The organism is Dactylosporangium sp. CA-139114, from assembly GCF_050955725.1.
In the GTDB taxonomy this organism is placed as follows: Bacteria; Actinomycetota; Actinomycetes; order Mycobacteriales; family Micromonosporaceae; genus Dactylosporangium.
Genome location: NZ_CP192080.1, coordinates 6,422,702 through 6,649,006, shown reverse-complemented (window position 1 = coordinate 6,649,006; position 226,305 = coordinate 6,422,702). Strand labels below are relative to the sequence as shown.

The following is a 226,305-nucleotide window of genomic DNA, read 5'->3' as shown; positions in this document are numbered from 1 at the left end:
GCGCGGCGACGGCCGCGAATTCGTTCTGCTCTGCCTTGGGCTCATCGCTTCGGCCGACCGCAACCCGGAGGTGCGCACGTTCGACGCGATCCGTTCGCTGATCGAGCAACTCACGCGGCCGAGACCGGCGAAGCGCGGGTTCTTCCGCCGCCGCCAGCCGGACGGCACCAAGAGCGGGAAGAACCCGCCGGGGAAGTGAGGTCCTGGCGTCAGTCGCGCACACCGCCTGGGCGTGGCACCGAGGTTGGCGGTTGCGTCACCGGCCGGGTGCGGGCCGGGTGCGGTTCGGCGGGGACCGGACGACATCGCGTCGGGTGGTCGGGCAGGACCGGAGGCCGAGTGGACAGACCCGGCCCGCGACCCCTGGCCTGGCAACCAACGCCCGTCATGGTGGAACCCGTCGCCGCAGGGAAGCGGCGGGAACGGAGCACCCCATGCCATCGAGGGCACAGCGGCGACGGATCGTCGCGTCCGTCGCGGCCACCGCCGCGGCCGTCGCCGGGCTCGGCGCGGCCGCCGCACCGACCCATCCCATCAGCGACGCGGCCGGGTGGGCGTCCAGCGCTTGGCTCGGCGGCAGCTCGAGCGGCAGCGGCACGACCCTCGCGACGGTTCGCGCGGCCATCAACGCCTCCACCGGTACGGCGGCCACCCTGACCGGCGCCGGAGTCGGCGTCGCGCTCATCGACACCGGCGTCGCCCCCGTCGCCGGGCTGCCCGCCTCGCAGATCGTCAACGGGCCCGACCTGTCGTTCGAGTCCCAGTCCCCGGACCTGCGCTACCTCGACACGTACGGCCACGGCACGCACATGGCCGGCATCATCGTCGGCAACGACACCGCGTCCGGGACCGTCGGGCTGGCCCCGAAGGCCAAGCTGACCTCGATCAAGGTCGGCACCGCCAACGGCGCCGTCGACGTGTCGCAGATCGTCGCCGCCGTCGACTGGGTCGTGGCCCACCGCAACGACGACCGGGCGAACCCGATCCGCGTGCTCAATCTCTCGTACGGCACCGGCGGCACCCCCGACTCGTGGAGCGACCCGGTCCAGTTCGCGGTCGAGCAGGCGTGGCTCAAGGGCATCGTCGTGGTCGCGGCCGGCGGCAACGGCGGCAACGGCGACATCACGCTGACCGACCCGGCCAGCGACCCGGCGGTCATCGCGGTCGGCGCCGCCACCACCAAGGGCACCACGAACCCCACCGACGACGACTTCGCCAGCTTCTCGACGATCGGCGGCAACAACCGCCGCCCCGACTTCATCGCCCCCGGCGAGTCGATCCTGTCGCTGGCCGACCCCGGCTCCAACGTCGACCTGTCCTACCCGTCGGCGAAGGTCGGCACCACCCTGGTGCGCGGCAGCGGCAGCTCCCAGGCGGCCGCGGTCACCTCGGCGGCGGTCGCGCTGCTGCTGCAGGCCCGCCCGACGCTGACCCCGGACCAGGTCAAGACCGTGCTCAAGACCTCGGTCAGCACCACCTCCGGCCTGGCCAACGCCCGTGCCGTCGGCGAGCTCAACCTGGGCGCGGCCCTGGCCAGCCAGAACACCTGGGCGTCGGGGTGGAACCGGTCCAGCGGGACCGGCGCGCTCGAGGGCGCCCGCGGCCCGAGCCACGTGGTCCGCGACAACGTGACGCTCAGCGGCGAGAACACCGTGTGGGGGCCGATCAGCACTCCCGCGTGGGCGCCGAGGAGCGCCGCCCAGACCGCCTGGTCCGGTGGCACCTGGCTCGGGTACCGCGTCGCCGGCGACAACTGGACCGGCACCTCCTGGGCGTCGAAGACGTGGGCCGCCGCGACCTGGTCCGGGAAGCCCTGGAACGGCGCGTCGAGCTGGACCGACCCCGACTGGTCGGGGCACTACTGGTCGGGCCACTACTGGTCCGGGCACTACTGGTCCGGCCACTACTGGTCCAGCGACGACTGGTCGACGGCCTCCTGGAACTGATCGAGGTCCCGCACCGCGGCGACGACCGCGGGGGAGTCCTTACTGAGGATCTTGGAGTGGTTGCTCGCGACCCGGGCACTGATGCTGATGTTCGGGTTGCGGGCGACGATCGGGTCGAGGGTCGACCGGCCCTCGTCCATCTCGCCGTCCTGGCTGCCGAGGCTGTCCCCGGTGGCCAGGACGAACCGCACCGGGCGGGTCAGCCGCTCCAGGACCGGCCCGCTGGCCGCCCCGATCTCGTTGAGCTCGATGTTGACGTCGGCGTGCTCGTCGGCGCTCATCCGCGCGCCCATGCCGAGCCGGGCGGTGATCGGCAGCAGCAGCCGCATCCGGCGGAACAGCTTGCGGATGCGGGCGGCGCCCTCCGGGCCGGTCAGCCCGACCGGGAACGCGTCGACCGTCACCAGGCCCACGACCCGCTCCGGGTGCCGGTCCGCCCAGTGCCAGCCCAGGACGCCGCCGTAGGACCAGCCGACGAAGATCGCCCGCTCGACCTTGCGGGCGGCGAGGACGGCGTCGAGGTCGCGCAGGCAGGCCTCGAACGAGTAGTCGGCCGAGCGCTTGGACTTGCCGCGGGCCCGCTCGTCGTAGCGGATGTGCCGGTAGCCGTCGCCCAGCCCGGCGACGACGTGGCGCCAGTGCGACTGGTCGGCGTAGGCGCCGTTGAGGTAGACGACCGGCAGGCCGGAGCCGCCGGTGTCGGTCACGTAGAGCGCGGTGTCGTCGACCGGAACCCAGTACTGCTGCTGCTGTGTCATGGTGAGAACGATCGCGGGCCGCCCTGACACGGAACCGCCACTGTGCTGACACCGCCCGGGATATCGTGGACGACCGTGATAGCGCTGGCGTTCGCCGTGGCCGGCGCGCTCGGCTACGGCATCGGCTCGATCGCCCAGGCCGCCGGCGCCCGGCGCAGCCGCGACACCCTGCGCGCCCTCGGCCACCCCCTCTACCTGGCCGGCCTCGCCTGCGACCTGCTGGCCTGGTTCGCCTCGCTCGTCGCGCTGCGGACCCTGCCGGTCTACCAGGTCCAGGCCGTCCTGGCCGGCTCCCTCGCGGTGACCGTCGTCGCCGCCCGGCTGTTCCTGGCCGCCCGCATCCGTCCGCGCGACGCGGCGGCGGTCGTGGCCACGATCCTGGCGCTGGCTGTCGTGGCCGCGGCCGCCGGGCCCCAGGACGAGGTGCGGCCGTCCGCGGCGCTGCGGTGGGGCCTGGTCGCGGCGGCGGTCGTGCTCGCGGGCGGTGGATGGCTCGCGACCCGTGCGCTGCGGCCGGCCGCGGCCGCGCTGGCCGGGCTCGCCTACGGGGGCGCGGCGCTGTGCGCGCGGGCGCTGCCCGTGCCCGGCCACCGCGGTGTCCTCGCCGTCGCCGGCTCGCTGCTGGCCGAGCCGCTCACCTGGGCCCTGGCCGGGTTCGGCGTCACGGGGACGCTGCTGTACGCGTTCGCCCTGCAGCACGGGCCGGTCGGGCCGGTGACCGCGGTGCTGTGGATCACCGAGGTCGTCGTGCCGTCCGTGGTGGGGGTCGCGGTCCTGCACGACACGGTCCGGGCGGGCTGGGCCCCCGCCGCCGTGCTCGCGGTGCTGGCCACCACGGCCGCCGCGGTCGTGCTGGCCACCGCCCCGGCCACCGCGACCGCCACCGCGGAGGGCGCCGAATAAGCTGTGCCGAGTGGGATGGGAAGCACTGCGGCTCTGGGGTGGGGACGCCACTCGCCTCGAACCGCTCACCGGCGGCGTCGCCAACGACGTGTGGCGCGTGCGCGTCGGCGGGCGGATCGCGGTCGGCCGGCTCGGCACCCGCGGCGACGCCGACCTCGCCTGGGAGACCGGGCTCCTGCGCCACCTCGACCGGGCGGGGCTGACCGTTCCGGTCCCGATCCCCACCACGGACGGCCGGCCGTTCGCCGACGGCCTCGTGGTGATGACCTACGTGGATGGCGGACCGCCCGAGACGCAGGACGACTGGCGCCGCGTGGCCGGCGTGCTCCGTGAGCTGCATCGCCTGACGCGGGGCTGGCCGCAGCGGCCGGGCTGGCGGTCCTCGACCGACCTCCTGCACGCCGAGACCGGGACGAAGATCGACCTCGGCGCGATGCCACCCGAGGGCGTCGCGCGATGCCGGGCGGCGTGGGCGCGGCTCGCCGGACGCGAGACGTGCGTCGTGCACGGCAACCCTGCCAACCCGGGCAACGTCCGGGTGGCCGCGGGCCGGGTCGCGCTGCTCGACTGGGACGAGTCGCACGTCGACGTCCCCGACCTCGACCTCGTGCTGCCCGGCAACGCCGCCGGCCTCGACGACGGCGCGCTCGACATCGCCGGGCAGGCGTCGGCCGCCTGGGAGGCCGCCGTGTGCTGGGACGACGACTACTCGGCCCGGCGCCTCGCCGAGGTCCGGGCACTGTGAGAACGGGCCACGGCCGCCCGGCCGGCGCGCGAGAATGGGGTCGCGGGTATGAGATGGACCTCGTCTTCGCCGACTGAGTTGCACCCAGTGCATCGTTGCACCTAGTGTAAGCGGACGTGAGTGATCATGGGGGACGGCGGGAGGCGCTCAAGGCCCGCCACCGCGCGGCCATCCTCGATGCCGCGCGGAGCCTCATCGACGAGCGGGGCGGGGCACACTTCTCCGTCGACGAGCTCGCCGATCGGGCCGACGTCGCCCGGCGTACCGTCTTCAACCACTTCGCGTCCCTCGACGACGTCCTGCTCACGCTCGGCACCGACGTCCTCTCCGTCGTCATCAACGACTTCCTCGCGCAGGTCGCGGCCGCGCCCGTCGGCGACGGCAGCCGCGCCTCCATGTTCGACGAGCTCGCCCGCACCCTGCGCGCGGCCGACCTCGCGGCGGTGATCGTCTCCGTGACCGCGATCGTCGGGGTGGCCGGCGAGGACGACGCCCGCTCCCCGATGCTCACGCACACCGCGTTCCGGCGGACCGGGGGCGCGCTCGCGGCCGAGGTCACGCGCCGGTACCCCCGGGCACACCCGCTCGATGTCGAGCTGCTCGTCAACTCGCTCATGAGCGGCATGACCGTGATCGCCGGCCGCTGGATCGCGATGACCGGCGCCGCCCTCGACGACGAGTCCCGGGCGGTGTGGGACGACCTACTCACCCGGCTCCTCGACAACATCCGCAACGGATATCTGCCCGCCTGAAAGGACTACCGCGGCCATGGCCGAACTGTTGTACCGGCTCGGGCGTTTCAGCGCCCGCCGCCACTGGGTGGTGATCGCGACCTGGATCGTGGTCATCGGCCTCGCCGGGGGCGCCTACGCGCTGTTCCACGGCTCGCTGTCCGGGGCGATCACGATCCCGGGCACGCCCACGAGCAAGGTGGCCGACGAGCTCGCGGCGAAGTTCCCGAAGGCGAGCGGGGGCAGCGGTACCGTCGTGTTCGCCACCACCTCCGGCTCGGCCTTCACCGACCAGCAGAAGGCGGGCATCGCGGCGCTGCTCAAGGACCTCGGCGGCGAGCCCGGCGTGAAGGCGACCACCGACCCGTTCCAGACCCAGGCCGAGCGCGACGCCCAGCAGCAGAAGATCACCGACGGGCGGGCCCAGCTCACCCAGGGCAAGCAGCAGCTCGACGCCGGGCAGGCCCAGCTCGACACCGGCAAGCAGCAGCTCGAGGCCGCCCAGCGGCAGCTGGACGCGGCCAAGGCGCAGGCGCCCGGCTCGGCCCAGCTCGCGGCCCAGCAGCAGCAGCTCGACCAGAAGAAGCAGGAGCTGCAGGCCAGCCAGCAGCAGATCGACGCCGGCCGGGCCCAGCTCGAGGCGCAGGGCAAGCAGCTCGAGGTCGGCGCGCAGCTGATGGACCTGGCCAAGGAGCTGCGCACGGTGTCCAAGAACGGCTCCGCGGCCGTCGGCGTCGTGCAGTTCGACACCCCGACGAACGAGGTGCCGAAGGAGGTCAAGGACGACATCGTCCAGAAGGCCGCCGACGCGAAGATCGACGGGGTCGAGGTCAACGTCTCCAACGACATCGCGCAGACCGTGCCCAGCGTGCTCGGCCCCGGCGAGGTCATCGGTGTCGTCGTCGCCGCGATCGCGCTGTTCGTGATGCTCGGCACGCTGCTGGGCGCCACCCTGCCGCTGCTCGGGGCGCTGCTCGGCGTCGGCGTCGGGGTGCTCGCCGCGCTGTCGTTCTCCGACGTCGTCACCATGATCTCGGTGACGCCCGTGCTCGGCGTCATGCTCGGCCTGGCCGTGGGCATCGACTACGCGCTGTTCATCCTCAACCGGCACCGGCGCCAGCTCAAGCAGGGCGTGGAGATGGGGGAGTCGATCGGCCTGGCCAACGGCACCTCCGGCAACGCCGTGGTGTTCGCGGGCTCGACCGTGCTCGTCGCGCTGCTCGCCCTCAACGTCACCGGGATTCCGTTCCTGGGGCTCATGGGTACCGTCGGCGCGGTCTGCGTCGCCGTCGCCGTGCTCGTCGCCATCACGCTCACCCCGGCGCTGCTGTCGCTCGTGGGCCTGCGCATCCTCAGCCGCAAGGAGCGGGGCCGCATCGGTGAGGCCGCCGCGCTGCCGGCGGTGCCGCAGACCCCGATGTCGACGGGCCGCTCGGTGCTCACGCTCATCGCCGGGGTGCTCGTGCTCGGGGTCATCGCGATCCCGGCCGTGTCGATGCGGCTCGGGCTGCCGGTGGGCTCCTCGGAGGCGCCGGACTCGCAGCAGTACCGCGCCTACAAGACGGTCGAGCGGGAGTTCGGGGCCGGCGTGAACGGGCCGCTGCTCGTGGTCGCGCACCTGCCCGGCAAGCCCACCGGCAACGACCTCACCGCGATCGAGGCGGCCATCGGCGCCAAGCTCGCCGCCCAGCGCGACGTGGTCGCGGTCGCCCCGATCGGCGCGTCCGACGACGGGACCGTGGCCGCGTTCCAGGTCGTGCCCAAGGACGGGCCGTCCAGCGAGTCGACCGCGCAGCTCGTGCGGGACCTGCGCGGCGCGTCACCGCTGAGCGTCGGGGCCGGGAAGGTCGAGCTCGGCGTGGCCGGCAACGCCAGCGGCAACATCGACGTGTCGCAGCAGCTCGCCGATGTCCTGCCGCTGTACCTCGCCCTCGTCGTCGGACTCTCGCTGATCATTCTGATCTTCGTGTTCCGGTCGATCCTGGTCCCGCTGACCGCGACCGCCGGCTTCGTGCTGTCGCTGCTGGCGGCGTTCGGCGGCCTGACCGCGATCTACCAGTGGGGCTGGCTCGGCGGGATCTTCGGCGTGCACGACCCGTCGCCGGTGCTGAGCTTCCTGCCGACGATCGAGATCGGCATCCTGTTCGGCCTGGCCATGGACTACCAGCTGTTCCTGGTCTCGGGGATGCGGGAGGCGTACGTCCACGGCGCCCCGGCCCGCCTCGCCGTGCGCCGCGGCCTGCACGCGGGCCGGGCGGTCGTCACCGCGGCGGCGATCATCATGATCGCCGTGTTCGCCGGCTTCATCTTCTCGGAGTCGGCGACCATCCGGCCGATCGGCTTCGGGCTCTCCTTCGGTGTGCTGGTCGACGCCTTCGTCGTGCGCATGCTGCTCATCCCCGCCGCGATGCACCTGCTGGGCCGCTCGGCCTGGTGGCTGCCGAAGTGGCTCGACCGCATCCTGCCCGACGTCGACGTGGAGGGCGCGAAGCTCGAGCGCACCCACCCGGTCGACCCGCACGCGCACGCCGAGCCGGTGCCGGCCGAGGCCGCGACCGGCACGGCCTGAGTCGTCGCCGCTGCCCGGCCGGCCTCGAGCCGGCCGGGCCGTGCGCCGTTCAGGCCGGACCGGTGCCGGCCTGAGCCGCGACCGGCGCCGGCCGGGCGTCCGCCCCGGTGCCGCCCTGGGTGCCCGCGCGGCCGGGCAGGAGGAACGCGAGCACCAGCGCGACGCCGGTGAAGCCGACGGTCCACCAGAACGCGATGTCGAACGCGGCCGCGAGCGAGCCGGTGCCGGTGGCCGAGGTGGCCAGGACGACGGCGAGCAGCGCCACCCCGACCGAGCCGCCGACCTGCTGCACGATGCGGGTCACGGTGCTCGCGTGCGGCACCTGCTCGCGTTCCAGGCCGACGAACGCGACCGTCATCAGCGGGATCATCACGATGCCCATGCCGAGGCCCCGCACGAACAGCGTCGCCAGGAGCCACCAGGTCGCCGTGTGGTGGCCGGCGAACGCGAACGGCACGGTGCCGAGCCCGACGAGCGCGAACCCGAACACGGTCACCGAGCGGGCGCTGAGGCGCTCCATCAGCCGGCCGGCGACGCTCCGGCTCAGCAGCGAGCCGACGCCCTGCGGGATCAGCAGCAGGCCCGCGCCCAGCGCGTCGGTGCCGCGCAGCTGCTGCCAGTACAACGGCAGCAAGAGCATCGCACCGTAGAGCGACGCGCCGGAGAGGAACATCAGCGCGGAGGCGGCCCACGTCGGGCGGGAGCGCAGCACCTCGAGGTCGACGAGCGCGGCTCCCCGGCGGTGCAGCGCCCACAGCACGAACGCGACCAGCAGCACGGCGCCGGCGATGAGCGGCGCGAGGACGTCGGCGCGGCCGAAGCCGCCCGGCTTGGTCACGTCGGACAGACCCCACAGCAGCGCGACCAGCGACGGAGACAGCAGGACCAGGCCGACCGCGTCCAGCGGGGCCCGGCGCCCCGGGCCGTCGGCCGGGATCATCCGCCAGGCCAGCAGCAGCCCGGCCAGGCACAGCGGCACGTTGACCAGGAACAGCCAGCGCCAGTCGCCGACGCCGAGGATCAGCCCGCCGATCACCGGGCCGAGGATCGGGCCGACCGCGGCCGGCAGCGCGACGGTGCTCATGAGCCGCGCCCGGTCCGGGCCGCTCGCGGCCTGCATGACCATCGTGGTCAGCAGCGGCATCATGACGCCGCCGCCGAGGCCCTGGACCACGCGGAACGCGATGAGGCTCGGGGCGTCCCAGGCGGACGAGCACAGCACCGAGCCGAGCAGGAACACCGTCAGCGCGGCCATCCACAGCCGCTTCGCGCCGAGGTGGCTCTGCAGCCAGCCGACGAGCGGGATGACCACGCCGAGGGCGAGCAGGTAGGCCGTGGAGACCCACTGGATGGTGCCCACGCCGGCGTGCAGGTCGGCGCCGAGCTCGTGCAGGGCGACGCTGACGATCGTGGAGTCGAGGATGACCGCGACGGCGCCCACGAGGACGGCGACGGCGGTGCGCATGGCGGTTCGGTCGGTCATCGGGCCACCTTAGATACGCGTGTGTACCTAATTGACCGTACGGCGGCATGCTAAGATACGCAAGTGCATCTTAAAACGCGTCGACGCGGCACCGACCTCGAGGACGCGATCCTCGACGCGGCGTGGGAGGTGCTGAACGAGCACGGCTACGAGGGCTTCACCTTCGAGGCGATCGCGGCGCGGGCGGGGACGAGCCGGCCGGTGCTGTACCGCCGCTGGCCGCAGCGCGACGACCTGCTCCTGGCGACCCTGCGCAAGCACTGGACCGCGGCGCCGATCGAGGTGCCCGACACCGGCAGCCTCCGCGACGACGCCGTCGGCGTGCTGACCAACGCCGACGGCTCGCGCTCCCACTGGATCACCATCGTCAGCGTCCTGCTCGTCGACTACTTCCGCGAGACCGGCCAGAGCTTCAGCGACCTGCGCGCCGCGATGCGCCCGCCGGGCCTGGCCACGCCGTTCGAGCGGCTCGTGGCCCGCGCCGTGGAGCGCGGCGACCTGCCGGCCGCGCCGCGCTCGCCCCGCGTGGTGAACCTGCCGTTCGACCTGCTGCGCCACGAGATGCTGATGACCCTGCGCCCGATCCCGCCCGAGGTCATCGCCGAGATCATCGACGACGTGTGGCTGCCGCTGCTCTCCGCCACCACCGGTGCCCCATGAGGCTGCTCATCGACGACCTGCGCGACTTCCTCGACCCCGCCCCGGCGCACGTGGCGCGCACGAGCCTCGCCGGTCTGGAGTTGCTGCGTCGGCACCGTCACGAGCGCATCGACGAGCTCTGGCTCGACCACGACCTGGGCGGCGACGACACCATCTGGCCCGTCGTCGAGGAGCTGGAGCGGGCCGCCTTCGAAGGCGCCCCCTTCGACGTCGGCACCGTCTACGTGCACTCCGCCAACCCGCCGGGCGCCGCGAGGATCCTGCGGGCGCTGCGCCGCTGGAACTACCGCGCGGTGGCGGCCACCCAGTCGGCCGCCGTCGGCTACCGGGGCGTGTGAGACTCCAGGCCTGGCACCGCGTCCACCATGCTCGGCCTCGGGCTGGTGACGCGGTCGCGGAAGCCGCTCGCGCCGCGGCGCTCGCCGCGGCCGGACTCCCGCGTCGTGATGCGGCGGCCGGGTGCGGCCCCGCGCGAGCTGCCCGCGCTCCGGCCCGCGGCCGTGCCCGACGCTGGAGGAGCCGCGGGTCGGGGCGGTGCGGCCGGCGCCGTCGGCCCGGGGGTGGCGTGGTTGGATCAAGTATGGAACTCGGCATCTACTCGTTCGGCGACCTCGCCGGCGGCGCGCCCACAACGGTCCGGCAGCGGCTGGCGAGCCTGGTCGAGCAGGCCAGGTACGCCGACGCGGCCGGGCTCGAGGTCTTCGCGCTCGGCGAGCACCACCGCGCCGACTTCGCGGTGTCCGCGCCGGAGGTGGTGCTCGCCGCGATCGCGTCGGTCACCGAGCGCATCCGGCTCAGCTCGGCGGTCACGGTCCTGTCGACGCAGGAACCGGTGCGGGTCTTCCAGCAGTACGCCACCCTGGACCAGCTCTGCGGGGGCCGCGCCGAGATCATCGCCGGCCGCGGCGCCTTCACCGAGTCGTTCCCGCTCTTCGGCTACGACCTGCGGGACTACGAGACGCTGTTCGACGAGAAGATCCGGCTGCTGCTGCGGCTCACCCGCGAGCAGCGCCCCACGCACAACGGCGAGGCCGTCGCGCCCCGCGCGCTGCAGGAGCCGCTGCCGGTGTGGATCGGGGTCGGCGGGACGCCGCAGTCGGCGGTGCGGGCGGGCGTGCTCGGCGCGCCGATGTTCCTCGCGCTGTTCACCGGGCCGGACCCCGCCGCCCGGCTCGTCGAGCTCTATCACCGCGCCGCCGGGCAGGCCGGTCACGACCCGGCGGCCCTGCGGGTGGGCAGCGGCGGGCACATGTTCATCGGGCGCCGCTCGCAGGAGGCGAAAGAGGCGTTCTTCCCGTACTACTCCGAGTACTTCAAGTTCCACCCGCGAATGCGGGGCGGGATGCCGCGGGAGGTGTACGACGCCTGGCTCGCCGACGGGCTGATCGTCGGCAGCCCCCAGGAGGTCGTCGACCGGATCATGCGGCATCACGAGGTGCTGGGCAGCACGCGGTACGTCGGGCAGTTCGACGTCGGCGGTATGCCCGACGGCATGGTGCGCGAGAGCCTGGAGCTGTTCGCCACCGAGGTCGCCCCCGTGATCCGGCGCGAGACGGCGACTGCCCCGCCGAGCGCAGCCTGAAGGAATAGTTAACAAACCTTGACATTAGCGGGCCGAGCCACTCTCATCAATGTATGCGTAGGTGGAGAGGTCTGGCGATCGGCGCCGGGTGCGTCGCGGCCGCCGTGGTGGCGATTTCCGCGTGGGTGCTGCCGGCCAGCGCCGGCACGAACGCCGTCGGCGATCCGGGCTTCGAGTCCGGCCTGGCCGGGTGGTCGTGCGGCGGCACCGTGAGCGCGGCGACGGGCACGGTGCACTCCGGGACGTACGCGCTGAAGGCCACGCCCAGCGCCGCCGACACGGCCCAGTGCACCCAGACCGTGCCGGTGTCGCCGAACACCGCCTACACGCTCACGGCGTGGGTGAACGGCAGCTACGTCTACATCGGAGCCTCCGGCGCGAGCATCTGGACCCCGTCCACCGGCGGGGCGTTCCAGCAGCTCTCCACGTCCTTCACGACGTCGCCGACCACGACGAGCGTGACGGTGTTCGTGCACGGGTGGTACGGGCAGCCGACGTACTACGCCGACGACTTCGCGCTCACGGCCGGTTCGGGCGGCGGCGGTACGACAGCACCGCCGACCACCCCGCCGGCCGGCCCGTCGCCGACGAAGAGCCCGTCACCGACGAGTGGCCCGAGCCCCACCAAGAGCCCGACCACCAGCCCGACCACCAGCCCGACCACCAGCCCGACCATCAGCCCGACCATCAGCCCGACCGCCGGCCCGACGGGCGGCACGGGACCCGGTGCGAGCCTCGCGGCCTGCCCGTTCTGGTCCGCCGTCACCCCGCCGGCCCGGGTCGTCGGGCCGAGCCACAACGCGACGAGCCAGGCCCCGATGATCAGCCTGAGCGGCCGGCTCCCCGCCCCGTCCACGGTGACCGGCTCACTGAGCGGCTCGAGCGTGACGATCACGTTCAGCCGGGTGGCGGGCGCCGTGGCGTACCGCGTCTGGCGCAACAGCCAGTCGGTCGGCTGGGTCGACGACTGGGGCCAGGCGACGCTCTCCGTCACCGACAACGCACCGTGCCGCAACGCGCACTACACGATCGCGGCCCTGCGCTCCGACGGCAGCGACGCCTCCACCGGCGCGCTGTCCCAGCCGTACATCCTCGCCGACAGCGGCGCCGTCCAGCCCTACGCGCTCACCCCGGGAACCCAGTTCCAGTACGAGATCACGTCCTACAACGACGCGGGCCAGACCGCGAGCGGCTTCAACACGGCGCTGGGCATCTGCGCGGTCGACACGCGGTACATCCCGTGGGGGACCCGCTTCAAGGTCGACGGGTACGGCTACTGCTACGCGGCGGACATCGGCACGTGGATTCAGGGCCAGATCGTCGACGTGTGGCTGCCGGGCGCCGAGGCCGACGCCTGGGGCGTGCAGCGGCGGACGATCACCATTCAGTAGCACCACCGACGCACCACCGAAGCACCACCGAAGCACCACCGACGTATCGCCTGACGCGTGGCCGGTTGCGGCTTGGCCGGCCGGCTCACGCGTGCGGGGCGTGCACGACGCCGGCCGGACGACCAAGGATGTCGCGAGCGCCGGTCGGGTCGCACGATTGCTGCGTGGCGACCCCCGGCCTGCGCGGCTGGTTCGGCGGCGACCTGTTTTCGCTGCACGAATGGGCCACCGGAGACGCCGGGGTGGCGCGCACCCACCTGACCCCCGTGACCGCAGGAGCCGGCTGCCCGCCGTCACCTGTGGCGAGCCGGTTCGCCGCCTCACCGAGGACGGCGTCCAGCTCGGACCCCGCTGACGCGGCGAGCGCCGACGGCTGGGCGGTTGTCGCCGCGCACGACGGTCGATAGCGACCGGACATCGTTCGCAGCCTATGTCTCTCGTGATCTTGCCCGGGTCGTATCGCGCGGCCCGCCCGGTGCTTGGTGGCTCGAGCCGGACGATGGCCGGGATCGGTGCGGCCCTCGTCCGCTCTTCGGGGGGATTTTCCGTCAGGCGAAACGATTCGACGCTGACACGGAAGTCCCGGAGCGCTACGGCGGGAGATCGTCCAGCGCGGCGGCGGTGATCGGGCCGCCCCGCGTGACGTTGTGTTTTTCGGCAGTCGGAAGGTTTTGCTTTCCGTTCTTCACGTCACGGAACAACGGCAGTTCGCCATTGACACAAGCGGCATCGATGTCAATATTGGTGACGGGTTCGAGCGGTCTTGACGAGCGAGTCAAACAATTTAGGAGAGTCAATGATTGTGCCGATTAGTGACTCTATCTACTATCCGGTCAGTGACGTAATAATGGTGCGGGGCGAAGGCATCTACGTCTACGACGACGACGGAAACCGCTACATCGACTGCGCCTCCGGGACATTCAATCTCAGTCTCGGATATTCGCACCCCGCCGTTGTGTCGGCCATGCAGAAACAGGCCGAGAGCCTCGTGCACGTCACTTCTTCGTTCCAGACGGAGTCGGTCAACACGCTCGTCCGGCAACTGCTCGCCGCCGCACCGGCGAACCTCGTCAAGGTTCACCTGAAGGTCGGCGGGGGCTCCGAGGCCAACGAGGGCGCGATCAAGATGGCGCAGCACGCCACCGGCCGCGGCGAGGTGATCTCACTGTTCCGCAGCCACCACGGCCAGACGATGATGACGACCTCGCTGTCGGGCAACGCCTTCCGCAAGGCGCCGTTCCCGCTGCTGTACCCGGGCTCGCTGCAGGTCCCCGACCCGTACTGCATGCGCTGCTTCTACGGCCAGCGACGCGACACCTGCGGGCTGATGTGCGTCGAACGCATCGACGACTTCCTCGAGTACGCCAGCGGGGGACAGGTCGCGGCGATCATCCTGGAGCCGATCTCCGGCAACGGCGGCAACATCGTGCCGCCCGAGGGCTACCTGCCCCGGCTGCGCGAGTTCTGCGACGAGCACGACATCCTGCTCATCTTCGACGAGATCCAGACCGGCATCGGCCGCACCGGGCGGATGTTCGCCGCCGAGCACTTCGGCGTCCGGCCCGATGCCATCACCGTCGGCAAGGGCCTCGGCGGCAGCGGCGCGCAGATCGCCGGCATTCTGGCCGGTGAACGTCTCGCCGGGCTGCCCGCCCACCACCACTCGTTCACCTACGGCGCGAACACGCTGGCCGCGGCCGCGGCGGTCGCCGCGCTGGAGGTCATCGACCGGCCCGAGTTCCTGGCCAACGTCCGCGCCACCGGCGAGCACATCATGCAGCGACTGCGCGACCTGCAGCGGCGGATGCCGGTCGTCGGCGACGTACGGGGCGTCGGGCTCATGATCGGCATCGAGCTCGTGCAGCCGGGCGGCGCACCGGCCGTGGACCTGGCCAACGAGGTCGCGCGCCGCGGGTTGGGGCACGGGCTGCTGCTGCGCACCTCGCGGTACGGCTACGGCAACGTGGTGAAGATCCGGCCCCCGCTCATTCTCACCCACGAGCAGGCCGACGAGATCTGCGACGCGTTCGAGACGGTCCTGCGGGAGGTCATGGCGTGAAGGACCTCGTGACCGGCACCGCGGCGGCGGTGCGCAGCGCCTTGCTGGCACAGGTGCACCGCCGGCGCAGTGTGCACGGCGATTCGCCCGGCGGCGACGCCCAGTTCGACATCGACAAGGTGGCCGAGGAGGCGGTCTGGGAGTACGTCTGGCGGCACGCGCCGGTGCCCGTGGCCGTCTACACGGAGGACGAGGGCTTGCGGACCACCGGCCCCCGGCCCGAGCACGTGCTCGTCGTGGACCCGATCGACGGCACCCGGCCCGCCTCGGCCGGGCTGGAGATGGCCACCGTCTCCGTCGCCGCGGCGCGGATGGGCGAAGGCCGCCCGACGGTCGGCGATGTCATCGCCGCGCACGTCTTGGAGATCAAGTCCGGGGCATGGTTCTACGCGGACACCCGCAGCGGACTGTGCACGAGCGGCCACGACCGGCCGGTGCCGTCCTTGAGCCCGAACACCGACCTGACCCGGATGTTCTGGTCGCTGGAGCTCAACGGGCACCCGATGCGGCTCATGTGCGACGCCTACGGTCACCTGGTCGACGCCTCGGCCAACACCGGCGGGGTGTTCGTGTTCAACAGCGCGTCGTACTCCATCACGCGCATCATCACCGGCCAGCTCGACGCGTTCGTCGACGTGGGCAACCGCATCCTGCGCGACCACCCGGAGACCGAGGCCGCGTTCCGGCGGGTCGGGCGGGGCAGCGTCCTGCACCTGTTCGGCTACGACATCGCGGCGAGCGTCTATCTCGCCCGTCGTGCGGGTGTCGTCATCACCGATGCCTACGGCGATTCGCTGGACACCATGCCGCTGCTCGCCCTGGACCCCGCCAGTCAGCGTTCCTGTGTCGCGGCCAGTACACCGCGGCTGCACGCCGCGCTGCTGGAGTCCATCACCTGGAACACCGTCACCGGAGGTACACCGTGAAAGCGCTTGTCCTGCAAGAGGATCGAAGCCTGCGCCTCGTGGAACGGCAGCGCCCCGTCTGCGCCGCGCCCGACGACGTCATCGTCCGCATGACGCAGGCCGGCATCTGCGGCACCGATCGCGGCGTGCTGCTCGGCAAGTTCCATGCGGATGCCGGCGTGGTGATGGGCCATGAGGCCGTCGGTGAGGTCGTCGAGACCGGGGCGGGTGTCACCACGCTGCAGCCGGGCGACCGGGTCATCATCAACCCGACGCTGTACTGCGGACTGTGCCACTGGTGCCGCCGCGGCGCGCTCAACTTCTGCCTGAACAAGACGGGCAACGAGATCGGCATCGACCGCGACGGCGCCTTCGCCGGGTTCATGCGGCTGGAGGAGCGGTTCCTGCATCTGGTGCCGGAGGGGATGTCGGACGACCAGGCCGTGCTCGCCGAGCCGATCGCTTGTGTGCTCAACAACCTCGAGGCCGCCGCCATCCGCCCCGACGACGAGGTCGCCGTGCTGGGCGGCGGGCCGATCGGCACGCTCGTCGCCCTCGTCGCCGGCCACTTCGGCGCCGCGGTGCGGGTGGTGGAGATCGACCCGTACCGGCGCGCCGCCGCCGAGGCGTTCCTGGCCGCCGTACCCGGCTGCACGGCGCGCGTCGAGGAGCCCGGTGCCGTCGCCGCACGCTCGGCGTCGCTCGTCGTGGACAGCGTCGGATCGCTGAGCGCGGAGGCGTGGGAGCTGGCGGCGAACCTCGGCCGGATCGTCGTGATGGGGTTCAACGACCGCGCCACGTGGACGATGCGCCCGCTGGAGCTGCTGCAGCGCGGCCTGCGCGTCATCGGCGCCGGCGACTACAACAGCCTGCTGTTCGACCGGGCCGTCGACCTCGCACGCCGGCTGCCGCTGTCCGGCCTGATCAGCCACCACGTGCCCATCGACCGCTTCGACGAGGCGCTGGCCGCGATCGGGGCCGACGGCGGCGACCACGGCCGGTACGCCGGCATGAAGGTCGTCATCGATCTGCGGGACGCGGCATGAGCACCGGATATCCGTTCGGATACGAACGACCGGTGATCTACGGCGAGTACCCGTACTACCGCGCGGACCCCGATCGCTGGGGGCCGAACCTCGCCGCGCTCGCCGAGGCCGGTGTCGATGTCGTTACGTGCTACGTCCCGTGGCGTTTCCACGAGTACGCACGCCACCGCTACGACTTCCGCGGCGCCGGCGACAAGCAGCGCGACCTGCTCCGGCTGCTCGACCTCGCCGCCGCCGCCGGGCTGCGCGTGCTGCTCAAGCCCGGGCCGTTCATCCACGCCGAGGTGCAGCTCGGCGGTCTGCCGGACCGGGTCAGCCCGACCGTCGATCCGCGGTTCGCGGCGGTGCTCGACGTGCGCGGCCGGGCGGTGACGTCGCAGGGACTCGCCCTGCCGAGCCTGTTCTGCCCGCTGTACCGCGAGGAGGTCCGCCACTGGCTCGGTGCCGTCGAGCGGCACGTCCTGGCGACCACGCTGGCGCCGCACGGACCGGTCGTGGCGGTGCAGCTGGGCAACGAGGGAATCTACAGCGACGCCAACCATCCGGTGACCGCGCACGATTTCAGCGCACCGGCCGTGGCGGCGTTCCGGCACGACACCGGCCGGTCCGGCGCCGGTGACCCGTCGACGTGGCCGGCCGAACTGCGCGAGGCCTGGGCCGAACACAGCGGCACGGTGCTGCGCCGGCACTACCTCGACCTGGCCGAGGGACTCTCGCCGGCCGTACGTCAGGCGGCGACGGTCAACCTGCCGTTGCCGGCGCTCGACGGCCCGGCCGGTGGCGCCGCGGCGTGGTTGCTGCGCACCGCGCCGCTGGCCGGGCTCGGGTTCGCGCTGGGGTACACCGGCTGGGTCGGCAGCGTCGCGCGCAGCCGCAGCGCCTTCGCGTCGCACTGGTTCGGGGTGCGCGCCCGCCGCTACAGCAACGTCGAGGACAACTGGGGCTTCACCTGGACCGACCCGGCCTTCGACCGGCCCGGCAACGCGATGTTCCAGGCGCTGCTGGCCCTCGCGCTGCAATCGCGGACCTACAGCGTCTACACCGCCTGCGCCACCGAGCACTGGGGCGCGGCGATCGACTTGGACGCGCAGGCGCTGCTGGCGGAGGGCATCGACCCGCTCGACCACGCGCCGCCCTACTGCCCCGGTGCGCCACTGCGCGAGGACGGCGGCACCGGCGCGAACATCGCCGCACTGCACGCCCTGCGCGACGTCGTCCGATCGGCCGCGCCGCTGCCGGAGTCGTTCAGCGCGGACCTGGCGCTGCTGGTGCCCTCGGCGCTCGCCCGGGCCGAGGCTTGGCCGGAGGAGACCGCACCGGCCGGACCCGCGCTGCGCGACGCCGCCGAGCTCTGCGTCGAGCTGATGGAGCGGCACCAGTACCGGATCGAGGTCTTGACCGAGGAGAACGCCGAGGACAGTTCGCTGCCGTGGCTCGTGCCGGTGGGGCCGGACGGGCCCGGCGAGCGGCTGGCCGGGCTGATCCGCGACCGCCGGCGCGCCGGTCACCTGGTCGTGCTCCTCACGGGCGCCGGCGGTGCCCCGCGCACCCCGCACGACCCGCTGCCGGCGTTCCCGCTCGCGACGCGCGATCGGGCACCGCTGCTGCGGATACTGCCGGCGCCGCGGCACGCGCACCCGGCGACCGATCCCGCCGTCGTCCTGGTGCACACCGGTCCCGACGGCGCGGCGCGCACGGTCTTCGTGTTCAACCTCGGCGCCGAGCACGCCACCGTCCGCCGGGCGATCGACGGCGGCACGGTGAGCGTGGAGGTGCCGCCCCGCAGCGCGGCCCTGCTGCGTCGCGCCGGCGACCGGTTCAGCCGCGTCATCACCAGCGCCGAGCTGGACCCGCCACCGCCACCGCCGACGGGCATCTTCGCCACCGTCCCGGCCAGCATCGAGGAGAACCCATGACCGCCGACACCATCGCCCCGCCCGCGGACATCACGTTCGACAACACCGTGCCGCGCGCGCTCGTCGACCGCGGCGACACCACCACCGTGCTCATCACCAGCTGGGTGAAGACCCCGACGTCGATCACCGCCGGGGCGGTATGGCCGCGGCTGGGCGGCTACTACACCCTCCTGGATCACCAGCGGCACGACCCTCTGCTCGTCCTGGAGACCTTCCGGCAGTGCGCGCTGCTGCTGGCCCACGTGGTCGACGACGTGCCGCTGGCGACGATGCAGATCCTGCGCGCGGCGCACTACACCGCCGACCCGGAGGGCCTGCGCATCACCGATCGGCCGACGGAGGTCGTCGTCACCATCGACTCCGGCCGGATCGAGCCGCTGGGTCACGCGATTCTGCAGACGTCGATGGACTGCCGGCTGTTCCGGGACGGCCGGCTCGTCGCGAGCGGTGGCGGGCGGGTGATCGTGCCGCCGAACGACCGATACCTGAAGGTGCGCGGCCGCGACCCGCAGGAGGTGAAGATGCCCGCCGCGGCACCGGAGGCGTCCGTGCCGCCGGCGAGCGTCGGGCGGGCACTGCGGCGTGACGTGGTCATCGCGCCCGGATCACGCCCCGGCGCCTACCTGCTGCACATCGATGCCGCGCACGCCAACTTCTTCGACAACCCCACCGACCACACCCCGGGCATGCTGCTCACCGAGGCGATGCGGCAGGCGGTCGTCGCCGAGTCCGGCGACCCGTACTTCGCGCCGATGAGCCTCGCCGTGCGCTTCCACCGCTTCGTCGAGCTCGACCAGCCGGGCGAGGTCCTGGTGCGCCGCACCGGGCAGGGCTTCCACACCGAGGTCCGGCAGGCCGGCAAGCTCGCCGCGCACGCCGACTGGCCCACGACCGGCCACGCCGATGGATGAGCTGCTCGCGGCCGGCGCGGTGCGCACGATCGCGGCGCTGCGCTCCGGCGCGGTGAGCCCGGCGGAGCTGCTCGACGCCGTCGAGGCCCGCATCGCCGAGACCGAACCGCGGCTGCACGCGATGACGGCGGTCTGCCTCGACCGCGCCCGGCGGCGACGAGCCGGCCACGACGGCCCGCTCGCCGGGCTGCCGGTCACCGTGAAGGACGTCGTCGACGTCGAGGGGGTGCCGACGACGTTCGGATCCGAACCGTATCGCGGCCACGTGCCACGGCGCTCGGACCGGCTCGTGACCCGTATCGAGGCCGCCGGCGGCGTGATCGTGGGCAAGACGAACCTGCCGGAGTTCAGCGCCGGCGCCGACACCGTCAGCCCGGTCGGCGGTCGCACCCGCAATCCGGCCGATCCGTCCGTGTCGTGTGGTGCGTCCAGTGGCGGCGCCGCGGTCTGCGTCGCCGCGCACCAGGCGTGGCTGGCCCACGGCGCGGACACCGCCGGTTCGATCCGCATCCCGGCCGCGTTCTGCGGCGTGGTCGGGGTGCGGCCCACGCCGGGGCTCGTCACCACCGACCGCGACGACGATCCCTCCGGGCTCGAGGTGCACGGACCGCTGGCGCGCACCGCCGCCGACGCCGCGCTGTTCCTGCGGGTGCTGGCGTCCCAGGACCTGCCGTCGCCCGAGCCGGGCGCCCGGCTGCGGATCGCGTTCAGCCCGGACCTCGGCGCCGCCGCGCGGGTCGAGGACGAGGTCGCCGCGGCGTGCGCCGGTGCCGTCGCGGACCTCCTCCGGCTGGGGCACCAGGTCGAGGAGGCGGCGCCGCCGGTGCGCGGGGTCCACGAGGCTTGTCTGATCCTGCTCGGGCGGCGAGCCGTGGCGCTGCACGCCGAGCGGGTCGAGCGGCACGGTACGGCGCTGGGCCCGGCCCTGCGCGCCGAGGTCTCCGCCGGGCTGGCGATTCCGGCCGACCGGGTCGCGTCCGCGCTGCGGCGCCGGGCCGAGCTGCGGGCGGCGATGCAGACGTTCTTCGGCCGGTTCGACGTCCTCGTGACGCCGGTGTTCGGTGTCGGGCCGTGGCCGGTGCCGGACGGCGTGAGCCCGTACCCGGACGAGCCCTACCTGAGCCGGGGCGCGGCCGCGTGGCCGCTGACGACCCTCGCGCCGATGGCCGGCTGCCCTGCGGTCGCGGTGCCCTGCGGCATCGCCGGCGGGCTGCCCGTGGGCCTGCAACTGCTCGGCGCGCCGCACAGCGACCTGCGACTGCTGCGCCTCGCCGCCGACCTCGAGACGGCCGGCCCGGACCCGGCCGCCGCGACCGCCGGGCCGGCGACCCGCGAGGGGAGGCGATCGTGAACGAGTATCCGGCCGCTCGTGCGGTGCCGGACCTGGTGCCCGCGCGGTACGCGGACTGGCGGGAGGAGCGCCCGGCGACCCGGGTGACGCTGCCGGACGGGCGGCCCGCCTGGCTGGTCACCCGCTACGACGACGTGCGCAGCGTGCTGCGGAACCCGACGCTGAGCTCCGACACGACCGCGCCGGCCTGCCCTCGCTTCGGCTCGGCGGTGGAGGTACCGCCGCTGAACACGACGATGATCGCGCTCGACGGACCTGCGCACTCCCGGCTGCGCCGCATGCTCGCGCCGGAGTTCTCGGTCGCTGCCGTCGCCCGGCTCACGCCGGTGGTCGATCGGATCGTGCAGGAGTCGCTGGACCGGCTCGCGGCCGGGCCGCATACCGTGGACGCGCCCGCCGACCTGGTCGAGGGGTTCGCGCTGCCGGTCGCCTCGCGGCTCATCTGCCACATCCTCGGGCTGAGCTACGAGGCACACGCGACCTTCGAGCGCAGCACCCACGTGCTCTCCGCGGGCACCAGCACAGCGCAGCAGAAGCTCGATGCGGGAGCCACCATCGTCGGGCTCGTCACCGAACTCGTGGCCCAGCGGCTGCGTGAGCCCACCGACGCGGACCTCACCGGCCGGCTGACCGGACGCTACGTAGCCACCGGTGAGCTGACCGAGCCGGAGGCCGTCCACAACCTGACGCTGCTGCTCGGCGCCGGGCACCACACCTCCGCCAACATGACCTCGCTCAGCGCGCTGAGCTTCATGCGGCATCCGTCCCTCGCGCGGCGCTTCCGCGACGAGCCGCAGCTGCGGGCGAACCTCGTCGAGGAACTGCTGCGCCACCACACGATCGTGCAGCTGGGCCTGTCGCGGGTGGCGGGGGCCGACATCGCCCTCGGCGACACGGTGATCCGCGAGGGCGAGGGCATCGTCCTGAGCCTGCAGAGCGCCAACGGCGACCCCCGGCATTTCACCGGGCCGGACACGCTCGACCCCGACCGCGCGGAGGCGCGCTACCACCTCGCGTTCGGGTTCGGACCGCACATCTGTATCGGGCAGAACCTCGCCCGCGTCACCATCCGCAGCGCGCTGAGCGGGCTGGTGCAACGGCTGCCCGGCATGCGCCTCGCCGTGCCGCTGGAGCAGCTGAGCTTCAACGACGCCCTGGACTTCCACGGGCTGCGCCGGCTGCCGGTCCACTGGTAAACCGTCACCCAAGACAGGAGCAACGATGAGCACCACCGAGACCAACCGTGAACTTCTGCGCCGCTGCTACGAGTCCTACTTCGTGCACGGCAGCCTCGACGCGGTCGCCGACGCGGTCCACGAAGACTTCGTCCAGCACAGCCCGGACGCACCGTCGGGCCGGCAGGCGTACCTGGCGCACCTGGCCGAGGCCGCGTTCAAGGGCGGCACCAGCGACGTCAAGCGGATCCTCGCCGACGGTGACTTCGTCGCCGTGCATCATCATCTGCGGCTGCGCGACGACAACGGCCCCGGTCTGGCCGTGGTCGACCTGTGGCGTGTCCAGGACGGCAAGCTGATCGAGCATTGGGACGTCGAGCAGCCGGTGCCCGACTCGCAGAGGGTCCCCAACGGCATGTTCTGACGGACACCTGGGCAGGCGCGCGCAGCCGGACAACGCGGTCCGTGCGCGCCCGGCCGCACCGAGAACCTGCACAGATGCGAGGAGACCGTCACCGTGACGATCGGCCTAGAACTCGTACGAACCTCCAACGATCGGGTCTTCGAACTTCTCGACGCGCTCGCGTCGCTCGGCCCGGGGGCGCACCGGCTCCGGGACGTCGCGGCCCGCGCCAGACTCGCGACACCGACCGCCCATCGCATCCTGCAGGCCGCGATCCGCGCCGGCACCGTGTCCAAGGCCCAACGCGGTCAATACTCGCTCACGAGCCGCGCCGGATCGCCGGGCCCGCAGTCCGTCCCGTCCGCGCCGGCCACCGCGACGCGGCACAGCGCACAGGACGCGACCGGGCCCGGGAGCCTGTCGCTGGCGATCTCCCGCCGCATCCGGATCGGTCTGGCCGCCCTGCAGAAGGCGACCGGACAACCGGTGCTGCTGTACGTCCCGCTCATCCTCGACGCTCCGATGCGGTACTGCCTGGCCTATTTCGCCCCCGAACGAGACGAGCTGCTCGGCGACGCGGAACGGTTGCTCGCCACCGACATGGTCTTCTGCGCACCGCTCACCGTCGACGCGGCGGGACGGCTGATCGAGGCGCACATGATGGGCCACCTGCCGGGCCGGGCGGACCAGCGCGAGCGCGCGATCCTGCAGGCCGGCTACACGTACGGCCCCTCGCCGGTCGCGGGCTGGGACACGCTCGCCGCGCCGCTGCGCCGCTACGGGCAGATCGCGGGGGCGATCTGCGTGGCGGCGCGAACCGCGTGGCTGGAGGAGCACCGGGACCGGACGGTCGGGCAACTGCGGCAGCTCGCCTCGGAACTGAGTGACGAGATCCCGCCGCGATAGCGCCGCGGGTCCCGCACGGAAGGAAGGACGCTCGATGACATCGAAGACCCCCGCGGTCGTGCTCGGCGCCGGCATGGCCGGCCTGCTGGCGGCCGCCGCCCTCGCCCGAACGCCCGACGTCGGTGAGGTCGTGCTCGTGGAACGTGACCGGCTGCCGCCCGGCCCGCACCCGCGGCGTGGCCTGCCGCAGGGGCGGCACGCCCACGTGCTCATGTCCAGCGGTGCCCGTGCGATCGAGGCGCTGCTGCCCGGCACCACCGAACGATGGCGCGCCGCGGGGGCGCACCGCATCGGACTGCCCGACGGCTACGTGATGCTGTTGCCGCAGGGCTGGCTCCCTCGCGGCGAAACCGGCCAGTTCGTCGTCAGCTGCAGCCGGGCGCTGCTCGACTGGGTGGTCCGCGAGCAGGTCCTGGCGCTGCCCGGGGTGCGCCTCGCCGACGAGACGGAGGCCGTCGCCCTGTGCGGCGACGCAGCTCGCGTCGACGGGGTCGAAGTGCGCGACCTGCGCGACGGCAGCACGCGGCGGCTCGACGCGGGCATCGTGGTCGACGCCACCGGCCGCGGTTCCCGGGCACCGCACTGGCTGGCCGCGCTCGGCCTGCCGAGCGTCGACGAGGACGTCGTCGACTCAGGGCTGCGCTACGCGACCCGGGTGTTCCGGGCACCGGCGGGTGCGCAGACCGCCTTTCCGATCGTCAACATCCAGGCCGATCCGGAGCAGGACCGCCCGGGCCAGACGGCCGCGCTGATGCCGATCGAGGGTGGTCAGTGGCTGGTGACGCTGTCGGGGACCAGAGGTGGTCAGCCACCCGCGGACGAACGCGAGTTCGTCGGCTTCGCCCGGGCCATGCGCCACCCGATCGTCGGCGACCTCATCGCGGGCGCCGAAGCCATCGGCCCGGTCTCGGTGACGAACAGCACCGCGAATCGGCGCCGGCATTTCGAGCGGCTCGCCGCGTGGCCGGACGGCTTCGTGGTGCTGGGTGACGCGGTCGCCGGCTACAACCCGGTCTACGGCCACGGCATGACGGTCGCGGCCCACGGCGCGGCGGCCCTCGCCGCCGTGCTCGACACCGTGCCGGTACAGCGACCCGGCGTGGCCCACAAGGTGCAGCGGCGGCTCGCGTCCATAGCGGCGGACGCCTGGAGCCACGCGACCGGGACCGACATCCGCTTCCCCGGCGCGCGCGGTCCCGCGCCGTCGCGGGTCGAGCGGGCGATGTGGCGCTACCAGAGCCGCCTCATGCGAACCGCGCTCGGCCGGCCGCGGGTGGCTCGCGAACTGGTCGAGGTGTTCACGTTGTCGGCTCCGGCAAGTCGCCTGATCCGCCCGCGGATCGTGCTGGCGACGCTGCTCGGGCCCGGCCGCGCGCTGCTGCGGCAGCCTCCGTTCACCGCGACGGAACGGGCGGCCGCGGCGCTGTGAACCCGCCGTGCCGGGAGGTGCCCGAACGCGGTTCCCGGCACCGCGCGGCCCGGCCCGACCGGACCGCGCGACCTCTTCCGGTTGCGGTGGACCCACCTGGGGAGGTACTTTCGATACGCAACGGTAGCGTAGCGAAAGTGGTGACGGCATGACGCAGCGCCCGGTCATGGGGCGGCCCCGCGACGTCGGTCGTGACCTGGCCATCCTCGACGCGACGTTGGCACTGTTGACCGAGGTGGGATACGAGCAGCTGTCGATCGAGGCGGTGGCCGGGCGTTCCGGGGCGGCGAAGACGACGATCTACCGCCGGTACCGCGACAAGGCCGCACTGGTCGCCGCCGCGGTCGAGCACCGCTCGCCGGCCCGGCCTCCGCAGCCCGCGGGCGAGAGTCTCCGGGAGGATCTGCTGTCCCTGGTGGCGTGGCTCGCGCACAGCATCGCCGAACAGGAGGTGGGTCTGCTCGGGGCGCTGTTCGCCGGCATGCGCCACGACGCGCGGCTCGCCGAGGAGATGCGGCGGATGCTGCGGCGGGACGAGTCCGCGATGACCGACGGGCTGGTCCGCCACGCCGCCGGGCACCTGGCGCCGGGGGCGGCAACGCTCGTTGCCGAGGTTGCTCCGGCGCTGATCGTGCACCGCATTGTGGTCGCGGGCGAGCCGTGTGACGCCGCCTTCGTGGCGCATCTCGTCGACGACATCCTCCTGCCGCTCCTGCGCCGCACCTGACGAACACCTTTGGAGACATGATGAAGGCAGTACGCTATGACCGTTTCACGGGCATCGATGGCATCTACCTCGCCGAGGTGGCCGAGCCCGTGGCCGGCCCGGGCGAGGTGGTCGTGCGGGTCGAGGCCGGCGTGCTCAACCCCGGGGCGCTCCCGGCGCTGCACGGCAGTTCGTACACGCCGGTCCGCGATCTCGCCGGTGACGTCGTCGCGGTCGGTGCCGACGTGCGCGGCTTCACCGTCGGCGACCCGGTGCTCGGCCGGCTGCAGAGCTGGGACGCCCACGCCCAGCTCGTCGCCGTTCCCGCGGACCAGCTCGTGGCCAAGCCGCACGGCCTCTCCTGGGACGTGGCGGGCTCGCTCTACACCACACCGATGGCCGGCCTCGGCGCCATCCGGGCGGTGCAACCCCGGCCGGGCGAGACGATCGTGATCTCGGGCGCGTCGGGCGGCGTCGGGTTCACCGCCGCCCAGCTCGCCCTCCGAGCCGGAGCGACGGTGATCGGCCTGACCAGCGCCGCACATGCCGACCTGCTGCGACGGCACGGCATCGAGCCCGTCGAGTACGGCGACGGCGAACGGGAGCGGATCCGCTCCACGGCCGACCGGGTCGACGCGTTCATCGACGCCGTCGGGGGCGGCTACATCGACCTCGCCATCGACCTCGGCGTCGCGGTGGACCGCATCGACACCGTCGTCGACTACCGCGGCGCGCAGGAGAAGGGCGTCAAGTCGCTCGGCACGACCGACGCCGGCGGCCTTCCGGCACTGGCCGAACTGGCCGCCCTCGCCGCCGCCGGAGACCTGCACATCCCCATCGGCGCAACCTACCCACTCACCGCCGTGCAGGACGCCTACCGGGCCTTGGCCGAGCGCAAGACCCACGGGCGCATCGTGCTGCACCCCCAGGATCTCGGCTGAGTTCACGTCGCCGCCCGGCCCGCCGCGGACCCCGCGCCCGTCGTCACTGACTGCGCGCGTCGGCCGGGCGAGAGGCGGCGGTGGGCAGGGTCAGGCTCACGGTGAGCGCGCCGTCGCGGGCGACGTGGTGGCGCAGCGTGCCGCCCATGGCCTCGGTGAGCGCACGGGCAGTATCCATCGGGATGCTGCGGTCAGCGTCGACGCCGACCGTGCCGGGCGTTGCCCGGGTGCGCCATTCGTCCACGGCCGGTGGATGCCGGCCGTCGCCGGTGACGTCGATCGCGAGACCATCGGGCAGGACGTGCACGCGCAGCGTGGGCTGCGCCGGCCGTGGGGTGCGGCGCAGGGCATCGGTGGCGAGGCTGGTGATCACGCGGGTGAGCAGGTTGGCATCCGCGATGACGTCGGGCATGTCTTCCGGGGCGTCCACAGTGATGTCGCGGCCTCCCGGGCCGAGGTCTTCGAGGGCCACCGACAGGACCTCGTCGAGTTCGACGGGGCGCAGGTGGATGTCCAGCGCTCCCGCGTTGGCCTGCGCGAGGTGCCGCAGGTCGGTGAGCACGCCCGCGATGCGGTCGAGACCGGCGCGCCCGGCCGCGGTCCGGTCCTGTCGCTGCGGGACGCTGAGCGGGTCGTCCGTGGCGAGGCGGTCGAGCGTGTCGCGGACCAGGGTCAGCGGCTCCTGCAGTTCCCGCTCTGTGGCCAGCAGCATCGTGGTGCGCGCCCGGTCAGCGGCGATCTGCTGGTCGGCGCTGGCCACCTGCTCGGCAAGCCGCTGGCGGTCGCGGCAGGCGGCGAGCTGGGCGGCACACGCCACCAGCACCCGCTGGTCGTTGTCGCCCAGGACACGGCCCCGCGCGGCAAGGGCGAGCGACGGTCCGGCCGGGACGCTCGTGTCGGCCTCGCCGGGCAGCTCCGGTGGGCGGTCGCCGGCCGATGCGAGCACCTGCCAGGGCCGCTCGGACGTGCTCGTCGACTCCCGGCCGAGGAGGCTGACCGCGTCCAGGGCGAAGAGCCGGCGGATACGCTCCATCTGGGCCGGCAGATCCGGCTCCCCCAGCGCGGCGCGGGCCAGCGAGCTGAGCGCGGCCGCCTCGGCCGACGCGCGCACGGCCCGGCGGGTCTGCCCGGTGGCGGTGTCGATCGCCCAGCCGAGGATCGCCGCGACCGCGAGGAAGAGCGCCAGCGCGGCGATGTCGTCCGGCCTGGTGAGCAGCATCGCGTGCCGCGGTGGCATGAACCAGTAGTCGGCCAGCAGCGCGGCCGCCAATGCCGTCGCGGTGGCCGGGTACAGGCCGCCGGTCAGCGCCGCGGCGATGACGGGGAGCAGGTAGCCCACCAGCACGCTGGAGTGGGTGAAGTGTGCTTGCAGCCCGGCGAACGTGACGGCGGACAGCAGCACCACCGCCAGGACCACGGTGGCCAGATGCTGCCGGGCACCCCGCCCTCTGCCCGCCCGTGGCAGCCGCAGCCCGGGTGCGCCGGCCGCGTGCTCGTGCGTGACCATGTGGACGTCGATCGGCCCCGACTGGCGGATGACCCGGGCGCCCACGCCTTCACCGGTCAGCGCCGACATCAGCCACGGCGTGCGGCTGGCGCCGAGCACGATCTGTGTGGCGTTCTCGGCCTGGGCGAACTGCAGAATCGCCCGCGCCACATCGTCGCCCACCACCTGGTGGTAGGCACCGCCGAGCGACTCGACGAGCACGCGCTGGGCCGCCAGCGCCGGTTGGCTGCCCAGCGTCAGACCCCCGCTGGGAATGACGTGGACCGTGAGCAGTTCGGCGCCCTGGATGCGTTCGGCGATGCGGGCGGCCCGGCGGATGAGGGTTTCGCCCTCGCGGCCGCCGCTGAGCGCGACCAGGATTCGCTCGCGGGTCTCCCAGCCCGTGGCGATGCCGTGCTCGGCGCGATACTGCTGCAGGCACTCCTCGACTCGGTCGGCCACCCACAGCAGGGCCAGCTCGCGCAGGGCGGCGAGGTTGCCGGGGCGGAAGTAGTGGGTCAGCGCCGCCTCGATCCGGTCCGGCGGGTAGACGTTGCCGTGCACCATGCGACGGCGCAGCGCCTCCGGCGTCATGTCGACCAGTTCGACCTGCTCGGCGCGGCGCGCCACCGAGTCCGGCAGCGTCTCGTGCTGCGTGATGCCGGTGATCTGGCGCACGACGTCGTTGAGCGACTCCAGATGCTGGATGTTGAGCGTGGTGACCACGTCGACGCCGCGGTTGAGCAGCTCTTCGACGTCCTGCCACCGCTTGGCGTTGCGGCAGCCGGGAGCGTTCGTGTGCGCCAGCTCGTCGATGAGCGCGACCTGCGGATGCCGAGCCAGCACCGCGTCGAGGTCCATCTCGGTCAGCCGGGCGCCGCGGTACACGATCTGACGCCGGGGCACCAGCTCCAGGCCGTCGGCCATCGCCGCGGTGAGCCTGCGACCGTGTGGCTCGATGAACCCGATCACGACGTCGGTCCCCCGCGATCGGCGGCGTTGCCCCTCGGCCAGCATGGCGTAGGTCTTGCCGACTCCGGGCGCCGCGCCGAGGTAGATACGCAACCGCCCCCTCGGCGTCGTCGTGCCGGTCTGGCGCTGTGGTGCCGGTCGGGGCGAGGCTCCGGTCGCGGCAGGGCTGGTCATCGGTGGACACCTCCGGCGGAGCGCTCACCGCCCCGCCGCGGTCGACTCGACGTGCAGTGACCAGCCGACCGGCACCAGGACGTTGACCTGATGGTTCTCGCCCAGGCTGACCGTCACGTCGCCGATGTGGACCGGGCCGTCGGGCTTGTCCCGCCGGCCTTGGTCCGCGGCGAAGGACGCGATCCACGACAGTGCGGCATTCCAGTTGATCGCGACCTCGTTGGTGGACCAGGACTCGATGTCGTCCAAGTAGCAGAACTGCGGTTTCGGGTGTTCCCCGCTGGGCGTGTGCAACAGGACCTTCCTCGCCTTCGGGTCCTCCAAGCCGGGGTTCGGCCCGCCCGCGATGGATCCCGCGGGCGGCCGGGGCAGCCTCGGGTCGAGCTGGTGACCGTAGATGCGGCTGTGCTGGTTCTGGGAGTAGCGGCTGCCGTAGCCGGTGACGAAGGAGTTGTTGAGGGCATTGCGGCCGAGGATGAAGTCGAGGCCTTCGAGGGCGCCGTCGCGGTACCGGCGGTCGCCGGTCAGATCGAAGGCGGTGGCGATGACCATGAGCTTGTTGAGCACGACGCTCGTGGAGCCCCAGGTGTACTCGTTGTCCCCGATCGGTACGCCGTAGGCCTGCTCGCGGATGGTCTGCAGAACGTGGTCCGCGGCCTCACGCACCGAGGAGCGGGCGGCGTCGCGGTCGTTGTCGGCCAGTTTGCTGGGCACCGTGGCGAGGTCCATCCGGCCGAGCGGCGCGACGAACTTCCAGTCGGGCCCGGTGCCGCGGAAGGCGTCGCCGGTCCAGTACGGCGAGGAGCGCAGGAAGTCGAGGTACGGCTGTTCGCCCGTCGTGATGAACAGCTCCGCCGCGGCCCAGTAGAACTCGTCGCGGACGTCGGTGTCGTCGTAGGGGCCGCCGCCGTTGCTGTCGTCCGGCCTGGCGTACATCGCCGGATGGTCGTTGGCGGCTTTCCACGCGGTGCGGGCGGCGGCCAGGCAGCGGTCGGCGAACGGGCCGTCGAAGGATCGGAACAGCCGGGCGGCCTGGGCCGCGGTCGCGGCGAGGTTCAGGGTCGCGGCGGTCGACGGCGGGTGCAGCTCGCGGATCTGCGGGTCCTGGTCGGGCAGGCAGGGCAGGCCCGTCCACGCGCGGTCGTGCATCTTGTGATGGGCCATGCCGGCGTTGGGCTTGCCGTCCGGGATCTGCATCCGCAGCATGAACTCGAGCTCCCAGCGGGCTTCGTCCAGGATGTCCGGGACCTTGTTGCCGCGCTCGGGGATGCCGAGGGTGCCGTCACCCAGCGCGGCCGGGTTGCCGGTCTTCGCGATCGTGGAGCGCTCGTACTGGCCGAGCAGCTGGGCGGTGGCGATGCCGCCGTTGACGACGTACTTGCCGTGGTCACCGGCGTCGTACCAGCCGCCGCGCACGTCCAGCCAGTAGTCACCGACCCCGGGCTGGCAGGGCACTGTGGTGTCGCCCTGGTTGGGCGGCACCTGGACGTGGCCGGCGGGGCGGGCGTAGCCGGACGCGAGCGCGTCGTCGATGGCGATGCCGCTGCGCTGGACGTAGAAGAAGTGCGCCGCGTCGCGGCGCAGGCCCTCGTAGACGGAGCCGGCGATGACGAACGGGAAGCTCTGCTGCCCGTCGACGCGCAAGGTATAGCCGGCGCCGGCCGTGGTCACCGCCGTGAAGTCGATGGTGTGCACCTTCTGCCCGGACGACGTGTCGAGCCCGCGCGGGTTCGACCGGCCGGACGCCACGACCTCGCCTGTGCCGGAGACGACCTGCCAGGACAGCGGGTCGGGCGCGTCGGTCACCACCGTGGCGTGCTTCGGGCCGTCCGGCAGGTAGCCGACCTGGTTGACCCGCACCGGTGGGTCGGTCCTCGGGACGTACCAATCCCACGGCTCGCCGCCGACCAGCGAGACGTCGTCGAGGGTGAACGTCCACGGCTCGCCGGACCCGCCGATCTGGAAGGAGACCTGGCCCCGCTCGGTCTCGAGGTTGGAGGTGAACGAGGAATGGTACTGCTGAAGGTCGGTGGTGAGCTGCACGTCCTGCGACCACGCCGCCGTGTACGGCGGGTCGCTGAGCTGCACCTGAGCTTTGATCGTCACCGGCCGGCTCGCCGACGCGGTGAACGAGATCGCGTACGGCGTGTTGGCGTTCAACCGGATGTCGTTCTCGCCGACGAGCACGTCCCAGGGCTGGTGTGTGCCGCCGGGCACCTGCACCCGCAGCCTCCCGTCGGTCGCCGCCAGCGCCGTGCCGGCGGAGAACCAGCCCGCGGTGTCGTTGCCGTCGAACGTGCCGTTGAACACCTGCTCACGCGGTTCCTTGACGGTGACCATGCCTCGACCATGCCTCCGCCGACGTGGCGTCACCACCTGATGTGACTCGTGGCCGATGCTCGCGTCACGGCCCGTCGCCCGATGAATCACCATTTCGGCGTGGGCTGCGTGATGGCCGACGGCCACTCGACGCCGCCGAGCTCACGAGGTGCCGTATCCGCCGCCGCCCGGTGTCTCCACCACCAGCACGTCGCCCGGCTGGACGTCGACGGAGCCGCAGCCGGGGAGGCGGACGACGCTGCCGTCGGCGCGTTCCAGCCGGTTGACGCCGAGCGCGCCGGGTGAGCCGCCGGCGAGGCCGTACGGCGGCACACGCCGGTGGCCCGACAGGGTGCTGACGGTCATCGGCTCGAGGAACCGGATGCGGCGCACCGCGCCGTCACCACCCCGCCACCGGCCGGCGCCGCCGCTGCCGTGCCGGACGGCGAACTCGTCCAGGAGCACCGGGAAGCGCCATTCGAGGACCTCGGGGTCGGTCAGCCGGGAGTTCGTCATGTGGGTCTGCACCACCGAGGCCCCGTCGAACCCGTCACCGGCGCCGGAGCCGGAGGCGATGGTCTCGTAGTACTGGTGCCGGTCGTTGCCGAAGCTGACGTTGTTCATCGTCCCGGACCCCTCGGCCTGCACGCCGAGGGCGGCGTAGAGCGCGCCGACGATCGCCTGTGACGTCTCCACGTTGCCGGCGACCACGGCCGCGGGAGAGACGGGCGCGAGCATCGAACCGGCCGGCACCACGATGCGCAGCGGGCGCAGACAGCCGTCGTTGAGCGGGATCTCGTCGGTGACGAGCGTCCGGAAGACGTACAGCACCGCCGCGGTGACGACCGACGAGGGTGCGTTGAAGTTCGTTGCCAGCTGCGGTGACGTGCCGCTGAAGTCGATCGTCGCGTCGCGGCCGGCGTGGTCCACCGCGATCCGTACGGCGATCGTCGCCCCCGAGTCCATCTCGTAGCGGTACTCGCCGTCGCCGAGCGCGGCGATGACGCGCCGTACCGCCTCCTCGGCGTTGTCCTGGACGTGCCGCATGTACGCCTGCACCACGTCGAGGCCGAACTGGTCGATCATCCGTCCGACCTCGTCGACACCCTTGGCGTTCGCGGCGATCTGCGCGCGCAGGTCGGCGAGGTTGGTCGCCGGGCTCCTGGACGGGTACGGCGCCTGTGTGAGCAGCCGGAGCGTCGCATCCTCGCGGAACCGGCCGTCCTCGACCAGCGGCCAGGCGTCGAGCAGCACGCCCTCCTCGTGGACGTCGCGACTGGTCGCGGGCATCGAGCCGGGCGTGAGCCCGCCGATCTCGGCGTGGTGGCCCCGGGAGGCCACGTAGAACAGCACCTCGGGCCGGTCGGCGTCGAAGACCGGGGTGACGACGGTGATGTCGGGCAGGTGGGTGCCGCCATGGTAGGGATCGTTGATCGCGTAGACGTCGCCGGGCCGCATGCCGGTGTGGCGGCGGATGATCTCCTTGACGCTGGCGCTCATCGAGCCGAGGTGCACGGGAATGTGCGGTGCGTTGGCGATGAGACTGCCGTGCGGGTCGAACAGCGCGCACGAGAAGTCCAGCCGCTCCCGGATGTTGACCGACTGCGCGGTCGACTCCAGCCGGGCGCCCATCTGCTCGGCGATCGACATGAAGAGGTTGTTGAAGATCTCCAGCAGGACCGGGTCGACCTCGGTGGTCGCCCCGGATGCCGCGTCGCCCGGCCGACTCCGTTCCAGGAGCAGATGGCCGTGCTTCGTCACCGCCGCCCGCCAGCCGTCGTCGACCACCGTGGTCGCGTCCGCCTCGGCCACGATGGCCGGGCCGCCGACGGTTTCGCCAAGGAGCAGGCGTTCCCGCTCGTACAGCGGCACCTCCCGCCAGGCTCCGCCGGTGTACAGGCGGGTCGTGCCGGGCGGCCGTGCGGCGGCGCGCTCCGGCGCGCCGGTGGACTCGCCCAGCCGGGAGAGGTCCGGGGGCTCGGTGAGCCCGACGGCCTCGACCGAGACCGCCTCGACGATCAGCGGCCGGTCCATGAGGTACGCGTACATGCGCCGGTATGCCGTCCGGAACGACGCCACCATGGTGTTCAGCTCGGCGAGCCCGACCGGCAGCGCGGTGTCGGTGCCCTCGAAGCGCAGGTGCACGCGGCGGTGCACCCGGATTCGCCGGGCCGGCACGTCCTCCTCCAGCAGCTGCGAGCGCGCCGCCGCCTCCAGCGCGTCCGCGACGTCGGTCAACCGTCGCATCGCCTCGGGTTCCAGGCGGCTCTCCACCGACTGTTCACGCATGACGGTGGTGTCGGCGAGGCCGATGCCGAGCGCGGAGAGCACACCGGCCATCGGCGGCACGAGCACGCTGCGGATGCCCAGCGAGTCGGCCACGGAGCACGCGTGCTGCCCGCCGGCGCCCCCGAATGTCGTGAGCACATATCCCGTGACGTCGCGGCCCTGCTGTACCGAGATGCGTTTCACGGCGTTGGCCATGTTCGCGACCGCGATCTGCCGGTACCCCTCCGCGACCTGCTCCGGCGTGCGCTCGTCGCCGGTCTGCCCGGCGATGGCCGCGGTCAGGTCGGCGAACCGCTGTCGCACCACGTCGGCATCCAGCGGCGCATCGCCGTCCGGGCCGAAGACCTTGGGAAACGTCGCGGGCTGGATTCGGCCGAGCATCACGTTGGCGTCGGTGATGGTGAGCGGACCGCCGGCGCGGTAGCAGGCCGGTCCCGGGTCGGCACCTGCGGAGTCCGGGCCGACGCGATAACGGGCGCCGTCGAAGTGCAGGACCGACCCGCCTCCCGCCGCGACGGTGTGAATGTCGATCATCGGGGCGCGCAGCCGTACACCCGCGATCTGGGTGTGGAAGACCCGCTCGTACTGGCCGGCGTAGTGCGACACGTCCGTTGAGGTGCCGCCCATGTCGAAGCCGATCACCTTGTCGAAGCCGGCCAGCTGCGACATGCGCGCCATGCCGACGATGCCACCGGCCGGACCGGACAGGATCGCGTCCTTGCCGCGGAAGTGCCCGGCCTCGGCCAGGCCCGCGTTGGACTGCATGAACATCAGCCGTACGCCGCCCAGCTGCTCCGCCACCGCCTCGACGTACCGGCGCAGCACCGGCGACAGGTACGCGTCCACGACGGTGGTGTCGCCGCGCGGCACCAGCTTCATCAACGGGCTCACCTCGCTGGAGCACGAGACCTGGCCGAAGCCGAGTCGCTCCGCCAGCGTCGCGATCTCCCGTTCGTGCGCGGGGTACAGGTGGCTGTGCAGGCAGACCACCGCGGCCGCGCGGATGCCGCTCTCGCCCGCGCGCCGCAGATCCTCGGCCAGCCGGTCGAGATCCGGCGGGCGCAGCACGGTGCCGCCGGCCGACATCCGTTCGTCCACCTCGATCACGCGTTCGTACAGCACCTCCGGCGGCACGATGTGCCGGTCGAAGAGGCGTGGCCGGTTCTGGTAGCCGATGCGCAGCGCGTCGCCGAAGCCTTCGGTGATGACCAGCGCGGTGCGCTCGCCCCTGCGCTCCAGCAGCGCGTTCGTGGCGACCGTGGTCCCCATCCGCACCGACTCGATCCGGTCCACCGGTATCGGCGCGGCATCGGCCACCCCGAGCAGCGCCCGGACTCCGGCGACCGCCGCGTCCGCGTAGCGCGCCGGGTTGTTCGACAACAGCTTGCGTGTCACCAGCCGGCCGTCGTCCGGCCTCCTGGCGACGATGTCGGTGAACGTGCCGCCCCGGTCGATCCAGAACTGCCATCGCCCGCCTGCCGGCACGGGTCCCTCGCCTTCACTGGCCGGTCTGGCCCGAGTGCGCGCCCAGCATCGCGTGCCGCGCCATGGACGACGCGAGCTCGATGCAGTGCGCGTAATACCGGCAGGCCAGGGAGGCGTCCAGCGCCGCATCCGCGTCGACGGGAGCCGGGCCGTGCAGCAGCAGGTGGTAGAGGCGTTGCCGCAGCCCGCGTACCTCGACGTCGGCGGCTGCGATCCGCGCCTGCGTGTCGGCCCGCGGCGACCTCCCGGCGTTGCCGGCCGTGGCCATCGTGTCGACGCAGACCCGGCCCATGTGGTGCACGACGGCCTGGACGTCAGCCGGTATCGCCGGGCGTGCGGCCCGCGAACCCGCGATCTCGGCCAGCCGCCTCGCCAGTCCTTCGACACACTTGGCGTCGGCGTTGACCTGCGCGGCGGCGACGACCGTCCGCACGGCGGCCGCAGGCGACGCGCCCCGGGTCTCCGCGATCGCCAGCGCCTGGTCGTCGATGGCCTGACGCAGTGCGTACAGCGCCTTCTCGGCGTCGGGCAGAGCGCTCGTGGCGGAAGGACCGGAGCCGCACAGAGCGTCGGTGACGTGTTCCAGCGCGCGTTGCGAGCGTTCGATCACCTCGACCAGGTGACCGCTCAGGCCGCCCGATTGCTGCTGATCCCACACCCCAGCCTCCCGCTATCCGGTGAGCCTCACCCGGCGGCCTACGACGGCGCTGAGGTCGTCCGCTGCCGTCGCGAGGAGCCGGTGGCTCAGATCTGACAGGGCCCGCGCGGTGGCGAGTTCGTCACCGATCTCCGGGACGTTGCTGTCTGCCGGGTGCAGCCGGGCTGTGCCGGTACCGGAGAGATTTGTGTCGGCGTCGGTGTGCAGGCGCGCCTCCGCATAGGTGCTCTCGTCGTGCTCGCCGATGTACACGTCGACGGCCCAATGTTTGGCCGTGGTCATGACGGGCTCCTTTCGAGCGCGAACCGCGCGGTGGCGTGATGGGCGACCACCGCCTCGTGCACGTGCACCGCACCCTTGGGCCGGCCCGTGGTACCGCTGGTGAAGTGCAGCAACGCCATCGGTCGCTTCCCGCCCCGCAACCGGCGAAACCTCGCCGGTTGCGGGGGCCGGGCACATGCGGGTTTGAACGGTGTTCGCACGGGAATTTCCCGCTGGCAGACGTGCCAGTGCGAGACAGCACGCCGCCCCGGGTGGAAGTGGTCGACATGTCCGTCGAACTGCATGACGCGATCGACAGCATGAGCAAGGTACAGAACCCTGCCGAGCAGCAGCATCTGGTGCAGTCGGCGGTGGAGCTGATTCCGCCGGGGCAGCGCGCGGCGATCGTGGAGGACGTGGCCTCGTCGGTCCTCGGCAGCCCCTCCAAGTGGGTCACGAACGTCATCTGGCTGGTCGTGTTCGGGGTGCTGGCTGCCGTGGTGATAGGCGGCACGGTGCTGGGGCTGAACGCAAGCGGTAGCGGACAGACCGCGGTGTTCGGCTTCGTCGGGATAGCCCTCGGTGCCATTGTCGGCATCCTCGCCCCGCGGCCCGGAGCGAAGGCCTGAGGACTGCCCCGTATCGACTGTCCGACATGACGAAGGCCGGCACGCACCCCGAAGTGGCCGAGCCGGCGCCGGCGTCTGACGCGGGGCACGCGTCGTGCGCGTCCACACCGTCTCGGGTAGGTTGAGCCGGACCCCGGTCCGGCCGCGCACGCCCGGTCGCCGGCAACGAGCGGGCGGAGGCGCGGTGATTCGGCCCCGGACCGGAATCCGTCCCACGCCCATCCGCGCCGCCGAGGCGGCCCGCCGATGAACCTCGGCCTCGTCAGCCAGGCCGCTGGCCTGTTCGCCGTCACCAACATCGATGACATCGTCGTCCTGGCCCTGTTCTTCGCCCAGGGCGCCGGCCACCGCCACGCGGCCCGGGCCATCGCCTCCGGCCAGTACCTCGGCTTCGCCGCGATCCTCGCGGTCGCCGTGGCCGCCGCGTTCGGCGCCACCTTCCTGCCGGAGCGGGCCATCCCGTACCTCGGCCTGATCCCGCTCGCGCTCGGTCTCCGGGCGGCCGTGCACGCCTGGCGGGACCGTGGCCGCGACGAGGAGGGCCAGCACCAGCGGACCGGGCCCGGCGGGCCACGGATGCTGGAGGTGGCCGCCGTCACCTTCGCCAACGGCGGTGACAACCTCGGCGTCTACGTCCCCGTCTTCGCCACCGCCGGCGTCGGCGGCATGAGCTTCTACGGCGTCGTGTTCCTCGTCCTGCTCGCCGCCTGGATCGCCGCCGGGCGGTACTTCGCGACCCGCCCTGTCATCGCCCGCGCGCTCAGCCGCTGGGGGCACATCCTGCTTCCCGTCGTCCTGATCGGTATCGGCGTGCTCATCCTCATCGAAGGCGGGGCCTTCGGCCTCTAGCGGGCTGCCGGGGGAGTGACCCGGCCGGGGACGCGGGTTGCGGGTGCGGGCTGGTTGCCGGCTGGTCAGCGCCCGGCTGGGTGATGGACACCAGGTAGGCGTTTCGTGTCGGGCGGTTGGGCACTTCCGCGGCGCGGCCGGTGACGATCACGCCACAACCGGTCACGGTTGGAGTCCTGGAGGAGATCTTCCAAGGACGGAGTACCAACCCGTGAAGAGACATACGAGACTGCGGGCCACGGTGGCCGCCGTGTTCGGCGTGCCGGCCGCGCTCGTCGGCAACGGCGCGGTCGCGAACGCGGTCGTCGCGCCGGCGGGCGCCACGGCATCGGCGACCACGCTCGCCCAGGTCCGCTCGAGCATCGGCGCGGACACCGGCGCGGCGGCCGCCCTGACCGGCAAGGGCGTCGGCGTCGCGCTCATCGACACCGGCGTCGCGTCGGTGCCGGGCCTGCCCGCCGCCCAGATCGTCAACGGGCCGGACCTGTCGTTCGAGTCGCAGGCGGCGAACCTGCGCTACCTCGACACGTACGGGCACGGCACGCACATGGCCGGCATCATCGTCGGCAACGACAGCGCCTCGGGGAGCAAGGGCGTCGCCCCGGACGTCAGGCTCACCTCGGTGAAGATCGGCACCGCGACCGGGGCGGTCGACGTGTCGCAGATGATCGCCGCGATCGACTGGGTGGTGCAGCACCGCAACGACGATGCAGCCAACCCGATCCGCGTGCTGAATCTGTCCTACGGCTCCGGCGGCGCCGGGCAGTCGTGGACCGACCCGCTGCAGTTCGCGGTGCAGAAGGCGTGGAAGGCCGGGATCGTGGTCGTCGCGGCCGCCGGCAACAACGGCAACGCGGCCGGGGCGCTGACCAACCCGGCGATGGACGACTCGATCCTGTCCGTCGGCGCGACCGCGACCAACGGCACCGCGACCACCGCCGACGACACCCTCGCGCCCTTCACGAACCTGGCGAGCGGCACCACCGGTCAGGTCGACCTGCTCGCCCCGGGCACCTCGATCGCCTCGCTGCGGGACCCCGGCTCGAACGTCGACAACCTGTACCCGGACGCCCGGGTCGGCACCACCCTGTTCAAGGGCAGCGGCACCTCGCAGGCCACCGCCGTCGTGAGCGGCGCCGCGGCCCTGCTGCTGCAGGCCAGGCCGGCCGCGACCCCCGACCAGGTCAAGGACTGGCTCGTGCGGGGCGGCACGGCGCTGACCACCGGCACCGCGAAGACGCTGGGCCTGTCCGCGCTGAACGTCAACGGGGCGCTCGCCCGCACCGGCACGACGGTCCCCGCACCGTCGGTGCGGCTGTCCAGCGGCACCGGTTCGTTGCAGGGCGCGCGCGGTACCGCGAGCCTCACCATCGACGGCGTGAAGCTCACCGGCGAGCGGACCATCTGGGGGATCTTCGGCACCGCGCAGTGGGCGAAGTCGACCACGCCGTCCTGGTCGGGTGGCCTGTGGCTCGGCTACCGGCTCGCCGGCGACGGCTGGACCGGCACGTCCTGGGCGTCGAAGACCTGGGCGGCGGGCACCTGGACCGCGGCCCCGTGGGGCGGCAGCGTCGCTGCCGGCTGGAGCGACCCGGCGTGGTCCGGGCGAACCTGGTCCGGGCGGACCTGGTCGGCCGGCACCTGGTCGGGCCGCACCTGGTCCAGTGACGGCTGGGCCGGGGCCGCCTGGGTCTGACCCACCCATCAGGGCGTTCCCCGCTCCGGGCCCGGCGGACTCGGGTGGCCGCCGGACGCTGCTCCTGTGGGCGGCGCCAGGTCGTCCGTGTCCGCCGCCGGCCGCGGCTCCCTCAGGATTTCGATGCTGCGGATCACGATCGCGGTCACCGGCGTGGCCAGGGCCAGTCCGGCGACGCCGGCCAGAGCGCCGCCCACCAGCGTGACGAGCAGGACCGCCGGTGGGCTCATGCGCAGGGTGGCGCCGAAGACGACCGGGTTGACGAGATTCTGGAGCACGACGTTGGCGAGCACGACGACCAGGATCATCCACAGTGCGGCCGACTGCCCGCCGCTGCCGAGCGCGATCAGCACGGCGAACATCGAGGCGACCGCGGCGCCCAGGTAGGGCACGTACGTTCCGAGGAACGTGGTCACCGCGATCGCGCCCACCAGCGGTACGCGCAGTATCAGCGCGCCGATCGCGACCGCGGCGGCGTTGACCACCCCGATCAGGGTCAGCCCACCGTAGTAGCGCCTCACGACGGTGGCGGCCCGGCCGAGCAGGCGCTGACCCAGATCTGCGGGCAGCGGCAGCCGTCCGGCGGCCCTGGCGGTGATGGCGTGACCGTTCATGAGCAGGAAGAAGCAGCAAAACAGGGCCACGAACACGCCGAGCAGGACGTTGACGCTGGCGCCGAGCAGGTTGCCCAGCGCCGGCAGCAGGCCGGCCAGGAGGGTGTTCTCCGCCTGGCGCGCGGATTGGCGGCCGGACTCGGCGACGTTGCCGCTGACTCCCGCCGAGGCGAGGATGCGGTGCAGTTCGCCGACGGCCGCGTCCAGGCTCTGGCTGATCTGTTCCCCCTGGCTCGCCACGCCCCACACCACCAGCACGATCGCTCCGGCGCCCAGCACGACCACGAGCAGGAGCGCTGCCGCGGCGCCGGCACTGCGGGGCACGCGACGCCGCGCGAGACCGTCGACGATCGGCAGGAACCCGATGGCCAGAAACAGGGCCACCAGCAGCGAGATCACGATGAACCGCAGGACGACCAGCAGGAAGATCGCCCCGGCGAGCAACAGCGCCACACCGACGAGTGACCAGGCCGCGGCGCCCACCGTTCGCAGCCGGTGGGACAGGTGCCCCGACGGTGCCGGGCCGCGCCGGCCATCAGGCTGCTCTGCTCTCGGCTCAGCCATGCTCGGCACCCCCTCCGCCTGGCGGGCGCCGTTCCACGGGTCACGCCGCGCGTAGCCCTGGTCAGCGTCCACAACGCCGGCTGCGGGACGCCACCCGGGAAGGATGCGACGGGTCCTACCCCCGCCGAGCGCGGGCAATCCTTTCGGACGGCTTTCTCGAGCAACGATCGCCATCTACCCCGCACGAGCGGAGTGCCGAGCGTGACACCGGGGCGGCGGGGTAGGTGCTCGTCGTGGTCGCGTGGCTGGATCGGTACCAGCGTCGGCACGCCTGGTTGGGATTCCCGCTGGCGGTGGTCTACAAGTTCGTCGACGACCGTGGTCCGTACCTTGCCGCGATGGTGACCTATTACGGCTTCATCTCGCTGTTCCCGCTGACGCTGCTGTTCCTCACCGCGCTGGGCTTCGTCCTGGAGGCGTACCCCGACCTGCGGCAGCAACTGGTGCACACGGCGGTGGGGGATCTGCCGGTCATCGGGCCGGAGTTGGAGCGCAACGTCAGCGGGTTGCGCGGCAGCGGCACGCGTCTGGTCATCAGCATGCTCGGTGCACTGTACGGCGGGCTGGGGGCGATGCAAGCCGCGCAGGCCGGGTTCAACCACATCTACGGCGTACCGCGCTACGAACAGCCCAGCTCGGCCCGGTCCAGGCTGCGCAGCCTCGGTCTGTTGCTGATCCTCGGCAGCGCGGTGCTGCTGTCGGCGGCGGCGGCGGCGTTCGTGGCCTTCATCGATGAGCTCGCCGGCCGGTCCGGGGTGGGACTGCACGTCGTCGGCTACCTGTTGACGTTCGCGATCAATGCCGGCCTGTTCACCGCGGCGTTGCGGTTGCTGACCGCCCGGACGCTGCGTGTCCGCCAGGTCATCGCCGGCGGGTTGATCGCCGCGACGTTCTGGATGGCGTTGCAGACCGCGGGCGCTCGATTTGTCGCCGCCCGGCTCAGCCACGCGAGCGCGCTCTACGGCGCATTCGGACTCGTCCTCGCCGCCTTCGCCTGGATATATCTGCAGGCGCTCGTGCTGATGCTCTGCGCCGAGATCAACATGATCGCGAACTACCGCCTGTGGCCCCGGGCACTGCTCACCCTGTTCACCGATGATGTCGACCTGACCGAGGCCGACCGGCGGATCTACACGACGTCGGCGACCGCGCAGCGATTCAAGAGCTTCGAGACGGTGCGGGTCGACTTCGACCGGCCGTCCCGGCGATAGGCGTCGGCGAGGTGGCCGTCGGAGACGGCCCGAGTTCGGAGGTGGCGAACCGGGTGAGCCGGTAGGCGGCCAGCTCGTCGTGGTCCGTGCCGTCGAGGATCTCCGTCGCGGCGTGGCGGGCCAGGAGCGGTGCGAGGGTCATGCCGCTGTGGGAGACGATGAGGTATGTGTTCGGCAGCGTGGGCAGCCAGCCGGTCAGCGGGTGCCCGTCGACGGGCAGCGGGCGGAAGCAGCGCACGTTCTCGATCGGCCGGGCGGCGAGACCGGGGATGACCCGCTCGGCGCGGCGCAGCAGGGTTTCGCCGTGCCGGTCCAGGTCCTCCTGCGTGGTGTGGACGTCGACGAGGTCGTTGAGGTCGCCGGCCTCCAGCTGCAGCCCCCCGCCGAGCGCCGGGCGAAGGCTGAGGCCCGGCGGGTGGACGAGGCGGCCGACGGGACTGTGCGTGCCCGGCCCGGCGACGCGGGTCACCACGCACGGCGCGCTCGATCCGGGGGCGTCGCCCGGCACGATCGGGACCACCACCCCGAGCGGCTCCAGCAGCCGTCCGGTGCGCCACCCGGCGCAGCTGACGTACACGTCGGCGTCCAGACGACCGCCGTCGGGCAGCCGGACCGCGCTCACGCCGCCGGCGCCGGCCTCGACGAGCACGTCGCCGCCGGTGACGACGACGCGGGCACCGGCGGCCCGCGCCCGGGTGACGAACGCGTCGACGGCGGGGCGGCCGTGCACGTAGCCCTCCGCGGGGAAGGAGGCGACCAGGGCCGTGCCGGGCACGCGCAGCGCCGGCTCCAGCTCGACGGCCTGCCGCGGCGTGAGTTCGACGGCCGGGTAGCCCCAGTCGCGGAGCCGGTCGAGCCGCTCGGCGAGCCTACGCCGGTCACTGTCGGACTCCGCCCAGCTCAATCCGCCGGTGGGCACGTACCAGTCGGGCCGTCCGAAGCCGTCCATCAGCTCGCGCCACTCGTGCATCGCGCGCACCGAGTAGTCGTGGTAGTGGCGGGGGAGCTTCTGATTGGCGTTGAGCCAGGCCAGGCTCGTGGCGCTGGTCGCGGTGCCGGGACGGCGGGCGTCGACGAGCGTCACGTCCGCGCCGGCCCCGGCGAGGCGGGCGGCCAGCGTGGCGCCGATGATCCCGGCGCCGACGATCACGATGCGCCGCATCAGCGCAGTTCCAGCACGCGGTCGGCGGCGTCGGCGGCGGAGGGGAACGGCATGGTCGACTCCCGTTTGATCAGCCGTGCGCGGAGCCTGACGTGCTCCGGCGCCGAGTCGTGGTCCGCCTTCTCGCCGTGCTGGCCGCCGGCCGCGGCCGTCATGCGGCGCAGCAGCAGCCCGCCCGCTCTGGCGCCGAGCTCGTAGCTGGGCTGGCGGACGACCGTCAGCGTGGGGCGCACGATGGTCGTCCAGTCCTGGTCGTCGAAGCCGACCATGGAGATGTCCTGGGGGAAGCGCCGGCCGCTGGCCTGGATCGCCTGATACGTGCCGGCGGCCAGGACGTTGTCGGTGGCGAAGACCGCGGTCACCGTGGGGTCGGCGGCGAGGAGCTTCAGGACGGCCTCGGTGGCCCGGTCCCGCTCGTACGGCGCGTAGACGGCGAGCGCGGGATCGACCTTGATGCGCGCCGACTGGAGCGCCAGCAGGTAGCCGGCGAGGCGGGCCGCGCTCGGTCGCATGGTGGCGCTGTCGGCCAGGTGGTCGGTGATGCGGGGCAGTTCGCGGGCGGCCTCGGTGATGACCGCGATCCGCCGGTGCCCGAGGGCCAGCAGGTGCCGCACCGCCGTGCGGGCGCTGTCGGCGTTGGCGATCGTCACGCTGTCGATGTCGGGCCGGCCCGCCACCGGCCGGTCGAGCAGGACCACCGGGATCCGGCTGTCGCGCAGCGAGTCCAGGTGGTCGGTCTCGGTGGGGGAGCCCGTCGCGATGATGATGCCGTCGGCCCGCTTCTCCGACAGCACCCGGATCGCGTTGCGCTCGGCGGGCAGGCCGGAGTCGGTGTTGAACAGCACGACCTCGTAGCCGGCCGCACGGACCTTGTCGCTGATGCCGCGCACCGCCTGCGCGAAGAACGGGTTGCCCACGTCGGTCACGACCACGCCGATGGTCTGGGTCGAGCCCTGGATGAGGCTGCGGGCCAGCGCGTTGGGCCGGTAGCCCAGCCGTGCCGCGGCGGCGTGCACCCGCTCCGCGGCGGCGGCGCTGACCTGGCCGTAGCCGCCGAGGACGCGGCCGGCGGTCGCGGTCGAGACACCCGCCTCGGTGGCTACCTCGATCAGGCTCGGTGTTCGTGATGGGCGGTCCCGCATGGCTGTCCCCGTCTCCAGCACGTGCCCGGTCCGGGGTCGTGCGCTCGTGGTTGTCGGGCCGTCCCGGTCCTCGAACGCGCCGGGTGTCTGCTCCTGGGAAATCTTCGCCCGGGTGACTTGACGTGGTCAAGTAGGGCCTGAGAAGGTTCTCATCGTCGCCACAGAGAAGGTTCTCAGTCGAACTCCGGCCGAGTCACCGTAAGGAGCAATTCGCATGACGTTCACCGCGGTCGAGCCGACCCCGCTCGCAGCGGACCTGGTCCCGACGTTGGAACACACGGTCGCCCAGCTCGACAAAGCGCGAGCATTCGCCCGCGAGGTCGTCGCCGAGGGGGTCACCAAGGTCTTCTTCATCGGCTGTGGCGGCTCCTTCTACTCGACGTTCCCGGCGCTGGATCTCATGGAGACCTCCACCACAGAGCTCACCGCCGCCAAGATGACCAGCGCCGAGCTCATCCACCGCAAGCTCGCCGGCCTCGACGCCTCGTCCCTGGTGATCGCGTCGTCGCACTCCGGCGCGACGCCGGAGACGCTGGAGGCGGCCCAGCTGGCCCGCAAGGCGGGCGCGCGCGTCGCCGGCATCGCCCGCAGCAGTGACACCCCGCTGGCCCAGGTCGCCGATGTGGTGTTCGACTACCCGAGCAACATCACCGTCACCGAGCCGAAGGCCATCCACTTCACGCAGCTCGCCCTCGCCCTGCTGGACGCGGTCGGTGACCTGTCCGACGCGGAGGAGCGCTGGCAGGCCATCGCCGCCATCCCGACGGCGATCCCGGCGGCGAAGGCGGCCGTCGCCGACCTCGGCGCCTCCGTGGCCCGGCGGTGGAGCGACGCGGACCTGGTCTACGTGCTCGGCGCCGGCCCGAACTTCGGTGCCGCCAACGCCCTCGCCGCCTGCTACCTGCAGGAGATGAACTGGCTGCACGCCTCCGCGGTGCACGCCGCGGACTTCTTCCACGGGCCGTTCGAGATGGTGGGGCAGCGCCCCGTGCTGGTGCTCGTCGGCGAGGACCAGACCCGGCCGATCGGGGAGCGCACGGTCGAGTTCGTCAACCGCTACTACGACAACGCCGACGTGCTGGACTCCCGCGACTACGAGCTGCCCGGGGTGCCCGCCGCACAGCGCGGGCTGATCAGCCCGCTCGTGGTGGCCAGTCTGAGCCGGCGCCTGCTCGACTTCGTCGCGGCCGAGCGCGGCCACAACACCGCCGCCCGCCGATACATGTACCGGGTCGACTACTGATGCGAATGTTCGGATCCGGCGCCGCCGTGCGGGTGCTCGGTGCCGGGGACAACGTCGTCGACCGCTACGTCGACGCCGGCGTCATGTACCCGGGCGGCAACGCCGTCAACGTCGCGGTGTACGCGCGCCGGTGCGGCGCCGAGGCGGCGTACCGGGGCGTGGTCGGCACCGACGCGGCCGGCGACGTGGTGCTGGCCGCGCTGCGCGACGAGGGCGTCGACGTCTCGGGCGTGCAGCGGGCCGACGGGCCCAACGCCTACGCCGAGGTGGCGATCGTCGACAACGACCGGGTGTTCAAGGACTCGAACGACGGGGTCTCCGAGTTCGACCTCACCGAGGCGGACTACGCACGGCTGTCCGGATTCGACGTGGTGCACACCGCCTACAGCGGGTCGCTGATCCGCTCCGTTCCCCGGATGGCGGCGTACACCCGGGTGTCGTTCGACTTCTCCAACCGGCTCACCGAGTCGTACGTGGACTGGATGCTGCCGAGCCTCTACCTGGCCACCTTCTCCGGCACGGGCCTCGACGACGAGCAGACCGAGGCGTTGCTGTCGCGCGGCCTCGAGCACGGCGCCCGCCATGTGCTGGTGACCCGCGGCAGTGCCGGCGCATGGCTGGCGACCGCGGACGGCGTGCACCGGCAGCCGACCGTCGCATCGAGGGTCGTGGACACCATGGGCGCCGGTGACGCGTTCATCGCCGGGCTGCTCGTCGGCCTCGTCGGCGGCCGCGACCTGACCTCGTCGCTGGCCAGGGCGGCGAACTGCGCGGCCCTCGCCTGCTCCGTCGCGGGCGCGTTCGGCCACCCGGCCGCCGTTGCGGCCACCATGCTTCCGCATCTGCCAGGAGAGCCAACATGAGTCTGCGTATCGGTGTCGACACCGGAGGCACCTTCACCGACGTGGTCGCCTACGACGACGAGACGGGCGCGATCCACGTCCGCAAGGTGTCGAGCACGCGCGACGACCCGGGCCGGGCGATCATCACCGGCGTCCTCGAGATCCTCGAGCAGATCGGCGGGCGTACCGCCGAGGAGGTCGGCTACTTCGCCCACGGCACCACCGTCGGCACCAACGCGCTGCTGACCTACCGGGGTGTGCCGACCGCGGTGATCACCACCCGGGGCTTCCGCGACCTGCTCGAACTCGGTCGCGGCCGGCGTCCCCGCCTGTACGACCTGCAGGCCGACAAGCCCGAGGCCCTGGCCCGGCGCTCGGCGCGCTTCGAGGTGACCGAGCGGGTCCGCCACGACGGCCGGATCGAGACGCCACTGGACGAGCACGACGTGCGCAAGGCCGCCGCCGCCATCAGCGCGCGGGGCATCCGGTCGGTCGCGGTGTGCCTGCTGTACAGCTTCCTGCGGCCCGAGCACGAGCGGCGCATCCGGGAGATCCTGCACGAGGAGCTCGGCAGGGACGTCTTCGTGACGCTGTCCTGCGAGGTCCTGCCGGAGTTCCGCGAGTTCGAGCGGCTCTCGACCACGGTCGTCAACGCCTATGTCGGTCCCGTCGTCGCCGACTACCTGGCGGCGCTGCGCAAGCGGCTCGCCGACATCCGGCTCGGCGTCGTGCCGCACGTGACCCAGAGCAACGGCGGCATCATCCCGTTCGAGGCGGCCGAGCAGTTCCCCGTCCGCATGGTCCTGTCCGGGCCGAGCACCGGCGTCGTCGGTGCCGCGGGCATCGCGGCCACCGCCGGCCACCCCGACATCATCACCTTCGACATGGGCGGCACGTCGTCCGACGTCTCGCTCGTGCAGAACGGCCGTCCGAAGGTCACCAAGGGCATGGAGCTCGACGGCCGGCCGATCCGCAGCCCCATGCTCGACATCCACACCGTCGGCGCCGGCGGCGGCTCCATCGCCTGGATCGACGCGGGCAACCACCTCAAGGTCGGGCCGGCCAGCGCCGGCTCCGACCCCGGGCCGGCGTGCTACGGCAAGGGCAGCGAGGCCACCGTCACCGACGCCAACGTGGTACTGCGCACGCTCAACCCCGAGTACCTCCTCGACGGGCAGATGCGCATCGACTCCTCCGCGTCGGAGCAGGCGGTCACCGCGCTCGCGGACCGGCTCGGCCTGGACGTCCAGGCGGCGGCGCAGGGCATCATCCGCGTGGTGGTGGCCAACATGGCCCGCGCGATCCGGGTCATCTCGGTCCAGCGCGGCTACGACCCCCGCGACTACACGCTCGTGCCGTTCGGCGGCGCCGGCCCGTTGCACGCCTCGTGGCTGGCCCGTGAGCTCGGCATCGCCACGATCCTGGTCCCGCCGACGCCCGGCGCCCAGTCGGCGCTGGGACTGCTCATGACCGACGTGCGGGCCGACTTCACGCGCACCGCGATCCGCCGGTTCGACGCGGCCCACGTCGCCGACATCCGGCAGGTGCTGGTGGAGCTGACCGACCAGGCCACCGAGTGGTTCGCCGACGAGGACATCCCGCAGGAGCGCCGGCACCTCGGGTACGCCATCGAGATGCGCTACGTCGGGCAGAACTACGAGCTGCCCGTCACCCTTGCCGCCGGCGACCTCACCGAGGAGAGCCTGCCGGAGGTGCTGGCGCGGTTCGCCGTCGAGCACGAGCGCCTCTACGGCTACAGCGCCCCGGGGGATCCGGTGGAGGCGGTCACGTACCGGGTGCAGGGCATCGGCGACGTGCCGACGGCGGAGCTGGCGGCGAAGACGACGGACGGCAGCCCGGTCGACATCGCGCTCGTCGGCCGGCGGGAGCTGCGGGTCGCCGAGGTGGGCGGCTCGGCCGTGGTGCCGGTCTACCACCGCTCGAAGCTGCAGCCGGGGCACCGGATCGACGGCCCGGCCCTCATCGAGCAGATGGACACCACCACCGTCGTGCTCCCCGGCGATCAGGTGGTCGTCGACGAACACCTCAACCTCATCGTCCGCGTGACGGACGGTCTCGTGGCGTCTTCGCGGAATGGAGCAGAGGCATGAGCGAGCGGTCGGCGGCCGGCATCGACCCGATCCTCGTCGAGGTGATCGGGGCGGCGCTGGCGTCCATTGTGGAGGAGATGGGGGAGACCCTCGTCCGGGCCGCCTTCTCCAGCAACATCAAGGAGCGCCGGGACTGCACGGCGGGCCTGTTCGACGCGGCGGGGCACATGAGCGCCCAGGCGGAGCAGGCCTCGCCGGTGCACCTCGGCTCGCTGATCGGGGTCGTCTCGGCGGTGCTCGACCGCTACCCGCTCGACGCGATCCACGAGGGCGACACCTTCATCAGCAACGACCCGTACTCCGGTGGCGGCTCGCACCTGCCCGACATGGTGCTGGTCTCGCCGATCTTCGTCGACGGCGAGCTGACCGCGTGGGCGGCCAACCTCGCCCACCACGCGGACTTCGGCGACCGCGGGCACGCGCACATCTTCCAGGAAGGCCTGCGCATCCCGCCGGTCAAGCTGATCAGCCGCGGCGAGACGAACGAGGACATCTTCCAGCTCGTCCTCACCAACTGCCAGGTGCCGCACGAGCGCCGGGCCGACTTCCGCGCCCAGCTCGCGGCCAACCGGCTGGCGGTCACCCGCTACGTCGAACTGGCCGGTCGCTACGGCCGGCAGCGGCTGATGGACATGACCGCCGCCCTGCTCGACTACACCGAGCGGCGCACCCGGGCGGCGATCGAGTCGATCCCGGACGGCGAATACACCTTCACCGACCGGTTCGACTGCCCGGAGCTGGACGAGGAGCTGGAGCTCAAGATCCGGGTGGCCGTGTCGGGCAGCGAGGTCACGCTGGACCTGCGCGACAACCCGGCGCAGGTCCGCGCCTCGGTCAACATGGTCTGGACGGCGCTGTACGCCACCGTGTACTACGCCATCAAGACCCTGGTCGACCCCGACGTGCCCTCCAACGCCGGGCTGCACCGCCCGATCACGATCCAGGCGACCGAGGGCACCATCGTCAACTGCGTCGCCCCGGCGGCGGTCAACGGCCGCACCGAGACCTGCCAGCGAGTGGTCGACCTGATCCACGGCGCGCTCGCGCCCGCCGTGGCGGAGCGGGTCACCGCCGCCAGCAACGGCGCCAACACGGGCGTGCACTTCTCCGGGCGTGACACCAGCACCGGCAACTACTTCGTGTATCTGGAGACCATCGGCGGCGGCTCGGGCGCGCGGGCCACCAAGGACGGCATGGACGGCGTGCAGGTGCACGTCACCAACACGTCCAACCTGCCGGTGGAGAGCCTCGAGACGGAGTACCCCCTCGTCATCGAGGCCTACGAACTGGTCCAGGACTCCGGCGGCGCCGGGCAGTGGCGCGGCGGCATGGGCATCCGCCGCACCGTCCGGGTCGAGGAGCAGGACGTGCAGTTCTGGCTCGACACGTCGCGGCAGAAGTCCGCGCCGTGGGGCCTGTTCGGCGGCGGGCCCGGAACCCCGGCTCGGGTGGAGCTCTCCGAGGGCGCCCGGCCCGTGGAGCACGGCCACACCATCCTGCAGCCGGGCGACCGCGCGTCGATCATCACCGCCGGCGCCGGCGGCTACGGCCCGCCGGAGCAGCGGCCCCGCGAGCTCGTGGAGCAGGACCTGGCCGACGAGGTCATCTCCGCGGAAACGGCTCGCACCGTCTACCAGCTCGACGTCTGACACCCACCTTTTCAGTTGAAGGAAATCCGTACATGACCTCACAGCACATGCGTGACCTGCGCGCCGTGGCGGCCGGATCCTCGCGGCGTTCGTTCCTGAAGGCCTCGGCGCTGTTCGGCACCGCGCTTGCCGCCGGACCGCTGCTCACCGCCTGTGGTGGCGGCGGCAGCGAGGCGTCCTCGGGCACCAAGGGCGGAACGCTGACCTTCGGCCTCGACAGCGACGTGCCGAACCTGCAGACCCCGCAGAACCAGGGCAGCGCCTCGATGGTGCTCAACGGCGTCCTGCACCGCGGCCTGGTGCAGTACGACGCCAAGGGCGACATCGTCGCGGCGCTGGCGGAGAAGTTCGAGACGACGGACTCGCGGACCTTCACGTTCACCCTGCGCGGCAACCTCAAGTTCCACGACGGCAGCCCGGTCACGGTCGACGACGTCAAGGCGTCCCTGGAGTGGATGACCGACGCGTCGAAGACGCCGAAGCTGTACCCCGCCACCAAGGGCATCGACAGCGTGACCACCGAGGGCGACAACAAGGTCATCGTCAAGCTCAAGGCACCCGACGCGTCGTTCCTGGCGTTCCTCGCCGACGTCAGCGGCGCGATCCTGCCCAAGAAGACCCTGGGTCAGCAGGCTCCGACGTACGTCGGCGCCGGGCCGTTCAAGTTCGTCTCGTACGAGAAGGGCCTCGCCTTCACCGTGGAGAAGTTCGCCGGGTACTACGAGGCGGACAAGGTGAGCCTGGACAAGATCCAGTTCAAGATCCTGGCCGACCAGGCGGCTCGCGACAACGCGCTGCTGACCGGCACCGTCGACGCCATCTCCTTCGTCGGCTGGAACGACTACGACCGGGTCAAGCAGAAGAGCGACCTGGTGCTCGACGCCACCGACGGCCCGTTCATGTACCTGCTGTTCAACACGGCGCAGGGCCCGTTCAAGGACGCCCGCGTCCGGCAGGCCGTCGCCTGGGCCGTCAACCGGCAGAACGTGGTCGCCAGCGCCCTGGCCGGCCAGGGCTCGCCGCTGGCCGGGATGCCGATCCCGCAGTCGAGCGCGTTCTACAACGCCGAGCAGGCCGACTTCTACAAGCAGGACGTGGCGAAGGCCAAGGCGCTGCTGGCGGAGGCGGGCTACCCGAACGGGTTCAAGGCCCGCATGCTGTCCTCGTCGCAGTACGACTTCCACCAGAACACCGCGATCTCGGTGCAGGCCGACCTCAAGGCCATCGGCATCGAGCTGGACATGAACCTTCCGGACTGGCCGACCCGGCTGCAGGCGGGCTCGAAGGGTCAGTACGATATCGCGGTCTACGGCACCGTCGGCGTCTGCAACGACCCAGCGTTCCTGGAGCAGATCCTCACGCCGGCCGGGTCGCAGAACGCCTCGTTCGGCTACGACAACACCGAGCTCAAGGCCCTGCTCGACAAGGCGAAGCAGGCGGTCGACGAGGGCCAGCGCAAGGATCTGTACAAGCAGCTGGGCACGATGGTGCTCACCGAGGCGCCCATCGTCGGGCTGGCCTGGCGCTCGCAGGCGTACGGCCACAAGAAGTCGGTGACCGGCTTCACCAACATCCCCGGCTTCCTCACCTTCGAGTCCGGCTACACGCTCGCCGGAACCGCGAAGTCGTGACCCGGGCCTGACGACAGCCAGCAGGAAGGACGCGACAGGTGCTCTTCTATGTCGCCAAACGTCTGGCCACCGGCGCGGCACTGCTCCTCGTCGTGGTCACACTCATCTTCATAGCGGTGCACCTGGTGCCCGGTGACCCGGCCCGGACCATCCTGACCGGCACGGGCTCGACACCGACCGAGGAGGCAGTGGCCCAGCTGCGCACCGAGCTGGGCCTCAACCTCCCGCTCGGGGAGCAGTACACCCGCTATCTGTCGGATCTGGCCCACGGCTCGCTCGGGCACTCCCTGCAGGACGGGCGGCCGGTCACGGCGTACATCGGCGAGCGGATGCCGCGGACCATCCAGCTCATCGTGGCGACGACCCTGGTATCGGTCCTGGCCGGGGTCACGCTCGGTGCCCTGGCGGCCCGCCGGGGCCGGTTCTTCGACCGGTTCGTGCTGTTCGGCAGCAGCCTGGGCATCGCGATCCCGGCCTACGTGGCCGCCATCCTGCTGATCTTCGGCGTCGGCGTGCAGCTGCAATGGCTGCCCTCCGGCGGCTACACCGACATCAGCGAGGGATTCGGGCTCTACGTGCAAGGGCTCATCCTGCCGGTCGTCGCGCTCTCGATCGGGTTCACCGCGATCGTCTCGCGCATGACCCGCGCGTCCGTCCTGGCGACGGCCCGCCAGGACTGGGTCCGCACCGCCGAGGCGGTCGGCCTGCGCCGGCGGACGGTCTTCATCCGGCACGTCGTGCGCAACGCGCTGACCCCGGTGCTGACCGTGACCGGTCTGCAGATGGGCGCTCTGCTGGGTGGCACCGTGATCGTCGAGCGGGTCTTCAGCTGGCCCGGGCTCAGCGGCCTGCTGATCGACGGTGTGACCAACCGGGACTATCCCCTCGTGCAGGGGGTCGTGATCGTGGCCGCCGCCATCTTCATCGCGTTGAACATTGTCGTCGATGTCTCCTACGGGCTGCTGGATCCGAGAGGACGCCGGTCGTGAAGGTCTTCCGTGCGCTGGGCCGGGGCGGCTCGTTCCTGGGCAGCACCGTCCCGGCGGTCTTCCTCGCCGTCCTTGTCCTCGTCGCGCTGCTCGCCCCCTGGGTCGCCCCGGTGGACCCACTGGCCCAGGGGCCGGACAAGCTCGTCGGGCCGGGCGCCCACCACCTGCTCGGCACCGACCAGTTCGGCCGCGACATCCTCTCCCGCCTGCTCTACGGCGCCCGCGCCGACCTCGTCGTCTCGGTCGGCGCGACCGCGGTCGCCGCCGTGCTGGGCACCACCTTCGGCCTGGTGGGCGGCTTCTTCCGCGGCTTCATCGGCGGCCTGTCCATGCGGGCCACCGAGGTCGTGCTCGCCTTCCCGCCGATCGTGCTCGCGCTGCTCGTCGTGGCGCTGTTCGGTCCGGGCACGGCGACGCTCATCATCACCATGGGAATCCTGTTCACCCCGACCTTCGCCCGGGTCACCTACGGCCAGGTGCTCTCGGTCCGGCAGCAGGACTTCGTCACCGCCAGCCGGATGCTCGGCGCCGGGCCCGGCTGGCTGCTCTTCCGCGTCGTGCTGCCCAACGTCCTCGGCCCGATCCTGGTGCAGACGTCGCTGACCCTCGCCGCGACGATGCTGCTGGAGTCGGGCCTGAGCTACCTCGGCGTCGGCGTCGTGCCCCCGACGCCGTCGTGGGGCAGTATGATCGCCGAGGCGCAGAACCTGGCCCTGAGCAACCCCGGCTTCCTCATCATCAGCTGCGGCATCGTCGTGGTGACCGTCCTGGCGTTCAGCATCCTCGGCGACAGCCTCGACCGCCGCTTCGATCCCCGGCGGCGCAACCGCCCCGCCGCCGCGACGGCCGGCGACCTGCGCACGGTCGGGGGTGCGGCATGAGCACACGTCCGGTCCTCGAGGTGGAGAACCTCTCCGTCTCGGTCGCCTCGGCGCGCGGCGAGCTGACGCTCGTGCACGACGTCAGCTTCGGCGTCGCGGCCGGGCGCACGCTCGGCGTGGTCGGGGAGTCCGGCTGCGGCAAGAGCGTCTCGCTGATGTCCCTGGTGCGGCTGCTGCCGCCGGAGGCGCGGATCGGTGCGTCGACGGTCGTCAGGGTCAACGGCCGCGACGTCACCGGACTGTCGCAGCGCGAGCTCGAGGACGTCCGCGGCCGCGAGGTCGGGTTCGTCTTCCAGGACCCGATGACCGCGCTCAACCCGGTCTACAAGGTGTCGTACCAGGTCGGTCAGGTGCTTCGGCGGCACTTCGGGCTGTCCCGCCGGGCCGCTGGGGAGCGGACGCTGGACGTGCTGCGATCGGTCGGGTTCCCCGATCCGAAGCGGGTCGCCTCCAGCTACCCGCACCAGCTCTCCGGTGGCATGCGCCAGCGCGTGGTCATCGCGATGGCGATCGCCGCCGAGCCGCGGCTGCTGCTGGCCGACGAGCCGACCACGGCGCTCGACGCGACCACGCAGGCCGAGGTGCTCGAACTGCTGCTGAACCTGCAGCGGGAGCGGGACATGGCGCTCGTGCTGGTCTCCCACGACCTCGGCCTGATCGGCGAGGTGGCCGACGAGCTGTGCGTGATGTACGCCGGCACGGTCGTCGAGCGGGGGACGGCGGCGGAGGTGCTGGAACAGCCACAGCACCCGTACTCGCGGGCGCTGCTGGCGGCCGCCCCGGCACTGGACTCGCCGTCGCACATGCCGCTGCCAGTCATCCCGGGCGGCCTGCCGGCTCCGGGAGAGGTCATCACCGGCTGCCCGTTCCGGCCGCGCTGCGCCCACGCGTTCGACGCCTGCACCGAGCGGCCGCCGTTCGTCAGGGGCGGCCGGGCGGCGTGCTGGCTGCCCGAGCAAGACGACATCCAGCACACTGACAAGGCGGTGACGGCATGAACGAGGACATCCTGCTGTCGGCTCGCGACATCGTGCGCGAGTACCGGGTGGCCGGGTCGGGCACGCTGGGCCGGCGCACCACGATCCGGCCGGTCAACAACGTGAACCTGGACATCCGCCGGGGCGAGACCCTCGGCCTGGTCGGGGAGTCCGGCAGCGGCAAGTCCACCCTCGGGCGCAGCCTCATCATGGTCGACCCGCCCACCAGCGGCACCGTTCAGTTCGGCGGGCAGGACATCACCAGGCTGCGGCGCGGAGGTCTGCGGCGCATCCGCACCGACCTGCAGATGATCTTCCAGGATCCGTACGCCTCGCTGAACCCCCGCTGGCGGGCCCAGGACATCGTGGGGGAAGGGCTCGCGCTGCAGACCCGGCTGAGCGGGCGGGAACGCCGCGACCGGGTCGCCGAGGTGCTCGAGCGGGTGGGGCTGCCGGCCGGGGCGGCGGAGAAGTACCCGCACGAGTTCTCCGGCGGGCAGCGCCAGCGTCTGGGCATCGCCCGTGCGCTGGTGCTCAACCCCCAGCTCATCGTGGCCGACGAGTCGGTCTCGGCGCTCGACGTCTCCGTGCAGTCGCGGATCCTCAACCTGCTCCAGGACCTCAAGGCCGACCTCGGGCTGACGTACCTGTTCATCTCGCACGACCTCGCCGTGGTCAAGTACGTCTCCGACCGGGTCGCCGTCATGTACCTGGGGCGGGTGGTGGAGCTGGCGTCGTCCGACGACGTCTACGCCGCACCGCTGCATCCGTACACGCTGTCCCTGCTCTGCGCGATCCCGCAGTCGTCGCGCTCGGCCGCGCCCGTGCGGCAGCGGCTCGTCCTGCACGGTGACCCGCCGTCGCTGAGCCGGCTGCCCAGCGGATGCCCCTTCCGCACCCGATGCCCATACGTGCAACCCACCCGCTGCGACAGCGAACTGCCGCCGCTGCGGTCGGCGGCACCCGGCCACTCGGTCGCCTGCCACTGGGCCGAGGACATCGCCGCCGGGCGGATCACGCCCCGCGCCGACCGGACGGCCGCCGCACCGACGCCTGCCTGACACCTCCTGCCCTGACTGCCCGACCACACCGGTCAGCCCCCGTCACGTACCTCGGTTCCCGACAAGGAGAAGATGCCGTGCGATTCGGCGCCCACAGCCAGATGCTGGTCCACGATCTCGACGACGACGCGCTGTGGATCTTCGATCGCGGCCGCGAATGGGGCCTCGACGCCCTGGAACTGCACGTCGCCGACCCGGACACGTTCCCCGTCGACGGAGTGCGCGGCGCCGCCGAGCGGGCCGGCCTCGAGGTCGTCCTCGGCACGGCGCTGCAGGCGCACAACTCGACCGTGAGCGACGACCCCGAGATCCGCGCCCGCGGGCTGCGGCACCTCAAGGGCTGCGTCGACATCGCCGCCCGGATCGGCGCCCGCAAGATCTGCGGCGGCCTGCACTCGGCCAACGGCAACTTCGTCGGGCGCGGGCGCACCAACCAGGAGTGGGACCGGTCGGTCGCGGCGCTGCGGCAGGCCGGCGAGTACGCGGGCGAGCGCGGCATCGTCCTCACCGTCGAGCCGGTCAGCCGGTACTCGGGGTACTTCCTCAACACGGCGGCGGACGCGGTCACCCTCGTCGACGAGGTCGGGCTGCCCAACGTCGGCATTCAGCTGGACACCTTCCACATGAACATCGAGGAGCCGGACCCCGCCGCCGCGATCCGTCTCGCCGGCCCCCGCCTGATGCACTTCCACGCGGTCGAGAACAACCGCGGGGTGCCGGGCACCGGGCAGGTGCCGTGGGAGGACTGCTTTGCCGCGCTGCGCGAGGTCGGCTACGACGACCTGTGCGTCTTCGAGTTCTTCCCGCTCGACCTGCCGGTGATGGCGGTGCGCACCCACACCTGGCGTGAGGTGGCCACGAGCAAGCAGGTCGCGGTCGAAGGCATGCGCAACCTGAAGAACCTCCGGTAGATCCGGGTCCGTGCGGCGGGCGCTGCCCCCGCCTGGCGCTCCGGTGGACGAACGAGCCGACCCGGCACGTGGAGCTCGGCGTACCGACGGGTGCGCCCGTCCACCGTCGACACTCGGGCCGGACCCGGGTGGTGGCGACCGCGGCGCTCGACCGCCGGCCGGTGGCTATCTCCGGCCCAGTGCACCGGCGTGCTGGACTCGCCACCGCGTCGGGTGCGGCTTCACGCGCCGCGGAGACCTTGCGCGGGGAGACCGGCTTTAATCCGGCCGGGATCGGGAAGGCTGCGGATCCCAGCGCCGAAGGGAGACGGCAGTGGCCAAGCGACGCAAGCTCGTCCGTACCTCACCCGATCGAATCTTCGCGGTCCTGGCCGACGGCTGGACGTACGCCAGCTGGGTGGTCGGCGCGTCCCACATCCGCGACGTCGACGCGGCCTGGCCCGCGCCCGGGACCCGCCTGCAGCACCAGGTAGGGCCGTGGCCGCTGCACATCACGGACGTGACCTCGGTGCGGGCGGTGATCCCGGGCCAGATGCTCGAGCTGCACGCGCGGGCGTGGCCGCTCGGCGCGGCGACGGTGCGGCTGGACCTCGAACCGGTCGAGGCCGGCACCCGGGTGACCCTGGCATACGACCTCACCGAGGGGATCGGCCGGTATCTCCCGCGCCGGGTCCAAGCGTCGCTGCTCGGCCCGCGCAGTGCCGAGATGCTGTCCCGGCTGGCCGACATCGCCGTCCGGCGGCAGGTCCCGGCCGTCAACTGACCGGGCAGCACCACCCACCGGCCAGGCGGCACGGGTCTGCCAGCGCCTTCGCCGACCGGACCACGCTCGCCCCCGATCGCCGGGGTGCGGTCGACGGCGTCGCCGACCTCGCCCGTGAACGGTTCGGTCTCGATGGTCCCGCGGCGGGGGCAGCTGGGCGCGAGCGGTCGGCGGGCACGGCCGGGTGCGGGCGGTCAGGCGGGTGCGGTGGCGGCCGGGTGCGGGCGGTCAGGCGGGTGCGGTGGCGGCCGGGTGCGGGCGGTCAGGCGGGCGCGCTGGTGGCTGGGGCAGGGCGGCTGGGCGCGGGCGGTCAGCCGGGCGTGGTGGTGGCCGGGGCGGGGCGGTGGAGGGGGAAGCGGGCGCGCACGCGGAAGCCGGGGCTGCCCGTGCGGGGGCCGGTCTCCAGGGTGCCCTCGTGGGCGGCCACGCGCTCGCGCATGCCGATCAGGCCCAGGCCGCCCGTTGTCCGGCGGGTCGGGCCGCGGCCGTTGTCGGCGATGTCGAGCTCGAGCTCGTCGGCGTGGAAGCGGACGCGGACGTCGAGTTTCGTCGCCTCCGCGTGCTTCAGGGTGTTGGTCGCCGCTTCCTGGACGATTCGGTAGCCGGTCAGGGACAGCGACTCCGGCAGGTCCGTCTCGTTGCCGAAGACGCCCAGCGAGGTCTCCAGGCCGGCGTGGCGGACCGAGTCGAGGAGCTCCGGCAGGCGGTGGAGGCCGACGGCGGCCGGGGCGGTCGCGGGGGAGGAGTCCGGGGCGCCGCCCGGGGGAGAGATGGCCGGGGCCGAGGCTTGCGTGGGGATCGAGACCGGCGCGGTGCCCGAGACGTCCGCGTTCGAACCGCCGGTGGCCGCCGTCGAGCCACCCGATGCCGGGGTCGAGCCGGGCGCGGATGAGCCTGAGCCGGCAGCGGGTTCGGGCAAGTGGGGCGTGGCGGAAAGCGCGCCGGGTGTGGTGGTTGGCGTGGGCGGCGGGGCGGTGGGAGGTGCTGGGTCGGCGTGGCGTAGGAGGCCCAGCATGCGATGGAGCTCGTCCACCGCGGTGCGGGCGCTCTGCTCGACCGCGGCCAGGGCCTGCTTCGCCTTCGCCGGGTCGCGGTCGAAGACGCGGCGGGCGGCCGAGGCCTGCACGCCCATGACCGACACGTGGTGGGCCACGACGTCGTGCAGCTCGCGGGCGATGCGCAGGCGCTCGTGCAGCACCGTGCGGGCGGCCTCCTCCTCGTGGGCGGCCACGAGCTCGGCGGCCTGGGCCTCGACCAGTTGGCGGCGGCGCTCGGCGGTCCAGGCGATCTCGCCGAAGTAGAAGGCGAAGCCGAAGTAGAGGACGTTGACGAGCACGCCGTTGATGAGGGCGGCCAGGATCGGTGACACCGGGCCGTCGGCCTTCACGAACTCGGCCGCGGACAGGTGGGGCAGGGCGATCAGGTAGGAGATGCCCAGCCAGATGAACATCCCGGCGATGATGCCGCAGCGCAGCCACGTCGAGCGGCGATGGTCGCGGCCCCAGGCGCCCAGGGTGTAGACGGCCGAGAACAGGGCGCCGGTGGTGAGCTGCTGCTCGGGGGCGTATCGGGTCCGGCCGCAGATGAAGGCTATGGAGATGACCAGCGCCACGGCGTCGGGCCAGCGGCGGCGCCAGCACAGCGGCAGGGTGCACAGCAGGACCCAGACGATCTGCTCGGGCAGGGCCGGTGGGTGGCCGTAGTAGGAGCCGGTGCTGCGGGTGAGGGTCAGGTTCAGCATGGCCATCGCGGCCACGATCACGCCGACGGCGATGTCGATGCGCAGGCGGCGGGCGTCCGGGATGGGGCGCTGCCAGGTGTCCGTGTCGGCCGTCATCCCACTCCCTTCCCGAGCCGCTGCCGGAAGTCTAGGGCGAGGGTACGACAGTTTCCCGCCGCCCGATTTGCGGCCTTTATGACGCGGGAGGCGAGGGTGGCGCGGGAGGCGCCGCTGGCGGCGCGGGCGGCGCAGAAGACGGCGCGGGGTGCGCCGCGGGCGGTGCGGGATGCGCCGAGGGAGGCCCGGAAGGCGCGGGCGGCGCAGAAGACGGCGCGGGGTGCGCCGCGGGCGGTGCGGGATGCGCCGAGGGAGGCCCGGAAGGCGCGGGCGGCGCAGAAGACGGCGCGGGGTGCGCCGCGGGCGGTGCGGGATGCGCCGAGGGAGGCCCGGAAGGCGCGGGCGGCGCAGAAGACGGCGCGGGGTGCGCCGCGGGCGGTGCGGGATGCGCCGAGGGAGGCCCGGAAGGCGCGGGCGGCGCAGAAGACGGCGCGGGATGCGCCGCAGACGGTCCAGGATGCGCCGAGGGAAACCCGAATGGCGCGGGCGGAGCGGAAGGACCGAAATAGGGAGCGGGAGCCGCCCCCGCACCGAGCCCGGCCGAGGCGTCCCCACCCGGCCGGCGCACGGCGAAGGAAGCCACCACCAACGCCACCCCGATCGTGATGAGCACGACGTCGACAATCGTGTACGCGTTGTTGGCCGTATTGAAGGTGTCGATGTCGAGATCCCCGCCCGACGTCAGCGACCGCAGATGGAGAATCCACACGATGTTCGACGCCTGGTCGGCCGCGATCACGAGGCTCCCGGCCGCCCCGAGCAGCCCGCTCAGCACACCCAGCCGACGGATCATGAGCAGCGCGACGAGCACGCCGGCGAGCCCCACCAGGATGACCGGCACCCGCAGCCCGATCTGCAGCCCGACGGACAACGGCTCGACGGAAGACGAATCCATCGGATCACCCTAGACAACCGCGGGCCGTGACCGAATAGCCGGGGCGGGGGACACGGACGGTCGGGTCGCTGATGCTGTTCACCCTGGTTCCGGGAGCAGGGCCTGGCCCCGGGGACGCTGCTGAAGCGCCTGCCGACGCTCGCCGAGGTGGCCGAGACGGCGGCGTTGCGGGCCTCGGACCGCGCCGCCGTCATCACCGGAACCGTCGTCAACCTCTCGGCCGGGGCCCTCGCCGACCGAGGTTCAGTGCAGGGTGGGCCGGTAGGTGAGCTGCTGGGTGCGGCCGTCGAGGGTCCGGCTCTCGACCAGGTCGAGGTCGAAGTCGGCCGCGCCCGCGAAGATCGGCTCGGTCCCGGTCCGGCCGGTGATCACCGGGAACACGGTCACCTGGACGAAGTCGACCAGCCCGGCGGCCATCAGCGCGCGGTTCAGCGACAGGCTGCCGTGCGAGCGCAGCGGCACCTCCGACTCCTGCTTGAGCCACCGGACGACGTCGACGCCGTCGCCGCGCGCGACCGTCGCGTCCGGCCAGTCCAGCGGGCCCCGCAGGGTCGAGGAGATCACCGTCGCCGGCAGGTTGCGCATCCGGGTGACCCACGGGTCGCGGACGTCGGCGTCCTCGGTGCTCTCGGCCAGCAGCTGCGCGAACACCCGGTACGTCTGCGCGCCGAAGACCATGTGCTGCTCCTCGCGGTAGAGGCCGAGGCGGTGTTCGAGCAGCTCCGGGCCCTGCTTGCCCCAGTAGCCGCCCCAGCCGCCGCTCGTGGTGCCGAAGCCGTCGAGGCTGGCGAAGACGTCGAAGGTGTAGGTCGCGGTCATCGGGATCTCCCCACCCTGGCCAGGTTGCTGCGGTGACATTCTCGCCGACACCACCGCCGTCGCGGGCGACACTCTCACCAGGACCACCACGGTGGCGGCGCGGACCGGCGTCTCCAGGGGCCGCGGGTGCACACCCGCGGCCCCGAATCGCGTCTCAGGACTAGCGCAACGTCAGGCGGGCCGCCTCGCGCCGGCCCTGGGCGAAGCCCGCGCGGGCGGAGGGGATCCGGGTCGCCGGATCCATCTGGTTGACGCCCATCGCGGCTCGGGAGTCCGCGTCCGGTGCGATCACCTCGACGTGGCTACCCTGCCCGCGGAGTTGCTCGACCTGGTCGTTCAGCTCCGTGCCCGGGAACCGGCGCAGGCCCTCGAACTGGCCGTCCGCCAGGGGTGTGTTGCGGACGCTGAAGGGCGCGAGTACCACGACGTTCGCATAGCCCGCGGCGAGGTCGGCGTTGTCGGCGGAGCGCACGCCGCCGTTGATGTAGCGCCTTCCGTTGATGTTCGGCGTGGGGACCAGACCGGGCAGCGCGGTGGCCGCGGTGACCGCGTCGGCGAGCTCGACGCCGCAGTCGCGGTCGAACGTGACCAGCTCGCCGGTGTGCGCGTCGAGGGCCACCAGGACCATCGGCCGGTCCGGCCACTCGGGGTGGGGCAGCCGGGCGGCGACCTGGGCGCGCCGCTGGACGCCCAGCGCGGGGTCGAGGACGCCGTCGCCCTCCAGCCCGAACGCGCCCATCGCCCGTTGCAGGTCGGCGGCCGAGGTGGCGGCGGCGTTGATGGCCCGCATCCGCTCGAACACCGCGGTCGGCGGCTGCGATGCGGGCCGTTCCCGGTGTGGTTCGGCGGGGCGCTGTCCGGCCGGCTCGGCGAGTATCGAGGCGAACAGGTCGGCCGCCGGAATACCGCTGCGCACCCACGCCGCCGCGGTGGCGCCGGAGGAGGTGCCGATCACCAGATCGGCGGAGTCGGTCAGATCGACGCCGGCTTCGGCGAGGCCGGCGACTACGCCGATCACCCAGGCCTGGCCGGCGCCCCCACCGGCGCCGAGCACCAGGGCGAGATTGTGGGATTCGTGAGATTGCGACACGTCGTGGTCCCTTTCAAGGCATCCGGGATGCGGGTGCCCGAGGACCGGCGACGGTGGAGCTACCGGCTCCGCCGCGTGGTGGTGAGCACCCGACTGTGAACGAAAATCGGACTCACCTCCTCAGATCGTGCGCCGTGCACGGCGCTGCGAACGAACCGGCCCGAATGTTAGCAGGTGCGAGTGCGGTTGAGGGGGCCGGCGCGCTTGTGGCGCCGACGGCCCCCTCAACCTGGTGACCGAGGCCGGCCGGGCGACCCGGAGGCGGCCGCGAAGGAGTACCAGGGTCGTTGACATCGCGGTGCCCGCCCCGACAGGCTCGGGGCATGAGTGAGGAGCGCGACCTCTGGGCGGCGGCCGACCTGGCCACCCCGATGGCGATCCGGGTCGCGGCGACGCTGCGCCTGGCCGACCACATCGCCGCCGGCACGACCACCTCCGACGCGTTGGCCGAGGCGGCCGGCGCCGACCCCGACGCGCTCGGCCGGCTGCTCGGCCACCTGGTCACCGCCGGCGTTCTGGCGCGCACCGGGTCCGGCTACGCCCTCACCGGCCTCGGCGACCAGCTGCGCGACGACCACCCGCGGGGCCAGCGTGCCTGGCTGGACCTGGAGGGCTCGGTCGGCCGCGCCGACCTGTGCTTCGCCGACATGCTGCACACCGTGCGCACCGGTGAGGCGGTGTTCGAGCGCCGCTTCGGCCGCCCGTTCTGGGAGGACCTGGCCGCGGACCCGGCGCGGCAGGCCCAGTTCGACGGCCTGATGAGCTCGCGGCTCACGACGGACGCGCCCGAGGTCGCCGCGGCCTACCCGTGGGCCCTGCTCGGCCACGTGGTCGACGTGGGCGGCGGCGACGGCAGCCTGCTGATCGCGATCCTGCGGGCCCATCCCGGCCTGCGCGGCACCGTCGTCGACCTGCCCGGGGCCGTGGCCCGCGCCGAGCACGCGATCGCCGCGGCGGGCCTGACCGACCGGGCCGGCGTCGCGCCGGGCAGCTTCTTCGAGGAGCTGCCGCCCGGGGCCGGCGGCTACGTCCTCTCCGGGGTCCTGCACGACTGGCCGGACGAGGACGCCGCGCGCATCCTGCGCCGCTGCGCCGACGCGGCCGGCGACACGGGGACGGTCCTGATCTGCGACCACATCGGCGACGCCTACGACACCGAGGGCGACCTGCGGATGCTGTGCTACTTCAACGGCCGCGAGCGCACCCTGGACGACCTGAGCGACCTCGCGGCCGCGGCGGGCCTGGCGGTCGCCGACGTGGCCCCGGCCGGCACACGGTCCCTGCTCGCCCTCCGCCGGGCGGCCCCCGCCTGACGTCGATGGAGGCGTCCGGCAGCACGGCCAACGGCACCCTCCTGAACGGCCCTGGCCCGGCCCTGGCCCGGTCCTCACCGGGGCCGGGCCACCAGGCCGTGTCTGACACATGGCCTTCGAGGGGCCCGGGTCGTCCTAGTGGGCGAGATGCTGGAGCCATTCCCGCAGGAGTGCGGTCTCGACGGGGCGGAGCGGGACGGTAGCTGGATCCGCCCCGCCGAGGGCGGCATCGAGCGCGAGGGCGCGAGCGGCGAGGGTGGAGTCCGGGGCTGGGCTCGTCTCGGTGGTCAGGGCGTCGATGAGTGCTTCCCGCATGCGCGGTGAGACCTCCGGGTCGCGTTCGCTCTCGGGGGTGCCGATCAGGCAGAGCGTGGTGCCGGTTACCGCTGCCAGCGTGAGGTGGGCGGCAAGGACGGGCGGCACCCGCAGGCGGCCGTCGGAGGCGGCGCGGCCGAGGAACGTCATGAGGAGTTCCTGAGCCTTCCGCGCGGCAGGTGGGCGCCGGCCGGGGCGATCGGTGCCGTACATCAGCAGGTAGAAGGCGGGGTGTTGCAGGCCGAAGTCGACATGCATGTCCCATCCGCGGCGCATGTCGTCGACCGGGTCGCCGCTCGGCGACAAGGTGTGCTTCTGCGCCAGGTAAAGGTCGAAGGCGTGGATGGCCAGCGCCGAAAGGAGCCCGTCCTTGTCGCCGAAGAGCTGGTACAAGGAGGCGGCACGGATGCCTGCCGCCGCTGCGACGGCGCGGGTGGAGAGCGCCTGGGCGCCCTCCCGTTCCAAGAGCTCGGCTGCGACTTCCAGGATCTGCCGGCGACTGCGGGTCTTCGCATCATCCACCGTTGCAATGCTACGGCATAAGGCGTATCACTGGTTCGACCAGCGATACGGGAAATACCGTCGCATTGATACGGCAGGAGAGGTCGATGCATCGTGTGGGATACGGCGCCATGCAGCTTGCGGGCCCGAAGGTCTGGGGATTCCCGGACGACCCGGAGGCGGCGCGGCGGGTGTTGCGCCTGGCTGTCGAGCTGGGCGTGACCTTCTTCGACACCGCGAACGCCTACGGGCCACGAACGGTAAACCAGCTGATCGGGCAGGCGCTGGGACCGATCCCCGAGGGCGTGATCGTGGGCAACAAGGTCGGCGCAGAGCGCGGCCCGGACAAGTCCTGGGTCGTCGACGGTCGCCCGGAGACGGTCCGGCGGCAGGTTCACGAGGCCCTTACCGACATGGGAACGGACGCGAGCGAGCTGACCTACCTCCGACTCGTCGGCGACACCCCCGGCGCGCACCAGGATGTGCCGCTGGAGGAGTCGCTCGGCGCACTCGTCCAGCTGCGAGACCAGGGGCTGATCCGCCGCATCGGCCTGTCCGGCGCGTCCCCGCAGGTGCTGGCCCGTGCCCAGCAGATGACCCCCATCGCGGCGGTGCAGAACCGCTTCAACCTGCTTGACCGCAGCGGCGTCCAGGTCCTCGCCGACTGCGAGACCCAGGGCATCCTCTTCATCCCCTACTTCCCGCTGGCCGCCGGACGGCTCAGCGGCCACCAAGAGCTGACCGGCCCGGCAGAGCGCCTAGGTGCCACACCGGCCCAGATCGCCCTGGCCTGGTTGCTGCGCCGTTCACCCTCCATGGTCGTCATCCCCGGCACGAGCAGCACCGACCACCTGCGGTCCAACATCGCAGCTTCCGAAGTTGCCGAACAACTGACCGACACCGAGGTCGCGCGCCTGACCGGACTCGTCGACGAGTCGCAAGCGGTCCTCGGCCAGCCCACGCCCCCCGCTCATGGCCACCGCTGAAAGGGCCCCGGGGATGTCGCTACCGGCCTCGGCCGCATCTCCGCCAGGGCTCCCGCGGGGGCCGCCCGCCTTCGACGCACAGGCGTACAAGCAGCGCAACGTCGTGAAACGCTGCTTCAACCGCCTCAAAGCGAGCCGTCTAAGCTCGGGGCGTGGTCACGGAATTCGGGGTCGAGCTGCCCGACGGTCGCCTGCTGCACGCGTACGACTCCGGCGGTGACGGCCCGGTCGTCTACTGGCATCACGGCACCCCCAACATCGGCGAGCCGCCCGTGCCGCTGTTCGAGACCGCCGAGCGGCTCGGGCTGCGATGGCTGTCGCACAACCGGCCCGGCTACGGCGCCTCGACGCCGAGCCCCGGGCGCGGGATCGGGTCCGTGGCCGCCGACGTCGCCGCCGTCGCCGAGGCGGCCGGGGTCGAGCGGTTCGTGGTCATGGGCCACTCCAGCGGGGCCGCGCACGCGCTCGCCTGCGCCGCGCTGCTGCCGCAGCGGGTGGTCGCGGCGGCCGGGATCTCGGGACTGGCGCCGTACGAGCGGTTCACCGACCGCTGGTTCGACGGGATGGCCGACGGGGCCGCCGGGTCACTGCGGGCGGCGCTCGACGGGCGCGAGGCCAAGGCGGCACACCTCGCGGCGGCCACCGGCGAGGAGGACATCGGGTTCCTGCCCGTCGACTGGGAGGCGCTGCGGACCGACTGGGCCTGGTTCGACGACATCGTGCCGGCCGCGCTGCTGACGGGGCCGGGCGGGCTGATCGACGACGATCTCGCCAACGTGGGACCGTGGGGGTTCGAGCCGGAGGCGATCGACCGCCCGGTGCTGCTCATCCACGGCGGCGGCGACCGCATGGTGCCTGCCGCGCACAGCGCCTGGCTCGCCGAGCACGTCAAGGGCGCCGAGCTGCGCCTCATCCCGGAGACCGGCCACATCACGGCGATGCGCCAGGGCGCCGCCGCGCTGGAATGGCTCGCCGGCAACCTGTGACAGTGCCGCGAAAAGGGGGCGGCCGCGACGGCCGCCCCCCTCGCCGCACAACCGTTACGCGTACGCCTCGATCTCGTAGATGCGGGCCGCCGTGTCGGTCGTCTGGGTCGCGGTGATGATGTTCAGCCGGACGTACCGGCCGGTCACGTTCACCGCGCTGGTGGTCACGTCCGCGGTGTTGCCACGGGGCGAGGCCACCGTCGTCCAGGTGCTGCCGTCGCTGGACACCTGCAGGTCGAAGTCGCGGGTGTCCCACGTCGCCGACTCGCCGCCGGCGCCCGCGTGGCGCACGACGATCGAGCTCAGGTGGTTGGCGGCGCCCATGTCGACCTGGAGGAACTTGTTCGTGCCCAGCGAGCACCACTTGTCGGAGTTGCCGCCGGAGACGCTGCCGTTGACCGCCTTCTCCGGGCCCTCGGTCGAGGCGCAGGAGGAGTCGGCGGTGGCGGCTTTGTTGAGCAGGAGGTTGCCGCCGGTCGCGGCGCCGTAGACCTCGAACTCGTAGATGCGCGCCGCGCCGTTGCCGTCGTTGGCGGGGGTGGAGATGTCCACCTTCACGTAGCGGGCGGTCCGCGCCGTGAACTGGGTCAGGGTGCGGCTGGACCGGTTGCCCGAGACCGTGGCGGCCTGGCTCCAGTTCGTGCCGTCCGTGCTGGTGGAGATGGTGAACGCGCCGGTGTTCCAGCCGGTGTTCTCGGCCCCGAGGCCGGCGTGCTTGAGCACGACCGCGCCGACGGACTGGTTGGAGCCGAGGTCGACCTGGAGGAACTTGGTCGCCGCGGAGGTGCAGAACTTGCTGTTGTTCATCAGGCTGCCGTCGACGGCCTTGTCGGGCGACTCGGCGGTGGCGCAGGTGGCCGAGCCCGTGGCGGTCTTGCCCTGGGCCAGGTTGGTGCCCAGGGTCGGCGGGGTGGCCGGCTGGGTGGCGCCGTCGGTGAAGGACGGCGGGACGTTGCCCGCGCCGGTGCCCCACGAGGACGGGCTGGTGCCCATCGTGTACTGCAGCGTGCCGCCCGCGGCCAGGTCCGGGTAGCGCAGGTAGTTGTTGGCGACCGCGGAACCGTTGCGGGTCAGGCTCTGCACGTACTGCGAGGTCGCGCTGCCGCCGTTGATCTGGATGTTGCCGGCCGCGCGCTGGATGAGGATCGACGGGAACGACGGGCCGTGGATGGCGAGCGTGTCGGCGCCCGGGGTGGCCGGGTACATGCCGATCGCGGACCAGACGTACCACGCCGAGGTGGCGCCGAGGTCGTCGTTGCCGGGCAGGCCGCCGGCGCCGGTGGTGAACTGCTCGTTCATGACGCGCCGCACCGCCGAGGAGGCGCCGGCCGGGTACTGCGCGAAGTTGTACGCCCACGGCACGCCGTGCTCCGGCTCGTTGCCGAGGTAGAAGTACGGGCGCGACAGGCCGGCGTTGAGCTCGGTGAAGTGATGGTCGAGGCGCTGCCTGGCGGTCTGCGGGCCACCCATGAGGTTGATGAGCCCGGCGAAGTTGTAGGGGACCATCCAGGTGTACTGCGCCGCGTTGCCCTCGGTGAACGGGCTCTCCTGGGCCGGGTTGAGCGGCCACGGCCAGGTGCCGTCGCTGTTGCGCGGGTGGATGAAGCTCGACTCGGTGTTGAACGTGTTGCGCCAGTACTGGGCGCGGGTCATCGCCGAGTTGTACGTCGTGGTGTCCCCGAGCGCCTTGGCGAACTGGGCCACGGCGAAGTCCGACGCCGAGTACTCCATCGAGTCCGACGGGGCGCCCGGGATGTACTTCTTGGACTCGTACTCCGCCTCACGCCCGCGGATCGGCGAGCCCTGCGCGCCCTGGCCGGCGATGGCGTTCTTCATCAGCTGCAGCGCGGCCGCGGTGTCGAAGTCGCGCGCACCGAACTGGTAGGCGCTGTCGACGATGATCGGGCCGGGGTCGCCGGTCATGACGAAGTCCTCGTTCGTCTGCTGCGACCACTTGGGCAGCAGGCCGCCCTGCTGGCCGTCGAGGACCATGGACTTCATGATGTCGCTGGTGACGTCGGGCGCGATGAAGGCGACGAGCGCGGCCCACGAGCGGTAGATGTCCCAGCCCGAGTAGTTCTGGTACACGTTGTGCGTCGCGGTGTGGATCGCGTTGTCGAAGCCACGGTACTGGCCGTTCACATCGCTGGAGATGTTCGGGTTGACCAGCACGTGATACAGCGCGGTGTAGAACTTCTGCAGGTCGGTGGCGCTGCCGCCGGTGGCCTGGATGCGGTTGAGCGCGGTGTTCCAGGCGTTGTTGGCGTTGGTCCGCGCGGTGTCGAAGGTCGCGGTCTCGGCGTTGAGGTTCGCCGTGGCGTTGGCGACGCTCACGAACGAGACGCCGATCTGGACGTTGACGTTCGCGTTGGACGTCGTGTCCCACGTGAGGAAGCCGCCGGTGTTGACGCCGGAGGTGCTCGCGGAGCCGTTGCTGATCGTCGAGCCGTTCCAGGTGCCGAACGACGACGGGGCCCGGTCGAACTTCATCGAGAAGTAGATCGGGTAGGTCTTCGAGGAGCCGCAGAAGCCGCCGGCCGTCGTGCTGCCGGTCATGGTGCTGCCGGAGATGTTGACGCTGCCGCTGCGGTTGCCCGTGGCGCTCCGGCTGGTGTTGACGAGCAGCCGGGACTGCGTGTTCGAGGGGAACTGCAGGCGCATGACGCCGGTGCGGGTGGTCGAGGTGACCTCGACGTTCGTGGAGTACTTGTCCAGCCGGTTGCTGTAGTAGCCGGCCTGGGCGACCTCGTTGGTCTTCGTGTACGCCGAGGAGTAGCTGGTCCAGTTGGTGCCGGGGGAGGAGCCGAGCGCGCCGGTGACCGGCAGCAGGCCGAGGTCCTCGTTGTTGGGGCAGCCCGCGCCGTTGAAGTGCGTGAGGCTGAACTCCTCGATCGTGCGGTCCTTGTCCCGGTAGCCGGACGGCGACGCGGTGGGCGTGTCCGGGCTGAACTGGAGCATGCCGAACGGCACGGTGGCACCGGGGAAGGTGCTACCGCCCGCGCCGCCACCGACCGGGTTGGGCGAGTTGGAGTCGTCCGTGCCGATCAGCGGATTCACGTATTGGGTCAGGTTGAGGTCGGCGGCCTGGGCGGGGGCCGCGAACTGCACGACGGCGAGGGTGCTGCCCAGCAGGGCGGCTCCCGCGCCGGCGAGCAGCCGGTCGACCTTGCGGGATCGGGGCATGGTGTCTCCCGTTCGGTGGCGGTGAGGACGGGAGAGCGCTCTCGATGGACATTCATAGTCCCTGATCCGCGTTAGGTCAACATTTGTCAATACGTGCGCAGGTCAGACCCTCATCACCCACCGCAAATCCCTCGAATCGCTCCGTCATCGCGCGGACCCGTCGTCCGCCGGGCCGCCGGGGTTCGGCGACGGATCGGGGGCGGCCGATGCCCGGCGGGGTTGCGAGGGGATTCGCATCTGTCAATGATTGGCAGAAGTCTCGTGGACGTTGCGCGAAGTCAACAACTTCGAACAAGTACCGATGAAAATTCATGAGTTTCGTTGACACGTTGCATCGGAAAATGTTTGCTACGTCACGTGAACCCGCCATTGCACCCCACTCGCCGGGACCTGTTGCGCATGGCCGCCCTGGGCGGGCTCGCCGGCTCGGCGCTCGGCCCGATGCTGCTCACCGGGGACGCCTACGCCGCCACCACCTTCAGCCCGATCCGCCCACCGGCCACCCCGCTCGCCGTGCGCTCGCCCTACCTGTCGACCTGGCTGCGCGCCGACACCCTCCCCGGCAACTGGCCGACGTTCTGGGCCGGCGCGGTCACCGCGATCACCGGCATCGTGCGCGTGGACGGCCAGCCGTACGTCTTCATGGGCGCACCCTCCGGCGGCTGGCCCCTGGCGAGCCAGACCGGCCTCGTGGTCACCGCGACCCGCTCGACGTTCACCATCACGGCGGGCCCGGTCCGGCTCGAGGTCGAGTTCTTCTCCCCGGTCGATCCGGCGAACCTGCGCCGGCAGTCGGTGCCGATGTCGTACCTGAGCATCACCGCCACCTCCGCGGACTCGGGCACGCACCAGGTGAGCCTCTACGTCGACGTGTCCGGCGAGTGGGCCCACGGCGACCGCTCCAAGCAGATCTCGTGGGCCACCCAGACCGCCGGCACCCAGCGCGTGCACACCTTCCAGCCGTCCGCGCCGTCGGTCCTGGCCGAGGCCGGCGACCAGGCCTCCTGGGGCACCGTCGTCTTCGCCGCCGACGACGTCGCCGGGCTGACCTGGCAGACCGGCGCCGACGCCACGGTGCGGGCGCAGGCCGCGAACGCCGGGGCGCTGCCCAACACGGCCGACACCAACCAGCCCCGCGCGATCAACGCGAGCTGGCCGGTGTTCGCGTTCAACCGGGCCCTCGGCGCCGTCGGGCCGGCCGGCAGCGGCCCGGTCGTCTTCGTCATCGGCCACGTGCGCACGCCCGCCGTGTCCTACCTCGGCACCCAGCTCGACCCGTGGTGGCGCACCCAGTGGGCCACCTGGCCGGACATGCTCGCGTGGTTCCGGGCGGACCGGGACACGGCCCGGGCCGTCGGCGCCGCCCTCGACGCGCAGGTGGGCACCTGGGCGCGGCAGGCCGTCGGCACCTCGCCGGCGGGCGAGCAGTACGCCGCCCTGTGCGCGCTCGCGCTGCGCCAGGCGTTCGGCGGCACCGAGGTGGTCAACCGCGGCGGCTCGCCCTGGGTGATGCTGAAGGAGATCTCCTCCAACGGCGACTTCAGCACCGTCGACGTCATGTACCCGGCGTTCCCCGCCTACCTGTGGCTCAGCCCGCGCTGGCTGGAGCTGCTGCTGGCCCCGCTGTTCGACTACACCGAGCTGCGGGGCTTCGACAAGCCGTTCGCGCCGCACGACCTCGGCGTCTACCCCAACGCCTTCGGCCGCATCGGCCAGGACGAGGAGGACATGCCGGTCGAGGAGTCGGCGAACATGCTCATCATGGTCGCCGCGCTGCTGCGGCGCATGCCCGCGGCCAAGGCGAGCGCGTACGCGACGGCCCACTACGCGAAGCTCAAGAGCTGGGCCGACTACCTCGTGGCGAACCTGCCGGACCCGGGCAACCAGAACCAGACCGACGACTTCACCGGGTTCATCGCGCACAGCGTGAACCTGGCGCTCAAGGGGATCGTGGGCATCGGGGCGATGGCCGACATCGCGCGCCGGGCCGGGCAGTCCTCGACCTACGCGGCGACCGCGCGGCAGTATATCGCGCAGTGGGCGTCCATGGCGCAGAACGGGGCCCGCAGTCACCTGAAGCTGACGTACGACGGGGCGGACTCGACGTGGAGCCTGAAGTACAACGGCTTCGCCGACCGGGTCGCGGGGACCAACCTCGTGCCGCCGGCCGTCGCGGCCGAGGAGGCGAACTGGTACCTGCAGAACCAGCACGCCTACGGGGTGCCGCTCGACCCGCGGCACACGTACACGAAGGTCGACTGGGAGCTGTGGACCGCGGCGTTCCTCACCGGGCAGAGCGCGGCCCGGGACATGCTCATCGGCAAGGCGTACACCTTCGCGAACACGACCCCGTCGCGCGTGCCGTTCTCCGACTGGCACGACACCGACTCCGGCAACCAGAACGGCTTCACCGCGCGGCCGGTCATCGGCGGGGTCTTCGCCCTGCTGGCGTTGCGGCCCACGCTGAACGGCCTGACCGGGTCATGGCCGCTGGGCACGCCGGCCGCGTCCGAGCTGCCGGTGGTGCGCACCGACAACTCGTTCACGGTCATGGCCAGGGTCAACCCGTCTGATCTCAGCGGGTTTCGTACGGCCGTCAGCCAGGACGGTTCGCGGGTGAGCGGGTTCTACCTGCAGTACTCGGGCGCCGACTCCCGATGGGCGTTCGCCATGACGGCCGCCGACGCCGACAACACCGGCTCGACCCGGGCGCTGTCCTCGGCCGCCCCCGCGCCGAACACGCCCGCGCACCTGGCCGGGGTCTACGACGCCGAGGCCGGGCAGCTGCGGCTCTACGTCAACGGCGTGCTCCAGGGTCAGGCGGCGTACGCCTCCGGCTGGCCGGCCTCCGGGCCGCTCGTCATCGGCCGGGGCCGGTGGAACGGGGCCGCGGCCGACGCCTTCGCCGGCACCGTCGAGGACGTGCGCACCTACGACCACGCGCTGCCGGCCGCCACGATCGCCGCCGCCGCGGGCCTGGCCACGAGCCAGGTCGCGGCGTACTCCTTCGACGCCGCCGACGCGTCCCTGACCCTCAGCGGCGGCGCGGCGCTCGGCGGCGGCGGCTTCAGCGGGAGCGCGCTGGTGCTCAACGGCAGCACCGGCTTCGCGGCCGCGGCCCGGCTGGTGGACACCGCGGCGAGCTTCTCCGTCTCGGCGTGGGTCCAGCTCGCGGCGACGTCGAACTTCGCCACGGTGGCGGGGCAGGACGGCGCGCAGGCGAGCGGGTTCTATCTGCAGTACTCGGCGGCGGACAACGCGTGGGCGTTCGCGATGGTCGCCGCCGACACCGCGAACGCCGCGGCGACCCGGGCGGTGTCGCCGTTCCCGCCGCGGGCCGACGGGTGGACGCATCTCGTGGGGGTGCGCGATGCGTCCGCCGGCCGGCTGCGGCTCTACGTCGATGGGGTGCTCGTGGCGGATGCCGCCGCGGGTCCGGCGTGGAGTGCGGGCGGGGCGTTCACGATCGGCCGGGGCAAGTGGAACGGCGGCGACGCCGACCACTTCCCCGGCCGCATCGACCAGGTGAAGGTCTGGACCAGGGCATTGACGGACGCCGACGTCCAGGCGATCGCCTGAGCGGCATCTGGCAGCGAGTCTGCCTGTTGACCGAGGGCTGAGGACCGACGTACAACGTTGTGAGAGCGCTTTCTGTAAAGGAAGTTAATCGTGGCCGCCATCCACCGAATGCTCGCTGTCCTGCTGCTGCTCGTCGCCGGCGTGGCCGTCGCACCCGCACCCGCACAGGCGGCGACCACCGTCTGCGCCCAGTACTGCGACACCCGCGACCCGTCCCAGGCCCGCCAGGAGACCTTCCCGGTCGGCACGCTGCTCATCAACAACCGCCGGATCGTGCTGCACCTCTCCGACCTCGACGGCATGGCGTGGGGCTCGATCGACGCCGGCACCGAGGGCGAGTCGGTCTGGCTCGACCGCACCTTCGACGGCGGCGCCACCTGGGACGGCCTGCTCGGCAAGGCGTCCATCCCGGCCACGTGGACCGGGACCCGGACCCTCATGTACAACCTCGCCGACCCCTCGCACCACCGCCGCGACATGATCCGGGCCTGCGGCGACGCCCACGGGGTGGCCTGCACGAGCTGGGTGCACGCCTCCGTGTGCAACGCGACCTGCGACAACGCCGGCGGCGCAACGGACGCCGACCCGGTGCGGTCGGTGACGCTGAGCGGCCGGACCATCGCGCTGCACATCGACGCGGCCGGCATGGCCTGGGGCGCGATCACGAACAACCGGGCCGGCGACGAGGTGTGGCTGGACCGCTCCTTCGACGCCGGAGCCAGCTGGCCGGGTGGCTCGTCATTGGGGCGTACCACCAGTGGCCGCACGAACCGCTTCAACGTCTCCGACCCCACCTCGCTGCTCTACGGCGGGGCGATCCGCGCCTGCGGCCGGGCGGCCGAGGGTCAGAACGGCGCGTGCACGGCGTGGGCCCGCCCGTCCTCGGCCCGCCTACGGGCCGCGGCCGACGCGCTCATGTACTCCTACGACCCGTACCCGGCCTGGTACCCGTCCAGCTGGTGGAACTCGGCGGTCGCGCTCAGCACGGTCATCCAGTACATCCGCCGCACCGGCGACCAGACCTACGCGTGGGCGGTGAAGCGCACCTTCGACGTCAACCGGGTCGCCTTCCCGGCCGGCGCCCGCTCCAGCGACCCGGTCGACGGCCACTTCATCAGCCGCTCCGTCGACGACACCGCCTGGTGGGGCCTGACCTGGGTCGACGCCTACGACCTGACGCACGACCAGGCGTACCTCAACGAGGCCGTGACGATCGCCAACTACGTCGCCGGCTTCTGGGACACCTCGACGTGCGGCGGCGGCGTGTGGTGGGACCGCGAGCGGACCTACAAGAACGCGGTCACGATCGGGCTGTACCTGCGCCTGACCGCGGCCCTGCACAACCGCATCGCCGGCGACACCGCCTGGCTCAACAAGGCGACGACGGGCTGGGCCTGGTTCCAGACGAGCGGCATGATCAACGGCTCGAACCTGGTCAACGACGGCCTGACGTCGACCTGCGCCAACAACGGTCAGACGGTGTGGACCTACAACCAGGGCCTGGCCATCGGCGCCGCGATGGAGCTCTACCGGGCCACGGGCAACACGGCTTACCAGGACACGGCCCGCCGCCTCGGCAGCGCCGCACTCGCCTCCGGCCTGGTGAGCAACGGCATCCTGACCGAGTCCTGCGACCCCGGTCAGTCCTGCGACGACAACCAGAAACAATTCAAGGGCGTGTTCATGCGGTACCTCGCCGAAGCCGGCCAGTTCCAGACCTTCGCCGACACGCAGGCCGGCAGCCTGTGGTCGACCCGCGACTCCCTGAACCGCATCGGCAGCCGCTGGGCCGCGCCCCCGTCGCCGCCGGACTGGCGCACCCAGGCGAGCGCCCTGTCGGCCCTGCTGGTGGCCTCGTGAGCGCGCGTCACGCCCGGCACGTGGGGATCCTGCTCCAGCTGCGGTCCCGCCCGTGGGTCTCGGCGGCGGCGCTGTCGTGCCGCTTCGGCGTGGACGTGCGCACCATCTACCTCGACATCGACCTGCTGACCGCCGCGGGTCTGCCGATCGAGGCGGTGCCGGGCCGTGCCGGGGCGTATCGGCTGGCGGCGCACGCGGTGCTGCCGAACGTGGAGGAGCCGCTGGGGGACGCCCCGGAGCCGCTGGACCACTATCTGCGCGGGACCCGCAGCCGTGAGCAGCTGCGGCAGCTGGGGCAGCGCGCGTACGCCCGGCAGCAGCGACTGCTCCTGCACCGCCTGGCGGGCTGAGGTGGGGGCGCTCACCGGCTAGGCCGTGCCGGTGATCGCTCCTCAGCCGGGCCAGTGGCGGCTGCCGAGGGCGATCAGGCGCAGCTGGCGGTCGGCCATGTCGATGGTGTCGGACGCGGCCGCCTCGTCGCCCGGGGGCAGCTCCAGCAGGGCGGCGGCGGTCTGCACCATGTGGTCGACGATCAGCGTGGCCAGCATCCGCACGTCCTGCGCCTCCCAGCGCTCCAATGCCGCGACGTGCGGGAGGCGGCGGGTCAGCAGATCCGTGGCCAGCTCGGCGGCCGAGAGGTCGAGCTGCTCCCGGATCGCACGGCGGACCGGGGCGACCCCGCCGTGCCGCTCCCGCGCGATGAACCGGAAGTGCTCCCGGCGCTCGTGCAGCTGGGCCACCAGCACGGCCAGTGAGCGGCCGATGACGGCGTCGCTGTCGGCGATGCCGTCCCGGACCGCGCGTACCGCCGTGCGCAGGCCGCCCAGGCACTGCTCGACCAGCGCCACGCCCAGGCTCGCGACGTCGGGGAAGTGCCGGTAGAAGGCGGTGGGCACGATGCCGACCTCGCGGGTGAGCTCGCGCAGGCCGAGGCTGTCCAGGCTGCGGTCCTCGAGCAGTCGCAGCGCGGTGTCGAGCAGCGCCTGACGGGTGTGGGCCTTCTGTTCGACGCGGGTATGGGGCACGTCACTCAGTAAACACCTGTGCACCGGATCGACGCGCACCTAGGCTCACGACTGAGTGAACAACTGTCCACTGAAATGGAGTGACCGATGGCTCTGCTCATTGCCGCGGTGCTCGTCGCGCTGCTCGTCGTCGGGCCGGCCGCGCTGACCGGGCACCCGGTGCTCCTGCTGCTCGGCGTCGCGCTCGCCGGCGCCGTACTCTTGGTCGCCCGGCGGTGGCCGCTCCGCCGGCTGCGTGACCGATGAGGGGACCGGCCGTGACGCAGCGGAGTGCGACGGCGCCGGAGGTGAGGCGACGCCGGCCGGATGACCGGATCGTGGCATCGCTGGTGCTCGGTGTAGCCGGCCTGTTCTTCTTCAACGTCGTGTTCGGGCCGTTCGCCGTGGTGCTCGGGCTGTGGGCGCTGCGCCGGCCGTCGAACGGGCGCGCCGGTCGCGGGTTCGCCGCGCTCGGGGTCGTCCTGGGCCTCGCCGATCTGGTGGTGCTGGCCGTGCTGGTCGCCGCCCGGTCGCGCACCGGAGATCTGCTGCACGTCCCGGCGTGACACGCAGTCTGGTCCCGACCTGCGGGTGTGACGTCTGTGTCGTGGGTGCGAGCGGAAGGAACCCGCCGCACGGCCCGGCGCTGGAACCTGGAGCACCGGGTCGTGCGGCGGGAAGACCTCAACTCAGCAGGCCGCGTCCGCGCCGGCCACGTTGACCGCCGTCCAGGCGCGCTGCACGGCCTTGTACTCGGCGCCGCACTTGCCGTAGAGGTCCGAGGCCGCCGCGAGCGTGTACGCCCGAGCGGTGTTGCCGGGGTTGGCGTCGTTGACGTACGAGGTGCTCGACGTGAAGTACACGTCCAGCGCCCGGTACCAGATCGCGGCCGCCTTCTCGCGGCCGATGCCCGTCACCGGGCCGGCGTTGCCGCAGACCGGGCTGGTGCCGTACGGCGTCTTGCCCGTGCCCTCGGCCAGGTCGAAGAAGAAGTGGTTGGCCACGCCCGAGGAGTAGTGCACGTCCACGTCCTTCGTGGTCGCCGACCAGCAGCCGTGCGAGTAGCCGTCCCGTGGCGGGTCGAACATGTAGCGCAGCGGCGTCCCGTTGCCGTTGAGGTCGATGCTCTCCGCGATGGTGTAGTCGCCGGGGTCGGCCGGGTTGTCGGCGTAGAACTCGACCATCGTGCCGAAGATGTCGCTCGTGGCCTCGTTGAGCCCGCCGGACTCGCCGGCGTAGGTGAGGTCGTTCGGCACGCTGTGCTGCGTGACCCCGTGCGTCATCTCGTGCGCGGCGACGTCGAGCTCGACGATCGGGTGCGCGTTGTCCCGGCCGTCGCCGTAGTTCATCTGCTTGCCGTCCCAGTACGCGTTCTCCAGGCCGTCGCCCACGTGCACGCGGGACACGACCCCGCGGCCGTTGTTCGCCACGCCCTTACGCCCGAAGGACTTCAGGTAGTAGTCGTACGTGACCTGAGCGCCGTAGGCGACGTCGACCGCGGCGCTCTGCGGGTCGTCGGCCTTGCCGTTGCCCCACGTGTTGTCGTCGTCGCTGATCTGGGTGCACGCCCCGTTCTCCCGGTGCTGCATGTCGCAGACCGAGGCGCGCCCGCGGGTCATGTCGATCATCCGGTACTGGCTGCCGAACTTCTGCGTCTCGACGCTCACCTGCCCGCTGTAGAGGCTGTGGCCGGTCCCCGCGACCGTCTCGATCTCGTCCCACTGCCCGATCACGGCCCCGGTGTGCGCGTCCGTGAGCACGTGCAGCCGTGACGGGGTGCGGCCGTCCTTGGCTGTCCCGACGACGAAGCTCTCCCAGGCAAGCCGCCCGGTGCCGGTGGAGGCCTCGACCAGCAGCTTCTGCCCCTGCAGCTGGGCGATCTTGCCGGTGAACCGCTCCCGGGCCTTCGCGGCGGCGTCCGCGGCCGACACCTTCGGCGCGGTGTCGACCTTGAGCGGCGCGACGAGCCCGTTGGAACTGCCCTTGTACTGTCCGTCGGCCCCGAGATGCACGATGACGTCGCCGCCGTACACCGGAAGCCCATGGTAGGTGCGCGTGTATCGAACGTGCTTCGTGCCGTCGGCGTCGGGCCGGAACGCGAAGTAGCCGAACGTGTCCTCGGGCGCGGCCCGCACATCGGCCAGATGCGTGTCGAGGGCCTTGCGCACCGGGGCGGCCGCGGGCGGCTCGGCCTCCGGGGTCGCCGAAGCGTCCACCTCGGCGGTGTCGGATTCGGCGCTCGGGGAACCGTCCGCCGCGACGTTCACGGACTTCGGTGCGTCGGTACAGCCGGCAAGGACGACCGCCGAGGCGGTGAGTGTGATCAGGAATCGACGAGCGGTTGACATGGGGGTATTCCTACGTGCCGGAAACCGATCATGTCAGTCGCGCGTCGGACGCTGGCACAAAGCCGCTAGTCAACGCGCCCAGGACGGCATACGGGGAAGCGCTCAGGACGTGGCGAAGGCCGGCCACCGCGAACGGTGACCGGCCTTGAGCCAGGGGTAGCCCTCGTCGTGCTCAGTTGGCCGCGACGCCGAACTGGCCGCCACCCGCCGAGTGGAACTCGGTGCCGTCGACGAACGACTTGCCGAAGCTGTTCTCCAGCTGGTCGAGCTCGCTGAACTGGGCCTGGTGGGCGTTCTCGCTGCCCTCGGCCGCGAAGACGTGGTCGTCGGAGGTCGCGTCGTGCGAGTAGTTCGTGTAGTCGTCCGACTCGTAGTGCACGGCCGCCGGCGCGTCGTACTCGACGTGGTGCCCCTGCGAGAAGTCCGTCGAGTCCGTGTCGTGGTGGCCCTCCTCGTACACACCGAACTGGCTGCTGGCGTCGGTCTCCGAGCCCGCGGCGTGGTGCATCTGGTCCAGCGAGCCCTGCTCCTGACCGGCCTCGTAGTGGCCGAAGTCCACGTCGTGCCCGCTGTCGCCGTAACCCGTGTCGCCCATGTCGTAGTCGCTCATCGTGCTCTCCCCTGGAAGTCGTTGTCGCTGTTGAGCAATACGCTACGGAGTCCACGCGGCCGTCGAATCCCGGAAACGTGCCACCACCGCGAAGCGCGGGTCGCGACGATCGGGCGCGGGCAACGCCGGCGATCAGGCAGGCGGAGCACCGGCGATCGCGGGCAGCACGAAGTCCCGCAGCACGGCGAGCGGAGTCTTCCACTGCTCGTCCCCGTCGTAGTTCCCCGCGGTCACGGCGACCACCAGGCGCGGCTCGGGCAGGATGAAGAGGCGCTGGCCGCCGTTGCCCATGGCGGTCCACATCCGGTGGCCGTCGAGCGGCTCGATGTACCACTGGTAGCCGTACTGTCCGCCCCACGCGTTCGGCAGGCGGGGCTCCAGCATGGTGCGCACCCACGCCGCGGGGACGATGCCGGCGCCCTCGGCCAGGACCAGCTCGCCGAGGCGGGTCAGCGAGCGCGGGGTCAGCCGCAGGCCCGACGCCGCCGAGGGGACGCCGTCGGCGCCGGTGATCCACTCGAAGGCGTCGATGCCGAGCGGGTCGAAGAGCTTCACGCGGGCGTACTGCGGCAGCGCGACCCCGGTCCCGTCGGCGATGAGCGCGCCGAGGAGGGCCGACGCGCCGCCGCAGTAGGACCAGCGGGTGCCGGGCGGCTCCAGCACGGGGCGGGACAGGACGTACCGGTAGCGGTCGGGCGCCAGCTCCATCGCGATCTCGGCGTTGTCCGGGCTGGTGTAAGGCAGGTCCTCGCGCCACTGCAGGCCCAGCGACATGGTGAGCGCGTGTTCGACGGTGAGGCGGGCGCGCTCGGGGTCGGCGGCGAGGTCGGGGTAGCGCGGGAAGTACCGCAGCAACGGCTCGGACGGGTCCGGCACTTTGGCCTCGGCGAGCGCGATGCCGTACAGCAGCGCCGTGATGCTCTTGGTTATCGACCTGAGGTCGTGCAGCGTCCCGGGGCCGAAGTCCACGACGCCGAGCGGCTGACCCCAGGTGCTGTCCGGCCCGGAGCCGTAGTGCTCCAGCACGACCGAGCCGTCGCGCACGGCCACGGCCGCGTGCAGTCCGTCGAGCGCAGCGAGTGTCGTCATAGGGAGGTTGTACCGTGGCCCGGGAGGCCCGGGCCACGGCAAATTTGTTGCGCTAGACCCGAGCCCACTTCTGGTTGCCGCCGCCGGTGCAGTCCCACAGCTGCAGCTGCGAGCCGTTGGCGGTGCCGTGCCCGGCCACGTCGACGCACTTGTTGGCGTTGACGTTCACCAGGTCGCCCGCGGCGGTCAGGGTGAACCGCTGGGCGCCGGTGCCGTTGCAGGTGTAGAGCTGGACCGCGGTGCCGTTCGCGGTGCCGGCGGCGGCCGCGTCCATGCACTTGCCCAGCGCCCGCACGGTGCCGTCCGAGCCGATCGTCCACTGCTGGGCGGCGGTGCCGTTGCAGTCGTACACCTGCAGCCGCGCCCCGTCGACCGGGTTGGCCGACGGCACGTCGATGCAGCGGCCGCTCTCGTTGCCGCGCAGCGCGTTGCCGCCCGGCGGCGGGGTGCTCGCCGTGCTGACGTGCACGTAGTCGACGAGCATGCGGTTCACCGACGGGGTGGAGCCGTCGGGGCTGCCGGGGAAGTTCCCGCCGACGGCGAGGTTGAGGATGATGAAGAACGGGTGGTCGTACACCCACGGGTTGCCGCGGGTGCTGGCCGGGGTGGCGCGGAAGTACTCCGAGCCGTCGATCGTCCAGACGATGAGGTTCGGCGACCAGTCGACGGCGAACACGTGGTATGCGTTGCCGAGCGGCTGGCCGATGTTGCGGGTGCCGCCGACCGCGTTGCCGCCGGAGTACCCGGGACCGTGGATGGTGCCGTAGACCGTGTTCGGGTCGCGGCCCACGTTCTCCATGATGTCGATCTCGCCGTCGCCCGGCCAGTTGCTGCCGCCGAGCATCCAGAACGCCGGCCACAGCCCGTTGCCCTTCGGCACCTGGATGCGGGCCTCGACGCGGCCGTACTGCTGGGTGAACTTCCCGGCCGTCTGGATGCGCCCGGAGGTCCACTGGCACGTGCCGTACCAGCAGCTGTGCCCGCCGCTCTCGCGCCGGGCCTCGATGACCAGGTGCCCCTGGCCGTCCTGGTACACGTTGCTGGTGCCGCTGTTGTAGTACTCCAGCTCGGAGTTGCCGAAGCCCCCGCCGCCGGTGTCGAAGTTCCACTTCGACGTGTCGACGCCCTGGCCGGACGCCCCGCTGAAGTCCTCGTTCCACACGACCGCGGCCTGCGCGGCGCCGGGTGACGCCACCACGAGCAGGCCGGTCGCGGCGATCGTTGCCATCAGCGCGGCGGACGCCAATGACCTGAGCCTTCGCATCTGCTTACCTCCCAGGCGGATTAGTGAGGTTACTTAACAGATCTATCGGAGGCTATGCGGTGGGGGAGGGTACGTCAATATACGACTTGAACTAAGACGCGCATTGACAATGAACAGTTAACTTTCCTATCGTCCCTGGCCAAGAGGCTCACCCCCACACCCGAAGGAGCCCCTATGCGCCGATCCGCCCTAGCCATCGCGGCGGTCACGGTCGCCGCCGGCGCCGCCGTGGCCTTCGCCGTCCAGCCGTCCGCCAGCGCCGCCACGCTGCCCAACGGCTTCCGCAGCATCGGATACATGCCGTCCTGGGCCGGCAGCGCCACCGCGATCCAGTACAACAAGCTGACCCACGTCAACTACGCGTTCGTCCTGCCCAACGGCAACGGCAGCCTCGGCGCCGTGGACAACCCCTCCAAGCTGCAGCAGATCGTCTCGCTCGGCCACGCCGCGAACACCAAGGTGTCGCTGTCGATCGGCGGGTGGAACGACGGCAACGACTCCGCCTTCGAGACCCTGGCCGGCAACGCCACCGCCCGGACCGCGTTCGTCAACAACGTCGTCAACCTCGTCAACCAGTACAACCTCGACGGCGTCGACATCGACTGGGAGTACCCGGACCCGGGCACCTCCGCCAACAACTACACCGCGCTCATGTCCCAGCTGAGCACCGCGATGCACAGCCGCGGCAAGCTGCTCACCGCCGCCGTGGTCTCCGAGGGCGGCACCGCCAACGGGGTGCAGCCGGCCGTGTTCGGCTACGTCGACTGGCTCAACATCATGACGTACGACGGCGGCAGCCCGCACGCCAACTACGACTGGTCCGTCGCCGCCGTGAACTTCTGGAAGGGTCGCGGCCTGCCCGCCGGCAAGGCGGTCATCGGGGTGCCGATCTACTCGCGGCCGAGCTACCTGACCTACGCCGACCTGGTCTCGCGGGACCCGGCCAACGCCAACCGCGACTGCGTCACCGTCAACGGCTCGAACGAGTGCTACAACGGCCTCGGTACCGTGCGCCGCAAGACGCAGTGGGCCATGGCCAACGGCGGCGGCATCATGTTCTGGGAGCTCTCGCAGGACGCAACCGGCGCCAACTCGCTGATCAGCGCGGCCTACGAGACGGCGACCGGCGGCACCCCGCCGCCGACCACCCCGCCGGCGGGCCGCACCGGGCGCATCACGGGCCTCGCGGGCAAGTGCGTGGACGTCGCCGCGGCGTCCACGGCGAACGGGGCGGCGATCCAGCTCTACACCTGCAACGGCACCACGGCCCAGAACTGGACGGTGGCGTCGGACGGATCCCTGCGCGCGCTCGGCAAGTGCATGGACGTCACCTCGGCCGGCACCGCCAACGGCACGAAGATCCAGCTGTGGGACTGCAACGGGACCGGCGCGCAGAAGTGGCAGTACAACAGCGGCAACAGCACCCTCGTGAACACCGCGTCGGGCCGCTGCCTCGACGTGACCGACAACAGCTCCGCCGACGGCGCGCGACTGCAGATCTGGGACTGCTTCGCCGGCGCCAACCAGCGCTGGACGCTGCCGTAGCACGCGGCGGCGCGCGGCCCCGTACGACGCTCGTACGAGCGTGTCCGGGGATCCGCGCGCCGCTGTCCGGCCGCCCGCCGGTCCGCTTCGCTGGTGGTATGAAGCTGATCGTCGTGCTGATCGTGCCCGGGCCGCCGCCGGATGCCCAGCCGGCGGCGGCCCCGGCCTGGGCCGGTCTGACCTGCCGCGAGCGGGAGGTCGCCGCCCTCGTCGGCCGGGCGCTGACGAACCGGCAGATCGCCCGCCGCCTCGGGATCTCGACCCACACCGTCAACTTCCACCTGCGGCGCATCTTCGGCAAGCTCGGCATCCAGTCCCGGGTGCACCTCGCGCAGATCGCCAAGACCCACGCCGGCGCCGCTTGACGCCGGCGCCGCTCGATCAGGCCGGCGCCCCGAGGTCGGCCGCGGCCCGCGCCGTCGCCGGATGCCCGCGGCTGAGCACCCGCCGCCGGGCGGCCAGCACCTCCTCCAGCCCGGCGCGCGCCGCGGCGGCGTCGCCGAGATCCCGCCGGGTCAGCGCCAGGCGGTGCCGCGAGACCAGCGTCGCCGGGTGCTGCGGCCCCAGCGTCCGCGCCCGCCGGGCGAGCACCTCCCGGGTCAGGGCCTCGGCCTCGGCGGCGCGCCCCAGGCCGTGACGGACGTCGGCGAGGCCCTGCAACGCGTTCAGGGTCCGCGGATGGTCCTCGCCGAGGACGCGGCCGCTGGTCTCCGCGAGCGCCTCGAACTCGGCCTCGGCCGCCGCCAGCTCGCCGCGGTCGCGGCGCAGCCGGGCCAGGTGGAACAGCGTGACGAGCGACGCCGGGTGATCCGCACCCAGCCGCCGGCGCCGGGCCTGCAGCACGTGCCCGAGCACCTGCTCGGCCGCGTCGAGCCGGCCCTGGGCCCGCATGACGTCGCCGACGTTGTTGAGGCTCGTGAGCGTGTCGAGGTGCTCGTCGCCGAGGACCCGGCGGCGCTGCTCGAGCACCTCCCGGAAGACCCGCTCGGCGTCGGCGAGCTGCCCGTCGTCGCGCAGGACCCGGCCGAGATAGTGCGCGGTCGTCATGGTGTCGGGGTGCTCGGGGCCGAGCAGCCGGCGCCGGGCCGCGAGCGTCGCGTGCAGCTCCCGCTTGGCGAGGTTGTACTCGCCGGTGTCGTACATGGATCGGCCGAGCTCGTTGCGCAGCGCGAGCACCGTCGCATCCGTGCGCCCGACGACCGGGCCGGCCTCGGCGATCAGCGCCGCGGCCTGGGCCCGGGCACGGCGGCTCAGCCCGGCGGCCCGCAGATAGCGCACCGCGAGCAGCGCCGGCTCCAGCACGTCGGGGCCGGTGCCGGGCGGGGCGATCCGGTGGTCGCGGATCAGGTCCAGGGGCGCGCCGCAGTGCTCGGCCAGGGCCGACCAGGTCGACCAGGAGGCCGGGTGCTTCGGGTCGAGGTCCTGCACCGCGGCCCGCAGCAGCGCGACGAGGGCGGCGAGGTAGGTGTCCGGATCGCCGTCGACGTCGTCGTTGCGCCGCGACGCCTCGCGGACCAGCGGATGCATCAGCAGCGTCTCGCCCGCCGGGTCGCCGCCGGGGTCGAGGAGCCCGACATCGGCGAGCCCGCGCACGGCCCGCCACAGCCGCCGCGGGGTCAGCCCGGCGAACGGCGCGTGGGCCGCCAGGACGTCGGCGCGCAGCAGGCTCGGGGGCACGGCGGCCGGGCGCAGGCACGACAACAGCCGCAGCACCGGACGGGCCTGGGGCAGGCCGCGCGCGGCGAGCAGATCCAGCGACAGCTCCCAGGTCCGCCCGACGATCTCGCGAGTGCGGCCGTGCCCGGGACCGGCGGCGTCCTCGTCCTCGTCCTCGTCGAGCAGGCGCAGCGGGCCGGCGCGGTCCAGGGCGGCCGCGTAGTCGTCGAACGTCCGCACCTCGCCGCCCCCGGCGAGGCCGGGCGGCATGGTGGCGACCTCGCCCAGGTATCGCCCGGCGATCCCGAGGGCCAGCGGCAGCCCGCCCAGCCGGTGCGCGAGGCGCCGGGCCGCGTCCGCCGGGCCCGCGCCCGGACCGGCCAGCTCCTGCAGCACCTGCCCGCCCAGCGCCGCGTCGAGGGACGGCACCGGATGCAGCTCGAACCACGGCGGGTCGCCGCCGGCCCAGGTGCGCCCGCCGCCGTCGCGGGTGGTGACGACGACCGCGCCGTGGCCGCCGGTGATCGGCCGCAGCCAGCCGTTGCCGTCGGTGACCTCGGCGCCCGGGAGGCTCAGCACCGCCCGCGGATCGTCGACGTCGTCCACGACCAGCAGCCACGGCCGGTCGTGCCCGGCCAGCCGCCGCCACACCTGGTCCGGCAGGCTGCCGACGCGCAGCTCGTCGGGCGTGGCGCCGAGGTCGATGGCGACGGCGTGCATGCCGGTCGTGAACAGTGCCGGGCGGACGGCCGAGACCCACCACACGGTGACGCCGCGGCGCTCGGCCGCGCGGGCGAGCGCCAGCGCGACGGTGCTCTTGCCCGACCCGCCGAGCCCGTGCAGCACGTGCACCCGCGCGGCCGGGGCGCCGGTGCGCGGCTGGTCGAGATCCCGCTCCAGCCGCGCCAGCAGCGACGCCCGGCCGCGGATGCCCGGCTGCCGGTTCAGCCGTTCGGTCGGCGCGCGGGTCGACACGACGGCCGGCGTGTCCGTCGCGTGGTCGAGCTCGGCGGCGGCCGCGGCGCGCACCGCCGGCGATGGCACGGATGGTGGCGCGGGTGGTGGCGCGGATGGCCGGCCCCGCCGGGCGCGGCGCAGCCCGAGGAGCCACTGCGCGACCACGGCCGGATCGGTGGCGCCGCAGGCCGCGAGGATCCGCTCGAACTGCCCCGCCGGCGATCGGCCCGGCAGGTGCGTGCCGGCGAAGTATCCGCCGAGCGTGCTCGCCGGGACGCCGCTGCGGGCGGCGACGTCGCGAATGGTCAGGGCGGCGCCGTCGCGCAGGAGGCTCAGCTCGCGGGCGAAGCCGAGCCGATCAGCGATCCGGTCCGGCCGCGGCTGTGTCGCCGGCGTCTCCTGCGGCACCGGGCACCTCCTGCGCGCTCGTCGGGTGCCTCCGTTGTACCGTGCCGTCGCGGGCCCGGCCAAGGAGCCGAAGCCCATCGATGGCCGCCGCGACCGGGGCGGCGACGGTCAGCAGCCGCAGCACCCAGCCCGCGCGCCCGTCGGGCAGGTCGAGGCCTTGCAGCACGGCCGCCACGACGGCCAGGGTGCGCGCGGCGGCGCGGCCGGCCGTCGCGAGGCGGGAGCGGATCATGGCCACCTCCGGTTGGCGTCCCCTCCACGATCGGGTGCCCGGCCGTGCGCGGTTGACGGTGCGCGCACAGGTCGGACAAGGTCGGCCGAAGGCCAGCCGGACTCGTACAGCAGCGGCCACGGGATGGACGAGCTGCGCGGCTGGTTGCAGCGGGCGGCGGGGAGCGAAGACCCGGATGTCGTACTCGACCCGGCCGCGCTGGCCGTGCTGCGGCGCGCCGCGCTCGGCGTGGACCCGGACGACCTCGACACCGCGCTGCTGATCGGGCTGGGGCACTGGCTGCGGTACCTGCGGCTGCCCGACGGCGAGGACGAGACGGACCTGGACCGGGCCGCGCAGGCGAAGCGGCCGGCCTGCCGCGGCTGCGCCTGGCCGCCGCGGAGGCCCGGGACGTGGCGCGGCGGCTCGGGGCCACGCCGCTGATCGACGCGGCGGCGACCCCCTCGGCGGTGCGGGCCGCGCTGCCCGGCGCGACGCACGCCCACTTCGCCTGCCACGCCGTCACCGACGCGACCGACCCGGGCCGGGGCCGGCTGGAGGTGCACGCCGGCTCGCTGCGCGTTCCCGACCTCGCGGCGCTCGGCGTCCCGCGCGGCGAGCTGGCCTACCTGTCGGCGTGCGCGACCGCGTTCGGCGGCACCGTGCTGCTGGACGAGTCGATCCACGTCGCGTCCGGGCTGCAGCTCGCCGGGTTCCGCCACGTCGTCGGCACCCTGTGGCCGGTGTCGGACGACGCGGCGCCGGACATCGCCGCGGCGTTCTACGCGGCGGTGGACGCCGGGGCGGACCCGGCGAGCGCGCTGCACGGCGTCGCGCTGGACCTCCGGCGCCGCCACCCGGCCGCCATCGCGCTGTGGGCGTCGCACGTCCACTTCGGACCCTGATCCGGACTGGGGTTCCGGCCCCGGGCGCGGGGGTCAGGGCCCGAGGTGCACCAGGCCGGCCCAGAGCATCGGGCTGCGGGGGTAGCGGTCCCGGTGCTCGCGCGCGGCCGCGTTCACCGCCTCCGCCGGCGCGGTGCCGGCCCCGAGCCGCTCGTAGACGTCGGCGGCGAGGTCGTGCGCCGCGTCGTCGCCGACCCGCCACAGGGTGCCGACCACGTGCCGGAACCCGGTCAGCTGGAAGATCGAGCAGATGTGCATGGCCTCGTCGGCCAGCAGGCCGCCGGCGAGCGCGGTCGTGCAGGCGGACAGGTACGCGAGCCGGCGCGGCCGGGTCGGCAGGGCGCCGATGTCGCGGACCCGCAGCGGCCGGTCGGCGAGCAGCAGCGCGCTCGCGGCCGGGTCCGCCGCGTCCGTCACGGCGTGACAGGCGAAGTGCGCCCAGTCGGCGTCGCGCAGCCGCTGCAGCACCGCGTCGCGGCCGGCGTCCGCGAGGACGTCATCGGTGCCGAGCCGCCCGGCGACGACCCGGCCCTCCTCGGAGGCCCGGCGCAGTGGCGGCCGGTCGCCGGTGTGCGGCACGGCCACCACGAGCGGGGCCACGGCGCTGCCCGGGTCGGTCCCGGCCGCCCCGGCATCGCGCGCGTGCAGGAGCGAGCGCAGCGTCGCGGTGTAGGTGGAGACCGTCCGGTCGAGCAGCCCCGGCCCGCCGTCGTCCGGCGCGGCGGCGTGCAGCGGCAGCACGCCGAGCGCCCCGGTCGGCAGCCAGCACACCCGGGCCCCCGGTGGCGGGTCCAGCCGGGCGAGGACCGGGGCGGCGACGCGCTCCCACAGCCGGCCGAGCACGCGCCGCAGCGTCGGGTTGCTGTCCCAGTCGTTGGCCTCGGTCGCGGCCAGCAGGGCGGCGGCGTCCGCGGTCACGTCCGCGGGGCGCAAGCCGGGCAGCGGGACCGGCTCGACCCCGCCGGGCCGCAGGATCAGGGCGTCGCACCGGTACCGCGACACGTTGACGACGACCACCGTCCCGCCCGCCGCCGCCGCGAGCAGGTCCTCGGGGTCCGGGTCGCGGAGCAGGCCCAGCGCGCGGATCCGCGCGACGACGTCGTCGAACCTCGCGGCCGCGTCCCGGCGCCGCCCGGCCGCCGCGGCGACGGTGACCGGATCCGCCACCAGCGCCTCGGTCGGGGCGGTGTCGGCGTTGAGCACCGCGCAGACCTCGTCGAACGCGTCGGCGAGGGCGGGGTCGGTCCGGCGCAGCTCGCCGAGGTCGCGGCGCTGCTCGGCGGCCTGCCCCAGCACGACGCCCCGGGCCCGTTCGAGCACGGCGACCGCGCGCGGCGGATCGCCCCGGTGCAGCGCCACCGCGGCGGCGTCGGGGCCGAGCCCGCCGAGCCGCGCCAGGTGCGCGTGCCGGCTGTCCCAGCCCAGCTGCCGCCCGGCCAGGATCGGCAGCAGGTCGAGCGCGACGGCGTAGGCGGCGTCCGCGGCCGCCCAGTGCCCGGCGGCGGCCTCCAGTTCGGCCTCGTACATGGCGGCGGCGGCGCGGATCACGGGCATCGTCCCCGGCTGCCCCGCGCAGCGGCGGAAGGCCTCGGCCGCGGCGGCCCGGTCCCGCTCCGCGTCGGCCGCCGGCGCCCCGGCGAGCGTGGCGCGCACGCGCAGGGCGGCCCCGAGGTTGAACAGCAGACCGCCGGCGGCCGGGTCGCCGGCCACGGCCGCGCCCGCCGCCGCCACCGCGGCCTCGAGGTCCTCCGCGGCGCCGAGCAGGGCGTGCCGGCGCAGCAGCGGCACGACGAGGTTGGAGAGGTAGCCGGGCCGGTCCGGGTGGTCGTCGGGGGTGTCGAGCACGGCCCGCCGGTCGCGGTCGATGGCGGCTTCGAGGTCGTCGCGCGCACCGGACGCCTCGAACCGCCGGAACCGCATGAGGCCGGCGTTCGCGAGGTGCATGGGGCGGCCCGGGTGGTCGTCGGCGGTGGCCGCGACCGCCCGCTCGGCCGCGACGATCGCCTCGTCGATGTCCTCGTCGCGGCGGCTTGCCTCGAACCGGCGCAGCAGCCCGGTGGCCAGCGCCGCGAGCCGGCGCGGCCGCAGCGCGTCGCCCGCCGGGGTGGCGGCGAGCGCGGCGCGGGCATCCAGGACGGACTCGTCGAGGTCGGCGAGGTCGCCGGTGCGCTCGTGGCGGACCCGCAGCGCGTTGGACAGGTTGGCCAGCATCCGGGCGTGCATCCGATCGCCGGGCCGGGTCGCCGCCACCGCCCGCCGCCCGGCGTCCACGGCGTCGTCGAGGTCGGCGGCGGAGCCCGTGTGCCCGGCGAGGCGCAGCAGCGCCAGGCCCAGCGTCGACAGCCGGCGCGCCCGGGCCGGGTCGTCCCCGGCGGTGCCGTCGACCGCCGCGCGCCCGGCCCGCACCGCGGCCTCCAGGTCGTCGTGGCGGCCGTGGCGGTCGTAGCGGGTGCGGTACGCCGCGCACAGGTCGGCCAGCGCCCGGCCCCGCTCGGCGGCGTTGCCGCGCGCGGCCTCGACGGCGGCCTCGCCGGACGCGATGGCGGCGGCGAGATCCGCCTCGTCGCCCCGCCGCTCGTACCGGTGCCGCAGCGACGACGCGAGCCCGGAGTGCAGCGCGGCCACCTGATCGGGCGCCGGTGCCGCATCGAGGGCCGAGCGCCGCAGGTCCACGGCGGCGTCGAGGTCGGCGGGCGTGTCGCGGCTCTCGGCGCGGGCCGCGTGGGCGGAGGCGAGGTTGGCCAGGGCGGCGACCCGGACCGGTCCCGCCGGCGGCGCGGCGGCCGCGGCGACGGTCCCGGCGTCGATCATCGCGTCGAGGTCCGCCGGGTCGCCGCCGGTCTCGAACCGGGCCTGCAGCGCGGCGACGAGGTTGGTGGCGGCGGACGCCCGGGCGGGGTGACCCGGCGGCAGGTGCTCCAGGGCGGCCCGCAGCAGCGGCAGCGCCCGGTCGAGATCGTCCGGGTCGCCGCGGCGGCGGAAGCGCAGCACCAGCGCCGCGCCGAGCGTCGAGCGCACGGCCGGGCCGTCCGGGTGGGCGTCGGGCAGCCCGGCCGCCGCCTCGCCGGCCTCCGCGACGACGCGATCGAGGTCCTCGGGATCGCCCTCGCGCTGGTACCGCAGCCGGAACAGCCCGCTCGCGGTGAGCCGCAGCCGGCGCCGCTCGTCCGGGTCGCGCACGACGGCGAGCTGGTCCCGCGCCGCGGCGACGGCCTCGGCGAGGACCGCCGGGTCGCGGTCGTGCTCGGCGGCGGTGCGCAGCACCCCCAGCACGGCGCCGCGAAGCGCCTCGCGCAGCGGATGCCCGTCGAGGTCCGGCTCGGCCCGGCGCACGAGCTCGACGGCGCGCGCGAGATCGTCCCGGGCGGCGCCGTGGCCGAACCGGACCCGCAGCGCGACGGCGAGGTTCACCAGCAGCGCCACGGCGTTGGGATCGCCGGGCGGGGCGGCCCGCACCGCCTCCTCCTGCAGGGCGATGCACTCGTCCAGCAGGGCCGGGTCGCCCTCGCGGTCGAAGCGGGTGCGGAGCACGATCGCGAGGTTGGACAGGTAGTCGCCGCGGCCGGGGTCGCCGGCGGGGCAGTCCGCGACCACCCGGCGGGCCACCTTCTCGGCGTGGGCGAGCTCGGCGGGGTCGCCGCTGCGGGCGTAGCGGGCCAGCAGCCGGCGGGCGTACTCGGTGCGGGCCTCGGCGGGCGGCGGGCCGCTCATCGGAACTCGCGCCGCATGCCGCCCGGGCGCAGGGCGCAGTACGGCGGAGGGTCGCCGGGCCGGCCGGGCCGCACCACGCGGTCGCAGGGCCGGCGCATCGGGCAGGCGTAGACGACGTCCGGGGCCGGGTCGTCGCCGGGCCCGCGCAGGGTGATCTCCGGGCCGCCGACCGACCGGACCAGCTCGAGGTACTCCTCGTGGCGGTCCTCGCCCGCCTCCGCGGCCGCCCGCAGCGCCACCACCGCGCCGTGCCCGTCGTCCCCGGCGTGCTCCTCGAGGTAGGTCCGCAGCTGGCAGAACGACGCGACCCAGGTCCGGCCCGGACTCGTCTCCTTCGGCGCGACCAGGCCACCGACCGTCGACGTGGTGACGACGCAGGGCTCGCCGGTCGTGGCCGCCGCGAGATCCGGGCCCGGGCCCAGGTGCACCGCGGTCGCCCGGCCGGCGAGCCGGAGCAGCCACAGCTTCGCATCGGCGGGCGTGGTGGCCCGGGCGAGGAGGATCAGCGCGGCCGCGGCCAGCGACAGCGGCCACTGCGCGCGCCACTCGGGCAGCAGCCCGGCCCGGTGGGCGAAGCGCTCACCGGCGTCGCGGACGCGGGCGACGAGGTCCGGCAGCCAGCCCGGCAGCATCAGCCCGTGCCCGGTGCCGGGGTCGGCGACGACCTCGATCAGCGAGCCGCGCTGCGCGGCCGGCAGGTCCGGCAGGGTGCGCACGATGACGTACAGCAGCAGGCCGGCCGGGTCCCGGGCGAGGGGCCCGGCGGTCTCGTACTTGGCCAGATCGACGAGGCGGAACGGCAGCGGGGACACGGGCTGGACCATCGGCACCAGGATGTTGCCGGCATGCAGGTCCCCGTGGCAGCGGCCGAGCAGCGCCCGGATGCGCCGTGCGCCGCCGGGACGGCCGGCGGCCAGCGCGGCGAACGGATTGGGCAGCACCTCGCGCTCGCCGTCGATGCGGATCGGCGCGCCGCCGATGCGGGCCGCGAGGGTGTGCAGGGCCTTGCCCGGCCCGGCGCGGCCGAGCAGGTGCCGTTCGACGTATTCGGCCGCGGTCAGCGACGCGACCTCGGCCGCGACCGCCCAGTCGTCGAGCACCGCGCGGGTGACCTCGGCGCAGGCGTCGACGAAGGCCGCGGCGTCGCAGCGCACGGGATCGTCGGTGCCGGCGCCGGTCGCGGCGAGGGTGCCGCCGGCCCGCGCGGCGGCCAGCGCCTTCGTCAGCACGTCGAGCTCGTCGAGGCGGCCGCCGTCCGGCTCGCCGCCGCTGCCGGCGATCTCCTGGAACACGAACCACCGGCCGTCGCCGACGGGGACGAGATCGTCGCCGCGGGGCGCGAGCCGGGCGAGATGCCGCTCCGCGAACCGCGGCGGCGCCTCGTCCAGGGCCGCCCGCTGCCGCTGGAACTCCGAGGCCGGCCCGTCGGGGAAGGCGTCGAGCTTGAGCAGGAGCTTGCGCGTGCGCCGGGCGGCCGTGTCCGTGACGTACACCAGGGCGACGACGGCGCCGGAGCGCCCGTGGGTGAGTGGCCGGTCGAGCTCGTAGCGCAGGCCGCGCTGCCGGCCCCAGTCGTGCAGGGCGTTCGCGGCGCTGCCGAGTGTCTCGGCGAGGATCGGATCCAGGACCTCGTCGCCCATGCCCACCTCCGGCCACCACCGTACCGGGCGCCCGCGGCGGACCGCCGACGCCGCTTGGGTCACCGCGGCCGGGGACCTGCTGCTGGCGGTCCGCGGGCGGCGGCTCCCGCCCGGGCGGCCCACGGGCGCGGACGCGGGCCGGTTCGCGCGGTAATGCGGATGCCGCCGTGGTGCGGATGGCGCACCATGGCGGCATGGACTGGATCCCGACCGTCGCCTTCGAGAACGTCCCGGGCGCGCCCCGGCCGGTCGCGGCGCTGCGGGCCTGACTGCGCGAGCGCGGCATCGACTGGATGCCGTTCGCCGGCGACGAGGTGCGCATCGGGCTCGCCTGCGGCACCGACGCCTCCGGGACCTGGCACGGCACCTACGACGTGCGGGTCGACGCGGCGGCGCTGTGGCGGGTGGGGCTGCACCCCGACCAGCCGACGTCGCGGATCGCCGGGCCGTCGCCGCCGGCCTGGTGGCACGCCGAGGCCGAGCGCGCCTGGCACCGCCCGGCCCGGCACCGCTGACCGTTCAGGCCGGGATGCGGTACCACCACGTCTCGAGCTCGTCGTCCAGCGTCTCCAGCTCGGCCTGCGTCGGGCGGAAGCCGTCCGGAAGCGCGAAGGCGTAGGCGCCGCAGCGCTCGACGACCTCCCGCAGGCGGCGCACCGCCGGGATCTCCTCGAGGTCCTCCGGCCCGAATGGGGTGCCGCCGACGAGCGTCTGGTGGCCGAGGCCCCACCACATCGCGATGAGCTCGACGTCGCCGTCGCGCTCGGCCGCCTCGGCCACCGTCGCCACGACGTCGATGAGCCCGGCCGGGCGGGGCGGCTGGGCGTCGGCCCCGCGCAGGCGCCCCTCGTCGACCATCCGCCGCCACATGCGGGTGCCGGCCTCGCAGTACAGCCACGGCGGGCGCACGTAGCCGTCCTGCACCCCCTCGTCGGGGTCCTCCTCGTCGTACTCGCCGAGCTCGGTGAACTCGTCGGTGAGGTGCGCGTACTCGGGGAAGCCGTCGAGCGGGAAGCGGTACGTGTGCCCGCACCGCAGCAGGATGTCCTCGACCCGTCCCATGGTGTGCGAGCAGTCGTGGGTGCGCTGGAACGCGTACAGGGTCGTGCACCAGTCGCGCAGCCGCGGGTGCCGGATCCGGTCCAGGATGAGGATCGATGCGTGGACCAGATCCTCGATGTCATGCTCCGACATCGCGCCAGGGTACCGTGCGCTGCTTGTGTGAATGTGTTCGATTGGAACGTAGTTACCGGCCACTCTTGACGATTGCTGAGGATATTTGTTCAGATGAGTGCGCTCTTCACCGCTCCCCAACGTCGAAGGGGCACCCCGCCATGCGAAGACTGGACAGACGACTTGGCCAATTCATGGCCGCTGGCGCCGCCGCGCTCGCGGCCGTGCTCGCCATCCCGGCCGGAGCGGGTGCCGCCCCGCCGCCGGACAACACACCCGCCTGGCACGCGGGCATCCCGCCGCTCGCGACCAAGTGGACGAGCAAGGTCGGGCCCGACAACGCGCTGCCGGAGTACCCGCGGCCGCAGCTGACCCGGGACAAGTGGCAGAGTCTCAACGGCGTGTGGGAGTTCTCCCGCGCCGGCGTGAACCAGGCCGTCCCCACCGGGCAGAGCCTCGGGGAGCGGGTGCTGGTGCCGTACCCGATCGAGTCCGCGCTCTCGGGCATCCAGCGGCACGAGGACCGCATGTGGTATCGGCGGACCTTCACGGTGCCCAAGGCCTGGGCCGGGCAGCGCCTCCAGCTGCACTTCGGGGCCGTGGACTACGACGCCAAGGTCTACGTCAACGGCACGCAGGTGGCCACGCACCGGGGCGGGTACGACGGCTTCGACGTCGACGTGACCGACGCGCTGCAGGGCACCGGGCCGCAGGAGCTCATCGTGTGGGCCGAGGACCTCACGGACGCGACCGGCCAGCCCATCGGCAAGCAGCGCCGCAGCTCCGACCACGGGATCTTCTACCAGGGCAGCTCCGGCATCTGGCGCACCGTCTGGATGGAGCCGGTCCCCGCCGCCTCCATCAGCGGCCTGTCCACCACGCCCGACGTGGCCGGCGGCGCGCTCAAGCTCACCGCGACGGTCGCGGGCGGGACGAACCTCAAGGTCAAGGCGGTCGCCAAGAACGGCGGCAAGGTCGTCGGCACGGTGACGGGCGCGGCCGGGACCGAGCTGCGGCTGCCGGTACCGAATCCGAAGCTCTGGTCGCCCGACGACCCGTTCCTCTACGACCTGCAGGTCACGCTGCTCGACGGCAACAAGACCGTCGACACCGTCGGCTCCTACTTCGGCATGCGGCAGATCGGCACGGCTCCGGGCGCCGACGGCAAGCTGCGGATCACGCTCAACGGCAAGATCCTGTTCAACCTCGCGAACCTGGACCAGGGCTTCTGGCCCGACGGGCTCTACACCGCGCCGACCGACGCCGCGCTGAAGTGGGACCTCGAGCAGGACAAGGCGATGGGGTTCAACGCGGTGCGCAAGCACATCAAGGTGGAGCCCGACCGCTGGTACTACTGGGCCGACAAGCTCGGCCTCATGGTCTGGCAGGACATGCCGGCCGCGAACACCGGGCCGATCCCGGAGGCGTGGCGCGGGCAGTTCGAGTCGGAGCTGCACGAGATGGTGCGCGAGCACAGCTCGTTCACCTCGATCGTGGCGTGGGTGCCGTTCAACGAGGGCTGGGGCGAGTGGGACCGTGCCGCCACGGGCCGCATCGCCGACGACGTCAAGGCCCAGGACCCGACCCGGCTCGTCGACGCCCACAGTGGCGTGAACTGCTGCAACTCCCACGGCGACTCAGGTCGCGGCGATGTGATCGACTTCCACCAGTACCTCGGGCCGGCCTCGCCGTCGCCGTCGGGCAACCGGGTGGCGATCGACGGTGAGCACGGCGGGTTCGGTCTCAAGACGTCCAACCACATGTGGTTCGGCGACGGGCAGGCCTACGAGATGGAGCCGGACTCGGCCACCCTCACCCGCAAGTACGTCGAGAACCAGCAGGCCGTCATCACCTCGGCCAAGTCGTGCGGGATCAGCGGCTCGATCTACACCCAGATCACCGACGTCGAGGCCGAGCTCAACGGCTTCTTCACCTACGACCGCCAGGTCACCAAGATGGACCTCAAGCAGGTCAAGGCCATCAACCAGAAGATCATCAAGGAGGCCGACGGCTCGGCGGCGAACCTCCCGCAGCCGCCGCCCGGCACCCCCGGCCTCACCGGCGTCGTGTTCTACCCGCTGGACGAGGCGTCCGGGACGGTCGCGGCCGACGCCGCCGGCCACAACGACGCCACGCTCGTCGGCGGGGCCGCGTTCGTCACCGGCCACAACGGCAACGGGGTGTCGCTCAACGGCTCGAACCAGTACATCGACGCCGGCAAGCCGCTGCTGAACACCGCCTCGGACTACTCCGCGGCGGCGTGGGTCAAGCTCGACAAGGCCGACGGCGCCTTCCAGACGATCGTCAGCCAGGACGGGCCCTCGAACAGCGACTTCTACCTGCAGTACTCCGGCGCGGACCAGCGCTTCGCGATGAGCTTCGCGGGTGTGCGGGCCCTCGCGCCGGTGAAGCCGAACGTGGGCCAGTGGTACCACCTGGTCGGCGTGCGCGACACGGTGAAGGGTGAGCTGCGCCTGTACGTCGACGGCGAGCTGGCCGGGACCGCGAGCGCCTGCATGCCCCAGGCCGGCCCGACGGGCAACACCGTGATCGGGCGCGGCAAGTTCGGCGGCAACGCGGTGGACTACCTCGACGGCACCGTCGACCAGGTCCACCTGTACGACCGCGCGCTGAGCGCGGACGAGATCCGGCAGCTGTTCACCTCCGGCAGCTGAGGTTGCGCGGCGGCGGGGGCTCTCACGAGGAGCCCCCGCCGCTGTGTCTGCGGCTCGCTTCGCCCGACAGCTACGCCGAGATGGCCCCGAAGTTCCTCGCTGCCCGGCTCACGCGGTAGCGGGCGCGGCGAGCGGGCGACGAAGTCTCGCCCGGCAATAGCTGAGCAGCACATCGGTCGCTGTACCGATGTGGTCATGATCTGTGCTGTGGTTAGCATCCAGTCTCTCCGATCGAGGGGTGGGGCGGATGACCGAGCGGCACATGGTGGCCTTCGACGGTGACGGGGCCGGCGAGGGCGAGCTGTCCTGGGGGCAGCAGGACATCTACCGCGCCATGGTGCGGCAGGAGTCCTGGATTCCGAACGGCGCGTGGGGGCCCTTGCCCGAAGGGACCACGCTCGCCGAGATTCAGCAGCGGCTGCGGTACCTCATGAGCCGTTTCCCCACCGCCCGCACCCGGCTGCGGTTCGGGCCCGACGGGGCGGCCCGGCAGGTGGTGGCGAAGGAGGGCGAGGTCGCGCTCGAGGTCTACGAGGACGCGGACCCGGAGCGGATTCGGCTCAAGCTGCAGCACGACCCGTTCGACTTCGAGCGGGACTGGCCGATCCGCATGGCGGCGGTCCGGCGCGGCGGCGAGCACACCCACCTCGTCGTGGTCATGTGCCACCTCGTGACCGACGGGTTCGGGGCCGGGGTGCTGCTCGAGGAGCTCGACAAGCGCCCCGAGCTGCCGGTGCCCGACCTGCAGCCGCTCGAGCAGGCCCGCTGGCAGGCCTCCGCGCCCGGGCAGCGGCAGCACGCGATGGCGCTGCGGCACTGGGAGACGATCCTGCGCGAGATGCCGCTGCGCCGCTACCCCGAGTCGCGCGCCCCGCAGTCGCCGCGGCACTGGCGCGGGGAGTTCCAGTCGCCGGCGCTCAGCATGGCGCTGCGCTCGGTCACGGCTCAGACCGGGGTTCCGGCCGCGCCCGTGTTGCTGGCCGTGTTCGCCATCGCGCTGGCCCGCGTCACCGGGCTGAATCCGGTGGTGGTGCGGCCGATGGTGAACAACCGCTTCCGGCCGGGGCTGGACCGGGTGGTGTGCATGCTGGCGCAGTACGGACTCTGCCGTCTCGACGTCGCCGGGCTCACCTTCGCCGAGGCGTTCGAGCGGGCCCGGCGGTCGGCGATGAGCACCTACAAGCATGCGTACTACGACCCCGCCGGGCTCGACGCGCTGGTGGAGACGATCGTCGCCGAGCGGCCGGGGCTGCAGCTGCCCTGCTACTTCAACGACCGCCGCGACGACGCCGCGATCGCGGGTGCGCCGGTGCCCAGCGTCGACGACGTCGCCGGGGCCCGGGGCGGCGGGGTGTTCACCTGGACCACGCGGCAGGACGTGCCGTTCGAGCCGCTGATCGTGCACCTCGACGAGCTGCCGGGCGCGACGCAGGCGATCGTCTTCTGCGACACCCACGTCATCGCCCCGGACGACGCCGAGGCGCTGCTGCGCGGCCTGGAGGCGGTCGCGGTCGAGGCCGCCCTGGACCCCGACTCCCCTACTGCGGTGGGGTAGTGGAGAACAGCTCGCACGTCATGTTGTAGTAGCGGTCCGTGCGCCCCAGATGGTGCATCCCCAGCCGCCGGCACACGGCCTGCGACGCGGCGTTCTGCGGATACGTCACGGCCAGGACCTCGTCGAAGTATCCCTGGCGCAGCACCAGCCCCGCCGCCTCGGTGGCGTATCCGTGGCCCCAGGCGTCGGGGTGCAGGTGCCAGCCGATCTCCGTCTCGCCGGACGGCCGCAGCGGCAGGTCGGGCCCCGACGCGAGGATGCCGATCAGCAGGAGCGTGCCCAGCGGGGCGTCGTCCTCGCGGCGGCGGATCGACCACACGCCGTGCACGCCGTCGTCGTGGCCGCGCCAGCGCGCGATCGTGGCCCGGGCGTCGTCGAGGTCGGTGAGCAGGCGCGGGGTGGCGCCGAGGTATTGCCGCACCTCCCACCGCGAGCCCATGTCGAGCACGAAGGGCGCGTCCTCGTCGCGCCACTCCCGCAGCCGCAGCCGGTCCGAGGTCAGCTCTCGCATGCCTGGGATGGTACCGAGGAGCCGACCTTCGCCAAGTCGTAGCCGCCGGGGTAGGTCCTGGTGACGATGCCGTCCGCGAACAGCGGCACCGCGCGGGGCCGGCCGAGACGCAACCGCACCGCCCGGGCGCGCAGGGCCAGGTGCAGGCCCGCGCGCGCCCACCGCGGCGGCTCCGGCACGTTGCAGGCGGCCCGCAGCGGCTCGTCGTAGAGGGCGGCGACGAGCGCGTCGGCGGCGCCCCGCAGCCGGGCCGGGATGCGCGCGCGCAGCAGGTCGCGGGTCGTGCGCTCGATCCGCTCGGCCTCCGGCGTGGGGCGCAGGTGCTCGCGTTCGTACCGTTCGAGGTACGCCTCGAAGGCCGCGAAATCGGCGGGCAGGTCGCGCAGGCCCATGAGGCGGCCGATCCGGCCGTAGAGGAGCGCCGCGGCCTCGAGCTCGTGGCGGGCGGGCGCGCGCCAGCCGTACCGCAGCAGCCACCGCATCGGGACGACGACCAGGCACGCGATGACGTAGATGCCGTCACCGTTGTCGAGGGCGAACCCGCGATGGGCCTCGTTCAGCCGCCGCAGCGCGAGCTTCCCGCGCGGCGAGTCCGGCCCGTGCAGCAGGATCTCGTACATGATGATGCCGGTGTCATCGGCGCGCTTGCGGGGCGCGCGCAGGATCACGCCGGTCGCCACCAGCCGCCGGGCGATGCGCGGCAGCGCGAAGGAGCGGTTGAACGCCAGGTTGAAGGCCATGCGCATGTCCCAGGGGAACTCCTCGGTCAGCGTCAGCCGGTGGATCTCCAAGTGGTCCGCGACCGGGTCGAGCGCGTTGATCCGGTGAAGGTTGTCGAATCGTCCCCGCATGGGTCCGCAGTCTACGAACCGGCGGCGTCCACATACCGCCCCGCCAGGGCGCGCGGGAAGTCCCGCAGCTCGGGCGGGTCCAGGACGGTGAACGGGACCTCGAACTTGCCGATGTACGCCTGGAGATGCTGTGAGCCTCGGGCTGGACGCGGCCGGCTTCGACGCCTGGCTCGCCGACGCCTGTGCGGAACTGTCGCGGAGCACCCGATATGCGCGCTTTCTCCCGCTGGTCAAGGCGCGCACGGAGGCGACCCGTGCGACGGCTCTGCGACGGGCTCTGAAAATGGTGGGCTGAGGTTGTCGATTTCCGGCGGGCCGTTCGACAAGTGGGTACCAAGGCTCATCGGATAGGGGAGGATCATGGCGCAGTACGCGGTGCTCATCTACGCGGCGGACTCGGCGACGGACGCGGGCGAGCTGGAGGCGCACGATCGGCACGCACAGGACCTGCAGGCGTCCGGGGCGCTGAAGGCGGCGTTCGCCCTGGAGCCGAGCGCGACGGCGACCTCGCTGCGCGCCGGCGGGGTGACCGACGGCCCGTTCGTGGACGCGAAGGAGGTCGTGGCCGGCTTCTACATCCTGGAGGCCCCCGACCTCGACGCGGCCCTGCGCATCGCCGGCGGCAACCCGGTGCTCGGCATGGGCGGCGGCGTCGAGGTGCGCCCGGTCGCGGGCGGCTTCGTCGCGTGACCGTCGCCGAGGCGGTCGCCGGCGCGCACCGTGACGGCTGGGCCCTGGTGCTCGCCGCCACGGTGCGCGTCGTGCGGGATGTGGACGTGGCGGAGGAGTGCGTGCAGGAGGCGTACGCGGCCGCCCTGGTCGCCTGGCCGGTCGACGGCGTTCCCGCGAACCCGGTCGGCTGGCTGACCACGGCCGCCCGGCGCCGGGCGATCGACGTGGTTCGCCGTGAGCGGGTGTACCGCACCAAGCTCGCGCTGCTGACGGTCCCCGAATCCGAGCCGCTGCCCGTCCTGGACGAGCGGCTGGGCCTGCTGTTCATGTGCTGCCATCCGGCCCTGGCCGCGGACGTCCAGCCGGCGCTGACCCTGCGCCTGGTCTGCGGCGTCTCGACCGCCGACATCGCCCGCGCCTTCCTGGTGCCGGAGCCGACGATGGCCGCGCGCCTGACCCGGGCGAAGCAGAAGATCGCGAAGGCCCGCATTCCGTTCCGCGTCCCGGCCGAGGAGGACCTGCCCGGCCGGCTGCAGGGTGTCCTGGGTGTCATCCACCTGCTCTACACGACGGGCCACACCGCCCCCTCGGGCGCCACCCTGGTCCGCGCCGACCCGTCGGATCAGGCCGTGCGCCTGGCCCGGCTCCTGCACGAGCTGATGCCGGCCGAGCCGGAGGTCCGCGGCCTGCTGGCGCTGCTGCTGGTCACCGACGCGCGGCGCGCCACCCGGGTGGACGACTTCGGCCGCCTGGTGCGCCTGGAGGACCAGGACCGCTCGCGCTGGGACCGGGCCGCGATCGCGACCGCCGACGCCCTGATCGTTGAGGCCCTGCGCGCCGCCCGTCCGGGCCGCTATGTGCTGCAGGCCGCGATCGCCGCCCTGTACGCGCAGGCCCCGGCGTTCGCGTCGACCGATTGGGAGCAGATCCTGACGTTGTACGACGAGCTGCTCGCCGTCTGGCCCTCGCCCGTCGTGGCCTTGAACCGCGCCGTGCCCCTGTCGCGCGTCCACGGCCCCGAGGCGGCGCTGCGAGAGCTGGAGGCGCTGGAGGCCGACGACCGCCTGGCCGGCTACCAGTACCTGCCGGCCGTGAAGGCCGACGTGCTGGAGCGCCTGGGCCGTTCCGGCGAGGCCGCCGACGCCTACCGCCGCGCGCTGTCGCTGGTCACGAACGACCCTGAACGCGCCTTCCTGGCCAAACGCCTGTCCGCCCTGACATGATCACGAGATGACCCCGGTTCCACCTCCGACCCGCGTCGCGATCGACCACGACGACTACCACGCGGAGTTCGTCGGCCACACCGCCGACGGCCGCCAGTTCTTCCTCACCACCCCGTTCCGCTTCGCGAGCGACGACGATCCGGGCGAGGAGTTCGTGGCCCTGTTCCTGTTCGATGCCGCCGGCACCTTCCTGGAGGCCCACATCGACTCCCTGGGCCCGCGAGCCACCCTGGACCGCGCCCACGCCCAGTCCGTGCACGACGCGCGCCTGGCCTCGCTGGGCCCGGTGACGTACGGCCGGATCGAGGTCGCCCCCTTCAGCGTGGACCGCTTCGGTACGACCTTCGGCCTCCTGCTGCGCGAGGACACCGAATGCACCGAGGACGGCGGCGATCCGTGGTGGGTGGAGCTGGAACCCGGCAACTACATGGCGTTCTCGTCTCCCTGGGACAGCGGTGAGTACGACACCTGACCCACCCCGACGTCAGGGGCGGTGGCCGTAGTGGTGCTCGTGCACCAGGGGATCGGTCTCCACGATGTAGTCGACGACCTGCCAGAAGTCGGCGATCCGCGGGTGCGCGAGCGCCTCGGCGCGGCCGAGCAAGACGCGGGAGGCGGCACTCGTTAGCCTCTTGTCGGCAGGTAGGAGCCGCGCCTGCTGACGAGGGGGTTCGGGTGGAGACGGAGTCTCCCCCGGCAGCGAGCGAAGCGAGCCGGTCAGCGCTGATAGCCGAAGTCGTCGCACGTGCGGCGCTGCTGGATGCAGTTCCTGGTGCGGCTGTTCATGGTCGCCGTGTCCCACACCACGAAGGCGTCGCCGTGCATGGAGGACGCGCTCTTGCCGTCCTTGTCCGAGGAGAGGTAGTAGCCCTCGGGCTGGCCCTTCACGCCGTACTGGATGTCGAACGTGATCGCCGGGATCTTCACCGGGTGGTCGGCCGGGCACGTGTTGTTGTAGCCGTACGCCACGTGGTCCTTGTGGTTCGGGCTGTCCAGGTGCTCGCCGTCCCAGCAGTCCGGGAACTGCAGCATGAAGTGGAAGGTCGCGCCGTCGCCGCAGATCGGCCAGTTGCCGTTGGTGCTGCGCGCGATGCCGTCGAGGTCGCCGGGGCCGTAGAAGGCGCAGTAGAACTGGCCCTTGGCGCCCCGCGGGGTGGGGACGCTCTTCTTGGCGTCCCCGGCGATCATGCGCAGGCCCGTGGGCATCGGCATCTGCCCGGCCGACGTGTTCATCATCGAGCGGTAGTACACCCGGAAGCCCGTCGTCTCCACGGGCTTGCCGGTCTTGTTGTCGTACAGCGTCGGCACCCAGTACGCGGAGTGGTCCTGCACCGGCTTGCAGGACGTGGCCGTGTACCGCTGCAGGTCCTCGACGGTCGTGGAGGCTTTCGTGGCCGCGTTGCCGATGAACGAGTGCATGTGCGAGGAGCCGGGCAGGCCCGGGAAGACGATCGGGTCGTCGGCGGCCGAGTGGCTGTAGGAGCAGTCGGCCCGGAACTCCGCGAGGTTGCCCACGCCGGCCGGGACCGGGTCCGCCTTCAGCACGTTGTACGCGTCGGCCTGGGCCTTCCACGCCGCCTTGTCGACCGGCACCCACCCGGTCACGGGCGCCTTCGGCGTCGTCTTCGCGGTGGCCGACGGGGGCGCCGAGGCGCCCGCGGAGGACAGCGCGCCGGACGGGCCGGACGGATCGGCCGGGGCCGCGGCCGACGCGGGCGCGAGGGCGCTGTCGGCGCTCGCGGACTCGGTGGCCGGCTCGGCGGAGGCCCGGCTCAGGTACACGGCGACCGCCGCGACGACGATCGCGACGACGGCCAGGGCGGCCGCGGCACCGCGCCGGCCCCGGAACGCGGCAAAGGACACGCGGCGATGCTAGGTGGCGCCCGGCCGTGTCGAAAGCCCTCTAAAGCTTCCTTAAGGCCCACCACAGGCGCGGCTCTAGATCATCACCATGGGTGCCCGAGGGGTGTGCTTCGCGCTGACCGACCCGCAGGACGAGGCCCTCGCCGCCGGGATCGAGGAGGCCTGGGACGACGAGTGGACGTGTGAGGTCGACAAGGCCTGTTCACCGTGGACCAGTGCATACGCGAACGCCCGCACCGGGGTGGCCGGTGCGGGCGTCCTGAGCGGCGATGCCTACTCGGTCGGCGGGTCGGCCAGGGGCCAGCCGCCGGCGGCGAGGTGGGCGGAGACGCGTACCACGTCCTCGGGGGTCGCCGTCTGCAGCACCTCGTCCTTGATCATGGCCTCGATGTCCTCGGGCGTGATCGGGTCGGACGTCGACTGCTCGGCGAGGTCGCGGGCGATCTTGCGGACCTCGTCCTCGGTGAGCTTGCGGCGCAGGATGCCCAGCAGCGCCACGTAGTCCTGGCGCGGCACGCCGGTCGGGTAGCCGGCCCGCAGCCACTCGATGCTGCGGGTCAGGAAGTTGGAGCGGGACTCGCCCACGGATCCCCCCTACTTCTTGTCGACGATCGTCGGATAGACGTGCTCGAAGCTCAGCGCCTTGCCGAAGCCGCTGGCCACGATGAAGGTGATACCCAGCACGACGCCGAGCAGCACCACGATGAAGCACATCCAGCCCAGGACCGTTGCGGCGGGGTTGGCCCGGGCGGCCGCGGTGCCCCGCGCGTGGACCTCGGCGTCGCCGCCGGCGCCCCAGGCGAGGCAGCGCACGCCGAGCGCGAACAGGGTCGGCAGGCCGGCGCCCAGGATCAGCCCGGCGAGCAGGACGCGCCAGGCGGCCTGGAGGGCGAACTGCAGGTTGTGCGACATCAGCGGACCGCCTCGGCCATCTCGGGAGCGGTGGGCTCCCACTCGTCGTTGACGTTGTTGTGGTCGACCGGCTTCCTGCGGGAGCGCCAGAACATGTATCCGGCGAGCCCGACGAGCGTCAGGAACACCACGAGCGCGCCGGCCAGGCCGCCGATCAGGTGCCCGATCCACCACATCACGGCGCCGACGACCGCGGCGGCCGGGAGCGTGATCAGCCACGCGAGCACCATGCGGCCGGCCACGGACCAGCGCACCTGCGCGCCGGGCTTGCCGATGCCGGCACCAAGGATGGAGCCCGTCGCCACGTGCGTCGTGGACAGGGCGAACCCGAGGTGGCTGGAGGCGAGGATGACCGCGGCCGAGGCCGACTCGGCGGCCATGCCCTGCGGCGGGGCGATCTCCACGAGGCCCTTGCCGAGCGTGCGGATGATCCGCCAGCCGCCGACGTAGGTGCCCAGGGCGATGGCGAGGGCACACGCGGCCTTCACCCAGAACGGGATGTTCCTGGTGTCGGTCCAGTCGCCGGTGGCGATGAGCGCGAGCGTGATCACGCCCATCGTCTTCTGGGCGTCGTTCGTACCGTGGGCCAGCGACACCAGCGACGCCGAGCCGATCTGGCCCCAGCGGAAGCCGTTGTCGGTGAACCGCTGCGCGACGCCGATCGTCACCTTGTAGATCAGCCAGGTGCCCACCGCGGCGATCACGCCCGCGATGACCGGCGACAGCACCGCGGGCAGCAGCACCTTGCCGACGAGACCGTCGAGCTTCGTGCCGTTGCCGTTCCAGTTGACCCCGGCCCAGCCCAGGCCCGCGATGGTGGCGCCGACCAGGCCGCCGAACAGCGCGTGGGAGGAGCTGGAGGGCAGGCCCAGCAGCCAGGTGAGCAGGTTCCACACGATGCCGCCGACGAGGCCGGCGAGCACGATGAGCAGGAGCGCGGACCCGCCGCCTTCGAGCAGGTCGGCCTTCGGTGTGCCGTCGGAGTTCTGGATCTTCACGACCGCGTTGGTGACGGTGAGGGCGACCTCGACGGAGAGGAAGGCGCCAACGAGGTTCAGGATGCCCGAGAGCAGCACCGCCGTCTTGGGCCGGAGTGCTTTGGTCGCGATGGAGGTGGCCATCGCGTTGGCGGTGTCGTGGAAGCCGTTGGTGAAGTCGAAACCGAGGGCGGTCACGATCACCAGCACGAGTACCACGGTCGTTTCAGTCACGATCCGATGGTCGCGCCGCTGACCAGGAGGCGACAGTGCGCGGAGGCTCTCCTCCGCAAAGTTCCGCTGCCGTACACCTGTTGTTCATGTTTGCGCGCCCGCGTCCGGCGAGGGGTACAACTGACACATGGCGTACACCCCGCGCGAGGCGGTCGAGCGGACCGGGTTCACGCTCGACACCCTGCGGTACTACGAGCGCATCGGCCTGCTCGACAGCGTCGAGCGCAACGCCGGCGGGCAGCGGGTCTTCACCGACGACGACCTCACCTGGCTGGGCATCCTGCGCTGCCTGCGCGACACCGGCATGCCGATCGCCCGGATGCTGCGCTACGCCGAGCTCGCGCGCGGCGGCGACGGCACCTTCGCCGAGCGGGCCGAGCTGCTGGAGGAGCACGACCGGGACATCGAGGCGAGGATCGCCGCGCTGCGCGACGAGCAGGAGCGGATTCGGGAGAAGATCGGCTGGTACCGTGCGCAGCCGGCCATGGCGGATCACATCGGCGGGGGCCTCGATGTGGGCCGTGTGTAATCCGGGGAGCCGAAGGCGCGTGACACGCGTGTAACTGAGCGTTTGTACCGTCACGGCGTGAAGCAGACCCGCACGGTCTGTTCCTACTGCGGGGTCGGCTGCGGCATGGTCCTCGACGTGGCGACGGACCCCGATGGCCGCCGCCGCGTGCTCAAGGTGCTCGGCGACAAGGACCATCCCGCCAACGCCGGGCGGCTGTGCACCAAGGGGGCCACGAGCGCGGAGATGCTCGCCGGGGGCGGGCGCCTCGAGCGGGCCCTGGTCCGGCGCGGGCGCGGGGAGCCGCGGGCCGGGACGAGCGTCGCCGAGGCGATCGAGCACACCGCGGGGCGGCTGCGGGCGATCATCGACGAGCACGGGCCCGACGCGGTGGCGTTCTACGTGTCCGGGCAGATGACGCTCGAGGCGCAGTACCTGGCGAACAAGCTCGCCAAGGGGTTCGTGCGCACCAACCAGATCGAGTCGAACTCACGGCTGTGCATGGCCAGCGCGGGCAGCGGCTACAAGCTGTCGCTGGGCGCGGACGGGCCGCCGGGCTCCTACGACGACTTCGACCGGGCCGATCTGTTCTTCGTCATCGGGTCCAACATGGCCGACTGTCATCCGATTCTGCACCTGCGCATGTTGGACCGGATCAAGGCCGGCGCGAAGCTCGTCGTCGTCGACCCGCGGCGGACCGCGACCGCGGACCGGGCCGACCTGTTCCTGCAGGTGCGGCCGGGCACCGACCTGGCGCTGCTCAACGGGCTGCTGCACCTGCTCGTCGCGGGCGGTCACATCGACGAGGCGTTCATCGCCGAGCACACCGAGGGCTGGGAGGCGATGCCGGAGTTCCTGGCCGGCTATCCGCCGGAGCGGGTCGCGGCGATCACCGGGGTGCCCGAGGCGCGGCTGCGCGAGGCCGCCGCGCTCATCGCCGGGGCCGGGGAGTGGATGAGCTGCTGGACGATGGGGCTCAACCAGAGCACGCACGGCACGTGGAACACGAATGCGCTGGTCAACCTGCACCTGGCGACCGGTGCCATCTGCCGGCCGGGCAGCGGGCCGTTCTCGCTGACCGGGCAGCCCAACGCGATGGGCGGCCGGGAGATGGGGTACATGGGGCCCGGCCTGCCGGGGCAGCGCTCGGTGCTGGTCGAGGCCGACCGGGCCTTCGTCGAGCGGGCGTGGGGGCTGCCGGGCGGGACGCTGCGCACCGACGTGGGCAAGGGCACCGTCGAGCTCTTCGAGCGCATGGCCGCGGGCGAGGTGAAGGCGTGCTGGATCATCTGCACGAACCCGGTCGCGTCGGTCGGCAACCGGGCGACGGTGATCGCCGGGCTGGAGGCGGCCGAGCTGGTGATCGCCCAGGACGCGTACGAGCGGACGGAGACGAACGCCTACGCGGACGTGGTGCTGCCGGCCGCGATGTGGTCCGAGACCGACGGCGTGATGATCAATTCGGAGCGGAACCTGACGCTGGTCGCGGCGGTCGCCGATCCGCCGGGGGAGGCGCTCGCGGACTGGGACCTGATCGCGCGGGTCGCGGTCGCGATGGGCTACGGCGACGCCTTCCGCTACTCCTGCGCCGAGGAGGTGTTCGCGGAGATCCGCGGCTTCCACAACCCGCAGACGGGCTATGACCTGCGCGGCGTGGACTACGAGCGGCTGCGGCGGGGACCGGTGCAGTGGCCCGCCCCGCCCGGGGCGACGAGCCGCAATCCCATCCGGTACCGCAACGACGGCGTCAGCCAGCCCGTCCGCGAGTCCGCCGGCGGCACCCGGCCGCGGCTGAACTTCGCGACCGCGAACGGCCGCGCGGTGTTCTTCCCGCGGCCGCACCTGGACCCGGCGGAGCTGCCGGACGACGACTTCCCGTTCCTGCTCAACACCGGGCGGCTGCAGCACCAGTGGCACACGCTCACGAAGACGGGGAAGGTGGCGAAGCTCAACCGGCTGAACCCGGGCCCGTTCGTGGAGCTGCACCCGGCCGACGCACGGCGGCTCGGGATCGCCGACGGCGACTCGGTGCGGGTGGAGTCGCGGCGGGGCCGGGCGGTGCTGCCGGCGACCGTGTCGGACCGGGTGCGGCCGGGCGACTGCTTCGCGCCGTTCCACTGGAGCGACGTGTTCGGGGCGGAGCTGGCGGTGAACGCGGTCACGTCGGACGCGGTCGACCCGATCTCGTTCCAGCCGGAGCTGAAGGTGTGCGCGGTCGCCCTGACCCGGGTCGCCGCCGCCGTCGCCCCCGCCGCCGCCGTCGCCCCCGCCGTCGCGGACGCCTCGCCGCCGCCGTTGTCCGAGGTGGAGCAGCTGTACCTGGCCGGGTTCCTGCGCGCGCTCGCCGAGAACCCGCCCGGGGCCGGGGTGGTGCCCCGGCTGCCACCCGGCGCGCCGTTCGCGCCCGGGGCCGCGGCCTGGGCGGACGGCTACCTGGCCGGCAAGTACCACCGGCCCGCGGCGCCGGTCGAGAGCGCCGCGCGGACGATCGAGATCCTGTGGGCGTCGCAGACCGGCACCGCGGAGGAGTTCGCCGCGCTGGTCGGGCGGCGCCTGGCCGACGAGGGGTGGCGGGCGAACCTGCGCGGGATGACGGCCGCGGCCGGGGACCTGCTCGGCGGCGGCAACGATCTGCTCGTCATCACCAGCACCTTCGGCGACGGGGACGCGCCCGACAACGGCACGGCGTTCTGGGACTCGCTGCAGGCGCAGGCGCCCCGGCTGGACGGGCGGCGGTACGCGGTGCTGGCGTTCGGCGACTCGAGCTACGCGGACTTCTGCGGGCACGGCCGGCGGCTGGACGCGCGCCTGACGGAGCTGGGCGGGCAGCGGCTCACGGCGCGGGTCGACTGCGAGCCCGACTTCGAGACCGCGGCCCACGGCTGGCTCGACGCGGTGCTGCTGGCGCTGCGGGCCCCGGTCGCGGCCGCGCGTGCGGCGCCGCGCCGGGCGGGTCGGGGGGAGGCGGTGGCCGCGACGCTGCGCGGCAACCGGCTGCTGAGCGGGCCCGGGTCGGCGAAGGAGGTGCGGCAGTTCGTGTTCGACGTGGACGCGGACTTCGGCTACGCGGCCGGGGACGCGCTGGGCGTGTGGCCGGTCAACTGCCCGGATCTGGTCGACGAGTGGCTGGAGGTGACCGGCCTCGACCCCCTGTCCACAGTGGATGTCGGCGGCCCGGTCGAGCTGCGGGACGCGCTGCTGCACCGGCTCGACATCACCCGGGTCACGCCGGATCTGCTGCGCTTCGTCGCCGAGCGGGGGCACGACAGTCCACTGCGGACACTGTTGCGGCCGGACAACCAGGGGGAGCTGGCGAAGTACACCTGGGGCAGGCAGGCCGTCGATGTCGTCGCCGAGCACGCGGTCAAGGCCGGCGTGGACGAGTGGGTGGGGGTGCTGAAGCGGTTGCAGCCGCGGCAGTACTCGATCTCGTCGTCGCCGCTGCTGGCGCCGACCCGGGTCGCGACGACGGTGTCGGTGATCCGGTTCGGCAACGGGGCCGGGCGGGTGCGCAAGGGGGTGTGCTCGGCGTACCTCGCGGACGCGGGGCCGGACGCGCCCGTGCGGGTGTTCCTGCAGCGCTCGCCGCACTTCCGGCCCCCGGGCGACGACTCGGTGCCGATGATCATGGTCGGCCCGGGCACGGGGGTGGCGCCGTTCATGGCGTTCCTGCAGGAGCGGCGGGCGCGCGGGGCGCGGGGCGGCAACTGGCTGTTCTTCGGGGAGCAGCGGCGGGCGACGGACTTCTACTACGAGGAGGACCTGGCGGCGCTGCGGGCGGAGGGGGTGCTGACGCGGCTGGACGTGGCGTTCTCGCGCGACCAGCGGACGAAGGTGTACGTGCAGGACCGGATGCGGGAGCACGGGGCGCAGCTGTGGGCGTGGCTGCAGGACGGCGCGCACTTCTACGTGTGCGGGGACGCGACACGGATGGCCAAGGACGTGGACGCGGCGCTGCGCGAGATCGTGGCCGCGCACGGCGGGATGGACGAGGGCGCGGCCGCCGCGTACGTGAAGCAGCTGGCCGCCGAGAAGCGCTACCTGCGCGACGTGTACTGAGCTCGCCGAGTCCACGGGCGACTCCGCCAAGCACGTCTCGGTGTACCGGCGGCCGCTGTGACCCCGGGTCAGGCCCTGGGCGGGGCGGTCGCACGCAGGAAGTCGTCCACGGCCTTCGCCGCCTCGGTGGCGCCCTCGGCGGCGATGGTGAGCAGGGCCGTGCCGTGCAACCGGCCCGGGACCACGGTGAGCGTGCGGCGATCGCCCGGGGTCGCGTCGTACATCGCCCGGGCGTCCGCCGCGAATCGGCTGTCGTCGGCGGCGGCCAGGTACAGCACCGGCGCGGTCAGGCGCGGCACCGCCGCCAGGGCGCTCTCGCCGGCGTAGTCGCCGGGGCCGGAGAGGCTGATCACCGCGGCCGGCGGCGGGTCGAGGCGGGCCGCGGCGACCAGGGACGCCGTCGCGCCGCGGGAGGCGCCGACGATGACCACCGGGCCGGTGGCGCCGGTGCGGGCGAACTGCACGGCGGCGGTGACGTCGTCGGAGGCGTGGCCGGCGTCGGCGCGGCCGGAGCGGCCCTCGCCGGTGAAGTCGAAGGCGAGCACGCGGTACCCGGCGGCCGCCTGCTCCTTCGCCCACGACAGCCAGGAGCAGGCGGTGGCGCCGGCCTGGGGCACGACCACGAGGGTGACGTCGCCGGCGCCGAGCAGGTAGCCGGCCAGATAGGTGCCGTGCTCGCCGGGCAGGGCCACCTGCCGGTCGTCGAGCTGCGGCTCCCCGCACCACCTCGGCGTGGGGCTCGGCGGGCCGGGTTTGGCGGAGACGACCGGCTCGGCGGGGGCCGGCGTGGGCGCGGCGCAGGCGGCGAGGAGCAGCAGGCAGCTGAGCAGTGTCACGGTCCGCATATGGATAGGACCCGCGAGTGGCCGCGATGGTTACAACGCGGCGGCGGTTCGCCGGGTGGCGGGTGCGGCGGAGGGTGTCGCATCGACCGGGGCGGACCCCGAATAATCCGGCCGTGCGCCTGCTCATCGCCCTGACGGCCGTGCTGCTGCTGGCCGCGTGCGGCGGCCCGGCCCGGTCCGCGCCCCCGCCGTCCGCCTCCGCCCCGGCCCGCGCCGCCGCGCCCTCGTCGCCGGCCCCGTCGCCGGCCTCGAGCCCGGCCGGGTCGCCGGCGGCGTCGTCCGCCCCGCTGCCGCCCGGCTTCGTGTCCGTGACCGACGTGGACGACAGCATCCTGCTCGACATCCGCTACGCCACCCCGCACAACTTCGTCGGGCGGCCGGTCACCGGCTACCTCGCGCCGCGGTGCCTGCTCACTCGCCAGGCGGCCGAGGCTCTGCACCGGGTGCAGCAGAGCGCCCGGGCGCGGGGGTACAGCCTCAAGGTCTACGACTGCTACCGGCCCCAGCGCGCCGTCGACGACTTCGTCCGCTGGTCCGGCGACGCCGACCAGCGCATGAAGGCCGAGTTCTACCCGCAGGTCGACAAGTCGGCCCTCTTCGACGACGGCTACATCGGCGGCCCGACCGCGCACAGCCGGGGCAGCACGCTCGACCTGACGCTGGTGGCGCTGCCCGGCCACGCCGGGCCCGTGTACCACGCCGGCGACCCGCTGGTGTCGTGCACCGCCCCGGCGGCCCAGCGGTTCCCGGACGACTCCATCGACATGGGCACCGGCTTCGACTGCTTCGACCCCCTGGCGCACACGGCGGCGGAGGGCGTGAGCGCGGCCCAGCGTGCGAACCGGGACCTGCTGACCGGTCTCATGTCCTCCGGCGGCTTCGCGAACTATCCGAAGGAGTGGTGGCACTACACCCTCGCCGACGAGCCGTTCCCGGACACCTACTACGACTTCCCGGTCGCCTGACGGGCCTCAGGGCCGCAGCCGCTCCAGGTCCTGCAGCAGGCTCGGGTGCACCGGCACCCAGCCGAGCGTCTCGCGCGTGTGGGCGCTGGACGAGGGCTGGTCGGTCGCGAAGATCGGGCCGAGCGGGCCGAAGGACTCGGCCGGGACCGACTCGACCGGCAGGCCGAGGCGGCGGCCGATCACCGCGGCGATGTCGCGCACGGCGTCGCCCTCGTCGGCCACGGCATGCCAGCTGGTGCCGGCCGGCGCCGACTCCAGCGCGATGCGGAAGAGCACGGCCGCGTCGAGGGCGTGCACGGCCGGCCACCGCTGGGTGCCGTCGCCGGGGTAGCCCGCGACGCCCGTGCGGCGCGCGATGGCGGTCAGCAGGCCCGCGAAGCCGCCCTGGCCCTCGTTGTGGACCGTGCGGGGCAGGCGCACGGCCGTGCTGCGGACCCCGCGCCCGGCGAGGTCCAGGACCGCCCGGACCGAGCGGCCGCGGCCACCGACCGGGCCCTCCGTCGCCGCCGGGTCGGCCTCGGTGGAGACGCGGCCGGGCACCGCCGGGGTGCCGGAGACGGTGACGAGGGGCCGGTCGCTGCCGACGAGCGCCTCGCCCAGGGCCGCGAGGGCCGCGCTCTCCTCGGCGACCGCCCGGGCGACGGCCTCGGCGCTGCTGAAGTCGTTGCTGAAGGCCAGGTGGATCACGCCGTCGGCGCGGGCCGCCCCGGCCCGCAGCACGTCGAGGTCGGCGAGGCCGCCGCTGAGGGTCTCGGCGCCGGCCCCCTTGAGCGCGAGCGCGGACGCCTCGGAGCGGGCGAGGGCGAGGACGGTGTGGCCGTGGCCGAGGAGTTCGGCGACGACCGCGGAGCCGATGAGGCCGCTGCCGCCGGTGATGAAGACGTGCATGACTGCTCCCCACAGTGATGGGACTCTTGTCCCGTCACTGTACCAGGATGATGGGACAAAGGTCCCGTCACCTATGATGGGCGCATGGCTCGATGGGCACCGGGGGCGCGCGAACGGCTGGTCATGGCCGCGGTCGACCTGTTCACCGAGCAGGGCTACGACGACACCACGGTCGCGCAGATCGCCGAGCGGGCCGGCGTCACGAAGAGCACCTTCTTCCGGCACTTCCAGGACAAGCGCGAGCTCCTGGTGGCCGGGCAGGAGACCCTGAGCCGGCTGCTGACCGAGGGGATCGCCGACGCGGACCCGGGCGCCGGCCCGCTCGAGGCGGTCGCCGCCGGGCTCGACCGCGCGTCGAGCGCGATGGGGCCGATGAACCGCGAGCTCGGCCCGCGCCTGCGGGCGGCCGTCGCGGCCAGCGCCGAGCTGCAGGAGCGCGACGCCCTCAAGAGCGTCGGGCTCGCGGCCGCCATGACGGCCGCCCTGGCCGCCCGCGGCGTGCCGGACCCGATCGCCGCCCTCGCCGGGGAGCTCGGCGTGCTGGCGTTCAAGCGCGGCTTCCAGGCCTGGTCCGAGGGCGACGACGCCCGGGCCGAGCTCGGGCCCTACACGCGGGCGGCCCTCGACGAGCTGCGGGCCGCGACCCTGGCCCTCGGCGGCGAGCAGACCTGACGGCTCCCGGGCGTCACGGCGCCTCGGACGCGACCGGTTGCGGACGGCCACCGGAGGCGGCGGAGCGGTACCACGCGGCTTCCGGGCGTCACGGCGCCTCGGACGCGACCGGTTGCGGACGGCCACCGGAGGCGGCGGAGCGGTACCACGCCTCGACCGTGGCAACCGCGCGCCGCCCCTCCTGCGGGGTCGCCGTCGGCTCGCCGCGCAGGACGGCCTCGTACTGCCGCCGGAAGGACAGGGTGTACTCCCGGTCGCCGTCGACCTCCAGCACCCGCCGCCCGCCGACGCTCACCCCGGCCGGGTCGACCGTCAGCGTGCCCCGCTCGCACACGATCGTGGTCTCGTGGAAGAAGACCGGCGAGTCCACGAGCGTCAGATGCGCCCGCACGCCGGTGTCGAGGAAGAGCGTCGCCGCCGCCGACGTCTCCACCGGCGACCCGCCCGGGGCCGCGACCGACCCGGCGACCGCCACCGGCCGGGCGCCGAGCAGCCACGCCGCCCGGTCGATGCTGTGCACCCCGACGAGCATCGCGATCCCGCCGCCGGCCCGCACGGGATCGGTGAACCAGGCCGGCCGGTCGGGGCGCGCGTAGTCGGTCGAGCGCCGTTCGAGATACAGCAGCGGCCGCCCGAGCCCGGCCAGCTCCTCGCGCGCGGCCCGCACCTGGGCGAAGAACCGCCCCTGCTGCCCGACCACGAGCCGGTCCCCGCACGCCGCGATGATCCGGTCGCACGCCGCCGCCGAGACCCCGAGCGGCTTCTCGACCAGCACCGTGCGCCCGGCCGCGGTCGCGCGCACCGCCAGCTCCTCGTGGTCGGCGTGCGGCACCGCGAGCACGACGAGGTCGGCCCCGGCGAACACCTCGTCCGGCCCGGCGGCGGCGCGGGCCCCGAAACGCTCCGCGAGCCGCGCCGCCCGCCCCGGATCCCGGTCGGCGACCACGGCGAGCGTGAGCCCGCCGACCCCCTCGGCCGCGGCCGCGTGCCGCCAGGCCACCTCACCCGCGCCGATGATCCCGAGCCGCATGAGCGGACTGTACCCGCGGTTCGGCCACCGGGTGCCGCCGACGCCGCCAGACCCGTCGCGACCCGCTCGGACGGGGCACGCGGCACAATGACGTCGATGGGTCAGAGGATCGCCGTCACCGGGTCGGCCGCCGGGGCGCGGATCGCCTACGCGGTCACCGGGACCGGGCCGCCGCTGGTGTACGTCTCCGGCTGGCTCGGCCACCTCGAGCGCAGCTGGGCGCTGCCCGCCGAGCGCGCCTTCTACGAGGCCCTCGCCGATGGACGGCGGCTCATCCGCTACGACAAGCCCGGCATCGGGCTGTCGACGGCCGCGGCCCCCGGCGCCGAGTACACGATGGACGACGAGCTCGACGCGCTCGAAGCGGTCGTCCGCGCGGGCCGGCTCGCGCGGTTCGACCTCATGGGCAGCTCGCTCGGGGCGGCGGTCGCGGCGACCTGGGCCGCGCGGCACCCGGGGACCGTCGAGCGGCTCGTGCTCTACGGCGGCTGGGCCCGCGGCGCCGACATCGCCTCGCCGGAGCTGCGCCATCACGTGCTCGGGCTGGTCCGGCAGCACTGGGGCCTCGCCTCCGACCTGCTCACGGACGTCTTCGCGCCCGACGCCGACGCCGCGACCCGGGCCGCGTTCGCGCGCTACCAGCGCGAGTCCTCCGACGCGGCCACGGCGTGCGCGATGCTCGAGCTCGCCTACCGGGTCGACGTGCTCGACCTGCTCCCCGACATCGGCGCGCCGACGCTGGTCCTGCACCGCGACCGCGACCGGGCCGCCCCGCTCGCCGAGGGCCGGCGGCTGGCCGAGGCCATCCCGCACGCGCGGTTCGAGGCGGTCGCGGGGCGCTCGCACCTGCCGTACATCGGCGACACCCGGCCCCTGACCGGCGCCATCCGGCGGTTCCTCGGGCTGCCGGCCCGGCACCGGGGCGCCGCGCCGACGCTCACCGCCCGGCAGCGCGAGGTCGCCGCGCTCATCGCCGAGGGGTGCACGAACCGCGAGATCGGGGAGCGCCTCGGCATCACCGAGCGCTCGGCCGAGGCCCACGTCGAGCGGATCCGCGCCCGGATGGGCTTCCGGTCGCGGGCCCAGATCGCCGCCTGGTACGGCGCGAACTGAGGTATTTTCCCCACTGCGCCGCGCCGGCCCCGTGCCCGACGATCTACGCATGCGCCTCGTCATCGCCGGATACGCCGTCATCGCGTACGCGTGCTTCCTGCTCAGCGCCGCCTGGGCGGCCGTGTTCCTCGTGCGCGGGGACGGGCCCGCCACCCGGCCGGCCGCGGCGGCGCTCGCGATCGACGGCGCCCTGCTGCTCGCCTTCGCCGTGCAGCACACGGTGATGGCCCGGGCCTGGTTCAAGCGGCGCGTCCCGGCGCCGGTCGAGCGCAGCACGTACGTCCTCGCGTCCGCCCTCGTCCTCTTCGCGATCTTCGGCCTCTGGCAGCCGGTGCCGGCCGTGATCTGGCGGGTCGGCGAGCCCTTCGCGGCCGCGGTCCGGGTGGTGTTCGCGGCCGGGTGGGTGCTCGTCGTGTGGTCCACGTTCGCCGTCGACCACGCCGACTTCCTCGGCCTGAAGCAGGCGTGGACGCATCTGCGCCGGCGCGCGTACCGCGAGCCCGGGTTCGTCCGCGGCGGCCTGTACGCGCTGGTGCGCCACCCGATGATGCTCGGCCTGGCGATCACGTTCTGGGCCACCCCGCGCATGAGCGCCGGGCACCTGTTCTTCGCCGCCGCCGCCAGCGGCTACATCCTGGTCGGCATCCGGTTCGAGGAGCGGGACCTGCGCGCCCGGTTCGGCGCCGAGTACGACGACTACGCGCGCCGCGGCCGCCGCGTAGGCGCCCCGACACCGCCCACTCCGGCGCCGCCGAACCGGGATCACCCCCCACGCACGCGCCGCCCTCCGGATTCAACCGGCGGGTAGCGCGTTGCCGACTGCGCGCCCGGCCGCGGCGGAGGAGCCTGTGGGTTCATGGAGTATTCATCCGCCGATCCGGCGTACGCACTGGCGCGTACTCAGGACGAGTACGAGCGCCTCGGGCGGCAAGCCGCCTTCCTGCACGGCACCACCGAACGCCTCTTCCGCGCGGCCGGCCTCGGCCCCGGCATGCGCGTCCTCGACGTCGGCAGCGGCGCCGGCGACGTGGCCCTGCTCGCCGCCTCGCTCGTCGGCCCGGCGGGCTCGGTGGTCGGTGTCGACGTCGACCCCGCCGTGCTGAGCGTCGCCCGGGGCCGCGCCCGCGCCCTGGGGCTGGACCACGTCCGCTTCGTCGAGGGCGACGCGGCCACCGCCGACCTCGACGGCCCCTTCGACGCCGCCGTGGGCCGCCTGGTCCTCATGTACCGCGCCGACCCGGCCGAGGCGCTGCGGCACATCGCCGCGAGGGTCCGCCCGGGCGGTGTGCTCGCGTTCCAGGAGCTGGACCTGGACCCGTCGATCCCGTCCCGCTCGCTGCCCGAGCAGTCCCTGTGGAACGACACCGGCCGCCTGGTGGTCGAGACCTTCCGCCGTGCCGGGATGCAGGTCCGCATGGGCCGCGGGCTCTTCGCCGCGTTCCGGGCCGCGGGGCTGCCCGCCCCGGCGATGCTGGACGAGGCCCTGACCGGCGGTGGCCCGGACTTCGGCGGCTACGCCTGGCTCGCGGGGGTGACCCGCAGCCTGGCCCCGGCGATGGCGAAGCTGGGCGTGGCCGACCCGGGCGGCCTGGACCTGGAGACCCTGGCCGACCGCATCCGCGCGGACGCGATCGACCACGGCACCGTCGTGTGGACCCCGTCCTTCGTGGGCGCCCACGCCGTCAAGCCCTGACGTGGACGCCCGGCCTGTTCGGGCGGCGAGCACCACCCGGACGGATCCTCACATCCGGGTGTTCGCGTCGCTACGATGGCCGCACACATGACGGTCTCTGCGAGGGGAGCGGCGGACGTGGCGGTTGGTCGCATGCCGATCGGCGACGGTACGGCGGACTTCATCGAGATCGAGGTGAGCCCCCGGGACCTGGACGAGGCCGTGCGCCTGGTCTCGGTGCAGGACGCGGTGATCATGCTGCCGTACACGCTGTCCGATTCGATGGACAGCGTGATGCCGGCCCTGCGGTACGTCGTGCAGCGGCTCAAGGAGCATCGGCCCGACGAGATGGAGCTGCAGCTCGGGCTCAAGGTCGGCGGCGGGTGCGGCCTCATCGTCGCCAAGGGCACCGCCGAGGCGACCTTCAACGTCAAGATGACCTGGAAGAAGCCCGCGCCCGAGTCCGGCTCCTGAGCCGGGTCCGCGCCTCAGCGGGAGTGGTTGATGAGATCGGCCAGGGTCACCGCGTCCAGGTAGTCCAGGCGGACGCGGTTGGCTCGGTCCCACAGGTGGTGCAGGCGCTCGATGGCGCGGTCGACCGGCAGGTCGTGGTCCGCCGGCGGGTCCTGGCCCGGGCCGTCCAGCCGGCGCACGATCTCGCCGAGGGTCAGCGACGCCGGCGGGTGGGCGAGGGCGTAGCCGCCGCCCGTGCCGCGCTGGACCTGCACCAGGTCCGCGCGGCGCAGGTCGGCCAGCAGGTCGTACAGGTAGCCGGGCGGGATGTCCTGGGCATCGGCCACGTCCTGGGCCTTGACCGTCTGGGGGGCGGACCCGGCCAGGACGACCAGGGCCCGGATCGAGTACTCGATGCGCTTAGGAAGCATGCGGACGGTCGAGGTCACACGGCGGCCAAGGTACGGGCCTCGGCGGACGGGCTGAAGTACACGGTGTCGCCGGGCTTGACGTCGATGGCCTTCGCGCCGGCCCGGGTCAGCTGGGCCCACACGTCACGGTCGCCGGCCCTGGCCTCGATGCGGACCTCGAAGCCGAGCGAGACCACGCGGGTGACGGTCGCCTCGGTGCCGCCGGGCTCGCGGGACAGGGCCACGTCGTGCGGGCGCACCAGCTTGCCGTCGAGGTGGGTGACGGGGCCGAGGAAGCTCATCACGAACGGGTTGGCCGGGTTCTCGTAGATCTCGCCCGGCGTGCCGACCTGCTGCACGACGCCGTCGGCGAGGACGACGATCGAGTCGGACACGTCCATCGCCTCCTCCTGGTCGTGGGTGACGAAGACGGTGGTGACGTGGACCTCGTCGTGCAGGCGGCGCAGCCAGGTGCGCAGCTCCTTGCGGACCTGGGCGTCCAGCGCGCCGAACGGCTCGTCGAGCAGCAGCACCTCCGGCTCCGGGGCGAGGGCGCGAGCCAGGGCCATGCGCTGACGCTGGCCGCCGGAGAGCTGCGCCGGGTACCGGTCGGCGAACTGGTCGAGGTGGACGAGCTCGAGCAGCTCCATGACGCGCTTGCGGATGTCGGCCTTCGGGCGGCGGCGGACCTCGAGGCCGAAGGCGACGTTGCGGTACACCGTCATGTGCTTGAACGCCGCGTAGTGCTGGAACACGAAACCGACGTTGCGCCGCTGCGGGGTCAGGCCGGTCGCGTCGACCTCGTTGATGTGCACGCTGCCGGTGTCGGGGCGCTCGAGGCCCGCGATGACGCGCAGCAGCGTCGACTTGCCGCCGCCGCTCGGGCCGAGCAGCGCGGTGAGGGAGCCGGAGGCGATGTCGACGGAGATGTCGCGCAGGACCGGGGTCTTGCCGAACGACTTGTTCACGTCGCGGACTTCGATGGCCATCAGGCGTTCTCTTTCGGCCGCAGGAGCTTGGTGACGAGCAGGATGACGATGGCGATCAGGGCCAGGGCGCTGGCGGTGGTGAAGGCCGCGGTCTGGTCGTAGTTCTGGTAGCGCTCCTCGACGAACAGCGTCGCGGTCTGGGTCTGGCCCACGAGGCGGCCGGAGACGACGGCGACCGCGCCGTACTCGCCCAGCGCGCGGGCCAGGCAGAGCACCACGCCGTAGCCGAGCGCGGCCCGGATGCCCGGGACCGTGATGCGCAGGAAGGTCTGCCAGCGCGACGCGCCGAGGGTGTGCGCGGCCTGCTCCTGCTCGTCGCCCATCTCCTCCAGCACCGGCACGATCGCGCGCACGACGAGGGGGAGCGAGACGAAGATGGTGGCCAGGACCATGCCGGGCAGCGAGAAGATGATCTGCAGGCCGTTGCGCTCCAGCCAGCCGCCGGCCGGGGCGAACTTGCCGTACACCAGGATCAGGGCGAGGCCGACGACCACGGGCGACACGGCGAGCGGCAGGTCGATGAGCGCGCTCAGCAGCCGCTTGCCGGGGAACCGGTGCCGCACGAGCAGCAGCGCGGCGACGACGCCGAAGAGGGTGTTGGCCAGCACCGCCCAGACCGCCACCGAGAGCGTGACGGCGAAGGCGTGGGTGGCGTTGTCCGACGTCAGCGTGTCGATGATCGGTCGCAGGCCGTGCTCGAAGGTCCGCCAGATGACCAGACCGACCGGGAGCACCAGCAGGAACAGCAGGTACACCAGGGCGAGGACGCGCAGCGGGTACTTAGCCACGGCGGGCACTCCAGCGCTGGAAGAGGTCGAGGGCGATCAGCACCACGAACGCGACGACGAGCAGCACGGTCGAGATCGCGGCGGCGGACGTGGTGTCGTCGCTCTCGATGCGGCCGAAGATGTTCACCGCCGAGACCTGGGTCTCGAACGGGATGCTGCCGGTGAGCAGGTTCGTCGAGCCGTATTCGGCGATGGCCCGGGTGAAGGCCAGGCCCCCGCCGGAGATCATGGCGGGGGCGAGGTTCGGCAGGATGATCCGGCGGAACGTCGTGGCGGGGGAGGCGCCCAGCGAGTACGCCGCCTGCTCCATGTCCCGGTCGAGCTCGCGCAGCACGGGCTGCACGGTGCGCACCACGAACGGCAGCGTCACGAAGAGCAGGGCCACCCCGACGCTGACCCTGGTGTAGGCGAGGTTGATGTGCAGGGGGCTGCTGGTGCCGTACAGCGCCAGCAGGACCAGCCCCGCGACGATCGTCGGCAGCGCGAACGGCAGGTCGATGAGCGTGTCGACGATCGCCTTGCCCGGGAAGTTGTCGCGCACCAGCACCCAGGCGATGACGGTGCCCATGACGACGTTGATGACGGCGACGACGAGCGAGGCGCCGACGGTGAGCTTCAGCGCCGCCCACGCGTCCGGAGTCTGCACGGCGCGCCAGAACGTGTCCCAGCCGCCCTCGGTCGAGCGCCACACGACGGCGGCGAGCGGGATGAGCACGATGAGGCTGAGGTACAGCACCGCCGTGCCGAGGCTGAGGGCGGTGCCGACCGGCGGCCGGCGCCGGTGCGCACGCGGCCCGGCCGGGCCCGGCGCGGAGCCGGACCCGGTGGGCTTCTGAACGGCCGTGGCGGTCATTACTTGGACGCCGCCGGGCTCGGGGCGGCCGAGGTGGAGATGCCGAGCTTCTGCTCGATCGAGGCCATGACGCTGTTGCCCGGGTCGAACAGCTCCTTGTTCACCTTCGACCAGCCGCCCAGGTCCTGGATCGTGAACAGGCCCGACGGGTTCGGGAACGAGGGGCCGCCGGCGTCCTTGACCACCGGGCGGTAGCCGTTCTCGGCGTAGATCTTCTGCGCCGCGGGCGTGTGCAGCCAGTCCAGGAACGCCTTGGCCTCGGCCGGGTGGGCGCTGTTGGTGGTGACCGCGATCGGGTTCTCGATCAGGATCGTGTCGTCCGGCACGGTGTAGTCGATGGCCTGGCCGTTCTTCTGCGCGAAGAGGGCCTCGTTCTCGTAGGAGATGAAGGCGTCACCCTTGCCGCTGGTGAACGTCTGCAGCGAGGCGCGGCCGCTGCTGTCCTGCACCGGCACGTTCTTGAACAGGGCGTCGAGGTAGGCCGCACCGGCCGCCGCGTCCTTGCCCTTGCTCGACTTGGCGCCGTAGCCGGCCAGGATGTTCCACTTCGCGCCGCCGGAGGTGAACGGGTTCGGCGTGAGCACCTGCACGCCCGGCTTGGCGATGTCGTCCCACGTCTTGAGGTGCTTCGGGTTGCCCTTGCGGGTGCCGATGACCGCGACGGAGTCGGTGATCATGCCCTTGTACTGGTCGCTGTTCCAGCTCGCGTCGACCAGCTTGGCGGTGACGAGCCGCGTGATGTCCGGCTCCAGCGAGAAGGCGACGATGTCGGCCTTGAGCCCGCTGGCCACGGCCCGGCTCTGGTCGCCGGAGGCGCCGTAGGACTGGGTGAACTTGACGTTCTTGCCGCCGTCGGTCTTCTGGTACGCGGCGATGAGCGCCTCGTAGGCCGCCTGCGGGGTCGAGTAGGCCACGAGGGAGAGGGTCACGGCGTCGTTGCCGTTGGCCGAGGTGGAGTTGTCCGCGGTGCCGGCGCAGGCGCTCAGCGCGGTCCCGGGGACGAGTAACGCTGCACTGACAGCGAGCACGCGGGTACGCAGCTTCACGGAGCCATCCTTGAAGTCAAAGTCGATTTTGTCTACTTAATGAGTAGGCAATGTAGTGAAGATGGCCGCCGTTCGTCAATCCCACTCATCAGGTGGGATTAGTTCGGCCGGTCGGGGAGCACGCGCTCCTCGTGGTCGAGCTCCCGCTCGAGCCGGCGCAGGGCCTCGTCGGGCAGCGAGCCCGCATCCCGCCGGCGCAGCAGCTCGTCGCGCTGCGCCTCGATCGCCAGGCGGCGGATGCGCAGCGCGGCCTCGTAGCGCTCCGACACCGGCAGCTCGTCACTGTCGGCGTTCTGCAGCACGTCCAGGCGGTGCTCGTACCGCCGCAGCCGCTCCCGCAACTTGGTGCGCAGCGCGTCGATCTCGGGCCGTTCGGCCGGCTCGTCCTCCTCGAGGTCGTCCAGCCGGTCCAGCGCCGCGTGCACCGCCGCGGCCCGCGCCTCGTTGCGCATCCGGGCCTCGTCCACCTCGTTGTGCCGCAGCCCCAGCAGCCGCACCAGGGGCGCGAACGTGAGCCCCTGGCCGACCAGGGTGACGAGCACCACCACGAACGTGCAGAACAGCAGCAGGTCCCGGTCCGGGAAGGGCTTGCCCGCGTCCGTGGTCAGCGGGATCGTGAACACCGCCGCGAGGCTGATCACGCCCCGCGTCCCGGCCCAGCTCAGCGCCACGATCTCGCGCCAGGTGAGCCCCTCGTCCTCGCGGCGCAGCAGCAGGTGCGCGGCCTGCGTCAGGGCCAGCCACGCCGGCCGCAGCAGCAGCGTGACCCCGACCGAGATGGCGAGCGCGGTCACGATGGTGCCGGTGTCGTACTGCCTGAGCCCCCGCAGCACCGCCGGCAGCTGCTGCCCGATGAGCAGGAAGACCAGCCCCTCCAGCAGGAAGTCCACGAACCGCCAGACCGCGCTCGTCTGCAGCCGGCCGGCCCCGGTCCCCGAGCGCGGTGTGTCGTGCCCGACGATCAGCCCCGCGACCACCACGGCGAGCACGCCCGACACGTGCAGCCGCTCGCCCACCAGGTAGGCGACGAACGGCGTGACCAGCGACACCGCGTTGGCCAGCAGTGCGTCCTTGGCGATCGGGCGCAGCATCCGCACCGCGAACGCGACCCCGATGCCGACCGCGGCCCCCCCGACCGCCGCGAGCAGGAACAGCCCCGCGGCCATCGGGAACGAGAAGTGCCCGCCCACGGCCGCGGCGACGGCCACGTTGAGGATCGTCAGCGCCGTCGCGTCGTTGAGCAGCCCCTCGCCCTGGATGATCGTGATGAGCCGCGGCGGGAGCCCGACCTTGCGCCCGACGGCGAGCGCGGCGACCGGGTCGGGCGGTGCGACCGCGGCCCCCACGGCCACGCCCGCGGCGAGGGTGGCCCCGGTCACGAACAGCGCGAACCCGGCCCCGATGAGCAGCGCCGTGGCCAGCACGAGCAGCACGGACAGCCCGATCACGATGCGCAGGTTGGCCCGGATCGCCAGCAGCGACGAGTCCAGCGCGGCCGAGTACAGCAGCGGCGGTAGAATGAAGGTCAGCACGATGTGCGGTTCGAGCTCGATGTTCGGCCCGGGCAGCAGCGCGTAGAGGATGCCGATGAGCGGCAGCAGCGCGGCGGCGGGTAGTCCCGTCCGCTCGCCGATCCAACGCACCGCGGTCACGACAGCGACGGCACCCAGCGCGATCAGCAGCAATGTCTCGGGACTCACCCATTGACCTTATGCCGCGTTCGGGCGGCGCGCGTGGGCTCCGGCGGCGCACCAATATGGGGACTTCTGCCCAGGATCACGCTCGGGTTGCGGCGTTAGCGTTCGCGCACCAAAACGCCGAATGGAGATCATCATGAGCGGTAAGGCCGTGGTCAGCCTCATCACCGGGCTGGAGGACGCCGAGAAGGTGACCGTCGCCTTCCTCGTCGCCGTGGGGGCGGCCGAGTCCGGCCGCCCGACGCTGATGTTCCTGACGAAGGAGGCCGCCCGGCTGGCCGTGCCGGGCGTCGCGACCGCCGTGGCGTGCGAGGGCTGCCCGCCGCTGGCCGACCTCGTGGCGCGGTACGCGGCCGCGGGCGGCCGCTACCTGGTGTGCCCGATCTGCTTCGACGCGCGCCACCTGGACAAGACCCGGCTGATCGACGGCGCGGAGCTCGGCGGGACGGTGCCGATGTGGCAGTGGATCGGCGACGAGGGCGCGACCACGTTCAGCTACTGAGGCTCGAGCGGCCCGGGGGCGGGCGCCGCGTGCGGGTCGGGCTCGGGCGCCGCGCGGGTCAGGCTGGGGTGGCCGGGGCCGGCAGGCGCAGGCGCACCGTCGTGCCGCCGCCGGGCGCGGCCGTGATGCTCAGGCGCGCCCCCGCCGCTCCGGCCCGCTCGTGCATGCCGGTGATGCCGTGGCCGTGCGTGAAGCCGCGGTCCGGGATGCCGCCGCCGTTGTCGGTGATGCTGACCTCGAGCGTGCCCGGGTGGGTGGCGGTGCGAATCGTGATCCTGGTGGCGCCGGAGTGCCGGATGGCGTTGGTGAGGGCCTCCTGGACGATGCGGTACAGGGCGATCTCGGTGTCGCCGGGCAGCCGCGGCACGGGCTCGGCGGCGACCTCGATGTCGAGCCCGCTGGCGTCGCGGGCGTGCCGCCCGAGGTCCTCGATCGCCGCGGTGAGGCCGAGACTGTCCAGCGCGAGCGGCCGCATCTGGGCGATCAGGCGGCGCAGCGTCTGGATCTGCCGCCCGACGAGCTCGCGCGCGTCGGTGATGCCCTGCAGCTGCGCCGCGGGGCCACCGCCGGCGGCGGCCCCGAGCGTGACCATGACGGCGGCGAGCTCCTGGAGGGTGTCGTCGTGCAGCTCGCGGACCCACCGGCGGCGTTCGGCCTCCTCGCCGTCGATGCGGGCCCGCAGCTCGCGGGCCCGGGCCTGACGGCGCTGGGTGCCGGCCTCGCGGACGGCCAGGCCGGCGGTGGCGAACAGCAGCGCGACCGGGATCAGCAGCAGCAGCACCCGGGGCGCGGCGTGCTCGGTGAGCTGCCAGAGCGCGGCGACCACGAGCAGCGCGGCCAGGCCGGCACCGATCAGGAGCTGGCCGCGGCGCTGCAGCACGCGGGTGTCGGTGCCGCGGCTGAACGCCATGGCGAGCAGCAGCGCGGCGCTGGCGGTCGCGCCGGTGGCGATCTCCGCGGTCGGGTGCAGGTCGCCGAGCTCGATGACGACGCTGGCGGCCAGCGACGCCAGCCCCAGCGCGACGAGCGCCCGCACGGCGATCCGGGACGGGGCCGACCCGGCCGGAGCCGCCGCGGCGTCTCCGCCCGCCCAGACCTGCGGCGGTCTGGTGCCGGGGCCGGCGCTCACGGCAGCAGGCCGAAGAGTCGGGCGGCGTCGACGAGGTCGGCGCGGCTGTGCACATTGAGCCGGGTGCGGAGGTTCGCCCGGTGGGTCTCCACGGTGCGGAGGCTGACCAGCAGCTGCTCGGCGATCTCGGCGTTCGTGTGGCCGCGGGCGACGAGGGCGAGGACCTGGCGTTCGCGCGGGCTGAGACCGTCGGCGGGCGGCTCGGACTGGCGGAGCATCCGCACGCCCAGCTCGGGGTGCAGGTAGGTGGAGCCGGACATGACCGTCTCGACGGCGCGCAGCAGCTCGTCGGCGGCCGACTCCTTGATCAGGTAGCCCTGGACGCCGGCGGTGAGGGTCTGACGCGCGGTGGCGACATCGTCGTGCATGGTGAGCACGACGATGCGCGGCGGCTCGTCCGGCTCGAGCAGGCCGGGCACGACGCTCAGCGCGTGCTCCGTGCCGAAGCTGAGGTCCAGCACGATGAGGTCGGGCCGCAGGCTGTGGGCCAGGGCGCGGAGCTCACCCAGGCTGGACGCCTCGCCGACCACCTCGCAGCGGCTGTCGGCGGCGAGCAGGGCGCGCAGGCCGGCCCGCACCACCGCGTGGTCGTCGGCCAGGAGGATCCGCCACGGCGGGGACTTCGCCATGGGCACAGCGTAGGCCGTGCCGATGACCGTGCCGGTGGCCGTGCCGGTGGCCTGCGGCATAACCGCAGCGGGGGTGCGGGCCGTCCCGGATCCGCGCGGCGCGGGCGGCCGGTCACGATCGGGCTGATCGGCTCCGGGAGCAACTCTTGAACACTCGACGGCAGGTGGCGTTGCTGGCGCTCACGGCCGGCGTCGGCCTCGCGGCCGGACTGCCGCTGCTGGCCTCGGCGGACGGGTCGGGCACCATGCGCGCCGAGGGCGACGTCATCAGCGTCGATCTCGGCGCGCAGAGTCTGCGCCTGCACGACACCGGCACGGGGGACGCGCTGCGCGGCCAGGACGCGACGATCCGCCTGCCGGTCGGCCGGATCGCCGTGGAGCCGGGGCACCGTCCGCTCGGGTCGCTGCGGCCGGGCGACCACGTCCGCATGGTCATCGGGAGCCGGTCGCACTGGGCCCATCAGATCACCGTCGATCCGTGACGACCCGGCCCGGGCCGCACCATGCGTCATCTCGCCCGGCCGCCGGCTTCATCCCCGGCGGCCGGGGCAGCTTGGGCCGAATCCCGCCCAGCTCATCCCGCCCAGCTCCGAGAGCCCGGAGGGCGCGCGTCATGGTCGCACCCAGGATCGCACCGGCCGCCACAGCGATGATCGCCGTGGTGATCACGGCCGGGCTCGCGGCGCTGGCCGCCGCCGGCGCGCTGGACCCGGTGCCGCTGCTCGACCGGCCGATCGCCGCCGGGCTGGAGGCGGCCGGGCTGCTCTGCCTGGGTTTCGTCTGGGTGCGGCCGGGGGACCGCCGGACCCGGCGCACCGCGCTGCTGCTCGCCCTGGGCGTCGCCGCCGCCGTGGGCGTCCTGGCTCTGGCCCTGCGGGCGACCGGGACGGTCACCGACGGCTACCCGCCGAGCTTCGCCGCCTGGATCGGGGCCGCCTTCGCCGCGATCGCCGGATGCCCGCCGGCCCTCGGCCGCCGCGCCGGCCAGCACGCCGGCCGCCATGTCGGCCACCATGTCAGCCATGGCCGGGCGAGGTGGCACCGGGCCGCGGCCGTGGCGGCGGTCCCCCTCACCGCCGCCGGCGCGCTCATGCTCATCGACCAGGAGTACGGCATCTGGCCCACAGCCGGCGACATGCTCGGCCACGACGGCACGCTGCGCGGCGCCGACGCCCGGCGCGCCCTCCACGGCGACCCGGCGGCGCGGTCGCCGACCGGCGGCACCCTGATGATGCTCGACGCGCCCGCCACGGTGTCACACTTCGCGCACCGCCCCGGCGCCCTCTACCTGCCCCCGGCGTACTACGGCCCGCACCGCGCCGACCTGCCCGTGCTGGTGATGCTCGTCGGCACCCCGGGCACCCCGATCAACTGGCTGAAGGCCGGCGGCGGCGAGGCGACGGACGACGCCTACGCGGCCGCCCACGGCGGCGAGGCGCCGGTGCTGGTCGTCGCCGACCAGAACGGCTCCGCCACCGGCGACACCGAGTGCGTCGACGGGCCGCGCGGCAACGCCGAGACCTACCTCACCACCGACGTGCCCGCCTTCATCACCGCCACCCTGGGCCTGCGCCACGACGCCTCCCGGTGGGGCATCGTCGGCTTCTCCGAGGGCGGCACCTGCGCCCTCGACCTCGTCCTCGGCCACCCCGGCGTCTACCGCCACGCCGTCGACCTCGGCGGCGACGCCCGGCCGAACCTCGGCAACCCCGAGCACAGCCTCGTCGCCCTCTACGGCGGCCGGGCCGCGGCCCCCGCGGCCCACGATCCCGCCCTGCTCCTCGCCCACCACACCTACCCGGGCATCACCCTGTGGTTCGCCGCCGGGCAGGACGATCCCCGCTGCGCCGAGGTCTCCCGGCAGCTCGCCGCGCTGGCGACCCGGGCCGGCATCCCGACCCACCAGTTCATCGGGGCCGGCGGGCACAACTGGCAGTTCGCCTCGGCCGCGCTGCGCGTCCTCCTGGCGCCGCTCAGCGCGCAGATGGGCCTGCCCGGTCCGGGCCCGACGACATGAGCGGGCCCCGGCCGGCATCACACGGACCGGGTCGGGCGACCGGACGGGGCGGCGCCTCCGATCATCGCCGGCCCGCGACCCGTCGGGCCGAGGACGAAAGCACCGCCGGGGTGGTTGATTGAGACCGGGCCGGTCCTACCGCAGGTGACATCCACCGGGTGTCACCGCCCCCCGCAGCACGGCAGCTGTCGGGCCGGTCCGCAAAACCCTCCGCCTCCGCCCCGTCCGCTCCTGCCGGTCGAGCTCCGCCGTGCATGAACGGCGCCGACCCGGGCACCTGCGCCCCGCGCCGAACGGCCGGCGCCGGCACGGAGGGGGCAGGACCGGATGACCGAGGAGCGGATCGTGGTCGGCATCGACGGCACGCCGGGGTCGTCGGCGGCGGTGCGATGGGCCGCGGCCGCCGCCGCACGACGGCGCGCGACCGTGGACATCCTGCTGGCCTACCACTGGCGGGTGCCGGCCTTCCTCGCCCCCCGCGGCGATCTCGCCGACACCGCGCGCGAGCTGGCCGAGATGGTGGTCGTCGACGGGGCCCGCGACGCCGCGGTCGTCGCACCGGACGTGGAGGTGCGGGCGGAGGCGGTCTACGGCCAGCCGGCCGAGGCACTGCTGCGCGCCGCGGCCGACGCGGCGCTGCTCGTGGTCGGCACCCGGGGGCGGCCCCAGGCGGTCGGCGCGGTCGTGGGCTCGGTCAGTCAGCAGGTGGCGGCGCACGCCCCCTGTCCGGTCGCGGTGGTGCGTGGCCGGCCGGACCCGACCGGCGGCGTGCTCGTCGGCGTCGACGACTCGGCCTCGGCCGGCGCCGCGCTGCGGCTGGGCTTCGCCGAGGCCCAGCGCTCCGGCGACGACCTGATCGCGGTGCGGGCGATCGAGGCGCCGCTGTCGCCGCCGGCGTTCGGGTCGCCACCGCTGCTGCGCGCCATGGACGAGGCGGCCCACACGCTGACCGAGGCCGCGACGGCCCGGGTCGCGGCGGCCGCCGAGGAGTTTCCCGGGGTGCGGTGGGAGTGCCACGGCGACGCCGGCGAGGCGGGTGACGTGTTGGGCGACCGGTCGGCGCGGGCACGGCTGGTCGTCGTGGGCAGCCGCGGCCGCGGCGGGTTCAGCGGGCTGCTGCTGGGATCCGTCGGCCTGCGCCTGCTGCACCGGGCCGAGTGCCCGGTGCTGATCGCCCGCACCGACCCGGACGAGGAGGAGGCCGCGACCGGGTGACCGCAGCGGCCCGCGATCAACCGCCCGCGACCCGGTCAACCGCCCGCGACCAGGACCGCGGCGGGCGCATGGTCGAGGACCTGCCGGGTGACCGATCCGAGGCGCCGGTCGCCGGGCTCGCCCCGGCCGGAGGGGCCGAGCACCACCATGGCCGCGCCGCCGGCCGCCTCGACCAGCATCGGTGCCGGAGGGCCGTCGACGGCGCGGGCCTCGACCCGGACCGCGCGGTACCGTGCTTCCCACGGTTCCAGCTCGAGCCGCACCGCCCGGGTCGCGTCACCGGCCGGTCCGGTGTGGTGCCCCGGCGCTCGCCCGACCCGCACGGCCACGAGGGTGACGCCCCGCGCGGCCGCCTCGGCGAAGCCCAGGTCGAGGGCCGGGCCGTCCTGATCCGAGCCGTCCATGCCGACGAGGACCGGCCGGTCGTCGGGCAGCGGTGCCGGGCCGGCCCACCGGGCGGCCTCGTGCACGACGAGCACCGGACAGTGCGCGCCCGCGGCGAGCCGGTCACCGACCGAGTCGCTCGGCGGGGCGTGGAGCCCGAGGGCGTCCTGGCCGCCCACCACGATCAGGCTTGCGTGGGCGGACCGCTCGATCAGCCGGTCCGCCGGGGCGCCCCGCAGCGTGTGGGCGCTGACGCGCAGGCTCGGCTGCCAGCGCCGGATCTCCACCTCGGCCCGCTCGGCCGGCGCGGCGTCCGGGATCTGCCCGACGTGGATGACCTCGAGCGGCCGGTGCCACCGCACGGCCTCGTCCGCGGCCCAGCGTGCGGCGCCGAGGCTGCCGGTCGTGCTGTCGACGCCGGCCAGCACCGGCCGGTCGGCGCCGGTCACGACGACCCCTGCGACGGGTGCCGGATCACGGCCACCGGGCAGGCCGCGTGGTGAATCGCGACCTGGGACACGGAGCCGAGCAGCAGCCCGGCGAACCCGCCCCGGCCGCGGGACCCGACCACCAGCAGCCGTGCGCCGGCGGACAGCTCGACGAGCACCCCGGCGGCCCGGCCGCGCACCGCGTTGGTGCGCAGATCGACGTCCGGGAACTTCTCCCGCCACCCGGCGACCGACTCGGCCAGGGTGCGCTGCTCCCCGGCGGTGAGGTCGGCGGCGTCGTAGATCAGGGGGAGCAGATCGTCGGGTCTCGTGACGGAGCCCGGCCAGCGGTACGCCAGCACCGCCGTCAGCCCGGACGCGGCCGCGGACGCGTGCTCGAAGGCGTACCGCAGCGCGTCCCCGGCGTCGTGCGAGCCGTCGATGCCGACCACCACGCGGCCCGCCTCGGGCCCGGCCGGCCGCGCGGCGTCGCGCACGACCACCACCGGACAGGGCGCGTGCGCGGCCACCTGCACCCCGACCGAGCCGAGCCGCAGCCCGGCGAAGCCACCGTGGCCGCGGTTGCCCACCACCACCTCGCAGGCGTGCGCGGACGCGCGCAGCAGCGCCACCGTCGGCGGGTCCGCCTGCATCGACGTGGTGATCCGGACGTCGGGGGCGGCCACGCGGGCCCGGGCCGCCGCGTCGGCGACCGTCCGCGCGGCCTCCTCCCGCACCCGCGCCTCGTACGGCGACGGCACCGGCGCGGCGGCGGGCGGATAGGCCGGCGGCCACACGAACGCGTAGAGGATGTGCAGGGGCCGGCGGCGGCGTACCGCGTCCACCGCCGCCCAGTCGACCGCGTGCAGGCTCGGCGCGGAGCCGTCGACGCCGACGACAACACTCTGTTCGGCAACCATCGCGACCTCCTCACCTCCGACGGTACGCACGGCGAACCGGGCCGCGGCAACGGCATTCGTCCCGTTCTCGGGGTGGATTGACCTTCGCGGCGGCGGGTAGCTCCGGCGCATGGTGAGCATGGTGCGGCCGGTGTCGCTCCGGCTGGCGGCCCAGTGCCGGGCGTTGTTCGGGCCCGCGATCGAGGCGGTGCAGGGGCGCTGGTACGGCCGGCTGTGGCTGGGCCCGGCCGCCGCCCTGGCGGTGACGGTCCTCGGCTTCGCCGTGCGGACGGAGGCCGGGCACGCCTTCATCACCCGCTACGCCGTCACCCACCCCGACGAACCGGTGCCCGGCGTCGTCGTCCGGCTGCCGCTGTCGATGTTCGCCCCGGCCGCGCTGCTGCCGTTCTGGTTCGCGGTGCTGCAGGTCCTGATCGTGTTCTCCCTTGCCCAGGCCGTGCTCGGCACCTGGCGTACCGTCGCGGTCGCGATCGCCGGGCACAGCCTCGCGACCCTGTCCGCGCCGCTGTGGCTGGCGGCCGGACCGCCGGTCGGGCTGGGGTTCCAGGACGCGTGGCTCGCCGACGCGGGGCCGTCCGCGGCGGTGGTGGCGTTGCTGGCGTACGCGGTGGTCCACTGCCGCGTCGGCTGGCTCGCCGCGGCCCTCGTCACCTACCACGGCACCGAGGTCGTGGCGGTGGGTGGTCTGCCGTCCCGGGAGCATCTCGTGGGCACGCTCACCGGCGTCGCCCTGGCGCTGGTCGCGGCCGCTCCGGTCGCCCTCCGGCCGCCGACGTTGCGGCGCCCGGCCCGGGTGCCCGCACCGGCGGCCGGGCCCGGCCCGAACCAACACCAGCGGGCGCGCCGCCGGTGACCAACGCCGACCGGCACCGACGGGTGCGCGCCGGAGTGGGGTGAGACCGATGACAACGTTGATCGGCGTCCTCGTGCTCGCCGTGCTCTGGATCGCCTGTGCGGTGGCCGCGCTGCGGATCGCGGGGCGGCTGGCCCGGCAGCACGAGCACCGCCTGCGGCACGCGCACCGCGACGCGCTCTGGCCGCGGCCGGCCCCGGACGAACGGCGGGCTGTGAACGAAGGGCGGCCTCTGGACGAACGGCGGGCTGTGAACGACGGGCGGGCTCTGGACGAACGGCGGGCTCTGGACGAACGGCGGGCTCAGGGCGAACGGCGGGCTCCGGACGAACGGCCGACCGGCGGGCGAGCGACCGGTTCGAGGCCGCGGGACCGATGAGTGGTCCACCGCAGGCGGCTGCGCGAGGATCGCCCGGCGCTGGTGCCGGCCCGGTACCTGCCCGGCGGTGACCTGGCCGCCGAGCTCGCCGGGTCCCCGGGAGCGGTGGCCCGCGCGCGCGTGGTCCTGGCCGCGGCGGCCCGGCTGCGGCTGGCGCCCCTGTACGTCCTGGTGGTGGTCGCCATCGGGCTCGTGCTCGACCTCGCCGGACCGCGGGCCCGGGCGCGGATCGTCGCGGCGAACTCGACCAACGTGGCGAACCTCGAGCGCCACCGCGTGTGGACGCTGCTCACCAGCGCGTTCGTGTTCGACGGCCGGATCGGGCCGCTGACCGTCCTGCCGCTGCTGCTGCTCACCGGCGCCGCCGAGCTGCTGTGGGGGCGACGGCGGCTGGCCGAGGTGTTCCTGCTCACCCACGTGATCGCCAGCTGCCTGGTCTACGAGGTGCTGCAGGCCGGCCTGCGCCGCGCGTGGTTCGGGCGGGCCGTGGCGAGCGCCGCCGATGTCGGCACCAGCTACGGGCTGCACGCCGTCGCCGCCGCCCTGGCCTGCAGCCTGCCCGTGCGGGCCCGGCGCGTGCTTGTCCCGGCCGTGCTCGCCCTCGTGGTCGTGCCGTTTGCCGACGCCCGCACCTTCACCAGCCTCGGGCATCTGCTGTCCACCCTCCTCGGGCTGCTGGCCGGCTGGCAGCTGCGCCACCGGCCCCTCGCCGGGCGGCTGCGACGGCCCGGCGCGCGGCGCTGCGACCGGTCGGCCGTCTACGCCTTCGACACCGCCGACCGCGCGCGGGAGGCCCTGGTCACCGTGCTGCGTCTGCGGGAGCGGCGGCTGATCCGCCTCGACGACGCGGTCGTGGCCTGGTCCGACGCGCCCGGCGACCGGGCCGGCCGCCCGTACCGCCTGCACGAGCTGGAGACCCGCGACCTGGGCGCCCTCGACGGCGCGCTGGCCGGGGCCGCGTGGGGCGTCGTCGTCGGCACGCTCGCCGGGCGCCCGACGCTCGGCCTGGCCGCGGGGGCGATCGTCGCCGCCACGGTGGCGGGCGTGCACGACGCCGGCCTGTCCGACGCGAGCATCGAGCGGGCGATCCGGGCCGTGCCGCCCGGCCGGGCGGTGCTCGTCGTGCTCACCCGTCCGGCGGATCGGCCCCGCCTCACCGCCGCGCTCGGCCCTGCGGGCGGGGTGGCGCTCGGCCCGGGCCCCGCGAGCGGTGCCCCGGCCGGATGACCAGGCCGGTCACGGCCGAGTCACAGCCGGGTCCGCAGGTCGGTGCTGGCGGCGGCCTCCTCGTAGTCCAGCTGCTGCAGCACGGCGCGCAGCACCTCGTCGTCGAGCCGGCCGAGGTCTCGCTCCTGGATGAGGGCCTGGCGCTGGCGGGCGAGGATCTGCTGCACGAGCTCGTTCGTGGTCGGCCCGGGCCGGTCGGCCTCGCGCAGGTCCTCCAGGTTGTGCGGGGTCGCGGTGAGCACGTGGGCCACCCGGCGTTCGATCAGCGCCATGGTGGCGGCCTCGATGCCGTCGCCGGACGCGGAGGCCCGCTGCGTGACCTCGTGCGCGGCCCGGCGGGCGACCCGCAGGGCCCGGGCCAGGTCGGCGTTGGCCCGGCGGCGCTCGGCAACGTCGCTGAGGTGCAGCGCGTGCACCAGCGGCGGCAGCGTGGCCCCCTGCAGCAGGATGGTCAGCAGGGCGACGGACACGGCGGTGGCCTGGATCAGGTTGCGGTCGGCGGTCGGCGCGCCGGTGACCGTGACGGCGGGGACCGCGGCGGCCGCGGCGAGGGTCACGACGCCGCGCATCCCGGACCACGACAGGACCGCGGCGAAGCGCCACGGCAGGCGCCGTCCGGTGATCCGCATGATCGCCATGATCCACACCGGGCGGGCCACGACCACGACCAGCAGCACGATCCCGATCGTGGCGGCCAGGCGGCCCGGTCCGACGCCGTTGCCGGTCGCGGCCTGCAGGATGAGCGGGACCTGCAGGCCCATGTACGCGAAGACGAAGGCCTCCAGGACCAGATCCGTGCTGCGCCACACCTGCCGGCTCTGCAACCGGGTGGCGAAGGCCGCGTCGGCGCTGTGGTGGCCGATCCAGAATCCGGCGGCGACCACGGCCAGCACCCCCGAGGCGTGCACCTCGGTCGCGGCGAGGAAGGCGACGAACGGCACCACCGCGCCGAGCACCGTCTCCAGCGCGGGATCATGCAGCCGCGGCCGGACGAGGTGCACGACTCCCGCCACGACGAGCCCGATGAGCACCCCCGCCGACGTGCTGTAGGCGGCCAGCAGCACGGGCTGATGGATGAACGGCGGGAAGCCGGTGAACGCGGCGACGGCGAGCTGGAAGGCGACCAGCGCCACGGCGTCGTTGACCAGGCTCTCCCCGGTCAGGATCGTCATGATCCGGCCGGGCACGCCGGACCGGCGGCCCAGCGCCACCGCCGCGATCGCGTCGGAGGGAGCCAGGACCGCGCCGAGCACGAGCGCGCCGGCGACGGTCAGCGAGGGCAGCAGCGACCACGCGACGGCGCCGACGGCGAGCGCGGTGAAGACGACCAGGCCGACCCCGAGCGAGGCGATGGCCAGCAGGTCGCGGCGGAAACTGACGAACGAGAGGTCCAGCGCGGCTGAGTACAGCAGCGGCGGCAGGACGACCGCCAGGATCAGCTGCGGCGGCAGCTCCATCCGCGGCAGGCCGGGCACGAACGCGACCAGCGCGGCGACCGCGACCACGATCAGGGGGCCCGGCCAGCCACGCCGGTTCGCCATGGCCGAGATGGCCACCGCGCAGACGACCACCGTGAGGAAGCCGATGCCGTTCACACGCCAGCGCTACCCCGACCGTCCCGGGAGAACCGCCGCCGCTCGGCGCCCGGCCGCCGGTCAGGCGCCGCGGGCGGGCTCCCGCAGGGCGCGGGCGGACGGCGAGCCCGGCGCGGCGGTGATGAACTCGATGCCCGACGACGGCCCGACCGGAGCGTTCCACCAGTACGACGGGACCATCGCGCCGTGGTAGAGCCGAAGGCCGACGAGGTCTGAGCCGAAAACCCGATCTCCCCCGCCGGTCGGATCACGATACTGATGAGGCGGACCTCTGGGAGGTGGCGTGCTGGTCAGCGACGTCATGACGGCCTTCCCGGCCTACATCCGGCTGGGCGCCACCATCCGGCGGGCGGCCGAGGTCATCAGCGTGTCCGAGGTCGGCCAGCTCATGGTCCTCGACCACGACGGCCGGTTCGTGGGCACGCTGTCCGAAGAAGACCTGGTGCGGGCCATGCTGCCCGGGTTCGACGACGTGACCGCGGTCGGCGGCACCCTCGCCGACGCGTTCGCGCTGTTCCTGGAGCGGGGCCGCACCCTCGCCGACCGGGCCGTCGACCCGCTCGTGGCGCGGGACGTGGCGGCGCTGCGGCCCGACGACGAGCTGGCCCGCGCCGCCGTCGTCATGCTGGACCGCGGCCTGCGGCGGCTGCCCGTCGTCGACGACGGGCAGCTCGTCGGCACCCTGTCGCGGGCCGACCTGTGCCGAGCGGTGATCTACCATTCCTGAGCTCCGGCTGCGGCTCACCGACCGGCACACCCGCGACACGACCGAGCGGGTGTGCTCCCTGCCGGCGACCCTCGGCCGCGACGGCGGCACGGCGGCGGTGGTCCTCGACGACCGGGACGTGTCGCGGCGCCACGCGCGGCTGGACCTCGACGGCGACCAGGTCGTGCTCACCGACCTCGGCAGCACCAACGGCACCTTCGTCAACGACGAGCGGGTCACGCGGCGCGTGCTCGCCCCCGGCGACCGGCTGCGCATCGGGCGGTACGAGCTGGCCTGGTCGCTGGTGGACTCGGACGCCACCGCGCTGATCGATTCCGGTCAGCTGACCGCGCTGCACCCGGTCGGGCGCCCCGCCGTCGCCGCCCGGCGCGTGGTCGAGGCGGCCGAGGCGCACAACCGGCAGGCCGGGCACGAGCTGGACGGGTTCCTGTCCCTCGCGCACGGCTTCCTGCCGGTCGAGCCGCCGCTCACCGCGTTCCCGGAGTCGCACCGGGCCTGGGACGAGATGACCGGGCGGCTGCCGGAGCTGTTCCGGCGGCTCGGGCTGCGCCGGGCCTTCGACGCGCTGCCGGTGCTCGACGCGCGGGCCGAGGCGCTGCCGGACCGGTACCTGCTGCGCGCCTCCACGCTGCTCGGCGTCTTCGCGCACGCGTACCAGTACATGGCCGTCGATCCGCCGGCGACGCTGCCCGAGTCGCTGCTGCGGCCGTGGACGACGGTCTCGCGAAGGCTGGGCAAGCAGATGCCGGCGGTGTCGTACATCGACCTGTTCTTCTACAACTGGCGCCTGCGGGACCCGGCCGGCCCCCGTGAGCTGGCGAACATGGACCTGCTCGTGCCCACCTGGGACAACGCCGCCGAGCGGGTTTTCTACCTGGTCACGACCGAGTTCGCGATGGGGCTCACGCCGGTGCTGGGCGCGATGCTGCAGGCCCAGGAGTCCGTGGTCGCCGACGACCCGGCCGGCCTGGAGCGGGCGCTGCTGGTGATCCTCGAGCGGCTGCAGTACGTCACCCAGACCGTCTATCCCCAGATCGACCCGAACCCGCGTGGCCGCCACCCGCTCGACCAGGTGCTGTGGGCCAAGACCGTCGGCACCGCGGGCGTGCCGATCTTCGACGGCGCGCCGAGCCCGAGCGGCACCGCCCAGCCGCAGGTCCACGCCATCGACGCGTTCCTCGAGCGCCGCGACTTCGGCTCGCTGGTCGGGCAGCAGAGCACGTACCTGGCCGGGTTCTTCCCGCGGCACTGGCGCGAGCTCGTGGCGGCGCTGCGCGAGGTGTCGGTGCGGCAGTACATCGAGGACACCCGCAACACCACGCTGCGCGGCATCTACAACGCCGTGCTCGACGCCTACGTCGGCGACCGGGGCTGGATGGGGCTGCACCGCATCAAGGCGTACGGGTTCCTGGAGGTCGCGTTCAAGGTCGGACGGCAGGTGACGACCGGCGCGCGGTTCACCGGCCTGTTCAAGGACCGCACCTGGGACAAGGTCGACGGCGAGCTGGCGGTCGTGCGCGACGAGCGCCGCCCGCCGGTCGGGCCGCCGGTGGTGTTCGGCACCGCGCGCCGCGGCCGCGTGGTGACCGGCGAGTCCGGCGCGTGGACGTGCTACCTGGACCTCGACGTCACCGGGCAGGGGGTGCACCACCAGCCCGGCGACCGCGTCGGCGTGCTCGCCGAGCACGATGACGAGCTCGTCCGCCGTACCGTCGCCGCGCTGCAGGCCACCGGCGACGAGCTCGTCGGGCTCACGCCGCGCTGGCGGGCCGCGGTCGCCTGCCGGCACGGCTTCGGCGACGTCGACGTGCTGCCGCTGCGGACCCTGCTGCGCTTCGCCAAGCTCCGGCCGGTCGGGCGGGCCGTGGCCAAGCGCCTCGCGCGGCTCACGGCGGTCGGCTCCTGGCAGCGGGTGGTCGACGCCCGCATGGAGGACCAGTGGGAGCTGTGGGACGTGCTCAACCTGCTGTACGCGGGCGGATATGACGTCACCCGGCTGTGGAAGGCCGGCCCGGGGGAGCCGGACGCGTTCTGCGACGTGGTGCCGCCCGAGCCGTTCCGGCTGTACTCCATCGCCTCCGCCCCGCCGCCCGGCCGGCCCGCCACCACGCTGGCGCTGGTGGTCAGCGGACTCGAGTACGACTCGGCGCGCACGGCGTGGTCGTACCCCCGCAGACGCCTCGGCACCGCCTCGCACTTCCTGCGCCGGGCCGCCGCCGAGCAGCGCCGGCGCATCTCGCTGCAGATCGTGCCCACGCCCCGGTTCCGCCTGCCCGCCGACCCCGCCGTCCCCGTCGTGATGTTCGCGGCCGGCTCCGGCATCGCGCCGTTCCTCGGCTTCGTGGACTCCGGCGAGCGCCACCTCTACCTCGGCATCCGCACGCCCGGCGAGTTCGTCGAGCACGCCGCCCTCGACGCCGCCGCGGCCGCGGGACGGCTCCGGCTCGAGGTCGCGTTCTCCCGCGCCGACGCGTCCGTCGCGTTCGACGGCAAGACCCACACCGTGCGGGCCGGACGACGCCGCCGGGTCGACGACGCCATTCGTCAGGACGCGGCGGTACTGCGTGAGCTGCTGCGCCCCGTCGCCGACGGCGGCCGGGGCGCGCACGTCTTCGTCTGCGGCAGCGCCCCCTTCGCCGCCAGCGTGGTCAAGGCCCTCGCCGAGATCGCACCGGGCGACGGCCGCGAGTTCATGCGGCAGCTGGTCGCGGACGGGCGGCTGGGCGAGGACGTCTTCACGACGTACCTCGGCCACGCCCAGCAGGGTCCGCGCTTCGAGGTCTCCGAGCTCGCCCGGCACAACACGCCCGCGGCCGGCTACTGGATGGCCGTCGGCGGCGCGGTCTTCGACGTCACCGAGTTCGTGCACCTGCACATCGGCGGCCCGCACATCATCCGCAACCACGCCGGCCTCGACGCGACCGCCGCCTACCGCAAGGTGCTGCACCACGCGCACGCCGAGATCGACGCCCAGCTGGCGATGTACCAGATCGGTCACCTGCGCCGCCTGCGCTTCGGCGCCCGCTGGGGCGTGGTGCTGACCGGGTCCGGCCTGCACTCGGTGCCGCTGGAGGAGCTGTTCCGCATCTGGGTCCGCTTCGTGTACCTGCTCGTCGGCATGGAGAACGCGCTGAGTGCCGACTACGGCTTCACCTCGGCCGAGGCGACGGCCGGCGAGGATCCGCGCGAGCTGACGCCGTTCAAGGCGCAGTACGTCATCGAGGCCCACCGCCGCTTCCTCGTCAGCTACCTCGACGGCCTGCTGCAGGACGACCTGCGCGGGCTGTGGCAGCACACGGTCGGCTTCTGCGACCCGCACCAGGACGTGCGCGCCTACGACTCCCTGGTGACGGCCGACGCGCTGGTGCACGGCTCCGTGCCGGTGGTGAAGGACCTGCTCCAGTCCGGCGACGACCATCGCCGCGTGACCGCCCTGTGCCGGCTCTACGCCGAGGCCGACGTGCGGCTGCTGCGCGAGCTGAAATCCGCGGTGCTGGAAGGTGTACGCGCCTTCGAGCTCCACGAGTCGGCGGTCATCGAGCGGGCGGGCGGCGAGCTGCTCTCCGCGGTGCGCGCCGCCCTGGCCACCGTCTCGGCGTACTACGAGGGCGTCGCCGCCCAGACCCGATCCCACGGCGTCACGACGACGGCCCCGGACGCGCCGATCCCGCCCGACAAGGGCATTCCCGGTCACGGCGGCCCGCTGGTGGTACCGTCCGGCTCGTGAGCGAGACGGAGCTGGCCGAGGTCATGGCCGAGCTGAACGCGCTGCAGGACCCGAAGGTCCGCGAGGCCAACGTCAAGCGCGGCGACGACCACGGCGTGAACCTGAGCCGGCTGCGCGAGGTCGCGAAGCGCCTGAAGACGCGGCACGATCTCGCCGGCGAGCTCTGGCGGACCGGCGACACCGCGGCCCGGCTGCTGGCCCTGCTCGTCTGCCGCCCGAAGGCCTTCACGGCGGACGAGCTGGACGCCATGGTCCGCGAGACGGGCGGCCCGAAGGTGCACGACTGGCTCGTGAACTACGCGGTGAAGAAGAGCCCGCACGCGGAGTCGCTGCGCCAGACCTGGCTCGCGGACGCGGATCCCGTGGTCGCGAGCGCCGGCTGGGCCCTGACGACCGAGCGGGTCTCGAAGGCGCCCGCGTCGCTGGATCTGCCCGCCCTGCTCGACGTGATCGAGTCGGACATGGCCGAGGCGCCGGAGCGGCTGCAGTGGGCGATGAACCACTGCCTGGCCCAGATCGGCATCGACCACGCCGAGCACCGCGCGCGGGCCACCGCCATCGGCGAGCGGCTCGGGGTGCTCAAGGACTACCCGACGCCGCCGAACTGCACCTCGCCGTACGCGCCCGTCTGGATCGCGGAGGTGGTGAGCCGGCGGTCGTCGGGGTAGGCCGCTCAGAGCATCGCCGCCGTCCGCTCCCGCCCCGCAGCCGAGCTCGCGCGGTGTAAATGTTCGACATTTGCCGTACACTCGCCGCGTGCGTGGTCTGGTGCGGCAGGCGCCGCTCGTGATCCAGGTGACCGAGCGGTTCCGCGAGCTCATTCAGGACGGCAGCTGGCCGCTCGGCGAGAAGATCCCCGGCGAGCACCACCTGGCCGGGCAGCTCGGGGTCAGCCGGGGCACGGTGCGCGAGGCGCTGCGGGCGCTCAGCATCAGCGGGCTGCTCGAGCCCCGCGTCGGCGACGGAACCTACGTGCGCGCCACCGACGAGATCACCGGCGTGCTCGTGCGCGACGAGCGCGAAGCCGGGCTGACCACCGTGCTCGATGTGCGCGGCGGCCTCGAGGCGGCCGCGGCCCGCATCGCCGCCCGGTGCGCGCGGCCCGAGGCGGTCGACGCGCTCGAGGAAGCCCTTGCGGCCCGGGCCCTGGCGCACGAGCGCCGCGACCGGGCCGGCTACGTCGCCGCCGATGCCGCCTTCCACCGGGGCGTCGTCGTGGCCTCCGGCAACCCGCTGCTGCTGCGGCTCTTCGACGCCGTCGAGGGCGTCATCAACCAGTCCATCGAGGAGACCGCCGTGTTCCCCGAGGATCCCGGGGTGCGCGACGCGCACGCGGCCATCCTCCGGGCGATCCGGGCCGGTGACGCGGACGGTGCCGTGGCCGCGTCCTGGGGATTGATCGACGGCGTGAAGGAGGGCATGTGAACGTCCTGGAGCTGCGCGAGGTCACCTTCCGGCGCGAGGGGAAGGAGATTCTGCACGGCGTCGGCTTCGAGGTCGGCGCGGGGGAGCACTGGGCGATGCTGGGCCCCAACGGCGCCGGCAAGAGCACCGTGCTCGGCTTCTGCGGCGCCGTCACGCACCCGACGACCGGGAGCGTTCACGTGCTCGGCCACGAGATCGGGCGGGTCGAGCTGCAGAAGCTCCGGCGCGCCATCGGTCACGTCAATCCCCGGCATCCGCTGCGCTCGCCGCTCACCGTCGGCGAGGTTGTGCTGACCGGCATCACCGGTACCGTCGAGACGCCGAATCGCTGGGAGCCCACCGCCGCCGAGCGAGCCCGCGCGCATGACCTCATCGACCTGCTCGGCCTCGCGGGGCGCGTCGGCGACCGCTGGCCGACGCTGTCCCAGGGGGAGCGCGGCCGCACCCTCATCGCCCGGGCCCTCATCGGCGAGCCCCGGCTGCTGCTGCTCGACGAGCCGTCCACCGGCCTCGACGTCGCCGCGCGCGAGCAGCTGCTGGACACGATCGCCATGCTGCCGCGGACGCATCCCGGACTGACATCGGTGCTCGTGACGCACCACCTGGAGGAGCTGCCCGAGACGACGACGCACGCGCTGATCCTCGCCGACGGTCGCGTGGTCGCGGCCGGCCCGGCCACGGACGTGCTGACGAGCGCGAACATCTCGGCGGCGTTCCGCCACGCGATCGAGGTGGAGCACCGCGACGGACGGTGGAGCGCCCGGACCGCGCGCCGCGCCTTCGCGCAGTCCTGAGCCGCCGGCCCGGCGGCTCAGGACGTCGGGCTCTCCGCGGGGTAGTCGCGCACCGCGGAGGCGACGACGACCACGGCGAGTGCCGAGTCGCCGACGCCGTAGCGGCGCAGCGCCGCCTGGTCGAGCTGCTCGACCAGGCCCGACAGCGTGACGAGCTCGGGCGCCAGCACCGTCACCGGCGCGTCCGACACGACGAGCTGGCCGGTCGGTGGCAGGTCGGCGTCCTCGACCACGAACGCGTGCGTGCCGTAGACGCGGCTCACCACCGCGGTCACCTCGACGTGGGTGCCCGGCCGCAGCCGCTGCACGGGTCGGGACGGCGGAGTGGTGGGTGCCGGGGCGGGGTCGTCGTGGCCGCCGCCCGTGCACGCGGAGGACATCAGGGCCAGCGCACACGCCGCGACCGCATAGACACGCCTCACTGGACCAGTGTACCTTTCACTCACTGTCACCCCTATTGAGCTGCGGCAATACGCAACGTCACGCTCTCCTGTCGCCGTCCCGGGTCAGGTTGCCTAGCGTCCGCCTCCAGGAGTGCGCTCCCGCTCAGCGCTCCAACCGAGGCAAGGAGGCAACACCATGAGCAAAGCGCTGCGCGCAGTCGCGGCGGCCGGCCTGTTCGTCGTCGGAGGCCTGGTGGCGGTGATGGGACCCGCATCGCCGGCCGGTGCCGACACCCAGATCTGTGACACGTACGGGTCCACCACGATCGGCGGCCGGTACGTGGTCATGAACAACAACTGGGGCAACAGCGCCACCCAGTGCATCAACGTGACCGGCACCGGCTTCTCGATCTCGCAGATCAACGCGAACAAGCCGACCAACGGCGCGCCGGCCTCGTACCCGGCGATCTACGTGGGCTGCCACTACTCGAACTGCTCGCCCGGCACCAACCTGCCGATGCAGATCAGCGCGATCAGCACCGCACAGACCAGTATCACGTACAACTTCGTCAGCGGTGCCACCTATGACGCCGCGTACGACATCTGGCTCGACCCGACGCCGAAGACGAACGGCGTCAACGCGACCGAGATCATGATCTGGTTCAACCGGCAGGGCTCGATCCAGCCCGTCGGCAGCCGGGTCGGCACCGCCACGGTCGCGGGCAAGTCGTGGGAGGTCTGGCAGGGCAACAACGGCGGCAACGACGTGGTCTCCTACGTCTCCCCGTCGGCGATGAGCAGCTGGAGCTTCGACGTCAAGAACTTCATCGCCGACGTCATCTCCCGCGGCAAGGCCACCAACTCGTGGTACCTGACCAGCATCCAGGCCGGCTTCGAGCCCTGGATCGGCGGCCAGGGCCTCGCCGTCACCGCGTTCTCCGCGTCGATCAACGGCGGCGGTGGCGGTGGCGGCGGTGGTGGCGGCGGTGGTGGTGGGGGCGGCGGCACGGCCGGCTGCACCGCGACCTACCGGACCATCAACAGCTGGCAGGGCGGCTTCCAGGGCGAGGTGACCGTGCGCAACTCGGGCACGGCCGCGATCTCGGGCTGGAGCACCACCTGGTCCGGCGGTAGCGCCACGATCCAGTCGCTGTGGAACGGGCGGGTCACCTCGACCTCGCCGGTGACCGTGCGCAACGAGACGTACAACGGCTCCCTGGGGGCGAGCGCCTCGACGACGTACGGCTTCACGGCCAGCGGCACCGCGCCGTCGTCGGTGAGCTGCACCACCGCGTAACCCACACCCCGGAAACGGTGCCGGCCCCGCTCCCGCGGCGGGGCCGGCACCGCCGCGAATGCCCGGTGGGCTGCCGCCGCGCCGCGACGGGTTCAGCTGGCCGCGGTGCCCACGAGCTGCCCGATGCCGAAGGTGACCGCCATCGCCAGGGCACCGCCGACCACGAGCCGGGCGACCGCGCGGCCGACCCCCGCCGAGCCCAGGCGCGCGCTCACCGCCCCGGTCGCCGCGAGCGCCAGGACCACGGCCACGACGGTGATCGGGATGCGGGTCTCGGCCGGCGGCAGGAGCATGGCCAGCAGCGGCAGCAGCGCACCGGCGGTGAACGAGACCGCCGACGCCGAGGCCGCCTGCCACGGGCTGGTCAGCGCCTCCGGGTCGATGTGCAGCTCGGCCTCCGCGTGGGCGGCGAAGGCGTCGTTCGCGGTGAGCTCCTGGGCCACCAGCCGGGCCGTCGACTCGGTGAGGCCCTTCGCGCGGTAGAGCGCGGTGAGCTCCTCGAACTCCTCCTCGGGGTATTGCTCGAGCTCGCGCCGCTCGGTGGCGAGCAGCGAGCGCTCGCTGTCGCGCTGGGTGCTCACCGACACGTATTCGCCCAGCGCCATCGACACGGCGCCCGCCACGAGCCCGGCCGTCCCCGCGGTGAGGATCGCCACGCTGGAGGTGGTGGCGCTCGCCACCCCCACGACCAGGGCCGCGGTCGACACGATGCCGTCGTTGGCCCCGAGCACCCCGGCGCGCAGCCAGTTCAACCGTCCCGACGCCCCGGCGGTGTGCAGCTCGCCGGGGTGCACGGCCGCGACGATCGCCGCCGGCATGGTCTTCTCGCTCATCGTTGATCACCCACCCGTCAACGACGGTACGACCTCGAATCCGTGCGCCGCAACGAAGGCAAGGCTGTGCTTGCCTCGGGTGGAGCCCGTGGCGTCCACTGTGGAGGCTCGCCCGGGCCGGCGACGGCGGGTGTCAGCCCTCGGTGACGACGCCGGTTGCGGGCCGGCGCGGACTCGGGGGAGGCCCGCAGGCCGGCGGGACCCCCACGCGCAACACCAGCTGGGGCTGCTCGCGGGTCGGCAGCAGCGTGCGGACCAGCACCCGAGCGCCGGGAATCTCCACCACCTCGCTCATCGGCGATGCCCCGAGGCCCTCGGTCGTCGCCGTCAGCCAGGCCGCGCTGGTGGCCTCGCCCGCGCCGAGCCAGTCCGCCGGCTCGTCCCCGCTCGTCGCGACGACCAGGTACTCGGCGCCGGAATCGTCGCCGGACCCGGGTGGCAGCTCGGCCTCCGCGCCGAGACCGAAGTCACGCACCGGCACCGGCCGGGGCGCGTCGGGCACCACCGTGGCGGGCGGCACCCCGTCGGCGGCGTTGTCGCGGTGGGTCCACTGCCGCAGCTCCGCCGCCGCGAGGGTGTCGTGGGCGGTGATCGTGTGGGCGCCCTGCGCGGCGTAGCGCAGATATTCGACGTCGGGGGAGTCGAGCACGTACAGGTGCGCGCGCTCGGCCTCGGCGGCCGCCCGCACCCGGGTGAGGGCCTCGGCCGGGACCCGTGCGTCGGCCGCGAAGGGGCGCCGCTCGGTGCGGCGCCGGCGCATGCTGTCGTAGGCCGCGAGGCTCTCGCTCGTCGGCGGCCGCGCCGGGCCGATGGTGATGCGGGCCAGCAGTGTCGGCCGCCCGGGATCGGGCATCCGGTCGACGACCGGCTCGTGACCGGCGGCGGACAGCGCCACGCGCGCGTGATGCAGCGCGGCGCCACAACTGATGGTCATCAGGCGCCCGTGCGGGTCGATGTGCGGCAGCTGGCGGGCGGGATCGGCATGCAGTTCGAGTGCACTGCCGCCGGTCCGCCAGCGCCACGGCTGTGAGTTCAGGATCGACGGGGCGAGCCGTGCGTCCCGCGCCGCCCGGAGCAGGGCCGTGGTGTGCATCGCGCTCCTCCTTCGGCTCCAGGTGTCCGTGGCGCAACGGCTGCCCGATTCCACCGGATCGATGTGCCGAGCCGGTGGAAATCACCCGCGGCGACCCGTCTCACCGCAGCGACTTGGGCACCTCGAGCGGATGCTCGATCGCGTCCCGCGCCGCGAGCGCCGCCATGGCGTCGTGGTAGCCGCCGCGGTCGAGCTCGCCGGCGATGCGGCGCCGCACCACGCCGCTCTCCTCGCGTCCACGCCGCCGCTCGCCGGTGGCCGCGAGCCACGTAGCGGGATGCAACCGCTTGCGGACCGTGCCGCCGTGGCGGACCGTGGCGGCGTGCAAGGCGATCAGCGCGGCGTAGACGCAGGCGATCAGCGCACCCACGATCATCGTGGTCGCCATCCGAATCACCCCCTGGCACTTCGACACTATCCATCGCCGACGGTGACAGTCAGGGCCGAACGTCCCGTCGGCGACGTAACCGGCCCTCCTCGGGAACTCGTCGGATCCTCGTCGCTCACCCGCTCCGTTCGGAGGCGCCCTCGGCCTCGATCCGGGCATCCGGCCCGGGAAAGACGAGTGCCTCATGGCCGGTGTCGAGCCAGCGGACGACGTACGGAGGCGTGCCGTCGTCGCGTCGCACTTCGATGATCACGCCGATGCGGCGATGGTCGCCTACCCGCGTGCCCTCTTCGATCAGTCTGTCGCCCATCTTCGCCTTCACGAGCGCGCCCCCCGAGGTTGATCGGACTGGTTCCGGTGACGCGGATTGCTTCCCCCGATGCCGTGGTTCATGCATGCGCGCTGAGACTCGGCGCAGTTCGGGCCGGGCCGGGCGGTGACACCACGCTTTCGCGGGTAGTCGGCGGTGGTGACGAGCGCCGCCGAGATCATGACCGCGCCGGCCTGGACGATCGGCTGCGAAGCCTCGCTGGACGAAGCCGTCGCCCTGCTGGAGCGGCTGTCCGTCACGACGGTGCCGGTGGTCGACGAGCGGCAGGCACTGGTCGGGCTCATCAGCGACATGGATCTGCTCCGGGAGCGCACGGGCGGCCTGCGCGCCGTGGCGCGTGGCCGCGCTCCGGACGTCGCCCGGCCCGGTGCGTGCCGCCAGGTGGCCGAGGTGATGTCGGGCCTGCCCCGGGTGGCCGGGTTCGACACGACGGTCGCGGAAATCGTCGCGATCATGCTGCGGCAGGGCCTGCGCACGGTGCCCGTCGTCGCCGGCGATCGGGTGGTGGGCGTGGTGAGCCGCGGCGACGTGCTCGCCACCATGCGGCCGGGCGCCGCGGACCGGCCCGCTTGAGGGCGCGGCTCGCGTCGCCGCGATTCGGGACCTTCGGCCTTGCACGGCGGGACACCCCCGGCAAAGCTGGAACCGGGACCAGATATCGCAACCAGGGCTTGGCCCGGGATTGGAGATGAGTCCTATGCGCACCGCACGGCAGATTCTGGCGGACGCGCGGACGATCGCGGTCGTCGGAGCATCGCGTGACCCCCTCAAAGCGGCGTACTGGGTGCCGAAGATGCTGCAGGAGCAGGGCTGGCGGATCATTCCGATCAACCCGGAGGCCGATCGGATCTTCGGCGAGCACGTCTACCGGCGGCTGGCCGATGTCCCGTGGCGCATCGACCTCGTGAACGTGTTCCGGCCGGCCGCCGAGGCGCCCCAGATCGTGCGCGAGGTGGCGGCGTTCGGGGCCCGGGCGGTGTGGCTGCAGGTCGGCATCGCGAGCCCGGAGGCGCGCCGGATCGCCGAGGCGGCCGGGATGGAGTACGTCGAGGACACCTGCATCGGCATGGAGCGCACGCTGGCGCAGATGGTCGTCGGCGGCATCACCCCGGCGTGCCGCGTCTACCACGGCCTCGACCCCGAGCCCGAGCACTTCGCGCCGGCCCGGCCCGGGGTGCACGGCGAGGTCGCCCAGACACTGCTGCGGCGCCGCGGCGCACACCGCAACGGCCACCGCCGGGCCGCGCAGCGGCAGGTGCGCTGGCGCACGCATCCGGCCCACAACGCCGACCGGCGCGAGGCGTCCCGCGGCGGGTGACGAGCCGCGATCCGGCGAAATCACACCCGCCGCACCACGCGTCGCGGGTGTCGTGAGGGCCGGGGTGGGCAGGCACGGCCAAATGACACTGCACGAACAGCAATCTGCCGACGCGCTCGCCGGCCTGCCGCACTACGAGCTCCCGGAGCTCGGCCCGACGGGATTTGTCACCCTGCGGCGGGATCGCCACCACATCGATCCCACCGAGTGGGAGTCGCTGACGTACCTGGACTGGAAGTCGGGCGGCGACACCAACTTCGCCGTGCTCGCCTCGGCCATGGGCGACGACGACCCGCGGGGATTCTGGGAGCACGGCAAGCCGGACAAGGACGGCAAGTGGACCGCGAACGCCCTGCGCACGCCGTCGCTGTGCGACTGGGTGACGTCCGTCGGCGCCCGCTTCGGCCGGGTCCGCGTCATCAAGCTCTGGCCCTCGGTCGACGAGGAGACCGTGGTGCAGCGGCACATGCACCTGGACGACAACAACCGGCTGAACCCGCCGGGCGAGGGCCGGGTGGTGCGCGCCTGGCTGAACCTGACGGACGATCCGGACAGCTACATGCTGCTGCGCGAGGACCGCGACGACCCCGCCACGGAGTACCGCATCCCGCTGCCGCGCGGGGCCCAGTTCGTGGTCGACACCGAGCGCCTCTGGCACGCGGTGTTCCACCCCGGCCCGGAGCCGCGGTACGCCATGATCGCCAGTCTCGAGTCGGGACCGGCCCTGCAGGAGTGGATCGAGGCGCGCCGGCCCACCCGGATCGCCGCACAGTCCGCGTCCCCGGACGGCGAGATCCGGACGGAGACTGATATCCGTCCGGACACTGGGGCCGGGGCGGTCCGGTAGGAGCGACCGACGCACGGTCCGGCGGCGCTACCGCATGGCGGCGCCGGACCGTCCTGAACTCACACCGCGCGCAGCCCCGCGTCAGGCCGGTCGCTCGTAGCATCGGCTCGTTCCACAAACCTTCCCGCCGAAGCGCTACCACGCTGACCGGCGCTGGCCTCGTGCGCCCACTTCCCGCCACGGCCATTGCGAACCGGAGATTTCATGGCTCTGCTCCAACTGCTCGCCGCCGCCGTCGGCTCCGCGACCGCGGTGACCGTCACGGCGAGCCCGCGCTCATGAGGGTTGCGCTGGTGTCGGAAGGGACGTATCCGCAGCCGCTCGGCGCGGTCGGCGTCTGGTGCGACCAGCTCGTGCGGGGCCTGCCCGAGCACCGGTGGGGGGCGCTCGCCCGCTGCGTGGACGGCCGGGAGCCGGTGCGGTGGGAGCTGCCGGAGAACCTCGAACGGGTCGTCAACATCCCGCTGTGGGGCGCCGGTCGCACCCGCCCGAACGAGCGCCTGGCCGCGCCCGCGCTGGACGGGCGGACCCCGGCCGGGGCACTGCGGTGACGGGCGAGTCGCGGCCGGCGTCGATGGCGTCGGCCGCGCGGGCTGGGCCACGGCGAGCACGATCGCCCGGCCACTCGTGCGCCCCACGGCCGGCCCCGGGCGCCCGCAGCTCGGCACGGACCCGGTCGACACGCTCGCCGCCGAGGAGCGCGCCGCCGCCGGTGACGGGCAGTTCGTGGACGGGCTGCACCTGGCCGTGCTGCTGGAGGCGCGGGGCGTCACGGACCGGGCCGCGCGGCACCGTGGTGACCTTCGGCGTCGCGCTCCGCCGGGCACTGCGGGCGCCCGGCGACGCGGCGCACGGCGGCTACGGCCGGGCTCTGCGTCGCATTGGCCGCCGCGCTCGGCGCGCCGGCCGCCGCACCCTTCCTCGGCAGCGTCGCCCTACTGCTCGTGTTGCTCGCCGCGGCCCTCATTCCGTCGCTGGGTCGCGTTCGGCAGTACCGGTGACGCTCTTACAACGAAAGCAGGCAATCACACACATGCACGCGGTCATTCTGGCCGGTGGCAAGGGCGTCAGGCTGCGTCCGTACACCACCGCCCTGCCCAAGCCCCTGATGCCGATCGGGGAGCGGAACGCGATCCTGGACATCGTCCTGGAGCAGCTGGCGGCCCGGGGCTTCACCTCGGTCACGCTGTCCATCAACCATCTCGGCCCGCTCATCCGCGCCTTCGTCGGCGACGGCACCCGCTGGGGGATGAAGGTCTCCTACGTCGAGGAGAGCGTACCGCTGTCGACGGCCGGGCCACTGTTCCTGATCAAGGACGAGCTGCCCGAGCACTTCCTGGTCGTGAACGGCGACCTGCTCACCGACCTCGACCACGCCGACCTGGTCGCCCGGCACCGCAGGGCGGGGGCGCCGCTGACGGTCGCGACGGTGACGCAGACGACCCAGATGGAGTTCGGCGTCCTCGACGTCGTCGAGGGCCGGGTCGTCGGCTTCACCGAGAAGCCCGCGTACCGCCACTGCGTCTCGATGGGCATCTACGCCATGGCCCGCAAGACCCTGGCGCCGTACCCGCCCGGCCTGGCGCTCGGCTTCGACCGGCTCATCCAGGATCTGCTGCGGCAGGGGGAGTTCCCGCACACGTACGACTTCGAGGGCGTCTGGCTCGACATCGGCCGTCCCGAGGAGTACGACGAGGCCAACCGCCGCTTCGGCGAGCTCGAGCCGGCCCTGCTGCCCCTGCGCAACGAGGTGGCGGCATGAGCGGTCCGCAGCGGAGCGGAGGGGCCGCTCATCATGGGCCCAGTTTCCTCATGCCGGCGCCGGAGCTTGCGGAGGTGGCGGCATGAGCGGTCCGCAGCGGAGCGGAGGGGCCGCTCATCATGGGCGCAGTTTCCTCATGCCGGCGCCGGAGCTTGCGGAGGTGACGGCATGAGCCGGCTGCGGGTGCTGCTCTTCGGCGCGTCGGGGTTCGTCGGCGCCAGCGTCCGCGAGGCGCTGGCCGCCGATCCGCGGGTCGCGCACCTCAGCTGCCCGCCCCGCGCCCGCCACGACCTCGTCACCGGCAGCGTCCCCGCGTTGACCGCGCTGATCCGCCAAGCGGGCCCGGACGTGGTCGTCAACTGCACCGGCCGGCTCACCGGCACGGCCCTCGACCTGCTCGAGGCCAACACGGTGGCGACCGTCCGGCTCGTCGACGCGGTCCGGGCCGCGGCGCCGGGGGCCCGGCTGGTCAGGCTCGGCTCCGCGTCCGAGTACGGCCCCGTCGCCCACGGCACCAGCGTCGCCGAGGATCATCCGTGCGCGCCGGTCGGCGAGTACGGCACGACCCACCTCGCCGCCACCCGCCTGCTGCAGCTGGCGACGGCGGCCGGGCTCGTCGACGGCGTGACGCTGCGCGTGTTCAACCCGATCGGCGCCGGCCTGCACCGCGACAACCTGCTCGGGCGGGCCGCGGTGCTGATCCGCGACGCCCTGGTGGGGGCGGCCGGGCAGGTGATGCTCGGGCCGCTCACCGCGTACCGGGACTTCGTGGACGTGCGCGACGTGGCCTCGGCGGTCGTCGCCGCCACCACCCGGGCCGAGCCGGGCGCCGGTGTCGTGAACGTCGGCAGCGGGCACGCCGTGACGGCCCGGGAGGCCGTGCGCCGCCTCGCCGGGGCGGCCGGGTACAGCGGCGCGATCGTCGAGCAGGGCAGCGGCCCGTCCCGCTCGGCCGGTGTCGACTGGATCCGCGCCGACATCACCCGGGCCGAGGCGGTCCTCGGCTGGGTGCCCACCCACACGCTGGCCGAGTCGGTGAAGCAGGTGTGGGCGGCGCTGGACGGCTCCGCTCGGTGAACGCCGCGCTGGCGCGCGGTGTTCGCCGCCGCGGTCGCCTTCGCCGCGACCGCGTGCGTCGGCTGTGCACCCGGCCATCCCCGGCCGGCCACCGGGGATGGCCGGGTGTACCAGTTGCAGGGATCCACCGACGACGGGCTCGCGGGGCTGGCGCGGGCCTCGCAGCGGCTCGCCGTCATCGACCTGGCCCGGGACGCGCACGCGAACTGGTTCCGCCCGGAGTATCCGGCACTGGCCGCCGACGCTCAGCCGACGTCCGCGCCGCCTGCGGCCACTACCGCGACGTGGGGTTCACGGGCACCGTCACCACCCGGGACCTCGACCGGATCGCCGCGCCCTGCGCCCGATCCGGCCGCCGGCCAAGGAGACACCGATCAGCACCACTGGAAGGAACTCGCATGGCACGCAACATCGGCGTGATCGGGATGGGCTACGTCGGCCTGACCCTCACCGCCGCCCTGGCCCGCAAGGGCTTCACCGTCCACGGCGTCGACGTGCAGCCGGCCGTCGTCGAGTCGCTCAACCGTGGCCGCCCGCACATCTACGAGCCCGGGGTCGCCGAGGTCTTCGCCGAGCACGCCGGCCGCACCATCCTCGTCGACACGGCGCTGCCCGCCGGCGCCGTCGACGCGGCCGTGATCTGCGTATCCACGCCGGTCGACGAGCACACGCGCCGCCCCGACCTGACCAGCCTCGCCGCCGCGGCCCGCCACGTGGCCGCCTCGTGCGGGCCCCGCACGCTCGTCGTCGTGCGCAGCACGGTGCCCGTCGGCGCGATCCGGCAGGTCGTCCTGCCGCCGCTGCGGGCGGCCTGGGGCGACGTCCGCCTGGTGATGGCGCCCGAACGCACCATCCAGGGCCAGGCCCTGCGCGAGCTCGTGGAGCTGCCACAGGTCGTCGGCGGTCTCGACGAGCCGAGCCTGGCCGCCGGTCTCGACCTGTTCGGCGACCTCGCTCAGCGGCTCGTGCCCGTCTCGGGGCTGGAGACCGCCGAGCTGGTGAAGCTGTCGAACAACTGCCACACCGATCTGATCTACGCGTTCGGCAACGAGGTCGCCCTCATCGCTGAGCGCCACGGCGTCGACCCGCTCGAGGTGATCGGCGCGGCCAACCTCGGCTATCCGCGGCCCGACCTGGCCCGGCCCGGGTACGTCGGCGGCGGTTGCCTGTCCAAGGATCCGTACATCATGCTCAGCGACTGCGCCGAGCGGCCGCCGTTTTTGATCGAGCAGGCGCGGCGGCTCAACGAGTTCCTGCCGGTGCACGTGGCGCAGACCGTCGTGCAGCTCATCCGGCAGGCCCGCGGGACCACGGAGGGCGCGACCTTGGCGGTGCTCGGCTGGGCCTTCAAGGGCTGGCCGCCCACCGACGACATGCGGGGCACCCCGATCGCCGCGATGATGCCCGTCTTCGCCGCGGCCGGCCACACCGTGCTCGGTCACGACCCGCTCGTGCCGGACACCGTCATCCGGCAGTACGGCGGCGAGCCCACCAGTATCGACAAGGCCTTCAGCGAGGCCGACGGGGTGCTCGTCATCAACGACCACCCCGACTACCGCGCGATCGAGCCCGCGGCGGTGCTCGGGGCCCGGCGCCCGGCCGTCGTCTTCGACTCGTGGCGCATCCTCGACGAGGGCGCGCTGACCGCCGCCGGTATCCGCTACGCCGGAATCGGCTATCTCCCCGAGGGGGTCTCCGCGTGAAGGCACTGCTGCTCGGCGGCGCCGGCTTCATCGGCTTCCATCTGGCGCACCGTCTGCTGGACGACGGCCACGACGTGTCCATTGTGGACGACTTCTCGCGCGGCCGCAACGACGCCGACTTCGCCGCGCTCGCCCGCCGTCCGCGCCTCGCCGTCGCGCACGGCGACCTCACCGATCCGGCGACCTGGCGGGCGCTGCAGCGCGGCTGGGACCAGATCTACCTGCTGGCGGCCATGGTCGGGGTCCGCAACGTCGAGGCCGACCCCGTCCGGGTCGTGCGCGTCAACAGTCTCGCCGTGCTGCACCTGCTGGACTGGATCGCCGCGGGCGAGCACGTCTTCTTCGCCTCGACCAGCGAGGTCTACGCCGGGGCCGTGGACGCCGGCATCGCACCGGTGCCGACCGGCGAGTCGACGCCGGTGACCGTCGGCGACGTGACCGCGCCGCGGTACGCGTACGCCGTCAGCAAGCTGCTCGGCGAGGCCGCCGTCATCCACGGCGCGCGGGCGGGGGACTTCCGGGCCGTGGTCGGCCGCTTCCACAACGTCTACGGCCCGCGGATGGGCACCGACCACGCCATCCCGGAGCTGACGCTGCGGGCGCTGCGAGGCGATCGGCCGCTGCGGGTGCCGGGCGCCGAGCAGACCCGGGCCTTCTGCTTCGTCGACGACGCGGTGGAGGCGACGCTCCGCCTCATGGCCTGCCCGGAGGCGGACGGCCGGATCGTGCACATCGGCGACGACACCGCCGAGACCGGCATCGCCGACCTCGCCAAGCTGATCCTGCGGCTGACCGGCGCCGACTCCGAGATCGAGCCCGCGCCGGGCGCGCCCGGCGCGGTCAACCGCCGCTGCCCCGACCTGACCCGGCTGCGCACGCTGACCGGCTACCAGCCGACGGTGTCGCTGGAAGAGGGCGTCCGGCGCACCGTCGAGTGGTACCGCCGATGAGCGACCGGATCCCGATCGCGTCGGGCATGGAGTGCGTCATCAGCGACCGCGCGCTGTCGCTGGTCTGAGACCCGTCCGGGGCGCGTGACAGCGCGGCCCCGGCGGTCGGGGCGCGCGCGGCGGCACCGGCGCGGCCGGACGCTGCCGGCGACGGCTACCAGGTCAGCCGGGCCGGTTGCGCCGACACCGCCTCGATGTCGGCCGCGGCCGCCAGCAGCAGCCGGTGGCCCAGGTCGCTGAGCGCCCGGGCGGCCGCCAGCTCGTCGCCGATTTCGGGGATGTCGTCGTCGGCCGGGTTGAGCCGGGCGTTTCCGGTGCCGGCCAGCTCGGCGCCGTCGTCCGTGCTGAGTCTGGCCTCCGCGGCGGTGTTGCCGTCCTCCTCGCCGATGTCGATCTCGACGGTCCAATGCTTGGCTACCGGCATGATGGCCTCCAGCCTCTCGGCGTGCGCGGCGCGCACTCGTGCGACGCGGCGAGGGCGGGCTACCCCCGGAAGGTCGCGTCGCGGCACTGCCTACCCGGGGACCGGTGTCGCACACGGGGCCGGTGGGCCCTCGTCGCCGGCTGGTCCCGCGCCGGGCCGGCCGGACGCGTGCTGCGGGACGATGGCCACGGTGCAATCGGCGTGCTCGGTGAACGCCAGGCTCGCCGGCCCGAGCCGCGGCGGCTCCGGCGCCCGCTGGTCGTGGCGGCCCAGCACCAGCAGTGCCGCGCCGGTCGCCGCATGGCGGAGCCCGGCGATCGCGTCGCCGCCGAACACGGCCCGCTTGACCGCCACCCTCGGATGGCCGGCGGCGAACGGCCCGACCTCGCGGGCCAGCATCTCCAGCGCGGCGGGCTCGACGGCGAAGTGCGTCTCCAGTCGCTCCTCGTCGAACCAGAAGTCGCCGGGCCACCCACGCTCGACGTGGACGGCCGCGACCGGCAGATGGTGGCGGTGCGCGTGGGCGAAGCCGAACCGGAGCGCCGCCGACGAGCCGGGCGAGCCGTCGACGCCGATCACGACGTGGCCGGCGAACGGGGCGATCCCGTGCTTCGCCGGCGGGCGGACGATCACGACCGGGCACCGCGCCCCCGCGGCGACCCGGCCGCCGCGGGTCCGGTGGTGGCGGCGGGTGACGTCGTGGCCGCCGAGGACCAGCAGGTCGACCCGTTCGCTGAGCTCCAGCAGCGCCGCGGGCACGTCGCCGGGCGGCAGCTCGACGGTCACGTTGTCGCCGCCGAGCAACTGCCGGCACCACCGCACCCGGCGCACGAGCTCCGGCTGGGTGCGGCGCAGCGTCTCGAGATCCCGGGCCGGGGCCGATGGCTCCCGCTGGTCGCCCGCGTAGCAGATCGTCATCCGGGCGCCGGAGGTGATGGCCTCCTCGGTCGCCCAGGCCAGCGCCGCCAGGCCGGCCGGGCTGGGCCCGACGCCGACGGCGACTCGGCCGACCGTCCGGCGGCGTGCCGGTGAGGCGGGCTGCGTGATCATCATGGCGATCATCTCCTCGCGCCGGTCTGCGGCATCCCCTCTCCAGCATCCGCCCGGCCTTCGCCTCACCCTGGGGTGCGGCGGGCGACGAGCACCGGGCAGTCCGCGTGGTGGAGCACCTGGTGGGCGACGGAGCCGAGCAGCATGCCCTCGAAGCCGCCGCGGCCGCGGGCGCCGATGACGAACATGAGCGCGTGCCGGGCGGCCTCGAGCATCACCGGTACCGACGGGCAGTGCGCGACGCGGGGCACGACCGGCACGTCCGGGTACTTGGCCCGCCACGGCTCCAGCTCGGCGGCGAGCTCGCGCCCGGCGGCCGCGGCCCGGCCGGCCGGGTCGGGGGAGCGGCCCCAGCGGTGCCCGGGCTCGTGCCAGGTCCGCAGGGCGTGCAGGGCGACACCCCGGGCCGCGGCCTCGGCGAATCCGAGGCCCAGCCCGTAGGCGGCGTCGTGCGAACCGTCCACCGCGACGACGATCGGCTCGCGGTACGGCAGCGGCCACTCCGGACCGGCCCACCACTCGGCGTGGTGCACGACGAGCACCGGGCAGTGCGCGTGCGCGGCCAGATGCAGCCCGACCGAGCCGACGAGCAGCGAGTGGAAGCCCCCGCTGCCGCGGCTGCCGACGACCACGAGCCCCGCGGTGCGGGACTGCTCGACGAGCACCCGCGCCGGCTCGCCGTGCCAGGTGCCGCTGGACACCTCCAGGCCCGGCTGCCAGTGGCGGATCTCGGTGGCGGCGTCGTGGGCCAGGTCGCGCTCGTCGCTGACGTCCTCGTACGGGCCGTACACCTCCAGGGCGTGCACGACCCGCAGCGACCGGCCGAGACGCACCGCCTCGTCGGCGGCCCAGCGCACGGCGCCGAACGCCGCGGGCGACCCGTCCACGCCCACGATCACGGGGCGGCGTTCGGCGGTCATGGCGTCCTCCCGGTGGGTCCACGGGGTGTTCCCCTTCCACGCTGGCACGACCGGCGGCGGGACGGCAGGGCGGCGGCGCGCGGGACCCGGGCGTCAGGCCGGGCTGATGTGCGCGGCGATGACGCGCCAGCCCAGCCCGGTGTCGCGCACCCACGTGCGGGTGTAGCGGAGCCGGGCGTCGAACGGCTCGCCGTCGTAGGTGCCGGTGACGGTGCCGAGGAAGAACGTGACACCGACGTCGCCGGCGAGCAGCACGTCGAGCTCCTCCTCCACGAGCCCGGTGACGACGGAGGTGCCGCTGCGGTGCGCGGCCAGGTCCTCCTGCTTCGTGACCTTGCCGCCGTCGGGTCCGACGGCGATGAGCCGGTCGTCCAGCAGGTCGTCGAGCGCGGCGGCGTCACCGGCGCGCTGGGCGGCCTGCAGCCGGCGCTCGGCGGCCAGCAGGTCCTCCTCCGCAAGGGGCAGAGCCATGACTCCTCCTCGATCCGGGCACGTTGCCCTGGCAGACGGCGTGGATTCGATGAACCGTAGAGGGGAACGGCCTGCACGTGCCAACCGGGTACGCGAAGGGAGAGCGAACCATGACACGGTCCGGACCGGATGCCTACAACCATGCGCTGCACACCGCCAACATCTGGCTCGCCGGGGTCTCCGACGCGCTCGACACCGGCGATCGGCGCTTCGCCCAGCGTGCGTTGCGCGCCTGGCTGCACACCGTGCGCGACCGGCTGCCCGCCGAGGCGGCCGTCAAGTTCGGCGCCCAGCTGCCCGAGCTGCTGCGCGGTGTGTACTACGACGGCTGGGACATGTGCCATGTTCCGATGAAGTACGGGGTCGAGCGGTACGTCGAGCGTTTCGCCGCCCAGGCGGGTGTCCCGTCGACCCAGGTCCCCGCGCTCGCCTCCGCGATCACCCGCGCCCTGGCCGAGCACATGACGCCGGAGCAGGTGTCGAAGATCCTCGGCGAGCTGCCGGCCGACCTGCGCGCGACCGTCGCGGGGACCACCGAGAGCCGCATGACCGTCGAGGCGCCGCAGTCCCCCTCGCCCGACCGCACGGCCCGCATCGAGGAGCAGGTCGGCAACCTCACCGCCGCGGTGCGGGCGCTGGCCCGGGGGCTGGAGGACGACCAGCGCACCGGGGCCGGCGTGGATCAGCGGCAGGTCAACCGGGCCGCTCGCCTCGCCGACGAGATCCTGCTCGAGGCCACCAGGAGCGGATGACGACCGCGGCCTCAGCCCGGCGGACCGGCGGCGGTCGGCGGCACGACGACCCGGCCCGTAGTCGTCCTCGAGCAACCGCCCGCTCGTTTCCGCGCTGCGTTCGGGTGCAGCGCCACTGCGCATCGCCGCCGTCACACGTCGACGACGTCGCGCGGCCGGCCCGCCGGTGGCGGCACCGGGCCCGGGTCGACCCCGGCCCGCAGCACCAGCTGCGGCCGTGCGGGCGGGTCGAAGAGGCTGTCGATCAGGGCCCGCGCCTCCAGCCTCTCGACCGCGTCGCTCACGGGGGACATCACCAGCCCCTCGGCGGTCGCGGCCAGCCAGACGGCGCTGGTCGCCTCGCCGGCGACGAGCCAGTCGAGGGGCCGGTCGCGCTCGGTGGCGACCACGAAGTAGGCGGCCCAGCGGTCGTCGCCGGGGCCGGGCGGGGGTGTGGCATCCTCGCCGAGCGCGACGTCGGGCTCGATGCGGTACAGCGACGCGTGCTCGGCATCGGCCGTGGCCTCCAGCGCCGCGACGGTCGCGGCGGGCAGCGGGGCCGTCGCGCGGAACGGCCGCCGATCCGTGCGGCGGCGGTGCATGCTCTCGTAGCGGACGAGGTCGTCGCGGCTGACCGGGTGCGGCTGACGGGCCCGGACCCGGGCGAGCAGCAGCGGCCGGCGCCCGTCCGGCAGCCGCTGCACCATGGGCTCGCGACCGGCCGCCGCCAGTGCCACGCGGGCATGGTGCAGCGCCGCGCCGCAGCTGAGCGTCAGCAGCCGCCGGTGCGGGTCGACCGAGCCGGCCAGGCGCGACAGGTCGGCGTGCAGCTCGAGCACGTCCCCGCCGAGGTGCCAGCGCCACGGCTGGGCGTTCAGCAGCGACGGCGCCCGCCCGGCCTCCTCGGCGGCTCGGCGCAGCACGTCCGCCGCCCGCTGCCGCGCGGCTTCCCTCGGCTGTCGGTCCATCGGCTGGTGCCCTTCGTCCGTCGTGACGGGGAGGGTTACCCGGCACCGGGGGGACTACGCGCCGTGCGGGTCCTCCCGGCGCGGCCGGAGTTCGGCTCCCTCGGCCTGGTTGATCGGGCACCGCGCGGGTAGACGTCCGGATTCGGCAGACTCCGACGATCAGGAGGTGCTGGGTCATGACGACAACAGCACGGACGCGTGCCCGGGATGGTGCCGGGACGCGGGCGAAGGACACGACCGGGAAGACGGGCACGCAGGCGGCCGCGACCCAGACCGCCCCCCAGCCGGCGACCGGGACGAGGCCCGAGCCCACGATCAAGGCCGAGCCTGAGATCAGGCCCGAGCCCGCGGCGCAGCGGGGCGGCAAGGAGACCGGCGAGGCTTCGCAGCCCTCCGGGGCGCACCTCGTGACCTGGCAGGACGTGCCGGTGCCGCACCTCAAGATGCCCGTCGTGCACATCGAACGACCCAACGACTGGTCCGTCGCCCAGCGTGCCCGGTGGACGGCCGACGCGCTCAAGTCGGCCGTCGGTGAGCCCAAGCCGTCACGGCTGCTGTACTACGGCGGCGTCGGTGCCCTCGCGGCGTTCGGCGTTCTGGAATGGCCGGTCGCGCTCGCGGCCGCGGCGGGGGTCTGGGTGGCGACGCACCAGCGCCGTCCCACCGCCGCCGGGTGATGGATCACCGCGGAGCACGGACGGCTCGCTCCGGCTGCCCGCCGCCGCCCGCGAGCTCACCGCGATCGTGACGCCGGCCGACGACCATCGCCCGGCGGAGCACTACACCGGGTGGCCGGCGGCAACCGATTCGGCCGCGGGGGAGGCGTCGCCCGGCGCCCGCGGCGACGACTCCGCATCGGGCCGCGCGAGCGGTATCTCGGCGTGCAGCGTCGTGCCCTGTCCCGGCGGGCTCACCACGTTCAGGTGGCCGCCCAGCGCCTCGACGCGGTCGCGCAACCCGACGAGTCCCGTGCCGGCCTTCGGATTCGCCGCGCCGACGCCGTCGTCGTGCACGTTCACCCGCACGCGCTGGTGGTCGGCCGCCACCGACACACAGGCGAGCGATGCCCGGGCATGCTTGGCGATGTTGGTCAGCGCCTCGGAGACCACGTAGTACACCCCGATCTCCACCGGCTCGGGCAGCCGCCGATCGACCCGCAGGTCCAGCTCGACCGGCACGACGCTGCGCCGGGCCAGCGTTCGCAGGATCGGCCCGATCCCGCCCTGGACCAGCATCGCCGGGTGGATGCCCCGGGCCAGGTCGGAGAGGCTCTGGTGGATCTCGGTGAGGCCATGCACGGTCTCGGCCAGCAGGTGCCGGGCCTCGTCCGGGTCCCGCACGGCGCCCTCGGCGAGCCGCAGCTGCAGGGCCAGCGAGATGATGCGCTGCTGCGCGCCGTCGTGCAGGTCGCGCTCGATGCGGCGCCGGGCCTCGTCCGCGGCGGTGACCAGCCGTGAGCGGGACGCGGCGAGCGCGGCGCGGCTCTCGGCGTTGGCGATGGCGGTGGCCACCAGCTCGGTGAAGGCCAGCAGGCGCGCCTCCGCGTCGGCCGGAACCGCAACCGGCTCGTGTGACAGGACGAGCGCGACGCCCCACAGCTGCCGGTCGACCACGATCGGCACGCCGACGCCGCGGTGCACCCCGATCTGCCGCATCTGCTCGGCGGTCGGCCCGGACACGGCGTCGTAGTCCACCTGGACGGTATGGGCCGTCTTCGCGATGGTGGCGACGATGCTCTCCGAGCTGACCGGCTGGTCCGGACGAGCCGGCAGCAGGGCGCCGTGCTCGTCGCGCTCGGAGAGGACGTGCACCTCGCCGTGGGGCTGGTAGCGGACCAGCGCGGTGCGGAAGCCCGCGAACAGGTGGTGCAGCTCCGCGGTCACCGCCGTGAAGACGTTGGCCGGCGGCCCGCCGGTGGCGACCAGCGTCGCCACCCGCCGCAGCGCCGTCTGCTCCGTCAGCAGGGCCTCGGTCTTCGCCTGGCTGCCGCGCAGGCTGCTGACGAGGTGCTCGCGGTCCAGCGCGGTGCGCAGGATCAGCTCCAGCGGCGCGCGCAGACGGTTGCGGATCCGGCGGCACGTGGCCGGCGGGGTGTCGGCGGCCAGCCTCAGCCGGGCGATCGGGCGGGATTCCTCGCCGATGCCGATCACGAACCCACCCGCGGTCACGTCCGTATTCGCGTCCGCGTTCGCGCCGGCCGGCTCGGCGGCGAGCTCGAGCGAGGCGGAGGACAGGCGGAGCCGGTCCGTGAGGTAGCGCGACGCCTCCCGGAGGCCGCCGCCGAGGTCGTTGCGGAGAAAGATGTGTGCCAGCTGGGCCGAGATCTCCGCCTCGGCCGCCCGTCGCCGGGCATCCTCGGCGCTGGCCCGGGCCACGCTGGCCAGCCCGCTGGCGAAGAGCGCCACCACGGCGAAGATCACGATCTGGTCGAGGTCCTGACCGGCGGTCAGGTTCAGGCCGGCCGGCGGGACGAAGAAGTAGTTGAAGGCGACGGTACTGAGCAGCGCCGCGGCGATACCCAGCGGCGCGCCCCACACGCTCGTGATCACCAGCACGCCGAGCATGTAGACGATCGCCTTCGGCGGGGTCTGCGGCGACGCGATCTGCAGCAGCTTCACCAGCAGTGTCTCCAGGCCGATGACGGCGACCGCGACGAGCACCCCGACTCGCATCGGCGGCGGCTTCGCGGGCAGCAGCCAGGACATCAGCCGCCGGGCGACCGCGGTGCCCCCGAGTCCCCGGCGATCTGACGCATTGACCCCTCCTGCTCGCATGCCTGATCGGCACAGGTCGCATTCACCCACTAGTCGACGGTTCGTCCGCCGGGCGAGGGGTCCATCACCCGAAACGGGTGACATGTGGGGGCGCGGCGCCCGTCCGCGCATCGGTCACGCCGGGCCGGAGGCGGGGGAGACCTTGTCGGCGACCACTTCGATGACCTCGGCGGCGGGCCGGCGCGGCGATCGGGGCTGGGCCGCGCCGGAGCCCGGAAGCCCGATCCGGATGCCGATCGCGGGATAGCCGACGCCGCCGAGCATCCGCCGCAGCGTTCCGCGCGCCACCTCGTTCTCGACCAGGTCGCTCATCGTCGACGTGGCCAGGTGCTCGGCGGTCGCGGTCAGCAGGACGGCGGAGAGGGTGACGCCCGCGGTGAGCCAGTCCACCGGGCCGTCGCCGTCGGTGACCACCACGCCGTAACGCGCCTGCCGGTCGGCCACGGCCATGCGGCTGGAGATGCCCGCCTGGGTGCCGGCGGCGATGAAGTCGCGCACCGGGACCGGCCGCGCGCCCAGCGGCGCGAGCGTGTCGATCGGGACACCGTCGTGGCCCTCGCCCGGCGCGCGGAGCCAGGCGGCGAGCTCGGCGCGGTACTCGGGATCGGACAGCTGCGCGTCGGCCGCCTCACCCGCGGCCACCGCCAGGTCGGTGAGGTTGCGGGCCCAGACCATGTGCAGGCGGGCGTCGGTGCGCTGCGCGGCCCGGCACAGCCGCTCGATCACCTCGTCCGGCACGGGCCGGTCGGCGAACGGGCGCCGGTCGGACTGGCGGGAGCCGATGGCCTGCCGCATCTGTTCGACGCGGGCCGAGGGCTCGGCGGTGCCGCGGTACCGCACGACGGCGAGCAGATCCGGGTCGTCGTCGCGCGGCTGGGCGTCGACCTCGAACGCGATCCCGTCCGCCGCGAGCGTCACGCAGGCGTGGTGCAGCGCGGCTCCGCAGCTGAGCACGAGCAGCCGGCCGGTGGGGTCGAGGGTGGCCAGGCGGCGCCGCCGGTCGGCGTAGAGCAGCGCCTCGTCGTGGACGATGCGCCAGCGCCACGGCTGGGTGTTGAGCACCGACGGCGCGTGCAGGGCGGCCGCGGCGGCTCGGGCGAGCTCCCGGCTGACCGGGCCGACCCGATAGGTGGTGGCCGCGCCGGATGGATGTGCGGACATTGGGAACTCCCTCGGTGTGGTCGGGCCGTCACACCCTCTGCCCATTCCGGGCCGAGTTCATCGCGGCGAAGGCGACAGGACGAAGGACACCGCGCGGGGCATTGTGGAAGGAACGGCCGCAGGTTGACCGGAGGTGCGGCATGTCGACGTTGACAACCCCGACGACCTGGACCTTTGAGGCGTTCACCGCCGCGGTGGGCGATGCTGTCCAGGCCCCGTCGATCCACAACAGTCAGCCGTGGCGGTTCCGATGGACGAGCGACGGGGCGTACGTCCTGCTCGACGAGCGCCGCCGGCTCGCCGTCTGCGACGCGGACGGCCGGATGGCGCGCATCTCGTGCGGCGCGGCCGCGTACAACCTGCGGCTCGGGCTAGCCGTCTCCGGACTGCCGGCCCGGCACCGGCTCGTGTCCGGAGGCGCGTTGTTGTACCTGTGGCCGGCGCAACCGCGGCCGCCGACCCCGATGGAGCGCCGGCTGCACTGGCAGATCAGCCGCCGCCACACCAACCGGGGCCCGTTCGCGGACACCCCGGTCGGCCCGGGCCTGCCGCAGCAGCTGGCCGACGCGGCCCGGCGCGAGGGCGGCTGGCTGGACTTCGTGGCCGGTGAGCGGGCGCTCACCACGCTGGCCGAGCTGATCCGCATCGCCGACGCCGAGCTGCGGGCCAACTCGGCGTACGCGGCGGAGCTGCGGGCCTGGACCATCTGCGCGAACCACGCCGTCGAGGGGATCGGGCCCGACGCGTGCGGCGCCGCCCCGCATCCGGCCGAGATCATGACCCGGCGTGACTACGGCGGCCCCGGCCGCGGGGTGACCCGAGACCTGTCCCGCCATCCGGCCGTGGCGGTGCTGGGCGCGCTCGGCGACGGACCCGACGAGGCGATCCGGGTGGGGATGGCGTTGCAGTGCGTCCTGCTCACCGCCGCGGACCTCGGGCTGGCGACCGCGATGTACTCCCAGCCGATCGAGGTGCCGGCCACCCGCGAGCAGATCCGCCGGGCCATCGACCGGATCCACGACCCGCATCTGGTCCTGCGGTTCGGGTACGCGCCGACGACCTGCTACACGAACCGGCGCCCGGTCACCGACGTCATCGACGCGTGACGCGGTGCGCCGCTACCGGGTGATCGCCCGCATCGACGAGACCGCGGAACCCCGCGACCCTCGCGCTGGAGCCGGTCGACGGGCCGCTGCCGGAACGATCGCACAACGGCGAGGAGGAGCGATGCACGCCAAGGACATCATGAGCACCCCGGCCCACACGGTCCCCGCGGACGCGCCGGTCGCGGAGGCGGTGGGGCTGCTGGAGCGCTACTCGATCACCGCGATCCCCGTCGTCGACGACGGCGGCACGCTGGTCGGCATGGTCAGCGAGCGGGACATCCTGCAGCAGGCGGCGTCCCTGACCGCCCCGGGAGGCCCACCCCGGCGCGTCCGTGACGTGATGGGCGGCCTGCCGGTGACGGCGTGGCCGGAGGCGGACGTGAGCGACCTGGCCGCCTTCATGGTGCAGCGGGACGCGCACACGGTCCCGGTCGTCATGCAGGAACACGTCGTCGGCGTGGTCAGCCGATGCGATGTGCTGCGCACGCTGCTGCCGACCGACGAGCAGGCCCAGAACGAGGCGCAGCGGCGCCTGGACAACTACGCGGGCGGGCGGCGGCGCTGGCCGCTCGCCGTGCACGACGGCGTCGCGACCGTCGACGGGCGGTTCGACGACGACAAGGAGCTGGCGGTGGCGGAGGCACTGGTCCGTACGACCGCCGGAGTCGCCATGGTCCGCATGCAGGCGCGGACCGGCTGAGGGATGCCCGGGCGCGGACCGGGCGGCGGATCGTGGCCTCAGGCGGCCGCGGGCGCGACCCGGGGCACGGACGCCTTGCTCGGGCCGTGTGCGACGAGGACCGGGCAGGCGGCGTACTGCAGCAGCCGCCGGGCCACCGACGGACTGCTCGGCCGGGCCTTGTCGGCCGGGCATCGGGTGCCGACGACCATGAGCCCGGCCCACTGCGAGGCCACCACGAGCGTGTGGACGGCCTCGCCCGGCTCGCTGCGCACCTCGACGTCGACGAGCGGGAACTCGGCCTGCCAGCGCGCGGTCGCCTCGCACAACGCCTCGTGGACGACACACTCGTGGGCGCTGAGGTCGCCGCCGCGGATGGAGCCCGGCTGCCACAGGTCCGGGTGCCGCCAGGCCTGGACGACGACGAGCCGGACACCGCGCGCGGCAGCCTCCTCGAAGGCCAGCCGCAGCGCCCGGCGGCCCGAGTCGGAGCCGTCGAAGCCGGTGACGACCGGCGCCGTGGACGGCAGCTTCGCGTCCGGTGCCGCCCAGCGGTCCGCCGCATGGACCACGAGGACCGGGGTGTCGGCCCGGGCGCCGAGGGCCTGGCTGACCGAGCCCATCGGCCGGTCGTCGCCGACGGTCGTGCCTCGTCCGCCGACCACCACGAGCCGGGCGCCGTGGGCGAGCTCGCGCAGCACGTCCGCCGGCGAGCCGCGGCGGATCTCGACGTCCGCCTCGATGCCGACGTGCCAGCGCTGCGCCTCCTGGGCCGCGCGCTCGGCGATGTCCTTCGCCTCCGGCTCGCAGATGTCGCCGCTCGCCACCGTCACCACCAGCAGGGCACGGGTGCACCGGCACGCCTCGTCCGCCGCCCATCGCAGTGCGCCGATGCTGTGCGCGGAGCCGTCGACGCCGGCGATCACCGGGCCGTACCTGTACGTCATCGGAGGCCTCCTGTCCGTGCTCCCAACACCTCATGCTGCCTCGGCACCGGGTGAGAACGACAAGCATGAAGGGCGGTCCGGCGGGCATCTGCGGCGAGAGGAGGACCAGCGATGAGCACCATGACCGCCTGGGCGGTGCGCCGGCCCGGGCCCATCGCCGAGCACCCGCTGTGCCGTGTCCGGCGGCCGGTGCCCGAACCGTCCGCCGACGAGGTGCTGATCAGGGTCCGGATGTGCGGGGTGTGCCGCACCGACCTGCATCTGGCCGAGGGCGACCTGCCACCGCGGCGCCCGGAGACCGTGCCCGGCCACGAGGTCGTCGGCACGGTCGAAGGGCTGGGCACGGATGTCACCGATCCGCCGGTCGGGACCCGGGTCGGCGTGGCGTGGCTGCGGCGGACCTGCGGCCGGTGCCGGTACTGCCGCCGCGGCGCGGAGAACCTGTGCCCGTTCTCGCAGTACACCGGCTGGGACGCCGACGGCGGGTACGCCCAGTTCTGCGTGGCGCCCGCCGCCTACGTGTACCGGCTCCCGGACGGGTACGGCGACGACGAGGTCGCGCCCTTGCTGTGCGCCGGCATCATCGGGTACCGCGCCCTGCGCCGCAGCCGGCTGCCACCCGGTGGCCGGCTGGGCATCTACGGCTTCGGCGCCTCGGCGCACCTGGCGTGCCAGGTCGCGATCGCCGAGGGCGCGACCGTGCACGTGGTGACCCGGGCCCCGGCCGCCCGGGAGCTCGCGCTGTCCCTGGGCGCCGCCTCGGCCTCGGCCACCGCCCCGCCCGAGCCGCTCGACTCCGCCATCCTGTTCGCGCCCGTCGGCATCCTGGTGCCGCCGATGCTCGCCGCGCTCGACCGGGGCGGCACGCTCGCGATCGCCGGCATCCACCTGTCGGACATCCCGCCGCTGCGCTACGACGAGCTTCTGTTCCAGGAACGGGAGATCCGCAGCGTCACGGCCAACACGCGGGACGACGGCCGCGAGTTCCTCGAACTCGCGCGGCGCCACCGCCTGCGGGTGGCCGTCACGGTGTACCCGCTCGACGCGGCCATGGACGCCCTGGCCGACCTCGCCGGCGACCGCGTCACGGGGGCGGCCGTGCTGTCGGCGGGGTGACGCCTCAGCGGGTCACGGCCACCGGGCAGGCGGCGTGATGGATGACGGCCTGGCTGACCGAGCCGAGGAGCAGCCCCGTGAACCCGCCCCGGCCGCGCGAGCCGACGACGAGCATCTCCGCGCCCGCGGACAGCTCGGCGAGCTTCGCCGCCGCACGGCCGGGCACGACCGACGAGCGGAAGTCGACGTCGGGGTACTTCTCGATCCACCCGGCCGTCGACTCGGCCAGCGTGCACCGCTCCTGCTCCCGCAGGATGTCGGGGTCGTAGGCCAGCGGCATCAGGTCGCCGGGGCCGGTGGACACGGGCCACAGGTACGCCAGCACCGCCGTCAGCCCGACCCCGCGGGACGCCGCCTGCTCGAACGCGAACCGCAGCGCGGGCTCGGTGTCGTGCGAGCCGTCGACGCCGGCGACGACGCGGCGGGCCTCGGGCCCGGCGGGACGGTCGTCGTGCCGGACGATGACCACGGGGCATGCGGCGTGCGCGGCCAGCTGCACGCCGAGGGAGCCCAGCAGCAGCCCGGTGAAACCGCCGTGACCCCGGTTGCCGACCACCAGGACGCGCGCGTGCTCGGCGGCCTCCAGCAGCGCCTGGGCCGGCGGCTGCATCTGCAGGGCGGTGGTGAGCCGGACGTCCGGCGCGACGGCCCGGGCCCGGTCCTCCGCCAGGGCGAGGATCTGCGCGGCCACGTCGTGCATGCCGCGCTCGTACGGCACGATGACCGGGGCCGCGATCGGTGTGTAGAGCATCGGCCAGACGAACGCGTGCACGATGTGCAGCGGCAGATTGCGCCGTGCCGCGTCGGCCGCGGCCCAGGCGACCGCGTCCAGGCTGGGCCTGGAACCGTCGATGCCGACGACGACGCTCTGCTGCGGGACCATGACGACCTCCAGGTGCTCGCGATGGCGGGTCTGCCTTCAGCGTTGCGCGGCCGCGGGTGAGTCTCGGAAGGAGACCGGCGCCGCCCCGCGGGCCGGTCCGGGACAACCCGCGGGCCGGTCCGGGACAAGAGGTGCCGGAGGTCCCGCGCACTCGGGCGCTTGTGCTCTGCGCCCGGACCCCGCGCCGCACGCAGGCTGATGGCAGCACCGGGAACGACCCCACCCGCGGCCCAGGAGGGCACCATGAAGCGCAAGACCCTCGATCTCATCGTCGGTGTCGGCCTGGTCGTGCTGGCCGGTCTGCTGCTCGTCGCCGGCCTCGTGCTGACGAGCAACGCGAACTTCGCCAACGACTACGTCAAGAGCCAGCTCGGCCAGCAGCAGATCACGTTCAAGACCGCCGATACGCTCACCGCCGAGGAGCGGCAGTCGGCGTGCCTGGTGCGCTACGCCGGGCAGCGGCTCGACTCCGGCAAGCAGGCCGAGTGCTATGCCAACGAGTTCATCGGGCTGCACCTGAAGTCGATCGCCGGCGGCAAGACCTACGCCCAGCTCGGCGAGGTGCAGACCGACCTCAAGGCGAAGCTCGCCGACGCGCAGAAGGCCGGCGACCCCGCGGCCGTCGCCGCCGTGCAGCAGCAGCTCACCGACACCAACACCGCGCGGGAGACCGTCTTCAAGGGCGAGACCCTCCGCGGCCTGCTGCTGACCTCCTACGGCTTCAGCGAGTTCGGGGCCAAGGCCGCCCAGGCCGCGCTGGTGGCCTACCTCGCCGCCGGGCTGCTCTTCCTGCTGGGCGCCGCCGGGCTGGTGCACGCCGCCCGCACGCCGCGCAGCCAGGGCTTCGCGGTGCCGGAGGCGGCCGCCGAGGAGCCGGTCGGCGCCTGAGCGGGGCGAGTCGCGGCCAGACCTGGAGGACCCGGGCCGGATCGGCCCGGGTCCGTTCGTGCGCGTCGCCCGTCGCGGCGGGCCATGGCGTTGCGGCGGGCCGTGGCCATGTCAGCCGACCGTGGCTATGTCAGCGGGCCGAGGCCGTCTCAGCGGGGCGTGGCGTTTTCAATGGGCCGTGGCGATGAGGCGGTGCAGGGCGGCGCGGGCGGGCGGGCCCCACGTGGCCTTGCCGCCGGGTTCGCCGTGCACGCCGGCGTCGCCGATGAGCATGCCGGCGAGGGCGCGGCCCAGCGCGCAGCCGCGGGCCCGGCGCCGCGTGGCGGGGTCCGCGGCCGGCCGGTAGGCCGCGTAGAAGTGCTCGACGGTGTCGTCCGGCAGCAGCAGCCAGGCGGCGGCGAGGTCGTAGGCCGGGTCGCCGGCGCAGAGGTCACCGAAGTCGATGACGCCGCAGAGGGTGCCGTCGCCGGTGAGGACGTTCGCCGGGTGCAGGTCGGCGTGGAGCCAGAGCGGCGCGCCGGTCCAGGGCGGCGCGGTGACCGCGTCGTGCCAGACCGCGCGCACGGCCCGGACGGTCTCGGGGTCGTCGATCAGTCCCCGCTCGACGGCCTCGGCGAGCGAACCGGCGAAGCCATCGGCCCGCTCGGCGAGGGGCCCGCCGCGGTTGCGGCCGGTGGGCGCGCCGCCGGGGGCGGGCCGGTGCAGTGCCGTGAGGAACGCGGCCAGGGACTCGGCCGCCTCGGCGCCGCGCGTGACCGGCGTCTGGTCGGCGGGCGTGCCCGGCACCCAGGTCGTGACGAGCCAGGGCCGGGGGAACCGCGCGGAGGGCGCGCCGAGGCGCTGCGGGACGGGAACCGGCAGCGGCAGCAGCGGCGCGAGCCCGGGCAGCCAGGCGTGCTCCTTGTGCAGCAGCTCGTCGGCGGAGCCGGTCGCCCACGGCAGCCGGACGGCGAGGTCGTCGCCGAGCCGCCACAGCTGGTTGTCCCACCCCCGCGCCCCGAGCCGGATCGGGTGCCCGGCGAGGTCGGGGTGCTGGTCGCGGAGCAGGTCCCGGACGAGTTCCGCGGTGATCTCGAGCTCGGCATGGGTCACGCGAAGCCACAGTAGCCGCCCGGGGACGACGGCGGGGGGCTCAGCCGCGGCCTACGGCGGCGAGGCGGGGCTTCAGCCGCGGCCGAGGGCGGCGAGGCGGGGGGCTCAGCCGCGGCCTACGGCGGCGAGGCGGGGGCCTCAGCGGCGGCCGAGGGCGGCGAGGCGGGCGGCGAACGCGGTGGCGGCCGCGCGCAGCTCGGGCGGCTCCAGGATCTCGGCCTCGTAGCCCAGCCGGGCCGTGTGCACGGCGATCGCCTCCAGGGTGTCCGCGGCGCAGACGAGCACGCACCAGCCGCCGCGGTCGTCCTCGACGCGGCCGACCTGGGGCGGGACGCGCTCGCGGACCTCGGTCGCGTCGGCGCGCAGGCGGATGCGGGCGGTGTGGCGGTACGGCGACTCGGCCACCGCGCGCTGGACGAAGGCCGCCGGGTCCGGGTGCTCGCGCGGGTGGAAGCGCCACGTCGTCGGCGCCACGGCGCGCATGCGGTCGAGGCGGAACGTGCGCCAGGCGTCCCGGTCGACGTCCCAGGCCATGAGGTACCACCGCCGCCCGGTCGTCACCAGGCGCACCGGCTCGACCGTGCGCTCGGCGTCCGGGTAGCCGAACCGCACGCGCACGGCGTCGCGGCAGGCCCGGGCCAGCGTCACCAGCACCTCCGCGTCGATCTGCACGCCCGGGCCGGCCAGGGTCTCGGTCGCGCCGTGGACCGCGCGCACCTCGGCCCGCAGCCGCGGCGGCATCACCTGGTCCAGCTTGGTCAGCGCGCGCAGCGCCGCCTCCCCGGCGCCCGCCACCGTGCCGGTCGAGGCCAGGCGCAGCGAGACCGCGGTCGCGATCGCCTCGTCGTCGTCGAGCAGCAGGGGCGGCAGCCGGGCGCCGGCGCCGAGCTGGTAGCCGCCGCCGACCCCGCCCGTCGCGTGCACGGGGTAGCCGAGCGCGCGCAGCCGCTCGACGTCGCGGCGGATCGAGCGGTCGGTCACCCCCAGCTCGGCGGCCAGCTCCGTCGCCGTCCAGGAGGCGCGGCGCTGCAGCAGGGCGAGCAGGCGCAGCACCCGTTCGGCGGTCATGGGCTCGATCATTCCACCGATCACGGACCGTATCTGTCCGCGATTCGGGTAAGACTGAGGCCATGACGACGACCCGTGCCGTGCAGATCGCGATCGACTGTGCCGACCCCGCCGCGCTCGCCGCATTCTGGATCGCGGCGCTCGGCTACAAGCTGCAGGACCCGCCGCCCGGCTTCGGCTCCTGGGAGGAGGCGCTCGAGGCGATGGGCGTGCCGCCGGCCGAGCGCAACCGGGCCTCGGCGATCGTGGATCCGCGGGGCAACGGGCCTCGAGTGTTCTTTCAGCGTGTACCGGAGGAGAAGCGGGTCAAGAACCGCCTGCATCTCGACGTGCGGGCCGCACCGGGCCTGCAGGGCGAGGAGCGGATGGCGGCCCTCGAGGCGGAGGCCGACCGGCTGGCCGGGCTCGGGGCGAAGCGGCTCGCCCGGCACGAGCCCAGGCCCCCGCTGGCCTTCGGGCACATCGTGATGGCCGACCCCGAGGGCAACGAGTTCTGCCTCGACTGATGAAACTCGGCGCGGCTGCGTGCCACGGGGGCACGCAGCCGCCGCCGGCATCGACGGGCGTGATGCCGCCGTTCGGTGGCCGCAGGGCGAGTTCCACCGCATCTACCATCGCCGCACCGCGCGGTACGCGACCGCCCGCGCGAACGGATGGCTCGAGCCGCTGCCGCCGCTCGCACCGGCGGCGCCGGAGCTGGTCGAGGAGGTGGAGGGGACCGCCCGCCGGAAGCTTCCGCCGCTGCTGCGCCGCCTCTACCTGGAGGTCGCCAACGGCGGGTTCGGCCCGGAGTACGGCATCAAGGACCTGTGGGCGGGCCATCCCCTCGTGACGCGGGAGCGCTCGGTCGCCGGCCCGGCCCGCCCCCGCATCGCGCGGCCGCTGTGCTCGTGGGGCAACGGCGGCCTGACGGAGATCGACCTGTTCGACGGGCAGGTCTGGGGCACGACGGCGTACTCGGTGCCGACCGGCATCCCGCGCTCCTACCCGCAGGGCCTGACCGTCACCGAGTGGCTGGCTCGCTGGCTGGAGGGGCGCGCCTACCCGCCGCTGCTCGTGCGCGACGGCGACACCTGGCGGCCCGGCACCGAGGCCGAGGAGCGGGCCGCCTTCGAGGAGCGCGAGGAGGACCGCCGCAACCCGGAACCGTTCGAGGATGGCGAGGACTGGCCGCACTAGGCGCTGCGAGCAGGCCTCGGTCGTCGTGGGTCGGGTGCGGCCCGTAGGCGTTGTGGCCGAGCGGGAGGATCGCCCGCCGAGCCGGGGGAGACCGTCGGGAATGATGGACGCCGTGATCGAGCACGGTGCCGCGCTGTTCGGCCGTCAGGAGGCCACGCGGGCGCTGGGCGCGCTGGTCGAAGGGGTTCGGGCCGAGGGCGGCGCCGTGCTGGTGCGGGGCGAGGCGGGTATCGGCAAGTCGGCCGTGCTGGCCTGGACGGCGGGGCGGGCGGCGGACGCGGGGCTGCGGGTGCTCAGCACGACCGGTGTCGAGTCGGAGGCGCAGGTGGCCTTTGCCGGGCTGCACCAGCTGCTGGCGCCGGTGTTGGGGCAGGTCGATCCGCTGCCTGACGCGCTGCTGGCCGCGTTCGGGCGGGCCGACGTTGCCGCGGTGGACCCGTCCCGGCTGGCGCTGGCCACGCTCGACCTGCTCGGCGAGCTTGCGGCGGAGCAGCCGGTGCTGCTCGTCGTCGAGGACGTGCACTGGCTCGATCGGGCCAGCGCGGACGCGCTGGCGTTCGTTGCCCGGCGGCTCGCGTTCGAGCCGATCGTGTTGGTGGTGGCGGCGCGCGACGGGTTTCACGGGCCGTTCGACGATCTGGGGCTGGCCGAGGTCCGGCTCGGGCCGCTGGGCCGGGCCGACGCGGCGGCGCTGCTGGAGGCGCGGGCGCCGCAGCTGGGGGCTGCGGTCCGGGAGCGGGTCCTGGACGAGGCCGCCGGCAATCCGCTCGCGCTGGTGGAGCTTCCGGCCGTGGTCGACGCGGGGCCGGTCGGGGTCGTCGCGCTGCTGTCGTTGACGGCGCGGCTGGAGCGGGCGTTCGCGGCCCGTGTCACGGGGCTGCCGACGGCCACGCGGTCGCTGCTGCTGGTGGCCGCGCTCAACGACGGGCCGGCGCTGGCCGAGGCTCTGGCCGCCGCGCCGGAGACCGTCGAGGAGGATCTGCGGCCCGCGGTCGATGCCGAGCTCGTCGAGGTCAGCGACGGGTCGATCCGCTTCCGGCATCCGCTCATGCGTTCGGCCATCCATCAGCGCGCGAGCCCCGACGAACGGCGGGCCGCGCACCTCGCCCTGGCCGGCGTCGTGGCCGGCGACCCGGAGCGGCGGCCGTGGCATCGGGCGTCGGCGGCGCGCGGCCCCGACGAGGACGTCGCGGCCGATCTGGAGGCGGCGGCGGCCCGGGCGCACCAGCGCGGTGGCATCGAGACGGCGGCGGCCGCGCTGGAACGGGCGGCCGGGCTGACCGCCGACCCGGACGAGCGAGCCGAGCGGCTGCTGCGGGCCGCGGACCTGGTCGCCGAGCTGGGCCGGTGGACGGCCGTCAACGATCTGCTGATCCGGGCCGGGCAGGGTGAGCTGTCGGCCGAGCAGCGGGTGCGGCTGCGCTCGATCCGCGAGGTGTTCGACGACGGCGTCGGCCCGGTCGCCACCGGCACGACGACGCTGGCCCGGCTGGCCGAGGGGGTGGCCCGGGCCGGGCGGCGCGAGCTGGCGGTGAAGCTGCTGGCCAATGCCGCCTCGCGGTGCTACTTCACCCAGCCCGGCCCCGAGGTGCGCGAGGACGTCATCGCCGTCGCGGAGCGGATCTTCGACGACGAGTGCGATCCGCGGCTGCTGGGGCTGCTGGGCTTCGCCTCGCCGGTCGAGCGCGGTGCGGCGATCCTGGAGCGGCTGCCGGTGGCCCTCGAGGGGATCGGTGGCGATCCCGCCCTGACGCGGCAGCTGGGCAATGCGGCGCTTTCGGTAGGGGCCTACGACGTGGCGGTACGACTGCAGGGTCCTGGGCTTGTCACGGCTCGGGCGCAGGGGCGGCTGGCGACGCTGGCCCGGCTGGTCGGGGCCCGGGCCTGGTGCACCGTCAACCTGGGCGAGCTGTCCGACGCCATCCCGAACGCCGAGGAGGCCGTGTGGCTGGCGACGGAGACCTCGCAGCCGAACCTGCGAGCGCTGGCGCGGGCCCATCAGGCGTCGGCGGCGGCCCTGCAGGGTGACCACGACGCGACCGAGCGGATCGCGGCCGAGGTCGAGCGCGAGGCGCTGGCCGTCGGGGCGCGGATCATCCTGGCCGGTGCGCAGATGGCGCGCGGGCTCTCCGCGCTCGGCGACGGGCGGTACGCCGAGGCCTACGAGCATCTGCGCCGGGTGTACGACCCCGCCGACCCGGCCCACCACCTGTCCCTGTGCTACGGCCTGTCGAGCTACGTCATCGAGGCGGCGGTGCGCAGCGGGGCGGCCGGCGAGGTGCGGGCCCTGATGGGTGAGCTGGAGCGGCGGGCCGCCGCCGTCCCGTCGCCGGCGCTGCACATCGGCCTGCGCCACGCCCGCGCACTGCTCGCCGACGATGAGGCACCCTACCTGGAGGCGCTCGCCGCCGACCTGGCCGACTGGCCGTTCGCGCGGGCGCGGGTGCTGCTGGGCTACGGCGAGTGGCTGCGCCGCCACCGCCGCGTGGCCGAGGCCCGGACGCGGCTGCGGGCGGCGCGGGAGGCGTTCGACCGGCTCGGCATCGGCCCGTGGAGCGACCGGGCCCGCGCGGAGCTGGCCGCCTCGGGCGAGCGGAGCCTGACCCGGGCACCCGGGGTGCAGGACCTGCTGACGCCGCAGGAGCTGCAGATCGCGCAGCTCGCCGCGGCGGGTCTGACGAATCGGGAGATCGGGCAGCGGCTGTACCTGTCCCACCGCACCGTGAGCACCCACCTGCAGCGGATCTTCCCGAAGGTCGGGGTCGGCACGCGGGCGGCCCTGCGCGGCGTGCTCGGCCCGTCAGCGCAGTTCTAGGCGGCTCAGGTCCGAGCGGGACGTCACGCCCAGCTTGGGGAAGACGCGGTGGAGCACCGTGCTGACCGTGCGGTGGGACAGGTACAGCCGCTGCCCGATCTCGCGGTTGGTCAGGCCCTCGGCCGCCAGCTGCACGATCTGCAGCTCCTGCGGCGTGAGCTGGTCGCGGGCGGCGGGGGTGCGGCTGCGGCTGGACTCGCCCGAGGCCCGCAGCTCCTGGCGTGCGCGGTCGCTCCAGGCGTTGGTGCCCAGCGCGTCGAACAGCTCCCGGGCGGTGCGCAGCCGCGTCCGGGACTCCGCGACCCGTCGCTGCCGCCGCAGCCACTCGCCGTAGGCCAGCAGCGCCCGGGCCCGCACGAACGGCCAGCCCGGCACGTCGGCGCGCAGGGCCTCCTCGTAGCGCTGCTCGGCCACGTCGTCGCCGGCGAGCACCGCGCGGGCGTGCCGCAGGCCGTTGTGCAGCGACTCCGCCGGGGTCAGCCGCGCCCGCCGCTCCATCGTCGCCATGACGCCGGCGACCGCCTCGGCCTGCCCGCTGCGCGCCGCCGCCTCGGCGAGGTCCCCGATCGCCGCGCAGCCGTGCATCACGTGGTGAGCCGGGTCGGCGGGGTCGAACAGGCGGGCCAGGGCGTCGTAGGCATCAGCCGGGCGGCCGTCGGCCAGCGCGGCGAGCCCGCGGGCGTGCACGACGACGGAGAGGGAGGCGGCCATGCTGTCCCGCTCGGCCGCGCCGGCCAGCCGCTCCAGCCGGTCGGGTTCGCCGCGCAGGGCCGCGATCTTGGCCTCGGTGGCCTGGGCCAGCGCCGCGAGGTGCGGCTGAGCGGTCTCGTCGGCCCGGCGGCCGGCCTCCTCGGCGGCGGGGATGGCCACGCCGAGGTTGGCCAGCTGCACGGCGGCGTTGGCCTGGGTGATCAGTGCCCGGGCGACGAAACCGAGGCGGCCCTGGGCCCGCAGCGGGCCCAGCGCGGCCGTGGCGAACTGCAGGCTCAGGTCGAACGCGCCCACCGCGGCGGCGGCGTTGCCGAGCAGCCGGGCGGCCAGCGGGTCCCCGCCGGCGTCCGGGGCCCAGAGCCACAGGTTGTCGATGACCGCCGCGCCCCGGTCGATCGGCGCCGTGTAGGCCAGGATGCCGACCAGCCGGGCGTCGGCCGGGTCGATCGGCATCCGCTCGGCGACCTCGACGACGTCGCCGCGGACGTCCGGCCCCGGATCGTTCCAGAACGCCGCCGTGCCGGCCGCGCCGAGCAGCATGAGGGCCAGGTCGGTGTCGCCGTCGGCCAGGACGCTGTGGGCGAAGCCGATCAGGGAGCGCACGCCCTGCCGGCCCTCCTGGGCGTGCTCGCGGAAGCCGCCCCGGACCCAGGCCAGCCGGGCCCGCTCGGCGGTGCTCAGGGTGGCCGGCTCGACCTCGTCGAGCAGCCGGTCGACGAGGTCCTGCCGGCCCAGCTCGAAGGCGATCTCGGCGGCCCGGATGCGCCGGGCGATCCCGGCTCGGACGTCGAGGCTGAGCTCGGCCGCGCGCTGCAGGGCCGCGACCGCCGCCACGACCGCGCCCTGGCGGTAGGCCCGGTCGGCGGCGGCGTCGAGGTCCGCGGCGATGCCCTCGTCCGGGCCGGGCGTTGCGGCGGCCCGGTGCCAGACCTGCCGGTTGGGCTGCCCGGCCAGGACGTCGACGAGCGCCGCGTGCACGGCGGAGCGCTCGGCGTCGCCGGCCCGCTGCCGCAGGGCGGAGCGCATGAGCGGGTGGCGCAGGTGGAGCCGGCCGCCGCCCGGTTCGATGTCGGCGAGGCAGGCGGCGACGGCAGGTCCCAGATCCTCGGGGCCGCAGCGCCGCCCGGCGACGAGGCGGCCGGCCGCGAGGATCTCGGCCAGCAGGTCGGTGTCGTTGAGCGCCGCGACCAGCAGCAGGGTCCGGGTGACGGCGGGCAGGGCGGCCACCCGAGCCCCGAACGCCTGCTCCAGCCGGGCGGTGAGCGGCAGCCAGGCGGCCGGGAACGCGCCCGCGCCGGCCGGGACCGGGGCCAGCGGCAGCTCGACGAGCGCCAGCGGGTTGCCGGCCGCCTCGAGCAGCAGCCGCCGGCGCAACCCGGGCCGCAGGCCGGGCGCGCGGGCGTCCAGCAGCTCGCCCGCCGCCGCGGCGTCGAGCCGCTCCAGCCGCAGCTCGGCGAGGCCGGCCGCGTCGAACGGGGTGTCGAAGCCGTCGCGGATCGCGGCCAGCAGCACCACCGGCTCGGCCTCGAGCCGCCGCGCGACGAACGCGAGCACGTCGGCGCTGGCCCGGTCGAGCCACTGGGCGTCCTCGACGAGCAGCAGGACCGGCGTGCCGGCCGCCGCCTCGGCGAGCAGGTCGAGCGTCGCCAGTGCGGTGAGAAACAGGTCAGGTCCGCCCTCGGCGACCGGCTCGCCGAGGGCGCAGCGAAGGGCGTCGCGCTGCGGGGCGGGCAGATCCGCGACGCCGGCCAGCACCGGCTCCAGCAGCGCCCGCAGGCCGGCGAAGGGCAGCTGCGGCTGCGACTCGACGCCGACCGCGCTCAGCACGCGCAGGCCCCGCCCAGCGGCCGCGCGGGCGCCCGTCGCGAGCAGGACCGACTTGCCGATGCCGGGCTCCCCGCGCACCAGGACGGCCGCCCCGCGCTCGGCGATGCCGTCGAGGAGCTCATCGAGGCGGCGCGATTCCTCGCGCCGCCCGACGAGGATGTCGCCTGGCGTCATGCGGCTCAGTCTAGGAATCGCAGCAGCGCGCGCGTGAGCTCCGCCGGATGCTCCTCGTAGATCCAGTGGCCGGAGTCGGCGACGACGAGCGGCGTGACGTCGGTGGCGTAGTCGAGCACCTGGTCGGGGACCTTGTGGCCCAGGCTCCCGCTCGCCCCGATGGCCAGCACGGGGATGGTGAGCTTCGTCCGGCCGAGCCGCGCGTTGTCGTCGATGTCCTGCGGGAAGGCCCGGAACCAGGCGAAGCTGGCCCGCAGGTGGGCGTCGTCGCGCAGGTAGGACGCGAACTCGCGGACGTCGGCCGCGCTCACGGCGCCCTTGCGCACCTCCAGCGAGTCGATGAACCCGTCCACCCACTGCTCCTCGCGCCCGCGCACCATCCGCTCGGGCAGGCCGTTGGTGAGGCTGAAGTAGCCGAAGTTCCAGGCGGCGGGGCCGTCGGCCGTCAGGGACGGGAAGTCGTACAGGCCGAGGTCGGGGATCGGCGCCTCGCTGAGCACGAGCCGGGTCACGTCGTGGCGGTACGTCGCGGCGTAGGAGTACGCGACCATGGTGCCGATGTCGTGGCCCACCAGCCGGATGCCGTGGTCGAGGCCCAGCCGCACCAGCAGGCCGTGCAGGTCGCCCGCCATGGTCACCTTGTCGTAGCCGCCGGCCGGGGCGTCGCTGCGACCGGCACCGCGCAGGTCCGGCGCGATGACCGTGTAGTGCTTCGCGAACTCGGGCATGATGGCGTGCCACTCGTACCAGGTCTGCGGGTAGCCGTGCACGAGCACCAGCGTCGGGCCGTGGCCGCCGCGCACGTAGTTGAGCGAGATGGCACCCACGCTGATCCGCTGCTCGGTGAACCCGGCCGGTATCCGAGGGTCCTGCGGGCTCGCGGCGGCGCCGGAGCCGAGCGTGAGCACCAGGCCCAGGACGGCGAGCAGGAACACGAGTGGACGACGAGCCATGACGCTCCTCAACGAATCCGGGATGACGTGCATCGAGCGTGGTCGACGGGGTGACTGCGGCGCATCCGTCACCTGACTGCGGCGCCGCGCCGGGGTCTCGGCCGGGTGCGCCGTAGCCGTACTGATGCCCGGCCGGCGCGGGCCGCCCAGACTGGCCGTGCCCGTCCTTCGACCCGGGGGGCGACGAGGAGATCGGGGACCGCGCCGTGGACGATCCGTACCACCTGCAGCCGCTCGAAGGGCGCCCGTCGTTCTGGTTCCTGGGCGGCCGGGTGCACGTGAAGGTGCCGGGGGAGCGCACCGACGGGCATCTGAGCCAGCTCGAGTTCGACGACCCGCTGGGCCAGGCCCCGCCGCTGCACGTGCACGACGGCGAGGACGAGGTCTGGTTCGTCCTCGACGGCAAGGTCACCTTCTTCGTCGGCGACCGCTCCTTCGACCTGGAGGCGGGCGCGATGGCCCTCGGCCCCCGCGGCGTGCCGCACAGCTACCTGGTGCGCTCGGCCCGGTCGCGGATGCTGGTGAGCTACGGGCCGGCCGGCATCGAGCGGTGGTTCGCCGAGAACGGCTCCCCGATCGCCGCCGTCGACGACGCCCCGGCCGCGTTCGACATCGGCGGGATCATCGCCTCGGCGCAGCGCTTCGGCCTGCGGGTGGTCGGGCCGCCGCCGTCGCTGTAGGGCTCACTCGGCCTGCATGGCCTCCAGGGCGTCGCGCAGCTCGGCCCGGCCGGTGATGCCGAGCTTCGGGAAGATGCGGTAGAGGTGCGAGCTGACCGTCCGGTGGGACAGGAACAGCTGGTCGGCGACCTGCTTGTTGGTGTGGCCCCGGGCGGCCAGCCGGGCGATCTGCAGCTCCTGGCTGGTCAGCTGGGCCAGCCGGCTCTCGGTGCGCCGCTGCACGACCAGCCCGGAGGCGCGCAGCTCGGTGCGGGCCCGTTCGGCCCACGGCCCGGCGCCGGCGGCGTCGAACGCCCGCATCGCGGCGGTGATCTCGTCCCGGGCCTCGCCGATGCGGCGCTTGCGGCGCAGCCACTCGCCGAACGCGAGCCGGGTCCGGGCCGCCTCCAGCGGGTGCCCGGCGATCCCGGGCTCGGCCAGCGCCCGCTTGAAGTGCTCCTCGGCCTGGTCGGCGAGCAGCCCCCGTGAGCGGTGCACGAGCATCCACAGCAACGACGAGTCGAGGGCCCGGGCGGCGGCCTCGGCCTCGTCGATCCAGCCGGCCGTCCGCCCCGTCTCGCGGGCCCGGACCGAGGCCTCGACGAGGTCGCCGATGACCAGCAGACCCGCCTCCGGGTGCACCGGCACCGCCTCCAGCTCCCGCAGTGCGTCCTGATGGCGCCCCTCGGCCAGCGCGGACAGCCCGGCGGCCCAGTGCCGGACGGCGACGATCATGGCCGGCGGAGCCGGTGCCAGCTTCCGGCACCGCTCGAGCTGCGCCGCGACCAGGGTGTGCTCGCCGCGCCAGGCGTGCACCCGCGCGGCGATGACCGCCGAGTGGGCGGCGATCGCCGGCAGGTCGAGCTCCTCGGCCAGCCGGCCGGACTGGTCGGCGTCGGAGACCGCGTCGGAGAGCCGGCCGGCCGTCAGCCGCACCCGCGAGAGCCGGCCCAGCGTCATGGCGTGGTCCGCGACCGCGCCGTCACGCCGGAAGGCCTCCGCGGCCGTCGACCAGCCCTGCTCGGCCAGGTCCCAGACCTGCAGCGACTCCGCGGCCTCGCCGATCCCGGCCGCGACGATCGGGGGCAGCGCGGTCAGGTGGGCGGCCATCGCCCGCAGCGCCGGGGTGACCAGGGCCGCGTGTCGCACCGGGTCCAGGACGGCCAGGGCCAGGACGACCCGCAGGTCGGCGGCGGGCAGGCCGAGCGCCCGGACCTCGTGCTCGACCCGCGTCCGGACGGCCGGCGCGGCGCCGTCGGTCATGCACCGGAACGCGGCCTGCACCAGCGTCGACGCGCCGACGTCGAGGTCGTGGGGCACGGCGGCGCGGCCGACGGCGACCGTCTCGACCAGCCCGCGCATCGGCAGGTTGGCGTTGGTCGCCATGATGACGTGGGTGAGCACGAGGTTGGCGTGCAGCACCGGGTCGGCGCTGGCCCGGGCCGCCTCGGCGATCAGCCGGTCCACGGCGGTGGTGAGCCCGGCCTGGCGGGCGGCCTCGGCGGCCAGGCCCAGCCGGCGGCCGCGCTGGTCCGGGTCGGGGGACAGGGCGGCGGCCCGCTCCAGGGATCGCATCGCGTCGCCGACCGCGCCGCGGGCCCGGTCCCGCTCGGCGGCGGCCTCGAGCTCGGCGGCGACCGGCTCGTCGCGGCCGACGGTGGCGGCGGCCCGGTGCCAGGCGGCCCGGACCGGGTCGTCGGCAAGGGCCTCGGCGAGGGCCCGGTGCATGGCCACCCGCCGGGCGAACGGCGCCGCGCCGTAGACGGCCGAGCGGACCAGCGGGTGGCGGAACTCCAGCCGGTGGCCGACCGAGCGGACGAGCCCGGCGTCCTCGGCCGGGACGAGCTGCTCCAGGCCCAGGCCGAGCCGCGCGCCGGCCATCGTCAGCTCGGTCAGCGACGACTCGGTGTTGACGGCGGCCAGCAAGAGCAGGTCGCGGGTCGGCTCGGGCAGGGCGTCGACCTGCCCGGCGAACATGTGCTCGAGCCGGACGCCCAGCGGCAGCCGGTCGGGCAGGATCGTCGCGTCGTGCAGGCCGCGGTCCTCGATGCCGCGGGTCAGCTCGACCAGGGCGAGCGGGTTGCCCTCGGCCTCGGCCAGCACCCGGGCCCGGGCCTCGCGGCTCATCGCCGGGTTGAGCCCCGTCACCAGCTCGGCCGCGACGGCGTCGGGCAGGCGGTCCAGCCGGATCTGCCGCATGCCGAAGGGGGCGAGCGGGTCCCGCTCGCCGGTCCGGCACGTGGTCAGCAGGACGATCCGGGTCTCGGCCAGCCGCCGCGCGACGAACCCGATCATGTTGACCGTCGGCTGGTCCATCCAGTGCACGTCCTCGATGACCAGCAGCAGCGGCCTGGTCTGCGCCACCTCCTCGAGCAGGCCCAGCACCGCGACGGAGATCAGCAGCCGGTCCGGCGCGGTGTCCGGCCCGATGCCGAACGCGCTGCGCAGCGCCGCCCGCTGCCGCTGCGGCAGCGCGTCGACGCGGTCCACCACGACGTGCAGCAGCTGGTGCAGCCCGGCCAGGCCCACCCGGGTCTCGCTCTGCACGCCGACGCAGGTGAGCACCCGGAAACCGGCGGCGGTGGCCATCCGGCGCACCTCGTCGACCAGCGTCGTCTTGCCGATGCCGGCCTCGCCGTGCACGGCGACGGCCGCGCCGTGCTCGTGCACCTGGGCGAGGACCGTGCGCATGACGGCCAGCTCCGCGTCACGGCCGAGCATCGGCACCTCCCCGTCGCGACGGCGCCGGTCCGGTCCGGCCCAAGCCGAACGCTACGGACCGTCCGGCGCGACGGGCATACGTCACGTGACGGGTGTCGGCCCCGTATGCTGGGCGCGTGACGCCGCTGAAGATCGTCGAGACCCGCCCGGGCAACTACTCGCTGCTGCTCAACGCCGGGACGACCGCCGTCGACGGGCTCGTGGAGGAGCTGGGGCACGAGGCCAACGGCTACTTCTGGGAGGGCGTCGCGCAGCTGCTCGTCGCGACCGAGGCGCCGGAGCTGGAGGGGCGGCTCAAGTACGACCCGGAGGGCGGCATGTTCGTCGCCTACGGCACGGACCGTCCCGCCCTGGAGCAGCTCGGTGCGCTCCTGGCCGCCGTGGCGAACGACGCCGACCGTATGCGCGCCGTCGTGGCCCGGGCCGCCGAGCGCGGCTTCGCGTTCGACGACTGAGTCAGTGCCGGCCGGGTCAGGAGGCGCGGCGCAGGCGGGTGCAGGCGTCCAGGGCCTGCTGCAGTGCGGTCTCCACCGTGGTCAGGTCCTTGCGGTCCAGGGCCAGCCGGACCCGGGTCAGGCACGCGGCGAGGAGGCGCTCCTCGCCGCGCGGCGCCGGGGGCCTCGTCGCGCCGCCGCGAATCCGGACCAGGGCGCCGTTCACGGCCAGCCGGGTCAGGTCCCGGTGGATCGTGGCCGTGGAGGCGCCCGTCGCGTCGCGGATCTCCTCGACGGTGACGTACTCCCGCCGCGCCAGCAGATCCAGGATCCGCTGGCGGCGCAGGGACGGCAGCATCTGGGCGGTGTTCATGAGATCGGGTACAGCTGGCCGTCGGTGGCGACCGCGGGCGCGAAGTCGACCTCGCGGCCGTCCAGCGTGAACCGGTACCGGCTCAGCCGCCGGATCTCGGGGGAGGCCTCGAGGTAGCCGCGCAGCTCCTCCAGCTCGGCCGGGGTCAGCCACGCCGGCGGGTCCGACACGGCCCGGAAGCCGCACACGTCGGCCAGGTCCCGCAGCCACTGCAGCTGCTGCGGCGTGAGCAGGTTGAGCTTGCTGCGGAAGTAGACGACGTCCGGGTCGACCTCGACGAGCGGGGACTGCCACAGCCGATGCACGCTGTTCACGACGGCGTTGCGGGCGGTGGCGTCGGAGGGGTCGACGGAGGCGTAGTTGTCCCACATCGGGGCCACGTCCGGGCCGCTGCGCAGGCCGTCGAGCAGGCCCAGCGACGGCAGCAGGATCGCGCCGGAGCCGAGCAGGTAGACGTCCTCGCCCGCGGCCTCGCGGATCACGTGCAGGGCCTCGCGGTAGATGCGCTCGCGGTCCCGGCCCGGCAGATAGGCCGCGGCCGCGTTGATGAAGTCGAGCTTGAGGTACCTGAAGCCCCAGTCGTGCACGACGGTGCGGATGATCCCGGCGACGTGCTCGCGGGCGTCGGCGCGGGCGAGGTCGAGCGCGTGGTAAGGGCCGCCCCAGTTGTAGCCGGCGACGACCGGCCGGCCGGACGCGTCGCGCAGCAGCAGCTCGGGCCGCTCGGCGGCCAGGCGGGACGTCGGCAGGGCGATGAACGGGGCCAGCCACAGCCCGGCGGTGCAGCCGGCCTCGGTGATCTGCTTGACGAGGCTGCGCATGCCGCTGGGGAACTTGGCGTTGGGCGTCCAGTCGCCGACCCGCTCCTGCCAGCCGTCGTCGATCTGCACCACGTCGAACGGCAGGCCCGTGAGGTCGGCGATGTCCTTGGTCAGCTGGGCCTCGGTGACGTTCTCGTAGTACGCGTACCAGCTGCACCACACGTTGCCCGCCCGGCGCCGGCTCGTGCCGAAGCGCTCCGCGAGCTGGTCGGTGTAGGCGCGGAAGACCTCGTCCTCGGGCCCGTAGGCGAGGAACCACTCGGCGCCGCCGCCCGCGTACCAGCCGGTGAGCGTGTCGTGGTCGGCGGTGAGCCGCGGGGTGTCCAGCCCCAGCGCGCCCAGCAACAGGGTCCGGCCGTCCGCGCCCTGCAGCGCGGCGACCGCGGAGCCGTGGTGGCGGCCGGGGTCGTCGAACGCGGGATCGTCCGCGGTGACCAGCCGGGCCGGGTTGGGGATGCGCAGCGGCGGCTCGCTGAGCCGCCGCCAGCCGCACGGGCTCCACGAGTTGTGGCCGTGCCGGTAGAAGGAGGCGTCGCCGAGCCCGTGCAGGATCGCGATCCGGCCGGGCGGCAGCAGGATGCCGCCTGGTACGGGCCGCGGCGTCCCGTCGCCGGTGTGCTGCAGGGCGAAGTGACGACCGCCGAGCTCGACGACCTGTGCCATGGTTCTCCTTCACGAAAGTGCGTCACGAACTACTTGAAGAGCGCGTTGACCTGGTCGTTGGCCTTCTTCAGGGCGTCGGCCGGCCGGGCGGAGCCCAGGACCACGCCCTGCAGCGAGTCCTGCACGATCTGGCTGATCTCGTTGCCGTGGTCGGTGATCGGCAGGAAGAAGGTGCCGCCGGGGGCCGCGGCCTCGTCGGTGAACACGTGCACGTCGCGGCCCGCGGCCTTGTGGGCGGCGAGGGCCTTGTCGGCGCCGGACTTCAGCGCCGGGAAGACGACGGCCTTGTCACCCACGATGTCCTGGCAGGCGGCCGAGCCCAGGAACTTCACCCACGCCCACGCCTGCTCGGGGTGCTTGGTGCCGGCGTAGATGGCGTCGGAGCGGCCGTTGATGGCGGTCTTGCGCCCGGCCGGGCCGGTGGGCAGCGGCGCGAACGCGTACTGCTGCTTCGCCCCGGTGCCGAGGTAGGAGCTCATCGTCCAGGAGCCGACGATGGTGAAGGCGGCCTGCCCGGCGTCCATCACGGCGTCGCGGCCGAGGGTGGACTGCTTGTCGAACTTCGGCGCGTAGCCGGCGTCGATGAGGTGCTTGAACCAGGCGATGGTCTCGGCGAGCTTGGGGTCGTCGTACTTGTACTTGGTGCCCCACGGGTTCTTGTCGAGATACGTGAACCCGTTGGAGACCGCGAGGTCGCCCCAGCCGTTCTGGCCCTGGGAGCCGTCGGCCCACTCGGGCAGGAAGCCGTACACCTTCACCTTGGTCTTGTCGAAGGCCGGGTCCAGCCCGTTCTTGCCGTTGGCGTCGACGGTCGCCTTGGCGATCGCCTGCTCGAAGGTGCCGCCGTCGGACGGGTTCCAGGTGAGCTTGTCCAGGCCGGTCGCGTCGGGGACGAACTTGGTGTTGTAGACCAGGGCCATGGTGTCCCAGTCCTTCGGCAGCCCGTAGCGCTTGCCGTCCTTGACGAACAGATCAGCCAGGCCGGCCTGGTACTGGCTGAGGTCGACCTTGTCCTTGTCGACGAACGGCTGGATGTCGAGGATCTGGTTGCTGGACACGAACTGCGGGTAGTACGACGCGTGGTCGGTCCACACGTCGGGCGCGCCGCCGCCGGCGAGCTGGGTGGTCAGGTTCTGCCAGTACTGCGCCCACGCGGTCTGCGAGATCTTGACGGTGACGTTCGGGTTGGCCTTGGTGAACTCGTCGGCGCACGCCTGGTAGGCGGGCTGCTGCTTGTCGTCCCACAGCCAGTACTCGAGTGACCTTGCCGCCGTTGTCGTCGCCCGAGGAGTTCGAGCACGCGTGCAGCAGCGGTAAGGCGAGCGCCGCGGCGGTGACGAGCGCCGCCGTGCGGGAGCGTCTGCGCATTGGGGGATTCCCTTCGGTTACTTGATGCCGGTGAAGTTGAGGGACTGCACCAGCCGCTTGCCCAGGAAGATGAGCAGGGCGAGGACCGGCAGGACGGACAGCGTGGAGGCGGCCATGAGCCCCGTCCAGTCCGGCTGGGTGTTGGGGGATTGCTGGAGGAACACCCCGAGGGCCACGGTGAGCACCCGGGTCTGCTCCCCGCGGCCGACGAGCAGCGGCCACAGGAAGTCCTTCCACGCCCACACCGACGTCGTGAGGGCGATGGTGATGAGCGGCCCGCGGCTCATGGGCACGATGACCCGCCAGAAGACGCCCCATCTGCCGGCCCCGTCGATGATCGCCGCCTCCTCCACCTCGCGCGGGACGGACAGGAAGAACTGGCGGAGGAAGAACACCGCGAACGGGGTCATGAGCAGGTTGGGGGCGACCATGCCGAGGAACGTGTCCATGGCGCCGAGGCTCTTCACGAGCGTGAAGTTGGGCAGCAGCGTGAAGATGGGCGGGACCATCAGCGCCGCGACGATGATGCCGAAGACCAGGTCGCGGCCGGGGAAGCGCAGGCGGGCGAAGGCGTATCCGGCCATGGCGCAGCAGAACGTCTGCACGCCCGCGATGAGCGCGCAGTAGATGACGGAGTTCAGGGTGTACCGCAGGAAGTTGATCTGCGCCCCCGATCCCCCGGCCTCACGCGCGGTCCGCGGGTCGACGAGGCCGAGCACCCGCCAGAAATTGATCATCGTCGGGTGGGACGGCACGATGGCGGTGCTGTCGGTGTAGATGTCGGCGGCGGGGGTGATCGCCGTGCGGATCATCCAGTAGAACGGCGCGATCGTGAGCACGAGGAACGCGGCCAGGACGAGCCAGGCCAGCACCTTGCCGGGCGAGAAGCGGCGGGTCATGGCAGGCCTCTCAGGTCAGGTCCGAGCGGGATGCGCGCAGCAGCCGCATCTGCACCGCGGTCAGCACGCCGAGGATCACCACGAGCACCATCGCGGCCGCGGCGGCGTAGCCCATGTGGAAGTACGTGAAGGCCTGCTGGTAGATGTAGAAGTAGATGACCCGGGTCGCGCCGACCGGGCCGCCCTTCGTGGTGACCGCGACGGTGTCGAAGATCTGGAACGACCCGATCAGCGAGACCACGAGCACCAGGGCGAGGATCGGGCGCAGCAGGGGCAGCGTGATCCGCCGGAACATCCGCAGCTCGCCGGCGCCGTCCAGGGCCGCGCTCTCGTAGAGGTGCGGCGGGATCTGCAGCATCCCGGCGTAGAGCAGCAGGGCGGTGTACCCGGTGTACGCCCACGTGTTGATGAGCGCGACGGACGGCATGGCCCACTCCGGCGAGTTCAGGTAGGCGCGGTTGTCCACGCCGAGCATCCCGAGCAGGTGGTTGACGAAGCCGAGGTTCGAGTCGAGCAGCCACATCCACAGCAGGCCGACGGTCACGTTCGGCACCAGCCACGGCAGCAGCATCGTGGCGCGCACGACGACCGAGCCGGTGAGCCGGTGCAGGAGCGCGGCCAGGCCGAGCGCGAGCACGGTCTGTGAGCCGATGTTGAGCACGACGTAGTAGGCGGTGACCCTCAGCGAGTTCCAGAACTGCCCGTCGGAGACGAGCTCGCCGTAGTTGTCGGCGCCGACGAAGTCCGGGGTGTTGAGCAGGCTGTAGTCGGTGACGGAGTACCAGACGCCGCGGATGGTCGGGTACAGGTAGAACACCGCGAAGCCGAGCAGCACCGGCGCGAGGAAGAGCCAGGCGACCCAGCGGTCGTCGCGGGCCCGGCGGGGCCCGGGGCTCTCCTCGGCGGCGGGAACCGTGGCGGCGGGCACCGTGGCGGTGTTGCTCATCGTCACGATCCGACCTCCAATCGATCGAAGATCTTCTAGATTGGGCGTCTTGCGGCGGGGGGTGTGTGGCCGCTAATAATGATGAAGCTCATGGAAAGTTTGTCAACACCTCCTCGTATCGATATGGCGAACGAGGAGACTCCGCACCCCTGATTCCGGAGGTCCATCCATGCGCACACCCCTGCGGCGGCGCCTCGCCCGCGCCGTCGCACTCTGCACGGTCGCCGCCAGTGCCGTGCTCGTGTTCGCGCCGCACAACGCCGCCGCGTTCACCGCGGTGCCCGCCGGTGTCCCCGCGCGCCCGGCCCCGCCGGCCGCGCCGAGCCCCGGCCTGACCGACCACCCGCTCACCGCCGCCCCGAGCCCCCTGGACAACCCGCTCAAGGGCTTCGCCCGCTTCTACTTCCCCGGCGACAACCAGAACTCGGGCTACCCGCGGTCCCTGGCGTGGAGCTACTTCGGCCTGTCCGAGGTCATGACCAGCGCGACCGACTGCTCGACGTACAACTGGTCCATTGTGGACAACGCGCTGAACGAGATCGCCTCGTACGGCAACCAGGCCGCCATCCGCTTCTACATGGAGTACCCGGGCGGCACCGGCAGCCACCCCGGCAACGCGATCCCGCACTGCTTCGACGGGCACGTGACCTACCGCAACAACACGTTCTGGGGCACCGTCAGCCCCGACTACGACAGCGCCTACCTGCTCACCGCCGTCACCAACTTCATCAACGCGTTCGGCGCCCGCTACGACGGCGACCCGCGCATCGGCTTCATCAACCTCGGCCTCGTCGGCCTCTGGGGCGAGTGGCACACGTGGCCCTTCGACACCGACACCGCCGACGGCTACCCGAACCTGATGCCGACCGACGCGCACGCGGCCCAGATCGTCGCCGCGTTCGACAATGCGTTCAACACCACCAAGCTCGAGATCCGCTACCCGGACTCGGCCGGCGGCGCCGCCAACGCCCGCGACATCGGCTACCACGACGACTCGTTCTGCTACAAGGAGGGCTCCCCGCTCAAGGGCGTCACCCTGCCCCAGTCGCTCGGCGGCGCCGACTACTCCCAGCTGCAGCGCGCGCTGAACATGGGCGTGGAGAACAAGTGGGTCACCGACTCGATGGGCGGTGAGGTGCGCCCGGAGATCCAGAGCTCCGCGTTCACGTCGTGGCCCGGCGGCTCCGGCCAGGTCGACAACATGAAGGCCTGCATCGAGCTCGAGCACACCACCTGGAAGATCAACCAGACCAGCCAGAGCTACTCGTCCACGGACCCGAACGTGGCCGCGGCCGTGCGGCTCATGGGCTACGACCTGTCCGCGACCCACGCCTACTACGCCAACAGCGTCAGCGGCAGCGCCACCGTCGGCGTCACGCTCACCAACAACGGCGTGGCCCCGTTCTACTACCCGTGGACGGTCTCGCTCGGCCTCAAGGACGCCTCCGGCGCGGTCGTGAAGACCTGGGACACCCCCTGGGACCTGCGCACGGTCCAGCCCCTGAAGATTCGCGCGTTCCCCGACTGGAACGTGGGTGCCGACCCGGCCTACCGGGACTTCGGCTACCCGCAGTACTTCCAGTCCAACGTCAGCCTCGCCGGCGTCGCCAACGGCTCCTACCAGCTCGTCATGCGGGTCAAGAACCCGCTCGAGGCGCTGAGCCCGGCCGCGAAGAAGCTCCGGTTCGCCAACGCCACCCAGAACGCCGACGGGTGGCTCGGGCTGGGCTCGATCGGCGTCGGCGGCTCCACCGGGGGCGACACCGTGCCGCCCTCGACCCCGACCGGGCTCACCTCGCCCGCGAAGACGTCGAGCAGCGTGTCGCTGAGCTGGAACGCCTCGACCGACAACGTGGGCGTGACCGGGTACAAGGTGCTGCGGGGCGGCGCTCAGGTCGGCACGTCGGCGACGACGTCCTACACCGACTCGGGCCTGAACGCGTCCACGGCCTACACCTACACGGTGCGGGCCTACGACGCCGCGGGCAACACGTCGGCGGACTCCTCGCCGATCACCGTCACGACGTCGCCGTCGAGCACGCCGAGCGGCCTGGTGCTGGACGACTACAACGGCACCCCGGCCTACCCGTCCGCCGCGCAGAACGACCTCGGCAAGTGGACCGGCGGCAACTGCTTCCTCAACGGGGGCGGCAACGGCGTCGTCTCCGGCGGGGTGCTGACGCTGCAGTACAACAACTGCGGCTGGTTCGGCTCCGACGTCAACCAGGACGTCTCGCAGTACACCTACCTCGTCGTGCGGATCAAGGGCAACAGCGGCGGCGAGCAGACCCACTTCAACCTGGGCCTCGGCGGGACCACCAAGGTCTTCGGGGACTACACGCTGGACGGCGGCGGCCACCCGGTCATCACCACCGCCTACCAGGACATCAAGATCCCGATGGTCGCCAACGGGATCAGCCGCACCAGCCCCGCGCAGCTCGCCATGGGCTTCTGGTTCGGCGGCAACAGCTCCATCTCCATCGACAGCTTCTCCTTCAGCAACTGATGTCACGCACCCTTCGGGTCCGGACGGCCGCCGTGGCGGCGGCCGTCCTGGCCCTCTCCCTGCTCGGCCCGGCCACCACGGCCGAGGCCGCCACCACGACCGCCACGTACACCGGCGACTTCGGCACGGTGTTCACCAACCCCGAGCGCGGCTTCCACAACCGCTACGAGATCGTCAACGACCCGTCCGTCAACGACTACGCGAGCAACACCATCCCCGGCTTCAACCCCGACATGCTCGACCGCACGTTCGCGCGGGCCAAGGCCGACGGCGACACGCTCATCCACTCCTACGTCCACCTCGACAAGTACCAGACGACCGACCTGCCGCAGCCGCTGCTGGACAACCTGGGGACCGGCCTGGCCGCGATCCGGGCGCAGGGGCTGAAGATCGTCCTGCGGGTCGCCTACGTGTGGGACGGCTACTCCGCGGTCACCGAGCCGCAGATGGAGCGGCACATCGACCAGCTCGCCCCGGTCCTGGCCGCGAACGCCGACGTCGTCATGCACCTCGAGGCCGGCTTCTTCGGCGCGTGGGGCGAGTGGCACGAGAGCCCTTATACCGCCGCATCGGAGCAGAACCAGGCGCCGGTCCGCGCCGCACTGGTGAAAAAGCTCCTCAGCAGCACCCCGGCCTCGATGCCGATCGCCATCCGGTACCCGATCTTCAACTACGAGTTCGCCCACGGCACGACCATGACGACGCAGGACCTCGACCGGCTCGGCTTCCACGACGACTGCTTCCTCGCCGACTCGGCCGACATGGGCACGTACGACCAGAACTCGTGGCTGGGCTGGTTCGACGTGTCGGTGAAGAAGCAGTGGGTGTACGACTACGCCACCTCCACCGGCGGCAACAAGATCGTCGGCGGGGAGACCTGCAACGCCAGCGGCGGCAACGACGCGGCCGGCGTGAACGCGCAGTACGAGCTGAGCCACCAGCACTGGACCGAGATCAACGAGGACTACGCGGCCGTCAACACCGACCTGTGGAAGAGCGCGAACATGGCCGCGTCCGGGGTCGACCCGGCCGAGACCCTGTTCACCCGGATCAAGCGCAAGCTGGGCTACCGGCTGCGGCTGGCCGACGCGACCTTCACCAACCCGGCCGCGCCCGGCTCCGGCTTCACGTTCTCGGCGCACCTGGTCAACGACGGATACGCCGGCATCATCAAACCGCGTCCGGTGTACCTCGTGTTCGACAACGGCACCAACCGGTACAACGTGCAGCTCACCGGCCTCGACCCGCGCACCTGGAAGTCCGGGGCCGTGACCGTTGCCACCCAGACCGTGACCCTGCCGGCGATGGTCTCCGGGACGTACAAGCTGGCCCTGTGGCTGCCCGACCAGGCCACCGGGCTGCGCGCGAACCCCGCCTACTCCGTGCGGCTGGCCAACACCGGCACGTGGGACGCGGCCAAGGGCTACAACGTGCTCGCGTCCGCGGTGCGTGTCGGCGCGTGCACGGGCGACTGCACGCCGCCCACCGCACCCACCCTGTCCGCCGGCGCCGTGAGCGGTCAGTCGGTGCCGCTGTCCTGGGCGGGCGCGACGGACAACGTCGGCGTCACCGGCTACCGGCTCTATCGCGACGGTACCTTGCTGGCGTCGCCGACCGGCACGACGTACACGGACACCAACGTGCCGGCCGGGACGCACAGCTACACCGTGGCCGCCCGGGACGCGGCCGGATACGACTCGCCGTCGAGCAACACCGTGAACGTCACCGTGAGCGGCCCCACCGACCCGCCCCCCGTGGGGCTGGTGCTCGACGACTTCGACGGCACGCCGGCCTACCCCGCCGCGGCCAAGAACGACCTCGGGCGGTGGACCGGCGGCAACTGCTTCCTCAACGGGGGCGGCAACGGCGTCGTCTCCGGTGGGGCGCTCGCGCTGCAGTACAACACCTGCGGCTGGTTCGGCTCCGACGTCGGCCAGGACGTGTCCGGCTACACCTACCTCGTCGTGCGGATCAAGGGCGCGACCGGTGGCGAGCAGGCGCACTTCAGCCTGGCGCTGGGCGGTGCGACCAAGGTCTTCGGCGACTTCGTCCTCGACGGCGGCGGGCACCCGGCGATCACCACGGCGTATCAGGACATCAAGGTGCCGATGGCCGCCAACGGCATCAACCGGGCGAGCCCGTCTCAGCTCGCGCTCGGGTTCTGGTACGGCGGCAGCGGCACGGTCACCGTCGACAGCGTCAGCTTCCAATAGTACTTTGTAAAGTTCATAGCAATATTGGCGAGCGGAGGGCAGACCGTGCCAGATCAGGTCATCACCGGTACCGACCTGTCGCGGCTGCGTGAGCTCAACTCGCTGACGGTGGTCCGGGCGCTGCGGGACCAGCCCCCGGCCACCGTCACCGAGCTCGCCAAGCTGACCGGCCTGTCGCGCCCCGCGGTCGACGTGATCGCGCAGGGGCTCGTCACCGGCGGCTGGGCCACCGTCGTCGAGCCGGGCGGCAGCAGCGTCGTGGGCCGCCCGGCCCGCCGATACCGCTTCCGCGCCACCGCCGGCCACGTCATCGGCGTCGACATCGGCGGCCACAAGGTCCTCGCCCTGCTCGCCGACCTCGACGGCAACGTGGTGCACACCACCCGCCGCGCGGTCGCGGCCGACGCCGGGCCGGCCGAGCGCCTGGCCGCCCTCGACCACGTGCTCGCCGACGTGCTGCACGAGGGCGGGAAGTCCGCCGGCGACATCTGGGCCGTGGCCGTCGGCGTCACCGGCCCGGTCGACGCGTCCGGCAAGACCACCCTGTTCACGCCGCTGCCGGGCTGGCAGACGGTCGACCTCGCCGCCCACCTCAAGGACGGCTTCACCTGCCCGATCGTGGTCGAGAACGACTGCAAGCTGGCCGCGCTGGCCGAACGCTGGCGGGGCGTGGCGAGCGACGCCAACGACATCGTCTACCTCCTGGCGGGCATGCGCAACGGCGCCGGCCTCATCATCGACGGCGTCCTGCGCCGCGGCTTCGGCGGCGCCGCGGGCGAGATCGGCGCCCTGCGCGCGGTGCGCTGGCTGACCGCCCCCGAGCACCTGCAGCGCTGCCCCGGCGTCCCGTCGTCCGTCGGCCCGGACGACGCCGCGGCCTGGGTCTTCAACGCGGCCCGGGACGGCAACCGCGACGCCCGCACGGCGGTCAACCGCTACGTGAAGGACCTGGCGGTGGGCACGGCTGCCCTCGTGCTCGCCCTGGACCCGCAGGTCGTCGTCTTCGGCGGCGGCTTCTCGCGCTCGGCCGACCTGGTGCTGGAGCCGCTGCGGCGCGAGCTGGCCAAGCTGTGCCTGCGCATGCCGGAGGTGCGGGCCTCGACCCTGGGCGCGGACAGTGTGGCGCTGGGGGCGCTGCGGCTGGCGCTGAACGAGGTCGACCAGCGGCTGTTCACGGCGGGCCTGAGCGCCCCGGTCGCCCCCCGCCGCGACTGACGGATCTGAGCACGGTCAGCTTGCTGTAGGGAGCTGGCTGTGTGGGTTCGTGGAGCTACGGGAACACGATGATCGGTACCCCACGCAGAGCAGCGGCGTTCTCCGTCAGCGGGCTGGATGCAAGCCCGCACGTGGGAGTGCCCATCGGCGGGGATCATGCGGGTGGGCAGGTAACGGTCGGTGGAGGCGGTGTCGGGAACGGTGAGCACCTCGGCCTGGCCGTCCTGGTCAACCACCTGGATCTGGTCCCCGACAGCGGAATGCGAGATCCGCGCCCACGCCGCAGCGCACCGATCGCTGATCCGCAGCTCCACGTAGGCGGGTCCGACCTGCAGGTCCGCGAATGACGCGGCGTCGACGTCGCAGGCCATGTCGTAGGCGTCCTGGCCGGCGCACGCGGCGCCGTGGCAGCCAACGATCACGATCGGCTGTTGCGCGGATGCTGCCGGGGTGCCGGACGGGCCGGTGTCGCCCAGACGGACAGCCAGCGCGACCATCGTCCCGGTCAGCACACACACGGCGACAGCGGCGAGCAGCCGGCGCCGAGCGCGGAGACGGGACCGGGCCGAACCGGCGGCTCGGCCGGCGGCACCGGCCGTCGGCTGGGACGTGGTCGTGGCAGGTGGGGCCTGCTCGGCGCGTCCACTCCAGCGCACTTCGGCCCGTTCCCACAGCGCGGTCACCCGGTCGACGGGCTCTCCCGTCAGTCGCGCTAGTGCCTCGACCGCGGGCCGGGGCGGCGGCGTCGTTGCGTTGAGGTACCGCTCCCACGATGACTTGCTGTACGTCGTCTTTGCCGCCAGCGCCGCCAGACTCAGGCCGGAGCGGTCTTTGAGCTGCCGCAGCAGCTGGACCAGGTAGGCGACCTCCGGTTCGAGCGAGGCGGGCAGCGGCCGCCACCGGCCGGTCACGTGCGCAGCACGGCCCATGTCTGCGGTCCCACGATCCCGTCGGCCACCAGCCCGTTCGCGCGTTGCAGCTGTATGACGGCCTGTTCGGTGCCTTTGCCGAACAGGCCGTCGATCCGTCCCGGGTCGAGGCCGTGGTGTTTGAGCAGGCATTGCACCTCGACCACGTCCTGGCTTCCGCCGTTGAGGGCGACGAGGCGATCCGAAGTGGTGCTCTGGCCGGCATAGAGGCGGCCGTCGCGTGTGGCGTAGTCGCAGGTGTAGCTCGTCGGCTGCGCGACAGGCGAGGGCTGAGGCGACGGGGTCGACCGGCTTGTGCTGCTCAGCCACACCGTGAGGCCGGCGGCGGCCACAACCGTGATCCCCGCCGCCGCGATCATCCACGGACGCCGCCATCGAGGGGCCGCCGCGGGGACGCTGGAGGCTGTCGGCGCAGCGCCGGAGGCCGGAGCGCGTGCTTCCTGGGCGTGTTCGGCGAGTTCCCACAGTGCCAGCAGCCGCGCCTGGTCAGCTCCGGACAGCGTGCCCAACGCTTCAACCGCCTGACGCGGCGGCAGCACCGTCGCGTTGAGATACCGCTCCCAGGAGGACCTGCTGTAGGGCGTCTTCCGGGCGAGCGTCGCCGTGCTGATCCCCGTCTGATCCTTGAGTTCGCGTAGACGGACGACTAGCTGCCGCACCTGCGGGTCGAGACCGCCGGGCAACGGCTTCCACTGAGCCACGTGATCCCCGTTCGCTATCGCCGTGCTTCTGGGTGATCTGGTGAGTAATGGATCCCCTCCGACAATCCTGTCACCTCATTCATTTGAGGATATCAATGAACCAGTGACAGTCAACCAACGACGAGTCAGCGACCGCCTTGGTGGTCGTCAGCGCTCCTGAAGCGGTCCGGACGGCCGCGCGCCGTCCCAGGGACGCGTCACCCATGGGGGTATCGCCGCAGCTCAGAGCGTTGAACATCCCGTCCTGGCCCACCTTGCCCGCCAGATCTAGCGCGAGCCAGCCCCGTCGCGCACCTTGGACATCGCAAGAGCCGGGCGGCGTGTCTGACCCAGCGCCGCGTCCACGCAAAACGGAGGGACTTCGTGAAACCACAGAAGGTACGGACGACCGCGAATCACGGAAGAACCGCCGTCCGCGGCGCGGCCGTCGCGGTCGCGGCGGCGGTCGCACTACTCGGAATGGAAGAGGGAGGCGTGCTTTGAGGAAGAACCTCGCGACGCTTGTGGCCGTGATCGCGGCCTTCAGTGTCAGCGGCCTCGCGGTCTCGACAACGCCCGCGTCAGCAAGCGCGAGCAGCGGATACATCTCCGGCAGCGGAGACTGGACTGACGATTGGGGTGACGAAGGCCTGCTCTCCACATCGTCGTACGCCCACAGCAACGTTGCCGCCATGTGGCAGGCCATCCTTTGGGCGGACGGCCAATCCGACTATTTCGCCTCCATCGACTGCCGGTTCGGCAGCAAGACCAACGCGGCTACGGAAAGCTGGCAGGATTTCCACCGGCTCTCGGCCGATGGGATCGTCGGAGGCCAGACCCTCACCACGGCGGCGCGCTACCTACGCGGCCCGGCCCCCGGCACCTCCGGCTACCTGACGCTCACCTACATCGGCCACTGGCTGGGAGGAAGCGCAAGCAGCGACGAAACCGGCAGATACGTGACGTTCACCCGGAACACGAGTGGGCAATGGGGCATGTACGTCGGCAGTGATCACCACCTGTTGTCCTACACGTCCGCGAACTTCAACCAGTGCGCCTGACCCGTCAGCGCGTCGCTCGGCAACTGAGCCAGACTCGGTGGCCTGCCGCTGGCCGAGTCGGCTCGGCGCGCTTCGAGGTGAGCCGGCCCCGCAGCCGCCGGCTTGACTGATCCGCCCTGCCGCGGCGTCCCCGGCCGAACTGGCCGGGGACGCCGCGAATCCGCTGTCGCCCTCGCGACGGTGCCGGCATCGGGGCCCTGCGGCATCACCGCCCGCGCCGCACAGGTGCAAGATCAAGCTAGCGCGTCAGGTCGCGCTCGTACCAGGTGCCGGGCTTCCCGCCGACGTGGGCCGGGTCGGCCGGCCCGACCGGGACGAACCCGGCCTTGGTCAGCACCCGCTGGGACGCGGCATGCTGGCTGGTGGTGGCCGCCCGCAGTGTGTGCAGCCCGTGCTGGGACGTCGCCAGCCGGCACAGCTCCCGGACGGTCGCGGTCGCCACGCCGCGGCCGGAGACATGCTGCGCGACCCGGTAGCCGAGGGTCGCGGTGCGGTCCTGGATGTCGTACAGGTTGAACCTGCCGAGCACCGAGCCGTCGTCGGCGACGAGCGCGTAGAAGGCGCAGATGCCGGCCTCCTGCTCGGCCAGCAGGGCGTTGTAGCGGTCGGTGAACCGGTCGAAGTAGTCGTCGCCGCGGTCGGAGATCCAGGCGGCGAAGTAGGCGCGGTTCGCCAGCTCGAAGGCCAGGACCGCCGGGGCGTGACCGGCGTGCAGCCGCTCCAGCTCGGGCATCGCCCGACTGTACTGCGCAGCGACGTCGGCCTACGCGAGCAGGTCGTCCATCACGGCGCCGATGCGGCGGGCGGCGAGGACCCCGGTCAGCCCGGCGGCCGTCGCGAGCAGGGCCTCGCGGCTCGCCCGGTCGCCGAGGGCGTCCGTGAGCCGCTCGCCGCGGCCCAGCGCGAAGAACAGCCCGACGTTCGCGCCGATGCGGGTGGCCAGGGCCCAGAGTTCGCGGGCCGCCGCGGTGTCGCCGCGGAAGGCGGCCAGCTCGGCGCCGCCCATGGCCCAGGCCCCGAACAGCGGGCGGTCGTGGGCGGCCAGCACGTCGGCGCGGCAGTCCCGCAGGGCCTCCGCGGCGCGGGCGCCGGCTCCGGCGGCCGGGCGGGCCTCGGCGACCCAGAGATCCAGCACGGCACCCGCGATGCGGAACTCGATCCCGGCCTCCGTCGCGCCGGCAGCGGTCCGCAGCAGGGCCTCGGCGTGGGTCAGCGCCTCGTCGTGCCGCTCGCGGCGCCAGGCCAGCTGGGCGAGGCCGAGGTGCGCCTGGCCGAGGTCGACCTCGTCGGCCTGCTCCGAGCCGGCGATCTCCAGCAGGCGGCGCTCGGCCTCCGTGTCGCCGGCCAGGGCCAGGTGGGTGTCGAGCACGGCCCGGGCCGAGCGGGCGTCCTGGGCCGCGCCGACTAGGTCGAGGTGGCGCTCGCTGCGGCGCAGCCACTCGTCGGTGCGTGCGCCGGGGCCGGCGTTGAGCGCGTGCCCGGCGGCGTGGGCGGCCATCCCCATGCCCCAGTGGTCGCCGACGGCCTCGAAGCGGCGGTAGGCGAGCTCCGCGTCCGGCCGCGGCCCGGCGTTGTCCAGCAGGACGGCGCGGATGAAATGGCCCATGCCCTGGACGTACGGGTCCGGGTGGGCGACGAGCAGCGCGGCGTCGGCCAGGCTGCGGTCCGGGTCGGCCTGCTCCAGTCCGGGCAGCGCCGTGGCCAGCGCGACCGTCCGGGGCCGCACCTCGCCGGGGCGCTGGGCGAGCAGGTTGCGCAGGGCGCGGCGGGCCAGCGCGTTGAGCCGCAACGGGCCGGTGTTGCCGGCGTTGACGCCGATGAGCACCAGCAGCCAGGCGAGCCGATCGGCGTGCGGCCGCGGTCCTGCGGCGGCCGCTGGTTGCTGGATCGCCGAGCGTCTCCGGGCGGCCGGGTCGTCGAGGCGCAGCAGCGTGCGCGCCACGGCGCTGGCCTCGTGATGCTGCCCGCGTACCGTCCACAGCTGCAGCAGCGCCCCGGCGATGTCGACCGCGGCCGGCTCGTCGTCGTGCTCGATCGCCCAGCGCAGGGCGGCGAGGAGGTTCTCCTGGTCGGCCGCGCAGCCCGCGATCGCCTCGAGCTGCCGCGGGCCGATGAAGTCGCCGATCAGCGCGACGGCCCGGCGCGCGGCCCACGCGACCAGCCCGGCCATGGCCGCCCGCCGCCCGCCGGACGCGACGAGCCGCGCCTCGCCGTATTCGCGGACGGTCTCCAGCATGCGGTAGCGGTCGCGGTCCAGGCGCAACAGGGACTGCTCGACCAGGATCGACAGGCCCCGGCGGACGTCGGCGCCACCGGCCACGGCCGTCGCGGTGTCGGCGGTGAACGGAGCCGGGATCACCGCCAGCCGTTCGAGCAGGTCGCGCTCGGCGGGGCCGAGCAGTTCGCGGCTCCAGTCGACCATCGCCCACAGGCTGGCGTGGCGCTCGGGCAGGCCGCGCAGGGCGTCGTCGAGCAGGGCGAACCGGTCGGTGAGGCCGGCCAGGACGTCGTCGATCGGCATGTGCCGCAGCCGGGCGGCGGCCAGTTCGAGGGCGAGCGGCAGGTTGTCGAGCCGGTTGACGAGTGCGAGCGCCCGCTCCCGCGGCCAGGCCGGCACCGAGCCGCCGGCGCGGACGCGGGCCTCCAGCAGGGCGATCGCCTCGTCGTCGGGCAGCGCGGGCAGCCGGTGGACGACCTCGCCGACCAGACCCAGCGGCGCCCGGCTGGTGGCCAGGACGCCGGCCTCGGGCGGCGCCACGGCCAGCAGCTCGGCCACGACCTGCGCGGCGGCGCCGAGGACGTGTTCACAGTTGTCGAGCACGAGCAGCCCGTCGAACTCGGCCTCGGTCAGCACCGCGAGGACGGCCGGCCGAACCTCGGACGGCGAGCGCAGCCCCGCCAGCTCGACGACGTGCACGGGCCGGGAGCCGCTGAGCGAGCGGGCGAGCTCGGCGGCCAGGCGGGTCTTGCCCGCCCCGCCCGTCGCGACGACGGTGACCAGCGGCGCCTCCAGCAGCGCCCGGCCGACGGCGGCGAGGTCCGGCTCGCGGCCCACCAGCGGGGTCACGGCCCGGCGCCAGGCGGCGGGGAGACCGGCCGCCGGTCGGGGCCGGGCGGTCCGCAGCTGCCCCCGCAGCAGGGCCAGGTGCGCGTCGGCGAGGGCGGGGGAGGGGTCGGCGCCGTACCGCTCGGCCAGCTCCTCACGCACCCGCCCGACCAGGTCGAGCGCCTCGGCGCCGCGGCCCTGCGCCGCGAGGACCCGCACGAGCAGCGCGGCGGCGGGCTCGTCGGGCGGCACCCGGGTCGCCAACCGGCGCAGGTCGGCCTCGTCGAACGGCCCGCCCGCGGCCAGCGCGGCCTCCGCCCGCAGGGTCACGACGTCGCCGAAGAGCCGGGCGATGCCGGCCTCGTCCAGCTCCGGGATCTGCGGGAACAGCGCCCGCGCCTCGTCGGCGCGGTCCCGCGCGCGGACCGCGTCGCCCGCCGTCAGCGCCTGCCGGCCCCGGTCGGTCAGCTCGCGGACGGTGACGGCGTCGATCTCCACCTCGCCGGCCGGGATCCGGTAGCCGCCGGGCGCCGCGAGGACCGGCACACCGAGGCGGCGCACGCGGCCGACCAGGGCCTGCACGGCGCCGGTGGCGTCGTCGGGCGGCGCGCCGAGCCAGACCGCGTCGATCAGCGCGCCGGTGGAGACGGTGCGGCCCCGGGCGTCGACGAGCTCGCGGATCACCGCGGCCAGGCGGTCGCCCCGCACCGGCCGGCCGTCGACGGCCAGGGGCCCGAGCGTCGTGATCCGCACGCCCTCATCATCGCGCACCGGGCCGGGTCAGATTGGAATCGGACTTAGCGCCTGTCAGGCGATAAATCTGGTAAGTCGTGGCACGAAGTGCCCGACTTATCGCGCCCCGGAGAGCAGGGAGACCAGGTTCTCGGCCGCGTCGGCGCCCAGCAGCACGGCGTTGTTGACCGCGCCCTCCGTCCCCGCCGCCGCGCTTCGCGGGAACATCGCCTCCTCATACGACGTGAGCGCGGCCTCCACGTCGCCGGGAGAAGCCGCGATGGCCAAGCCGAGCTCGGCGCCGTCCTGCATCGCCAGGTTCGCGCCCTCGCCGTTCGGCGGCTGCAGGTGCGCGGCATCGCCGAGCAGGGTCACGCCCGGCACGCGGTTCCAGCGCAGGTCGGTCGGCAGCGCGTAGTGGGGCCGCAGGACCGGGGGCGTGTCGCTGTGCGTGATCAGGGCGGTCAGCGAAGGGGCCCAGCCCTCGACTTCCCGCGCGATCCGGGCCGTGGCCGCGGCCGGGGAGCCGAAGTCGATGGCCGTGAACCACTCCAGGGGCCGGGACAGCCAGAGGTACGCGTGCAGGTTCCCGTCGGCCTCCCGATGGACCAGGAACAGTTTGCCGCTCGCGCGCGTGTCGAAGGCGAACAGCGCACCGCCGCCGACGGCTCGGGCGGCCGCCGGGTGGCGGCGGTCGGCGTCGAACAGGAAGGTCTCGATCGCGGCGGTGCCGCCGTACGCGGCAGTGGCGTCCGTGAGCAGGGGACGGACCCGCGACCAGGCCCCGTCGGCGCCGACGAGCACGTCGGTGACGACGGACGCGCCGTCCGCGAAGGTCAGCTCGTAGGAGCCGCGACCGCGTACGGCGGTGACCTTGTGGCCCCAGCGGACGGTCCCGGGCGGCAGCGAGTCGAGCAGCATCCGGCGCAGCGCCGCGCGGGGGACCTCGGGGCTGTCGCCGGAGCCGTCGTCGGGCTTGTCGAACAGCACGGTGCCGTCGCGGTCGACGACCCGGTAGGCCTCGCGGCCGGGCAGGACGATCCGGCGGAACTGCGCCGTCAGGCCGGCGGCGGCCAGGGCCGGCTGGCCGTTGTACTCATGGATGTCGAGCAGCCCGCCCTGGGCCCGGTCCGCAGGCGAGCGCTCGGCCTCGTACACGGTGGACGGGATGCCGTGCACGTGCAGGACACGGGCCAGGACGAGGCCGCCGAGTCCGGCACCGACGATCGTGACTGAAGGGTTCGTCATGCCGGGAGCCTGCGCGGGCCCGCCGACACGGGAGCGACACGGCGCCGACACGGCATCGTTCGTGGGACCCCGGCACGACTTCGATCAGGAATCGAGAAGTGCGGGCCGAGGGGCGCACCTAGGCTCGAACGCATGACGAACATCGAGAACCTGGGCATCAAGACCGTGCTGCACCCCGTCTCCGACCTCGGCAAGGCCAAGGCCGTCTACACCGCACTGCTGGGCCTCGAGCCGCAGCACGACTCCGCGTACTACGTCGGCTACGACGTCGCCGGGCAGCACATCGGGCTCGTGCCCAACCGTGGCCCGCAGGGCGAGACGGCGCCGGTGGCCTACTGGCACGTCTCGGACATCACGGGGAAGATCACCGAGATCACCTCGGCCGGCGGCACCGTCAAGGAGGCCGCGCACGACGTGGGCAACGGGCGCCTGGTGGCCACCGTTCTCGACGCCGACGGCAACGTCCTCGGTCTGCTGCAGGACCAGTGAGCGCTCCCGGCCCCCGCTCCCGCGCGCGGCGCCAGACCGGCGCGCGGGAGCGGTGAGGAGCATGAACGGCCGCCGGACTTCGTAGGGAGACGACATGGGCAGGCACGCCGCTGACCGCCACGACCTGATCCGCGTGACGGGCGCGCGCGAGAACAATCTCAAGGACGTCAGCATCGAGCTGCCCAAGCGCCGGTTGACGGTGTTCACGGGCGTCTCCGGCTCGGGCAAGAGCTCGCTGGTGTTCAGCACGATCGCGGCCGAGTCGCAGCGGCTGATCAACGAGACGTACAGCTCGTTCGTGCAGGGCTTCATGCCCGCCCTGGCCCGGCCCGAGGTCGACCGGCTGGAGGGGCTGACCACCGCCCTCGTCGTGGACCAGCAGCGGCTCGGCACCGATCCGCGCTCCACGGTCGGCACGGCCACCGACGCCAACGCGATGCTGCGGATCCTCTTCAGCCGGCTCGGGCAGCCGCACATCGGCGGCCCGAACGCGTTCTCGTTCAACGTCCCGTCGGTGCGGGCGAGCGGCGCCATCACCGTCGAGCGCGGCAACCGCTCGACGGTCCGGGCCACCTTCGAGCGCCTCGGCGGCATGTGCCCGCGGTGCGAGGGCCGCGGCTCGGTCACCGAGCTCGACCTGACCCAGCTCTACGACGCGGACAAGTCGCTGGCCGAGGGTGCGATCACGGTGCCCGGCTACAGCATGGACGGCTGGTACGGCCGGATCTTCCTCGGCTGCGGCTTCTTCGACCCGGACAGGCCCATCAAGCAGTTCACCAAGCGCGAGCTGGCCGACTTCCTGCACAAGGAGCCGACCAGGATCAAGGTCGACGGGGTCAACCTGACCTACGAAGGCCTCATCCCGAAGCTTCAGAAGTCCATGCTGGCCAAGGACGTCGACGCCCTCCAGCCGCACGTGCGCGCCTTCGTCGAGCGGGCGGTCGCGTTCCGGACCTGCCCGGAGTGCGACGGCACCCGCCTGGCCGGGCCGGCCCGCACCGCGAAGGTCCGGGGCATCAGCATCGCCGACGCGTGCGCGATGCAGATCAGCGACCTGGCCGAGTGGGTCCGCGGGCTGGACGAGCCGTCGGTGGCGCCGGTGCTGGAGGGGCTGCGCCACGCGCTGGACGGGTTCGTGCGCATCGGTCTGGGGTACCTCTGCCTGGACCGCCCCGCCGCAACGCTCTCGGGCGGCGAGGCCCAGCGGGTCAAGCTGGTCCGGCACCTCGGCTCGCCGCTGACCGACGTGACGTACGTCTTCGACGAGCCCACCGTCGGCCTGCACCCGCACGACATCGCGCGCATGCACGAGCTGCTGCTGCAGCTGCGCGACAACGGCAACACGGTGCTCGTCATCGAGCACAAGCCGGAGACGATCGCGATCGCCGACCACGTCGTCGACCTCGGCCCGGGCGCCGGCAGCGCGGGCGGCCAGGTCATGTTCGCGGGCACCGTGGCGCAGCTGCGCGAGAGCGACACGGTCACCGGGCGGCACCTCGCCGACCGGGTCGCGCTCAAGGACGCGGTCCGCAAGCCGACGGGGATGCTGGAGATCCGCGGCGCGAACGCGAACAACCTGCGCGACGTGGACGTCGACGTCCCGCTCGGCGTGCTGACCGTGATCACCGGTGTCGCCGGCTCCGGCAAGAGCTCGCTCATGCACGCCTCGGTCCCGCCGGGGGCCGGGGTCGTGGCGGTGGACCAGGGGACCATCAAGGGCTCGCGGCGCAGCAACCCGGCGACGTACACGGGGCTGCTCGAGCCCATCCGCAAGGCGTTCGCGAAGGCCAACGGCGTCAAGCCGGCCCTGTTCAGCGCGAACTCCGAGGGCGCCTGCCCGACCTGCAACGGCGCCGGGGTCGTCTACACCGACCTCGGCATGATGGCGGGCGTCTCCTCCGTGTGCGACGAGTGCGACGGCAAGCGCTTCGAGGCGTCGGTGCTGCGGTACAAGCTGGGCGGGTACGACATCAGCGAGGTGCTCGCCATGCCGGTCACCGAGGCCGGGGCGTTCTTCGCCGACGGCGAGGCCAGGCTGCCCGCCGCGCACGCGATCCTGGCGCGCCTGGCCGATGTCGGCCTGGGCTACCTCGGCATCGGCCAGCCCCTGGCGACCCTCTCCGGCGGCGAGCGCCAGCGGCTGAAGCTGGCCACGCACATGGCCGGCAAGGGCGGCGTGTACGTCCTCGACGAGCCGACCAGCGGCCTGCACCTCGCCGACGTGGAGCAGCTGCTCGGCCTGCTGGACCGGCTGGTCGACGCCGGCAAGTCGGTCATCGTGATCGAGCACCACCAGGCGGTCATGGCCCACGCCGACTGGATCATCGACCTCGGCCCCGGCGCCGGCCACGACGGCGGCCGCGTGGTGTTCGAGGGCACACCGGCACAGCTGGTCGCGGCCCGCTCGACGGTGACCGGCGAGCACCTGGCGCGGTACGTGGCCCGCTGACACGGCACCGGCCGCGGCCTACTCCTGCTGCTGCAGCAGGTAGGTCGTGGCCGGGGCGAAGAACAGCGAGCCGGTGACCGGGGTCGAGAAGTCCAGGATGCGGTCGTGCGGGTCGTCGAGGAACATGCGCTCCAGCATGTGCTCGATGATCGACGGGGTGCGGGAGTAGCCGATGAAGTAGGTGCCGAACTCGCCCCGGCCCGCGGAGCCGAAGGGCATGTTGTCGCGCAGGATCTTCGGGCCGATGTCGGTGCGCGCGACGTGTGAGTCGGGCGGCTTGCCGGCCAGCTCCACATTGGACAGTTTGTGGCGGCCCATCGCGCGCTCCTGCTCCTCGACCGGCAGCGCGTTCCAGGCCTCGAGGTCGTGCAGGTACTTCTGCACGATCACGTAGCTGCCGCCCGCGAAGACCGGGTCCTCCTCGCCGACGAGCACGGCGTCGCGGGCCGCCGCGCCGGTCGGGTTCTCGGTGCCGTCCACGAAGCCGAGCAGGTCGCGCACGTCGAGGTACTTGAAGCCGTACACCTCGTCCTGCATCGTGGTCGCCGGGCGCATGCGCCGCATGATCTCGGCGCCGAGCGCGAAGCACAGGTCCAGGCGCTGGGCGCGGATGTGGAAGAGCAGATCCCCGGGTGTACCGACGGCCTGGTGCGCGGGTCCGTAGAGGTTCCGGAACGGGTGCAGGTCGGCGGGGCGCGGGCCGGCGAAGAGCCGGTCCCACGCGTTCGAGCCGATGCCGGCGACGCAGCTGAGGCGGCCCTGCGGCGCGTTGAACCCGAGGGCGCGCTGCAGCGCCGGCAGGTCGGCGAGCAGGTCCCGGGCCGTGGACTCCCCGCCCGGGTCGAGGGTGACCACGAGAAACAGGGCGGTGCGGGTCAGCGGGCTCAGCACGGCCTGCGGCTCGATGCGCACGATCGCGGGGACTACCCCGCTCGCCCGCGACTATGCGCGGCCGGGGTCCGCTCCACCGCCGTCTCCCCCTTGACCTGGAGCGCGCTCCAGGTGCCAGGGTCTTGCGCATGACGCAGACTCGGCAGTCCCCGCTCGTGCTCGGGGCGATGATGTTCGGTACCGCCGTCGACGAGGACACGTCGTTCGCGCTGCTCGACCGGTTCGTCGAGCGCGGCGGCGCCTGGATCGACACGGCCGACTGCTACGCGTTCTGGGCCGCCGGCGACGGCCGGGGCGGCGCCAGCGAGCGCGTGCTCGGGCGGTGGCTCGCGGCCCGGCCCGGCGTGCGGGAACGGGTGCGGATCGCCACCAAGCTCGGGGCCGAGCCCCTCGAACCCGGTTCGTGGCCGGCCCGCCGGGAGGGGTTGAGCGCGGCGGCGGTACGGCACGCCTTCGCCGGAAGCCTCGACCGCCTCGGCATCGACCGCGTCGACCTGCTCTGGCTGCACCAGGAGGACCGTTCGGTGCCGATCGAGGAGACCGTCGACGCCCTCGCCGGGCTCGCCGCGGACCGGTTCGGGGTGTCCAACCACCCCGCGTGGCTCGTCGAGCGCGGCCGCGCCCACGCGCTGCGGTCCGGGGCCAGGCCGTTCGACGCCCTGCAGCTCAACGCCACCTACCTGCGGCCCCGCCCCGGCACGCTCCCGCCCGGCGTCGAGCACCGCTTCGGCGTGCTCAGCGACGAGCAGGCCGACTACGCCGCCGAGCACGGGATGGCCGTGTGGGCGTACACGCCGCTGCTCTCCGGCGCCTACGACAACCCGGCGAAGGCGATCCCGCCGGTGTACGACCACCCGGGCAACGCGGCCCGCCTGCGGGTGCTCGACGCCGTCGCCGCCGAGACCGGGGCCGCGCGCGGGCAGGTGGTGCTGGCGTGGCTACTGCGCCGGGGCCTGCGCCCGATGCTCGGCGGCAGCAAGCCGCACCAGCTCGACACCGCGCTGGACGGCGTCGAGCTGGAGCTGAGCGACGAGCAGATGGAGCGGCTCAGCGCGGCGGACCGGTTCGCGTGGGCGAGCCCTTACGCCGAGCGCTGAGCGGCCTCAGCACAGGGCCGCGTCGACGCTGCCCGTCACGTCCTTGACCATGTCGAGCGACGTCGGCAGCCCGGTGACGGCGACGACGGCGCCGCGGCCGTCCGTGGTCACGAGGTTGCGCGTCTCGAAGCCCTGGATGTCGCCGCCGTGGCCCCAGGCGACGCCGCCGCAGGGCAGCTCGTGGCGGGCGATGCCCAGGCCGTACGACCAATGCTGCGTCGGCTCGAAGTCCGCCGCGGGGACGGTCGTCAGCATGGCCTGCTGCTGGGCCGGTCGCAGCAGCCGGCCGGCGACGAGCGCCTCGAAGAACGCCCGCAGGTCCGACGGCGTCGAGACGAGCTGGCCCGCGGACCACCCGAGCGACGGGTCCATCTCGGTGACGTCGACCCACGGGGCGCCCGGCGCGACGGCGACGTAGCCCTGCGGGTGGCGGCCCCGCAGCCGCTGCTCGCCGACGCCCGGCCAGTACGTGTCGCGCAGGCGCAGCGGCTCGATGACGCGCCGCGTGATCTCTTCGCCGATGGGCCGCTGGGTCACCCGTTCGGCGATGAGCCCGGCGAGGACGTAGTTGGTGTTGCTGTACTCCCACTTCGCCCCGGGCGCGAAGCTCGGCGGCTTCGTGAGCGCCGCGTCCACGAGCCGCCGCGGCTCGAAGTACGCGTGGCTGAGCGCGACCAGATCGTCGGGCCGGGCGAACAGCACGTCGTCGTAGTCGGGCAGCCCGCTCGTCTGCTGCAGCAGCTGGTGCACCGTGATGCGGGACCCGTCGTTGCCGTTGCCGTGCACGATCCCGGGCAGGTAGTGCTCGACGCTCTGCTCCAGCTCGATCTTGCCCTCCCCGACGAGCTGCAGCACGACGACGGCCGTGAACGTCTTGGTGTTGCTGCCGATGCGCACCTGCCCGTTGACCGGCACCTTGTCGCCGGCGGTGGCGTCGCGGACGCGGCCGTCGCGGCCGCGCACGGAGGCGAGCGCGCCCGGGAAGCCGTCGTCGCGCACGAGGTGTTCGAGCTGTGTCCGGACGCCGTCGCGCCCCGGGTCGGCGAGCGCGGGCGGCACGGCCACGACCCCGGCCGCGAGGACGGCCGAGACCCCGGCCGCGACGAGAACACGTGTATTCGTTGGCATGCATCGAACGCTATGAGCGCCACGGCCCCGGGGCGATGCAGCCCACTGGCCGATCGTGGTAGCGCAGGCTGTACCTCGGTGATTCCCGCCGCGCCTACCGGGCGGCGCGGAGGCCGGCCAGCAGGATGTCGAGGTAGCGGTCCGCGGCGCCCGCGTCGGTGCCCGCGTCGACCGCGTGCTGCACGCCGCAGATCAGCCGCCGCACGTCGTCGGCGTCGACGTCGGGGCGGATCACGCCCTCGGCCCGGGCCCGTGCCAGGACCGTCGTCACCGCGGCGCCGAGCCGGGCGTGCAGGTCCGTCGTCGCGTCCAGGCAGGCGGGCTGGGCCGAGGCCAGCACGAGCGCCAGCGTCGGGTCGTCGCGCAGCAGCCGCAGCGCGTCGCGCAGCAGGGTCGCGAAGCCGGTGGCCGGCTCGGGGTCGGCCGCGGCCGCCTCGGCGTCGGTGACGAGCGCCCCGAGGCTCTGCGCCGCGAGGGCCTCCAGCAGCGCCTGGCGGCTCGCGAAGTGCCGGTATGCGGTGCCGACGCCCACGCCGGCGTCCTTGGCGATGGCGTTCATGGGCAGGTCCAGGTCGCCGGCGCGCACGCGTTCCCGGGCGGCCGCGAGCATCTGGGCCCGAACCCGGGCGGAGTCGGCGCGGAGCGTCACAGCTAGAGGATAACTCATCCGTTCTGTGCTACGGTCGGGCCATCAGCGGATAGATTATCCGTTCTGGGAAGGGGACCGTCATGGACATGGCCGGGCGTACCGTCATCGTGACCGGGGCCAGCAGCGGGCTCGGGCAGGCCGTCGGGCGCGAGCTCGAACGGCGCGGCGCGCACGTCATCGCGGCCGTGCGCACGCCGGCCCGGGCGGCCGGGTTCGACGCGCGGGTGCTGGACCTCAACGACCTCGACTCCGTGCGCGCGTTCGCGGCGGGCGTCGGGGAGCCGGTCGACGTGCTCGTGAACAACGCGGGCATCGGCAACCGGCCGCGGGAGCTGAGCGCGCAGGGCTTCGAGAGCACGTTCGCCACCAACTTCCTCGGCCACTTCGCGCTGACCGGCCTGCTGCTCGACCGGATGCGCGACGACGGCCGGGCGCGGATCGTGCACGTGGGCCCAGCCGCGCCGGGCGGGCGTTCATGAGCGTGCTGCAGGCGGCCGTCGGCCGGCCCGCCGACCGCGCGGCGATCCCGATCCTCTACGCGGCCACCGACCCGGCCGCGCGCCCGGGCGACTTCATCGGCCCGCGCCTGCGCAAGTGGGACGACCGCGTGCACGCCGGCGCGATCGCCCCGCACGCGGCCGACCCGGCCCTCGCCGCGCGCCTGTGGGCCGTCGCGGAGGACGCCACCGGCGTGCGGTTCGCCCTGGACGGCACTACAGCGCCTCTCGCAGCAGGTCCCGCGCCTCGGCGCCGCCGTCCAGCTGCCGGTTGACCCGGCGGGTGCACCGCCACCCCTCGGCGGTCCGCACGAACTCCCACCGGTTGACGCCGGTGCGCCAGGTGCGGAACGTGTCCGTCGCCTCGTCGCGCAGCACCAGCTGTGAGTAGGCGATGGCGACGGCCCGATCGCCGTCGACGCGCAGGTGCGGCAGGCCCTGCAGGTGGGCGGCGCCGGCCTGGATCAGCCCCTGGTGCGGCTCGCCGGTCACCATGCCGGCGATCGCCGCCCGGCCGTGCAGCGGCGCCGGGTCCACGTCGTAGACGCCGTCGTCGGTCCACAGCCCGGCGGCCGGCTCCGGGGAGCCGCTGTCCACCGCGGGTCCGTAGGTGGCCAGCAGCTGCATGAGCGCCAGCCGGTCCTCGAGCTCACGGACCCGGCGCTGCAGGTCGGCGAGCACCTCGTCACGCTGCGGCATCGAAGGCCTCCGGGAAGAGTCGGCGCAGCGCCTCGAGCTGCTCGACGCAGTGCTCCACGCTTCGGTGACGCAGGACGATGTTCAGCATCGTGGCGCCGGCCGCGTGGAACTCCTCGACGTGCCGCCGCGCCTCGCCGGGCTCGGCGATCGGGTCCAGCGGCGGCGGGTTGAGGATCACCTCGAAGCCCTCCGGCCGCTCGGCGGCGGCCAGCATCGCCCCGATCCGCTCCGGCGGCAGGCCGAACGGCACCCAGGCGTCGCCGAGCTCGGCGGCCCGGCGCAGCGAGCGCGGGGTGTACCCGCCGATCCACAGCGGCACCCGGGTCCGCGGCGCGTGCGGGTCGACGAGGAGGTCCCGGAACGCGTAGTGGGTGCCCTCGTACTCGGGCACCGCCCGGCCCCACGCGGCCCGGATGGCCGCGATCGCGTCGTCGGCCGCGGCGCCCCGCCCGTCGAAGTCGGCCCCCAGCAGCGCGAACTCCTCCGCGAGGCTGCCGACGCCGAGGCCGAGGACGACCCGCCCGCCGCTGAGCAGGTCGAGGGTGCCGTACCGCTTCGCGATGGCCAGCGGGTGGTGGTAGCCGAGCACGAGCACGTGGGTGGCCAGCCGGATGCGAGTCGTGTGCGCCGCGAGGAAGCCCAGGGTCGCGAGGGGGTCCCAGTAGGTGCCGCCGGCCCGCGCGGCGATGCGCACCGGCACGCCGACGTGCTCGCTGCAGGTCAGGTGGTGGTACCCGAGCCGGTCCGCCGCCACCGCGACCCGGACCAGCTCGGCCGGGCCCGCACCGGCCTCCCAGGGGCTGGACTGCCCGGGCGGCCGGAAGACGACGGGGCTGAGGATGCCGAACCGCATGCCGTAGGCTACCAAGCGCTTGCTTGATTCGGAACAGTGGATAACGCTTTTCCGCGATCCGAGGGTTAGTTCACAAACGCTATGGCGAAAACCCCGGCATTCGTACCGTCAATCGCCGTGCGCACCACGGCGAAGCTGATCGCGGCCGCCAGCCTGGCCGCCGTCACCTGGCTGTGGCTCACGGGCCTGGCGACGTCGGCGCCCGGGCTCGCGGCCGCCGGGCGCCTCGCCGCGCTGTGGTCGACGGACCTGCTCCTGCTGCAGGTGCTGCTCATCGCGCGGATCCCCTGGGTCGAGCGGGCGTTCGGCCGCGACACGCTCGGCGCCTGGCACCGCTGGACCGGCTCGGCCTCGTTCGTGCTGCTGCTCGCGCACGCCGGGCTCGCGCTCGCCGCCTCCGCCCGGCGCGCGGGCACCGATCCGCTGCACCAGCTGGGGACGCTGCTGAGCGTGTACCGGGGCATGTGGCCGGCGCTGCTGGGCCTGCTCGCGCTCGTGCTCGTGACGGCGACCTCGCTGCGGCCGGTCCGGCGCCGGATGCGGTACGAGACCTGGCACCTGCTGCACCTGTACGCGTACGCCGGCATCGCCCTCGCCGTCCCGCACGAGCTGTGGCTGGGCAGCGACTTCGCCTCCCCGGCGGCGCGGGCGTTCTGGTGGGCCATGTACGCGGCCGCGGCCGGCTCCACCGTGGTCTTCCGCCTCGGCCTGCCGGTCTGGCGCACGCTGCGGCACCGGCTCACCGTCGACCGCGTCGTCGAGGAGGCGCCGGGGCTGGTCTCCGTGTACCTGCGCGGCCGCCGCCTGGACCGGCTGCCGGCGCGCGCGGGGCAGTACTTCGTCTGGCGGTTCCTGGACGGCCACGGGGCACTGCTGGGCAAGCCGTTCTCGCTGTCGGGGCCGCCGGGCCGCGACCGGCTGCGCATCACCGTGAAGACCGTCGGCGCGGGCACGGCCCGGGTGGCCCGGCTGCGACCGGGCACCCGGGTCGTCATCGAGGGCCCGTACGGCCGGATGACCGCCGGCACCTACTCGGGCGGCCCGGTGACCATGTTCGCCTGCGGCATCGGGGTCACGCCGCTGCTGGCCCTGCTGTGGGACCTGCCCTACGGCCATGGCAAGGCGACACTGGTGTACCGCACCCGCCACCCCCACGACGTGGCCTTCCTGCCCGAGCTGGAGTGGCTCGCCCGCGACCGCGGCGTCCGGCTGGTCCCGCTCGTCGGCCCGCGCGCCTCGGCCGGCTCCTGGCTCCCCGTCGGCTACGCCGACTACGACGACCTGGCCGCCCTGCGCTCGCTGGCCCCCGACCTCGCCGAGCACGACGTGTACGTGTGCGGCCCCGACCCGTGGACCGACGCGGTCCTGCGCGCCGCCCGCCGCGTCGGCGTCCCCGCCCCGCGCCTGCACCGCGAGCGCTTCGCCTGGTGAGCCGGGCCGGCCCGCGCCGCCCCGGCGGTCGCTCACCGGCCCGGCACCAGCTCGCCGGCCGTCGCGCCGGTCTCCGGGATGCGCCGGTGCGGGGGCACGACTCAGCCGGGGACGTGCAGGACGGCGTCGACGCCGGCGACGGTGTCCGCGTCCAGCGGGAAGTAGCCCATCTGGGGTGTGATGTCGGTGCGGGTGCGCGCGGCCGGGACCTCGCAGGCCGGGGTCAGGCCCGGGCGCAGCCGCCCCTCGTAGGTGTCCGGATCGGGCGCGCCGAGGCCCTTGACCGCGCTGGTGCCGAGGCTGCCGGCGATGACCTGGTACCGGGCGCCCAGCAGCGGCGCGACGATCGACCCGGCGCCGCTCCAGCTCAGCTCCAGCTCGCCGATCGTCCAGCGGCTCGGGCCGCGGCGCAGGTGGAGGTTGTGACCGTAGAGCAGCGCCGGGGTGTCCCGCAGGTCGAGGATGTTCTCGGCGATGAGCACGTCGCGCACGGCCATCAGCCGCGACACCCGCACGCTGTGGTCGAGCCCGGGGATCGAGCAGGCGCGGTGGTACCGCAGCAGCTGCATCCCGCCCGTCAGCTGCGTCCGGGCCCGGCGCCACGCCGCGGTGGACGTGGCCGCGATCAGCGACGGCGCCCGCATGTGCAGCTCGGTCCACATCTGCTCGGCGATCGTGCGCAGCTCGGCGGCCTCGGGGCCGGAGCCGGGCGACTGCGCCGGATCGAGCACGGCCTCGGTCCGCGACCACCGCTCGTCGTCGCCGGCGAGCCGGTCGAGATCCAGGTCCAGACCCAGATAGCCGCGGGCGTGCTCGAGGTGGCCCCGCGGGCTCGGCGCGCTCATGTTCTCGGTGGGCGCGTCGAAGCCCTGCAGCGAGAGCCGCTCGTGCGGCGGCCGTGCCGCGTTGTGCTCCCGCATCCACACGACCAGCTCGCGGTTGGCCGCCAGCCGGCCCCACCCGTGCGAGAAGCCGTCGCGCAGCACCGTGTCGAGGTCCCCGACGCCGTCGCGCACGTAGTCGTCGACGAGCATCGCCGCGACCCGGTCGATCTCGAGCGCGATGGTGCGGAAGCCCCGGCCGGCGAGCTCGGCGAACAGCTCGTTGCGCCGGCGGGGGACGGCGTCCTCGAGGTGCGTCGGCTCACCGAACGCCAGCAGCTCGCAGGACTCAGGTACGAAGGTCATGCACATGGATCGTAACGCTGGAACAGCGGTTGAAACTTCGCCGGAAATCCGCCGCCCGGCCTCGCCGTCAACCCTCAAACGGCGTGGCCACCCCTCGCCGGTTCAGCGCAGCGGCAGGCCGAGCCGGCGGCCCGCGTCGAGCAGCGAGTCGTGCACGGCCGGGTGGGCGGCGTGGTCGAGGATCTCCTGCGCCTGCTCCACCGAGTCGCGGCCCCAGATCCGCGCCGTACCCCGCTCCGTGACGATGTAGCTGTGCTGGAACGAGGTCACCGGGCCCGACAGCAGCGGCACGACGGCGGACACGTCCGCCTTCGGGTGCCAGGAGCGCAGCGCGATGATCGCGTGCCCGCCGGGGGAGTGCATCGCCCCGACGACGAAGTCGGTCTGGCCGCCGAAGCCCGAGTGCGTGCGGCTGCCCACCCGGCTCGCGTTGGCCTGGGCGAACAGGTCCACCTGCAGGGCGCTGTTGACGCTCATGAGGCCCGGGTGCGCGGCGATCGCCGCCGGGTCGTTGGTCTTCTCGGTGCGCAGCATCCGCACCCGGGGGTTGTGGTCGACCCAGTCGTAGAGCTCCTCGGAGCCGAAGCAGAACGACGCCGTCACCGGCGCCTCGGGATCGAGCGCGCCGGCCTTGTCCAGGGTCAGGGCGCCGTCGGTGAACATCTCCGACCAGATGCGCAGCCCGCGCCGGCCCAGCAGCGCCTCCAGGGTGGCGTCGGGGATGGCGCCGATGCCCAGCTGCAGGGTCGCCCGCGGCGGTACCAGGGAAGCCACCCGGTCGCCGATGGTCCGGGACGTGTCGTCCGGAGCCGCGGGAGCGTGCGTGGCCAGCGGCTCTTCGGCCTCCACGAGGTAGTCGACCGCCTCGACGGGCAGCTGGGCGTCGCCGTAGGTGACCGGCATGCCCGGATTCGCCTGCGCCACGACGATGCCACCACGGGCGCGGCAGGCCTCGACGGCGGCGGGCAGGACATTGACCTCGACGCCGAGGCTCACCGCCCCGCCCGCCGGCGGCGACGTGTGCAGCAGCACCACGTCGGGCACCAGGTGCTGGCGCAGCAGGTCGGGGACGAGCGAGAGGCGGCAGGGCAGGTACCGCAGCCGCGGCCCGCCGCGCATCCCCGGCCCGACGAACGACGTCTCGTGCACGACGCCGTCGCGGTCGGGGATGCCCGGCTGGGCGTTGAGCATGACGAGCCGGAACTCGGCGATGCTCGCGTCGGCGACGGCGAGCAGCCGGTGCGGCGCGGCGAAGTTGCCGCTGGCGACGATTCGCGGCACACCCGGCAGTGCGCCGAGGAGGTGGCCGAGCTCGGACTCGGTGACGGTTCGCATCGGGGAGCTCCTTCAGCGGGCCGGGCGCCGGCGGTCCAGCCGGGCCTGCAGGCGGTCCTGCAGCCGGTCCAGCGCCTCGTACGGCGCGTCGCCGTGCGCCTCGGCGTGCAGGACCCGGCCGTTGACGTCGATCTCCGCGCGGGCGGTCACCGGCCGGACCGCGGCCGGGTTGCCGGTCCGGTCGAGCCGGACGCGGGCGAACAGCACCGGCCGGGCCGTGTGGCCGAGCACCGCGGCGACCTTCTCCCGGGCGTAGCGCTGCACCTGCGGCTCCATGCCCGGCTGCAGCTGCACGCCGATCTCGACCTCGTCATGGGTGCGGGACATCGTCGTCGTCCTTCCGCCGTCGGCGCCGGGCGGATGTTTCCGCCCGAGATCATGTGATCGCCTTGGCGGGGGATGTATCCAGGGGCCAACGGCCCGCGGCGGCGGGGACGTCGGCCCCTGGGCGGGCGGCGGGGAACGGACGACGCTTGGGCCATGGGACGGGCCACCCCGCAGCGCCTGAAGTTTCGCGGTCAGTTGTGCCCGCGGCCGTTGTCCTGGGAGCTGAAGTTGCCGGTCCAGGCGGCCTTGGCGCCGGAGTCGCCGATGCGGTACATCCCGTAGACCCCGGCCGCGCCCGCGACCAGCGCGAGCACCGCCACCACGTTCGTCACCGCGCTCGACAGCGGAGCCAGGTAGGTCCGGCGCCCGGCGGCCGCCCGCGCCTCCCGGCCGCGCCACCACACGACGAGCGCCAGGAGTGCGATCGGGACGGCGTACAGGATCGCGGTGTCGCCCAGCTCGGCGTGCGCGCGCACCAGCTCGCCGCTGGGCACCCGGCGCTCCAGCCACTCGCCCGCGTCGGTGGTCAACGGCACGAGCAGCACGACCAGCACGGCCAGGACGGCGTTCGGGCCGGCCAGGCGGTGCCGGGCGGCCGGCCATACCGCGGTCAGCACGAGCAGCAGCGCCGACAGCGGCAGGAGCACGACGATGGCATGGACGAGCAGAATGTGCGCGGGCAGGCCGTTGAAGGTGGTCATGGAGTCCTCACCGGGAGCCGGATGATCTGTCCGGCCCAGACTAGGAACGCGATTCTTAGCGTTCTCTGTGTGCGCCTCGCCCGCCTTCATGCATGTGCACCCCTGCCGGTCGATGCGGACCCGAGCCCGGTTAAGCTCCGCGCCTGAGGGTGGCGTACCGGACTGGAGAAGGATGACCGAAGTCCCCGTGCTCTACAGCCCCTGGTACGTCCTCGGCGTCTTCCTCGCCAACGGCACCGGGTGCGTGCTGACCGTCTTCTGCCTGGTGCGCATGACCGACGAGCGCCGCTCGACGGCCAACCGGGCGGTGCTGGTCGTCGGCGCCGCCTGGGGCCTGATCGAGACCGCCCGCGACGACGCCCTGTTCGTCCTCGCCACCGCCATCCACCTGCGCGACGGCCAGGTGCGGTTCTTCCTGGCCCCCGGGCTGGCGCTGACCGTCGGCACCGTCCTCATCAGCATTGTCGTGCTGGGAGTCGCCGCGGCCTGGCCCCGGCCACTGTGGACGGTCGCCGCCGGGGTGACCGTCGGGCTGCTCACGTCCGCGATGATCGTGCAGTCGATGCTGTCGGGCCGGTCCGGCTACGTCACGTCGATCAACGCGCCCGCCGCGGTGGCCATCGCGGCCGGGCTGACGGCGGCCATCGCGGCGGCGGTCTCCCTGGCGACCGGCGCGACCCGGCGCTGGCGGATGGCGGCGCCGATCATGGTGGTGGCGCTGGCCATGACCGTCGCGCAGTACCTGATGGCGGGCCAGGTGACCATCGATCTCACCGCGACCGTCGACGACGCGGCCGGCGCGTCGCCGCTCACGCTCATCTTCATCACGGTCGCGGCGTTCGGCGTGCGGGTGATCGCCCTCACGTTGCTCAGCCTCACCGACGAGGGCCGGGTCGAGCAGGCCTCCGAGGTGTACGAGGGGGTCCGCCGGACCCGCTGAGCACCGGCCGCTAGTGCGGCCCGCCGGTGGCGCCCGCGATCGCGATCGCCGTGAGCAGGCGCTGCCGGCGGCGGGTCAGCACGGCGAAGCACGCGCTCAGCACGACCAGGTCGAGCTCGGCCCAGTCGCCGGTGACCTCGACCCGCAGCGGCCGCCCGGGCCAGCCGGCCCGCACCTCGATGCGGGCGTCGCCGCGGGTCAGCGTGCCCGAGTGCCGGCCCAGGCGCCAGCGGACCGCGTCGCCGCCGGGGCCCGGCACGCGGGCGCCGGCCGGGTGCAGGGTCGCCACCGGGCGGCCGCCGGCGCGGGCCACCACGCCGAGGCGGCGGCGGTCGGTGGGCTCGAGCTCGAAGTCGCCCGCGTCCGTGTGCAGGGCGCCGTGGCGCATCGAGCCGCGGGTGCGCAGCGTCGCGGTCCGGAAGGCGTGGACCCCGCCCCGGCTCGCCACCGTGTGGGCGGTCGTCATGGCCCCGACGGTAGAAAACCTGGACCGGGCGGCGCATCGGCCGGGCGGGACCCGCGGTTACGACTTTGGTCGGTGGTACGGCGGCCGTGTCTGCGCCTAGTCTGACCGCCGTGAGCACGACTGGTCCGCTGCGGGTCGCGGCGACCGTGATCGCCGTCGCGATCGGGGGCCTGACCGCGGCCGGCCTCGTGCCCTCGCACGGCCCGCTCGACATCGCGGTCGCCGTCGTTGCCGTCACGGGGGCGGTCGCGGCGCTGTTCAGCCCCGTCGGTGCGGGCCTGGCGCTCGGCGCGCTGGCGGCCCTCTCGCCGGTGGCGACGCCGGCCGCGACGTTCGCGGCGCTCAACGCGGCCCGGCGCCGCCCCCTGCGAGGCGCCGTGGCCGTGGCGGCGGCCGGGATCGCCGGGCACGCGGTGCAGGGCCGCTGGCGGCCCTACCCGGGCCTGTTCTACGGGTGGTGGCTGCTGCTCATGGCCGCCGCCTACGCCGCGCTGCTCGGCTGGGGAGTCTGGGCCCAGGCCCGCCACCAGCTGCTGATCTCGCTGCGCGAGCGGGCGCGGCGGGCCGAGGCCGAGCAGGGCCGGCGCGTGCTCGAGGCGCGGCTGGCCGAGCGCACGCTGGTCGCGCGGGAGATGCACGACGTGCTCGCCCACCGGCTGTCGCTGCTGGCGATGTACGCGGGGGCCCTGGAGTACCGCCCGGACGCCCCGCCGCAGCGCCTGGCCGAGGCCGCGGGCGTGATCCGGCTGGGCGTGCACCAGGCCCTCGACGAGCTGCGGGAGGTGATCGCCGTGCTGCGCCACGAGGACACCGGCGTCGTGCGCTCGCTGCCGGACGTGCCGCGCCTCGTGGAGGAGGCGGTCGCGGCCGGGCAGAGCGTCCACCTGCGCGACGAGTCCGGAGACCCCGAGCTGGCGCCGGTGGCGGGGCGCACCGCGTTCCGGGTCGTGCAGGAGGCGCTCACGAACGCGCGCAAGCACGCGGCCGGCCAGCCGGTCACCGTCGAGCTGCGCGCCGAGGGCGGGATGCTCGTCGTCGACGTGCGCAACCCGGTCGGCGAGGACCTGCCGGACCTGTCCGGCTCCGGGGTCGGGCTGGTCGGGCTCACCGAGCGGGTCGGGCTCGCCGGCGGCACCCTCGAGCACGCCGTGACCGCGACGGGCGAGTTCCGGCTGCGAGCGGAGCTGCCGTGCCGGACGGTCTAGTGCGCGTGCTCGTGGCCGACGACGATCCATTGGTACGGTCGGCGCTCACGATGATGCTCGACGGCGCACCCGGCATCGAGGTCGTCGCGGCGGTGACCGACGGCGACGAGGTGCCCGCCGCGCTCGACCGGCACGCGGCCGGCGTGGTGCTCATGGACCTGCGCATGCCCCGGGTCGACGGCATCCAGGCGACGCGCCGCGCCCGGGCGCGCCCGCAGCCGCCCGAGGTCGTCGTGCTCACCACGTTCGACACCGACGAGCACGTGGTGCGGGCGCTGCGGGCCGGGGCGAGCGGATTCCTGCTCAAGGACACCCCGCCCGAGCGGATCGTCGAGGCGATCCGGCGCGTGGCGGCGGGCGACCCGATCCTGTCCCCGGCCGTCACCCGGCGGCTCATGGCCCGGGTCGCCGCCGACGCGGCCGCGTTCGAGCGGGCGCGCGGGCAGCTGGGGGCGGTGAGCCCGCGCGAGCGGGACGTGGCCGTGGGCGTCGCGCGGGGGCTGACCAACGCGGAGATCGCGGCGGAGCTGACCATGAGCGTGGCGACGGTGAAGGCGCACCTGACGCACATCATGACCAAGCTCGGCGTGGACAACCGCACCCAGGTCGCGATGCTCGTCCACGACGCCGGGCTGGTCTGAGCGAGGTCTATGCTCGGCCGGTGCTGACGATGGACCGGCTCAAGGTCGGGTACGGGGACCGCGTCGTCATCGAGGAGCTGACCCTCGCGATCGAGGCGGGCGAGGGCGTGGCCCTGCGCGGCCCGAACGGCATCGGCAAGTCGACGGTGCTGCGGTGCGTCGCCGGGCTGCTCGAGCCGGCCGAGGGCGAGGTCCGCGTCGGCGGCCAGCGCGTCGACGAGCGCGAAGCCGGCTTCCGCAGGGCCGTCGCCGCCCTCCTCGAGCCGCCCGCCTGGTATCCGGGGCTGTCGGCGCGGGAGCACCTGACGCTGGTACGGATGGCCAACGCCCCGATCGCCGAGGACTGGTTCGCCGACGGGGAGCTCGCGGCCCGGCTCGGGGTGGACGGGTTCGCCGACGCCTCGCCCGGCAGCCTGTCGTCCGGCCAGCGGCAGCGGCTCGCGCTCGCGATGGTGTTCGACCGCCCGAGCCGCCTGCCGCTGCTCGACGAGCCCGAGCGCCACCTCGACCAGCAGGGGCGGGCGACGGTCGCGGCGCTGATCGACGAATACCTGGGCCGGGGCGGGGCCGCGCTGCTCGCCTCGCACGACCCGACGGTCACGGCCGGCTGCGAGATCATCGAGCTCGGCCTCGACTGGGCCGACGAGTGAACGTCCGCCGCTGGATCCGCAAGCGGCAGCGGGCCGCCGGCGACGCCTCCGACCGGTTCGAGACCATCTACACGCTCGTGCTGCTCGCGGCGATGGTCGGGTACATGATCTGGGCCCAGGTCCGGTCCGTCCTCGGCGGGGAGACGACCGCCCCGGCCGGCGTCCGCGAGGGCGTGGTGCTCGCCGCCGGGCTCGCCTGGGCCGCGGCGCTGCTGGCCGTGACCGCCGCGCTCGGCCCGCTGTCGACCTCGGCGCCCGCCCTGCAGTGGCTGTTCACCGCCCCGCTGGACCGCCGCCCGCTGCTCGTCCCGGCGGCCGCGCAGGTCCTCGGCCTCGGCCTGCTCGCCGGGCTGGCCCAGGGCCTGCTCACCCTGACGCTGTCGACGACCGGGGCCGGCGCCGTGCTCGTCGCCGCGATCGCCGGCGGGGTGCTCGTCACCGGGGCCGCGGCCGTCGTGCAGTCCGTGAGCCGCCGCCCGGCCCGCCGGCTCACCGCCGCCGCCACGGTCCTCGCGATCGTCGCCGCCGCCGTCGGGGTTCTCTCCGCCGCCGGCACCCCGGTCACCGCCGTCGCCGCGACCGGCCCGTGGGGCTGGCCGCTGCTCGCCGGTCGGCACGCCTGGGTCGCGGCCCTCGTCGGCGCCGCCGCACTCATGGTTCCCTTCCTGCTCTGGTACCGCCTGCGCTCCTACACCCTCGCCAACCTCGCCGACGCCGCCCAGAGCAGCGGCGCCGCCACCGCCGTGTTCGTGACCCTGGACCCGGGCCTGGCCGCGCGCGCCGCCGAGGAACGCCGCTGGCGCGGCCGCCGGCTCGGCCCCGACCACCTCCCGCGCCTGACCGGCAGGCTCGCCGCCACCGCCCAGGACGCGCTGCTGCTGGCCCGCTCGCCGGTGCGCGTCCTGCTGGCCCTGGCCCTCACCGCCGTGCCCGTCCTCGCGACCGGCCTGCCCGTGTCCCGCTGGGTGATCGCCGCCGCGTGGCTGCTCGCCGGTGTGGCCGCGGCCGCCTCGGCGACCGCGAACGCCCGCCGCGACCGCGACGACCCGGCCCTGGCCCGGCTGCTCGGCCTCACCGACGGCCGGCTCTTCACCGGCCGCGTCGCCGTGCCCGTGGCGCTGTGCACCGTCTGGTCCACGATCGCCCTCACCGCCGTGGGCGCCCAGGCCCACGCCGGCGGCCTGGGCGTGTGGGCGCTGCTCGGCGCGTGCGCGGGCCCGGGCCTGGCCGCGGGCGCCCTGCGCTCGGCGCGGCGCCGCCAGGTCCGCCACGACATCGCCCCGCTGGTGTCACCCGCCGGCACGATGCCCACGGGCCTGCTGGTCTGGCTGGCGGGCGGGGTGGACGTGGCGGTGCTGGCGCTGTGGCCGGCCCTGTTCGCGATCGTGACCCGGCACCCGCAGACCGCCCTGGCGAACCAGATCATCTTCTCCGCGGGCGCACTGGGCGCGATGGTCGTCGCCGCCCGCCGCGCCTGACCCTCACCGTAGGCCCGGCGCGCCGGCAGACGCGGATCGCTCGCGGACGTCTGCCGGCGCTGCCCGGGATGCGCGCTCCCGGCTCGGCGCGCCGCGGTGGTGCGGCTGCTCAGCTCACGCCGGGCGAGCCTGTGTGCGCCGCCGGGGCCGGGACGGACGCCGAGTGGAACCACTCGAGCCGCTCGACCAGCAGGTCCAGGGTGCCCGGCTCGACGAGGATCTCGAGCGGGAAGCTCGGCCGCAGCTCGATCTTGGCGGCGGGGATGGCGATGCCCGGCACCGTGCTGAGCCGGGCGCGGAACTCCTCCCGCAGCGTAGCGTCGTCGAACGGCGCCCGGGTGCGCAGGTGCTGGAAGACGACCTCGACCGAGCCGGTGGGGTAGACGGTCAGCGGCCAGATGCTGCCCTGCGGATCCTCGTGGCCGCGGGCCATGAGAAAGCAGGACGTCACGGTCGGGGCGGTTCCGTACTGCAGCTGCCCGCCGAGACCCGTCCACCGGTCCAGGAGCTGGAGCGTGGCCTTCGCGACGCCGTGGCCCTGGGAGTCGATCAGCTGCTCGACGAACCGGTCGCGCAGCTGCGGGTCCTGACCAGGGTGGGGGTCCGGGATCGGGTCGGGAAGCGCGTCGCCGTCGAGCCCGACGAGCCGGGCCAGCTCGTCGACCGTGAGCCGCTGGGCCGGGTTGGCCCGCCCGCGCTGGTCGAACTCGACGCCCTCGGCCCGCAGCAGGTCGCTCGGGTCGTCGCTGCGCTCGGGATCGGTCCATTGGAAGTTCGGCGAGACGGTTCCCTCCACCTGCAACACCCGGTGCGCGTTCGGGGCCGGCGCGCTCCCGAGCCGGGCACCGACCGCGACGGCGTGGCTGCCGATCAGGGCGGCGAGGTCGCCGTAAGTCGTCCAGGAGCCGGCCGGGAGTTCCGCGAGGGCCTGGTTCAGCAGGCTCCATCTCGCGCCGATCGAGGTGTCGGCACCGGCGTCGGTCGGTCCTGGCCAGATCGTGGCGACCCGCTCGGCGAGCGCCGCGGCCCGACTCAGGATCTCCGGGCGGCCCCACCGCTCCCGCTGGGCGATCTCCTGGTTCATGGACACGCCGCTGGTCGCCAGCTTCGGTCGCTTGTGCTCGAACGGCTTGTTGCTCAGCGACGCGTTGTAGCCGGTCAGCGTCAGGTTGCCGATCGTGTGCACGAGACCGGCGTGCACCTGCCGCGCCTCCTCGCCGGGCTTGAGGTCCGCGGCCAGCGCGGTCTTCCAGTGGCTCGTGACGCTCTGCGGCATGACGTGCTCGATGGTCAGCGTGGAAAGGTCCACCGGCTCCTTGTTGCCGTAGGACTCCTCGAGCCACCGCAGGACGAGCGCACGCTGGTTCGGCCGGCCGTTGAGGTAGAACGGGAGCATCTCGACGGCCGAGCGCACCTCCGCGTCGCTTGCATAGTACTTGCGGCCCGTGGAGAGGTACTGCCGAACCGCCTCGTCGACGGGCTGGTCCTGGCGCATCTCGGTGACGACGCTGAGCAGGATGCGATTGACGTTCGCGGTCGCCCGGCCGATGAGCAGCCGGCGGACGAAGAAGCTCTCGACGTACAGCATCGCGGTGGCGACCTGCTCGGACGTGGCGGCTCCCTGGGCGCGCCGATCGAGCAGATGCAGCAGCAGCGGGTACACGGTCGTCGTGCCCCAGGCGTTCAGGCGCTGCAACCGCAGCCGGACGCCCGGGTCGGCCTCGTCCTTCGGCTCGAGGATGAGCTTGAGCAGGTTGCCCAGCCGCGCGAGCCGCGCGACCTCGGCCTCGATGCCCTGCTCGGTCTGCACCCGGTCGAGCCGCGTCTGCTGCGCGGTGTACGTGTCGCTCTGCTTGACCCGGGGCTCGACCTGCACCAGGTCGAGCCAGAACAGCAGCTCGAGGTGCTTGACCGGCAGCAGCCGTTGCAACGGCAGCCACAGCGACGCGTACACCGCCTCGCCGCGCGTCGGCAGGCGCATGAACAGGTAGTTGCGCAGCAGGTCGGCCTGGCTCAGATCCAGGCCCGTGTTGTTGAGCGACTCGAAGATCCGGTGCGCGTTGTCCCCTCGCTGCGTGGTGACCGATACGAGCGCGAGACCGGAGATGACGGCCTCCTCGATGCGCTCGATGTCGGAGGGGTCCTCCGGATCGTCGGCGGCGACGAGCTGCTTCCTGAAGAAGCGGTACGCCTCGCCGATCGGATCGCCGCCACCGGCCTGGGGCGACGAGTCCAGGCAGGCGAGGTACGCGGGCCGGTCGGCCTGCGTCGGCAGCAGCTTGAGACGCTGCGGTTCCGGCCTCCACTTGTTGATCAGATATTGCTGGTTGATGCGGTCGTGGTGCTCGGCGTGCTCGGTCGCCGCGCGGTGGTCCCGCAGCGCGCACAGGAGGATCGAGAGCGTGGTCAGGCGCTGCTGACCGTCGACGATGAGGTACTCGGCGACGCCGGCAGGCCCGTTGGACGGGCTGGGAGCCAGCACCAGCGAGCCGATGAAGTGGGTGGCGCCGGGCGTCTCGGCGCGGTCCTCGACGAGCTTGGCGAGGTCGTCCCACAGGCGCTGGAGCTGACCGACCTTCCAGGAGTACGTCCGCTGGTACAGCGGAACCTGGTACTGCTTGGAGCCCTCCAGGAGCTCCTGCAGCGTCGTCTCACGCGCGGCAACCAACGTATGCCTCCAGCCCTGAGGTGCGGGTCCTGGCCGGCCGATCGGCGGTCGCGATCGGCGAGCCGACCGACGGACCATATCGCGCCGGAAACGGGCGGTGATCCACCGAACGATCCAGCGGTTCCGCGTCGCGGCTGTCCGATGCGGTACAGCGGCATTGATCACGGCCGCCGCCCGGCCACACAATGCGCGGCGTGGATGAGGCGGAGGCGTCGCCGCGGCGGCGGTGGTGGCGGGACTGGTCGAGCTGTGACCTCAGCGGGTGTGACCTCGACTTCTGCGACGGCTGTGACGGGTGTGACGGCTGCGACTGCAACCCGTTCATGCTCGGCTCGCTGCTCACGCTCATGGCGGTCGCGGCGCCGAGCCGACCGCCCCGGGCCGCCGCCACCCGTCCGGGCCGCGCGGGCATGGCCGCCATCCGCGGGTACCAGCGCCTCCTGTCCCCGCACCTGCCCTTGCGCTGCCGGCAGACGCCCTCGTGCAGCAACTACGGCCTGGAGGCGGTCCGCCGGTACGGCCTGGTCGAGGGTTCCCGCCTGACCGCCGCGCGCATCAAGCGCTGCAACCCCTCGACCCCGCGGGGCACCGTCGACCCGGTGCCGTGATCGTCTCCGGTCACGGCGGCGGAGCACACTGGAGGCATGACGCAGTTCACGATCGGGTTCCGCGGCTATGCTCGTGCCGAGGTCGACGCGTTCGTCGAGAAGGCCAACGCGGCGATCGCCTCCGGTGAGCCGGAGCGGGTGGCCCAGGCCCGGGCGGAGGCCCAGGCGGTGAGCTTCAAGGTGTCGTTCCGGGGTTACGACCAGCCGGAGGTGGACCACTATCTGCGCCGCATCGCCAAGGGCCGCCCGGACGACCGACCCTGACCGCGATGCTCGTCACGCGGCGTCACGGAGATTGACAGGCTCCGTCGCCGTCCGCATGATCTGGGCTATGCATCGCTCGACGTACCGTGGCGTCCTGCGCCGTTACGTCGACTACCGGCGCACCGCGAGCGCGATCTGTCGCTGAGGCGATCCTCCGCGACCCTGTCCGCCCGCACAGAAACGGCCGGCCCATGCCCGACCCGCTCGATCTCATCCATCTGCGCACCCTCGTCGCGATCGCCGACTGCGGCGGCTTCCACCGTGCCGCGGCGGCGCTGCGCGTGAGCCAGTCCACGGTGAGCCAGCACGTCCGGCTGCTCGAGCGGCGGCTCAAGGAGCCGCTCGTGGAGAAGGCGGGCCGCGGCGTGCGGTTCACCGTGCACGGCGAGGCGCTGCTGGTCGAGGCGCGGCGCATCCTGGCGGTGCACGACGAGTCGCTGCGCCGGCTCGAGGTGGTGGCCGAGCGGGTGATCCTGGTCGGCTGCACCGAGCACGCGGCCGACCGGATGCTGCCGCAGCTGCTGGCGGCGATGCGCCACGGCTTTCCGGGCCGCTCGGTGCGCTTCCGGATCGACCGATCGACGCAGCTGGCCCAGGGCGTCGCGCGCGGCACCCTGGACCTCGCGGTCGTGCTGGCCGGTGCGGAGCCGCTCGGCACGCCGGTCGCGCAGCTGCCGCTGCACTGGTACGGCGCGCCCCAGTTCGCCCCGCCCGAGGGCGACGACCCGTGGCCGGTGGTGGCCTTCGAGGAGCCGTGCGGGCTGCGGCAGCGGGCCCTGCAGGCCCTCGACCTCGCCGGGCGGGTGTCCACGATCACGGCCGAGGCGACCAGCCTGGACGGCGTGGTCGCCGCGGTGCGGGCCGGGCTCGGCGTCGCGCTGCTGCCCAGCACGGGTCGCACCCCGGCCGGGCTGGTGGCACTGCCCGAGCTGCCCGACGTCGGCACGGTCGGGCTGCACGTCGCGGCGCGCCGCGGCATCGACCCCGAGCTGGAGCACGCGGCGTGCGAGGTGAGCCGGGAGTTCTTCGCCTCGCCGCGGCTGCGCAGCGTGGCCTGACCGATCGCGGAAGCCGATCGGTGCACTGCGCGAAACCGTGCTGGTCTAATTCCGATCGGGTTAGTAGGCTTTTGGGCCATGCCCGTCGAGTTCATCAGCGCCATCAACGTCAACGGCAGCAACGAGGTCAACGGCGGCGGCGACCCGGCGCTCGACGTCGCGTTCCTGCGCCGCTACGCCCGGGTCCTCGAGGACGGCGGGTTCGACTACACGCTGGTGCCGTACAACTCCGCCTTCCACGACCCGTTCACCGTCGCGGCGGCGCTCACCCAGTTCACCGAGCGGCTCCGGCCGATCATCGCGCTGCGGCCCAACACGGTGTATCCGACCGTCGCCGCGAAGGCTCTCGCGACGCTCGACCAGCTCTCCGGCGGCCGGGCCGTCGTGCACCTCATCGCCGGGGGCTCCGACGCCGAGCAGGCGCGCGAGGGCGACCGGCTCACGAAGGCGCAGCGGTACGAGCGCGAGGAGGAGTACATCCGGATCCTGCGGCGGGTCTGGACGTCCACGGCGCCGTTCGACCACGCGGGCGCCTACTACAGCTTCGAGGACTTCGTCTCCCTCGTCCGGCCGGTGCACGGCACGATCCCGGTCTCCGTCGGCGGCTCCTCCGACGAGGCCTACCGTGTCGGCGGCGCCCTCGGCGACATCTTCGGCCTGTGGGGCGAGCCGCTGGCCGACACCCGGGCGCAGATCGACCGCATCGCGGCCGAGGCGCGCGCGGCCGGCCGCGCGGACACCCCGCGCATCTGGGTCACCTTCCGCCCGATCGTCGCCCCGACGGATGCGCTGGCGTGGGACAAGGCCCACCGCATCCTGGAGATCCTGCAGCGGCGCCCGAACGCCGGCCGCTGGGCGGCACCGGGCGGCGCCCCGCAGAACGTCGGCTCGCAGCGGCTGCTGGAGATCGCCGCGCGGCAGGACGTGCACGACCGCGCCCTGTGGACGCCGACGGCCACCGCGACCGGCGCGGCCGGGGCGTCCACGGCGCTGGTCGGCAGCTACGAGACGGTGGCCGCGGCGATCCTCGACTACATCGACCTCGGGGCCGAGCTCATCTCGATCCGCGGCTACGACAACCTCAACGACGCGACCGACTACGGCCGGTACATCATCCCGCTCGTCCGCCAGGAACTGGCCGGCCGCTCGGCGGTGCCGGCGTGACCCGGTATGTGGTCATCGGCGGCGGAGCGGTCGGCGGGCTGCTCGCCGCGCAGCTGACCCTGGCCGGCATCCCGTCCGTGCTCGTCGCCCGGGGCGCTCAGCTCGACGCGATCCGCGCCGGGGGCCTGCGCGTCCGGCGCCCGCACGGCGACGACGTGGTGCCGCTCGCGGTCGCCGGCGGCCCGGACGAGGTGCGGCTGACCGCCGGGGACGTGCTCGTGCTGGCGACGAAGGCCCAGGACGCCGGGTCCGCGCTGTCCGCCTGGGCCTGGCGCCCCCTCGAAGGCGGCGGCCTGGCCGCGGACCTGCCCGTCGTGACGCTGCAGAACGGGCTCGCCACCGAGGATGACGCGCTGCGCCGGTTCGGCCGGGTCTACGGCGCGACCGTCGCCGTCGCGGCGAGCTACCTCGTCCCGGGCGAGGTGGTGAACCCGTCCTTCCCGGTGGTCGGCGTGCTCTGGATCGGCCGGTACCCGCACGGCCGCGACGACGGGCAGGAGCGCATCGCCGCCGATCTGACCGCGGCCGGGTTCAGCGTGCACAGCGTGCCGGACATCACCGCGTGGAAGGCCCGCAAGCTGCTCGGCAACGTGCGCAACGGCCTCGACCTGCTCGACGGCACCGACGAGGAGAAGACCCGGGCCGGTGCGCTGCTGACGGCGGAGGCCGAGGCCGTCTACGCCGCGGCCGGGATCGTCGCCGCCGAGGCGCTGGAGGCCGCGTCCGTGCTCACCTTCGAGCCGGTGCCCGGCCACGTGCCCGGACGCCTGTCGACGTGGCAGAGCTTCGCCCGCGGCACGTCCAGCGAGGTCGACCACCTCAACGGCGAGATCGTCCGGCTCGGCCGCCGGCACGGGATCACCACGCCGGTCAACGAGCGCCTCCAGCGGCTGCTCGGCGCCCAGGCCGCGGCCGGGCTCGCGCCCGGCACCCATGGCGTCGCCGAGTTGCTGGAGGTCGCGGTCGGTGCCTGAGCTCGCCACCGACCGGTCGGGGTGGCGGCCGGACGGGCCACCACGGGCGATCGTGCGCGCCCGGACCGTGGCCGACGTCCAGCGCACCCTCGCCGACGCGAACCGCAACGGCATCCCGGTCGTCACGCGCGGGGCGGGCACCGGGCTCGCGGGCGGCGCGGCCGCCGGGGCCGGGGCGATCGTGCTCGACGTGTCCGGCCTGAACCGCATCCTCGCCGTCGACCCGGTCGACGGCATCGCCCGGGTCGAGCCCGGGGTCGTGACCGCCGAGCTGGACCGCGCCGCGGCCGAGCACGGGCTGTTCTTCGCGCCCGACCCCGGCAGCGTCGCCATCTGCACCGTGGGCGGCAACATCGCCACGAACGCCGGTGGGCTGCGCGGCGCGAAGTACGGGGTGACCCGCGACAGCGTGCTCGCCCTCGACGTCGTGCTGGCCGACGGTACGCTGCTGCACCTCGGCCACGACACCGTCAAGGGCGCCGTCGGGCTCGACCTCGTGGGGCTGGTCGTCGGCTCCGAGGGCACCCTCGGCGTCGTCGTCGGCGCGACGCTGCGGCTCCTGCCCCGCCCGCCCCGCACGGCCACCGCGCTCGCGCACTTCGCCTCCGTGCCCGATGCCGCGGCCGCCTCCGTCGCGCTGGCGGTCGCGGGCCTGCGCCCGGCCGTGCTCGAGCTCGTCGACGGCAAGACCCTCGGCGCCATCGACGGGCTGCGGGGCACCGATCACGCCGGACGGGGCGCGGCGCTGTTGCTGGTGCAGACCGACGGCTTCGGCGCCGAGGAGGAGATCGCGGCCGTCGCCGGCGTGCTCGGCCGCACCGCCACGGCCGTCGAGACCACCGCCGACCCCGCGACCGCCGCCGAACTGGCCGCCGCCCGCCGCGACGCGCTACCGGCCATCGAGGCCGGGGGACCGGTGCTCATCGAGGACATCGCGGTGCCCCGGTCGCGGCTGGCGGAGGCGGTCGACGGCGTCCACGCGATCGCGGCCGCGACCGGAGCCGACGTGTACGTCTTCGCGCACGCCGGCGACGGCAACCTCCACCCGATCCTGCGCGCGGACGCCGGCGAGCCGCAGCGGGCGGCCGACGACATCTTCGCCCTGGCGCTCGCGCTCGGCGGGACGGTCAGCGCCGAACACGGCGTCGGCCTGCTCAAGCGGGCCTGGCTGGAGCGCGAGCTGGGCCCCGGCCCGCTCGCGCTGCAGCGGCGCATCAAGCGATTGTTCGATCCCAACGGCATCCTGAACCCCGGAAAGGCCATCTGACATGACCCAGCCAACCGTCCTGGTGAGCGTGGACGAGCTCGCCGAGCTGCTCCCGTCCGGCCGCGTGCGGCTGCTCGACGTGCGGTGGCGGCTCGGCGGGCCGCCCGGGCACCCGCAGTACCTCGACGCGCACATCCCCGGCGCCGTCTACGCCGACCTCGACGAGGACCTGGCGGCCCCGGCCGCGCCGGCGCACGGCCGCCACCCGCTGCCCGAGCTCGCCGACCTGCAGGCCGCTGCCCGCCGGTGGGGCATCAACGCCGGTGACACGGTCGTGGCCTACGACGACAACGGCAACCTCGCCGCCGCCCGCGCCTGGTGGCTGCTGCGCTGGGCCGGACTCGCCGACGTCCGGCTGCTCGACGGCGGCCTGC

The 226,305-nt window shown here is 73.6% G+C and carries 203 protein-coding genes and 3 pseudogenes (2 of these 206 only partly in view); 118 read left to right on the top strand and 88 right to left on the bottom strand.

All coding sequences use genetic code 11. The annotated features are described in order from the left end of the window. On the top strand, window positions 1-199 hold the end of the coding sequence (locus tag ACQP2P_RS29470; RefSeq protein WP_433606222.1) for a hypothetical protein. 587 nt of this gene lie to the left of the window's left edge; 199 of the gene's 786 nt are visible here — the last part of the coding sequence; its start codon lies off the left edge, out of view; it ends in the stop codon at window positions 197-199. 235 nt (window positions 200-434) lie between these two features. After that, window positions 435-1,946 carry a S8 family serine peptidase gene (locus tag ACQP2P_RS29465; protein WP_433606220.1) on the top strand — a complete coding sequence of 504 codons (1,512 nt, stop codon included), beginning with the start codon at window positions 435-437 and terminating at the stop codon, window positions 1,944-1,946. Here the strand turns inward: ACQP2P_RS29465 and ACQP2P_RS29460 are convergent. Then, window positions 1,904-2,704, bottom strand: a complete 801-nt coding sequence (locus ACQP2P_RS29460; RefSeq protein WP_433606218.1) for an alpha/beta fold hydrolase — start codon at window positions 2,702-2,704, stop codon at window positions 1,904-1,906. The genes ACQP2P_RS29465 and ACQP2P_RS29460 overlap by 43 nt on opposite strands. Before the next feature lie 75 nt (window positions 2,705-2,779). Here ACQP2P_RS29460 and ACQP2P_RS29455 point away from each other — a divergent pair, with 75 nt between their 5' ends. The 4 genes from ACQP2P_RS29455 (at window position 2,780) to ACQP2P_RS29440 (ending at window position 7,652) form a co-directional block, all read left to right on the top strand. After that, the gene (locus ACQP2P_RS29455; protein WP_433606216.1) at window positions 2,780-3,607 is read left to right on the top strand and encodes a hypothetical protein; all 828 of its coding nucleotides are present in this window, start codon (window positions 2,780-2,782) and stop codon (window positions 3,605-3,607) included. A gap of 10 nt (window positions 3,608-3,617) precedes the next feature. After that, window positions 3,618-4,352, top strand: a complete 735-nt coding sequence (locus ACQP2P_RS29450; RefSeq protein ID WP_433606214.1) for a phosphotransferase enzyme family protein — start codon at window positions 3,618-3,620, stop codon at window positions 4,350-4,352. Between the two features lie 116 nt (window positions 4,353-4,468). Next, entirely contained in the window at window positions 4,469-5,104 is a 636-nt protein-coding gene (locus tag ACQP2P_RS29445; RefSeq protein WP_433606212.1) for a TetR/AcrR family transcriptional regulator, read from the top strand. Window positions 5,105-5,120: 16 nt separating this feature from the next. Next, window positions 5,121-7,652 carry an MMPL family transporter gene (locus tag ACQP2P_RS29440; protein ID WP_433606210.1) on the top strand — a complete coding sequence of 844 codons (2,532 nt, stop codon included), beginning with the start codon at window positions 5,121-5,123 and terminating at the stop codon, window positions 7,650-7,652. Window positions 7,653-7,701: 49 nt separating this feature from the next. Here ACQP2P_RS29440 and ACQP2P_RS29435 read toward each other — a convergent pair whose 3' ends face one another. Beyond that, window positions 7,702-9,135 carry an MDR family MFS transporter gene (locus ACQP2P_RS29435; RefSeq protein ID WP_433606208.1) on the bottom strand — a complete coding sequence of 478 codons (1,434 nt, stop codon included), beginning with the start codon at window positions 9,133-9,135 and terminating at the stop codon, window positions 7,702-7,704. A 63-nt stretch (window positions 9,136-9,198) separates the two neighbouring features. Between ACQP2P_RS29435 and ACQP2P_RS29430 the strand changes: the two genes are divergently transcribed. The 5 genes from ACQP2P_RS29430 to ACQP2P_RS29410 all read left to right on the top strand — a co-directional run bounded on the left by ACQP2P_RS29430 (window position 9,199) and on the right by ACQP2P_RS29410 (window position 13,175). Further along, window positions 9,199-9,795, top strand: a complete 597-nt coding sequence (locus ACQP2P_RS29430) for a TetR/AcrR family transcriptional regulator (RefSeq protein ID WP_433606205.1) — start codon at window positions 9,199-9,201, stop codon at window positions 9,793-9,795. After that, window positions 9,792-10,133, top strand: a complete 342-nt coding sequence (locus ACQP2P_RS29425; protein WP_433606203.1) for a cyclic-phosphate processing receiver domain-containing protein — start codon at window positions 9,792-9,794, stop codon at window positions 10,131-10,133. Before ACQP2P_RS29430 ends, ACQP2P_RS29425 begins: the two co-directional genes overlap by 4 nt. Window positions 10,134-10,375: 242 nt before the next feature. Continuing rightward, entirely contained in the window at window positions 10,376-11,377 is a 1,002-nt protein-coding gene (locus ACQP2P_RS29420) for an LLM class flavin-dependent oxidoreductase (RefSeq protein ID WP_433606201.1), read from the top strand. A 53-nt stretch (window positions 11,378-11,430) separates the two neighbouring features. Then, window positions 11,431-12,768 carry a carbohydrate binding domain-containing protein gene (locus tag ACQP2P_RS29415; RefSeq protein ID WP_433606200.1) on the top strand — a complete coding sequence of 446 codons (1,338 nt, stop codon included), beginning with the start codon at window positions 11,431-11,433 and terminating at the stop codon, window positions 12,766-12,768. Between the two features lie 164 nt (window positions 12,769-12,932). Beyond that, the gene (locus tag ACQP2P_RS29410) at window positions 12,933-13,175 is read left to right on the top strand and encodes a hypothetical protein (protein WP_433606198.1); all 243 of its coding nucleotides are present in this window, start codon (window positions 12,933-12,935) and stop codon (window positions 13,173-13,175) included. A gap of 183 nt (window positions 13,176-13,358) precedes the next feature. On the opposite strand, the gene ACQP2P_RS29405 is transcribed toward ACQP2P_RS29410, so the two are convergent. Then, the gene (locus tag ACQP2P_RS29405) at window positions 13,359-13,547 is read right to left on the bottom strand and encodes a hypothetical protein (protein ID WP_433606196.1); all 189 of its coding nucleotides are present in this window, start codon (window positions 13,545-13,547) and stop codon (window positions 13,359-13,361) included. A 17-nt stretch (window positions 13,548-13,564) separates the two neighbouring features. On the opposite strand from ACQP2P_RS29405, the gene ACQP2P_RS29400 reads away from it, so the two are divergent. From ACQP2P_RS29400 to ACQP2P_RS29345, 12 genes are all read left to right on the top strand, one after another. Next, window positions 13,565-14,827 (top strand): aspartate aminotransferase family protein, encoded by a 1,263-nt coding sequence (locus ACQP2P_RS29400; protein WP_433606194.1) that lies wholly within the window; start codon window positions 13,565-13,567, stop codon window positions 14,825-14,827. Beyond that, complete coding sequence (locus ACQP2P_RS29395; protein WP_433606192.1) at window positions 14,824-15,753, top strand: inositol monophosphatase family protein; 930 nt, start codon at window positions 14,824-14,826, stop codon at window positions 15,751-15,753. The genes ACQP2P_RS29400 and ACQP2P_RS29395 overlap by 4 nt, the downstream gene beginning before the upstream one ends. A gap of 38 nt (window positions 15,754-15,791) precedes the next feature. Further along, complete coding sequence (locus ACQP2P_RS29390; protein ID WP_433606190.1) at window positions 15,792-16,778, top strand: zinc-dependent alcohol dehydrogenase; 987 nt, start codon at window positions 15,792-15,794, stop codon at window positions 16,776-16,778. Further along, on the top strand, window positions 16,775-18,694 hold the full coding sequence (locus ACQP2P_RS29385) for a beta-galactosidase (RefSeq protein WP_433606188.1): 1,920 nt from the start codon (window positions 16,775-16,777) through the stop codon (window positions 18,692-18,694). Before ACQP2P_RS29390 ends, ACQP2P_RS29385 begins: the two co-directional genes overlap by 4 nt. Beyond that, window positions 18,691-19,605, top strand: coding sequence for a ScbA/BarX family gamma-butyrolactone biosynthesis protein (locus ACQP2P_RS29380; RefSeq protein ID WP_433606186.1), 915 nt, complete (start codon window positions 18,691-18,693; stop codon window positions 19,603-19,605). The genes ACQP2P_RS29385 and ACQP2P_RS29380 overlap by 4 nt, the downstream gene beginning before the upstream one ends. Continuing rightward, window positions 19,598-20,956, top strand: a complete 1,359-nt coding sequence (locus tag ACQP2P_RS29375; protein WP_433606184.1) for an amidase — start codon at window positions 19,598-19,600, stop codon at window positions 20,954-20,956. The genes ACQP2P_RS29380 and ACQP2P_RS29375 overlap by 8 nt, the downstream gene beginning before the upstream one ends. Continuing rightward, window positions 20,953-22,152 carry a cytochrome P450 gene (locus ACQP2P_RS29370; protein ID WP_433606182.1) on the top strand — a complete coding sequence of 400 codons (1,200 nt, stop codon included), beginning with the start codon at window positions 20,953-20,955 and terminating at the stop codon, window positions 22,150-22,152. Before ACQP2P_RS29375 ends, ACQP2P_RS29370 begins: the two co-directional genes overlap by 4 nt. A 25-nt stretch (window positions 22,153-22,177) precedes the next feature. Further along, entirely contained in the window at window positions 22,178-22,555 is a 378-nt protein-coding gene (locus tag ACQP2P_RS29365) for a nuclear transport factor 2 family protein (RefSeq protein ID WP_433606181.1), read from the top strand. A gap of 93 nt (window positions 22,556-22,648) precedes the next feature. Further along, entirely contained in the window at window positions 22,649-23,440 is a 792-nt protein-coding gene (locus tag ACQP2P_RS29360) for a helix-turn-helix domain-containing protein (protein WP_433606179.1), read from the top strand. Between the two features lie 34 nt (window positions 23,441-23,474). Beyond that, a complete protein-coding gene (locus tag ACQP2P_RS29355; protein WP_433606177.1) occupies window positions 23,475-24,869 on the top strand; it encodes an NAD(P)/FAD-dependent oxidoreductase in 1,395 nt (464 codons plus the stop codon). Between the two features lie 148 nt (window positions 24,870-25,017). Next, the gene (locus ACQP2P_RS29350; protein WP_433606175.1) at window positions 25,018-25,596 is read left to right on the top strand and encodes a TetR/AcrR family transcriptional regulator; all 579 of its coding nucleotides are present in this window, start codon (window positions 25,018-25,020) and stop codon (window positions 25,594-25,596) included. Window positions 25,597-25,613: 17 nt separating this feature from the next. Next, window positions 25,614-26,516 (top strand): NADP-dependent oxidoreductase, encoded by a 903-nt coding sequence (locus ACQP2P_RS29345; protein ID WP_433606173.1) that lies wholly within the window; start codon window positions 25,614-25,616, stop codon window positions 26,514-26,516. 43 nt (window positions 26,517-26,559) lie between these two features. Here ACQP2P_RS29345 and ACQP2P_RS29340 read toward each other — a convergent pair whose 3' ends face one another. The 6 genes from ACQP2P_RS29340 to ACQP2P_RS29315 all read right to left on the bottom strand — a co-directional run bounded on the left by ACQP2P_RS29340 (window position 26,560) and on the right by ACQP2P_RS29315 (window position 36,300). Beyond that, window positions 26,560-29,148, bottom strand: coding sequence for a DUF4118 domain-containing protein (locus ACQP2P_RS29340; protein ID WP_433606171.1), 2,589 nt, complete (start codon window positions 29,146-29,148; stop codon window positions 26,560-26,562). Window positions 29,149-29,172: 24 nt separating this feature from the next. Next, entirely contained in the window at window positions 29,173-31,488 is a 2,316-nt protein-coding gene (locus ACQP2P_RS29335; RefSeq protein ID WP_433606169.1) for a glycoside hydrolase family 9 protein, read from the bottom strand. A 141-nt stretch (window positions 31,489-31,629) separates the two neighbouring features. Continuing rightward, window positions 31,630-35,241 carry a hydantoinase B/oxoprolinase family protein gene (locus ACQP2P_RS29330; protein ID WP_433606167.1) on the bottom strand — a complete coding sequence of 1,204 codons (3,612 nt, stop codon included), beginning with the start codon at window positions 35,239-35,241 and terminating at the stop codon, window positions 31,630-31,632. Window positions 35,242-35,254: 13 nt separating this feature from the next. Next, window positions 35,255-35,899 (bottom strand): hypothetical protein, encoded by a 645-nt coding sequence (locus tag ACQP2P_RS29325; protein ID WP_433606165.1) that lies wholly within the window; start codon window positions 35,897-35,899, stop codon window positions 35,255-35,257. Between the two features lie 12 nt (window positions 35,900-35,911). Further along, on the bottom strand, window positions 35,912-36,181 hold the full coding sequence (locus tag ACQP2P_RS29320; RefSeq protein WP_433606164.1) for a DUF1876 domain-containing protein: 270 nt from the start codon (window positions 36,179-36,181) through the stop codon (window positions 35,912-35,914). Next, entirely contained in the window at window positions 36,178-36,300 is a 123-nt protein-coding gene (locus tag ACQP2P_RS29315) for an AMP-binding protein (RefSeq protein ID WP_433606162.1), read from the bottom strand. The genes ACQP2P_RS29320 and ACQP2P_RS29315 overlap by 4 nt, the downstream gene beginning before the upstream one ends. Before the next feature lie 147 nt (window positions 36,301-36,447). Between ACQP2P_RS29315 and ACQP2P_RS29310 the strand changes: the two genes are divergently transcribed. The 3 genes from ACQP2P_RS29310 to ACQP2P_RS29300 all read left to right on the top strand — a co-directional run bounded on the left by ACQP2P_RS29310 (window position 36,448) and on the right by ACQP2P_RS29300 (window position 39,334). After that, window positions 36,448-36,789 (top strand): hypothetical protein, encoded by a 342-nt coding sequence (locus ACQP2P_RS29310; RefSeq protein WP_433606160.1) that lies wholly within the window; start codon window positions 36,448-36,450, stop codon window positions 36,787-36,789. A 246-nt stretch (window positions 36,790-37,035) separates the two neighbouring features. Beyond that, entirely contained in the window at window positions 37,036-37,638 is a 603-nt protein-coding gene (locus ACQP2P_RS29305) for a cadmium resistance transporter (protein WP_433606158.1), read from the top strand. 211 nt (window positions 37,639-37,849) lie between these two features. Continuing rightward, window positions 37,850-39,334 (top strand): S8 family serine peptidase, encoded by a 1,485-nt coding sequence (locus tag ACQP2P_RS29300; RefSeq protein WP_433606156.1) that lies wholly within the window; start codon window positions 37,850-37,852, stop codon window positions 39,332-39,334. 8 nt (window positions 39,335-39,342) lie between these two features. On the opposite strand, the gene ACQP2P_RS29295 is transcribed toward ACQP2P_RS29300, so the two are convergent. Further along, the gene (locus tag ACQP2P_RS29295; protein ID WP_433606154.1) at window positions 39,343-40,512 is read right to left on the bottom strand and encodes an AI-2E family transporter; all 1,170 of its coding nucleotides are present in this window, start codon (window positions 40,510-40,512) and stop codon (window positions 39,343-39,345) included. A 233-nt stretch (window positions 40,513-40,745) separates the two neighbouring features. Here ACQP2P_RS29295 and ACQP2P_RS29290 point away from each other — a divergent pair, with 233 nt between their 5' ends. Beyond that, a complete protein-coding gene (locus ACQP2P_RS29290) occupies window positions 40,746-41,723 on the top strand; it encodes a YihY/virulence factor BrkB family protein (RefSeq protein WP_433606152.1) in 978 nt (325 codons plus the stop codon). Here ACQP2P_RS29290 and ACQP2P_RS29285 read toward each other — a convergent pair. Together ACQP2P_RS29285 and ACQP2P_RS29280 are read right to left on the bottom strand one after the other, a co-directional pair. Continuing rightward, window positions 41,671-42,885: an NAD(P)/FAD-dependent oxidoreductase gene (locus ACQP2P_RS29285; RefSeq protein WP_433606150.1), complete on the bottom strand. Its 1,215-nt coding sequence runs from the start codon at window positions 42,883-42,885 to the stop codon at window positions 41,671-41,673. The genes ACQP2P_RS29290 and ACQP2P_RS29285 overlap by 53 nt on opposite strands. Further along, window positions 42,885-44,027 carry a LacI family DNA-binding transcriptional regulator gene (locus ACQP2P_RS29280; protein WP_433606148.1) on the bottom strand — a complete coding sequence of 381 codons (1,143 nt, stop codon included), beginning with the start codon at window positions 44,025-44,027 and terminating at the stop codon, window positions 42,885-42,887. Before ACQP2P_RS29280 ends, ACQP2P_RS29285 begins: the two co-directional genes overlap by 1 nt. Window positions 44,028-44,241: 214 nt before the next feature. On the opposite strand from ACQP2P_RS29280, the gene ACQP2P_RS29275 reads away from it, so the two are divergent. The 11 genes from ACQP2P_RS29275 to ACQP2P_RS29225 all read left to right on the top strand — a co-directional run bounded on the left by ACQP2P_RS29275 (window position 44,242) and on the right by ACQP2P_RS29225 (window position 57,085). Continuing rightward, window positions 44,242-45,270 (top strand): SIS domain-containing protein, encoded by a 1,029-nt coding sequence (locus ACQP2P_RS29275; protein ID WP_433606146.1) that lies wholly within the window; start codon window positions 44,242-44,244, stop codon window positions 45,268-45,270. Next, window positions 45,270-46,133 carry a PfkB family carbohydrate kinase gene (locus ACQP2P_RS29270; RefSeq protein ID WP_433606144.1) on the top strand — a complete coding sequence of 288 codons (864 nt, stop codon included), beginning with the start codon at window positions 45,270-45,272 and terminating at the stop codon, window positions 46,131-46,133. Before ACQP2P_RS29275 ends, ACQP2P_RS29270 begins: the two co-directional genes overlap by 1 nt. Beyond that, window positions 46,130-48,223 carry a hydantoinase/oxoprolinase family protein gene (locus tag ACQP2P_RS29265; protein WP_433606142.1) on the top strand — a complete coding sequence of 698 codons (2,094 nt, stop codon included), beginning with the start codon at window positions 46,130-46,132 and terminating at the stop codon, window positions 48,221-48,223. The genes ACQP2P_RS29270 and ACQP2P_RS29265 overlap by 4 nt, the downstream gene beginning before the upstream one ends. Next, complete coding sequence (locus ACQP2P_RS29260; RefSeq protein WP_433606140.1) at window positions 48,220-49,872, top strand: hydantoinase B/oxoprolinase family protein; 1,653 nt, start codon at window positions 48,220-48,222, stop codon at window positions 49,870-49,872. Before ACQP2P_RS29265 ends, ACQP2P_RS29260 begins: the two co-directional genes overlap by 4 nt. A gap of 32 nt (window positions 49,873-49,904) precedes the next feature. Further along, on the top strand, window positions 49,905-51,503 hold the full coding sequence (locus ACQP2P_RS29255) for an ABC transporter substrate-binding protein (RefSeq protein WP_433606138.1): 1,599 nt from the start codon (window positions 49,905-49,907) through the stop codon (window positions 51,501-51,503). A 38-nt stretch (window positions 51,504-51,541) separates the two neighbouring features. Then, complete coding sequence (locus ACQP2P_RS29250; RefSeq protein WP_433606136.1) at window positions 51,542-52,492, top strand: ABC transporter permease; 951 nt, start codon at window positions 51,542-51,544, stop codon at window positions 52,490-52,492. Next, window positions 52,489-53,373, top strand: coding sequence for an ABC transporter permease (locus ACQP2P_RS29245; protein WP_433606134.1), 885 nt, complete (start codon window positions 52,489-52,491; stop codon window positions 53,371-53,373). Before ACQP2P_RS29250 ends, ACQP2P_RS29245 begins: the two co-directional genes overlap by 4 nt. Then, window positions 53,370-54,371 carry an ABC transporter ATP-binding protein gene (locus tag ACQP2P_RS29240; protein WP_433606132.1) on the top strand — a complete coding sequence of 334 codons (1,002 nt, stop codon included), beginning with the start codon at window positions 53,370-53,372 and terminating at the stop codon, window positions 54,369-54,371. Before ACQP2P_RS29245 ends, ACQP2P_RS29240 begins: the two co-directional genes overlap by 4 nt. Continuing rightward, entirely contained in the window at window positions 54,368-55,411 is a 1,044-nt protein-coding gene (locus tag ACQP2P_RS29235; protein WP_433606130.1) for an ABC transporter ATP-binding protein, read from the top strand. The genes ACQP2P_RS29240 and ACQP2P_RS29235 overlap by 4 nt, the downstream gene beginning before the upstream one ends. A 77-nt stretch (window positions 55,412-55,488) precedes the next feature. Beyond that, window positions 55,489-56,322, top strand: coding sequence for a sugar phosphate isomerase/epimerase family protein (locus ACQP2P_RS29230; protein ID WP_433606128.1), 834 nt, complete (start codon window positions 55,489-55,491; stop codon window positions 56,320-56,322). Between the two features lie 313 nt (window positions 56,323-56,635). After that, complete coding sequence (locus ACQP2P_RS29225) at window positions 56,636-57,085, top strand: SRPBCC family protein (RefSeq protein WP_433606126.1); 450 nt, start codon at window positions 56,636-56,638, stop codon at window positions 57,083-57,085. 310 nt (window positions 57,086-57,395) lie between these two features. Here ACQP2P_RS29225 and ACQP2P_RS29220 read toward each other — a convergent pair whose 3' ends face one another. From ACQP2P_RS29220 to ACQP2P_RS29205, 4 genes are all read right to left on the bottom strand, one after another. After that, complete coding sequence (locus tag ACQP2P_RS29220; protein WP_433606124.1) at window positions 57,396-58,922, bottom strand: histidine kinase; 1,527 nt, start codon at window positions 58,920-58,922, stop codon at window positions 57,396-57,398. 76 nt (window positions 58,923-58,998) lie between these two features. Then, window positions 58,999-59,817, bottom strand: a complete 819-nt coding sequence (locus ACQP2P_RS29215) for a hypothetical protein (RefSeq protein ID WP_433606122.1) — start codon at window positions 59,815-59,817, stop codon at window positions 58,999-59,001. A 243-nt stretch (window positions 59,818-60,060) separates the two neighbouring features. After that, window positions 60,061-60,636, bottom strand: a complete 576-nt coding sequence (locus ACQP2P_RS29210) for a dihydrofolate reductase family protein (RefSeq protein ID WP_433606120.1) — start codon at window positions 60,634-60,636, stop codon at window positions 60,061-60,063. Between the two features lie 160 nt (window positions 60,637-60,796). Then, window positions 60,797-61,726 (bottom strand): patatin-like phospholipase family protein, encoded by a 930-nt coding sequence (locus tag ACQP2P_RS29205; protein ID WP_433606118.1) that lies wholly within the window; start codon window positions 61,724-61,726, stop codon window positions 60,797-60,799. A 323-nt stretch (window positions 61,727-62,049) separates the two neighbouring features. Between ACQP2P_RS29205 and ACQP2P_RS29200 the strand changes: the two genes are divergently transcribed. Continuing rightward, window positions 62,050-63,039, top strand: a complete 990-nt coding sequence (locus ACQP2P_RS29200; RefSeq protein WP_433606116.1) for a methyltransferase — start codon at window positions 62,050-62,052, stop codon at window positions 63,037-63,039. Window positions 63,040-63,174: 135 nt separating this feature from the next. Here the strand turns inward: ACQP2P_RS29200 and ACQP2P_RS29195 are convergent, their stop codons facing one another. Continuing rightward, window positions 63,175-63,876, bottom strand: a complete 702-nt coding sequence (locus ACQP2P_RS29195; RefSeq protein ID WP_433606114.1) for a TetR/AcrR family transcriptional regulator — start codon at window positions 63,874-63,876, stop codon at window positions 63,175-63,177. An 86-nt stretch (window positions 63,877-63,962) separates the two neighbouring features. Here ACQP2P_RS29195 and ACQP2P_RS29190 point away from each other — a divergent pair, with 86 nt between their 5' ends. After that, entirely contained in the window at window positions 63,963-64,841 is an 879-nt protein-coding gene (locus ACQP2P_RS29190; protein ID WP_433606112.1) for an aldo/keto reductase, read from the top strand. A gap of 152 nt (window positions 64,842-64,993) precedes the next feature. Then, the gene (locus ACQP2P_RS29185; protein WP_433606110.1) at window positions 64,994-65,827 is read left to right on the top strand and encodes an alpha/beta fold hydrolase; all 834 of its coding nucleotides are present in this window, start codon (window positions 64,994-64,996) and stop codon (window positions 65,825-65,827) included. Between the two features lie 54 nt (window positions 65,828-65,881). On the opposite strand, the gene ACQP2P_RS29180 is transcribed toward ACQP2P_RS29185, so the two are convergent. After that, window positions 65,882-69,010 carry a GH92 family glycosyl hydrolase gene (locus ACQP2P_RS29180; RefSeq protein ID WP_433606108.1) on the bottom strand — a complete coding sequence of 1,043 codons (3,129 nt, stop codon included), beginning with the start codon at window positions 69,008-69,010 and terminating at the stop codon, window positions 65,882-65,884. 357 nt (window positions 69,011-69,367) lie between these two features. On the opposite strand from ACQP2P_RS29180, the gene ACQP2P_RS29175 reads away from it, so the two are divergent. From ACQP2P_RS29175 to ACQP2P_RS29165, 3 genes are all read left to right on the top strand, one after another. Then, window positions 69,368-72,589, top strand: coding sequence for a glutaminase domain-containing protein (locus ACQP2P_RS29175; protein ID WP_433606106.1), 3,222 nt, complete (start codon window positions 69,368-69,370; stop codon window positions 72,587-72,589). A 90-nt stretch (window positions 72,590-72,679) separates the two neighbouring features. After that, window positions 72,680-74,449, top strand: a complete 1,770-nt coding sequence (locus ACQP2P_RS29170; RefSeq protein ID WP_433606105.1) for a glycoside hydrolase family 76 protein — start codon at window positions 72,680-72,682, stop codon at window positions 74,447-74,449. Then, entirely contained in the window at window positions 74,446-74,799 is a 354-nt protein-coding gene (locus tag ACQP2P_RS29165; protein ID WP_350624184.1) for a helix-turn-helix transcriptional regulator, read from the top strand. Before ACQP2P_RS29170 ends, ACQP2P_RS29165 begins: the two co-directional genes overlap by 4 nt. A gap of 42 nt (window positions 74,800-74,841) precedes the next feature. On the opposite strand, the gene ACQP2P_RS29160 is transcribed toward ACQP2P_RS29165, so the two are convergent. Beyond that, the gene (locus ACQP2P_RS29160; RefSeq protein ID WP_433606103.1) at window positions 74,842-75,474 is read right to left on the bottom strand and encodes a TetR family transcriptional regulator; all 633 of its coding nucleotides are present in this window, start codon (window positions 75,472-75,474) and stop codon (window positions 74,842-74,844) included. Between the two features lie 87 nt (window positions 75,475-75,561). Between ACQP2P_RS29160 and ACQP2P_RS29155 the strand changes: the two genes are divergently transcribed. Further along, the gene (locus tag ACQP2P_RS29155) at window positions 75,562-75,720 is read left to right on the top strand and encodes a hypothetical protein (protein WP_433606101.1); all 159 of its coding nucleotides are present in this window, start codon (window positions 75,562-75,564) and stop codon (window positions 75,718-75,720) included. A 71-nt stretch (window positions 75,721-75,791) separates the two neighbouring features. Continuing rightward, entirely contained in the window at window positions 75,792-76,019 is a 228-nt protein-coding gene (locus ACQP2P_RS29150; protein ID WP_433606099.1) for a DUF4190 domain-containing protein, read from the top strand. Between the two features lie 123 nt (window positions 76,020-76,142). On the opposite strand, the gene ACQP2P_RS29145 is transcribed toward ACQP2P_RS29150, so the two are convergent. The 4 genes from ACQP2P_RS29145 to ACQP2P_RS29130 all read right to left on the bottom strand — a co-directional run bounded on the left by ACQP2P_RS29145 (window position 76,143) and on the right by ACQP2P_RS29130 (window position 80,764). Further along, window positions 76,143-77,801, bottom strand: coding sequence for a M4 family metallopeptidase (locus ACQP2P_RS29145; protein ID WP_433606097.1), 1,659 nt, complete (start codon window positions 77,799-77,801; stop codon window positions 76,143-76,145). Between the two features lie 172 nt (window positions 77,802-77,973). Then, window positions 77,974-78,411, bottom strand: a complete 438-nt coding sequence (locus tag ACQP2P_RS29140; protein ID WP_433606095.1) for a hypothetical protein — start codon at window positions 78,409-78,411, stop codon at window positions 77,974-77,976. 132 nt (window positions 78,412-78,543) lie between these two features. Next, window positions 78,544-79,500, bottom strand: coding sequence for a serine hydrolase domain-containing protein (locus tag ACQP2P_RS29135; RefSeq protein WP_433606093.1), 957 nt, complete (start codon window positions 79,498-79,500; stop codon window positions 78,544-78,546). Between the two features lie 52 nt (window positions 79,501-79,552). Continuing rightward, window positions 79,553-80,764, bottom strand: coding sequence for a ricin-type beta-trefoil lectin domain protein (locus ACQP2P_RS29130; RefSeq protein ID WP_433606091.1), 1,212 nt, complete (start codon window positions 80,762-80,764; stop codon window positions 79,553-79,555). A gap of 174 nt (window positions 80,765-80,938) precedes the next feature. Between ACQP2P_RS29130 and ACQP2P_RS29125 the strand changes: the two genes are divergently transcribed. Beyond that, window positions 80,939-82,309 (top strand): glycosyl hydrolase family 18 protein, encoded by a 1,371-nt coding sequence (locus ACQP2P_RS29125; protein ID WP_433606089.1) that lies wholly within the window; start codon window positions 80,939-80,941, stop codon window positions 82,307-82,309. Window positions 82,310-82,407: 98 nt separating this feature from the next. Next, complete coding sequence (locus tag ACQP2P_RS29120; protein WP_433606087.1) at window positions 82,408-82,674, top strand: response regulator transcription factor; 267 nt, start codon at window positions 82,408-82,410, stop codon at window positions 82,672-82,674. Window positions 82,675-82,690: 16 nt separating this feature from the next. Here ACQP2P_RS29120 and ACQP2P_RS29115 read toward each other — a convergent pair whose 3' ends face one another. After that, entirely contained in the window at window positions 82,691-85,330 is a 2,640-nt protein-coding gene (locus tag ACQP2P_RS29115) for a tetratricopeptide repeat protein (RefSeq protein WP_433606085.1), read from the bottom strand. Beyond that, window positions 85,281-85,562, bottom strand: coding sequence for a hypothetical protein (locus ACQP2P_RS29110; protein ID WP_433606083.1), 282 nt, complete (start codon window positions 85,560-85,562; stop codon window positions 85,281-85,283). The genes ACQP2P_RS29115 and ACQP2P_RS29110 overlap by 50 nt, the downstream gene beginning before the upstream one ends. 140 nt (window positions 85,563-85,702) lie before the next feature. Between ACQP2P_RS29110 and ACQP2P_RS29105 the strand changes: the two genes are divergently transcribed. Then, the gene (locus tag ACQP2P_RS29105) at window positions 85,703-86,446 is read left to right on the top strand and encodes a CHAT domain-containing protein (RefSeq protein ID WP_433619314.1); all 744 of its coding nucleotides are present in this window, start codon (window positions 85,703-85,705) and stop codon (window positions 86,444-86,446) included. 33 nt (window positions 86,447-86,479) lie between these two features. On the opposite strand, the gene ACQP2P_RS29100 is transcribed toward ACQP2P_RS29105, so the two are convergent. Together ACQP2P_RS29100 and ACQP2P_RS29095 are read right to left on the bottom strand one after the other, a co-directional pair. Next, window positions 86,480-90,157, bottom strand: coding sequence for a CHAT domain-containing protein (locus tag ACQP2P_RS29100; protein ID WP_433606081.1), 3,678 nt, complete (start codon window positions 90,155-90,157; stop codon window positions 86,480-86,482). Further along, window positions 90,154-91,797: a hypothetical protein gene (locus ACQP2P_RS29095; protein WP_433606079.1), complete on the bottom strand. Its 1,644-nt coding sequence runs from the start codon at window positions 91,795-91,797 to the stop codon at window positions 90,154-90,156. The genes ACQP2P_RS29100 and ACQP2P_RS29095 overlap by 4 nt, the downstream gene beginning before the upstream one ends. Before the next feature lie 293 nt (window positions 91,798-92,090). Between ACQP2P_RS29095 and ACQP2P_RS29090 the strand changes: the two genes are divergently transcribed. Then, on the top strand, window positions 92,091-92,312 hold the full coding sequence (locus ACQP2P_RS29090; RefSeq protein WP_433606077.1) for a hypothetical protein: 222 nt from the start codon (window positions 92,091-92,093) through the stop codon (window positions 92,310-92,312). Between the two features lie 4 nt (window positions 92,313-92,316). Here the strand turns inward: ACQP2P_RS29090 and ACQP2P_RS29085 are convergent, their stop codons facing one another. After that, window positions 92,317-92,991, bottom strand: coding sequence for a hypothetical protein (locus ACQP2P_RS29085; protein WP_433606075.1), 675 nt, complete (start codon window positions 92,989-92,991; stop codon window positions 92,317-92,319). A gap of 173 nt (window positions 92,992-93,164) precedes the next feature. Here ACQP2P_RS29085 and ACQP2P_RS29080 point away from each other — a divergent pair, with 173 nt between their 5' ends. Further along, on the top strand, window positions 93,165-95,645 hold the full coding sequence (locus tag ACQP2P_RS29080) for a LamG-like jellyroll fold domain-containing protein (RefSeq protein ID WP_433606073.1): 2,481 nt from the start codon (window positions 93,165-93,167) through the stop codon (window positions 95,643-95,645). Window positions 95,646-95,892: 247 nt separating this feature from the next. Continuing rightward, window positions 95,893-97,200 carry a condensation domain-containing protein gene (locus ACQP2P_RS29075; RefSeq protein WP_433606071.1) on the top strand — a complete coding sequence of 436 codons (1,308 nt, stop codon included), beginning with the start codon at window positions 95,893-95,895 and terminating at the stop codon, window positions 97,198-97,200. Here ACQP2P_RS29075 and ACQP2P_RS29070 read toward each other — a convergent pair. Continuing rightward, window positions 97,184-97,711: a GNAT family N-acetyltransferase gene (locus ACQP2P_RS29070; protein WP_433606069.1), complete on the bottom strand. Its 528-nt coding sequence runs from the start codon at window positions 97,709-97,711 to the stop codon at window positions 97,184-97,186. The genes ACQP2P_RS29075 and ACQP2P_RS29070 overlap by 17 nt on opposite strands. Then, window positions 97,699-98,562: an oxygenase MpaB family protein gene (locus ACQP2P_RS29065; RefSeq protein ID WP_433606067.1), complete on the bottom strand. Its 864-nt coding sequence runs from the start codon at window positions 98,560-98,562 to the stop codon at window positions 97,699-97,701. Before ACQP2P_RS29065 ends, ACQP2P_RS29070 begins: the two co-directional genes overlap by 13 nt. A 130-nt stretch (window positions 98,563-98,692) precedes the next feature. Here ACQP2P_RS29065 and ACQP2P_RS29060 point away from each other — a divergent pair, with 130 nt between their 5' ends. The 4 genes from ACQP2P_RS29060 to ACQP2P_RS29045 all read left to right on the top strand — a co-directional run bounded on the left by ACQP2P_RS29060 (window position 98,693) and on the right by ACQP2P_RS29045 (window position 100,929). Beyond that, window positions 98,693-98,857, top strand: coding sequence for a hypothetical protein (locus tag ACQP2P_RS29060; protein ID WP_433606066.1), 165 nt, complete (start codon window positions 98,693-98,695; stop codon window positions 98,855-98,857). A 65-nt stretch (window positions 98,858-98,922) separates the two neighbouring features. Then, the gene (locus ACQP2P_RS29055; RefSeq protein WP_433606064.1) at window positions 98,923-99,252 is read left to right on the top strand and encodes a YciI family protein; all 330 of its coding nucleotides are present in this window, start codon (window positions 98,923-98,925) and stop codon (window positions 99,250-99,252) included. Window positions 99,253-99,299: 47 nt separating this feature from the next. Next, a complete protein-coding gene (locus ACQP2P_RS29050; protein ID WP_433619312.1) occupies window positions 99,300-100,457 on the top strand; it encodes an RNA polymerase sigma factor in 1,158 nt (385 codons plus the stop codon). Window positions 100,458-100,464: 7 nt separating this feature from the next. Next, window positions 100,465-100,929, top strand: coding sequence for a hypothetical protein (locus ACQP2P_RS29045; protein ID WP_433606062.1), 465 nt, complete (start codon window positions 100,465-100,467; stop codon window positions 100,927-100,929). 245 nt (window positions 100,930-101,174) lie between these two features. On the opposite strand, the gene ACQP2P_RS29040 is transcribed toward ACQP2P_RS29045, so the two are convergent. The 4 genes from ACQP2P_RS29040 to ACQP2P_RS29025 all read right to left on the bottom strand — a co-directional run bounded on the left by ACQP2P_RS29040 (window position 101,175) and on the right by ACQP2P_RS29025 (window position 104,443). Beyond that, complete coding sequence (locus tag ACQP2P_RS29040; RefSeq protein WP_433606060.1) at window positions 101,175-102,320, bottom strand: DUF1996 domain-containing protein; 1,146 nt, start codon at window positions 102,318-102,320, stop codon at window positions 101,175-101,177. A 273-nt stretch (window positions 102,321-102,593) separates the two neighbouring features. Further along, entirely contained in the window at window positions 102,594-102,905 is a 312-nt protein-coding gene (locus ACQP2P_RS29035) for a DUF3349 domain-containing protein (RefSeq protein ID WP_433606058.1), read from the bottom strand. Window positions 102,906-102,914: 9 nt separating this feature from the next. Further along, the gene (locus tag ACQP2P_RS29030) at window positions 102,915-103,232 is read right to left on the bottom strand and encodes a hypothetical protein (protein WP_433606056.1); all 318 of its coding nucleotides are present in this window, start codon (window positions 103,230-103,232) and stop codon (window positions 102,915-102,917) included. After that, window positions 103,232-104,443 (bottom strand): anion permease, encoded by a 1,212-nt coding sequence (locus tag ACQP2P_RS29025; RefSeq protein ID WP_433606054.1) that lies wholly within the window; start codon window positions 104,441-104,443, stop codon window positions 103,232-103,234. The genes ACQP2P_RS29030 and ACQP2P_RS29025 overlap by 1 nt, the downstream gene beginning before the upstream one ends. 127 nt (window positions 104,444-104,570) lie before the next feature. On the opposite strand from ACQP2P_RS29025, the gene ACQP2P_RS29020 reads away from it, so the two are divergent. Continuing rightward, complete coding sequence (locus ACQP2P_RS29020; RefSeq protein WP_433606053.1) at window positions 104,571-104,972, top strand: MerR family transcriptional regulator; 402 nt, start codon at window positions 104,571-104,573, stop codon at window positions 104,970-104,972. Between the two features lie 57 nt (window positions 104,973-105,029). Beyond that, window positions 105,030-109,010 (top strand): molybdopterin-dependent oxidoreductase, encoded by a 3,981-nt coding sequence (locus ACQP2P_RS29015; protein ID WP_433606051.1) that lies wholly within the window; start codon window positions 105,030-105,032, stop codon window positions 109,008-109,010. A gap of 68 nt (window positions 109,011-109,078) precedes the next feature. On the opposite strand, the gene ACQP2P_RS29010 is transcribed toward ACQP2P_RS29015, so the two are convergent. Further along, window positions 109,079-109,855 carry an alpha/beta hydrolase family protein gene (locus ACQP2P_RS29010; protein WP_433606049.1) on the bottom strand — a complete coding sequence of 259 codons (777 nt, stop codon included), beginning with the start codon at window positions 109,853-109,855 and terminating at the stop codon, window positions 109,079-109,081. Window positions 109,856-109,968: 113 nt separating this feature from the next. On the opposite strand from ACQP2P_RS29010, the gene ACQP2P_RS29005 reads away from it, so the two are divergent. Further along, window positions 109,969-110,820: a M15 family metallopeptidase gene (locus ACQP2P_RS29005; RefSeq protein ID WP_433606047.1), complete on the top strand. Its 852-nt coding sequence runs from the start codon at window positions 109,969-109,971 to the stop codon at window positions 110,818-110,820. A 6-nt stretch (window positions 110,821-110,826) separates the two neighbouring features. On the opposite strand, the gene ACQP2P_RS29000 is transcribed toward ACQP2P_RS29005, so the two are convergent. Then, a complete protein-coding gene (locus ACQP2P_RS29000) occupies window positions 110,827-111,708 on the bottom strand; it encodes an SDR family oxidoreductase (protein WP_433606045.1) in 882 nt (293 codons plus the stop codon). Window positions 111,709-111,792: 84 nt separating this feature from the next. Between ACQP2P_RS29000 and ACQP2P_RS28995 the strand changes: the two genes are divergently transcribed. Further along, the gene (locus ACQP2P_RS28995) at window positions 111,793-112,380 is read left to right on the top strand and encodes a TetR/AcrR family transcriptional regulator (RefSeq protein WP_433606043.1); all 588 of its coding nucleotides are present in this window, start codon (window positions 111,793-111,795) and stop codon (window positions 112,378-112,380) included. Between the two features lie 88 nt (window positions 112,381-112,468). Here the strand turns inward: ACQP2P_RS28995 and ACQP2P_RS28990 are convergent, their stop codons facing one another. Then, on the bottom strand, window positions 112,469-113,410 hold the full coding sequence (locus ACQP2P_RS28990; RefSeq protein WP_433606041.1) for a Gfo/Idh/MocA family protein: 942 nt from the start codon (window positions 113,408-113,410) through the stop codon (window positions 112,469-112,471). Between the two features lie 96 nt (window positions 113,411-113,506). Here ACQP2P_RS28990 and ACQP2P_RS28985 point away from each other — a divergent pair, with 96 nt between their 5' ends. The 4 genes from ACQP2P_RS28985 to ACQP2P_RS28970 all read left to right on the top strand — a co-directional run bounded on the left by ACQP2P_RS28985 (window position 113,507) and on the right by ACQP2P_RS28970 (window position 116,669). After that, the gene (locus tag ACQP2P_RS28985; RefSeq protein WP_433606039.1) at window positions 113,507-114,523 is read left to right on the top strand and encodes an alpha/beta fold hydrolase; all 1,017 of its coding nucleotides are present in this window, start codon (window positions 113,507-113,509) and stop codon (window positions 114,521-114,523) included. 49 nt (window positions 114,524-114,572) lie between these two features. After that, complete coding sequence (locus tag ACQP2P_RS28980) at window positions 114,573-115,331, top strand: methyltransferase family protein (RefSeq protein ID WP_433606037.1); 759 nt, start codon at window positions 114,573-114,575, stop codon at window positions 115,329-115,331. A 48-nt stretch (window positions 115,332-115,379) separates the two neighbouring features. After that, window positions 115,380-116,216 (top strand): class I SAM-dependent methyltransferase, encoded by an 837-nt coding sequence (locus ACQP2P_RS28975; RefSeq protein WP_433606035.1) that lies wholly within the window; start codon window positions 115,380-115,382, stop codon window positions 116,214-116,216. An 87-nt stretch (window positions 116,217-116,303) separates the two neighbouring features. Continuing rightward, window positions 116,304-116,669, top strand: a complete 366-nt coding sequence (locus ACQP2P_RS28970; RefSeq protein ID WP_433606033.1) for a CU044_2847 family protein — start codon at window positions 116,304-116,306, stop codon at window positions 116,667-116,669. Window positions 116,670-116,683: 14 nt separating this feature from the next. Here the strand turns inward: ACQP2P_RS28970 and ACQP2P_RS28965 are convergent, their stop codons facing one another. The 6 genes from ACQP2P_RS28965 to ACQP2P_RS28940 all read right to left on the bottom strand — a co-directional run bounded on the left by ACQP2P_RS28965 (window position 116,684) and on the right by ACQP2P_RS28940 (window position 122,434). Next, entirely contained in the window at window positions 116,684-117,097 is a 414-nt protein-coding gene (locus ACQP2P_RS28965; protein ID WP_433606031.1) for an Rrf2 family transcriptional regulator, read from the bottom strand. After that, window positions 117,094-118,047 (bottom strand): sulfate/molybdate ABC transporter ATP-binding protein, encoded by a 954-nt coding sequence (locus ACQP2P_RS28960; protein WP_350623073.1) that lies wholly within the window; start codon window positions 118,045-118,047, stop codon window positions 117,094-117,096. The genes ACQP2P_RS28965 and ACQP2P_RS28960 overlap by 4 nt, the downstream gene beginning before the upstream one ends. After that, the gene (locus ACQP2P_RS28955; RefSeq protein WP_433606028.1) at window positions 118,047-118,835 is read right to left on the bottom strand and encodes a sulfate ABC transporter permease; all 789 of its coding nucleotides are present in this window, start codon (window positions 118,833-118,835) and stop codon (window positions 118,047-118,049) included. Before ACQP2P_RS28955 ends, ACQP2P_RS28960 begins: the two co-directional genes overlap by 1 nt. Continuing rightward, a complete protein-coding gene (cysT, locus tag ACQP2P_RS28950; protein WP_433606026.1) occupies window positions 118,828-119,688 on the bottom strand; it encodes a sulfate ABC transporter permease subunit CysT in 861 nt (286 codons plus the stop codon). The genes ACQP2P_RS28955 and cysT overlap by 8 nt, the downstream gene beginning before the upstream one ends. Further along, complete coding sequence (locus ACQP2P_RS28945) at window positions 119,688-120,734, bottom strand: sulfate ABC transporter substrate-binding protein (RefSeq protein WP_433606024.1); 1,047 nt, start codon at window positions 120,732-120,734, stop codon at window positions 119,688-119,690. The genes cysT and ACQP2P_RS28945 overlap by 1 nt, the downstream gene beginning before the upstream one ends. A 98-nt stretch (window positions 120,735-120,832) precedes the next feature. Further along, a complete protein-coding gene (locus tag ACQP2P_RS28940; protein WP_433606022.1) occupies window positions 120,833-122,434 on the bottom strand; it encodes a Na+/H+ antiporter in 1,602 nt (533 codons plus the stop codon). 133 nt (window positions 122,435-122,567) lie between these two features. On the opposite strand from ACQP2P_RS28940, the gene ACQP2P_RS28935 reads away from it, so the two are divergent. Then, entirely contained in the window at window positions 122,568-122,933 is a 366-nt protein-coding gene (locus ACQP2P_RS28935; RefSeq protein ID WP_350623063.1) for a hypothetical protein, read from the top strand. A 58-nt stretch (window positions 122,934-122,991) separates the two neighbouring features. Here the strand turns inward: ACQP2P_RS28935 and ACQP2P_RS28930 are convergent, their stop codons facing one another. Then, the gene (locus tag ACQP2P_RS28930; protein ID WP_433606020.1) at window positions 122,992-124,062 is read right to left on the bottom strand and encodes a sensor histidine kinase; all 1,071 of its coding nucleotides are present in this window, start codon (window positions 124,060-124,062) and stop codon (window positions 122,992-122,994) included. Next, window positions 124,059-124,691 carry a LuxR C-terminal-related transcriptional regulator gene (locus tag ACQP2P_RS28925; protein WP_433606018.1) on the bottom strand — a complete coding sequence of 211 codons (633 nt, stop codon included), beginning with the start codon at window positions 124,689-124,691 and terminating at the stop codon, window positions 124,059-124,061. Before ACQP2P_RS28925 ends, ACQP2P_RS28930 begins: the two co-directional genes overlap by 4 nt. A 146-nt stretch (window positions 124,692-124,837) precedes the next feature. Here ACQP2P_RS28925 and ACQP2P_RS28920 point away from each other — a divergent pair, with 146 nt between their 5' ends. From ACQP2P_RS28920 to ACQP2P_RS28910, 3 genes are all read left to right on the top strand, one after another. Beyond that, window positions 124,838-125,173, top strand: coding sequence for a hypothetical protein (locus ACQP2P_RS28920; protein ID WP_433606016.1), 336 nt, complete (start codon window positions 124,838-124,840; stop codon window positions 125,171-125,173). Between the two features lie 131 nt (window positions 125,174-125,304). Beyond that, window positions 125,305-126,708 (top strand): alpha/beta hydrolase, encoded by a 1,404-nt coding sequence (locus ACQP2P_RS28915; RefSeq protein ID WP_433606014.1) that lies wholly within the window; start codon window positions 125,305-125,307, stop codon window positions 126,706-126,708. A gap of 327 nt (window positions 126,709-127,035) precedes the next feature. Continuing rightward, on the top strand, window positions 127,036-127,923 hold the full coding sequence (locus tag ACQP2P_RS28910; protein WP_433606012.1) for a universal stress protein: 888 nt from the start codon (window positions 127,036-127,038) through the stop codon (window positions 127,921-127,923). Window positions 127,924-127,958: 35 nt separating this feature from the next. Here the strand turns inward: ACQP2P_RS28910 and ACQP2P_RS28905 are convergent, their stop codons facing one another. Then, window positions 127,959-128,756, bottom strand: coding sequence for a universal stress protein (locus ACQP2P_RS28905; RefSeq protein ID WP_433606010.1), 798 nt, complete (start codon window positions 128,754-128,756; stop codon window positions 127,959-127,961). Further along, a complete protein-coding gene (locus ACQP2P_RS28900; RefSeq protein WP_433606008.1) occupies window positions 128,753-129,655 on the bottom strand; it encodes a universal stress protein in 903 nt (300 codons plus the stop codon). Before ACQP2P_RS28900 ends, ACQP2P_RS28905 begins: the two co-directional genes overlap by 4 nt. 130 nt (window positions 129,656-129,785) lie before the next feature. Here ACQP2P_RS28900 and ACQP2P_RS28895 point away from each other — a divergent pair, with 130 nt between their 5' ends. Together ACQP2P_RS28895 and ACQP2P_RS28890 are read left to right on the top strand one after the other, a co-directional pair. Beyond that, a complete protein-coding gene (locus tag ACQP2P_RS28895) occupies window positions 129,786-130,508 on the top strand; it encodes a hypothetical protein (RefSeq protein WP_433606006.1) in 723 nt (240 codons plus the stop codon). Between the two features lie 379 nt (window positions 130,509-130,887). Continuing rightward, a complete protein-coding gene (locus ACQP2P_RS28890) occupies window positions 130,888-132,114 on the top strand; it encodes a rhomboid-like protein (RefSeq protein ID WP_433606004.1) in 1,227 nt (408 codons plus the stop codon). Window positions 132,115-132,134: 20 nt separating this feature from the next. Here ACQP2P_RS28890 and ACQP2P_RS28885 read toward each other — a convergent pair whose 3' ends face one another. Further along, window positions 132,135-133,709 carry a cation:proton antiporter gene (locus ACQP2P_RS28885; protein ID WP_433606002.1) on the bottom strand — a complete coding sequence of 525 codons (1,575 nt, stop codon included), beginning with the start codon at window positions 133,707-133,709 and terminating at the stop codon, window positions 132,135-132,137. 283 nt (window positions 133,710-133,992) lie between these two features. Between ACQP2P_RS28885 and ACQP2P_RS28880 the strand changes: the two genes are divergently transcribed. From ACQP2P_RS28880 to ACQP2P_RS28860, 5 genes are all read left to right on the top strand, one after another. Further along, window positions 133,993-134,436, top strand: a complete 444-nt coding sequence (locus ACQP2P_RS28880) for a CBS domain-containing protein (RefSeq protein ID WP_433606000.1) — start codon at window positions 133,993-133,995, stop codon at window positions 134,434-134,436. A 49-nt stretch (window positions 134,437-134,485) separates the two neighbouring features. Next, the gene (locus ACQP2P_RS28875) at window positions 134,486-138,163 is read left to right on the top strand and encodes an FHA domain-containing protein (RefSeq protein WP_433605998.1); all 3,678 of its coding nucleotides are present in this window, start codon (window positions 134,486-134,488) and stop codon (window positions 138,161-138,163) included. Further along, window positions 138,160-138,831 (top strand): DNA alkylation repair protein, encoded by a 672-nt coding sequence (locus ACQP2P_RS28870; RefSeq protein ID WP_433605996.1) that lies wholly within the window; start codon window positions 138,160-138,162, stop codon window positions 138,829-138,831. Before ACQP2P_RS28875 ends, ACQP2P_RS28870 begins: the two co-directional genes overlap by 4 nt. 88 nt (window positions 138,832-138,919) lie before the next feature. Next, entirely contained in the window at window positions 138,920-139,588 is a 669-nt protein-coding gene (locus tag ACQP2P_RS28865; protein WP_433605994.1) for a FadR/GntR family transcriptional regulator, read from the top strand. Continuing rightward, window positions 139,585-140,382 (top strand): ABC transporter ATP-binding protein, encoded by a 798-nt coding sequence (locus ACQP2P_RS28860; RefSeq protein ID WP_433605992.1) that lies wholly within the window; start codon window positions 139,585-139,587, stop codon window positions 140,380-140,382. Before ACQP2P_RS28865 ends, ACQP2P_RS28860 begins: the two co-directional genes overlap by 4 nt. Window positions 140,383-140,399: 17 nt before the next feature. Here ACQP2P_RS28860 and ACQP2P_RS28855 read toward each other — a convergent pair whose 3' ends face one another. After that, window positions 140,400-140,804, bottom strand: a complete 405-nt coding sequence (locus ACQP2P_RS28855; RefSeq protein WP_433605990.1) for a hypothetical protein — start codon at window positions 140,802-140,804, stop codon at window positions 140,400-140,402. Between the two features lie 157 nt (window positions 140,805-140,961). Here ACQP2P_RS28855 and ACQP2P_RS28850 point away from each other — a divergent pair, with 157 nt between their 5' ends. Then, window positions 140,962-142,062, top strand: a complete 1,101-nt coding sequence (locus ACQP2P_RS28850; RefSeq protein ID WP_433605988.1) for a GH12 family glycosyl hydrolase domain-containing protein — start codon at window positions 140,962-140,964, stop codon at window positions 142,060-142,062. A gap of 92 nt (window positions 142,063-142,154) precedes the next feature. Here the strand turns inward: ACQP2P_RS28850 and ACQP2P_RS28845 are convergent, their stop codons facing one another. The 4 genes from ACQP2P_RS28845 to ACQP2P_RS28830 form a co-directional block, all read right to left on the bottom strand. Beyond that, window positions 142,155-142,895 (bottom strand): VIT1/CCC1 transporter family protein, encoded by a 741-nt coding sequence (locus tag ACQP2P_RS28845; RefSeq protein WP_433605986.1) that lies wholly within the window; start codon window positions 142,893-142,895, stop codon window positions 142,155-142,157. Between the two features lie 133 nt (window positions 142,896-143,028). Further along, window positions 143,029-143,988, bottom strand: coding sequence for an Acg family FMN-binding oxidoreductase (locus ACQP2P_RS28840; RefSeq protein WP_433605984.1), 960 nt, complete (start codon window positions 143,986-143,988; stop codon window positions 143,029-143,031). A 100-nt stretch (window positions 143,989-144,088) separates the two neighbouring features. Beyond that, complete coding sequence (locus tag ACQP2P_RS28835; protein WP_433605982.1) at window positions 144,089-144,376, bottom strand: hypothetical protein; 288 nt, start codon at window positions 144,374-144,376, stop codon at window positions 144,089-144,091. Between the two features lie 115 nt (window positions 144,377-144,491). After that, window positions 144,492-144,698, bottom strand: coding sequence for a DUF1918 domain-containing protein (locus ACQP2P_RS28830; RefSeq protein WP_433605980.1), 207 nt, complete (start codon window positions 144,696-144,698; stop codon window positions 144,492-144,494). A gap of 144 nt (window positions 144,699-144,842) precedes the next feature. On the opposite strand from ACQP2P_RS28830, the gene ACQP2P_RS28825 reads away from it, so the two are divergent. The 9 genes and pseudogenes from ACQP2P_RS28825 (at window position 144,843) to ACQP2P_RS28785 (ending at window position 152,364) form a co-directional block, all read left to right on the top strand. Continuing rightward, window positions 144,843-145,280 carry a CBS domain-containing protein gene (locus tag ACQP2P_RS28825; protein ID WP_433605978.1) on the top strand — a complete coding sequence of 146 codons (438 nt, stop codon included), beginning with the start codon at window positions 144,843-144,845 and terminating at the stop codon, window positions 145,278-145,280. Between the two features lie 124 nt (window positions 145,281-145,404). Further along, window positions 145,405-145,791, top strand: a pseudogene (locus tag ACQP2P_RS28820) (CoA-binding protein); the annotation flags it as partial. A gap of 316 nt (window positions 145,792-146,107) precedes the next feature. Next, complete coding sequence (locus tag ACQP2P_RS28815; protein WP_433605976.1) at window positions 146,108-146,872, top strand: hypothetical protein; 765 nt, start codon at window positions 146,108-146,110, stop codon at window positions 146,870-146,872. Between the two features lie 293 nt (window positions 146,873-147,165). Further along, window positions 147,166-147,423 carry a DUF3492 domain-containing protein gene (locus ACQP2P_RS28810; RefSeq protein WP_433605974.1) on the top strand — a complete coding sequence of 86 codons (258 nt, stop codon included), beginning with the start codon at window positions 147,166-147,168 and terminating at the stop codon, window positions 147,421-147,423. A 482-nt stretch (window positions 147,424-147,905) separates the two neighbouring features. Next, window positions 147,906-148,634: a nucleotidyltransferase family protein gene (locus ACQP2P_RS28805; protein WP_433605972.1), complete on the top strand. Its 729-nt coding sequence runs from the start codon at window positions 147,906-147,908 to the stop codon at window positions 148,632-148,634. Window positions 148,635-148,802: 168 nt separating this feature from the next. Beyond that, window positions 148,803-149,711, top strand: a complete 909-nt coding sequence (locus tag ACQP2P_RS28800) for an NAD-dependent epimerase/dehydratase family protein (protein WP_433605970.1) — start codon at window positions 148,803-148,805, stop codon at window positions 149,709-149,711. Window positions 149,712-149,816: 105 nt separating this feature from the next. After that, the gene (locus ACQP2P_RS28795) at window positions 149,817-150,131 is read left to right on the top strand and encodes a hypothetical protein (RefSeq protein ID WP_433605968.1); all 315 of its coding nucleotides are present in this window, start codon (window positions 149,817-149,819) and stop codon (window positions 150,129-150,131) included. Further along, window positions 150,110-151,414, top strand: coding sequence for a nucleotide sugar dehydrogenase (locus ACQP2P_RS28790; protein ID WP_433605966.1), 1,305 nt, complete (start codon window positions 150,110-150,112; stop codon window positions 151,412-151,414). Before ACQP2P_RS28795 ends, ACQP2P_RS28790 begins: the two co-directional genes overlap by 22 nt. Beyond that, entirely contained in the window at window positions 151,411-152,364 is a 954-nt protein-coding gene (locus ACQP2P_RS28785) for an NAD-dependent epimerase/dehydratase family protein (RefSeq protein WP_433605964.1), read from the top strand. The genes ACQP2P_RS28790 and ACQP2P_RS28785 overlap by 4 nt, the downstream gene beginning before the upstream one ends. 154 nt (window positions 152,365-152,518) lie before the next feature. Here the strand turns inward: ACQP2P_RS28785 and ACQP2P_RS28780 are convergent, their stop codons facing one another. From ACQP2P_RS28780 to ACQP2P_RS28765, 4 genes are all read right to left on the bottom strand, one after another. After that, the gene (locus ACQP2P_RS28780) at window positions 152,519-152,788 is read right to left on the bottom strand and encodes a DUF1876 domain-containing protein (protein ID WP_433605962.1); all 270 of its coding nucleotides are present in this window, start codon (window positions 152,786-152,788) and stop codon (window positions 152,519-152,521) included. Window positions 152,789-152,878: 90 nt separating this feature from the next. Beyond that, window positions 152,879-153,841 (bottom strand): universal stress protein, encoded by a 963-nt coding sequence (locus tag ACQP2P_RS28775; RefSeq protein WP_433605960.1) that lies wholly within the window; start codon window positions 153,839-153,841, stop codon window positions 152,879-152,881. A 62-nt stretch (window positions 153,842-153,903) separates the two neighbouring features. Continuing rightward, window positions 153,904-154,758, bottom strand: coding sequence for a universal stress protein (locus ACQP2P_RS28770; RefSeq protein ID WP_433605958.1), 855 nt, complete (start codon window positions 154,756-154,758; stop codon window positions 153,904-153,906). Window positions 154,759-154,851: 93 nt separating this feature from the next. Further along, entirely contained in the window at window positions 154,852-155,229 is a 378-nt protein-coding gene (locus ACQP2P_RS28765; protein WP_433605956.1) for a nuclear transport factor 2 family protein, read from the bottom strand. A gap of 110 nt (window positions 155,230-155,339) precedes the next feature. Between ACQP2P_RS28765 and ACQP2P_RS28760 the strand changes: the two genes are divergently transcribed. Then, window positions 155,340-155,981, top strand: coding sequence for a DUF2267 domain-containing protein (locus ACQP2P_RS28760; protein WP_433605954.1), 642 nt, complete (start codon window positions 155,340-155,342; stop codon window positions 155,979-155,981). 131 nt (window positions 155,982-156,112) lie between these two features. Here the strand turns inward: ACQP2P_RS28760 and ACQP2P_RS28755 are convergent, their stop codons facing one another. Beyond that, window positions 156,113-156,928 (bottom strand): hypothetical protein, encoded by an 816-nt coding sequence (locus ACQP2P_RS28755; protein ID WP_433605953.1) that lies wholly within the window; start codon window positions 156,926-156,928, stop codon window positions 156,113-156,115. A gap of 176 nt (window positions 156,929-157,104) precedes the next feature. Between ACQP2P_RS28755 and ACQP2P_RS28750 the strand changes: the two genes are divergently transcribed. Next, window positions 157,105-157,605: a hypothetical protein gene (locus tag ACQP2P_RS28750; RefSeq protein ID WP_433605951.1), complete on the top strand. Its 501-nt coding sequence runs from the start codon at window positions 157,105-157,107 to the stop codon at window positions 157,603-157,605. 102 nt (window positions 157,606-157,707) lie between these two features. On the opposite strand, the gene ACQP2P_RS28745 is transcribed toward ACQP2P_RS28750, so the two are convergent. Both ACQP2P_RS28745 and ACQP2P_RS28740 read right to left on the bottom strand, forming a co-directional pair. Next, window positions 157,708-159,633, bottom strand: a complete 1,926-nt coding sequence (locus ACQP2P_RS28745; protein WP_433605949.1) for a sensor histidine kinase — start codon at window positions 159,631-159,633, stop codon at window positions 157,708-157,710. A gap of 183 nt (window positions 159,634-159,816) precedes the next feature. Next, a complete protein-coding gene (locus ACQP2P_RS28740; RefSeq protein WP_433605947.1) occupies window positions 159,817-160,863 on the bottom strand; it encodes an Acg family FMN-binding oxidoreductase in 1,047 nt (348 codons plus the stop codon). A gap of 140 nt (window positions 160,864-161,003) precedes the next feature. Between ACQP2P_RS28740 and ACQP2P_RS28735 the strand changes: the two genes are divergently transcribed. Together ACQP2P_RS28735 and ACQP2P_RS28730 are read left to right on the top strand one after the other, a co-directional pair. After that, a complete protein-coding gene (locus tag ACQP2P_RS28735) occupies window positions 161,004-161,969 on the top strand; it encodes an Acg family FMN-binding oxidoreductase (RefSeq protein WP_433605945.1) in 966 nt (321 codons plus the stop codon). Window positions 161,970-162,090: 121 nt separating this feature from the next. Further along, window positions 162,091-162,669, top strand: coding sequence for a CBS domain-containing protein (locus tag ACQP2P_RS28730; RefSeq protein ID WP_433605943.1), 579 nt, complete (start codon window positions 162,091-162,093; stop codon window positions 162,667-162,669). A 38-nt stretch (window positions 162,670-162,707) separates the two neighbouring features. On the opposite strand, the gene ACQP2P_RS28725 is transcribed toward ACQP2P_RS28730, so the two are convergent. Continuing rightward, complete coding sequence (locus tag ACQP2P_RS28725; RefSeq protein ID WP_433605941.1) at window positions 162,708-163,595, bottom strand: universal stress protein; 888 nt, start codon at window positions 163,593-163,595, stop codon at window positions 162,708-162,710. Window positions 163,596-163,706: 111 nt separating this feature from the next. On the opposite strand from ACQP2P_RS28725, the gene ACQP2P_RS28720 reads away from it, so the two are divergent. Continuing rightward, window positions 163,707-164,711, top strand: coding sequence for a zinc-dependent alcohol dehydrogenase family protein (locus ACQP2P_RS28720; protein WP_433605939.1), 1,005 nt, complete (start codon window positions 163,707-163,709; stop codon window positions 164,709-164,711). A gap of 4 nt (window positions 164,712-164,715) precedes the next feature. Here the strand turns inward: ACQP2P_RS28720 and ACQP2P_RS28715 are convergent, their stop codons facing one another. After that, window positions 164,716-165,594, bottom strand: a complete 879-nt coding sequence (locus ACQP2P_RS28715; protein WP_433605937.1) for a universal stress protein — start codon at window positions 165,592-165,594, stop codon at window positions 164,716-164,718. A gap of 243 nt (window positions 165,595-165,837) precedes the next feature. On the opposite strand from ACQP2P_RS28715, the gene ACQP2P_RS28710 reads away from it, so the two are divergent. Then, window positions 165,838-166,482, top strand: a complete 645-nt coding sequence (locus tag ACQP2P_RS28710) for a hypothetical protein (protein ID WP_433605935.1) — start codon at window positions 165,838-165,840, stop codon at window positions 166,480-166,482. Between the two features lie 168 nt (window positions 166,483-166,650). On the opposite strand, the gene ACQP2P_RS28705 is transcribed toward ACQP2P_RS28710, so the two are convergent. Next, window positions 166,651-167,574, bottom strand: coding sequence for an aminoglycoside phosphotransferase family protein (locus ACQP2P_RS28705; protein WP_433605933.1), 924 nt, complete (start codon window positions 167,572-167,574; stop codon window positions 166,651-166,653). Between the two features lie 138 nt (window positions 167,575-167,712). Further along, a complete protein-coding gene (locus ACQP2P_RS28700; protein ID WP_433605931.1) occupies window positions 167,713-168,642 on the bottom strand; it encodes a helix-turn-helix transcriptional regulator in 930 nt (309 codons plus the stop codon). Window positions 168,643-168,704: 62 nt separating this feature from the next. Here ACQP2P_RS28700 and ACQP2P_RS28695 point away from each other — a divergent pair, with 62 nt between their 5' ends. The 3 genes from ACQP2P_RS28695 (at window position 168,705) to ACQP2P_RS28685 (ending at window position 172,636) form a co-directional block, all read left to right on the top strand. After that, window positions 168,705-169,148 carry a VOC family protein gene (locus ACQP2P_RS28695; RefSeq protein WP_433605929.1) on the top strand — a complete coding sequence of 148 codons (444 nt, stop codon included), beginning with the start codon at window positions 168,705-168,707 and terminating at the stop codon, window positions 169,146-169,148. Window positions 169,149-169,167: 19 nt separating this feature from the next. Then, a complete protein-coding gene (locus ACQP2P_RS28690) occupies window positions 169,168-169,821 on the top strand; it encodes a hypothetical protein (protein ID WP_433605927.1) in 654 nt (217 codons plus the stop codon). 112 nt (window positions 169,822-169,933) lie between these two features. Then, complete coding sequence (locus tag ACQP2P_RS28685; protein WP_433605925.1) at window positions 169,934-172,636, top strand: ATP-binding protein; 2,703 nt, start codon at window positions 169,934-169,936, stop codon at window positions 172,634-172,636. Here the strand turns inward: ACQP2P_RS28685 and ACQP2P_RS28680 are convergent. After that, entirely contained in the window at window positions 172,622-175,348 is a 2,727-nt protein-coding gene (locus tag ACQP2P_RS28680; protein ID WP_433605923.1) for an AAA family ATPase, read from the bottom strand. The genes ACQP2P_RS28685 and ACQP2P_RS28680 overlap by 15 nt on opposite strands. 5 nt (window positions 175,349-175,353) lie before the next feature. Then, complete coding sequence (locus tag ACQP2P_RS28675; RefSeq protein WP_433605921.1) at window positions 175,354-176,301, bottom strand: alpha/beta fold hydrolase; 948 nt, start codon at window positions 176,299-176,301, stop codon at window positions 175,354-175,356. A 206-nt stretch (window positions 176,302-176,507) separates the two neighbouring features. On the opposite strand from ACQP2P_RS28675, the gene ACQP2P_RS28670 reads away from it, so the two are divergent. Beyond that, on the top strand, window positions 176,508-176,981 hold the full coding sequence (locus ACQP2P_RS28670; RefSeq protein WP_433605919.1) for a cupin domain-containing protein: 474 nt from the start codon (window positions 176,508-176,510) through the stop codon (window positions 176,979-176,981). 3 nt (window positions 176,982-176,984) lie between these two features. Here the strand turns inward: ACQP2P_RS28670 and ACQP2P_RS28665 are convergent, their stop codons facing one another. Then, entirely contained in the window at window positions 176,985-179,681 is a 2,697-nt protein-coding gene (locus ACQP2P_RS28665; RefSeq protein ID WP_433605917.1) for an ATP-binding protein, read from the bottom strand. Between the two features lie 116 nt (window positions 179,682-179,797). On the opposite strand from ACQP2P_RS28665, the gene ACQP2P_RS28660 reads away from it, so the two are divergent. Then, a complete protein-coding gene (locus ACQP2P_RS28660) occupies window positions 179,798-180,136 on the top strand; it encodes an Imm51 family immunity protein (RefSeq protein WP_433605915.1) in 339 nt (112 codons plus the stop codon). A gap of 16 nt (window positions 180,137-180,152) precedes the next feature. Here ACQP2P_RS28660 and ACQP2P_RS28655 read toward each other — a convergent pair whose 3' ends face one another. From ACQP2P_RS28655 to ACQP2P_RS28635, 5 genes are all read right to left on the bottom strand, one after another. Beyond that, complete coding sequence (locus tag ACQP2P_RS28655; RefSeq protein WP_433605913.1) at window positions 180,153-180,488, bottom strand: DeoR family transcriptional regulator; 336 nt, start codon at window positions 180,486-180,488, stop codon at window positions 180,153-180,155. Then, entirely contained in the window at window positions 180,485-181,972 is a 1,488-nt protein-coding gene (locus ACQP2P_RS28650; protein WP_433605911.1) for a glycoside hydrolase family 36 protein, read from the bottom strand. Before ACQP2P_RS28650 ends, ACQP2P_RS28655 begins: the two co-directional genes overlap by 4 nt. A 29-nt stretch (window positions 181,973-182,001) precedes the next feature. Next, window positions 182,002-183,219 (bottom strand): ABC transporter substrate-binding protein, encoded by a 1,218-nt coding sequence (locus ACQP2P_RS28645; protein WP_433619310.1) that lies wholly within the window; start codon window positions 183,217-183,219, stop codon window positions 182,002-182,004. Window positions 183,220-183,357: 138 nt separating this feature from the next. Further along, window positions 183,358-184,239 (bottom strand): carbohydrate ABC transporter permease, encoded by an 882-nt coding sequence (locus tag ACQP2P_RS28640; RefSeq protein WP_433605909.1) that lies wholly within the window; start codon window positions 184,237-184,239, stop codon window positions 183,358-183,360. A gap of 10 nt (window positions 184,240-184,249) precedes the next feature. Further along, window positions 184,250-185,185 carry a carbohydrate ABC transporter permease gene (locus ACQP2P_RS28635; protein WP_433619308.1) on the bottom strand — a complete coding sequence of 312 codons (936 nt, stop codon included), beginning with the start codon at window positions 185,183-185,185 and terminating at the stop codon, window positions 184,250-184,252. 169 nt (window positions 185,186-185,354) lie between these two features. Between ACQP2P_RS28635 and ACQP2P_RS28630 the strand changes: the two genes are divergently transcribed. Genes ACQP2P_RS28630 through ACQP2P_RS28620 form a run of 3 tightly spaced genes read left to right on the top strand, consistent with a single transcriptional unit; the run spans window position 185,355 to window position 191,119 of the window. Beyond that, window positions 185,355-187,691, top strand: coding sequence for a fibronectin type III domain-containing protein (locus tag ACQP2P_RS28630; RefSeq protein ID WP_433605907.1), 2,337 nt, complete (start codon window positions 185,355-185,357; stop codon window positions 187,689-187,691). Further along, window positions 187,691-189,904: a DUF4832 domain-containing protein gene (locus tag ACQP2P_RS28625; RefSeq protein WP_433605905.1), complete on the top strand. Its 2,214-nt coding sequence runs from the start codon at window positions 187,691-187,693 to the stop codon at window positions 189,902-189,904. The genes ACQP2P_RS28630 and ACQP2P_RS28625 overlap by 1 nt, the downstream gene beginning before the upstream one ends. A gap of 45 nt (window positions 189,905-189,949) precedes the next feature. Continuing rightward, entirely contained in the window at window positions 189,950-191,119 is a 1,170-nt protein-coding gene (locus ACQP2P_RS28620) for an ROK family protein (RefSeq protein WP_433605903.1), read from the top strand. 179 nt (window positions 191,120-191,298) lie between these two features. Here ACQP2P_RS28620 and ACQP2P_RS28615 read toward each other — a convergent pair. Both ACQP2P_RS28615 and ACQP2P_RS28610 read right to left on the bottom strand, forming a co-directional pair. Then, window positions 191,299-192,048: pseudogene (locus tag ACQP2P_RS28615) on the bottom strand (helix-turn-helix domain-containing protein); the annotation flags it as partial. Beyond that, entirely contained in the window at window positions 192,027-192,749 is a 723-nt protein-coding gene (locus ACQP2P_RS28610) for a peptidoglycan-binding protein (RefSeq protein ID WP_433605901.1), read from the bottom strand. The gene ACQP2P_RS28610 and the pseudogene ACQP2P_RS28615, both read right to left, overlap by 22 nt. A 479-nt stretch (window positions 192,750-193,228) precedes the next feature. Between ACQP2P_RS28610 and ACQP2P_RS28605 the strand changes: the two genes are divergently transcribed. Further along, window positions 193,229-193,789: a peptidoglycan-binding domain-containing protein gene (locus tag ACQP2P_RS28605; RefSeq protein ID WP_433605899.1), complete on the top strand. Its 561-nt coding sequence runs from the start codon at window positions 193,229-193,231 to the stop codon at window positions 193,787-193,789. A 238-nt stretch (window positions 193,790-194,027) separates the two neighbouring features. Here ACQP2P_RS28605 and ACQP2P_RS28600 read toward each other — a convergent pair whose 3' ends face one another. The 3 genes from ACQP2P_RS28600 to ACQP2P_RS28590 form a co-directional block, all read right to left on the bottom strand. Then, window positions 194,028-194,522 carry a GNAT family N-acetyltransferase gene (locus ACQP2P_RS28600; protein WP_433605897.1) on the bottom strand — a complete coding sequence of 165 codons (495 nt, stop codon included), beginning with the start codon at window positions 194,520-194,522 and terminating at the stop codon, window positions 194,028-194,030. Between the two features lie 30 nt (window positions 194,523-194,552). Next, complete coding sequence (locus ACQP2P_RS28595; RefSeq protein ID WP_433605895.1) at window positions 194,553-197,588, bottom strand: BTAD domain-containing putative transcriptional regulator; 3,036 nt, start codon at window positions 197,586-197,588, stop codon at window positions 194,553-194,555. Window positions 197,589-197,684: 96 nt separating this feature from the next. Further along, window positions 197,685-198,815 (bottom strand): FAD-dependent oxidoreductase, encoded by a 1,131-nt coding sequence (locus ACQP2P_RS28590; RefSeq protein WP_433605893.1) that lies wholly within the window; start codon window positions 198,813-198,815, stop codon window positions 197,685-197,687. Between the two features lie 132 nt (window positions 198,816-198,947). On the opposite strand from ACQP2P_RS28590, the gene ACQP2P_RS28585 reads away from it, so the two are divergent. Together ACQP2P_RS28585 and ACQP2P_RS28580 are read left to right on the top strand one after the other, a co-directional pair. Then, complete coding sequence (locus ACQP2P_RS28585) at window positions 198,948-199,304, top strand: VOC family protein (protein ID WP_433605891.1); 357 nt, start codon at window positions 198,948-198,950, stop codon at window positions 199,302-199,304. Between the two features lie 94 nt (window positions 199,305-199,398). Continuing rightward, window positions 199,399-201,753 carry an ATP-binding cassette domain-containing protein gene (locus ACQP2P_RS28580; protein WP_433605889.1) on the top strand — a complete coding sequence of 785 codons (2,355 nt, stop codon included), beginning with the start codon at window positions 199,399-199,401 and terminating at the stop codon, window positions 201,751-201,753. Between the two features lie 18 nt (window positions 201,754-201,771). Here ACQP2P_RS28580 and ACQP2P_RS28575 read toward each other — a convergent pair whose 3' ends face one another. Beyond that, window positions 201,772-202,665: a Dyp-type peroxidase gene (locus ACQP2P_RS28575; protein ID WP_433605887.1), complete on the bottom strand. Its 894-nt coding sequence runs from the start codon at window positions 202,663-202,665 to the stop codon at window positions 201,772-201,774. Between the two features lie 107 nt (window positions 202,666-202,772). Here ACQP2P_RS28575 and ACQP2P_RS28570 point away from each other — a divergent pair, with 107 nt between their 5' ends. After that, entirely contained in the window at window positions 202,773-203,741 is a 969-nt protein-coding gene (locus ACQP2P_RS28570; RefSeq protein WP_433605885.1) for an aldo/keto reductase, read from the top strand. 6 nt (window positions 203,742-203,747) lie between these two features. On the opposite strand, the gene ACQP2P_RS28565 is transcribed toward ACQP2P_RS28570, so the two are convergent. Next, window positions 203,748-204,869 carry a serine hydrolase domain-containing protein gene (locus ACQP2P_RS28565; RefSeq protein WP_433605883.1) on the bottom strand — a complete coding sequence of 374 codons (1,122 nt, stop codon included), beginning with the start codon at window positions 204,867-204,869 and terminating at the stop codon, window positions 203,748-203,750. Between the two features lie 94 nt (window positions 204,870-204,963). Continuing rightward, entirely contained in the window at window positions 204,964-205,518 is a 555-nt protein-coding gene (locus tag ACQP2P_RS28560) for a TetR/AcrR family transcriptional regulator (RefSeq protein WP_433605881.1), read from the bottom strand. Between the two features lie 86 nt (window positions 205,519-205,604). Between ACQP2P_RS28560 and ACQP2P_RS28555 the strand changes: the two genes are divergently transcribed. Together ACQP2P_RS28555 and ACQP2P_RS28550 are read left to right on the top strand one after the other, a co-directional pair. Next, window positions 205,605-205,997, top strand: coding sequence for an SDR family NAD(P)-dependent oxidoreductase (locus ACQP2P_RS28555; RefSeq protein ID WP_433605879.1), 393 nt, complete (start codon window positions 205,605-205,607; stop codon window positions 205,995-205,997). Further along, window positions 205,994-206,290, top strand: coding sequence for a hypothetical protein (locus tag ACQP2P_RS28550; protein ID WP_433605877.1), 297 nt, complete (start codon window positions 205,994-205,996; stop codon window positions 206,288-206,290). The genes ACQP2P_RS28555 and ACQP2P_RS28550 overlap by 4 nt, the downstream gene beginning before the upstream one ends. Here the strand turns inward: ACQP2P_RS28550 and ACQP2P_RS28545 are convergent. Together ACQP2P_RS28545 and ACQP2P_RS28540 are read right to left on the bottom strand one after the other, a co-directional pair. After that, entirely contained in the window at window positions 206,232-206,714 is a 483-nt protein-coding gene (locus ACQP2P_RS28545; RefSeq protein ID WP_433605875.1) for a nuclear transport factor 2 family protein, read from the bottom strand. The genes ACQP2P_RS28550 and ACQP2P_RS28545 overlap by 59 nt on opposite strands. Beyond that, window positions 206,701-207,567, bottom strand: a complete 867-nt coding sequence (locus ACQP2P_RS28540; protein ID WP_433605873.1) for a TIGR03619 family F420-dependent LLM class oxidoreductase — start codon at window positions 207,565-207,567, stop codon at window positions 206,701-206,703. The genes ACQP2P_RS28545 and ACQP2P_RS28540 overlap by 14 nt, the downstream gene beginning before the upstream one ends. Window positions 207,568-207,684: 117 nt before the next feature. Between ACQP2P_RS28540 and ACQP2P_RS28535 the strand changes: the two genes are divergently transcribed. Continuing rightward, on the top strand, window positions 207,685-208,998 hold the full coding sequence (locus ACQP2P_RS28535) for a ferredoxin reductase family protein (RefSeq protein WP_433605871.1): 1,314 nt from the start codon (window positions 207,685-207,687) through the stop codon (window positions 208,996-208,998). Window positions 208,999-209,099: 101 nt separating this feature from the next. Here ACQP2P_RS28535 and ACQP2P_RS28530 read toward each other — a convergent pair whose 3' ends face one another. From ACQP2P_RS28530 to ACQP2P_RS28515, 4 genes are all read right to left on the bottom strand, one after another. After that, complete coding sequence (locus ACQP2P_RS28530) at window positions 209,100-210,185, bottom strand: erythromycin esterase family protein (RefSeq protein ID WP_433605869.1); 1,086 nt, start codon at window positions 210,183-210,185, stop codon at window positions 209,100-209,102. Window positions 210,186-210,287: 102 nt separating this feature from the next. After that, window positions 210,288-211,520: an acetyl-CoA hydrolase/transferase family protein gene (locus ACQP2P_RS28525; RefSeq protein ID WP_433605867.1), complete on the bottom strand. Its 1,233-nt coding sequence runs from the start codon at window positions 211,518-211,520 to the stop codon at window positions 210,288-210,290. A gap of 12 nt (window positions 211,521-211,532) precedes the next feature. Further along, window positions 211,533-211,847 carry an HPF/RaiA family ribosome-associated protein gene (locus ACQP2P_RS28520; protein ID WP_433605865.1) on the bottom strand — a complete coding sequence of 105 codons (315 nt, stop codon included), beginning with the start codon at window positions 211,845-211,847 and terminating at the stop codon, window positions 211,533-211,535. A gap of 191 nt (window positions 211,848-212,038) precedes the next feature. Continuing rightward, on the bottom strand, window positions 212,039-212,548 hold the full coding sequence (locus ACQP2P_RS28515) for a DUF2231 domain-containing protein (RefSeq protein WP_433605864.1): 510 nt from the start codon (window positions 212,546-212,548) through the stop codon (window positions 212,039-212,041). 172 nt (window positions 212,549-212,720) lie between these two features. Here ACQP2P_RS28515 and ACQP2P_RS28510 point away from each other — a divergent pair, with 172 nt between their 5' ends. Continuing rightward, window positions 212,721-213,488 carry a hypothetical protein gene (locus tag ACQP2P_RS28510; protein WP_433605862.1) on the top strand — a complete coding sequence of 256 codons (768 nt, stop codon included), beginning with the start codon at window positions 212,721-212,723 and terminating at the stop codon, window positions 213,486-213,488. Between the two features lie 10 nt (window positions 213,489-213,498). Here ACQP2P_RS28510 and ACQP2P_RS28505 read toward each other — a convergent pair whose 3' ends face one another. Beyond that, a complete protein-coding gene (locus ACQP2P_RS28505; protein ID WP_433605860.1) occupies window positions 213,499-213,954 on the bottom strand; it encodes a hypothetical protein in 456 nt (151 codons plus the stop codon). Between the two features lie 110 nt (window positions 213,955-214,064). Here ACQP2P_RS28505 and ACQP2P_RS28500 point away from each other — a divergent pair, with 110 nt between their 5' ends. From ACQP2P_RS28500 to ACQP2P_RS28485, 4 genes are read left to right on the top strand one after another with little or no spacing between them, the layout of a single operon-like run. Continuing rightward, window positions 214,065-215,159, top strand: a complete 1,095-nt coding sequence (locus ACQP2P_RS28500) for a sensor histidine kinase (RefSeq protein ID WP_433605858.1) — start codon at window positions 214,065-214,067, stop codon at window positions 215,157-215,159. Continuing rightward, on the top strand, window positions 215,144-215,800 hold the full coding sequence (locus tag ACQP2P_RS28495) for a response regulator transcription factor (RefSeq protein WP_433605856.1): 657 nt from the start codon (window positions 215,144-215,146) through the stop codon (window positions 215,798-215,800). Before ACQP2P_RS28500 ends, ACQP2P_RS28495 begins: the two co-directional genes overlap by 16 nt. A gap of 29 nt (window positions 215,801-215,829) precedes the next feature. Then, on the top strand, window positions 215,830-216,450 hold the full coding sequence (locus ACQP2P_RS28490; RefSeq protein WP_433619306.1) for an ABC transporter ATP-binding protein: 621 nt from the start codon (window positions 215,830-215,832) through the stop codon (window positions 216,448-216,450). After that, window positions 216,447-217,928: a DUF6297 family protein gene (locus ACQP2P_RS28485; RefSeq protein WP_433605854.1), complete on the top strand. Its 1,482-nt coding sequence runs from the start codon at window positions 216,447-216,449 to the stop codon at window positions 217,926-217,928. Before ACQP2P_RS28490 ends, ACQP2P_RS28485 begins: the two co-directional genes overlap by 4 nt. A gap of 109 nt (window positions 217,929-218,037) precedes the next feature. Here ACQP2P_RS28485 and ACQP2P_RS28480 read toward each other — a convergent pair whose 3' ends face one another. Further along, the gene (locus ACQP2P_RS28480; RefSeq protein ID WP_433605852.1) at window positions 218,038-220,596 is read right to left on the bottom strand and encodes a GmrSD restriction endonuclease domain-containing protein; all 2,559 of its coding nucleotides are present in this window, start codon (window positions 220,594-220,596) and stop codon (window positions 218,038-218,040) included. Between the two features lie 194 nt (window positions 220,597-220,790). On the opposite strand from ACQP2P_RS28480, the gene yidD reads away from it, so the two are divergent. From yidD to ACQP2P_RS28445, 7 genes and pseudogenes are all read left to right on the top strand, one after another. Next, on the top strand, window positions 220,791-221,204 hold the full coding sequence (yidD, locus tag ACQP2P_RS28475; RefSeq protein WP_433605850.1) for a membrane protein insertion efficiency factor YidD: 414 nt from the start codon (window positions 220,791-220,793) through the stop codon (window positions 221,202-221,204). 36 nt (window positions 221,205-221,240) lie between these two features. Next, window positions 221,241-221,468, top strand: a complete 228-nt coding sequence (locus tag ACQP2P_RS28470) for a DivIVA domain-containing protein (RefSeq protein WP_433605848.1) — start codon at window positions 221,241-221,243, stop codon at window positions 221,466-221,468. Window positions 221,469-221,659: 191 nt separating this feature from the next. Further along, window positions 221,660-222,526, top strand: coding sequence for a LysR substrate-binding domain-containing protein (locus ACQP2P_RS28465; protein WP_433605846.1), 867 nt, complete (start codon window positions 221,660-221,662; stop codon window positions 222,524-222,526). Between the two features lie 78 nt (window positions 222,527-222,604). Continuing rightward, entirely contained in the window at window positions 222,605-223,690 is a 1,086-nt protein-coding gene (locus tag ACQP2P_RS28460) for an LLM class flavin-dependent oxidoreductase (RefSeq protein ID WP_433605844.1), read from the top strand. After that, window positions 223,687-224,664 carry a ketopantoate reductase family protein gene (locus ACQP2P_RS28455; protein WP_433605842.1) on the top strand — a complete coding sequence of 326 codons (978 nt, stop codon included), beginning with the start codon at window positions 223,687-223,689 and terminating at the stop codon, window positions 224,662-224,664. Before ACQP2P_RS28460 ends, ACQP2P_RS28455 begins: the two co-directional genes overlap by 4 nt. Next, the gene (locus tag ACQP2P_RS28450) at window positions 224,657-225,931 is read left to right on the top strand and encodes an FAD-binding oxidoreductase (protein ID WP_433605840.1); all 1,275 of its coding nucleotides are present in this window, start codon (window positions 224,657-224,659) and stop codon (window positions 225,929-225,931) included. Before ACQP2P_RS28455 ends, ACQP2P_RS28450 begins: the two co-directional genes overlap by 8 nt. Before the next feature lies 1 nt (window position 225,932). Further along, window positions 225,933-226,305: pseudogene (locus ACQP2P_RS28445) on the top strand (sulfurtransferase) (its annotated part continues 485 nt past the right edge of the window); the annotation flags it as partial.

Excerpts from the sequence above, each read along its gene's own strand:
- ACQP2P_RS29465 (WP_433606220.1), top strand. The coding sequence starts at position 435 with ATGCCATCGAGGGCACAGCGGCGACGGATCGTCGCGTCCGTCGCGGCC.
- ACQP2P_RS29460 (WP_433606218.1), bottom strand. The coding sequence starts at position 2,704 with ATGACACAGCAGCAGCAGTACTGGGTTCCGGTCGACGACACCGCGCTC.
- ACQP2P_RS29440 (WP_433606210.1), top strand. The coding sequence starts at position 5,121 with ATGGCCGAACTGTTGTACCGGCTCGGGCGTTTCAGCGCCCGCCGCCAC.
- ACQP2P_RS29435 (WP_433606208.1), bottom strand. The coding sequence starts at position 9,135 with ATGACCGACCGAACCGCCATGCGCACCGCCGTCGCCGTCCTCGTGGGC.
- ACQP2P_RS29425 (WP_433606203.1), top strand. The coding sequence starts at position 9,792 with ATGAGGCTGCTCATCGACGACCTGCGCGACTTCCTCGACCCCGCCCCG.
- ACQP2P_RS29420 (WP_433606201.1), top strand. The coding sequence starts at position 10,376 with ATGGAACTCGGCATCTACTCGTTCGGCGACCTCGCCGGCGGCGCGCCC.
- ACQP2P_RS29415 (WP_433606200.1), top strand. The coding sequence starts at position 11,431 with ATGCGTAGGTGGAGAGGTCTGGCGATCGGCGCCGGGTGCGTCGCGGCC.
- ACQP2P_RS29400 (WP_433606194.1), top strand. The coding sequence starts at position 13,565 with ATGATTGTGCCGATTAGTGACTCTATCTACTATCCGGTCAGTGACGTA.
- ACQP2P_RS29385 (WP_433606188.1), top strand. The coding sequence starts at position 16,775 with ATGAGCACCGGATATCCGTTCGGATACGAACGACCGGTGATCTACGGC.
- ACQP2P_RS29380 (WP_433606186.1), top strand. The coding sequence starts at position 18,691 with ATGACCGCCGACACCATCGCCCCGCCCGCGGACATCACGTTCGACAAC.
- ACQP2P_RS29375 (WP_433606184.1), top strand. The coding sequence starts at position 19,598 with ATGGATGAGCTGCTCGCGGCCGGCGCGGTGCGCACGATCGCGGCGCTG.
- ACQP2P_RS29365 (WP_433606181.1), top strand. The coding sequence starts at position 22,178 with ATGAGCACCACCGAGACCAACCGTGAACTTCTGCGCCGCTGCTACGAG.
- ACQP2P_RS29355 (WP_433606177.1), top strand. The coding sequence starts at position 23,475 with ATGACATCGAAGACCCCCGCGGTCGTGCTCGGCGCCGGCATGGCCGGC.
- ACQP2P_RS29350 (WP_433606175.1), top strand. The coding sequence starts at position 25,018 with ATGACGCAGCGCCCGGTCATGGGGCGGCCCCGCGACGTCGGTCGTGAC.
- ACQP2P_RS29345 (WP_433606173.1), top strand. The coding sequence starts at position 25,614 with ATGATGAAGGCAGTACGCTATGACCGTTTCACGGGCATCGATGGCATC.
- ACQP2P_RS29340 (WP_433606171.1), bottom strand. The coding sequence starts at position 29,148 with ATGACCAGCCCTGCCGCGACCGGAGCCTCGCCCCGACCGGCACCACAG.
- ACQP2P_RS29335 (WP_433606169.1), bottom strand. The coding sequence starts at position 31,488 with ATGGTCACCGTCAAGGAACCGCGTGAGCAGGTGTTCAACGGCACGTTC.
- ACQP2P_RS29320 (WP_433606164.1), bottom strand. The coding sequence starts at position 36,181 with ATGACCACGGCCAAACATTGGGCCGTCGACGTGTACATCGGCGAGCAC.
- ACQP2P_RS29315 (WP_433606162.1), bottom strand. The coding sequence starts at position 36,300 with ATGGCGTTGCTGCACTTCACCAGCGGTACCACGGGCCGGCCCAAGGGT.
- ACQP2P_RS29310 (WP_433606160.1), top strand. The coding sequence starts at position 36,448 with ATGTCCGTCGAACTGCATGACGCGATCGACAGCATGAGCAAGGTACAG.
- ACQP2P_RS29305 (WP_433606158.1), top strand. The coding sequence starts at position 37,036 with ATGAACCTCGGCCTCGTCAGCCAGGCCGCTGGCCTGTTCGCCGTCACC.
- ACQP2P_RS29295 (WP_433606154.1), bottom strand. The coding sequence starts at position 40,512 with ATGGCTGAGCCGAGAGCAGAGCAGCCTGATGGCCGGCGCGGCCCGGCA.
- ACQP2P_RS29285 (WP_433606150.1), bottom strand. The coding sequence starts at position 42,885 with ATGCGGCGCATCGTGATCGTCGGCGCCGGGATCATCGGCGCCACGCTG.
- ACQP2P_RS29280 (WP_433606148.1), bottom strand. The coding sequence starts at position 44,027 with ATGCGGGACCGCCCATCACGAACACCGAGCCTGATCGAGGTAGCCACC.
- ACQP2P_RS29275 (WP_433606146.1), top strand. The coding sequence starts at position 44,242 with ATGACGTTCACCGCGGTCGAGCCGACCCCGCTCGCAGCGGACCTGGTC.
- ACQP2P_RS29270 (WP_433606144.1), top strand. The coding sequence starts at position 45,270 with ATGCGAATGTTCGGATCCGGCGCCGCCGTGCGGGTGCTCGGTGCCGGG.
- ACQP2P_RS29265 (WP_433606142.1), top strand. The coding sequence starts at position 46,130 with ATGAGTCTGCGTATCGGTGTCGACACCGGAGGCACCTTCACCGACGTG.
- ACQP2P_RS29260 (WP_433606140.1), top strand. The coding sequence starts at position 48,220 with ATGAGCGAGCGGTCGGCGGCCGGCATCGACCCGATCCTCGTCGAGGTG.
- ACQP2P_RS29255 (WP_433606138.1), top strand. The coding sequence starts at position 49,905 with ATGACCTCACAGCACATGCGTGACCTGCGCGCCGTGGCGGCCGGATCC.
- ACQP2P_RS29240 (WP_433606132.1), top strand. The coding sequence starts at position 53,370 with ATGAGCACACGTCCGGTCCTCGAGGTGGAGAACCTCTCCGTCTCGGTC.
- ACQP2P_RS29235 (WP_433606130.1), top strand. The coding sequence starts at position 54,368 with ATGAACGAGGACATCCTGCTGTCGGCTCGCGACATCGTGCGCGAGTAC.
- ACQP2P_RS29220 (WP_433606124.1), bottom strand. The coding sequence starts at position 58,922 with ATGACGGCCGACACGGACACCTGGCAGCGCCCCATCCCGGACGCCCGC.
- ACQP2P_RS29215 (WP_433606122.1), bottom strand. The coding sequence starts at position 59,817 with ATGGATTCGTCTTCCGTCGAGCCGTTGTCCGTCGGGCTGCAGATCGGG.
- ACQP2P_RS29210 (WP_433606120.1), bottom strand. The coding sequence starts at position 60,636 with ATGACCGCGACCTACACCTTCGACGTCTTCGCCAGCCTCGACGGCTTC.
- ACQP2P_RS29200 (WP_433606116.1), top strand. The coding sequence starts at position 62,050 with ATGAGTGAGGAGCGCGACCTCTGGGCGGCGGCCGACCTGGCCACCCCG.
- ACQP2P_RS29190 (WP_433606112.1), top strand. The coding sequence starts at position 63,963 with ATGCATCGTGTGGGATACGGCGCCATGCAGCTTGCGGGCCCGAAGGTC.
- ACQP2P_RS29180 (WP_433606108.1), bottom strand. The coding sequence starts at position 69,010 with ATGCCCCGATCCCGCAAGGTCGACCGGCTGCTCGCCGGCGCGGGAGCC.
- ACQP2P_RS29155 (WP_433606101.1), top strand. The coding sequence starts at position 75,562 with ATGGCTCTGCTCATTGCCGCGGTGCTCGTCGCGCTGCTCGTCGTCGGG.
- ACQP2P_RS29145 (WP_433606097.1), bottom strand. The coding sequence starts at position 77,801 with ATGTCAACCGCTCGTCGATTCCTGATCACACTCACCGCCTCGGCGGTC.
- ACQP2P_RS29140 (WP_433606095.1), bottom strand. The coding sequence starts at position 78,411 with ATGAGCGACTACGACATGGGCGACACGGGTTACGGCGACAGCGGGCAC.
- ACQP2P_RS29135 (WP_433606093.1), bottom strand. The coding sequence starts at position 79,500 with ATGACGACACTCGCTGCGCTCGACGGACTGCACGCGGCCGTGGCCGTG.
- ACQP2P_RS29130 (WP_433606091.1), bottom strand. The coding sequence starts at position 80,764 with ATGCGAAGGCTCAGGTCATTGGCGTCCGCCGCGCTGATGGCAACGATC.
- ACQP2P_RS29125 (WP_433606089.1), top strand. The coding sequence starts at position 80,939 with ATGCGCCGATCCGCCCTAGCCATCGCGGCGGTCACGGTCGCCGCCGGC.
- ACQP2P_RS29120 (WP_433606087.1), top strand. The coding sequence starts at position 82,408 with ATGAAGCTGATCGTCGTGCTGATCGTGCCCGGGCCGCCGCCGGATGCC.
- ACQP2P_RS29110 (WP_433606083.1), bottom strand. The coding sequence starts at position 85,562 with ATGATCCGCTCCCGCCTCGCGACGGCCGGCCGCGCCGCCGCGCGCACC.
- ACQP2P_RS29100 (WP_433606081.1), bottom strand. The coding sequence starts at position 90,157 with ATGAGCGGCCCGCCGCCCGCCGAGGCCCGCACCGAGTACGCCCGCCGG.
- ACQP2P_RS29095 (WP_433606079.1), bottom strand. The coding sequence starts at position 91,797 with ATGGGCGACGAGGTCCTGGATCCGATCCTCGCCGAGACACTCGGCAGC.
- ACQP2P_RS29090 (WP_433606077.1), top strand. The coding sequence starts at position 92,091 with ATGCCGTTCGCCGGCGACGAGGTGCGCATCGGGCTCGCCTGCGGCACC.
- ACQP2P_RS29085 (WP_433606075.1), bottom strand. The coding sequence starts at position 92,991 with ATGTCGGAGCATGACATCGAGGATCTGGTCCACGCATCGATCCTCATC.
- ACQP2P_RS29080 (WP_433606073.1), top strand. The coding sequence starts at position 93,165 with ATGGCCGCTGGCGCCGCCGCGCTCGCGGCCGTGCTCGCCATCCCGGCC.
- ACQP2P_RS29075 (WP_433606071.1), top strand. The coding sequence starts at position 95,893 with ATGACCGAGCGGCACATGGTGGCCTTCGACGGTGACGGGGCCGGCGAG.
- ACQP2P_RS29070 (WP_433606069.1), bottom strand. The coding sequence starts at position 97,711 with ATGCGAGAGCTGACCTCGGACCGGCTGCGGCTGCGGGAGTGGCGCGAC.
- ACQP2P_RS29065 (WP_433606067.1), bottom strand. The coding sequence starts at position 98,562 with ATGCGGGGACGATTCGACAACCTTCACCGGATCAACGCGCTCGACCCG.
- ACQP2P_RS29055 (WP_433606064.1), top strand. The coding sequence starts at position 98,923 with ATGGCGCAGTACGCGGTGCTCATCTACGCGGCGGACTCGGCGACGGAC.
- ACQP2P_RS29045 (WP_433606062.1), top strand. The coding sequence starts at position 100,465 with ATGACCCCGGTTCCACCTCCGACCCGCGTCGCGATCGACCACGACGAC.
- ACQP2P_RS29030 (WP_433606056.1), bottom strand. The coding sequence starts at position 103,232 with ATGTCGCACAACCTGCAGTTCGCCCTCCAGGCCGCCTGGCGCGTCCTG.
- ACQP2P_RS29020 (WP_433606053.1), top strand. The coding sequence starts at position 104,571 with ATGGCGTACACCCCGCGCGAGGCGGTCGAGCGGACCGGGTTCACGCTC.
- ACQP2P_RS29010 (WP_433606049.1), bottom strand. The coding sequence starts at position 109,855 with ATGCGGACCGTGACACTGCTCAGCTGCCTGCTGCTCCTCGCCGCCTGC.
- ACQP2P_RS29000 (WP_433606045.1), bottom strand. The coding sequence starts at position 111,708 with ATGCACGTCTTCATCACCGGCGGCAGCGGCCTCATCGGCTCCGCGGTC.
- ACQP2P_RS28995 (WP_433606043.1), top strand. The coding sequence starts at position 111,793 with ATGGCTCGATGGGCACCGGGGGCGCGCGAACGGCTGGTCATGGCCGCG.
- ACQP2P_RS28990 (WP_433606041.1), bottom strand. The coding sequence starts at position 113,410 with ATGCGGCTCGGGATCATCGGCGCGGGTGAGGTGGCCTGGCGGCACGCG.
- ACQP2P_RS28985 (WP_433606039.1), top strand. The coding sequence starts at position 113,507 with ATGGGTCAGAGGATCGCCGTCACCGGGTCGGCCGCCGGGGCGCGGATC.
- ACQP2P_RS28980 (WP_433606037.1), top strand. The coding sequence starts at position 114,573 with ATGCGCCTCGTCATCGCCGGATACGCCGTCATCGCGTACGCGTGCTTC.
- ACQP2P_RS28975 (WP_433606035.1), top strand. The coding sequence starts at position 115,380 with ATGGAGTATTCATCCGCCGATCCGGCGTACGCACTGGCGCGTACTCAG.
- ACQP2P_RS28970 (WP_433606033.1), top strand. The coding sequence starts at position 116,304 with ATGACGGTCTCTGCGAGGGGAGCGGCGGACGTGGCGGTTGGTCGCATG.
- ACQP2P_RS28960 (WP_350623073.1), bottom strand. The coding sequence starts at position 118,047 with ATGGCCATCGAAGTCCGCGACGTGAACAAGTCGTTCGGCAAGACCCCG.
- cysT (WP_433606026.1), bottom strand. The coding sequence starts at position 119,688 with ATGACCGCCACGGCCGTTCAGAAGCCCACCGGGTCCGGCTCCGCGCCG.
- ACQP2P_RS28935 (WP_350623063.1), top strand. The coding sequence starts at position 122,568 with ATGAGCGGTAAGGCCGTGGTCAGCCTCATCACCGGGCTGGAGGACGCC.
- ACQP2P_RS28925 (WP_433606018.1), bottom strand. The coding sequence starts at position 124,691 with ATGGCGAAGTCCCCGCCGTGGCGGATCCTCCTGGCCGACGACCACGCG.
- ACQP2P_RS28915 (WP_433606014.1), top strand. The coding sequence starts at position 125,305 with ATGGTCGCACCCAGGATCGCACCGGCCGCCACAGCGATGATCGCCGTG.
- ACQP2P_RS28910 (WP_433606012.1), top strand. The coding sequence starts at position 127,036 with ATGACCGAGGAGCGGATCGTGGTCGGCATCGACGGCACGCCGGGGTCG.
- ACQP2P_RS28900 (WP_433606008.1), bottom strand. The coding sequence starts at position 129,655 with ATGGTTGCCGAACAGAGTGTTGTCGTCGGCGTCGACGGCTCCGCGCCG.
- ACQP2P_RS28850 (WP_433605988.1), top strand. The coding sequence starts at position 140,962 with ATGAGCAAAGCGCTGCGCGCAGTCGCGGCGGCCGGCCTGTTCGTCGTC.
- ACQP2P_RS28845 (WP_433605986.1), bottom strand. The coding sequence starts at position 142,895 with ATGAGCGAGAAGACCATGCCGGCGGCGATCGTCGCGGCCGTGCACCCC.
- ACQP2P_RS28840 (WP_433605984.1), bottom strand. The coding sequence starts at position 143,988 with ATGCACACCACGGCCCTGCTCCGGGCGGCGCGGGACGCACGGCTCGCC.
- ACQP2P_RS28835 (WP_433605982.1), bottom strand. The coding sequence starts at position 144,376 with ATGGCGACCACGATGATCGTGGGTGCGCTGATCGCCTGCGTCTACGCC.
- ACQP2P_RS28815 (WP_433605976.1), top strand. The coding sequence starts at position 146,108 with ATGACACTGCACGAACAGCAATCTGCCGACGCGCTCGCCGGCCTGCCG.
- ACQP2P_RS28805 (WP_433605972.1), top strand. The coding sequence starts at position 147,906 with ATGCACGCGGTCATTCTGGCCGGTGGCAAGGGCGTCAGGCTGCGTCCG.
- ACQP2P_RS28800 (WP_433605970.1), top strand. The coding sequence starts at position 148,803 with ATGAGCCGGCTGCGGGTGCTGCTCTTCGGCGCGTCGGGGTTCGTCGGC.
- ACQP2P_RS28790 (WP_433605966.1), top strand. The coding sequence starts at position 150,110 with ATGGCACGCAACATCGGCGTGATCGGGATGGGCTACGTCGGCCTGACC.
- ACQP2P_RS28780 (WP_433605962.1), bottom strand. The coding sequence starts at position 152,788 with ATGCCGGTAGCCAAGCATTGGACCGTCGAGATCGACATCGGCGAGGAG.
- ACQP2P_RS28775 (WP_433605960.1), bottom strand. The coding sequence starts at position 153,841 with ATGATGATCACGCAGCCCGCCTCACCGGCACGCCGCCGGACGGTCGGC.
- ACQP2P_RS28770 (WP_433605958.1), bottom strand. The coding sequence starts at position 154,758 with ATGACCGCCGAACGCCGCCCCGTGATCGTGGGCGTGGACGGGTCGCCC.
- ACQP2P_RS28765 (WP_433605956.1), bottom strand. The coding sequence starts at position 155,229 with ATGGCTCTGCCCCTTGCGGAGGAGGACCTGCTGGCCGCCGAGCGCCGG.
- ACQP2P_RS28760 (WP_433605954.1), top strand. The coding sequence starts at position 155,340 with ATGACACGGTCCGGACCGGATGCCTACAACCATGCGCTGCACACCGCC.
- ACQP2P_RS28755 (WP_433605953.1), bottom strand. The coding sequence starts at position 156,928 with ATGGACCGACAGCCGAGGGAAGCCGCGCGGCAGCGGGCGGCGGACGTG.
- ACQP2P_RS28750 (WP_433605951.1), top strand. The coding sequence starts at position 157,105 with ATGACGACAACAGCACGGACGCGTGCCCGGGATGGTGCCGGGACGCGG.
- ACQP2P_RS28745 (WP_433605949.1), bottom strand. The coding sequence starts at position 159,633 with ATGTCCTGGCTGCTGCCCGCGAAGCCGCCGCCGATGCGAGTCGGGGTG.
- ACQP2P_RS28740 (WP_433605947.1), bottom strand. The coding sequence starts at position 160,863 with ATGTCCGCACATCCATCCGGCGCGGCCACCACCTATCGGGTCGGCCCG.
- ACQP2P_RS28735 (WP_433605945.1), top strand. The coding sequence starts at position 161,004 with ATGTCGACGTTGACAACCCCGACGACCTGGACCTTTGAGGCGTTCACC.
- ACQP2P_RS28730 (WP_433605943.1), top strand. The coding sequence starts at position 162,091 with ATGCACGCCAAGGACATCATGAGCACCCCGGCCCACACGGTCCCCGCG.
- ACQP2P_RS28725 (WP_433605941.1), bottom strand. The coding sequence starts at position 163,595 with ATGACGTACAGGTACGGCCCGGTGATCGCCGGCGTCGACGGCTCCGCG.
- ACQP2P_RS28720 (WP_433605939.1), top strand. The coding sequence starts at position 163,707 with ATGAGCACCATGACCGCCTGGGCGGTGCGCCGGCCCGGGCCCATCGCC.
- ACQP2P_RS28715 (WP_433605937.1), bottom strand. The coding sequence starts at position 165,594 with ATGGTCCCGCAGCAGAGCGTCGTCGTCGGCATCGACGGTTCCAGGCCC.
- ACQP2P_RS28710 (WP_433605935.1), top strand. The coding sequence starts at position 165,838 with ATGAAGCGCAAGACCCTCGATCTCATCGTCGGTGTCGGCCTGGTCGTG.
- ACQP2P_RS28700 (WP_433605931.1), bottom strand. The coding sequence starts at position 168,642 with ATGACCGCCGAACGGGTGCTGCGCCTGCTCGCCCTGCTGCAGCGCCGC.
- ACQP2P_RS28695 (WP_433605929.1), top strand. The coding sequence starts at position 168,705 with ATGACGACGACCCGTGCCGTGCAGATCGCGATCGACTGTGCCGACCCC.
- ACQP2P_RS28680 (WP_433605923.1), bottom strand. The coding sequence starts at position 175,348 with ATGACGCCAGGCGACATCCTCGTCGGGCGGCGCGAGGAATCGCGCCGC.
- ACQP2P_RS28675 (WP_433605921.1), bottom strand. The coding sequence starts at position 176,301 with ATGGCTCGTCGTCCACTCGTGTTCCTGCTCGCCGTCCTGGGCCTGGTG.
- ACQP2P_RS28665 (WP_433605917.1), bottom strand. The coding sequence starts at position 179,681 with ATGCTCGGCCGTGACGCGGAGCTGGCCGTCATGCGCACGGTCCTCGCC.
- ACQP2P_RS28655 (WP_433605913.1), bottom strand. The coding sequence starts at position 180,488 with ATGAACACCGCCCAGATGCTGCCGTCCCTGCGCCGCCAGCGGATCCTG.
- ACQP2P_RS28650 (WP_433605911.1), bottom strand. The coding sequence starts at position 181,972 with ATGGCACAGGTCGTCGAGCTCGGCGGTCGTCACTTCGCCCTGCAGCAC.
- ACQP2P_RS28640 (WP_433605909.1), bottom strand. The coding sequence starts at position 184,239 with ATGACCCGCCGCTTCTCGCCCGGCAAGGTGCTGGCCTGGCTCGTCCTG.
- ACQP2P_RS28635 (WP_433619308.1), bottom strand. The coding sequence starts at position 185,185 with ATGAGCAACACCGCCACGGTGCCCGCCGCCACGGTTCCCGCCGCCGAG.
- ACQP2P_RS28630 (WP_433605907.1), top strand. The coding sequence starts at position 185,355 with ATGCGCACACCCCTGCGGCGGCGCCTCGCCCGCGCCGTCGCACTCTGC.
- ACQP2P_RS28625 (WP_433605905.1), top strand. The coding sequence starts at position 187,691 with ATGTCACGCACCCTTCGGGTCCGGACGGCCGCCGTGGCGGCGGCCGTC.
- ACQP2P_RS28600 (WP_433605897.1), bottom strand. The coding sequence starts at position 194,522 with ATGCCCGAGCTGGAGCGGCTGCACGCCGGTCACGCCCCGGCGGTCCTG.
- ACQP2P_RS28590 (WP_433605893.1), bottom strand. The coding sequence starts at position 198,815 with ATGACGAACCCTTCAGTCACGATCGTCGGTGCCGGACTCGGCGGCCTC.
- ACQP2P_RS28585 (WP_433605891.1), top strand. The coding sequence starts at position 198,948 with ATGACGAACATCGAGAACCTGGGCATCAAGACCGTGCTGCACCCCGTC.
- ACQP2P_RS28580 (WP_433605889.1), top strand. The coding sequence starts at position 199,399 with ATGGGCAGGCACGCCGCTGACCGCCACGACCTGATCCGCGTGACGGGC.
- ACQP2P_RS28570 (WP_433605885.1), top strand. The coding sequence starts at position 202,773 with ATGACGCAGACTCGGCAGTCCCCGCTCGTGCTCGGGGCGATGATGTTC.
- ACQP2P_RS28565 (WP_433605883.1), bottom strand. The coding sequence starts at position 204,869 with ATGCCAACGAATACACGTGTTCTCGTCGCGGCCGGGGTCTCGGCCGTC.
- ACQP2P_RS28555 (WP_433605879.1), top strand. The coding sequence starts at position 205,605 with ATGGCCGGGCGTACCGTCATCGTGACCGGGGCCAGCAGCGGGCTCGGG.
- ACQP2P_RS28550 (WP_433605877.1), top strand. The coding sequence starts at position 205,994 with ATGAGCGTGCTGCAGGCGGCCGTCGGCCGGCCCGCCGACCGCGCGGCG.
- ACQP2P_RS28545 (WP_433605875.1), bottom strand. The coding sequence starts at position 206,714 with ATGCCGCAGCGTGACGAGGTGCTCGCCGACCTGCAGCGCCGGGTCCGT.
- ACQP2P_RS28540 (WP_433605873.1), bottom strand. The coding sequence starts at position 207,567 with ATGCGGTTCGGCATCCTCAGCCCCGTCGTCTTCCGGCCGCCCGGGCAG.
- ACQP2P_RS28530 (WP_433605869.1), bottom strand. The coding sequence starts at position 210,185 with ATGACCTTCGTACCTGAGTCCTGCGAGCTGCTGGCGTTCGGTGAGCCG.
- ACQP2P_RS28525 (WP_433605867.1), bottom strand. The coding sequence starts at position 211,520 with ATGCGAACCGTCACCGAGTCCGAGCTCGGCCACCTCCTCGGCGCACTG.
- ACQP2P_RS28520 (WP_433605865.1), bottom strand. The coding sequence starts at position 211,847 with ATGTCCCGCACCCATGACGAGGTCGAGATCGGCGTGCAGCTGCAGCCG.
- ACQP2P_RS28515 (WP_433605864.1), bottom strand. The coding sequence starts at position 212,548 with ATGACCACCTTCAACGGCCTGCCCGCGCACATTCTGCTCGTCCATGCC.
- ACQP2P_RS28510 (WP_433605862.1), top strand. The coding sequence starts at position 212,721 with ATGACCGAAGTCCCCGTGCTCTACAGCCCCTGGTACGTCCTCGGCGTC.
- ACQP2P_RS28505 (WP_433605860.1), bottom strand. The coding sequence starts at position 213,954 with ATGACGACCGCCCACACGGTGGCGAGCCGGGGCGGGGTCCACGCCTTC.
- ACQP2P_RS28490 (WP_433619306.1), top strand. The coding sequence starts at position 215,830 with ATGGACCGGCTCAAGGTCGGGTACGGGGACCGCGTCGTCATCGAGGAG.
- ACQP2P_RS28470 (WP_433605848.1), top strand. The coding sequence starts at position 221,241 with ATGACGCAGTTCACGATCGGGTTCCGCGGCTATGCTCGTGCCGAGGTC.
- ACQP2P_RS28465 (WP_433605846.1), top strand. The coding sequence starts at position 221,660 with ATGCCCGACCCGCTCGATCTCATCCATCTGCGCACCCTCGTCGCGATC.
- ACQP2P_RS28460 (WP_433605844.1), top strand. The coding sequence starts at position 222,605 with ATGCCCGTCGAGTTCATCAGCGCCATCAACGTCAACGGCAGCAACGAG.